Raw genomic sequence first — 230,686 nt, 5'->3', positions numbered from 1 at the left:
CTACAAGACCATTTCAGCGGGCGTGGTTGGACTGCTTTATACTCTCAACCCGATTGATATCATTCCCGACTTCATTCCCTTTATCGGTCATATTGACGATGCACTAGTACTAACCTTTTGCTTGAAGTTGGTCGAAAAGGATTTACAAAAATATCAAACTTGGAAGAAAAGACAAGCATCTGCTAAAACTGCTACTAACTTGAAGAAAAACACGTAATCTTGTGCAAGCTATCATACTGAAATGATCATTCTAAAAAGCCACGACTGATAATCAATGTATCAGCCGTGGCTTTTTTATTCACTAATAGCAACTATCTACGTGCGTTAATCTGGAACATCATAACGCGCTTTTTCTGGATTGAGACCGAACGAATAAACAAAGGTTGCAACGATGCTATTGATGATAATAAAAGGCAAATCGATAGCAGCATGTCCGAGTAAATAACGCCCAATCAGCCACGAGACAATCAGCATGATAATAAAGAAACCACCCAAGTAAGCTAAGATGGCGGGATGCTTAAGATTATAAGGCTGCTCAGGTTCAGGCTTCTTATCCAGTACATAGGTTCTGACGGCCCAGCCTGCTGCATAAGAAAATCCGCCCAATACCACATAACTAAAAAAATTCATATTGCTTAACTCTAATGGCATGTCTGTTTATGGCAAAATACTGTTTAGAAAAATACTATCGATCATAAATGATATTTATGACCCATGCTTATCTAAATGCTCTCATTAACATTGTCGATAATAATATTGGCATGTGGATTGGCTAAAATATCGGTATTAACATCATCACACTCAACACGATAGATGGTATTGGCACCGCGATAAATATAAGATAAATATTCACTGTCTAATAATGGATCGATATTGGCATAGACAGGCTTAACATGCGCCAGTACCAATACTCTATCCGGACGACCGATAACCGCATCAACATTGTCAGGGTCAATAGAGAAAAACTGCGGTATCTCGCTATTTTCAATCACTTCTAGCGGCTCAGGGTCATCCCAAACACGTTTGGCACTTGCTGGCTCTTTCATTTGCATGACCCATGCACCATCTTTTTGACTGACTTTTATTTGAGCAGGCTCATCATGGCTGACAGTATAGCAACCCTCAAAGATTGATAAATCTGCTGCCGTCTCAACCTTGTTGGTATCGGCTTGAGTATTGCTATCATTACAAGCACTCAAAAACAGCGCACTACTCGCCGTTATAGCAACCATAAAAGGAGTCAATTTTTTATAAAAAACGTTTGAGCGTAAGGACATAATAGGGTTATCCTGCATTCGAGCGTATTGAATACTCACAAGTTGATTATTCACAAATAGGCACTGATGATTGAGTAAGCGAACAGAGATTTTCGCCATATAAATAGATGCTTTATCACAACCTAGCTTATTTTAACAGAAAATGGCAGGGTTACTATTATGATCTGTGCTTTTGCGACTTTGTGCATTACGATTGCCCACATCAACGATAGATTTGTTATACTCATTCTCAAAATATAAAGGGAGAGCCAGTGTAAAAAACAACGCTAGCAAAATCTCTCTAACTCTCCTTAAGTTTATCAATGTTCAGGTCAATAATTTTTTATGTCAGACAATCGCACCTCAGCGCAGCAATTCACCACCAATAACGCGATGAATCCGTTGGCCGCCAAATCAAACACCACCGTGGCCTATACAGATGGTGCCTGTAAAGGCAATCCGGGCGCTGGTGGCTGGGGCGCACATCTCATTTTTAGCGATGGCCGTACACAAGATTTGTACGGCGGTGATAAAGAGACGACCAATAATCGCATGGAATTGATGGGTGCGATACAAGCACTTACTCATAGTCCGCATGAGCAAAAACTTGAAATTTGGACAGACTCAAGCTATGTCAAAAAAGGCATTACCGAATGGATAGAGGGTTGGAAAAAAAGAGGCTGGAAAACGGCAAGTAAGAAACCCGTCGCCAATCAAGACCTTTGGCAACAATTAGATAAGCTATGCCAGCAGCGCGATGTTGATTGGCATTGGGTAAAAGGTCACGCAGGACATGCGGGCAATGAAAAAGCGGACGAGCTGGCAAACTTGGGCGTGACGTCCAGCAGTGAAGAATTATCGACCATAGAATCGCAAGACACAGCTAAAAAAAAAGGGCAAATAATGCCTAATACAGCTCAAAATGCTTCTCACGATGATTGGCTAAGTTTCGACCCACTGGGTCTGGATATGACAGATGATGAGCTTGACGAAGATGTCATAGACAGTGATAACGATACAAACTTAGCAGATGACATGATGAATAAAGAGGCTGTAATAGAAGCCGATCGCTATCAGCATAATGCTAGCAAACTAATGAGTAAAATAGAGATGCCAGAAGCCCAAACGTCCATGACTGAAGCAACGATAAATGACCATGTGCCCGCTACCGTTACTGGCATAGAAGAAGCCGATACACCAAAATTCGACGGCGACACCAGCCGTGCCAATCCGCATTTCATACCGCTGCTGCCCAAACCTATCCATCGGCATGAGTCTGATCGCCAGCTCATTATGGATACTGAAACCACAGGTCTTGATCCGCTAAAAGGCGATCGTATTATCGAAGTCGGTATCGTAGAGATGGTCGGGCGTAAATTTACGGGCGAAAAACTCCACGTTTATATCAACCCACAGCGAGGTATGGATGACGAGGTCATTCGCATTCATGGTATTTCTGAGGCGTTTTTGACCGACAAGCCAACCTTTGATCAAGTCGCTCAGTCGCTCTATGATTTTATGGACGGCGCAGAAATCATCGCTCACAACGCCACCTTTGATATGAACTTCTTAAATATGGAGTTTGCCAAAGTTGGTATGAATGACTTTGCTGAGCGCGTACAAGTGACGGACTCGCTGGTCATGGCAAAGCAGCAGTACCCTGGGCAAAAAAACACCCTAGATGCTTTAGTACGTCGCCTAGATGTGGGCAAGCAAGACCGTACTTTTCACGGGGCCTTACTTGATTCAGAGATTTTAGCCGAAGTTTATCTGGCAATGACTGGCGGGCAAGTGACACTTGCCATCGAAGAAGATACGCAAACAGACGGTGGACAGACAGCCCATGCCAGCTTTGCCAACTTAGCGTCTTTATTGCTAGAGTCATCTATAGATGAAAATACCAATCAAACATGGTATGCCTCGCTCGCAGAAGCATATCCTGAGCTAAAAGCCAATATGTAGTCGCCATTTAAGCTGATGATATCAACCTTTGTACAATAACATTTGTATAATATAGGCTTAATTATTGTTATATTAAGCGTTAAAACATCACCAGCAAGTGCTTTTTCGATCATCATTTAAACCCTCGCCATTATCATCAGTACATTATGGAAAAACACCTATGAACCAGTCTGCGCAAATGAAGTTAACGGCCCCAACGCTTAGTGTTACTGATTTCAATCTACCATCGTTACATTTGTTGCATGATGAGGTCATCGTAACCTTAAAAGATACTGAGATTCATCTGAGTGAATTTAATGATGATAATAGTCAAGCCCCTTTATTATTAGATTCTATCACTGTGCTAAAGCAGTTGTCTTGTATCTTTGAGCTGATATCTTTAGTTGGTGCAGAGGCTTTGAGTACCGCTATTGTCAATGGTTTACAGCGCCTATATGATAATGGTGATAATAACGATACCAGCTTGATTATGGACTTATCAGAAGCCATTATGACACTGGATCGCTATATCGAGTTTGTACTTTTGACAGAGTCGGTAGAGCCAACGTTGTTACTGCCTGTCATCAATAAACTCAATGCTCACGGGCAAGAAACTCCTATCACAGCAGACTATTTTGCGGCTTTTGGTAGCAGTAGTGTCATCATTGCCAACCCTGAACAGAACTTCCAACCACTTAACGAGCTTAACCTAGACACTGAACTACTAACTTATGCTTATCGTAGTGGTCTTGGAGTCGCTCTGCTTAATCAAGATGGTAACGTTAGCCCAGACGATCAGCAGAAACTTGACGCCATGAATGCAGCGTGTGCTTTGATAGCATCAAACACCAGCAGTCTATTCTGGCAAGCAGCTACTGCAGCTGTCACGGATATTGCCACGATATTACCGTTAAACCTGAGCCAAAAACACACACTGATTTATTTAGAGCAGCAATTTCAAAGCTACTTGCCTGTGATGGACAAGCGGTTTGCTGATTTGGTAAGTTTTGCTTGCCAGCGTGATAGTAATGCGGCGCAACGACTGCGTGAACAATACGCCAGCAACCAATTAGAAGGCTCGCAACTTGAGCAAATGAAGCGTTTCTTATTCGGTCCTAATCGAGCACTGACCGATACGCTGAACACCATCATTCAGACCCAAATCAATACCATTAAAGAAAATGTGGATAGCTACGCACGCGGTGATTCATTAAATCCTGTCGATATGCAAACGGCACAGATTATCGAAGAGCTAACAGAATTGAGCTCAGCTTTACGCTTGCTTGGTTTATCAGATGCAGCCAATAGTCTCAGCGTAGCAGCAGAAGCTGTTAGTCATTGGCAAACGCCCTCACCTGACGATTTTGATCACTTGCTGCTGGCATTGATGCATGCGGAAAACGCCACCATTGCAATGGCAGAAATGCACACACCAGGGGCAATCTATTTGCCACTGAATAACCCGCATATCTCTTTACATCAGCTCAATACGGCTAATGATACTTTGATACAAGAAAGTCGTTCCGCTATTGCCAGCGCAGAACAAGCCATTAACGATTATTTGGCTGAGCCAGAGCGCGATATGCTCAATATCCAGAACATACCTGAGATGATGCGCCAAGTGGCAGGGGCTGTGCGCTTCTTACAGCTACCAACACCTGCAAGCATGCTCAGTCAATTGGCCAACTATCTTCAGCAACGTATCGAAGGTGGACAACGTATTGAAGACAGTACGCTCGCTTGTATCGCTGATGTCATTATGGCCGTCGATCATCATCTAGATGGTTTTGAGCATAATCGTCCAGTCAGCAAACAAGCGCTAGATGTAGGGCAGCAGAGCTTGAGTCATCTACTCGCAGCCTAATTTCTATCTTGCTTAAGCAGTAAAACGATATATTTGTGGTCGCTGCTCTGCTGCCACAAATACTTATTTATACACTTCAATTTAAAGAAGTCTGTATCAACACTGATGCGTACTTACCTTAATCGGTTTGGAATTTTATCTATGACCAGTGCTTTTATATTTAGTGATGACACTGTTTTATGCCGCCAGCTACCTAATGGATGGTGGCCGGTGCAGCTTGAATTACCACCGTCCGCTACACATTCAGACGAGGAGACTCAGCTTGCTTACCGAGTTGGTCATGTCACGCTACTCGAAAGCCTAGCACCGCGTCACTGGTCGTCTGATATTAATTCTACTAACGCGAGTGTAGATGCTCTGAAGTATGCCGACACTCTAGAAAGTGCCGACGGCTCGATTAACACTGCCCATACCTTTACTGCGCAAGCAGCTAGCGCCATTACTTATGACTATGCAATTGCACATCATATTGCATTGCCTATCATCGCTGAGGCCAGCGGCAATGCTTTTGTTCCTTACCGCCAGCTGATTACTCAGTTGCCCGTGGCTTTGTCCGATCAGCTTAGCCAAGCAATACAGTTATTGCGCTGGCAAACAGATACGCAGTTTTGTAGTCGCTGCGCTGCCCCAACCATTCATGCCAAACGAGATGAGCGTGCGATGGTCTGTCCAGTATGCCGATTGCGCCAATACCCACGTGTACAGCCCTGCGTCATCACGGCTATCACTCGACCGAATCCGCAAACTGGTGAAATGCAGATTTTGCTAGCCCATCATCATCGTTATGGACAGCAAAAAACCCCTTCACAAGCGTTACAGTATGGTTTGATTGCAGGTTTTGTAGAAGTGGGTGAAAGTTTAGAACACGCGGTTGTGCGTGAAGTGGCAGAAGAGGTGAATATCAGCCTATCAGATATTCGGTACGTCAGCAGTCAGCCTTGGCCGTTTCCCTCTAATTTAATGCTAGGCTTTCGAGCTTCTTATGCAGGTGGTGAACTTATCATTCAAGAAGATGAGCTATCGCATGCGGATTTTTTTGATCTATCAAATTTGCCAAAAATACCTTCAAAAGGTAGCATTGCTTACGAGCTAATTGCACAAATTGCCAATGAGCAAGGTCTATCACTTTAATCTATAATATCAATGCAGCATTCAGCATTTACCAATATCGTTATTATCCTATTATTCTAATGTCAGCGCTAAGCGCTTAGCACTGATATGAAGGTTTTAAAGCATATGCAAAGCACCACTAGTAAAAATAGCACCCACATCCGTCTCACCAATTTGCCAATCTTGTTCGACACTTTGGATATAGAGCGCTTACCTGCGGACATACAAACGAAAATCTCACATATTGATGCTTGTCTACCGCAAACACAATGTGGGCTTTGCGAGCACCCAGACGGCTGCTTGCCCTATGCCGCTGCTATCGTGCTAGAGAATGAACCATACAATAAATGTGTACCCGGTGGTCAACCCGTTACCAATGCCATCGCTCAAATTATCGATATTGGTAGTCATGAAGTGATACTGAGCGCTGCGCCTTCTCAGTGGCCAATAGATGCTACCTCTGAACGTCCTACCGAGGTACGTGCTGTTATCCGTGAAGATGACTGTATCGGCTGTACCAAATGTATCCCCGCCTGCCCAGTCGATGCTATTGTCGGTACTGGTAAGCACATGCATACTATCTTTACGGATTTATGCACGGGCTGCGAGCTTTGTATTGCACCTTGCCCAGTCGACTGCATCGATTTGGTCACTATTGAACGAGAGCTTTCTAGCCCTGAACGTACCACAGAGCAAGAAGATTTAAGACAGCGTTATCATACTCATTTAAGACGCGTCACCGAGCAGCTGGCTGATAGTAGCAATAGCAGACCTGTGGTCAGCATGGTCGAAGCAAAACTGAATAATGCCGCTAGTCAATCGTTGAACATCAGCGAAGCACAAGCAAAAAACACCATCGCCGCAGCGAAGCTTCGTAGTAAAATTAAAAAGCTAGAAAAGCAGCTAAGTGTCCGTCCAAATGAGAGCAAACAAGTAGAGCTTGACGCGTTGCAAATGGAGTTAAGTCAGCTTTAACAGCGTAATTATCATTTGTTAGACAGTCTACCTAGCATCGCTAAAATGCATTTATTCCGATATCTTGTATCACTTATCAATAGCCAAAAAATAGTAAGAATACCATGAGTAAAACCGTCAAACACAAAACTGCCGATACCCCGCCATCGAGGCGAATGCCCAATCGTGATGTGCGTCCATTTTTTGAGAAACTGGCAGCGACGATTAATGAGCCGGTTACGGAATTGAATTATAAAAGTAATTTTGAGCTACTGATCGCGGTAATCTTGTCTGCGCAGGCGACGGATGTGAGCGTCAATATCGCCACCCAGCAACTATATCCCGTAGCAAATACGCCCGAAGCAATCTTGGCATTGGGTGAAGACGGTTTAAAATCTTACATCAAAAATATTGGCCTATATAATGCCAAAGCCAAAAATGTCATCAAAACTTGCCGAGATTTGATTGAGAAATTTGACAGCACCGTCCCTGATAACCGCACAGACTTAGAGTCTCTCGCTGGCGTTGGACGTAAAACCGCCAATGTGGTCTTAAATACCGCCTTTGGTCAGCCAACCATGGCGGTTGACACTCATATCTTTCGGGTGGGTAATCGTACGGGACTGGCCACTGGAAAAAATGTCTTGATCGTTGAAAACAAGCTGGTCGAGCGTATCCCAGAAGATTTTATCGTGGATGCGCATCATTATCTTATTTTACACGGGCGCTATACCTGCCAAGCTCGTACGCCCAAATGCGGTGCTTGTCCTGTTTATGACGAATGTATGTTTAAAGACAAAGCCAAGTTCTTGGAGCTATAGTTTTTAGAACTATAACCACTCTATTTATAAAAGACTTTATGGATCTACTTTATATGAATAAAGACCTAATCTCGTGGTTACAAGATGCAATAGACGCCCTCTTACCTTTGTAAACGTTATTTTAAAAATCAGGAAGCCAGATGCATACGCTGACCGCGCTATTATTCGATAATTTTGAGACTTTAGATCTATTTGGACCTATCGAGATGTTTGGTTGCTTGCCTGAGCATTATCGTCTGCAATTTTCCTCTTTAAGCGGTGGAATCATTCATAGTAAGCATGGCGTTGCAATGCAAACAATCGCTGTCAGCGAGTTAGATCATCAGACTGATATCTTGTTGATGGTTGGCGGCATGGGTACTCGCCAGCAAATCAATCACAAATCATTTTTGCAGACGCTGACAACCTTGGCTGACCATGCTGATTGGGTGCTTAGCGTTTGTACAGGTAGCGCATTATTAGCTAAGGCTGGCGTCTTAGATGGCAAGCGTGCAACGTCTAATAAACTGTCATGGCAGTGGGTGATAGCACAATCTGACAAAGTCCATTGGGCTGAGCAAGCACGCTGGGTTGTCGATGGCAAATTTTATACATCCTCAGGTGTCAGTGCAGGTATGGACATGGCGCTTGGCTTTATCGCTGACAGACATGACATCGATACGGCACGTCAGATTGCTAACTATACTGAATATCGCTGGCAAGAAAATAGCGAGATTGATGACTTTTACCACGGTTAATCCATGTCTAGTTACCGCTTAGTATTATCCATCGCTAGAGTTTTACCTCGATACACGGTAAAATGTGCTAATTTTTTTATTCGTTTTCGCCTTTTATTTTTATATACATTTAATAATGACTGAGTTCATAGACTACAGTCCCTGCAATTAAGCGATCCCATTATGCGTGAATACAACTTATTTACCTCAGAATCTGTGAGCGAAGGTCATCCTGATAAAATGGCTGACCAAATATCAGATGCCATCCTTGACGCTATCTTACGTGAAGATTTGCATGCACGCGTGGCATGCGAAACCTTGGTTAAGACAGGTGCTGTGATACTAGCAGGCGAAGTCACCACGACGGCAAATATCGATGTTGAGCGTATCGTGCGTGATACCGTAAACGGTATTGGTTACCACCATTCAGACTTAGGCTTTGATGGCGAAACATGCGCGGTCATCAACATGCTTGGCAAACAATCTCCTGAAATCGCTCAAGGTGTCGATCGTAGCGACCCTGAAGAGCAAGGCGCAGGTGACCAAGGTCTCATGTTTGGCTATGCCAGTAATGAAACTGAAGTATTGATGCCTGCCCCTATCGAATTTGCTCATCGCTTGATGGAACGCCAATCTGAGCTGCGCCGCGCAGGTGAGCTACCTTGGTTACGTCCAGATGCCAAAGCGCAAGTGACTTTAAAATACGATGGTAGCAAGCCTGTTGCCATTGATGCTGTGGTGTTATCAACGCAACATGATCCAAGTATCTCGCAAAAAGATTTGCAAGAAGCGATAATGGAATCTATCATCAAACAAGTATTACCAGCTGATTTACTGCATGCTGGTACGCGCTATCATATCAACCCAACGGGTAAGTTTGTGATTGGCGGTCCTGTTGGTGATGCAGGATTGACAGGTCGTAAAATTATTGTTGATACGTATGGCGGTATGGCGCGTCATGGCGGCGGTGCATTCAGTGGTAAAGATCCATCAAAAGTAGATCGCAGTGCTGCGTATGCCGTGCGTTATGTGGCTAAAAATATCGTCGCTGCAGGACTTGCTGAGCGCTGTGAAATACAGGTCAGCTATGCTATTGGTGTCGCTGAGCCAACCTCTATCTCCGTCAATACTTTTGGTACGAATAAAATCAGTAATGATGAAATTATCCGTCTGATTCGCACCCATTTTGATCTGCGCCCTTACGGCATTACCCGTATGCTAAATTTATTACAGCCAATGTATCAGCAAACGGCGACTTTTGGTCATTTTGGTCGTCCCGGCTCTGAAACTGCCTTTACGTGGGAAAAAACAGACAAAGCTGAAATCTTAAAAGCAGAGGCTGGTTTGTAAAAATATCAGGTTGCACCCCTTACAAACCATCTTTATAAATTTAAAATTACCGACACTTATTAGGAGTCACTTATGTCTCAAGACAACAACACTCAAGACAACAATGTTGACGCTAACATTGAGATTACCCCTGAAATGCAGGCATTTTATCAACGTGCTGATGCCATCATTGGTGTCGCAAACAGTCAATTAGGGCCTGAGGCTCATTCAGGACAAGTAGGCGCTTCTTTATTATATGCAGCCGCACGCTATAGCGCGTCTGTCGCTTCTATCGGTTTCGTCAAAGGCGATGACTTTGCCAAAGAAAAAGATGATATCGTAGAGTTTTATGTCAAACAGTATCGCCAAATGCTGAGCGATAACTTGACTGATTATGCGCAGAACTTTGATAAATATGTTCAGCTTAATCAAGATGACAAAGCAGCCAAATAGTTCTATTGCCTTTAGCTAGCATGTCTAAAACTGATAGTAGTAACTCAAACCCAAGCTTAATCATAGGCTTGGGTTTTTTATTAACCATGATTTAGTAGATGACTGCTGATAAATAGGCTACTATCAATTAGAGTCGCCTTGTTCATCACATGGTTGCAACCGGCTATCGATAACAGGGATTTACCGAACACTATTTATAAGGACATATGATTATGAACCACTTATTCAAATCATGGCGATCATGCCTGTCGTTAGTAGGGTTATCAGTAACTATTGCCTTGACTGGCTGTAATAATATCCAAAGCATCGATGCGCCTGACACCGCCCCTATTCATACCACTGGGCACAGCCAACAGAACAGCGACAACCCTTTTATCAAGTGTCCATCTTACAATCCTGAGCAAACGATGTGCACCGCCCAATATGACCCTGTTTGTGTCAAAGTAAAAACCAACTCAGGATTTAGTTATCGCACTGCGGGCAACTCATGTTCGGCATGTGGCACAACGGCGGCAGTGGGTTATGTCAAAGGACAGTGCTCATAACCTTGCTTCTTAATTCCCTTACTTCATAACTTTGTGTAAGTGCTCTATATAAAACTAGAAAAGACAGCCAAATCATATAAAAAAGCACCCGCTTAATCGTAAGCGAGTGCTTCTTTATCATCTTTTAGATCAATAAAATCTAACCTTCAGATTTTTCAATATCAGGTGGGCCTGTCAGCAAATTTTCATCACGAAACTCATTGGCTGAATTATGCTCTGCTGACTCTTCGGTGACAAACCATTGCTGGTTACGATACAGTATCAAACGGTCTCGGCTCAAGCCACGTAGTAATGAGTACATCATAACAACTATCACAATCGCAAAAGGAAAACCTGACACAATTGAAGCTGCTTGTAGCGCACTCAAGCCACCTGCTGCTAATAATACGGCTGCAATGACACCCTCTGTACCTGCCCAAAAAAGACGCTGTATTTTAGGTGGATTAGCATCCCCACCTGATGTCAACATATCGATGACAAAACTGGCCGAATCAGATGACGTGACAAACCAAAGCACAATCATCACAACGATAAGCAAGTTCACAGCCGATGTCAGCGGATAAGACTCCATGAGCTTAAAGATGGCACTACCTGTATCCGCCTTAACAGCTTCTATCAAGCCAGGGCTAATGAGGTTGGGATCAGCAGCTGCCATTAATTCCATATTAACTGCTGAACCACCGAAAGCGGTAAACCATAAGAACAAGATAGTGATAGGGATTAATAATACCCCTAAGATAAACTCACGAATGGTCCGACCACGAGAGATGCGAGCGACAAAGACACCAACGAACGGTGACCAGCTTATCCACCATGCCCAATAGAAAATCGTCCAAGACGCCTGCCAGTTTTCTTGACCATCATAAGACTCTGTCCAAAGACCCAATGGCACAATTTGATGTAAATAATTGCCAATGTTTTCTACAAAGCTATTAAAGATAAACTGGGTCGGCCCTAAGATAATCACAAAACTGAGCAATATCACAGTAAATAATATATTGGTATCACTTAAGCGCTTAATCCCTTTATCTAGTCCCATGAATAGAGACAGACCTGCCAACATAGTGATTAAAGCAATCAAAATAATTTGCACTGTAATATTATTGGGTATACCAAATAACGTCTCAAGACCTGAGTTAATTTGCAATACCCCAAGACCTAAAGTGGTCACTACCCCAAACATCGTACCAAATACCGCCAGTGTATCTACCGTATGACCCCAGCCACCATAGATTTTTTTACCTAATATAGGATATAGTGTCGAACGAATGGCCAAGGGTAAACCCACTCGATAGTGGAAATAAGCCAATGACAACGCGACCATGCCATAGAGCGCCCACACATGTAAGCCATAGTGTAGGAACGAGATATTCATCGCTTGCTTAGCGGCTGCAACTGTTTCAGCTTCTCCTAACGGCGGCGCCATAAAATGATACAAGGGTTCAGCCGTACCCCAATAAAGCAGCCCAATACCGATACCAGCTGAAAATAGCATACCGATCCAAGATACTAGATTGTATTCTGGTTTCTCATTTTGATGACCAAGCCTGATATCGCCATAACGGCTAAATATCATGTAAATACTCATCACCAACGTTAAGTTGACCACTACAATAAAGAACCAGCCAAAGCGTAAAGACACGAATGCTTTTGCCTGACCAAATACCAGTTCAGCCTGCTCATTAAAAAAAGCACCAAAAATGATAAACACAAGAATTAATAGGGCTGAAGTTAAAAACACAGGTTTACTTACCCGTGGAAAAGGGCCTAATCGGCCAACTTTTACATGATCCATTTAGTCGTCTCAATTTTTGAAGGGGCTCACCTTACCAAGATACTACACAACTATCAAATCGAATCAGACACTTTATAACCTTGCTATTGGTCAACAAATAAAAAAATCCTAAGATAGCGACGCATCTTAGGATTTTAAATAACAATTACTATATTGTACTTTTACGTAAAACCAATACAAACTAACTGCATGATTAGTCTCATAAAAAACAGCTCTAAAACGGACATATAAAGCTTTTTAATCACCTTTCACAATTTTAGGTGGACCTTTCAACAAGTGCTCATCTGCGAACTCATTGGCTGAGTTATGATCTGCTGATTCTTCAGTAATAAAGTGCTGCTGAGCTCGATACAGTATCAATCGATCTCGGCTCAAACCACGAAGTAGTGCATACATCATCGCAAATACCACCAAAGCAAAGGGCAATCCTGCTACGATAGCTGCTGCTTGTAGCGCACTCAAGCCACCTGCTGCAAGCAAAATTGCTGCAATGATACCCTCGGTAGTTGCCCAAAATAAACGCTGGATTTTGGGTGGATTGGTATCACCACCTGCAGTCAACATATCAATCACAAAGCTTGCTGAATCTGATGACGTCACAAACCAAAGTACAATCATAATAACGATCATCAACGTGACTGGTTGAGCCAAAGGATAAGATTCAATCAATTTAAAAATCGCACTACCAAAATCTGCTTGCACCGCTTCTATCAAACCCGGACTGACGAGAGCTGGATCAATAGCAGCCAGCAGCTCCATATGAACAGCAACGCCACCAAAGGTTGTAAACCAAAAGAACAAGATCATCATAGGAATGAGTAACACGCCAAGCACAAACTCTCTAATTGTACGTCCACGGCTAATACGAGCAATGAATACACCAACAAATGGTGCCCAGCTTACCCACCATGCCCAATAAAATATCGTCCATGCTGACTGCCAATTTTCTTGACCTTCATACGACTCACCCCATAGACCTAGAGGCACAACCATCGAAAGATAGTTGCCGATATTTTCTAGAAAGCTATCAAAGATAAAAAGTGTCGGACCTAAAATGACCATAAAGCCGAGCAAGATGGTCGTCAGTCCGATATTAATATCGCTCAAGCGCTTAATGCCTTTGTCTAAACCCATCATAACGGAGATAGCGGCTAAAATAGTCACAAAAACAATCAGCGCTATCTGTATCGTTAGATTATTAGGAATACCAAACAATCGCTCAAGCCCTGAATTAATCTGCATAACCCCAAGACCAAGCGACGTTACCACACCGAACATCGTACCAAATACGGCTAGGATATCGACAGCATGTCCCCACGGACCATAGATTTTTTTGCCCAATATAGGATAAAGCGTTGAGCGAATCGACAATGGCAGCCCACGGCGAAAGTGAAAATAAGCCAAAGACAATGCCACAATAGCGTACAGTGCCCATGCATGCAGACCCCAATGCAAGAAGGTAATGTTCATCGCTTGCTTAGCGGCAGCGATAGTTTCAGCCTCACCAAGGGGCGGTGCCATAAAATGATATAAAGGTTCTGCCGTACCCCAATAGACGAGTCCAATACCGATACCAGCAGAGAACAACATACCAATCCATGAGAACAGACTATACTGTGGCGTCTCAGTTTGCGCACCCAAGCGAATATCGCCATAACGGCTCATCGCAAGATAAATACAAAGCAATAATGCTAAATTTACTAAAATAATAAATAACCAACCGAATTTATTGGTAATAAAACTTTGTAAAAAGCTAAATAATGCACCGGCGGTTTCAGTAAAAAACGCACCAAAAATGATAAATCCAACGATAAGTAGCGCTGAAATAATAAACACAGGTTTACTTACCCGTGGAAAAGGGCCTAACCTGCCAACTTTTACATGATCCATTTGTTTGTTAGCCTTAGTTTTTTAGGAGGGTCACCTTAACAAGATACCCTCCAACTATCAAATCTAAATAACTATCTACCATTTCATTATTGATAGAAATAGAGCAAAACTATTTGATGGCCCAACCTACAATAGTGCAAAAGTTTAGAAAATTAGAGAGCAATGACTACTGCGGTAGCAGTTGTAATAATCCACTATTATTGCCATCTTCTAGTAGCCAAACTTGTCCATCTACATTTAACACACTACGAATACGCTCGCCCATATCATAACGATAGCGCTCAGTCGCGTTGTTATTTTCATTAAGGTCCACCACTATCAGCGCTTTTGATGATAGACCACTTATCAGCACCTTCCCTTGCCACGCTGGGAAATCATTATATTTTCCAGCGTTATATATACTCATCGATGAAGGTGATATAACAGGTGTCCAGCTAACCTTGGGCGCAGAAAAATCAGGATGCGTATCGTGATCGGGAATATCCGTCCCTGTATAATTACGCCCATTCGAGACGATTGGCCAGCCATAATTATTACCTTTTTCAATGAGATTGAATTCATCACCGCCTCGTGGTCCCATCTCGTGCGCCCAAAGCCTACCTTTCTCATCGAACACCATACCCAATACATTGCGATGACCGATTGTCCAAAATTGCGCGGCTATGTCATTACTATTATCTGCAAAAGGATTGTCTGCTGGCACTGATCCATCAGGATTCAACCTAATAATTTTGCCCAAATTGACGCTCATATCCTGTGCTGGCGTTTTTTCTTGGCGCTCGCCTGAACTGATATATAAATATTTTCCGTCAGGTGAAAAAAGCAAGCGATGACTATAATGCCCCTGCCCTTTTACTTTCGGGGTTTGCTCCCAAATGGGCATAGTATCTTGCAAACTTGGCGTGGCTGTATTCATTCCTATCAATGTAGCTTTGATAACTTTAGCACCAAAATTATTACTATCAGTGCCATCACCTGCTTCAACGTAGCTGATATATACTTGATTAGACGTGACAAAATCTGGTGCAAGGATAATATCGCCAAGACCGCCTTGCCCACCATAAGCCACTTTCGGTATACCATTAATGGTTGTCTTAGCACCTGTTGCCGTATCAACAATGAATAACTCGCCTGTCTTTTGGGTAACAAGCAATTTTGATGACTTATTATTAACGGTAGGTAATGCTGTCATTGCCCAAGGCTCATCAAAAGTGGCAATCTTCTTGGTTACAAATTCAGGTTTTTCAGCACTTGCTAGCGATTCGTTAGCAGAGGCTTGCCCTTCTTTATAAGCTGTCAGGTCTTCATGGGTATTGATTGCGGTTTGATTGGAGCAAGCAGGAGCACTAAACAGCAGTGCTGTGATAATTATCGGTAACATTAATGGCGTGCTTAGGTGCTGCGTACTGATGATCGTCATTTTATCGTCTCCGTGAGTGTTGACGTCTGATTCTTGATTCTTCATGCTTAGTTTATTTATAACATAGTCAAAGTGCTTAAACCGTAAATAATAATAGCGCACAAAAAAAACCCTTACCTGCCTGTATAAACAATAGGCAAGTAAGGGATTTGTTTTAAACCACGGTTATTTAGCGTTGGATATTAGCTCATTCTAAGTTTCTCAAAAACCAACTCATCATCTGCGCTAACATCGACTTTGATGATATCGCCAGCGACAAAATCACCTGCTAACAGTTTCAATGACAATGGGTTTTCGATCTCTTGCTGGATAGCACGTTTTAGTGGACGCGCACCATACACAGGATCGTAACCAACTGCCACCAGCTTGTTCATCGCATCGGCTGATAGCTCGATATCCAACTCACGCTCATGCAAGCGCTGACGTAAGCGATCCAACTGAATCGAAGCAATACCTGCCATCTGTGACATACCAAGCGGATGGAATACCACAATCTCGTCAATACGGTTGACGAACTCTGGGCGGAAATGCTGCCCAACCGACTCCATCACCTCAGCTTTGATCTCCTCGTAGCTTTCACCGACCATCTCTTGGATTTTATGCGAACCCAAGTTGCTGGTCATAATGATGACCGTGTTTTTGAAGTCCACCACGCGACCCTGTGAATCCGTTAAGCGACCATCATCCAATACTTGTAGCAGGATATTGAACACATCAGGGTGTGCTTTTTCAACTTCATCAAACAAAATCACACTATAAGGCTTACGGCGTACAGCTTCAGTTAATGCGCCACCTTCTTCGTAGCCAACATAACCTGGAGGCGCGCCGACCAAACGGCTGACACTGTGCTTCTCCATATATTCACTCATGTCGATACGAACAATCGCATCTTCAGAGTCGAATAGGAAGTTCGCCAGTGATTTAGTCAGCTCAGTCTTACCGACACCCGTTGGTCCTAAGAATAAAAACGAACCTGAAGGACGATTCGGATCAGACAAACCAGCACGGCTACGGCGTACAGCATTGGCTACCGCTTCAACTGCTTCATCTTGACCAATAACGCGCTCATGGAGTTTTTCTTCCATCGCTAGCATCTTATCGCGCTCGCCTTGCATCATTTTACTCACTGGAATACCAGTCGCTGCAGCAACGACTTCAGCAATTTCATTATCCGTGACTTTATTGCGCAGTAATTTTACACCACTGCCTTCGCCTATCTGCTCTTTTTGTTCCGCCAAGTCAGACTCAGTAATGCGACGCTCTAACTGCGGAATCGTCTCATACTGCAGCTTACTCATGGTCTCATAGTCGCCTTCACGACTGGCTTTGTCATAAGCGATACGCGCTTTATCCAGCTCGTCTTTTAGCTGCTGACTGCCTTTGACCAACGCTTTTTCTGCTTGCCAAATCTCATTGAGATCTGCGTACTCTTTTTCCAATTCTTCAATTTGTGCATCAAGCACTTTACGCTCTGCTTGTGCGCCAGTATCTTCTTCATTTTTGAGCACTTCACGCTGCATTTTTAACTGAATCAAGCGACTATCAAGCTTACCCAGTGCTTCAGGTTTGCTGTCCATTTCCATACGCAAACGACTTGCTGCTTCATCAATTAAGTCAATCGCTTTATCTGGCAGCTTGCGATCGGTAATATAACGATGGCTCATCCGTGCAGCAGCAATAATCGCGCTGTCTTGGATATCAACCCCATGATGCAGCTCATAACGCTCTTTTAGACCACGCAAAATCGCAATGGTATCCTCGACCGTTGGCTCGTCGACCAACACCTTTTGGAAACGACGTTCAAGCGCCGCATCTTTTTCGATATACTGGCGATACTCATCCAATGTCGTGGCACCGACACAGTGTAGCTCACCACGTGCTAGCGCTGGTTTTAGCATATTACCGGCATCCATCGCACCATCGGCTTTACCAGCACCTACCAAAGTATGCAACTCATCGATAAATAGAATGACATTGCCTTCTTGCTTTGATAAGTCACTGAGTACCGCTTTGAGTCGCTCTTCAAACTCACCACGGAATTTTGCACCCGCAATCAATGAGCCTAGATCTAACGACAGCACTTCTTTGCGGCGTAGTCCCTCTGGTACATCACCATTGATGATTTTTTGTGCCAAACCTTCAATAATAGCCGTTTTACCAACACCCGGCTCGCCAATAAGTACAGGGTTGTTTTTGGTACGACGTGACAGTACTTGAATGGTACGACGAATCTCTTCATCGCGACCAATCACAGGGTCAAGCTTACCAAGTTCCGCCTGTTCAGTTAAGTTAATCGTATATTTATTCAGCGCATCACGCTGATCTTCAGCATTTTGATTATTCACGGTTTCATCACCACGCAATTGTTCAATCACTGTTTTTAGTTTGCTCGCTGTTACGCCAGCACTCTCAAATATCTTTTTGGTTTCGCCTTGTTCAGCGAGTGCCAACATCACCCATTCAGTCGCGATAAAATCATCGCCTTCTTTTTGTGCTTGACGATCTGCCAAGTTCAAAATTTTAACCGAATTCGGGTTTAAATTAACGTCACCTGTTGGCTCACTAATCGTTGCTTGATTGTCGAGCGCCTTTGCCACGCCATTTTTTAGCGCAGGAATAGACGCGCCTGCCTGTTGGCAAATAGATAGATTAGACTCGTCTTGTAGCAATACTGCAAGCAGATGCACAGGGTCAATACCTGTATGGTCACGTCCTAATGCTAAGCTCTGTGCTTCTTGAATGGCAGATTGCAGCTTCTGGGTAAATTTTTCGAACCTCATAATTGTGTCCTTTTATAATTAGTATTTTCAGTCAGTTGATACAGCATAAAATGATAAAAGAGCGACGTTTAAAACATCACGTTTATCATCAACTTTACCACGTATCAATCACCATTATTTGTTATCTATATAAGGTATAACGTACAAGATTTCAACCCACTTATGCAAGTTGTCAATCACTATTTATGACTTATTAGTAAATACCAAAAAAACAGTAAGATTGCAGAGGTACAAAAACCTTACCAATACCAATGATATCATCATAAACTATCAATAGGCATGTTAAGAGGATATTTCAAGAAAATAAATAAAAAACAATAAAAGTAAGGACTTAATAATAATATAAGATAAGTAATAGTTGGGTATAGAAGATGTTGTAATACAGTTTTATCGCTAGATAATCTACTATATGATAGCCAAATTGGCTTAAAACTCACTCTACGATTTCTATCGATGTACCAACCTTAACTGCCCCCATAATCTCATCCATCTCACTATCAGTGACCGCAATGCAGCCATCAGTCCAGTCACGTTGTTGGTTCATCCACGCTAGATGCCCAAAGCCATTCATCTGCCCGTGAATCATAATATCGCCACCAGGATTGATGCCACGTGATCGCGCCCGAGCTTTATCCGCAGCATTGGGATAGCTGATATGTATAGAGCGATGGGCAATAGAGTTCTCATTCTTATAATCTAAGGTATACACACCAACAGGTGTGCGCTCATCGCCTTGTTGCTGTTTATGACCAACTGGACTATCCCCTAACGCAATACGATAAGATTTAACCACTTTATCACCACTTAATAGCTGCAAAATACGATCGGATTTATCGACAAAAACTTTATCGATAACCACCGTACTAGAAATAGGCTGACCTTTATTACCTGTAATCTTCGCATCTGAAGAGGTGGTTTTGACATACTCTATTGCACTGGTGCTCATAATGGTAGCTAGCCCCAATCCTATCGCGACAAACAAACGATGCGGCTTTTTGCTAAAATTTAGAGAAAAAAATGACATAGGCTTTGATAACTCCGTTTGGCGTTCAAGAATGAAATGACAACATCACACGCGATTAACTTATCAAAGCACCATGCCAGCTTTTGTGAAAATTTAATGGATAACATTACACCATACGAATCGCACCATCTAAACGAATGACTTCTCCATTGAGATAAGCATTATCAATGATGTGCATGACCAACTTGGCAAACTCATTAGGATTGCCCAGACGCTTAGGATAAGGTACGCCCGCCTCTAGTTGCTCGCGCGCTTTTTCAGGGATAGTCTCCATCATCGGCGTGGCAAATACCCCAGGCGCTATCGTCATGACGCGAATACCATGACGTGCCAGCTCACGCGCTAGTGGTAAGGTCAGACCGACAACCCCCGCTTTAGACGACGAATAGCTTGCCTGCCCTACTTGCCCATCAAACGCAGCAATAGAAGCAGTATTAATAATGACGCCGTTATCAGTGTTTTTTCCTGCCCCGCTGTCTGCGTTATTGGTATTCGCTACACGCTTCGCAATACTGGCTGCGACCAAACGTGCCACATTAAAAGAACCGACAAGATTAATATTAACGCCTCGACTAAAGGCATCAAGATCCGCTGGGTTGTTATCACGGTCGAGCAGCTTTTGCACAACAGCAATACCCGCGCAATTAATAGACCCTTGCAAACCGCCAAATTCTTTTTCAGCCGTATCAACAGCCGCTTGCACTTCATCACCACTGGTGACATCGCAACGTGTAAAGCGAACGTTATCGCCTAGTTCAGCCACCAACGCTTGACCAGCTGATTCATTCAGATCTGCGATGACAACTTTACCACCTTGATTCACGATAGCCCGAACCACTGCCTCTCCCAAACCTGATGCACCGCCTGTGACCAAAAAGCCCTGTTGTTCAATTTGCATAATTATTCCTTTCATTAATATTTTTACTGTTATTTTTATCAGTTATCGATTTTTTATCTTAACCTGACGATATGAGTGCGTTGCTTTTTATCTATGCCGCAGACAAACTGCGTAGCAAAAAGCGCTGAATTTTACCACTTGGAGTCTTCGGCAATGCTGCCACAAACTCAACCTCACGTGGATAAGCGTGAGTCGATAGACGTTTGCGTACGAGCTCTTGAATCTCCTTGGCAATCTCATCCGTTCCTTCGATACCGTCTTTTAGCACCACATAAGACTTAATGGTATGACCGCGCACCTCATCTGGCACACCGACAGCAGCAGACTCTGCGACTGCCTCATGCTCAAGCACCGTGTTTTCGACATCGGTAGGGCCAACGCGGTAACCTGCCGTAATAATGATGTCATCATCACGGCCTGAGAACCAATAGCTGCCATCACTGTGACGCTCAACCACGTCGCCTGTTAAATAATAGTCATCCGCGAAGGCGTCTTTTTCGTTCCAGCTATAACCGCGGAAATAAAACGCTGGCGATTGACTGACCACTACGGCAAGCTGCCCTTGCTCGCCATCAGGTAAGATGTTCATGTCATCATCTAACACCACCAATGTGTGTCCTGGTAGCGCCATGCCCATCGAGCCAACCGGACATTTATGTGCTAACGCATGGTGCTCACAGCAAGTCATTCCCGTCTCGGTCTGCCCATATTGATCACAAACTTTACAGTTTAAATAGGTTTCAACCCAGTTGACCACTTCGGTATTTAAGGTCTCGCCTGCTGAATTGGCACAGCGTAGGGATAATTTAGTGTCAGTGTCTGATTTTTCAAACACGCCACTCGATTTCATCATACGAAATGCCGTCGGTGAGGACGCTAAATTGGTAATTTTATGACGTACCATAAAGTCGCGGGTATTGGCAGCGTCAAAGCCAGCTTCGTTAAAATAGGTGGTGACACCTAATAATAAAGGCCCAGTAATCGCGTAATACAATCCATACGCCCAGCCAGGATCAGCCATGTTCCAGTAGTTATCATCGGCTCGCAAGTCAATCGCATAGCGCATATAGAGATAAAATGCTGAGAGCGCGCTTAATGGCACACTAACGCCTTTTGATTTACCCACTGTACCTGAGGTAAACATTTGCAGAAAGGGTGCATCGGTATCTAATAAAACCGCGTCTACTGTTTGCGGCTGCGTCGCCATCATCTTGGCATAATTATCATCGCCCCAACTGTTTTCACTATCAGCTTGCGCGTCATTCTCGCTGCCAACCATGACCATTTTGGTCTGCTGAGCCAAGTCTTCAAATTTTCCACGATTTTCTTGATTGGTAAAAACCACTTTGGTATTGGCTTTGTCCATCCGATACTTAATCGAATCATAGCCAAAGGCGGTAAATAACGGTTGATAAACCGCGCCAATCCGCCAAGTCGCTAATACAATGGTGAGCAGTTCAGGGGTGCGAGGTAGCATGGTCGCCACTTGGTCGCCAATTTTTACGCCATAAGACAGCAATAAATTGGCGACTTGCGCGCTTGCCTTATCAAGCTCAGCAAAAGTCATGCGCGTCACATTGCCCGCTGTATCTTCATGTACTAGCGCCAGATTATCGCCACGACCGTCACGCACATGGCGACCACAGCACGCCATATAAGCGTTTAAACGATCATCTAAATGCTTACCAAATATCTCAGTTAATAGCGCATTCATATCAAAGTTATGATAGTAATCGCTGTAGCTCATTGGCGGCTGTGCAGGATGGTTTGAAGATGTATTTACAAATGATGGGTCTGAAGAAGAGGTGTTCATAAGCTAATCCTTTAGCAATATCAGGTAACTGGCGAAATAAGAGATTTATCAGCAGAAAAACAGTCATATCCTAGCAACTGTTTATTCTTCTTGTTCGCACATATTAATGTACATATGCTCTATTAGTAACGCATTTTAATATTTATTTCAATACATAACGTATCATTTTTATAATCCGATCACAAAATTCTTAATGGCATTTTATGTTAAAGAACTCAGCAGCCCCTTAAAAATCCTAGCAGCGCTTTTTCTTCACAGCTTTGATACTGTTTAGTACGCCCCCGGCGCGCTTGCTTATAAGGCTCAAAGAACTGCCCCGCCAAAAAACGCTCTATAATCACTGGATTGATATAAGACGATCGGCAGACAGCAGGGGTATTGCCCAGCTCTGCTGCCACACTTTTTACCATGTTAGTGACCAGTTGCTGGCGCTCATCGCTATTGGGATCACTGGCTAATATTGCTTTGCCCTGAGCGCTCTGTAACTCATCGTGCAAGTAACTGGCGGCAAGGACACTGGCCATCCAAGTACGAAAGTCCTTTGCGCTATATAAATTACCGCTATACATCTCCCTGTAACGACCATGACCGCTAGTATGCGTGCGTAGATAGTCATTAATATCGCTACTGTCGACGACTTGCTTGTGACCATTGTCATCTAAATATTTAAAAATCTGATAACCAGGTAACTCAGAACATGCTTGTACAATCTCAATCAAACGCTCATCTTGCAATTCAATATGATGCTCTTTAGCACTTTTACCGACAAAATCAAACGCCAGTCCGTTATCGGTTTCGCTCACGTGCTTACTGCGTAAAGTACTCAAACCATAGCTTTTATTAAGTTTCGCATAGCGGCTATTACCGATACGAATTAAGGTCTTTTCTAATAACTTGACCACTGCCGATAAGACATTGTCACGGGATAATGATTTTGCCTCCAAGTCTTTTTCGACTTGCAAGCGTAAATTCGGCAATGCTCTAGCAAAACCTATCATGGCATCGAATTTGGCTTGGTCACGTACACGATCCCACTCAGGGTGATATAAGTATTGTTTTCGCGCTTTGTCATCGCGCCCCGTCGATTGCAAGTGCCCTTTATCATCTTGGCATATCCAAACCTCTGACCACATCGGCGGTATCACTAGCGCATCAAAACGCTGACGCAAGGCTTTGTCTTTGACTGTTTTGCCCGTTGCATCGCGATAGGTAAAGCCGCGCCCCCAACGCCTGCGCGTAAACCCAAGCTCATCATCACTGACATAGCGCAGATTAGCAAGACGAGCGAGTTTTTCATAATCATGGCGTATGTCTTGCGTGGTGGTTTGGTCATCTAACGTCGCCATAATACATACTCGATTGATAAAATAGTCGTTTTAGCATAATGAATTGCGATTGTTTTTGCTGTTTATTTGCCACAAGCAAAGTGTAATCGATGTGTAAAATAAAACAGTGATAAAAATAGCGATACGGGTTCTAAGCCATGCGTTTTTGAGGCATAATTTAGCACTACTCACGACTTAAGTTTATAAAAAATGAACCATTCATCTGTAAAAATAAAACCACTAACTATCACTGATTACGACCTTTGGTTACACTTATGGCAAGATTATCTAAAATTTTATGAGACCAGTTTGCCATCAAGTACCATCCAAAACACGTGGCACAGTTTGCTCGATAGCGATGTACCGATTTATGGTTTTGGTGCTTGGCAGGACGATAAGTTGGTAGGTATCACACATGTGGTGCTGCATCCCAATACGTGGAATACTAACGAGTGTTGTTATTTAGAAGATTTATACGTCACTGATAATGTACGTGGTCAAGGCGTAGGACGGGTACTTATTGAGCAGGTCTATGCCTTTGCCAACGACAAAGACTGCAACCGTGTATATTGGACGACGCAAGAGGGAAACACCGCGGCGCGCAAACTCTATGACGCAATCGCCACTCAAACAGATATGGTGCAATATCGTAAAAATCTATAATTTTACTAAATATTATATGACTGAAACTTAAAAGACAGTCATAAAAAAACGCCAAGCGTTAAACACTTGGCGTTAATCTGTTGCCTATTAATCTAAAAATAATTACTTACCATAAACACATAAATAAGCAGTCTCTACTGCCACTTTTACTTGAAACTTCTGATTGGCTTCAACGGTAAACTGTTCGCCCGCATTAAAGGTTTGCCATTCATCACTCTCTGGTAGCTTGACCGTCAATGCACCGCTGACCACACTCATGGTTTCAAATTCGCTGGTGCCAAATTCGTACTCGCCAATCTCCATCACACCGACAGTAGCTGGCTTGGTCGCCGTTTGGAAAGCAATAGAAGTAACTTTGTTATCAAAATAACTATTAACGCTTGGCATAATTTTCCTTAATTAATTATTGGTTGATATTTTAAAACTTTCTTTAGAGTGGTCTTTTTAGCCTTACAGTCCCGCTTTTAGGCTCGCTTCGATAAATTGATCGAGGTCGCCATCGAGTACCGCACCAGTGTTAAAAGTTTCAACGCCAGTACGCAAGTCTTTGATACGTGAATCATCAAGCACATAAGAGCGAATTTGACTGCCCCAGCCCACATCAGACTTACCATCCTCGACCGCTTGCTGAGATTCCATGCGTTTTTGCATTTCAAGCTCATAAAGCTTGGCACGCAACATTTTCATCGCCGTCGCCTTATTACCATGCTGGCTACGCTCGTTCTGACAAGTGACCACTACCCCACTTGGCTCGTGGGTAATACGTACCGCAGAATCGGTCGTGTTCACATGCTGACCGCCTGCGCCCGATGAGCGATAGGTATCGATACGCAAATCCGCAGGATTGATATCAATCTCGATATTATCATCAATTTCAGGCGACACAAAAACGGCAGCAAATGAGGTATGACGACCGTTATTGCTGTCAAATGGCGATTTACGGACTAAGCGATGCACGCCGATTTCGGTACGTAACCAACCAAAAGCATAATCCCCTTTAATCTCAATCGTTGCTGATTTAATACCAGCCACGCTACCAGAAGACACCTCAATGACCTCAACTTTGAAGCCATGCGATTCCGCCCAGCGTGTATACATACGCAATAGCATCTCTGCCCAATCCTGCGCTTCGGTGCCACCACTACCCGACTGAATATCCAAGTAGCAGTTATTAGGATCCATCTCACCGCTAAACATGCGACGGAACTCTAAATCTGCAACGCGTTTCTCCGCATTGTCGAGCTCTGCTTGCACATCCGCCAGCAAGGATTCATCCTCTGCTTCTACTGCCAGCTCCAGCATAGCAGACGCATCTTCTAATGTCGTCTCAAGTGATACCACGACATCAATGACGCCATCAAGCTGGCTTTTTTCTTTATTAATCTTAGTCGCACGCTCTGGATCATTCCATAGCTCGGGATTCTCTAGTTCCAAATTGACTTCTTCTAAGCGTTCTTGCTTACCATCGAAGTCAAAGATACCTCCGCAAGTCCTGCCCACGCTCTGATAAATCTTTAATTCGTTCTTGATACGGATTGATTTCCATAAAGTTTCCTGTCTTTTTAAATAAATATCTCACTGATATGGCGCTATTTTAAATGAGATTGACGATAAATAGTTGGCTAATTATGACTGGCTTTATATTAAATAATGTTAAATAGCCTAAATCGACCAATCCTCTACTGCCCAGCGATGCGCTAAAGCATGCGCATGCAGCGCCTCATCAGGAGATATACAAATAGCCACATCTGCCCACTCCAGCAATGGAATGTCATTTTTGGAATCTGAATACGCATAAGTTTTATCAAAAGTCGTGCCTGCTGATTGCTGCTTATCTAGCCATTTATTCAGATGGTAAATTTTACCTTCTTTAAAGTTTGGCTTGTCGGTAAGTTTGCCCGTATAGCGCTCATTTTTTATCTCAAGCGGTGTCGATAGCACATTGGCACCTTCGATACCAAAACGCTTGGCGATAGCAGAAACCACAAAATCATTGGTCGCAGAAATAATCACCACCTCATGACCTTTTTCAACATGCTGACAGAGCACTTCCATAGCTTTTGGGCGAATGTGCGGCTCAATTTCACTTTTAATATAGTCTTCTCGTAGCTCATGCAATCTATCCATCGGCAAGCTACTTAAAAATTGCGCCACAAATTCATTATATTCTGTCGCATCAAGCGTACCTTCGATATAGTCTTGGTAAAACTTTTGATTGGCCGTGCGATATTGCGCTTCATCGACGAGGTCGTGTTTGACGATATATTCGCCCCATAAATAGTCGCTATCGACGTCGAGCAAAGTATGATCTAAATCAAAAAGTGCCAGCTCTTTTGGAGAAATTTGTGCTTGTGTTGCCTGCATAATGAGACCTTACTGTTGTTTGTTGAAAAATAGAAATACAAATCGTTTTTAATAACCGTCGCTTTGGAGATAAATAATGGTATGAAAAAAATTTCTTAATAATTTTTCGTGAATGCTACTGTTCACCAAACAAAATTATGGTAGCTTTATTTATATAACTTATGGTTAGGGCATGTCCTCAATCTGAACGAAAGCGCCTAAATGGGCTAAAAATGGTGATACGCCCTAGTATCTGTTTTGCTTACTTCATAATAAAAATAGAGAATCCCATGGAAGCGCCTGATGTCAAAACCGTCGTGCCAAATAAAACGCGCCGCCCTGCCCGTTCAATCAAAGAAATCAGACAACGTCAGCTGGGTAAAAGCTATCAATCACCTTTGGACCGTATACTGTATGCGTTCTTAAATGGTTTGATGTATGGTGCTGGTGGTTTACTAATCGATCTTGCTATTGTGGTTATTCGCTCAATAGCTGGTATAGGTAATGGCGACGTTTTTTGGTTATTCACCCCATTTATGTTGGTGGTGGGCGCAATCATGGGTTTTATTGTTGGTAAAAATGCTGGTGCTGAGAGCGTCAATGCTCTCAACATCAACGAAACAACCAATCATAACGCTTACCTTAATGACTACTCTATACGCCATGATATTTTTCGCGGACTGATTATTGGTATTATCATTTTTGCCATTATTTGGCTGGTCATGATGCTGATGGCATAAAGAGTCTCTATGTAAGGCGCGTTTGCATCATTTGCATAAACATAGAGAATAGAACAATATCAGACAGTTCGCTTATGTTTTGCGTGACTCTATGATTTGGCTAGCGCTTTATTTAGGCAGTGGAATTTCAGTCAGACCTTCCTTATAAGTTTCACAAAGTTCAGCATAATGTTGCGCTGACATTTTTAGCATGGCGGCTTGCTCGTCCGTTAAGGTTTTGACCACCTTGGCAGGGGCGCCCATGACGAGTGAATTGTCTGGAATCACCTTGCCTTCTGTGACAAGGGCTTTGGCACCAATGATACAATTTTTACCAATCTTGGCATTATTTAATACCACCGCACCAATACCAATCAAGCTATTATCACCGACTTCGCAGCCGTGTAGCATCGCTAAATGACCAATAGTGACATAGTTGCCGATTTTGACCTCAATGCCTGCATCAGTATGAATGACACTGTTTTCTTGCACATTACTATAATCGCCGATATGAATGCGTTCATTGTCACCGCGAATCACCGCACCGAACCACACGTTAGCCTGATGACCCAAATAGACATCGCCTATCACTCGTGCTGAGTCTGCGACCCAACCATTAAAAGGTGCCGCAAATTCGGGCACCTTGTCTAAATATTGATAAATCATAACAGCTCCTTGTTATATACATAATCGTAATGGAACAGGTTAATCATGAAAATTAGTCATGAAAATTAGTCATGAAAATTAGTCATGAAAACTAATCATGAAAACCAGATATCTCGATTTGCTATCCATTGTGGCAAAGCCAAAAGAGAAAATCCAGCGCTATTAACGGCTAATGATTAAAGGCATGCCTTCAATCTAAAAATCGGCTGGCTATCTGTGGGTATATTGTATATAATGCGCAAAATCTGTGCCTAAGCGAGCGGACATGATGCAAGTTACCTATTCACTATCTAGTGGGTTTTGTAGTTTCCATCAATAATGTCTTCTCGCTTTTTTGTGGAAAAATTTTGGGTTTAGGTGTTTTTTAGTATTCGTCAATAGCAATTTTTGCGATATAAAAAGCCATTTCTAACCTAAAATTTAATCATGGAAATCATGGCACTCACCAATAACAGCGGAGGCAACCCTTGAATTCATCGGCAGAAATACAAGCAATTTTGGCACTAGCAGACGGTACAATTTTTCGCGGTGTGAGTATCGGCAGTCTCGGTCATCGTGTCGGTGAGGTGGTGTTTAATACAGCCATGACAGGGTACCAAGAAATCCTAACGGACCCAAGTTATGCGCGTCAGCTGGTCACCCTTACCTATCCGCACATTGGCAATACTGGTACCAACGCTGAAGATACCGAGTCTGGTAATGGTCATCAGGTATGGGCAGACGGTCTTATCATCCGTGATGCGACGATGGTCACCTCAAACTTCCGTAACTCAGAATCGCTCGCAGACTATCTACAGCGTAATGATACCATCGCTATCGCTGAAATTGACACGCGTCAATTGACTCGCCTATTACGAGATAAAGGCGCTCAGAACGGTTGTATCATGACCGCATCAAATGGCGAGACGATCAGTACAGATGACGAGCAACAAGCCATCAAGCTGGCACAAGGGTTTGCAGGCCTAGAAGGTATGGATCTAGCAAAAGAATGCTGCACAACAGAGCGCTTTGAGTGGACAGCGGGCACATGGGATTTATCAGATACCCTACTCAACCGTGATATCCCTGGTAGTCACGATAGCGGTACTGGTGGCTTCTTTAAGCAACTAGGTACTCATATCGACTCTAAATACAATGTCGTCGCTTATGACTTCGGTAGCAAAACCAACATCCTACGTATGCTGGTTGATCGCGGCTGTCATGTAACCGTCGTTCCAGCACAAACCCCTATTGCTGACGTACTAGCGATGAACCCAGATGGTATTTTCTTATCAAACGGTCCTGGCGATCCTGCAGCTTGTGATTATGCTATCGATGCGGTACGTCACATTATTGAAGAAACAAACATTCCAACATTTGGTATTTGCTTAGGTCATCAGCTGATTGGTCTAGCTAGCGGCGCAAACACCATCAAAATGAAAACGGGTCATCACGGTGCTAACCATCCGGTACAGGATTTGGCGACTGGTACGGTTATGATTACCAGTCAAAACCATGGTTTTGCGGTTGATGAAGACACGCTGCCTGACAACGTTAAATCTACCCATCGCTCATTATTTGACGGTACTAACCAAGGGATTGAGCTGACCAATAAGCCAGTATTTAGCTTCCAAGGTCACCCAGAAGCCAGCCCAGGTCCACATGATGCTGCGCCACTGTTTGATAAGTTTGCAGAGATGATGGCAGCAGCTAAAGCTTAATGCATCAAGATTGGTAATGAATAATAAATATCAAGCTTGAATCACTGATGGTGGTTCAAGTTGAATCGACTAGAATACTGTCAGTTTTATTAAAAATATAGATTAATCAAAATATAACCCAAACGAAGGTAGCCCTAACTATGCCAAAACGTACCGACATAAAAAGCATTCTTATCATAGGCGCAGGTCCTATCGTCATCGGTCAAGCATGTGAGTTTGATTATTCGGGTGCACAGGCCTGTAAAGCGCTAAAAGAAGAAGGCTACCGCGTCATCTTGGTCAACTCAAACCCTGCGACCATCATGACTGACCCTACCATGGCTGATGCGACCTATATCGAGCCGATTACTTGGCAGACGGTTGAGCAAATCATTGCCAAAGAACACCCTGATGCGATCTTGCCAACCATGGGTGGCCAGACAGCGCTAAACTGTGCCTTAGAATTAGACAAGCATGGCGTATTGACCAAATACAACTGCGAATTGATTGGCGCGACCAAAGACTCTATCGAGATGGCGGAAGATCGCAACTTGTTCGATAAAGCCATGAAGCGTATCGGCCTTGAATGTCCACGCGCTGAAACTGCTGAAACCATGGAAGAAGCCTTTGCGACTCAAGAAAAAATGGGCTATCCGTGTATCATTCGCCCATCATTTACTATGGGCGGTTCAGGCGGCGGTATCGCGTACAACCGTGATGAGTTCATCGAGATTTGTGAGCGCGGCTTTGATTTATCGCCGAACCATCAGCTGCTTATCGATGAATCATTAATCGGTTGGAAAGAGTATGAGATGGAAGTGGTTCGTGATAAAAACGACAACTGCATCATCATCTGCGCCATCGAAAACTTTGACCCAATGGGCGTGCATACAGGCGACTCAATCACCGTTGCTCCAGCACAAACCTTGACGGATAAAGAATACCAAATTATGCGTAATGCTTCATTAGCAGTACTGCGTGAGATCGGTGTTGAAACAGGTGGCTCAAACGTACAGTTCGGTATCAACCCTGACACAGGACGTATGGTCGTCATCGAGATGAACCCACGTGTATCACGCTCATCGGCACTGGCGTCAAAAGCCACTGGTTTCCCGATTGCTAAAATCGCAGCAAAATTGGCGATTGGTTATACGTTAGATGAATTGCAAAATGATATCACTGGTGGCAAAACACCAGCCAGTTTTGAGCCTGCGCTTGATTATGTTGTGACCAAGATTCCACGTTTTAACTTTGAAAAATTCGCACAAGCCGATAGTGTTTTATCAACCCAAATGAAATCGGTTGGCGAAGTCATGGCGATTGGTCGTAACTTCCAAGAATCCATGCAAAAAGCCTTGCGCGGTATGGAAACAGGCAATGACGGTTTTGATGAGCAAATTGACTTATCAAAAGTGGCAGCTGATAAAGCTCGTAGCGAAATTATTAATCGCTTAACCATCCCAACACCTGAGCGCATTTATTATATTGCGGATGCTTTCCGCGTCGGTATGAGTGTCGATGAAGTGTTCAATTTCACTAAGATCGACCCATGGTTCTTGGTACAGATTGAAGACATCGTGAAAACTGAAGCACAAGTTAAAGCACTTGGTTTTGGCGGTTTGACCGAAAAGAACTTACGTAGCTTTAAACGTAAAGGCCTATCAGACTTACGTTTGTCCAAATTGCTGGGTGTCTCACAAAAGCAACTGCGCAAAAAACGTTGGGATTTAAACGTCTATCCAGTCTATAAACGCGTCGATACTTGTGCCGCAGAGTTTGCGACCAGTACTGCTTATATGTATTCAACGTACGATAGCGAATGTGAAGCCAACCCAACGGATAACAAGAAAATCATGGTCATCGGTGGCGGCCCTAACCGTATTGGTCAAGGTATTGAGTTTGACTATTGCTGTGTACACGCTGCTCTTGCCATGCGCGAAGACGGTTATGAAACTATCATGGTCAACTGTAATCCTGAAACGGTTTCAACCGATTATGACACCTCTGACCGTCTGTATTTTGAGCCAATTACATTAGAAGACGTGCTAGAAATCGTCCGTATCGAAAATCCTGATGGCGTGATTGTGCAGTTCGGTGGTCAAACGCCATTGAAACTAGCCCGCGCGCTTGAAGCTGCTGGCGTAAAAATCATTGGTACTAGCCCTGATGCGATTGATCGCGCTGAAGACCGCGAACGCTTCCAACATATGATTCAGCAATTGAACCTTATTCAACCAACCAATGCCTTAGCGACGAGCTTAGAAGATGGTTTGGTCAAAGCAAAAGACGTTGGCTATCCATTAGTTGTACGCCCGTCTTATGTACTAGGCGGCCGTGCCATGGAAATCGTCTATAACGAAGATGAGTTAAGACATTACCTACGTACGGCGGTACAAGCATCAAACGAAGCGCCAGTACTACTAGACCGCTTCTTAGATGATGCGATCGAAGTCGATGTTGACTGCGTTTGTGATGGTACAGATGTGGTGATTGGCGGCATCATGCAGCATATCGAACAAGCAGGCGTGCACTCTGGCGACTCAGCCTGTTCATTGCCGCCTTACTCATTGTCTGATGAGCTATGTGATATGATGCGTGCACAAACCGTCGCCATGGCAAAAGAGCTTGGTGTCGTTGGTTTGATGAACGTACAGTTTGCTGTAAAAGGTGAAACGATTTATATCTTAGAAGTGAACCCTCGTGCCGCCCGTACCGTGCCATTCGTTTCTAAGTGTATCGGTACTTCTTTAGCGCAAATCGCGGCTCGCTGTATGGCTGGTACCTCGTTAAAAGACCAAGGCTTTACTACCGAGATTGTTCCGGCATTTTTTGCAGTAAAAGAAGCGGTATTCCCGTTTGCTAAATTCCCTGGTGTTGACCCAATCTTGAGCCCTGAGATGAAATCAACGGGTGAAGTGATGGGTGTTGGTAAAACCTTTGGCGAAGCATTCTACAAAGCCATTATCGGTAGTAATGAGCGTCTGCCAGGTCTACCGACCGAAGGGGAAACCAAGACCGTCTTTATCTCTGTACGTGATAGCGACAAAGCACAAATCGCTCCGATCGCGCGCCAGCTTGCCGACTTTGGTTTTAACATTGTATCAACCACTGGTACGCAAAAAGTATTGGCCGATGCCGGTATTGAGTGCAAGCAAATCAATAAAGTTACCGAAGGTCGCCCGCATATCGTCGATGCATTGAAAAATGGTAAAATCGACCTTATTATCAATACCACTGAAGGCAAACAGGCTCAAGAGGATTCATTCTCTATCCGCCGTAGTGCCCTACAGGGCAAAGTATTCTACGTCACGACTTTGGGTGCGGCAGATGCGGTTTGTAAATCTTATGCCATTGACCTTCCATTTGAGGTCTATAAGCTACAAGATTTGCACGAACAAGCAAAGACTATCGCTTAGCTCTATTGACTTAGCAGCATAATTTCAGTAGATTAAGCATGACTGCAACGCTTGTTTAAAAGCTGAGGCAAAACTTGTTATCGATTTTTATATAACAGTAGTGCTTTAAAAAACGTATTACTTTAGAAAAATAAAGTTTTAAAAAGATAGACCTAAAAAGCATAGTGGCTAAACTGCGACTATGCTTTTTATTACTTAAGGTTAATGTGCATTGTTTGTCAGTGTATCTATGCTCACAGATAAGCGCATGTTTAGTTGTTACGCAATCTAAAACCCATTCTTTTTATATCTCATACTCATTGCAACAACACTGACACCATCTCACTATTCACTAAGAGTAGGAGATGGTGTGATGTTATTGGTTTAAGGAAAAAACATGCAACGTTATCCCATGACTCCGCAAGGACATGCGGCTCTAGAAGCCGAATTAAAACAGTTAAAAAGTGTCGATCGTCCACGCATCACTGCTTCTATCGCTGAAGCCCGCGAACACGGCGATTTAAAAGAAAATGCTGAATACCATGCAGCGCGAGAGCAGCAAGGTTTTTGTGAAGCGCGTATTCGTGATATCGAAGCCAAACTTGGCGGCGCGCAAGTGATTGATCCTGCGACACTGCCCAAAGATGGTCGTGTGATATTCGGCGTGAGCGTCGTTATCGAAAACATGGACACCGGAGAAGAAAAACAATACAAAATTGTTGGTGATGACGAAGCAGATTTTAAAGCGGGTAAAATCTCAGTCAACTCGCCAATTGCTCGTGGTCTGATTGGTAAATCAGAAGGCGATGAAGTGCGTATTGAGACGCCAAAAGGCGTGGTCGAATACGAAATCATGAAAGTGATTTACGATTAATTTGACTGATTTGATAAATATCTGGATAGAAAGCCTTTGATAACAAAAGCTTTTTGACGCGAATAAGCCAGCAGCTTGCTTAGCTGATAAGCGTAGAAAATAGTACACAACCTCATTATTCATACAGCAGAAGTTACACAACGCTGCTTTTTTAGTCCGTTTGTTTTAGCGCATAATTGCTCGAGTATAGACGCTGAGCCTTGTGATTATTACGAGTTTTGAATTATAAGCATTTAACGTTAAGTGCTTAGCAACTGACTAAAATAATGATGGAGAGATAGCGGACATTGGCTATCATTAGTATCTTTACCCTCGTTATTTGACATGGTTTACATGCTCATTTGACGGGGGTTTTTCTTTTCTAGGCGTTATTTTTTCAGCCTTTTTTCAGCTTTGCTTTCTGCTACTGCGTTAGCGGCTTTATTTACTGTTATTTTAAAGGAATATATTATGACCTTACACATCAACATGCCAGCGTTACTGACTATTCATAAAAAAGCGCTTAAACCGCAAATTCTCGTTAAAAAAAGTGCGATAACTACTGCCATTTCAACAATCTTAGCAGGCGCTTTATTAACGGTATCTACCGCACATGCTGCGCCTGAAATCGCCATCACTTCTTCTGCTGGTAGTAGCACTACCGTCGTTGAACAGTATTCTGATGGTAAAACTGCGACCATTACAGCGACACCATACGGCATCACCATGCAAGATGGCATGCCGTATGCGGTGACTCAAGTAACTAACATTCCACGCTATACGGTTCGCCAAGTCGCCAGTAATGGTGCGAGCAATACGGTCGTCACCCAAGGCAGCACCACGGTCACGAGCGTGCCTGTGACCGATCCGACTACCAATAATGTTACCAAGGTTGATGTCATAGCCGTGCCAACGACTAGCGTGACACAAGTATTGCCCGTTACAACGGTGACGCAATTGCCTGTCATCAAACCTACCACAACAGTAATCACTAGCCAGCCTGTGACCAACCAAATAAGCAGTCAAATAACCACGACGACTTCTTTGGATGCTCTGCAATTGACCCCAACTTTTAGTACGCCTGACGTGGTAAATGCACAAACCAAAGTGATGAAAATATTAAAAAATAAAGATGGTCGTGAAGTGGCCGTACCTGCGAACCATATCGCACCTGGCGACATCATCGAATACCACACTACTTATACCAACACCACGGCAAAACCCGTCACTGACATCAATGCCATGGTGTCACTGCCAAATGGCCTGCAATTGGTATCGTTGAATAGCCCACTACCAACGCTTGCGACAACTGGCGGCGACAGTTATCAGACTATCCAACAAATTGGCAATACTGTGGTCATCACAGAAAATTACTCTGGACTCAAATGGAACTTGGTAGATCTTCCTACTAACGCACCGCAAACGGTTGTTATACGTGCGAAGGTTCAGTAAAAATTAAACTCTAAAGTATTATTATTTAATAAATCTTAAAATTAATAAAAGGTCTTGCCGGCTAATTTCCTAGTCAGCAAGACCTTTTTGATGAGTGTACCTTATTCCTTAACATCCGACCTTTTGCTATAGTGCCACTAATTAAAAACAAATATCCGGTAATTATTTGCATGCATAAACCCACTTCTCTCTATTCATTAGTTTTTATCATTTATAGCTGTATTTTTAGTTCTATATCTTTGGCTGAAGCTGCCGAACCAGAATTTGACGCTAGCTTTTATATGTCGAAAATTTGTACTGCATATATGAGTAAAGACGGTCATGAGTATTGCGATGATGGTTATATCCTTAAAAGCGAAACGTTAAATAATGGAGAAGTAATAGAAGCCGTGCTTATGGATGGAATAGGTCATTACGGCTGGAACCATACTTCGCTTAAAAAAATCGATAAAGATACTTATCATGTTTACGTTGGCGGTGGCAATCCATGCGGTGCTAATATGCTATTTGGTCGTGGCAGCAAGGAGCAATACTTTGGCCGTTATTTCACCTTTGACCTAAACAGTCGATGTAGCGTTGGATATAATAATGATAAACAATTATGGACGGCTAGCCGATTTTTTTCAGATAAACAAATCGATTTTCCTTCGACCTATGACCCTGATGCTTTTGCAGCTTACCCCAAGTACAACGTCGAGTTTGATAAAAAAGGACGTCTCATTGTCAAAGAATACTTCTCAGAAGAAGTGGTTCAAACGTTACCTAATCCCTGCTCTGCTAATTAAAAAAATCTCATAAATAGCACGACAACAGTTGTCGTATTAAATCGACATTTTATCAATAATTACAGTGACTTATAAGCCGATTTGCTAAAATAATAACCTGTAAATGAATTGGTAAATCGCGCTTATGGCCACCATCAATTATGAACGCCTGCAAGGCAAGCTCAATATTTTAGCCGATGCTGCTAAATATGATGTTTCTTGCTCATCATCGAGTGGCACCCGCAAAAACCAAGGCGGTGGTCTTGGTGATGCCTCCGCCACTGGTATTTGTCACAGCTATACCGAAGATGGTCGCTGCGTCAGCTTGTTAAAAATACTCTTAACCAATCATTGTATTTACGACTGCGCTTATTGTACGTCGCGTAAAAGCAATGACACGCCGCGTGCCGCTTTTAGCGTTGAGGAAGTGGTCGATTTAACCATGCAGTTTTACCGCCGTAACTATATCGAAGGGCTATTTCTCAGCTCAGGTATTTTTAAAAGTGGCGACTATACGATGGAGCGCTTGGTCGAAGTTGCTAAGATATTACGTACCCGTGAGCATTTTAATGGCTATATCCATTTAAAAACCATTCCCGGTGCGTCAAAAGAGTTGCTGTTAGAAGCAGGGCTTTACGCCGACCGCCTCAGCGTTAATATTGAAATTCCGACCAAATCAGGCTTGGCTTTACTAGCACCAGAAAAATCACATGATGAATTAAAAGCACCGATGGAAACGGTTAAAACTGAAATCATTACTATCAAAGAGAGCCGTAAAACCCATAAGAAGGCACCGAAATTTGTGCCAGCAGGTCAGACCAGTCAGATGATTGTTGGCGCGAGTAACGAGACTGACTTGCAAGTTATTCAGTTATCGAGTCATTTTTATAAACAGTATGATCTCAAGCGTGTCTACTACTCTGGCTATGTACCGATGTTGTCCGACAGTCGCCTGCCAGCGATTGGAACGCCAGTGCCGATGATACGCGAAAACCGCCTTTATCAAGCGGACTGGCTGATGCGGTTTTATGGTTTTGGCGCGCATGAAATCGTCGAGCCTGACTCGCCATTTTTGGATTTGGACTGCGACCCAAAACTGGCTTGGGCAATCCGCCATCGTGAGCATTTTCCAGTTAATATTCAAACTGCTAGTTATGAGATGATTGTCCGTATTCCCGGTATCGGTACAAAAACGGCTAAAAAAATAGTGAAAGCACGCAAGTTTAATCAATTGACGCTTTATCATCTGAAAAAAATGGGCGCGGCGATCAATCGCGCCAAATACTTCATCGCGACTACCGGCAAAAATGAACATTTAGCCCATTTAACGCGTGATAACTTCCGGCAATATGTATTGGCACAGACGCAGACTAAGTATAAAGACCAGCATAATGGGCAATTGGCTTTGTTTTGAGCATCAAGATTATTAATAAAGTGAGCCACCACTATTAGAGCATCTTGAGACAGCAAATTAGGATAAATAATGTCGCAGTCATTGTCAGAAATAGCTGAAACCCAAACTTATCATCTGGGGCAATTAACACCCAGTATTGTACTTTATGAGCCAAGTTTTGAGGGTTGGCTAAGTGCGGTATTTTATGTCTATGCTAGTCGGTTACAAGACCATGAATCCTTACAATTAACTGCTCAAGATCGTTACATTCCCTCACTAATTACCCAATCGACCAGCGTTAGCACTGATGAATACAAAGCCGAGCGTGTATTAGTAAAGCTCAATAAACTTTTAGGTCGCTCAGGTATGCGTCATGTCCTTTGGGGGGTTTTATCAGAAAAAGACAATATTGGTACGATTTTATTTCAAGTAGTCAAATATGCCATCGGCTACCCTAGCCGCCATATCATGGAAGATTTGGGTAATCTCGATGTCTTAGAGCTGGTGCAAACCGTCAAATCTGTCGGTCGTGAGAAACATCGTATGGAAGCCTTTGTACGTTTTGAGCATACCACTGATGACATTTATTTTGCGCGCGTTGAGCCAGATTTTAATGTGTTGCCTTTGATTGGGGAACATTTTCGTCAGCGCTACCAAGACCAACACTGGGCGATTTATGATTTGGCCCGTGGCTATGGTATTTATTATGATAAAAGCAAAAGTAAGCCATCGCGACCTGCTGCCCTGCAAACCATCACTGATTTAGATGATGCCGTACTGCGCAACCCTACCAGCATTCATAGCGAGGACGAGCAGCGCTATCAAAAATTTTGGCAAGGTTACTTTACCAACGTCAATATCAAAGAGCGTAAAAACCCGCGTTTGCATAAGCAATACTTGCCACAGCGTTATTGGAAATACTTAAGCGAAAAACAAGTACTTCCCAATGCTGAGCATCTACAGAAACGTCGCTAATGGTTTCGAGCGATTCTCCTATCCTATTAATGCTTAGATTTCCTTGAAAACAACGCTTATCTAACGCTATCTTTTATCTTGATGGTTGAGTTTTGGCGGCTTTTAACTGACAATAGCAACTTATATTATGAACTGGTCACCAATGCCATTATGAAAGTTATGCGCTTATTGTCGTCTTTAAAGCATGATGAATCCGAGCGCGGTATTTTTCATCTTGGGCGCGCATTGGTCAAAAACGGCCATACCTCTATCATCGTCTCCAGCGCCGACGAAGACAACGATCTGGTTAAACGTCTAAAGCGTGATGGCAATAATTATCATCAGCTACACATGAATAAAAAGTCTTGGTTGTCGTTACTACAAGTCACGGCGCTGCGGCGTCTGATTGAAAAATACAATCCTGACGTCATTCATGTACACTCACGTACGCCAGCATGGATACTGCATTTGGCATTGCGCCGCGCCCGTGTCAAGCGGATACCAAAGCTAGTGTCAACTATGTATGGCTTTTATCCGATTAATAAATACTCACAAGCTCTACTCAATGTCGATACCATTATTACGGTATCTGATAGTGTCACCAATTATCTAAAAAAAGGTCTGCGCCGTGAAGATGCAGACCCTAAAGTAATCAAACGCATCTACCGTGGTATCGATACGCGCCGCTATCCTTATCGTCATAATCCGTCTGTTTATTGGCTACGGCATACCTTTGCTGAATATCCTGAGCTTGAGCATAAAAAATGGCTGGTATTTCCAACTATTATTGGCAACGAATATGGTCAGGAATGGCTGATTGATATTTTGGGTAATTTGCAAGAGCAATTCCCTAACATCCACGTCATTATCATGGATGATGATTATCGAGATGGTGATGTCGCGCATGAAGATTTCCGTCAACGCACCAATACACTAGGATTGGCTGATCGCATTACTTATGTAGGCAGCAAACGTAATGACATGCGTGAATGGCTATCAGCGGCCAATATCGTGATGGCACTTGCTAATGAACCTGAATCAATCGGTATCAATGCCTTACAAGCGATTCATTTAGGCACGCCCGTTATTGGTTGGGATCAGGCCGCATTTAGTGAGATTTTACAACCACTATATCCGCAAGGATTGGTCAAAAAATACAATGCCAATGCGCTATGCAAAGCAGTCAGAAACCAATTAGAAAGCGTCACGCGCCCTGAAATGACCAACAAATTCACCATGCGTGAAATGATTGAAGAAACGCTCGCTGTCTATCAAGGTCTACACGACGACTCACTCGCAGAAGAACAAGCTGCGAGTGACGCCGCTGCTGTCAGAAGAATCAAAAATACGCTCAAAAAATCCTCTAAACTCACTCATAAAAAACCTGAGTCTGCTTATATAGCGCTTGAACCAGCAGATAAGCAGACTAAAGTAAAACTTATTAAAGAAAAACCTAAAGCGATGAGTATCTCAAATCCGCTTACTGACTCAGAAAAGGTTCAAGAGCATAAAGACCTGTAGACCTATTACTGTGTTACTTAGGTTACTATCTAACAGCCTGCTAAGGCATGTCCTTATAACGACTCCTTTCGTACCAAAAAAAACGCTGCTTCTCAAAATAGAAGCAGCGTTTTTTTTGGTACCGTGAAAGATTACCATGACTATTTGAACATCAACTTAAACGGCTATTAAAACGTTAATTTAATAAGTCGTTGGGGTATGCGCACTAACAATGCGAGTCACGCCATCAGTAGGGTTGATAAAAGTATGTGGTCGAATGGTATCAATCACGTAGCTGTCACCTTGGTTTAATAGATATGTAGTCTCATCGATACGGATAAGAATTTTGCCTTCAATGACCGTGCCAATCTCTTCACCTTCGTGGGCAATTTTTTCTTCGGTTGAGCTGTTTGGTTGATACACCTCAATCAAAAAACCCAAATTCTTTGTGGTGCTACAGTTATATACCTGTCTTAGTGACACTCTACTACTCGGTTCGCTCAGCTCCAACAAATCCTTTGGCGTTACCACGACTCTCGCCTTTGGCTCCTTCCATTCATCACTAAAAAATGTGGTCAAATCAGAGCCCAACACCGCCAAAATTGCCTTTAGCGTATTCACTGCTGGGCTAACTTTATTGCGCTCGATGGAGCTGATAGAAGTATTGGTTAATCCTGACAATTTCGCGAGCTTACGTTGCGAGTAGCCTTTTGCGAGGCGCAGCTGATTGATCTTTTTACCGATATCCTCTTCTGCCGACTCGTCAGTTTCGGCTGACATCGCTATCTCACAGTCTGTCAAATCATCATCACCACTGATATCATCCGTGTCGATGTCAGTAGTGATGTTCGTGTCTTTACTGCTGGCGGCATCACTATCTGCACTACTATCGACGCTATTATTCGTCTCAGCCTCAGCGCTGGTAGTGTCTCTATGAGCTTCAGTAATGCTATTCCGTGTGTGGTTTGCTGGCATGGTGGATAAATTCCTTGAATAGAAATTTGGACAAGCTATCTTGTGCATAATTTAACTCAGGATGCCATTGTACACCAATCATAAATGGATGTTGCAATAAGCTGATGGCCTCTACCAAACCATCAGGCGCTAGAGCCTCTACCAATAAACGCGCACCTACTTTATTGATTGCTTGTTTATGTAGCGAGTTCACGTGCCATTTCTCACCAAAGGCGGCAAGCCTGCCATTTGGTTGAATAATCACGTCATGCACTGGCTGATACTGCACCTCAAGTGGTTGGGTATTGTCCTCTAAATGTGGCTCATAAAACCCCTCTACTTCCCGCCAATCAGGATGTAGCGTGCCACCAAAATGCACATTCATCTCTTGCAAACCTCGGCAAACTGCTAATAGTGGGGTGCCAGTTTTTTCTGCATAAGCCAATAATTTAAAGCTTAACTCATCACGGCCCAAATCTTGTTTTGCTTCGATGTGCGTCGCGCCATAACGTGTTGGTGCCACGTTACTATAACTTCCCGTTAGCAAAATTCCATCTGCGATGGTCAGTAGCGCTTCAAAGTTTTCGCTATCGGCAGCAGTATTTGGCAGCAGTATGGGATTGCCACCATAAAAATTCACGGCATCGATATATTTTTGATACACCGCTTGTGCTGGCTGCCCATCAACCATCTTATGACAAGAAACAATAGCAATAATAGGTCTAGAATTTTTCATACCGTCTTCCCTAGTTATAACAAACAGACCTCATTGTCTATATTGTTCAATCCTTTATTTAGCTAAAATTTAACACAACATCTCACAAAATGTAAACTATAAATTTCAATATTACCGATATTAATATTAATATCGTAAAAACGTATTAATTTAAGATAATTTTAAATAAAAATTGACAACTATAGTTTTCATCCATATATTGGAAGTTATCAGCGAGACACTAGAGCAGAGTGTAATTTTTACAGTTAATCGTAGCACTCTAAAAAGATATATAGGTAAGTAGTTAATATCATTAATAAAATTAACTTTTCATAATTATTAGATATGCGTCTTTTGATGAATATAGACAACAACCAAGCACCGTCTTACCAACTACTGCTCTATCAAGTGTTAGTTATAAATTTCATCACTGGCCCATACACACTCACTATCAACACGTAATAACAGTCGTAACCACAATCCCAGTAATTCTAAACATTCATAGGAAGAATAGACATGACGACAACCAATGGAATGGTCGAATCTGCAAACAACACAGAATATGTTTATGTTGCGGCAGGTGATATTAATGGCTTACTTCGTGGTAAGCGCATCCCTTTCAATCAAATGGAAAAAGCAGAAAATGGTGCGATACGACTGCCTTTATCTATCTTAGGCGTCGATATTTGGGGTGCTGATGTCATCGAGTCTTCTCAATGTAATGGCGATATCGATGCCATTGCCCGTCCTACTGGTCGTGCCGCCTATCCGCTTCTTAATACCAGTGCGCCTTCATCGCTATTGCCCGTTTGGCTTTATACAGAAAACAACGAACCTTATTACGGTGATGCCAGACACGTTTTGGATTACATCAGCAAAAAATTCCAAGCACTTGGTCTAACTCCTGTGATGGCAACGGAGCTGGAATTTTATTTGGTTGACTATACTGAAGGCGAAACCCCAAGACCACCTATCCGTCCCAAAAGCGGTCTAAGACTGAATAAAACCTCAATTCTGAGTATCAATGATCTATTACAATTCGATGAATTTTTAGACGAAGTTTATGCACAGTGCGAAAAGCTCGATATCCCAGTAGATGCCGCTTTGGCTGAGAATGGCTGTGGTCAGTTTGAGATTAATTTATTGCACGTGAACGATCCGTTAAAAGCGGCCGACGATGCTATTTTGTTCAAACAGGTCGTCAAAGCAGTGGCAGCGCGCCGCAAACTCACCGCGACATTCATGGCAAAACCTTTTGGCCTACAATCGGGGAATGGTTTTCATGTGCATTGCAGCTTACTAGATAAAGACGGCAATAATGTCTTCGATGATGGGTCAGATGAAGGCTCGGATATCTTGCGCCATGCAGTCGCTGGATTATTAAAGACTATGTCAGACTGTACATTATTGTTTGCACCGCACGTTAACTCTTATCGTCGCTTTACGCCCGGCACGCTCGCACCAAACAATGTGTCATGGGGTTATGAAAACCGCACAGCAGCCGTACGCATCCCTGGTGGCGATACCAAAGCACGTCGTATCGAGCACCGTGTCTCTGGCGCTGATGCCAACCCTTACCTGGTTTGTAGTGCCGTATTAGCAGGTATGTTATATGGCATCGAAAACAAGTTAGAGGCGCCAGAACCCGTCAATAGCATTACTTATAACGAAGCGGAACTGAAGACCTTGCCGTTAGATTGGCTCTCGGCCATCCGTAAATTTGAAAGCAGCGATATCATCGATTCGCTATTCCCAAGCGAGATGATTGAGCTGTTGATTGCCGTCAAAAAGCAAGAAGCCAAACGCTTTGCCCAGCAAGTCACCAACCTTGAATACCTCACCTATTTACAGGATGTTTAATATGTCAAATAGCAACGCGACACCGACTACTAACAAGCCGTCTAATAACACGCGCAATATCCCTCACTATTCAGACAAAGGTCAATATCCTGACAGCTATTACGCTGCCAGTCGCAACCCTAAGCCTGATAGACCGACGCTAGAAAATGACATCCAAGTAGAAATCTGTGTGGTCGGTGGCGGCTTTAGCGGCCTATCCACTGCCGTGCACCTGATTGAGTCAGATCACGAAGTTGTCGTACTCGAAGGCGCGCAGATTGGTTGGGGCGCATCAGGTCGTAATGGCGGGCAGATCGTCAACGGTTTAAATGCTAGCCTACAAAAAATCAAAAAATCTTATGGTCAACAAAACGCAGACTTCGTCGGTCAGCTGGTCACGCGCGGTGGCAAAATTATTCGCCGTTTTGTCAAAAATTACGATATCAGCTGTGATCTCAAAGAAAAGAATATCTTTGCGGCGCTAAACAACGGACAGCTAAAAGACTTACAAGAAACGCATGCGCTGTGGGAAAGCCATGGCATGCATGATAGAGAGATGCTGGATAAAAATGGCATTCAAGAACATATAAAATCAGATGCCTATGTGGGCGGCGTCATTGACCACTCAGGCGGACATATTCACCCACTAAACCTTGCACTAGGTGAAGCGGCGGCTATCGAACAAGGTGGCGGTACTATTTATGAAAATACCTTGGTGGTAGATATTGAGTATTCCGACGACTCTATCAAAGTCATCACTGAATTTGGCTCTGTCACTTGTAAACAAGCGATTCTGTGCGGTAATGCTTATCTTAATAAAGTTATTCCTAAGTTGACTGACCGTGTCATGCCTGTATCGACACAAATCATCGCGACCGAGCCGTTAGGTGATTTAGCCGATCAGCTACTACCCACCGATGTCTGTGTCGAAGATGTACGCTATATTCTTGATTACTATCGTCTCTCAGCAGACAAGCGCATGTTGTTTGGTGGCGGTACGGTCTACGGTGGTCAAGATCCCGCCGACATCACCGCCAAAATCAGACCAAATATGAACAAAATTTTCCCTGAGCTACGTGATGTCAAAATCGACTATGCGTGGAGTGGTAATTTTGCCTTGTCTTTTTCTCGCGTGCCGCAAATGGGTAAACTGCATGAGCGAGTATATTTCGCCCATGGTTATAGTGGTCATGGCGTGACGGGTTCGCACTTGTTTGGACAAATCTTGGCTGATGCCATCAATGGCAAAACCAAAGAGTTTGACGCTTTTGCACAAATTCCTTGGATTCCGTTCCCAGGTGGTCGAGCACTGCGAGTCCCTTACTCGGTCATGGGCTCATGGTGGTATGCGCTAAAAGATACCACTGGCATGTAAACGCATAAAAGCCTTGAATAATAAACACTGAATGAAGTGCTTTTATTTCAAAAGCTGTCGTTACATTGACCTGTCATAGCAATGGATTGTTGTGATGGGGCTCGATAGAAAGTTAATTCGCTACTGTCTATCGAGCGTCAACCATAGAATAGAGCTTGTTTAAAAAAACAATGATGTTTTACAGGGAGCGTAAATATGAACATGAAGCTCAATGACGCTGTCGAAGGACAGTATCATAATAAGCGAGTATTTCTCACCGTGCTAGGCGCAATCGCTATCTACTTAGCATTTGCGTGGCTATCAACTACCCGTGGCCCAGACGAATCGTGGGGAGCCCTATCCTTATTACCAACCTTGTTGGTGCTCGTCATCGCCATTGTCTCTAGGCGACCGTTCGAATCTATGATTGCAGGCTGTGTCGCGGGCCTCGTGATGCTCAATCCTTTTGATCTGGTTTCACCTTTTGCAGATAATATGTCAATGGTATTGGGCAATGAGACCATTATCTGGATTGTGCTCGTCTGTGGTCTGATGGGTGGACTCATTCAATTGCTTGAGATTAGTGGTTGCCTAGATGGCTTTAGTGAATGGCTGCAAAAAATTATTAAGTCGCGACGTCAGTCGTTGCTCGCGACTTTTGCGCTAGGTGTGGTGGTCTTTATTGATGATTATTTAAACTGCCTTGCTGTCTCCACATCTGTCAAAAAACTCACGGATGTCTATGGTGTTTCTCGCGAAAAACTCGCCTATATTGTCGACTCCACCGCAGCACCCATGTGTGTGATCGTTCCTATCTCTACTTGGGCCGTGTACTTTGCAGGCCTATTAGAAGAGAATGGCGTGGCCATAGAAGGTGAAGGTCTTGGCCTTTATATCAGCGCCATTCCTTATATGGCGTATGCGTGGTTCGCTCTCCTAATCGTGTTCTTGGTAGCTTACGGCGTATTAGGTGACTGGGGCCCCATGAAAAAAGCCGAGAAACGCGCCAAATCAGGTCACCCTGTTCCTGAGGCATTTGTAGAAGAACAACTGGTCTCAAACGTCCAAGCCAAACGCAAATTATCGTTCAAAGCCAATATCGCCAACTTTGCCTTCCCAATGATTTTGCTCATTGTCTCAACCATTTACTTCGAAGTCGATCTGTTGCGCGGTGCGTTGCTAACCTGTTTTGTGACCGTTATTGTCTATTGGATGCAAGGTATTTTGAGCTTTGAGACGCAAGTAGAGTCTATCTTTAAAGGCTTTAAAGTTATGCTCTATCCGCTCTCAACGGTTATTGGCGGCTTTTTCTTAAAAGCAATCAATGATGAGCTTGGCATGACCACCTATGTGATTGAGGCGATTACCCCTTATATGACGATTGTTATTTTCCCTGCGGTCATCTTTGCGGTCATGGCGTTCTTAACCTTTGCCACATCATCAAGTTGGGGTCTGTATGTGTTGGCAATGCCGATTGTCTTCCCGATATCACTTGCTCTTGGCGTGAGTACGCCTCTTATGATTGGCGCATTATTATCCGCGTCCTCGTTTGGTAGTCATGCATGTTTCTTTAGTGACTCATCCTTACTTGCCGCGCAAGGCGCTGGCTGCTCACCCATGCAGCATGCCTTTACGCAGTTCCCCTATGCAATGCTGGGAGCAGGTCTATCCGTCGCAGCCTTCTTAGGGTTGGGTTACATGATGGCGTAAGCCAAACCCAGTGCTAGGATTGTCATTGTTGCCTAACGAACCATCTCTAATTTTTTGTTAGGCAACAAAACCCATTATCTTTATACAGTATTATTCATCTGGTATTAAAAGGATTTAGATCATGCGAAACGTTACCGTTGCTACTACTCAAATGGCTTGTGGTTGGGACATACAAAAAAATATTACTACCGCCACTAACTTGATTACGCAAGCTGCTAAAGGTGGTGCCAACATCATCTTGGTCCAAGAGTTGTTTGAAACGCCGTACTTTTGCCAAGTTCATGAATTTAACTATTTTAAGCTGGCCACTACCGTTGCTGACAATGCGGCTATCAATCATTTCAAACAGCTGGCTAAAGAGTTAGAAGTGGTATTACCCATCAGCTTTTATGAAAAATCAGGCAATACCTTTTTTAATAGCGTGACCGTGATTGACGCCGATGGCGAGATACTCGGCACCTATCGCAAAACTCATATACCAGATGGCATTCCTTATGCCGAAAAATTCTACTTTACCCCTGGCGATACAGGGTTTAAGGTTTGGGAAACCAAATACGCTAAGATTGGTGTGGGTATTTGCTGGGATCAGTGGTTCCCTGAATGCGCTCGTAGCATGGCATTGATGGGTGCAGAGCTACTGTTTTACCCCACTGCCATCGGTGATGAGCCAACACTGGATATTGACTCAAAAGGACATTGGCAGCGCTGTATGCAAGGTCATGCCGCCGCCAATCTGATGCCAGTTATCGCCTCTAATCGTATTGGCACTGAGACCATCAGCCAAAATGGTAATGACAGCACGATGCAGTTCTACGGTGGCTCGTTCATTACTGATGGTCGCGGCGAGATCATACAAGAAGCATCAGCGGATACAAGCGAAGTGATTAGCACCACCTTTGATTTAGATCAGTTGGCTATCGAACGTCGTCAATGGGGGGTATTCCGTGACCGCCGTCCATCCATGTATGGCACGCTGCTGACTCATGGATAATTGATTCACTACTTTCAATTATCTCTTACTACTTTTATCGTCGCATGAATGCGATAAGGTGATTTTATGTCCAGATTACTGACCGATACGACACCACAGCAAGACGGCTTCCATATGCCAGCAGAATTTGAGCAGATAGAAAAAGTATGGATGGTATGGCCTTATCGAGCAGATAACTGGCGACAACAAGCCACTCCTGCTAAGAAAGCTTATGCTGATGTCGCATTGGCAATCCATGCTTTTTGCAAGGTTGGTGTACTGGTCAATCCAGATAACTATGAGCAGTGCCGCAATAGCTTGCCTGCCGATATCGATGTTATTTCCATGCCGAGTGATGATGCGTGGGCACGTGATACCGTCCCGACATTTTTAGTTAATAATGCTGGTGAGCTACGCGCTTGTGATTGGACATTCAATGCGTGGGGCGGCGACTATGATGGCCTCTACTCGCCTTGGGATGATGATGATAAGTTAGCGGAGCGCTTGTGTGAGCAGCTAGATATTAGCCGCTATCGCACGGATAACTTTGTGATGGAAGGTGGTGCATTTCATGTCGATGGTGAAGGCACGGTTCTGACCACACGTATGTGTTTGCTTAGCGCTGGGCGTAATCCGCACCTGAGCGAGCAGCAAATTGAAGATAAGTTAAAATCCTATCTCAATGTACAAAAAGTGCTCTGGATTGATGATGGGATCGATCCTGACGAGACTACCGGTCATGTCGATGATATTGCCTGTTTTGCGCGGCCTGGTGAAGTGGTTTGTTTATACACTGACGACCCTGAGCATCCATTTTATGAAGCAACGCAAAAAGCCTATGAACAGCTCTCGAATATAACCGATGCAAAAGGCAGACGCTTAAAAGTTCATAAGCTTTGCTGTACCCAGCAGCCAGTGACCTTGCCTGATGACTATGACATTGTGCAGTCTGACGATGCCAAACCACGCTTGACTGGCGATGTTTGTATCGCCTCATATGCCAATTTTCTCATTTGTAATGACGCTGTCATCGTGCCCCAATATGATGATAAAAATGATGCACTCGCTATTGAGCAGCTTGAAAAAGTCTTTCCGCAGCATCAAGTAGTGGGGGTACGAACGAGAGAGATTGTTTTTGGTGGCGGTAATATTCATTGTATTACTCAGCAGCAACCAAAGCCATTAATCAAAAGCACCCGCATAAAAATATAGATCCAAATGGATTTTGAACCCAATAATATTTTAAACTAAAGGACATAACTATGAGCGATTATCAAATCAATAACCCAGCTACTGGTGACCTAGAAGCCACTTACCCTACGGCAACTGAACAAGATATCCAGCAAGTTATCGATCAAGCTGACAATGCTTATCAAGACTGGCGTCAAGTTCCATTAAATGAGCGCAGTGCACTACTGCATAAAATTGCCGATAGCTATCTTGAGCGTCAAGATGAGCTGGCTCGCATCGTGGCGGGTGAGATGGGTAAGCCCGTCGCACAAGCAAAAGGCGAGATCGGTCTGGTTGCTGAAATCTATCGTTACTATGCAGATAATGCTGAGCAGCTACTAGCACCGAATACCATTGACGTTGATACTGGGTCAGCTTCGGTAGAAAAGCATCCTGTGGGCGTTCTACTCGGTATCATGCCGTGGAATTATCCGCATTATCAAGTGGCACGTTTTGTCGCACCAAACTTTATGGCGGGTAATACCATCATTTTAAAGCATGCGCCTCAATGTCCTAAGACAGCAGAAGTGATCGCTGATATTTTCAAAGATGCGGGCGTACCTGAAGGTGTTTATAACAATATTTTTGCCACCAATGAGCAAGCAGCAACCATTATTAACGACAAGCGTGTACAAGGCATCTCACTAACTGGCTCTGAGCGCGCTGGACAAGCAGTCGCAAAAGAAGCTGGTGGCGCGCTCAAAAAAGTCGTTCTAGAATTGGGTGGCTCAGATGCTTTCATCGTTGCTGCCGATGCCGACATCAAAAAAGCCATAAAAGGGGCTATCTCTGGTCGCTTTGGTAACGCCGGTCAAGCCTGTAACGCAGCCAAACGCCTAATCGTCATTGAGTCTGTCTATGACAAGTTCGTTGAGGGCTTTACTGATGCTGTACGTGCTATGACGTTGGCTGATCCTCTTGATGAAAAAACCTTTATCGGCCCAATGTCTTCAAAGGCTGCCGCGGTCAATTTACAAAAGCAGTTAGACAGTGCCGTTCAAGCAGGCGCGACTGTCCTAGTAGAAGGTGGTATGGTGAAAGACAAGCCTGGTGCATGGTTCAAACCTGCGGTACTGACAGACGTTGATGAATCAATGGATGTCTACCGTGAGGAGCTGTTTGGTCCTGTCGCCGTCATCTATAAAGCTCGTGACATCGACCATGCTATCAAGATTGCCAATGACGTACCTTTCGGTCTTGGTGCCTCTATCCAAACGCAAGATGCTGCACTAGCTGCTGATATTGCTGATAAATTAGAAGTGGGTATGGTAACGATCAACGCACCTTCTGGTACGGAAGCCAATACTCCATTTGGCGGCGTTAAACGCTCAGGATTTGGTCGTGAGCTTGGTACGCTTGGCATCACCGAATTCTTAAACTATAAGCTGATTCGCGATAAGTCGTAATCGACAAAACGATTTTTAGAATAATAAAAAGCCTAACATTCACTGTTAGGCTTTTTTTAGGCAGTTTTATTAAAAAATAACCCATCGAAAAAACTATTGCTTAGGTGGGTTGTCTTTTAACCATAATTGATTGACAATTTTTAATTCACGTAGCTCTTCTGCCATAATTGACTCGCTAATACCTGGATATTTCACCCTTGCATAGCCATATAACGCAATACCTAAGACAGTCCAACCAAAGAAAATCCACCACTCGATAGCGGTTAGTGCTGATGGCATACCTGGCATATATAGCATGAGTATTCCAAAACTTAGCGCAATCGTGACCATGCCAACAAGCTTACCTGCTGGTATTCTAAATGGGCGTACCATATCAGGCTCGCGGTAGCGCAATACTAAGAATGAGATAGCAACACAGGTATAAGCAATAACGATACCAAAGCCACCTGCATCTACGATCCACACCAGCATTTTACGACCAAACAATGGTGCTAGTGTCGCCAAACCACCGATTAATAAAATGGCATTCGACGGCGTCTTATACTTTGGATGCAGCTTACTCAAAAATGCGGGCAACATACGTGCTTTTGACATGGCATAAAGTAGGCGGCTACCACCAATCAAGAAGGCATTCCAACTTGATAAAATACCAAGCACACCACCAATCACCAACAATATACCTGCCCACTTGCCATGCCAAGCATTGGTCATCGCATCAGCAGTGGCGAGCGTTGAGTTTTCAGCTTGTAAGAGTGGCAAGGTCGTGCCAACGCTCCAAGCGATACCCACATACCACATTACCGCAACGACAATGGATAAAATCAAAAACTTACCAATATTAGGACGAGTCAGATCAATTTCTTCTGCCGCTTGCGGAATAACATCAAAGCCGACAAACATAAACGGCACCATGACAATAACGGCCATCATACCGCCAATACCACCAATGAATGCAGGCGCTTGTACTGAGTTTGAGCCTTCAGGATTAAAGAGTACTGCACCAATGAACAGCAACGTCCCAACAAATAAAATACCCAATACGGCCGTTTTTTGGAACCACGCACTGACTTCCATACCGCGGATATTTAGCCATGTGACAATCACTGAGCCCAGCATCCCGACGCCCACCCAAGTGGCATAAACATCCCAACCAGCGATGGTCCAGAGATACCCTTGATTGTAATTGGGGATAAAATACTCTACGACTGTCGGCAAGGCAACTGCCTCAAACGCGACCACCGAAAAATACCCAAATAGAATACTCCATGAGCAGATAAAGGAGACATTCACCCCCAGCGCACGATGCGTATAGGTATGCTCACCACCCGTAATCGGCATCGATGCGGCAAGCTCGGCATAAGTCACACCAATCAGTATCACTGCCAAACCGCCTATCAAGAACGCCAACATCGCGCCCCACGTCCCCGCAGATAAAATCCAACCACCAGCCAAGACTACCCAGCCCCAACCGACCATAGCACCGAATGCTAAGGCGATAATATCTAGCGTCCCTAACGATTTCTTTAATTCAGACATAACCTGCTCCTTGTCTGTGTGTCATCCGTGTTAACCCTTGACGGTTACACTATTTTTTGTTTAGTGGGATAGTACCCATCATAATTATCATATATACCTTTTGATCCACGCTGTTAGGCACTACTTGTTTACTATTCAAATAGTACAAACAGCAACGGCGTCTTGACTTGCAAGGCGCCGTTGTAAAAAATGTACTCAAAGCGAGTGCCATATGGGCAATCTTGCTGTTCTATTAGAGATAGCCTTTTAACCAAGATCGAGGCTTGATTAAAAGTGATGTATTTGACTATAAATAAATACTAAATACTTATTAAGCAGTTAGGATACCTTTGATGATATCTAGACCTTCTTGTAGCACTTCATCTTCAACCGTCAATGGCACCATCACGCGAATGGCGTTGCCATACATACCACAAGACGCTAGTAATAAACCTTGCTCAAATGATTTTTCTTTCAAATTAGTAGTCGCTTCCACATCAGGCTTGCCTTCATTATCGATTAATTCAAACGCGAGCATGGCGCCTTTATGGCGAATATGACCGATACTACTTAAGTTTAAGCCCTTTAAGAAAGCTTCAATTTTGTCGCCAATCTCAATACTGCGCTCAAGCAGGTTTTCTTCTTCGATGACTTCCATGACCGCTAATGCAGCCACACAAGCCAGTGGATTACCAGAATATGTACCGCCCAAGCCACCTACCTGCGGGGCATCCATAATATCAGCACGGCCGATGACCGCAGAGATAGGATAACCACCCGCCAAGCTCTTGGCACTGGTCATCAAATCAGGTTCAACGCCTAGCTGCTCAGTGGCGAACAACGTACCTGTACGCGCAAAACCACACTGTACTTCATCAAAAATCAAGACAATGCCATGCTCATCGCAGATATCGCGCAAAGATTTGGCAAATGATGGGGTTACTTGATGGAAGCCACCCTCGCCTTGTACTGGCTCGATAATCATCGCTGCTACTTCACTTGGATCGATATCCGCTTGGAAAATCATCTCAAGGCTATGCAGCGCTTGTGCTTCTGTGACATTCAACTCTTCAGCTGGGAATAGCGCATGGAATACAGGTCCTGGCATTGGACCAAAGTTCTTTTTATACGGCAGCACTTTACCTGTCAAACTCATGCACATTAAAGTACGACCATGCCAACCACCAACAAAAGAGATGATGCCTGGACGACCAGTTTTCGCACGAGCAATCTTGACACAGTTTTCGACCGCTTCTGCACCAGTCGTCAAAAAGAAAGCTTTTTTCTCACCGCTGATAGGCGCTTTTTCACAAAGTTTTTCGGCAAGATCCACATAGCATTCGTAGTTGATCATTTGCGCCGCAGTATGGGTAAACTTGTCGAGTTGCTCATGCACGCGCTGAGTGATTTTTGGATGGCTGTGACCCGTATTCAGTACTGAGATGCCACCAACGAAGTCAATATAACGATTGCCTTCAACGTCCCAAACTTCTGAGTTTTTGGCTTTTTCTGCAAAGATAGGAAAGGCAACCCCAAGTCCTGTTGGTAAAACAGCTTTGCGGCGCTCAAGTAATGATTGATTGGTAGTCATGGGAATGTCCTTTTCTGTGTTCGTAACATAAATGCCATCTAATGATTGGCGGTTCATTTGAGACTTAGTGATATCAAACGGTGTTTGTTTGAGATAAAACACCGTAGATACCTAAAATGCTTTGTTAAATATTGAACTGGCTATTTTGTTAGCTGATGTCAGAACACCAGTACTTGGTCGTAATATAGTCTTCGATACCGTATTTTGAGCCTTCACGGCCAAAGCCAGACTGCTTCACGCCGCCAAATGGGGCAACTTCTGTAGAAATCAAACCCGTGTTATGACCGATGATGCCGTACTCTAACCCTTCGGTCACGCGCCATGAGCGTGCATAGTCGCTACTATAGAAGTAAGCAGCCAAGCCATAAATGGTATCGTTGGCAGCACGAATCACTTCTGCTTCGTCTTTGAAGGTAAATATCGTCGCAATCGGTCCAAAGATTTCTTCAGAAGCGATATCCATATCACTGCTAATATCAGTGATAACAGTCGGGTTATAAGTCAGCTCTGAGGCATCATTGGTACTGCCGCCAGCGATAAGCGTCGCGCCTTTGTCTAAAGCATCTTTTAGTAGCGCTTGCACTTTTTCTAGCGCCTTTTTATTAATCAAAGGACCAATATCCACGCCTTCATCCATGCCGTTGCCAACTTTTAGCTCAGCGACTTTTTTGACAAAGACATCTAAGAATTCATCTTTGATGCTATCTTGCACATAGACACGGTTGGCGCACACACAGGTCTGACCCGCATTACGGTATTTAGAGGCAATGAGGCCTGCAGCGGCTTTCTCAAGATCGGCATCATCAAAGACGATAAATGGCGCGTTGCCACCCAGCTCTAATGATAGCTTCTTAATAGTCGGCGCACATTGAGCCATCAACGTACGACCGACTTCTGTAGAGCCCGTGAACGATAGTTTATGAATACGTGCCTCACCAGTTAGGATTTCCCCGATGGTTGATGATTTACCCGTTACAATTTGGAGCACGCCTGCAGGAATACCCGCTTGCTCTGCTAAGGCACCCAGTGCCAATGCTGAAAATGGGGTTTCGGTGGCTGGTTTGACGATAATCGTACAACCTGCTGCCATCGCCGGTGCTACTTTGCGCGTGATCATCGCAGCTGGAAAGTTCCAAGGCGTAATAGCGGCGCAAACACCAACTGGCTGCTTAAGCACGACATGACGAAGCTGCGTACTGTTAGCAGGAATGACGTCGCCATAAACGCGCTTACCTTCTTCGGCGAACCAGCGAATAAAGCTATTGGCATAACCGATTTCACCGCGTGACTCAGTGAGTGGCTTGCCTTGCTCAGCGGTCATGATGATCGCAAGATCTTCTTTATTGGCATCGATAAGATCCGCCCACTTTTGCAGCAGTTCTGCACGCTCTTTGGCGGTTTTTGCTGCCCAAGCAACTTGCGCCTCATGAGCGTAGGCAACGGCTTCATTGACATCTTCTGTCGTGAGGCTAGGCACTGTGCCGATAAGGTCGTCGTTAAAAGGGTTGTTTACATCAAGCGAAGCATTGTCGCTAGCAGCGTGCCAGCCGTCTTTGACGAAGCAAGATTGTTTGAGTAAGTCTGGATTTGATAACTGCAGCGTATGTGACATGTTGACGCTCCTTGTCATGTAGGGTGGTATGTTTATAAGAATGGATATAATAGTAGTTATTAAATAATTATTGATAATTGTTTTTTTGTTCAATATACTGAACAGTTATTCTATATACGAGACATCATTATAAGAATGATATGACGCGATTTGCAACCCTTAATCGCATTATTTTTATAATTATCTTGTACTTTTTCATTTTATTTTACTTTTATAGGTTACTTATGAGCTCGACTGCCGTGCCTGCACTAGACAAAACATTTCAGATTTTGGACTTGATTACCGATAGTTCCCAGCCGCTAACAGCCGCTCATATTGCCAAAGAGCTTGGTCTTCCTCGCAGCTCTACACATAATATTTTGCAGAGTTTGCTGACCAAGCACGTCATCTATAAAGATCCGGAAAGTCGCTTTTATTTGGGCTCCTATTTAATGTATTGGGCGGGAAAATACGAGCAGCAGCAAGGCGTCGTACAGTTGTTTAAGGATCTGATTGTGCAGTATCCGGTGCTACTTCAACACACGGTTACCTTGTCAAAACTGGATTTGGGAGAAGTGGTATTTTTGGCCTGCCATGAGTCGCCTGCCCCGCTCGGCTTTACGTTTCGTGCAGGCGTTCGTGTGCCTGCGGTATTTTCAGCGACAGGCAAAGCCATGCTCTCCACGTTGTCTATGGACAGCATAAAATCCTTGTATAAGGATAAGTTTCCGACGCCCATGACCCAACATGGGGTCGATAATTTTGCGGATTTGTCTACCGAGCTTGCGGCGATTCAGGAAAGTCGAGTGTCACTCGATGACGGGCAACTGCGTGATGGAATGTACTGCTTGGGTACTTATATCCGTAATGCGTCAGGCACTGCGGTCGCTGGTATGGCAGTCAGCTTTTTGCAAGGAGAATATGATTCTAAGCGGGCTGAAGTTAGTGCGGTACTGATTGAGTTAGCAGAACAAATTGAGCGACATTTAGGCTTTACTGCTCACTCATAACTGCTGACCTATAGGACATGGTTGCAGAGTTTGTTACGATCAAACCCTGCAACCGATTTTCTTTAATTTTGCTTCTCTTTAACTACAAAGCAGCTAAGATTTTAGCTACTTTGATGGTTTCTACCATTCTAATTACTACTACTATCACCTGCCATAAGTCCTAATAAAAAGGCTTGTAGATTGTCATTGAGCTTTGGCAGATAATAACCGCCTTCGACTAAAACGATCAACGGCTTGTTTAAGGCGATCATCTTTTGCGCCAATATCTCAAAGCCCTTCGTACTGACCGCACATCTCGCTTCTGGGTCAGCCTCATAGACATCGAAGCCTAAGACATGAACAATAACGTCTGGATCAAATAGCGTCATCGCTTCAATAGATTTATCAACATACTCAAAAAATCCAGCTTCATCGGTGCCATGTGGCATTGGGAAATTAATATTGTAGCCTTCGCCCTCGCCAGTCCCTTTTTCAAACGCATGCCCTGTCACTGCTGGATAAAAATTAACAGGGTCACCATGTACCGAGGTATAGAGCACATCGCTACGTTCGTAAAATATCTCTTGGATACCTTGTCCGTGATGCATGTCAGTGTCTATGATAGCGATTTTTGCGTATTTCTGTCTTAGGTGTTCAGCGATGATGGCGGCGTTATTAAGATAACAAAATCCGCCAGCTGCACTCTTACGCGCATGGTGACCCGGAGGACGCGAAAAGCAAAGCTGTATGCGATTTTGAGTGCGCTCAGTACTTGATACGTTATCGTCTAAGAAAGCTTCGGCAGCATTAAGTGCAGTCTGCGCCGACCAATAAATAGATGTCCAGGAATGCTCACTAATTGGTGCGCTATCATCTGCCTGATATTTCGCGGCTTTTGCCATGATACCAATGCCGGGATTGTCATACGGCACAAAAATTCCAGTCTGCACCTGCGCGCCTAAATCTTCCTCGACCGCCATCCATTCATCATAACCGTGCTTGAGAAACTCTACATAACCAAAATCATGAACGGCTAAGATTGGCGCAATGCCGATATCGGTGGCAGCAGTCACTTCTAAGCCCAACGCTGCTGGTGCTTTCAATAATTCCACCATACGCTCTGGCATCTCTAACGGCTCATGCATTTTTCCATAAGAAAAGTAGGGTAACGGTCTATGCAAACTTAGATTTTCATGGCTGTATATTTTCATGCTCAACATTCCTTGTTTGACACTACTTGGTTTTAGATTGTTTTGTTTAAAAAGTTCCACTTTCTAGCTTTTATCACTGTAAAGATACTGTGGCAAGCATTGAACTAAACAATGCCATCGGCTTTGAGCTTAGCTATCATCTCACTGTCATACCCTAAATCAGCAAGTGTGACATCGGTATGCTCGCTCAAACGTGGTGGCGGCGTGCGATAGCTGACAGGTGATGCCGATAATTTGATGGGATTGCCAAGCGCGCGTACAGGACTGCCTTGTGCTGCAAAATTAACTATCATTTCACGGGCTTGTGCTTGCGGCATGGCCAAGGCTTCAGCCACGTTATGAATCGCGCCGCACGGTACACCTGCCTGATCCAACACCTCTAGCCAATAAGCACATGGTTGTTTGGCAAATTGCTTAGTCAGCTCATTGCATAGCAGTTCACGATTGGCAACGCGATTAGGATTGGTCGCAAAACGCTCATCAGTATGCCAGTCGACTGCTAATACGTCGCACAGTTTGGCAAACTGATGGTCATTGCCGCAAGCTAAAATAAAGTGAGCTTTCCCTTCAGCAGCAAACACTTGATAAGGCACAATGTTGGGATGCTGATTGCCCAGTCTTGGTGGAATCTTATCTGAAGCCAAATGGTTCATGCCGACATTGGCCAGCATAGACAGCGCACTGTCGAGCAATGCGACATCCACGTGTTGACCAACGCCAGTATGTTGACGCGCCAATAGCGCCGCTTGGATACCAATGGTCAGTTGTAAGCCCGCGAATAAATCAATCACTGCGACGCCAACTTTGTGCGGTTCGCCATCACTAGGGCCCGTAATACTCATCAGCCCTGACAACCCTTGAATAATATAATCATAACCGGGACGCTTGGCATCAGGACCTGTCTGCCCAAACCCTGTCAATGACGCATAAATTAAGCGCGGATTGTCTTGTTTTAGGCTGTCGTAATCTAAACCGTATTTTTTGAGACCACCGACTTTGAAATTCTCTACCAAAATATCACTGTCAGCAATGAGCTGCTTAATAATGGTCTGCCCTGCTGGCGTAGTAATGTCTACCGTGAGCGACTTTTTATTGCGATTGATAGTTGCATAATAAGCGGACGTGTCATCGCTGAATGTTGGCGGTGCCCAGTGGCGCGTTTCATCACCGATATGTGGACGCTCAACTTTGATGACTTCTGCGCCCAGATCAGCGAGCACTTGCGTACAAGAGGGACCTGCCAGCACTCTCGATAAATCGAGTACCTTGATACCATGCAATGCACCCTTTGGTATATCCGTCATATCTGTCATGAGATTCCCTTACTCTGTGGCGTATTCTTCGATCTTCTGATTAGAAAATTGCTATTCATCATTTAGTTTTTCGTGTTTTTCAATGACACACTGATAAATAAGTGGTGAATAACAACTGAAAAACGTACGCTACTGTCAATGCTCTTTTTCAAAAAGCCAAGCAGCAACGTACGTAATGAAGTACAACTTTGTTAAACATTCTTAGCTAAAAATATTTAAAAGAACGCTTGAATGCCTGTCTGTGCACGGCCTAAGATAAGCGCGTGAATATCGTGCGTACCTTCGTAGGTATTGACGGCTTCTAAGTTCATCACATGACGGATGATGTGAAACTCATCAGAGATACCATTACCACCATGCATATCACGAGCAATACGAGCGATATCCAGCGCCTTACCGCAGTTATTACGCTTAATCATAGAGATCATTTCAGGCGCAGCGTTGTGCTCATCCATCAAACGACCGACACGTAGCGCGGCTTGTAGACCTAAGGTGATTTCTGTCTGCATATTGGCAAGCTTTAACTGCACCAACTGCGTGGCGGCCAGTGGACGACCAAACTGCTTACGATCTAGCGTGTACTGACGGGCCGCTTTCCAGCAGAATTCTGCCGCGCCCATTGAGCCCCAAGCAATACCATAACGCGCTTTATTCAAGCAGCCAAACGGCCCTTTTAGACCACGGATATCTGGGAAAGCATTGGCTTCAGGGACGAACACTTTGTCCATCACAATCTCACCCGTGACTGAAGCACGCAGTGAAAACTTACCTTCAATCTTTGGCGCTGATAAACCTTTCATGCCTTTATCTAAAATAAAACCTCGAATCTCATCGGCATCGTCTTTTGCCCAGACCACAAACACATCCGCGATAGGACTGTTGGTAATCCACATTTTATTACCAGTCAGCTCGTAACCACCATCGACTGCGCGCGCACGCGTCGACATCGATGCAGGATCAGAACCCGAATCTGGCTCAGTCAGACCGAAGCAGCCGACGTACTCGCCCGTGGCAAGCTTTGGCAAATACTTTTCTCTTTGTTCTTCTGTGCCATACGCCCAAATCGGATGCATCACTAGGCTTGACTGCACGCTCATCGCTGAACGATAGCCTGAATCAACCGCTTCCACTTCCTTAGCAATCAGACCATAAGCGACACTGGATAAACCAGCACAGCCATAACCTTCAATCGTCACTCCAAGCAAGCCCATCTCACCCATTTGGCGCATGATGTTGCGATCAAAATGCTCGTTGCGATTGGCCTGAACGATACCGGGCATCAATTCCTTTTGAAAAAACTGACGGGCGCTGTCGGTGACCATACGCTCTTCTTCAGTCAGCTGGTCGCGTAATAAAAAAGGATCTTCCCAATCAAAGCGCGGGCTGGTAGATGTTGCCATGTGGATCTCCTTGATATCAGTCATCCTGACTGACGAGTAGTGATGAATAAACCATTTGGTTTAACAAGTCATTGACTTAGTTATTCCGCTGTGCGAAACTTAGTTTCATAATATAAAACTATTTAAGCAAACTTTCGCCGCCCTGTAAACCTTTATTAAAAAATAGGCATCAAAAGAGATAATCATTAAGGGAAATGGAAATAAAATGACAACATCTACATCGACAGCTACCTCACTACTCGAACGAATGGATTACCTGATGGGTCAAAGCAAGGAGGATAATGATCGACAGTTTGTGACGGCACTAGGTCGTGGGTTGGTTATACTAGCCGCCTTTGAGCATCAAGAGCGACTCACTCATCAGCAGTTGTGTCAGATGACAAACCTGCCAAAAGCGACCATTACTCGCCTGATTCATACTTTAACCACGCTGGGATTTTTGCGTACCAATGAGTACGGACAATATCAACTAGGTAGTAGTGCGGTACGTTTAAGCGCAACCGCGTGGAGTCGTCATGACATGGTGGCCTATGCTGAGCCATTACTGAGACAGTTCGCTAGCGAAAATGAGGTGTCGGTGAATCTAGCGACCGAAGTTGAAGGAGAGATGCGCTATCACGCCTGCTGTCGTAGTCCTGCACGCCTATCGGTCAATTTGCAAGTTGGCTCAGCCGTACCCGTGGCACGTACGGCGATTGGGCGGGCTTTTTATGCAGCAAGCTCGCAAGCGAGACAGACGGTCATTATTAGTAATTTAAAAGAAAATTTATCTGATGAAGAATTCAACCATGCGCAAATTGCCCTAGCCAGCGCGGCAGAGCATTATGGAAAGTATGGCTATACCATCTCTGATGGAGAGTTTTCTACTGACATATTGGCAGTCGCGGTGGGCGTATACGATGTCGCAACGGGACAATATGCTTATTCACTGAATGCCAGTGTACCGAGTGCCAACTGGAAAGTGGATGAGTATGCGGCGATGATCGTGCCCAAATTGCAGGCGTTGGCAGAGCGGATTGGGCGCGGGGACTAGAAGAGAGCAAAGAAAACTGACAAAATTTTTATGTAAACGATTATCAGTTTGGCTTAGTATTTACAACTTTTGTATTATGAAGCATATACTAGATCAAACTGATGGTATCAGTTTATTTTAACTCATCAAACCTAAGCCCAAACTTCATCAGATACTTACGCAATCTGTCGCTGTCATTGGGGTTTTTGAGCTTATCGCGAGAATTGGCATACAGATAGCGCCCCGCTGCTGCTTGATTTTTATGGTTGATACACACTTCAATCACATAGGCCAATTGCACCGCCTCAAACGGGTCAATCATTGCAATAGAATCGTTATCAAGATATTGGCTCAAAATATTATGGCTACCCTGCTCGACGGTTTCACTATCTAGTTTAGCTTCAGATTTATTTTTGCTTAGGCTATTTTTATTCGTGTTAATGCTTTTGTTATTAATTAAGCTATCAGAGCCATTCAAACTGTCAGGTAGTTCCCAAAGATGCGCTAAGCGTTCAATCTCCGCTTGCACATCACCATTGCGAATCGCTTTACTCTCAGCTAACGTGGTCAGGCGAATCATACTGGCAGTCAAATCACGAAAGTTTCCTTGCCATGTCGCATCCGCACTCATGGCAAAGCTTTCATACAACTTCCGTGCCTCTGGGGTAAATCGATATTGCTGCTGCTGCTCGCTGCCCAAGCGTGCCAGCTCATAGTCGATATTGGCAGGTAAATCCTCAAGGCGATCTTTTAACGATGGTAAAAAGAACGTCCACGTGTTCAATCGTGCAAACAGGTCTACCCGAAACTCGCCATCAACGACCGCTTGGCGCAGGTCTTTATTAGTGCCCGCCATCAACTGAAACGACACGTTAATCGGCGTATCACTACCCAGCGGATAAAATCGCTGCTCTTCCAATGCGGTGAGTAACATCGCTTGTTCATCGAGCCCCAGCTCACCGATTTCATCTAAGAACAGCAAGCCACCATCGGCAGATTTTAGTAGCCCATCACGGCTTGACGCAGCGCCTGTAAATGCGCCTTTGACATGACCAAATAGCACACTCATCGCCGTATCGCCGCGCAAGGTGGCACAGTTGACCTCGACAAAGGCCCCTAGCGCATATTTGCTGTGAGCGGCGTTTTTGGCTTTGTTTTTCTTCAGCTCATAGATTTGGGTCGCCAGTTGTGACTTGCCCGCCCCTGTTGCGCCCATGAGTAGAATGGGTGCAGTGGAACGGGTGGCGACTTTTTCAATATCAGAGATAAGCTGTTGATAGGCAGCGTTTCGGGTAACCAGATTGGCTTGTAGGGTTTGCCAATGCTGGGCTTTTTCAGCCTCAAAGCGCGCGCGCAAGCTATCATAGCGCGACACATCCAAATCAATAATTTGATAGCGGCCTTGCGGATTGTATTGATCGGGCTTGGGACATGGCGAGGTTTGTATAAAGTCGGCAGGCAAAAACCCCGCCTCGACCAGCAAAAACCAACAAATCTGCGCCACGTGCGTGCCAGTGGTCAGATGTAGCAAATAATCGGTGTCAGTGTTAAACGTAAACCCTGTGACAAAGTCATACAGCTCGGCATAGACATCGGCAAAGTCCCACGGACTAGTGAGCGACACGCGATGCCCGATCACTTGCGTCTGCGGGCTGACTTTTGCCACATCATCACAGATAAGATGAAACAAGCGCTTATCACGCTTGCTATAGAGGATATGCAGCTCACTGACCAGCAACTCATCATGCAAACCCAGACTGACCGTTGGACGCCAGCGCTGCCAACGCTTGTCATTAAAGCCATTGTCTAAAGTAGTACCGAGAAAGCCGATGACAGCGGTTTTGTTGGTGTGCGGTTTTTTAATCATTGCTCGTTACTCGTTATTCATCACTCATGGTCTGCACAAAATGTTGATAAACGTTAGATCCGTTTATTTTCACTTTTAGTTTCTATCCGTCCATGACGCATTGGCATCTATAGACAGCATTTCATCCGCCATGATTTGCTGAGCAAGGTGGCGATTGAGCGGATACAGCACGCTAAAATGGTCGTACCGTAGGATAAAGGAACAGTGCAGCATTGGGTTTTTATTCTTATCACATATTGGCTTTAAATCTCGATAATTACTATCCAGACTTTTGCCTTCAATAATCCATGTCGGCACTTTGATATCTTGAAGCCAATTGGCAGGCGCACGTAAATCCATCTCTCGTTGCTCATCGCCAGTAAAGTCAACGTCTTGTAAAAACATCGTCTCTTGACTGGCACCAAAGCTAATGACCTCTCTAAATAAATCAGGGTGCGTGCTGCTTGCCACTTCGCTGATCAATAGTGCCAGCGTGCCACCTGTACTGTGCCCACCCAAATAAATACGGCTGCTATCGACATACGGCAAGGTCGCCAAATACTCTGCCGCCGCGATGACATCATCGACCTCACCATAATTCACTTCGATATTGCCCGTATTGTCATTGCCGCCGCGTAATGTGGGAAACATCATGATTACGCCAGCATCACGGTAAGGACTGGCAGTTTGGTCATTTTGCTTTGAGCCTTTACGCCAAAAGTCTACTAGCGTATTGGACTCGCCGCCTGTCAGCCAAACAATAGCAGGATACTTTTTTTGATCTTGCAGATCGGGCGTGACAAATGCGGCTAAAGACATGCCGTCACTGTCATAGCGTACGGTTTTAAACAGCGTCGTTGGCGGCGTCGGCAGGAACGTCTTTACCGTCGGCTCGACATTGATGGTCGTCTCATAATGACTGCGCAATGACGCCAAAGTAGGCGTGGCAAACGCACTGATATTTACACTGATACCCATTATCATCAACGCGCTAACTGATAACGCACGATGCCACGTTGCCTCTCTACCTTGCCCACCCACTCGCTGCATATTCTTATCCTTTTTAAAAAGAACAATCTACCTACCGCAATATTACCTATTGATTGTAGTAAAGTTTATTTTACTCCAAACAACTGATAATAGTTAAATTTATAATAAAAACGATTTTTATAGAATATTTTATATATTATTTTTATTAACTAAGTAGCCAGTTTACTTACTATATATATTTTATATTTATTTTTTATATAAATATCAATAGCTTAATAACTTATATCAACATACTAAGCAAACTTGGCATATCTTTAGCACCCTATAGAGTAAGCACAAAATAATCATATACGAACCTATATAAGTAATTAAGGAGCACAACATGCAACCAGCCACACACAACATCATTCAAGATGGCGGAACCCCAATCAGACTGTGGACCAAAGGCGTGCCTGTCGATCCAAAAGCCCACGACCAGCTGATTAAAGCCTCACAGATGCCCTTTATCTATAAGTGGCTCGCGGTGATGCCTGATGTGCATGTTGGGATTGGCGCAACTATTGGAACCGTATTGCCAACCAAAGAAGCGATTATTCCTGCGGCGGTCGGTGTCGATATCGGCTGCGGGATGATGGCGGTGCAAACCACGCTGACCGCTGATGATTTGCCTGATAACTTGCGCGGTCTGCGTACCGAGCTTGAAAAAGCCATTCCGCATGGACGCAGCAAAACCCGTGGACGCGGCTCACGTCGTGATGTTGGCGCATGGACAAACCCTGACAATACGGTTAAGGATGGCTGGGGTACATTGGTTGATGACTTTAATTACATAACCCAAAAGCATCCGAAGCTTAAAAATACCAATAACCTGAATCATTTGGGAACGCTCGGTACAGGCAATCACTTTGTAGAAGTGTGCTTGGATGAGACCAATCAGGTATGGATCATGCTGCATTCAGGCTCTCGCGGCGTGGGTAATGCCATCGGGCGCTACTTTATTGAGCTGGCACGTGAGGATATGCGTAAGTGGTTTATCAATTTGCCAGATAAAGATTTGGCATATTTCGCTGAAGGGACTGAGCATTTCGATGATTATTGGTTTGCCGTGGGTTGGGCGCAGCGTTTTGCCTTTAAAAACCGTGAAATCATGATGGAAAAAGCCATCAAAGCGCTACGCACCATTGTGCCAAAGCCGTTCGATGCAGCCGTAAAAGCGGTCAACTGTCATCACAATTATGTAGCGAAAGAAGAGCACTACGGCGAAGATATCTTTGTCACTCGCAAAGGTGCGGTGCGTGCTCGCATTGGCGAATACGGCATCATTCCGGGATCAATGGGCGCAAAATCCTTTATCGTGCGCGGTAAAGGTAATGAAGAATCCTTCTGCTCTTGCTCGCATGGCGCAGGCCGCGTGATGTCACGCACCGAGGCGAAAAAGATCTTTACCACCGCTGATCAAATCGCCCAAACTGAAGGCGTAGAATGCCGAAAAGACGTGGGCGTGATTGATGAAATCCCAGCGGCATATAAGAACATTGAAGACGTCATGAACGCACAAAGCGACTTGGTAGAAGTGGTGCATACCTTGCGGCAGGTGGTTTGTGTGAAAGGGTGAGTTATGAATAAATTTCATATGGGATGGATCAACTTTACTTACGCAAATAAAGATGGATTAGTTAATGAAAAAATTCCTGAGTTCTTAATTGATGACCAGTCGTTAATTGAGTTACTTGGAGACTATCGGCATTTAGGTAATTATGACAATGACCTTAATAGTGATGGAGTTCTATCACATCACTACATATTACAGCTACTAGGTCGATCCTCTAATAACAATCAGTTAGGCTCAAATCGGACAGTATTATATCGTTGTCACTGTGCATGTGATCACTGTGGTATTTTTTCCACAGAAATAATTGTAGGAAAGCTAACTGTACAATGGAAACTCATCGCATGGGAAGATCAAGAAAATCAAACCATATTTGACCAAACTACTAACTTGAAATTTTTTAAACACCAATATTTCAAAGCTATTGAGCAATATTGTGAGCAAAAAGGAATTGTTCTTTAATTTTCTTCATATTAGTTTACCGTAGAACTAGAAATAAGGATAAAGCCATACGTTACGAGTTGGGAAGCATTGATAAAAAGTCTGGGAGACCTTTTTAGGGTCGTAAGAGCCAAGTCACCTCATTTCAGTCGAACATTTAGGTAACTTACTAGAGAAAATATAGGGATATCAGCTAAAATCCGAATTTCCACATTTAAAAACGACAGTAAAATACTATAGGCTGGATGTAAATAGTCTAAAAGAAGCGAATATCACCTTTTGGGCTGAACCGAAATGAGTTGATTGAAAATATAAACATGCTAACAAATAGGTCTACTATAAGGAAAACAAAAATGAAACTCGCAGAAGCCCTACTTATCCGTAGCGATATGCAAAAGAAGCTGGCACAAATCAAAGGACGCATTCGCAGCAATGTCAAAGTCCAAGAAGGCGATACGCCAAATGAAGACCCAAACGTATTGATGGTAGATGCCAGCCAAATCATTACCGAGCTGAGCGTGTTGATTGAGCGTATTCACCGCACTAATGCCATTGCTAAGACCAATGACGGTCAATCGATGCTGACGTTATTAATCGAACGTGATACGTTAGAGATGCGTCACAAGCTTTTGATTGAGGCCATTGAAGCCACCGACACCGAGGTTGATCGTTATAGCCCTCGCGAGATTAAGTGGCATGTCATGGTCTCGGTCGCAAGCTTACAAAAACAAGCCGATGATATCGCGATGAAACTACGCAAGATTAATCTTGTCATTCAAGCCAATAACTGGCAGATTGACCTTGTTGAATAATAATGTCGCGTAATAAATGTTAGACCAATAATACCAAATTCTCTGCGAGCTTAGCATAATCAGCAGACTCCCCTTTTGGAACCGACTGGGCGAGTGTCAGACCCCGCGTATCCACAGCAGGGGGTTGAAAATATACTGTAGTGGCTGCTATGCGTTGCGGGCAAACGCTCTTTTCACAACTTATGCCCCGTACCCGTCACTAAGCACAATGCACCATTTAGACCTTACCACCAGACACTGACAGTCGGTTTCAATCTTATTTTAAATGCGACCCTAAAAGTATTGGGAAGCATTTTATTATGCCCATTAAAAACATCACCAATTAATAGTCGTACAAACCATAAAGACATTTATCATGCCAGCATCAACACATAAAACCCTAAAAATCGACGGCAGCACAGGCGAAGGCGGTGGACAAATTATCCGTACCGCATTGTCTCTCTCGATGCTCACTGGTACGCCAATTGAGATCACCAATATACGTGCAGGACGCGCCAAACCCGGTCTGATGCGCCAACATTTGATGTGTGTGCAAGCATCACAACAGATTTCAAATGCTAGCGTATCGGGCGCGCATTTGGGTAGTACGGCCTTTACCTTTACACCAAGCACCGTACAAGCGGGCGATTATAACTTTGATATTGGTTCGGCAGGTAGTACCAGTCTGGTGCTGCAAACGCTATTACCTGCCCTACTTTTTGCCAATACTGATGAACGCTCGCAATCAACTGTGACGATAAAAGGTGGCACGCATAATCCACTCGCGCCAACCACGGACTTTTTAACTGAGGCGTTTGTTCCTGCATTGGCGAAATTAGGAATGCAAATCGATATTGAATTGCAGCAAGTAGGGTTTGCACCCATCGGTGGGGGTACGATTAAAGCGACAATCACGCCGTTCATGCGCCGTGCTAATACATTGCCATTTAAACTTACTGAACGTGGCGAGTTGGTCAATATCGCTTTAGTCGCAAGCGTACTCAATCTAGAATACGATATTTGCAAACGTGAGCTTGCCAGCGCAAAAGCCACATTGATTGAAGCAGGTATTGATGAGGCGCTTATTACGACGCGCGGCAATAAATTACACGGTATTGGTGAAGGCAATACTTGCTATGCAAAAGTCACTCGTGAGATTGCTGACACCCAAAACCATAAAGAGTATCACTCCGAGATGTTTACTTTACTAGGAGAAAAGCGCAGCTCAGCGGAAAAGATAGGTAGTCGTTTATCAGGCTTAGTCAAACGTTATGTATTTGACACCGATGCACTGGTCGATGAATACTTAACCGACCAACTACTCTTACCGTTGGCTGTAGCAGGCGGCGGCGATTTTACCGCGCATGTCGTTAGTGAGCACACTAAAACTCAAGCATGGCTCATTCAGCAATTTTTACCCGTTGAGATTACGCTTAAAGTGATCGATGAGCAGAAAACTTTGGTACAAGTTGCCTGTTAAAATCACACCAGTAGCAACACCAACAGTAGCACACTGTTACCCAATTACTGCGATGCGGTGATATCATATGTGTATGATGTAGGCGATAAATCTGAGCCCTTTGTCGGTGTCTAATAATGATGGTCATGTGAGGGTGGTTTTTGCCCTACTTTCTCTTTGAATCATTATCACCTTTTTAATATTTACGTATTACTGTTGAGTGTAGCTATGCCCCAATCTCGTACCAATCTAAATCCTGAACCTAAAACCAGCTCTCCGTATTTGGTCGGCTTATTGCTGCGTTATAGCACCTTTGGCGCGGCCATATTAATATTTTTAGCAGGTCTACTATTGCTAAATTGGTGGTTGATTATTCTCGGCGGGTTTGGGGTTTGCTTGGGGGTTTATGACCTCATACAATCAAAGCATTCTATTTTGAAAAACTATCCCGTTGCCGGACACATTCGCTATGTACTCGAAGATTTTCGTCCTGAAATTCGTCAATATTTACTAGAAAATGACAAAGAGCAAGTACCGTTTTCACGCCAGCAGCGGGCGCTAATTTATCAACGTGCTAAGAACGTCAGTGACACCAATGCTTTTGGTACGCTAGATAATTTATACACAAATGGTAAAGAATGGTTTTTGCAATCAGCGATTAGCCAGCCTCTAGAAAACAAAGATTTTCGTATTATGGTAGGCGGCGAGCGTTGTCAGCAGCCACACGATATGTCGGTGTTTAATATCTCGGCAATGAGCTTTGGCAGCTTATCGGCTAATGCAATTATGGCGCTCAATCAAGGTGCAAAAATAGGCGGCTTTACCCACGATACAGGCGAAGGCGCAATCAGCCCTTATCATCGCAAGTTCGGTGGCGATTTGATTTGGGAGCTGGGTACAGGATATTTTGGTTGCCGTGATGAGCAGGGTAACTTTGACCCGCAGTCTTTTGCCGAAAAAGCCGTCGATCCGCAAGTTAAAATGATTGAAATCAAACTATCTCAAGGGGCAAAACCTGGTCAAGGCGGCGTGTTACCCGCCGAAAAAATCACCCAAGAAATCGCCGATACTCGTGAAGTACCGACAGGTCAGGATTGTGTTTCGCCATCGTCGCATACAGCTTTTAGCACCCCGCGAGAATTGGTGGCCTTTTGGCAGCAGCTGCGCGACTTATCCGGTGGCAAACCTGTGGGCTTCAAACTCTGTGTCGGTCAGCCTTGGCAGTTTATGGCCATTGTGAAAGCCATGATCGAAACCGATAACTATCCTGATTTTATCGTCATCGATGGCGCAGAAGGCGGTACTGGCGCGGCTCCTGTCGAATTTATGGACAACGTCGGTATGCCATTGGTTGAAGGATTTTTATTAATACACAATACTTTGGTAGGCGCAGGTATTCGCGATAAAATCAAACTTGGCGTGAGCGGTAAAATCGTCTCTGGTTTCGATATTGCCCGTATGATTGCTTTGGGCGCAGACTGGTGTAATTCAGCGCGCGGCTTTATGTTTGCCGTTGGCTGTATTCAATCACGCTCGTGCCATACCAACACTTGCCCGACTGGCGTTGCCACCCAAGACCCGTATCGTCAAAAGGCGCTCGACGTCCCTAGCAAAGCTGAGCGCGTCGCAAGCTTCCATAAAAACACCCTCAAATCCCTAGCCAGTATCGTCGGCGCGGTCGGCTTGCAACACCCAAGCCAATTACAACCATATCATATCGCGCGCCGCCTCGATGACGGGCAGATAAAGCTATTATCGAAGTTCTTTTATTTTACGGATAAGGGAGCGCTACTTAATAATAGCGCCCGCGCAGATGTGTTTAATCAGATGTGGGTAATGGCGAACCCTGATAGCTTTTTAGCCAATGATGACGCCCTCATTGCTTATAATAAAGACTCACGAGATAAAGGCAGAGAAACCAGCACCTCGGTGGAGCAGAGCCTTGGCAACTTTGCGAGCATCACAGGCGGTGGGCAGTTAATAGGCAACGTCAACAATACTTTTCGCGACGTTCCGCTTAACAATGACTAAAAATAGTGATTGGTATTTTACTATCCATGAGCGCTTATATTTACTCTTTATCAAAAAGACAGATGATTGATGCCAAGTTTCACGCTTTCTTTACCTTTATGGATCATTGCGCTGTTTTCACTCAGCATCAGTGCTTGCCAACCGATAAGCACTGATGCTGCTGACAGCGAGACACAAAACTGGTCGTGTCAGACTCAAGAAGCACCATTTTCTTATAGTGTTTGTAGCATTGATGCTCAAGCCTTGATGGATGCCCGCTACTCATTAAAATTATTTTGGCAGCAGCCTGACAGTACGCAGTCGTTGCTCACCTTCGAGACCTTATTAGCAACATTACCTTCTAATCAAACGCTGAACTTTGCCATGAATGCCGGCATGTACAATGAGAACTATGCACCGATTGGCTATACCATCATTGATGGTGAAGAGGTCAAATCGTTAAATCTCAAAGAAGGCGGTGGCAATTTTCATTTACTGCCCAATGGTGTGCTGTGGTGGGATAAAGCTGGAGAGGTACAAATCACAGAAAGCAATGCCTTAAATGAGCAGCTTAAGAGCGGCGAAGCGAAGCCTTGGTATGCCACCCAATCAGGTCCTATGCTGGTTATCAATAACGAGATACATCCGCAATTTAATCCTGATAGCACCTCACTCAAGATTCGTAATGGCGCAGGTGTTTGTGATGATGGCCACATAAAATTTGTCAATAGCGATGCGCCTGTGACATTTTATCAATTTGCATCGTTGTTTAAGGATGACTTAAGCTGTCCGAATGCCCTGTTTTTAGATGGCGGGATTGCGTCAGCCTTATATGTGCCCAGCATGGATAAGCACGATAAAAAAGAGATGGGTGTGATGATTGGATTGGTTGAAAATAAAGATTAGGCGGTGTATCTATTTTGAAAATAGTGGTAAAAATGAGATAAATTATATTGAATAAAAAGCACTTGAGACGACTTTGTCATCCAAGTGCTTTTTTTATTACTAGCAACAGTTAATGGCTAACCATAGCTAAAAATTAACCGCCAAGACTCATCTTGGGACCAAACGGTTCATAATGGACGCTATCAACTCCGTGATCTAATGTCACTAGACCATCAATCATACTTTCCATAAATGGCATCGAGCCACAGACATAAATATCAGCAGGCTTAGGTAATTGAGCAAGCCACGCCTCATTCAATATTTGTCCAGACTCAAAATAGAAGACACGCTTCTCTACAGTTTCAGCCTTTTCTAGTAGCTTATTTACTTCAGTATTGAAAGCGTGATGCGCTTCATTTTGGCAAGCATAAACCCAGATAATAGGACGTTTTGGATTGGCTAATACTTGTGCCTCTAACATAGATAGCACAGGGGTTACACCAACACCCGCACTCATCAATACCAATGGAATCTCATTTTGCTGTACCAAATCTTGCTTGAGCGCAAAGTCACCTGCTGGCGCCGATAACAAAACCGTGTCACCCACTTCTAATTGGTCGTGCATATAGTTAGAAACCAAACCATGATGCTCATTGCGGTTATCGCGTCTGACCGCAAACTGAATACCTGCATCAGTACTAACGGAATACAAAGAGTAATGACGTAGGGCAACATGGTCACTGTCTTTTGGATCTGCTTTCACCGTGATGTACTGACCCGCGGTTAAATTTAATTTACTCAGGTCAATCTCTTGATGACTTTCTGCATTATCATTGACTGGCACAACAGTAAAGGCAGCAATATCCGTAGCGGCTGCTACCTTTTTAGTCACGGTAAAAGGAGCAAAACCCTGCCACATCGCCTCTTCATACATACCATGTTCTATCTGAATAAATACTGAGGCAATCTCATCATAAGCTTCAGTCCAAGCATCGATGATATCGTCATTGGCCGCCTCTCCCAGTACTTCCTTGATTGCACCGATTAAATGCTTACCAACGATGGGATAATGCTCGGGCAAAATCTGTAAAGCACGATGCTTGTGGCTGATTTGCGTGACCTGTGGCAATAACGTTGCCAATTTATCCAAGTGCTTAGCAGCGGCTAACACGGTCGTTGCCAGAGCCGTCTGTTGACGACCCAATTTTTGATTGGTTTCGTTAAATATGTCCAACAGCTTTGGATGCTCTTCAAACATGTTTTTATAAAATACCGTGGTGATTGCCGTTCCATGCTCTTCAAGGACGGGAACAGTTGCGGTGACGATTTCTAAAGTCTTTGATGAAGCCATACTGTCTCTCTTATTAATACCAATTCCGAAACATATGAGAAGCGGTGTCAAATGCGCTTAGTCTAATAAATGCAGTACTTGCACACACTTTTCTGCTACTCAAATGGTTAGAAATGGCATAAATTCATGATATTTGTTGGTTAATTGATTAATATATGAAAAATGAAGTGCTTAAATAAGCAACGACGACTGGTCTTTACAAACGATTATCAAATTCTTGTCATTAAATTTTTTGTCAAATCTGTCCAAACGCCTCTATAACATTCATTTAAAATGAATTTTATCACGTTTTACTGAGTATACCAATGCCGTATTACTACAAATACAGATTATTTCGACAAAAAAGTAGCCGCTATGCTGTCATAACGGCTGCTATTATCAAAAAAGATGAGGATTAATAAGTTTTATAAGTTAGGGCATATCTTCATCCAGAATTCAAAATTAACGCGCTAGATAATTGGTCATCTCTTCTACCCCATGTAAGGTCATCGGGTACATTTTATTGTCGAATAGCTTCTTAATTTCAACGATGGTTTGGGTATATTGCCAGTACGCGGGATCCTCAGGATTGAGCCAAGCGACTTTATCAAAATGCGCCAGCACCCGCTTGAGCCAAACAATACCCGCCTCATTGTTCATATACTCAACGCTGCCACCCACTGTCATGAGCTCATATGGCGACATTGACGCATCACCGACGAAGATAACGCGATATTCGCGACCGTATTTATTGAGCAGCTCATACGTTGGCATCGGCGCACTATGACGACGGTCATTGTCCTTCCAAACATAGTCATAAAGACAGTTATGAAAATAAAAAAATTCTAAGGTTTTAAATTCATTTCTAGCCGCTGAAAATAGCTTTTCTAAGGCTTCAACATGGACATCCATACTGCCGCCCACATCGAACAGCATCAATACTTTGACGCGATTACGGCGCTCAGCTTGCATATGGATATCGAGCACGCCTTTTTTTGCCGTGCGTTTAATAGTCTCATGAATGTCTAGCTCATCGGCGCTACCGGTACGAGCAAACTGACGTAGATTACGCAGCGCCATCTGAATTTGTCGAGTACCAAGCTGGCTGTCATCATCAAGGTTGCGGTATTTACGCTGCTCCCAGACTTTAGCCGCGCTACGTTTACGTGACTCACCGCCAACGCGTACGCCTTCCGGATGGTCACCATAGGCACCAAATGGCGATGTACCACCAGTACCGACCCACTTACTACCGCCTTGATGCCGCTCTTTTTGCTCTTTGAGACGCTCCTCAAGTGCTTTCATCAGCTCCTCTAATGAGCCGTATTTTTTTAGCAGTCGGCGCTGCTCATCGGTTAGATTTTTTGGGTCGAGCTTTAAATCTAACCATTCTTTTGGGACATCAGTCAGCTTAGCCAATAGCTCATCCATATCAAGACTGTCGACGCCTTCGAAATAATCTGCCATAGCTCGATCGAATTTATCAAAATGGCGCTCGTCTTTGACCATGCACAGTCGAATCAGTCGGTACATATCCTCACGACTGGCAAAGGTAGACAACTCTGGATTTTCAGGATGCGGCTGCATCATCAGCCCTTGATCTAACGCGGCATTTAGATCAAGCAGCTCACGCGTACTGACTGGCACACCATAAGTACGTAAGGTATAGAACAATTTTATAAACATGATTATGCCTTTAGTGTAGAAACAGGATTTGACTCTTGAAGTGAACTTACAAGCGGTAAGTTATCAACCCAAAATTTATTGTTCTCAATAGTCTCAATCACTGCGTCTAAACTCTCTTCCAAAGTACTAGAAGCGCTTTTATCATCATTATTTTTGAGCATATCTGAAAAATACTGTTTATGTCCTTTTAAAATAATAACCAACTCTTCAAAAGAGATTTTTAAAAACCCATTAATATACTCATGATCAAACTCTAGCGTCGTGTCTACAATCCACGAGTGAATGCTAAACTTAGAGCTATCAAGTCCTAGGCTGGGTAAAAAAATATCGCTAACATAGCTAGACTTACGTGATAATTGATACGCAGCTTTTTTCAATACAAAATTTCTATACTCATATATTTCTTTCACACTACTTTTTACATAAGTAGATTTAAGTTCAATAACCAAAACTTTATTATCTGTTACTACAATTGCATCTATCTCACCCACTCCCGACTCTGAAGGCTCATACTGACTATAGACTTCACCTTTATATTTAGCCAATAGTCCAGCTAGATTTTGCTCCATTAAATCAGTTTCAAATTTCAAGCCAGCTCGGTTTTTATACAATTTTCTAAAGGTATTTATGGTAGCTGTATTGAAGTTTTTTTGAAAAGTTACCCATGGTAATGAAAACATATAACCATCAAGCTTATAAAAAGATTTTTCCCCATAAGAAGAGCTTTCGCCTTCTCGCAAATTTTGCGACCAAAAGTCCAAAATACGATTCATCTCTCTCTTTTTTGAATTTCCGCTACCTTCTAATATCCAATCTGACATCTTAATAGCTTTATCTTTAATTTTTGCGTGATTTAAAGGCATTCTATCTTGACCTCTAGAGAGCCCTTGTATCACTAACCTTTCCAATGCCATGAAAGGATGAGCTTTAGTACTAAAAGCAATGTCTTTAAATGGTTGAACAAAGTTATATTCAAAATGTGCCTGAATCATCAGCATAGTGAATATTAAAGCAGATAAATCATATTGTTCGCCAAATTCAGCTTTATTAATTCCATAAATCTCTTCTAATTGTAAAATGATACCTTGCGTTTTTGCCAAAGCTGTTATATTAGCTTCATAATTGACTCCTTTATCCAATCGAATTAGATAAGGGTTTTTATCTAAAGAGTCAAATGCTCTGTATAACCAGTAACTAGATAAAATAGATAGTTTATCTGAAAATTGATCAGTCTCTTTATTAGAGTACACAAGCTTTAGTTTTTCATTCTCTATATAGTAATTTATTTCTAAGTCAAAACAATAAGCATTTATGACTTTATCGCGATACAAATCAATCTCAACCTGACAAGCAACCATTTTTTTAAAATCATCATAACGACTCATGAGCTTATTATTCGGCGTCTGTCCTAATATAAAAGGCATCATAGTGTTTTTAAAAATTGATGCTAATGTTTTTTCTGTAAATTCTTTTTTTTGAATATTAGCACTGGTAATAATGTAATTAAATGCTCTCCATACATTCTCAACTGGTATGTATTCTTCAATGCCATGTTGATAAGGAATTTGGGTATAAAGATTATCTATACTTTTTGGATTCAGTATCAAATACTCACAAGCATATAAACTGCTAAATACCATTGCTGTAATCTGATCTAATTGTAGCTGATTTTTAAGATTTTTATAGGCACTGAGGCGCTCTTGATACTGTAGTTGTATGTATTCAACTGTTCGTAAAAAATTATTAAATTTGAGAAGGTTAAACTGATCAGCTATTTTCTTTAAAATCACCCAAGAATTGTTTTCAGGCTGGGCAATAATACCTGATAGGCGCACTGCATTAATGACACTTTCTTCGTCGATTTTAAGAAGATTTTCCAATATACAGGCATCTATAGATGAATGCGATAACCGAATATACTGACCCAAAGCAAATACAAAATTCTCATTACTCAAATGACCTTGAGATAGCGTCACAATAAAACCTGAAGACCAAAAATCAGTAAATTTATTCACTTTGTTTTTAAGTGTGGAAGGGGTACTGCTTTGGAACAATAAAATATCGATTATCTTCGCCAATGCTTCTTCATAGCCAAAATCAATAACCAGAGCTTCAAATTTAGTGTCAAAATACGTTTTCATTATTCACCCATCAGCTTAAAATTCAACTCGACCTTTATATTAACGGCGCATCATGTTGGCAAAACGCTGCAATAAATTCACATCGGCTTCATTTTTAAGCAGCGCACCATATAACGGTGGAATAGACTTCTCACCGCGTAAGTTTTCTTCTAACTCTGCTTGCGCCATATCATCAGCCAGTAGCAAAGTTAACCAATCGACAAGCTCAGACGTTGATGGCGGCTTTTTAAGCCCTTGAACATTACGTAGCTTATAAAATATATTCAGTGCATCATTGACCAGCTTTTCTTGGATATTAGGGAAATGTACGTCAATGATTTGACGCATGGTTGCTTCTTCTGGAAAGTCAATATAATGGAAAAAGCAGCGACGCAAGAAAGCATCAGGCAACTCTTTTTCATTGTTTGAGGTGATAATTACTACAGGACGTTGCTCAGCAGTGATGGTTTCCCCTGTCTCATAAACATAAAAAGACATCTTATCGAGCTCATGAAGCAAGTCATTTGGGAACTCGATATCAGCTTTATCAATTTCATCAATCAATAACACACTGCGCTCGTTACTGGTAAATGCCTCCCATAGCTTGCCGGGCTTGATATAATTGCCAATCTCATACACCTTATCATCACCCAGTTGCGAGTCACGCAAGCGCGATACGGCATCGTACTCATACAACCCTTGCTCTGCTTTGGTGGTTGACTTGATGTGCCACGTAATCAGCGGCATACCTAAGCTTTCAGCTACCTCCTCCGCCAACAATGTCTTACCAGTGCCCGGCTCGCCTTTAATCAGTAGCGGTTTTTGTAGCGTCATCGCCGCGTTGACCGCCAACTGCAAATCGTCAGTGGCAATATAGTTTTGCGTACCGGTAAAGCTTTTTTTCGTTTTATCAGTCGTGGTCATAATCAAGTCTCAGTTATTGTTATAGATTAAGGCTATCAAGAGCCATAACAGGGCTAAAAGCAATCCATGGTAAATAAATAATTATTTAGATTAGCACAGCATGATTGATTGCCAAAATACTCATGCGTTCGTAGTTGCTGACAAATAACCTATATAGTAAAAAGGTCTTAGCTCTTCGCCGTCTCAGTCAAAAACGTTTTTTCATAAAAAAAGACACGCATGGTGTCTTTTTTTATGGTGCTTTTTATTCACAGTATTTTTTATTGATCATGTCTTTTATGTAACTATCATAAATCCAAAAACTATTCATCTCTAGCAAAATTTTGATATCACTTCTCTAATATCACTTTACTGCTTATCAGACTTTTCCGTATTGGATTTTTTAGCTAAGCTGCTGTCTTTTTTTAAGCTAACGTCTGTTTGAGGATTAGCCGCTAGAGGCTTTTTATTAGACTGTTCAGCAACAGTAGCTTGGTCGGTTAAAGTCGCACTTTCTGTCAAATAACTACCAGTCGTCAGCTGCATGGTCGCTTGCGTATCTTCTGCGGTACGACTGCGCGCTTTATCTAGACTTGACTCAAAGGCACCGCGAATAAGCTGCCAAACAAAGCCCACAAACAAGCCGACCACTAACACGACAAGTATCGGCAGCATGTTAGTAATCGCGCCAGCCGTGTCTTTCATCATAATCGCATAAACCACGGCGATACTAGCGGGGGCAATCACACTTGGATCGCCAAGGGCAGTGCCAGGTGCCAATAACACAGCAAACAACATCATCCAACTTATACCGCCCAACGGCCGCGGTAGCATACGAGCGACCAGCAACCACAATACCAACACAATAACGACACCACCCAGATACGCATACATCGGTAAGTCTGCGGGTGGCACGTCTTTTACCATCTGTCCCCACCATATAGCAATTTCGCCGAGAATATCGCTTATGGCTTCCAGCGGTAAGCTGTTTATAATACCTTTTAACCAGTCCATGCGTGTGTAGTTACCTGCGTTTATAAATTGTGCAGCGCATTTTCGCGCTTAACGATAAACAGTGTGTGCTGTTCTATTATAAATAATACTGTAAATATTATCGACAAAGCCTTTAAGACATGACACCTTGCCATTTTTCTTGCTGCTTATCTTACATAGCCTGCTAGTTTATCACGACTTTCGACCAAAATGCATGAGCGCAAATGTGTCGTAAGCTTTTTCTTGCTAACTGTTATGCAACATATCCAAAAGATGCCTATCAAAAACACGCTTCAAAAACATCCATTAATCGTAAATATTGTCTTGTGCTTCGCGTGCACGTAATTCCGCTTGGCGGCGCATGACATCTTGCGGTGGCATTTGCACAAAATACCCTTGCGACTGTAATTTTGCCAGTACTTCTTCTTTATCAACACGCGCAAGCGTCGGCGTATTGGCTAAGTCTAAATGCATCACAAATTTGCTGCGCCCTAAGCTGGCGCGGAAATCTTTTGGTAACACACCCAGCCAGTCTTTAATCTCGTCGGTATCATCAGGATAATCAGGGCGGGCAATATAGACATACATATCGTCGTGCTTGGGGAATTTATAAATATCACAATGCATAAAAACAACCTATCAGAAACTATCGCCATAGATTAGCATATTTTAGGTGAATATCAGTAGTCGCTTTACGTTTTGCGATGGGCATTCGTGCTAAATTGACTACTATCCACCAAATGCAAAACTATCGACTTATCGATACAGTATTGATTATTCTCACAAAAAATCATTTTTGCCAAAATTATTCATTTTAATCGCGTAGATGGCTTGTAAAAGCGCCTTGAACCTTTCATAATAAAAGCGTTTTTCAGGAGAGAGTCTTGAGCAAGATATCAGGCGCGTTCATATTGATGAGCTGGCGCTGATGATTGTTAAATGACCACCGAAGGCGCATCCACCCTGCCAATCGCTCAGGTAAAAGGACTGAAAAACACATGTCACGACTGTTTCGCTGTCTACCGTCAATCGCGTAGCACACCCAAACACAAGGCATAACAAATCTGGAGAGCGGTAAGGACGGACGACGCCTTACCCACCGAAGGGGAGAAAATGCGACATCATTTGATTTGGTTTTTTAAGGCTGGTGCTTTTAAAAACTTGCAATGATGGTTCGTGTTGAAAATCTCAGGTTACAGGACAGATAGGGCTTTTGCTTAAACCGACGTTCAGCGTCTGTTTGGCGGATTGCGCTATTTTTCTGTGCTACCCTTGGTTGCAATGCTTGCGCCCTGCAATATTGCTTCTCGCTACTATGATAATGCACATCAGCCCTCATACTTTGATACTTGTTTTTACTACTGGTTATCGAATACAGCTGATGTTCACATAAGGATTTGTTATGACCGCTACTCAAGATAATACTGCTCAAAGCGCCAACACTTCAGCCCCTAAACGCACACCTCTTTATCAGTCTCACGTTGATAGTGACGGCAAGCTGGTGGATTTTTCTGGTTGGGAATTACCAATCCATTATGGTTCACAAATCGAAGAGCACGAAGCGGTGCGTACTGATGCTGGTATGTTTGATGTCTCACATATGGTCGTCGCTGATGTCAAAGGTGCTGACAGCAAAGCATGGCTACAAAAGCTACTGGCCAATGATGTCGATAAACTAAAAAATGTCGGTAAAGCGCTATATTCTGGCATGCTCAACGAGCAAGGTGGCGTCATTGATGACTTAATCGTTTATCTAATGAACGAAGACGCAACTGAATACCGTATCGTCTCAAACGCTGCTACTCGTGATAAAGACATGGCACAATTTGAGAAAGTCGCCGAAGGTTTTGACATCAGCATCACTGAGCGTCCAGAGCTTGCGATGATTGCCGTGCAAGGACCAAACGCTGTTGAAAAACTGGCGCAAACCAAACCTAGCTGGGCAGATACCTTGGCGGGACTTAAGCCTTTCGTTGGTGCTGATCTAACAGACATCGAGGGCACAGACTGGTTCGTCGCTCGTACCGGTTATACGGGTGAGGATGGCGTCGAAGTCATCATGCATGGCGACGATGCACCAGCCTTCTTTGAGAAATTAAAAGTCCATGGCGTCAAGCCTGCTGGTCTTGGCGCGCGTGATACCTTGCGTATGGAAGCGGGCATGAACCTTTATGGTCATGACATGGACGACAGCGTCAGTCCTTACGAGTGCAACATGGGCTGGACACTCGCGCTTAAAGATGAGCGTGATTTTGTCGGTCGTGACGCTTTGGTTAGCAAGCGTCAACAGTCAAAAGACGATAACTCTGCCATGAAGCAAGTGGGCTTATTGCTAACGACACGCGGTGTATTGCGTGAAGGCATGACCGTAACCATCAATCAAGGCACGGACAATGAGCAAACTGGTATCATTACCAGTGGCACCTTCTCCCCTAGCCTAAAAAATTCGATTGCGATTGCCCGTGTGCCTGCCAGCGTATCAGATGATGATAGCGTTCAGGTCGATCTGCGTGGCAAAGGCAAGTTCGTTGATGTGCGTGTTCTGAAGCTACCGTTTGTCCGTAATGGCAAGCAGCAGTTTGACTCGTAGGCATTATAAACTCTATTATTAACGTCCACTATTTTTGTTAACCATCCTCTATCACTTAGGAGAGAGAGACCATGAGCAATATCCCAGCAGAACTAAAATACATCGCCAGCCACGAGTGGCTACGCTTAGAAGACGACGGTACTATCACTGTTGGTATCACTGACCATGCTCAAGACCTATTGGGTGACGTGGTGTTTGTTGAATTGCCAGACGTGGGTGACATCATCGCCGTTGATGATGAAATTTCAGTAGTTGAATCAGTAAAAGCTGCCTCTGATGTTTATGCGCCTATCTCAGGTGAAATCGTTGCAATCAACGAAGCACTAGAAGACGATCCAGAAATCATCAACTCTGACCCATACGGCGAAGGTTGGTTCTTCAGAATGAAGCCTGACAATATCGCTGACTATGAAGCGCTGATGACAGCTGATGAGTACGAAAACGAGCTGTAATATCAGCTTCACGTTCTCGCTTAAAAGCGGTGTTTTATTTACATGCCGCTACTTATAACCTTAAAAAACGTAGCTTGTTATGACAGATATTGGCGTCAGCTGATATCTGTACGCTTTTCCTAAAATGCTTATCGCTCAATTTATTGCTTCCAATCGCTATCTGATTTATTTATATCAACCACTTGTCAGACGCTATTGAAGAAACGTTCTCAATAATGCCCCAAGTTGATCACTTAATCTCCAGCATGGATCCTCATATGACCCCTGACACTGATAATCAAGCAAACTTTGCCACGCCTGATAATACACCGCAGCTGCAAGCGTTTCGCGAGGTGGTTGAATCACGCCGTTCAGTCCGTCGTTTTACCGATACACCGATACCTAATGATGTGTTAGCAGACTGTTTGCGTTTGGCCATGCTTGCGCCAAACTCTAGCAATTTACAGCCATGGGAATTTTATGTGATTGATGATGCAGATAAGCGCCAACGCGCGGTGAAAAACTGCATGAATCAAAATGCAGCGAAAACCGCCGCTCGCTTAATCGCTGTCGTCGCTCGCACCGATGTGTGGCATGACCATGCCAAGCAAATATTGCGCGAATACCCTGATAAGCCAGTACCCAAAAAAGTCAAAGACTACTACACCAAAGTCGTTGCCATGGACTTCTTACGAGGGCCTGCCAATGTGGTATCAGCGGCTAAATGGGGTGCGACACAAGTGGTCAGACGGGTAAAAGGTCCGATTAAATCACCTTACTATACTTTTGAAGACACCAAAAACTGGGCAACCAACAATACCGCCCTTGCGGCTGAAAACCTAATGCTTGCACTACGCGCGCATGGCTTTGATAGCTGTCCGATGGGTGGCTTTGATGAGCCTGCTATGAAGCGGCTGTTAAATCTAAGCGATGATCAACATATCATTATGATGATTGGTGCTGGCGAGCGTGCTGATAATGGCGTTTACAACACTCAGTTCCGCTTTGACCAAAAGCAATTTGTCCATTACGTATAAAATCGTAAACCATTTTTTTATTTTAGCCATCCCTTTATTACTCCCTTAACCAAGGATTGTCATGACTATCTCGCAAAACCCAACGTTTGATACCTTTAAAGGTTTATTCAACGAAGCTGAATTTGTCTATCGTCATCTAGGCTCCAATGAGACCAAGCAAGCTGACCTACTCAGTGCAGTTGGCTATCAAGACATGGCGAGCTTCATCAACGATACCGTGCCTGAACCAGTGCGCTTGCATAAAGAGCTAGATTTGCCAGTCGCGATGAGTGAGCATGCAGCGCTTGCCAAATTGCGTACCATGGCAGATGACATCACCGTTAATAAGAGCTATATCGGACAAGGCTACTCGCCAGTACGTATGCCAGCGGTCATTCAGCGTAACGTCCTTGAAAACCCAGGCTGGTACACAGCTTACACACCTTATCAGGCAGAGATTGCCCAAGGTCGCTTAGAAGCGTTGCTTAATTTCCAACAAGTTTGTATTGATTTGACTGGTCTTGAGCTTGCTGGCGCGTCATTGCTTGACGAAGCAACCGCAGCAGCAGAAGCTATGGCAATGTCAAAGCGTGTCAGCAAAAGCAAATCAACGCAGTTTTTTGTTGATGACCGTATCTATCCACAAACATTAGATGTCATTAATACCCGTGCCAAGTACTTTGGTTGGGAAGTGGTGGTTGGTGATTTCGAACTGGCCAAATCAGGCGATTATTTTGGTGCTATCTTCCAATATGTCGGTGTTGAAGGCGACGTACAAGACTTAACCGACGTCATCGCTGCTGTGAAGAAAAATAAAACTTACGTGAGCGTCGTCAGTGACATCATGAGCTTGGTGCTCTTAAAGTCACCAGCCGATATGGGCGCAGACATAGCATTAGGTAGCACCCAACGTTTTGGTATCCCAATGGGCTTTGGTGGTCCACATGCCGCCTACTTTGCGTTCTCTGATAAAGCTAAGCGCTCAGCACCTGGTCGTATCATCGGTGTATCAAAAGACTCACAAGGCAATACCGCCCTACGTATGGCACTACAAACTCGTGAGCAGCATATCCGCCGTGAAAAAGCCAACTCAAACATCTGCACCGCACAAGTATTGCTCGCCAACCTAGCCGGTATGTATGCCGTTTATCATGGTCCAGGTGGCGTGAAGCGTATCGCTACTCGTATTCATGCTTTTGCTACTGCATTCGCTGATGTTATTAAAGGTGCCAACGACAGCAACTTAAATGTGGTACATGATCAATTCTTTGATACCGTCGTCGTTGATTGTGGTTCAGAGAAGCTGGCAACCCAGATTTTTGAAAATGCGGACAATGTTGGTTATAACTTATGGCGTTTAAGCGACAGTAAACTTGCTGTTTCATTTAGTGAAATTAGCGATCAACAAGACTTTAGCGTTTTAACCCAGCTATTTGTTAGTAAAGCACATGACCTACCTGAAGCGGCGAGCGTATCACTCGATAGCGCACATCTGCGTACCGATGATATCTTGACCCATCCAGTATTTAACTCTCATCATACCGAACATGAAATGCTGCGCTACTTAAAATCGCTTGAAGACAAAGATTTGGCGATGAACCGTAGCATGATTTCACTCGGTAGCTGCACCATGAAACTGAACGCCACCAGTGAAATGTTGCCGATTACGTGGCCTGAATTTGCCAATGTGCATCCTTTTGCACCGCGTGATCAAGTCACTGGCTATATCGCCATGATTGATAGTCTACAAGACCAACTTAAAGCGATTACTGGTTTTGATGATGTGTCTATGCAGCCAAACTCTGGCGCTTCAGGTGAATATGCCGGTCTATTAGCGATTCGCCGCTATCATGAATCATTGGGCGAAACTGACCGTGATGTTTGTCTAATCCCTCAGTCAGCGCACGGTACCAACCCTGCGACGGCTATGATGATGGGTATGAAAGTAATCGTGGTTAAAACCGATGACAATGGTAACGTTGATATCGATGATCTAACCGCTAAGTGTGAAGAAAATAGCGCTCATCTAGGTGCCTTGATGATTACTTATCCATCAACGCATGGCGTGTTTGAGGAAGGCATCCGTAAAATCTGTGACCTCATTCATAAGCATGGCGGTCAAGTTTATATGGATGGTGCCAATATGAATGCACAGGTTGGCATGATGCAGCCTGCCGACGTTGGCGCTGATGTATTGCACATGAACTTGCATAAAACCTTCTGTATCCCGCATGGCGGCGGCGGTCCAGGCATGGGTCCTATCGGTATGAAATCGCATTTAGCACCCTTTATGGCCAATCATACATTGAGCCCTGTGCATAACGCGCAAAAAGACTGCTCGGCCGTATCAGCAGCACCTTATGGCTCAGCAAGCATTTTACCAATTTCATGGATGTACATTGCCATGATGGGCCGTGATGGCTTATTAAAAGCAACTGAGCTGGCATTATTGAATGCTAACTATGTCGCTGCTCAATTAAAAGACCACTACCCTGTCCTTTATACGGGCAAAAACGGTCGCGTTGCGCACGAATGTATCATTGATATTCGTCCGTTGAAAGAAGAGACTGGCATCAGTGAAAGCGATATTGCTAAGCGCTTGATGGATTACGGTTTCCACTCACCAACGATGAGCTTCCCAGTTGCGGGTACGTTGATGATTGAACCAACTGAGTCTGAATCTAAAGAAGAATTAGATCGTTTCATCAGTGCCCTAAAATCTATCAAAGCCGAAGCAATGAAAGCCAAAGCTGGCGAAGAGGGTTGGACACTAGAAGACAACCCACTGGTCAATGCGCCACATACCGCTGCAATGGTCACCAATAGCGAATGGACACATCCATACAGCCGTGACACAGCAGCATTCCCACTGCCTTATATCCGCGCCCATAAATTCTGGCCAAGCGTAGCACGTGTCGATGACGCTTATGGTGATAAGAATCTCATGTGTTCTTGCCCAAGTATCGAAAACTATATGTAATTGACGTTTTCTAGAAATTATAAATAGTTTTTTATCAAAAAACCTCCAAGTCAGCAGCTGATTTGGAGGTTTTTATTTTGCTTACTTTTTATCTATCAAATTAATAGGTAATATGATTATTAGACTATAGTCTGTTCAATATAATGTGGATACAAGGAAGGCGCGTGAAAGTACTACAAATAGTAGACTAAGCGAGCCTGACACCGTATCCATATTATAGAGGGTTGGCTATAAATTATAAAAAACCAATGTAATAAAATCTTGTACTTATAACAAATTTTTCATCTTAAAATAATTTCGAAGAAATTACTGGGACACTGCTATGCAACAAAAAAACCGCGTTATTCTTATTCATGGTCTGCACCAAACCGCTTGGATCATGCGACCGCTCGCCAAACGCTTGCAAGCAACAGGATTTGATACTCATCAATTCGGTTATCGTAGTATGCGTGATGGTATTAAAACCCATAGCGCACGTCTCAACAGCTGGCTAGAAAAGCATCATCAGCCAGACCAACCGATCGATTTGGTCGGTCATAGTTTGGGCGGTTTAATTATTCGTGATTTTGTCACTGCTTATCCGCAATGGCAGATAGGACGCTGCGTGACACTTGGGACACCGCATGTAGGCAGTGTGTGTGCAGACTATATTTGGCGTTTGACCCCAGCCATGGTGGGACGCTCATACATCGATGCTTTAGATGGCACCGTAGCGCCATTACCAAAACACATTACTCTTGGTGTAATTGCAGGTAATCGCCCGTATGGCTTGGGTCAGCTGTTTTTACAGTATCATAATCGAAAATTGCGTCAGGCAGATGGCATGCCATCAGCAGAACATCTGCTACATGATGGCACAGTATATGTAGCAGAAACCAAAATAGAGGCAGCCACGGATCATATAGTGTTGCCAGTGTCGCATACTGGGATGCTGGTCGATAAAACCGTAGCCGCGCAAACCAAGTATTTTTTACAACATGGACAATTCGAGCATAACAAGCTTACGTATTGAGAAAAGCATCATCTTTTATCAATGATAGAATCTTATGGCTTATCGAACATTGATACCCATACCCTGCTGCAACTCAGTTTTATGTTTTTCGATGACTGGAATCAAGGTGTCCATGACCCAGTCACTCCGCCAGCCTTTTAAACCTTCTGGCAGCTCACTTAATTCCTTATCAAAAGCAATCACTTCATATAATTGCCCAAGCCACTTTTTACGCATCAATACATTGTCAGGTACGCCGATAGCTCGTGCGTGATCATCGATCGCTTGCTGTACTGCTTTTGACAATACTTTATTTTTTGAGCGATACGGCGGTAATAGGCAGTCAGGATATTCAGCAGGATGCAGATTTTTTGCTTCTTTGATTACCTTGAGCAGCTCTTCACCATACAGTCGCAACATGCTACGGTGCATCGTGGTTTTGTGCGCAAGCTCTCGCATATTGCTTGGTTTTTCAGTGATGATCTCACGTACTGCTTGTTTTTTAATCACAAACGTACGTGGCTGATTGGTCGAACGCGCCAGCTCCTCGCGCCATGTTGCAACCGCTTGCAGTATCGCCATCTGCTGTGAAGTATAACGATAATCCGCCATTGTTAGGTACATTGCGCTGTCTTCAACATGCTGAGCATCGTACAAATCACTGGCATAAAGCTGGCAGTCTGCCCAGACATAATCGTACAAACCTTGCTTTTTTAGCGCGTATTCAAGACTCAAATAGAGCGCTGGCAAAAAGCGTACGTCATCAATCGCATACTGCTCTTGCTCGTCTGATAATGGACGTTGTAGCCAGTCGGACTGGCTGTGTTCTTTATCAATGTGCATGTCTAGCTGGTCATCAAGCGCCTGCTGATAGCCCATTTGCAATTGACCGGTTAAGTAAGACAACGCAATTTGCGTATCAAATATATTGGTCAACGGCGGACAACCAGATAGTAGGTAAAAAATCCCTAAATCCTCGCCGCATGCATGCCAAATAGCCACATCAACTTTGGCCAGCGCCTGCCACAGTTCGGCCAGTTGCAACTGCGGAGCATCTAGTAAATAAACATGATTGCCAGTATTCAGCTGCACCAATGCCAAGCGCGGATAATAAGTATCACGTTTGATAAATTCAGTATCTAACGCCACCCGACCGCAAGTCGCCAATGCATCGATAACTTCAGCCAAACCATCTTGCTCACGCACCCACGTGACAGCAGCTTCGTCGGCACTATCTAGCAGTGCATCAATATCTGGCTCTGGCGGTAGATCTACTGACTCTATTTCAGAATTGATTGATGGTTCTAATAAATCATCAGTAGCAGCAATGTTGTCTGCAAGGTTTGATTGGGTGGCAGCAGTCGACGCTGTTGAAGTATTGTTGGACACGGGCAGATACCTGCATAAATAGGAGAAAATAAAACGCTAATCTGCGTTTTAGTAAAATGAGAAATGAAAATAATAATAGTGCAATTATAACAATTTCATGAAACAAAATGGACAAGACTTGGGTTTTATAAAAAAGTGCTATGAAAAATGTCAGTGTGCTATAAAAATGAACGATTTTGCATGGCCTGACCAAGTGTCATACTATCCAAGTATTCAAGCTCGCCGCCCATTGGTACACCTTGCGCTAAACGTGTGACCTTATTGACATGACGACTGACTGCCTCGCTGATAAAGTGCGCGGTGGTCTGCCCTTCGACAGTCGTGCCAGTCGCTAAAATCAACTCTTCAACAGGCTCTTGTTTAACCCGCCAAACCAGCTGATCAATATTTAAATCATCAGCACTAATCCCATCAATCGGTGATAAGTGACCACCTAACACAAAGTAGCGACCACGGTAGCCGGCGGTCTGCTCTATCGCCATCACGTCTGCTGCCGTTTCGACTACGCATAATAAGTTATCATCACGGCGCGGATCTTGGCACAGCGGACAGATATGGTCATCACTAAAGCTGTGACAGCGATGGCATTCGACGATATCGCGCATCGCCTCATCAAGCGCTTGGGCAAGTGCCATACCTTGTGGACGTTTTTTGGTCAGCAGATGTAGCGCCATACGTTGGGCGCTTTTTTGACCCACACCCGGCAAAATACGCAGCTGTTTGACCAGCTGATCAAATTTGGCTGTCAGCAAAGCATCTTCCTTTATTTAAAAACCGTAGCTGTGAAAATGGGGTCGTATCGTGTCGATAACAACCCCATTTTTTCTTTAATATGCAGCCTTTAGCGTTTGAAAACCAGCTACTTAGAACATGCCTTGCATACCTGGTGGCAGACCCATACCTGAGGTCGCGCCAGCCATGGTTTCTTCATATAGCGCATCTGCTTGACGAACTGCATCGTTGATAGCAGCAGCGATAAGATCTTCGATCATATCTGGCTCATCTTCAAGTAAGCTTGGATCAATAGTCAAACGCTTGACCACATGGCGCCCCGTCATGGTGACTTTTACCAGACCACTACCCGCTTCGGCTTGCACTTCTTTATTGGCCAGCTCTTTTTTAGCGTTTTCAACGTTTGCTTCGACTTTCTTTTGCATCGTTTGTGCTTGTTGCATTAATGCTTGAATATTCATAGTTGCCTCTTTTGTTTTTTAATAATAAATGATTGATATTTTACTAATATAAAGTGCTAACCGCGATTATACCGTTATCTTTACAAACTGTCTAAACCACGCGCCAAATCTTTGATGATATCTTCTACATCTTCTAAGCCTACTGATAAACGAATAAGACCATCTTTGACACCAGCTTCGGCACGAGCTTCGGCAGTCAGACGAAAATGAGTGGTGGTCGCAGGATGGGTAATCGTCGTTTTGGCATCGCCCAAGTTATTGGTGATAGAAACCATTTGTGTTGAGTCAATGACATGCCAAGCAGCAGCTTTGGAATCACGACTATTCGAATCAGTGCTATCAGAAGCCTTTACCTCAAAACCCATAATAGCACCATAGCCACCTTTCATATGATGTTGGCGCGTCGCCAGCTCATGAGCAGGATGATCGCTTAAGCCTGAGAAATGTACGGTACTAACATTGGGGTGATTGACCAAGAATTCTGCCACTTGATTGGCATTTTGACAATGCGCTTGCATACGCAATTTCAGTGTTTCTAACCCTTTGGTAAAGACCCATGCGTTAAACGGACTCATACTGATACCGCCTGAGCGTACCACGGTAAACGCCTCTTGCATGAGCTTATCGCTACCGACCAATGCACCGCCGAGCACTCGACCCTGACCATCTAAATATTTAGTGGCAGAATGAATCACAACATCCGCACCCAAATCAAGCGGACGCTGCAATGCGGGCGTGGCAAAGCAGTTATCCACGACCAATAAGATATCGTTGGCTTTGCACAGCTGACTTAAATAGCCGATGTCACAAATTTGCGCCAATGGGTTACTTGGGCTTTCACAATAAATCACCTTAGTATTGGGCTGCACCGCCTTTGCCCACGCCTCGTTATCAAAGCAATCGACGTAGCTGACTTCCACACCAAACTTTGCCATATAATTATTAAATAGACCAATCGATGAGCCAAATAATTGATTGGCAGCAAGCAGATGATCGCCCGCTTTTAGATATGCCAAGCACATGGTTAAAATCGCCCCCATGCCCGAAGCTGTCGCCACTGCGCGCTCACCGTTTTCAAGCGCTGCCAAACGACGCTCAAAGGTACGCACACTCGGATTGGTATGACGTGAATACACGTTACCAGTCTTTTCTCCATTAAAATGTGCGGCGGCATCTGCCGCTGAGGTATACACGTAAGAGCTGGTGGTAAAAATGGCTTCTGAGTGCTCACCCTCATCGGTACGATGTTGCCCTGCCCGTACAGCAATGGTTTGCATACCATAATCGAGATTTAAATTGAGCGCGTCGCTGCGCCAGTTTGGATCTAGTTTATCTACGTTGTTATCATCATGGGCTTGCGATTGACTCATAAATATTCCGTTGCTTTAGTTGGTATTTTGATTGATATAAAATGACTGCTTATTCTTCTGATTATCGACCGAATTCATCAGCGTTATCATATCATGTCAACTTATTCCACACAGCTGGTTTCAAATGATGGCTAAATATTATTTTCGAATACTCATTTGCCCCTTCATTAACACAAGATGAAAGAGAAACTTTATCTAAACGATAGATAAATAATGTCAGGATAGTTCGCTGAATCTAACAAAAATAACGTATTTATCATAGGCACGGATGGCGACAACTGATAAGCTTAGCGGCGATTTGACTTTTGCCTTGGGCGATAGGGTCATACGCTTCGTCATCAGTACTATCATCGATAAAATAAACGATGAACTAGGGTATGTCCTCAACGCAATTAATCGTCATCTAAATGGGCTAAAAATGAGGATACGCCCTACTGCTTATTTTCTAACAAATACTTCATCATATTAAGATTAAGGTTCACTAAGGTAATTCATTTATGTCGATGTTCAGTATAGAACCAAGCAACTTATCGTTGAGTCTAACACTCGGACTTACCTTAGGTCTTAGTGGATGTCAGGTCTTACCAAAGCAGCCGCACTTGCCTGAAAGCCAAGCTTTATCGGCACGAGTACATGCCTTATATCAACAAGAAGACGTTCAAGAAGCTGGACAAAGCGACACATCTGCAATCAACAATATTGATCTGGTAGCATCCATTAGCGAGCAGAATGATATTCACCCAGATTTATCTGGCTATCATCCCATTGTAACTGGTGCTAATGCCTTTGCTTCTCGCAGTATCTTAACGGATATGTCCACACGTAATATCGATGCGCAATATTACATTTGGCATAATGACCAAGCTGGTCAGCTACTATTGAAAGATCTGTGGGAAGCGGCTGAGCGCGGTGTCATTGTACGCTTACTATTAGATGATTTTAATAATGATGCCACCTTCGATCAGCATTTATTACGTTTTTCCAGTCACCCGAATATCGCGGTACGGATCATCAATCCGCTGATGCACCGTAAGTTTCAAACATTAAACTACGTCACAGGTTTGCCACGTATCAATCGCCGCATGCACAATAAAAGCATGACTTTTGATAAGCAGATTACCATCATTGGGGGACGTAATATTGGCAATGAATATTTAAGCAATGACCAAAATAGTCAATTTGCGGATTTGGATGTTTTACTAATTGGTAAAGTCGTCGCAGATATTGACAACAGTTTTTCAAGCTATTGGTCATCGCCCTTGTCATTCGATATCGAAACTCTAGTGAAGCCTGACAACAGTACAGCGCCTGATTTCCTAACGGCACTGGACAAGCTTGGTCAAGATGAAAAAAGTAGTGATAACCATTTGACGGTGTATAAAGAAGCGCTAGAAGAGTCAACGATAGACAGTGACTTGGTCAATAAGCGCGTGCCTTTTCGCTGGACAGATATGCAGTTCTTGAGTGATGATGTGGGCAAGCTGACCAAAACGGTACCAACGGATACCAATTTGGTACATCAATTGCGTACTTTGTTAGGCAGCCCAACCAAGAAGTTGACCATCATTTCTTCTTACTTTGTACCCACCAAAGATGGTGTCAATACTTTAGTGCAATTGGCTGAAGCAGGCATTGATATCAAGATTTTGACCAACTCATTTGATGCAACCGACGTGACCGCTGTGCATTCTGGCTATAGTCAATGGCGCCCTAACTTGCTGCGCGCAGGTGTCAAAATCTACGAGCTGAAATCCACTGCCTCTGAAGAACAACGTGAGAACAAGCTTTGGAAAGCTCGCAGTCAATCCTCAACCAGTCTACATGCAAAAACTTTTGCCGTTGATGATTATCAAGTATTCATTGGCTCATATAATGTCGATCCTCGCTCTGCCAATATCAATACAGAGATGGGTGTGATCATCAATGATGATGAGCTGGCAAAACAATTACATGGTGCACTGAGCGATGACCTTCTAAACCAAGCTTATGAAGTCAAACTATCAGATAATGGTAAGCTACAGTGGCATACCATGGAAAATGATAAAAAGGTGGTTTACGATTCAGAGCCTCGCGTCGACATCAGTGATCATGTCTGGCTGACCATCATGTCATGGTTACCTATTGATTGGCTACTATAGCTGTCACTATCACAAACATTCTATAACTCAGTCATATTTAAACAACACACCACTATTGAGTTATTTTTTCAACCCAATTTTTTTAATTTGAGCATCTTTCAGACACTCTTAATTTCGATGCGTTTTGCTCAACTATTTTAGCTCAGACATCTTTACTTTTTCGGCAAATCATTATTTCTTCATACTGATTTGTCGTTTTTTATTATAGTCGGTTATCCAGATAATAATCGGCTTAACGAATACTATTATATGTGGATGCGTGACTTATTATGCCTTCTCGTTCTCAATATGCACTGATGTCTTCTAAAGACAGAAACACAGTACTGTTTATCTGCTTTAGCAGCGCAGTCGCATTTTTTGACTTTTTGATTTATTTATATTTAGCAGATATCATGGCAGCGGCTTTTTTCCCTGCTAATATCGACCCTGCTATTACAAAAATGCAGGGGCTTGGACTATTTGCGATCGGTTATTTAGCACGCCCACTTGGTGGTATCATCTTTGGTCGTTATGGTGATATCAAAGGCCGAAAACCCATACTGCTAATCAGTATATTAGTGACGGCGGTCAGCTTGTTGGCGATGGCATGCTTACCTACTTATGGACAATGGGGATTGATTGCACCAACCTTATTTATAGTCTTGCGACTGATACAAGGCATGGCATTTGGTCTTTATGTACCACTCGCTTGGGTTTTTGTGGCAGAGCATGTACCACGCCAATATTCGTCAGTAGCCTGTAGCTATGTTACCGCCAGTTTTTATGTAGGTGTACTGTTTTCTAATGCCTTTTTTCTTTGGTTGACCAATTCCATGACGACTGAGCAACTGGCTAATTACGGCTGGCGTTTACCATTTTTCGTCGCGGCCATTCTGAGTTTATTGCCATTATTGGCATGGCGATGGATAGATGAGTCACCGTTTTTTATTGAAATGAAAAACTCAAAACCGAATGACTATGTTGCTAAACCATTCAACTTACTCTTTAAGCATTGCAAACACTCGTTATTTATCGGTATGGTTCTCACGCTTATTATTTCTAGCATCACGACTGTTGTCGTGCTACTGCTACCCGATTTGATTGAATTACGTTTTACCTTAGACAGCGATTTATTTGGATTTTCACACAGTCTAGGTATTGTATTCATGGTTCTTGGTTGCATCTTTTATGGGATAATATCTAACCATCAAAATTTCGGTAAGATTCTGACAGTAGGCTCTATTCTTTTAATTGCTCAGATGCTGGCATTTTTTTACCATCTGCAAGCCAGTGGCGACTACATCCTCATTATGTATGCGCTTTTAGGCTTCTGTGCTGGCGTCGTTGGTATGATACCTGCCATCCTTATACAGTTATTTCCGACCAATGTACGGTTAACAGGAATGGCTTTTTGTTATAATGTCGCCTACGGTATTGTTGGGGTACTCGTGCCTTTCGGGCTGGGTTATGCCACGCTATATGTGAGTTTCTCACCAGCACTTTATATTACGTTTATCGGTTTTATCGGCATAATAATGGGGATTTATTTTTACAATTTGCCTGAATTCAAAAAAATCGACCACGTTATCTAGGACGTATCCTCATTTTAAAAATGTGAATAAAAACGAGATAAATTGCAGCCAAACAAGAAAAATAGTACAGAGGATATCGGGATATTGACTAGATTTTTGACGTATTTTGGCAAAATTTAGCCATTTTCAGACCATTTAGTCGCTTTTTTTCAGAGTGAGGGTATGCCCTACTAATAGCTGTCTATTATCCGCATAACGATTAAAGTTAAGGTGCAATGTCATGTCTCATATATTGCGCCTTATTCATTTATTTAAGACACCAATATTAAAATATTAAGGCTCAAAAACCATGGTTGATATGACCAACAAACGACTCTCAGTTGCACCCATGATCGATTGGACAACGACCGATTACCGTTATTTTGCACGGCTTTTTAATCCGCATGTTTATTTGTATACCGAGATGATCAGTACGGACGCACTCATACATGGCAATCGAGCACGGCATCTGCGCTTTGATACGCTTGAGCATCCGCTCGTACTACAACTGGGCGGGGCAGATATTGGCGAGATGACACAATGTGCCGAATTTGCTCAGCAACATGGCTATGATGAGGTCAACATCAATGTTGGCTGCCCCTCTGATCGCGTGCAGCATAATAAAATAGGTGCGTGTTTGATGGCGGAGCCTAATACGGTCGCTGATTTGGTCAAACACATGCAAGCAGCAGTCGATATCCCCGTGACCGTGAAGCATCGTATTGGTATTGATGATTTTGACAGTTATGAGTTTATGGTGGATTTTGTAGAGAAAGTGGCAGCAGCGGGTTGCACACGCTTTATTGTCCATGCACGTACCGCATGGCTGCAAGGGCTTAGCCCCAAGCAAAATCGCGAGATACCACCGCTACGTTATGAGGATGTCTATCGTCTCAAACAAGACTTTCCACAGCTTGATATCGAGATTAATGGCGGTATCGATACCGTTAAAGACATCGAAGCACATTTGCAGCATGTGGATGGCGTGATGATTGGGCGCGCGTTTTATCACAACCCTTACCTATTAGCAGAAACCAATAGCTTATGGGACAAACCAGCACCTAAGCGTTCAGACATCCTAGCGCAGCTTTATCCTTATCTGGAGGCGCAGATTGCTAACGGTGAAGCACTCCCAACGATGACGAGACATTATTTAGGGTTGTTTCAAGGACTGATGGGTGCGCGCAAATGGCGGCAGGCGTTGAGTGGTAAACCTCAGCTAACGATCGACGATATCAAACGGGCAGCAGATGAGGTATTACTACTAAATCCTGATGTTTAAGAAATCCATCATCATGACGGTGGCTATAAAAGTGCACTAATAACGCCGAAATAGCCATTATTCATTTAGGCGGTTTGCGCAAGATATTGCCACATCGCCGCCCCATTATTCACGATGTGCAACAATATCGGCAGTAACAGCGAGCCAGACTTGATACGCGCGTAGCAAAATATCAATGCTAATACCACGATGGTACTGATTTCATAAATACCATATTGCACATGAATCACCGCAAATATCAAACTGGTCACGACACTTGCTACGATTGCCCCTCGGTGCTTTGGATAAGTTGGCGAGGTAAATTGCTCTGCGATCGCCGACCATAACAGACCACGAAATATCAGCTCTTCATAGATTGGCGCAACAATCACCATTGCAAATATCAACAGCCATACTGAGCTGACAGACTGATATAAAGGGTCGACGAAAAGCAGTGGCGATTTATCAAGCAAATAAGTCAATGCCTGACTGCCAATCATAAATATCAATAGCAGCCCAAGCATTCCCATACCCACAGCAAATGAAAACGGCTTTAGTGCTAAATACTGACGACTATCGCCGCCTTTTATACGAATAACCAAAAGACTAATAGCAACCAGTAGCACGCAGCCTATCATAATAGAGAGGCTGACCACGGTGCCATCGTTGCTGCCGAAAAAGAAAATATCAGCCATGGTTGAATTTTTAGCAGCCGGTAATACCAGCTTGCCAGCGATATACACGCCTAGCAGCTGACTGATAAAAAATGCCATCAGCATGCCAACAGTCAGTAGAAACACACCCAGTCGCGAAAATAGCGGGGTGCGCTTAGACGGCGTAGTAAGATTGTGCGAAACACTAACATTTTTTAGCATAAAGTCATTACTCAAACGGATATTTCATCAGCTCGCATCTATCATTAATATAAGCAATCATGAGCGTAAATGATAATCAGCGATTATTTTGGCAACTGTCGCTCAATCAATGATAATACTTGCTGCGAGACCGACTCTGGATGCTCAAGTGGGAACATATGACCACCGGCATGTGTCTCATAAGGAATACCCAAACGCGACTTTATTTGTTGTGGGAATCGGCGTTTTAGAAAGATACTATCTTGTCCGATAATCAAAGTAACAGGTGGCTTTGGGCCATGATTTGGTGCCAGCCAATACCAAGATGGATTGGTTCGAAAAACAGCGACTTCACTGGCTTTAGGAATCGCCAATGTCACCTTGCCATCCGCACGTTCGTGTAGCCCATGCTCGATATAGCCTTGAAAGCTACGCTCATCAAAGTTTTTGAAAAAGCCTTTATGCCGCATCTTATCATACGCATCTACGCGGCTATCCCAGACATCACGGCGATGCTTAGACACGCCAGCTGGTGACAATTTATCCATCAGGCGGTTATTCATCATCGGCAATCTATCCGCTGTCTTTGCCAAATGCCATAGCAAGCTCACTTTGCCATAAATCCAAGGCGGATCCATGAGTACCGCTTGGGCAAAGTACTGCGGCGCACGATACAATGCCTGCAAGGTACACATCGCACCCAGCGAATGACCCACTGCCACTACTTGCGTCACGCCATGCTTTTCACATGCATTTTTGACACTATCAATAATCTGCTGTGTAAGGCTGCGCCAATGGTCATCGACTGGATAATCAGGCGTCGCACCCAGCATAGCAATATATTCAATGGTAAAAAATTCTGCTAAATTCTCAAAGAATGGCTGATAAACCGCACTTGGCATACCATTAGCATGAGCAAAATGCAGCACAGGCTTATTTGTTACTTTAGAGACAGGTAAAGCAGTAAAGGTTGGCAGATTAATTTCATCACTCATAACAAGCTCTCTTCGATTTAAGTCGCTATCTAAGGTATTTAGGGTATTTTTTATAATTATTGAATCTTATATACAATTAAGGCTGAGCATAATCCTATGCTCAGCCTCAACAATCATACACAGTATGTCTAAAAGATTAAACGCTTAACGCATCTTTGCATTACCCTCTTCTTGGGGTAAAAAACCTTCAAGACTAACGCTAGAGCCAATGCCCGCACCCAATTTAACAGCAAAGCGGTCCATGAATAACTGGAACGGATCTGTTGGGCTATAATTGATAACATTATCCAGCTCTAATTGCTTTTCTAGGCTAGCGATGCTGCCTTTCTTATCGGCTAATCCAAGTTCAATAGACTGCTCGCCTGTCCAGAATAATCCAGAGAACAGCTTATTTTGTTCAGGATTTTTGAGGCGATCACCGCGACCTTCTTTCACTGCATTAATGAAATGCTTGTGGGTATTGTCCAATACTTTTTCAACATGTTTTTCTTCATAAGGCGTTAACGGACGCGACAAGCTCAAGATGTCCTTGTATTCACCAGCAGTGATTGTACGATCTTTTACGCCGACCTTATCCATTAAGCCTTCGATATTATAGCTTGGCATAATCACGCCGATAGAGCCAACCAAACTCGAGGGATTCACATAAATCTCATCCGCCGCGGAAGCGACATAATAAGCGCCAGAAGCACCCATATCACCAATCACCGCATAGAGTTTTTTGTCTGGATATTCTTGACGCAAATCCATCATAGTCTGCCAAATCTCATCAGACTGAACTGGTGAGCCGCCAGGTGAGTTGATATCCAATGCCACCGCTTTTGAATTACTGTTTGCAAAAGCGCGGGTCAATGCGTCATTGACATCATAAGCATTGGCCACATCACCACTACTAATAACACCTTGTAGCTCAACCACTGCTAAATGCGGCTTGCTCGTGTCGACACCATCTAAACCCGTTGGCGCGCTGCTGCTGCAACTACGGCCAAGCGTTAGAAATATCAGTAAAATATAACCAAAGGTCAATAGTTTAAAAAAGATACTCCAGCGACGGGCGCGGCGCTGCTCAACCACACTAGCCAGTAAAGTGTTTTCAAGCAATCGCCATTCTTGTCCACTCGGCTGGCTTGGCGGCGGCATCGGTGCTGGCTGATTTGCCGAATTATCAGGACGTTTGTTAGGGTCTGGTGGCCAGTTGGGCATATAACTTCCTAAGTCAGAAACAGTCTAAAGCGATAAAAAGATAAAATAGAAATAAAGTCAGTAATAAGGAGCTGATTCTCACTCCAAATACGATCCCAATCATCTATATTAATAGGCTGCTAAGTATGGTCGTATTTCAGTCAGGGTTCAATAGTATAACTGTGAAATATCACTATATTGTAACACTGATCAGGTAAGCAATATTTTTAAGGCGTCATATCGGCAGCATCTACTGCCACATTTAGAGACAACGTCGCTTCTACCATTTTGTCATCATAGCCGATCATTTTATTTATTGTTTGCCGCTCTATCACATCGGTAGTTATCTGTGACGTGCTATGTCCAAGCCATGTCACATTACTAAAAGTGAGTGGTTGCTTATGTGATTCAGCTGAACATAATAATGTCCACATTTGCCAAATACGCTGATGAGTATCTGCATTTAATATCAGGCGTGCCTGAGGCATATTGGCTTGATAAGTCGATGGCTGGATACTTGATGTGAGTGTTTGCGCAGTGGCAGGTGATGATTTAAGTGGATCAGCCGCATTATATTTTAATACCCTTATGGGCAAGCTGGCATCTATAGCTACTGTACAATCCCAAACACTCGGACTGTCTATTTTGCCCCACCCTGTCAATGCTTGTATGGACAAATCACTATTGCCCAACTGCCACGTTTTGCCTTGTTCACAGCGTTGCACACTGATATTCGCCATGTCCTTGGATTGGCTAGTGTCTTTATACGCTTGCTGAAATGCAGACCAACGATCAGAGCGTCCTGCTTGCCAATACTGGCTAATAGGTAAACGCTGATTAAGCTGAAAAACCGTCAAAGGTAATAGCTCAGAAGCACTAGCATGAGAGGCCAAACGCTTCTTATCAGTAGTAAGCGTATCTGTCAATCCAACACTACTACTCTGTACAACAATACCCTCTAGCGTATCAACTGACAAGCTACCCAGCTGCTGCGCTAATGTCATCGAAAGCTGATTTGCCACTAGATTACTTGGCATCGTTCGGGCGGCACTAGGTCTATGGTCAGCTAAAAATAGCCAGCTGATGTTTTTCTCATACTTATCTGTTGTGGATGGCTGCTCATCATTGGCAATAGGATACTGCAACAAAGTAGCGCTTATATATGGGTCACCTGTTGGCAAGATATACAAGGTCGGTATCGTCGTTAGTGATTGCTGATTGGCATATACCGCCATCATTAATAGGGTTAGCGGCGGCAGTGCCAGCCAACGACTGATAGACCCTCGTGGTAAAAGCCAAGGCAACATACTTAATAGCACCATCAGTAATATAGCGACATTAACGGGTGTATAAAGCCATGCTTCTGACAATGCTGGTAACGAGGTTAGCCATGTTATCAGTTCATGCAATTTCGCGACAATGGCGCTAACGAGCAGCCAAATACTATCAGCAAGCGCAGGTGATAAAAGATAGCAAAGCCCTGCCAATAAATTAAGCGGCACAATCACCCAACCAAATAAACCAATCGCAAATAGATTGATGACAAGACCCCATAGTGATGCCTTGGCAAATAATAGCAATGTAATAGGCAGTAAAGTAATAAATAGCCAAAATTGTAATTTGAATACACGTTTACCGATTATCCAAACACGCTTGAACAAAGTAGCTACTACACTGGCTCTGTGAGCAGATACCGTTTTTGATACGACAGCTGATTGCGTATATGACGCATCATCATATTTGAGTAATAATGCCACTGCAATAAAAGATAGCCAGTACCCTGCCTGCCATAGTACATAGGGATCAAGCCATGCCATCAACACTGCCAATGCAAACAGCACCCGCATCGTACTAATAGGCAATAATGTTAAACGTACCAAACCTATCGCTAATAACATCCATGCCGTACGAGCAGCAGGTACATCAAAACCAGTAAATAGCGCATAAATAAAAGCAGCAGCAATCATCACCCACCAGCGCACTTGCCAACGCGGTACATAACGATAAACACTTGGCCATAGTCGATCAAAAAGCAACACTACTGCACCCGCCAGCATAATCGCTAAAAACAATACATGTGTTCCGGAGATAGCAAGCAGATGTGAAATACCAGCCAGCTGATATAGATCTTTGGTCTCTCGATTGATTAAACTGCGGTCACCTGTAAGCAAACTTAAAGTGACCGCTTTTGCCTGTTGCGCTGCTGTGCTCTGTGTGGACCAATCCTGATAAAAATGCTGGCGTAATTGCCAACGCCCTTGATTAATATAAGTCTGAAAACGCTGAAGGTTTAAAGAAGATGCAGGCGCTGGCTTTGTTGATGCAGCATCGGTGACAGTCGATGTGCCAACGGTCAATATATTAGCGACTCCATCAATATGACGACCTCGCAGCCAACGATAACTGTCAAAACCAGATGGATTGCTCAACGCTTGCTCAGAGGTCGCCAGTGGTGCAAGCGCTAAACTCATAAACAGCTGATCGCCAGGTTGTAAATAATTCAAGCGGTCAAACGGATTATTGTCCAAATTTTTCTTGGATGATTGTTTTGATGACTTTTTTGGATAAGCGTTGAGCAATACACGGTACGTGATATCTTTGCTATTATTCTTATTTGAGTTATTTTTATATAACTTATTATTGCTTAGGCTATTTTTATCGTATTTTAGAAAGTTACTGGTCATACCATCTAAATCTTCAACCGCCAACGCCGATACCAAGGGTGATATATCACTAATAAGGGCAACTTGTCGATAACTACTGTCCGTGGCAACATCATAGACACTATCACTTATCCCTTCGATGGTTACTAATGCTTGTACACGCATTGGCTCAGTGATTGCTGTCAATTCTGCTTGCTGATGACTAATCAGCGCTTGCAGAGCACTGCCAATGATTAATCCAACCGCCAATACAGCGACTAAAATATGATTTAAGATACGAAAGAAGGGTTTAGAGTTGTGTGAAGGATTATGTGAAGAGAGACTAGCAGCATCTTTCGATAGATGACTGGTTTGCGCGGAAGGTACATTAAACTGGGCAATAACTATCAGGATAGTGACAAAAATAATGAGCGATAAGGATAAGATAGGAGTATTTAATATATCCACTAACAATGGACTAATTGGTATCGCCATACTATCCGCGACCGCCAAGACACCCATCATAGTGATAATAATCAAGCTACCAATCAACCAGTACACCAGCGCTCCTTGCTTAATGAGGTGAATATTACTTTTTGGCTAACTAAAGCCATCTAATGATTATAAATAGCCACTTAACATTATGACAATGTACCGGAACACTAAAACACAGATTTATATTCAAACCAGCAACAACAACTGACACGTCATGCAATAGCATTTATATCACTATTACCCTATACTGATTGACATATTGCGATAACGGTAGTCTGACATCATTATCCTATATATCCTCACCTGTATGTTTTATGAATAATATTACTTTATAGCAGACCATCAATGCGATTGAGCGGACTGTAGCTAACGATTACAAAAGGCGATCCTGTGCCCCAAAAACGTCTGAAAGACCTGCTTCCTACGCCAGAGAAAATCCTAGAAAGTCGCACCTTAAAATTATTTGCACCGCATTTGGCTGATCCACGATTATGGCACTTTAATCGTCATAGCTTAAATAAAGCGGTCTATATTGGGGTGCTTAGTGCATTTTTCCCATTGCCGGGGCAGATGTTACTGGCTTTGATCGGATCATTAATTTTTCGTGCTAATGTGCCTATGGCGCTCGGTTTGACTTGGATTACCAATCCACTCACAAGCTTGCCTATCTTCTATGCAGGCTATTATATCGGTGCCAAAATTATAGATGTACCGATGATTAGTCTGCGACTTATTGGTCGAATGATTGCTGATTTTAGCTTATGGGCACTGTCAGATGGCGCAAATCCATTTATTACTTATCGCGGCACGGTATCGATTGCTGCGTTTTGTATAGGGTTAACGATATTAGCGGTTGTAACCAGCATCATTTGTGGACTAGCATTTAAGGCCGTTTGGCGCTACAAAACCGTCGTGAGCTGGCAAAAACGTCAGCAAGAACCTTCTGATAAATCGCCTAAAACCTAAGATGTATTGCCATTATCAAGTTATGATCACCGTAACGTAGCGAACCACTCTTTACCGATAATTACTCGCTAATGCCAATGATCTAACTCACTACATCCCTTCGGCTGACGACGACCTATAAATAAAAGACATTTTCTTTATTTACACCAGTTACTCTGCTTCTTTATTCTTTTCTATGGCCGCAAGAATGTTATCTGTAAGGCTAGTATCCATCACGAAAACATCAACCACTTTTTCATCTTTAAGTAACGTATAACGTTTGCCCGTTGCACTGTCTTGAGCTTTTAGATCGTAATCAACGCCAGCCAAAGTAATGGCATCAAAAACGGGCGTTAACAAATCTATTTGCGCCTGCTTATCAATTGTCTCGAATAACGTCGCATCCATATAGGGTTTTAAAGGTTCGTTACCTTCTTCAGCACTGCCAAAAGCAGCGATTAGATCGTCATCTTTATCCATAACAGTAGTCCTTCTTCAATAAATCGGCTACATTTTGTAGCCCTATTTTTAGTCCAATTTCTATTAAAATCTAAGCTTGTCGCTCTAGGGCGTGTCCTCATTTTAACAATGGTGATAAAAGTGAGATAATTTGCCGTCAAACAAGGAAAATGGCGCAGATAATAGTGGATATTAATCAGCGGTTCGACGACGTTTATCCCACGTAGATGTCCATCAATTTAATTAAGGCCACGCGTGACTGCTTAACAACAATAACCATTTACGCTATTACAAACCAAGCATCAAAAAACGCAGCATTTAAGAAGATGGTTTAATATTGTTCCCAATGACCATTACGTAGCAATAACTGACGATCCGCCAGTGCCGCTAAATTACGATCATGTGTCACCATTAATAGTGCTGTTTTCATAGTGTTTTGCAGCTCTGATAATAATCCAAACACGCTTTGCGCATTGTCATAGTCCAAATTACCAGTCGGCTCATCCGCCAAAATGAGCGATGGCTTTGTAACCAGTGCACGAGCAATTGCCACACGCTGACGCTCACCACCTGACAGCTCACCTGGTCTATGCATCAACCGGTGCTCAAGACCGACGTTTTCTAGAATCTCAATCGCTTGCTTACGAGCGTCTGTCGTTGACACTTCTGGACGCATCAACAAAGGCATCGCAACGTTCTCGACTGCAGTGAACTCTGCTAATAAATGGTGAAACTGATAAATAAAACCCAAATGCTTATTGCGCATTGCGCCGCGTTCAGTTTCATTCATGCTATTCAATAACTGACCATGCAACCAGACTTCACCGCTAGTTGGCGTGTCTAGACCGCCGAGCAAATGTAGTAAGGTGCTTTTTCCTGACCCACTGGTTCCGACAATAGCGATGCGCTCACCAGCTTGGACAGTCAAATCAAGACCCGTCAATACTTGCGTACTAACCGCCCCTTCATCATATATCTTATTGATATTGGTCGCCTTTAAAATGGCAGACATAGCGCTTCCTTTATTTTATTTATTTCGATATTTGTGCGTTTAGATTACTCATAACGTAGTGTTTGGGCAGGCTGAATTTTAGCTGCTCGGCGTGCTGGATAAATGGTTGCCAAAAAGCTCAGTATAAATGACGCACCTGTAATCAATACCACATCTAGTAAACGCAACTCTGATGGCAAATAATTAACAAAATAAGCATCAAACAGATTTAGATTAAAGACTTGGTTAATAAAGCCTAAAATATCACTGACCGTGAGTGCAAATATTACGCCCAATATCGTGCCAGCAATCGTACCAATCACACCGATGACCACGCCTTGCACCATAAACACTTGGGTGATCAAACGAGGTGATGCGCCAAAAGTTTTTAAAATGGCAATATCTGCTTTTTTGTCGGTAACAAGCATCACTAGGCTGGAGACGATATTAAAGGCAGCCACTAAAATAATCAGGAACAGCAACAATCCTACCATCGCTTTTTCCATCTGAATCGCACCAAACAGGTTGCCATGCGTTTGTGTCCAATCATTAGGATACAATTGCTGAGGGGCAATAGCAGCGGCCTTTTCTGCTGCCATCGGTGCGGTAAAGATGTCATTGAGCTTCATACGTACACCCTGCGCGCCATCTGGCAGACGCAACAGTTTTGCTGCATCACCCATCGGGATAAACGCCATAAGGCTATCCACTTCTGGACTGATGGTAAAAATACCTGTTAAGGTAAAACGCTTAAATCGTGGTATCACGCCAGCTGGTGAAGGCGACGCCTCTGGCAGCACTAACGTTACTTTATCACCCAGTTGCAGACCTAGAGACTGTACCATCTCTTCACCTAGCACAATATTGAACTCACCACTTTGTAAGGTATCAATACTGCCTTGGACCATATGTTCATTAATGATAGAGACATTTTTTTCATATTCAGGGTCAACACCGGTGACCATAATCCCTGCAACCTGACCGTTTGACGTCAACATCCCTTGCAGTTGGATAAAGGGCGCTACGGCTGCCACCTCAGGATCTTCTTTAATTTTATCAGCCAATTGCTTCCAATCACTGATAATCTCAGTGGAAACGACCGTTGCTTGCGGAACCATACCCAAAATACGGGTTTTTAGTTCCCGATCAAAACCATTCATGACTGATAGCACCGTGATCAATACGGCAACCCCAAGAGTCAAACCAATCATCGAGATAAGCGAGATAAAGGAGATAAAACCATTACTACGCTCTGCTCGGGTGTATCGTAAGCCGATAAACAACGCTAAAGGACGAAACATATTCAAACTCTTTATCTTATCTACGTGCGACTTTATATATACTATAAAACGAGCAACATCAAATGCATCTCACACCTGCACTTGCCATACTCACATATAAATCGAACACAAAAACAGGGTTTCAGACGAACCAAAGACAGCCGTCAAAAGGGAGGTAGTTTGACACAATTTGGCTGATATGTGCCAGTCATTAGCAAAAACTGGGCGTATTTTTTAATAAAAAACTGGCTTTTGTTACTATTTTTTATGAGGGGCTTGCTATTACTTGCGTCAATACCTATATATTGTATGCTAAAGACAATTGTCATTCACCATTCATTGTTGTTTGTTGACCCTTTGCTGATGACGACATTGTTGACTATCGTCTGCCTATCCTTTTTGATAGGGTTTTATGATAGTCAGCAATAGCAGTTTCAGGTCCAAACCTCACGCTGACTAATTTTGAGTATCTTCATGACCATTAATTATCAATATAAAAACATCCAATCTCCCACCAAGATCACCCTAACTGATGAACAATCTGCAGGTCACGCCGATCATTGGAGTATTCTGACCGATGACATGAGTCATGACGTGCCAGAATGGTTACAAAAAATGATCGAAAAGGCAGCCATGCCTAAAGGTCTTAACAACAATGTCAGCGCTCAAGATAGCTGCCTATTGCTTTCTGAAGACCAGCCTTGTCATATCAATCAAGTATTAGCCATGAAAAATGGCAAGCCTGAATGCTTCATTAATGCTTATCCTTGTGTCGATAGCCCGTATGGGCTGAATTGTAAGATTGAGCGCATCATTGCCAATGACAATTCACACGATGCCGTATTACGCTTACGTACCGCTGATGGCAGTATTATTTATGCCTTTGACCAGCTCTATACCACCAATCGCCATTTATATCAGCGAGACACGTCTTATTTTGTGAACTTTAGCGCTTGGGCACATGAGATTAAGCTAAGTGAGCAGAACGAAGTCATCATGGTCGAAGATCAAGAAGCGATCCGCTACCACCGTGCATTTAACGACATCGTTGCCGCCAATGATGGAAAAGTACCTGATGATCTGCAAGAGCAAATCAAAGAATGGAAACCTGAGACCAAAGAGCAAATGGCGCCAGTAGAAATTAACTTGGGTCATATGTGTGCGTATCTGTTTGGTGATACTTTGGGGCAAGAAGATGAAGCATGGTGCCAAGGTCAGGTGCTCGGCAAGCAAGAAACCGTATTTAATGATAAATCTATTATTCTGTTTGATGTCGTGGTACTACGCGAACAAGATGCAGATCCCTTCGTAATCCGTATCGGCGCACTCAACACACCAGAGACGGCCTCTATTAAAGTGCATGACTACGTACAAGCGAACGTCTGGCTACAAGCCGCCATCTATAAAGAAAACCAGCAAAGTGCAGCGCAGCAATCGAAGGCCAGTTAACTACTTTACGAATCATCCGCTACTTTTAAGGATGATGATTGAATGTCTTATCAAATAAAAAGCCCCTAATAAGTATTAGGGGCTTTTTGTCTTATTACAATCGTCGGGATAAACCCCTGCGAATATAAAATTAAGCCATAGTCGTCATTGACTTGATACGAGTATATAGCTCTTTTTGTTCAGCACTTGGACGTGCCGTTTGTACTGCCATCAGTTGTGACATATCGCCTTCAACGCGAATTTTACCACCCATAAAAGCACCCATAATTTCATTGGTATCGAAATCAGTGATGATTGATTGCAAAATACTGCGGTCAAGCAACAAGGTGGTTGTCGCTGCATCGTTCAAGCCGCGATGCAATAAACCGTTTGCAAAGTTTGCTTCGATGTCTTGCTCAGTATCAGATACTTTTAGATTGACGATCATATTCGCCAATGCTGGCGGCAAATTCAGCTCGCCTGCGTCATTACCCATTTGCTCAACTTGCTCAAACCATTCATCTGTCAAAAAAACTGCCATGTTATTGTCCTTAATTAGTGTTATTTCAGGCTACCGTTGTTTGGCTCACTCGCCTGACTGGATATCAAGTGATAAAATTATTGCTCATAATAGCAGTACAAAAACGCTATCGTCACTTATATTTAGCCTCATTATAAGGGTCGACTTGATGATAAGTAAAACTTATTTAGAGCGCTTATGTGGCCATTGTTACAAAAATGCTGCTGGTAATGATATCTAAGCACAGTAATTACTGTCCATCTATCACCAAAATGTATCTCTAGAATAGTGATAAAATTGGGTATAAAATAGACAAATTGCATAGCAATAATAAGTTGCTTGCTAAGAATTTTACCAAAGAGTTTGTATTTTGCCGCATAGTTCTGATGATATTTGATTAGGATTGCGTTACAATACCCTTAAACAGAGTCGGGAGTTTTAACTAAACATTACGCAAACATGTTTTTTTGTCAGCCGCCGCTAGCATACGTCTATGGTCAGTGCATGTTTATGGCCCTATGGATATTGGTATCTATCTTCATTAGTATAGGTTTTTGATAGTAATTAAGATAAATACTTCACCTCATTAGATGTTTGATGCTCAAAAACGGCGCATCTTCTTATCCACCTTAATGATTTATTAACAATCCTACTATCGATCAGCTATGAGTGCCGTGCGTTTAAAACGCCTTTATTTCTCAATACCAGCTGATATAAAGCGCAAGCTTAGATTGATAGTTAATAATATTATGGTGATAAGCGAGCCAAAAAACAGCATGTACCGCGATTCTATTTTTATCTGGTTATTACTTTGATGATGTAGATAGCGCGGAGAGTTAGTTAATTCTGTTGATAATTCGGGCTGTAAAGGAATCATCCAATGAGTTTACAAAACACAGCAGTCGCCCCAGTTGACCGTGAGTACGAAATTACTGTCGTAAGATTCTTTACGATAATGGCCGTGGTATGGGGCATCGTCGGCATGAGTATTGGTGTGTTCATTGCTTCACAGTTAGCATGGCCATCACTTAACTTTGACATTCCATGGCTGACATTTAGTCGTTTAAGACCGCTACATACCAATGCGGTCATTTTTGCGTTCGGTGGCTCTGCCCTGTTCGCAACGTCTTACTATATTGTTCAGCGCACCTGTAAGACAAGGTTATTTGCTCCTTATTTAGCTTGGTTTACCTTTTGGGGTTGGCAAGCCGTTATCGTATCAGCGGTTATTACCCTACCTTTAGGTTTAACGTCGACCAAGGAATACGCTGAGCTTGAGTGGCCAATCGATATTTTGATTGCCTTGGTATGGATCTCTTATGCCATTGTTTTCTTCGGCACACTCATCAAACGTAAAACCTCACATATTTATGTGGCTAACTGGTTCTTTGCAGCCTTTATTATTACGATTGCATTACTACATATCGTAAACAGCATGGCGGTTCCTGTTAGCGCATTTAAGTCTTACTCGTTATTTGGCGGTGCGACCGATGCGATGGTGCAGTGGTGGTACGGGCATAACGCGGTAGGTTTTTATCTAACGGCCGCTTTCCTAGGGATGATGTATTACTTCGTTCCGGTACAGATTGGTCGTCCTATTTATTCTTACCGTTTGTCTATCGTTCACTTTTGGGCACTCATTGCGTCATATATGTGGGCTGGTGGTCACCATTTGCATTATTCAGCACTTCCAGATTGGACGCAGTCTCTTGCAATGGTATTCTCAATCATCCTATTTGCACCATCTTGGGGTGGTATGATTAACGGTGTGCTAACCCTATCAGGTAGTTGGGATAAGTTACGTACTGATCCAATCATTCGCTTTATGATTGTGGCATTGTCGTTCTACGCGATGTCGACGTTCGAAGGTCCAATGATGTCGATTAAGACCGTGAATGCGTTATCGCATAACACGGATTGGACAGTCGGTCACGTACACTCAGGTGCGCTTGGTTGGGTAGGTATGATTACCATTGGTTCGCTATATGTACTGTTACCACGTATTTATAACAAACCAAAAATGTATTCTATCAGCTTAATCACCACTCATTTTTGGTTGGCTACAGCGGGTACTATTTTCTATATCGTATCAATGTGGATTTCAGGTATTGGCCAAGGCATGATGTGGCTTGCTACCAATCCAGATGGTACGTTGGTATATAGCTTCGTCGATACAGTTGAGTTTTCACATTTCCCATATATTGGTCGTGCTTTTGGTGGCCTATTATATGTATCGGGTATGTTTGTGATGGCATATAACGTTTATAAAACACTTAAGATGCCAGAAGGTAAGCCTGTCGATATCGCAGATCCTACTGATCATGAACCTAGTGTTGATAAACCTTCGGCAGCTAACGTATAAGGAGCGATCATGTCTGGTACACCGCATGAAATTATTGAAAAAAATACAGGCTTGTTGGTTATCGGTATCGTCATTGCTATTAGCTTTGCAACGCTAGTTGAAATCGTACCATTGATATATGACAACAAGGGTCCTGAAGAAGGTGGGGTGAATGCTCCCCTGCCCTCTATGGAGCCATGGACTGCACTAGAATTTGAAGGTCGTGACATCTATATTCGTGAAGGTTGTCACGTTTGTCATACTCAGATGATTCGTCCACTACGTGCTGAAGTTGAACGTTATGGACCATACTCACGCGCCGCTGAGTCAACGTGGGATCATCCATTCTTATGGGGGTCTAAACGTACTGGACCTGATCTGGCACGTGTTGGTGGACGTTATTCTGAAGATTGGCAGAAGCAACATTTGATCAATCCACGTTCGCTAGTGCCTGAATCAGTAATGCCTGGTTTCCCATGGCTAGCTACTAACGAAGTGGATGGTGAAAACATTCAAGCTAAAATGCGTCTATTCCGCGATCGCTTTGGTGTCCCTTATACTGAAGAAGATATCGAAGGTGCTCCAGATGCCGTGCTTGGCGCCACTGAGCTTGACGCTCTAGTCGCCTATCTACAGCAGTTAGGTACCGCAATGGAAGGACAGCGCTAATGGGTATTGGTGAATTACAAACAATTGCGACCGTTTCTGCCTTTGTTGCCTTCGTAGGTGTTGCATGGTGGGCGTATTCGCCAAAAAACAAAAAACGCTTCGAAGAAGATGCACAACTTGCGCTTGATGACGAGGATATAGAATCTCTGTCTGAAGAGCAGCGCAATAAGGATAAACGATGACATTTTTTTGGAGTTCTTGGGTCACACTAATCAGTTTTGGTTGTTGGGCTTTTATTCTTGGCGTTCTGCTGTTTGTATTAAAATACAAGCCAGAACTAGAAGAAGACGGTACAACAGGTCACGAATATGATGGTATCCGAGAATACGACAAACCACTCCCTAAATGGTGGTTGGTGATATTTTTTGGCTCTATCGTTTGGGGTGTTGCATATTGGGTATTTTTCCCAGCAATGTTTCCGGCATACTGGGATGGTCTCGCAACAGTAGAAGTCGATGGTGAAACTGTGCCATGGACTTCTAAAAACGAGCTATTCAGTGAGCTTGAAAGCAATAACAAAGTATTTACGGATAACTTTGAGAAAAACATCTTAGCCAAAGCGGATGCTAGCGGTGCGACACAGACTTTAGCGACGCTTGCTGAGTTACAAGCAACCATGCGCCGTAGTGAAACACCGCCAGCAGATCTGCAAGCTCAAATTGATGAGAAAATTGCAGAACTATCACCTTATGTAGAGAAGCTTTCAGAAAACCCGAATGCTTTAAAAGTTGGTAGTCGTTTGTTCTTGCAGAACTGTGCGGTCTGTCATGGCTCTAACGCCAAAGGTGCGGTAGGCTATCCAAACCTAACTGATAATGATTGGTTATATGGCGGAGCACCTGAAAATATCTTGACTACGCTACATAAGGGTCGAGTTGGTGGTATGGCAGCATGGCGTGATCAGATCGGTGAAGATGGTGTACGCGCAGCAGCTGAATATGTATTGTCTATATCTGGCAACCAACCTGGTTACGAGCTTGATAAGGCCAAAGTCGCTCAAGGTGAAGCTATCTTCAATGAGCCGACTAACTGTGTTCTTTGCCATGGTACAGATGCTAAAGGTATGACTTCTACTGGCGCGCCAAACTTAACAGATGATATCTGGTTGTATGGCGGCGATCGCGAAACCATTCGTGAAACCTTACGTTATGGTCGTGCTGGTGTGATGCCTGAGTGGGAAACCAAACTGGGTAATGAGCGTATTATGCTGCTTGCGGCTTATGTTTACTCACTATCAGATAAGACCTCACAACCTGCTGCTAAAACACCAACTGCTACTCAAGTAGAAAGCACTGTAGAAGCGACGGCTAACTAATATTTCAAGCTGGTTGTCATATTATTAATGGATAAGATTTGATAAAGGGAGGACTGTTATTGCAGTTCTCCTTTTTTTTATAGATTCTTTGATAAGGGTTTATTGACTGCTACCGCATTGTCAAAATTTGAGTGGTAAAGAAAATACCCTTAAATACTGCGTATAGCACAATCAGTATATAAGCATAATGCTCGATATACTGATTGGTTTTTAAGATTATTACCCCATTTACAATAGGGAGAATGCTAAAATGACGATGCCTAAAAACTGCTTATTGGTGGTCAATTTAGAAGATAGTTACCAATTCTCATTAAACTACTTGCAATCAATCATTTGGTAGATGGGTTAAAATATTTTTCTGCTCAAAATTTTATCCGCTACTTACTGACATTGATAACATCGCACACTCATACATCTGATGATTAAAGATGTTTGTTCATCATGCCAGCAAACTGATTCTTTTTTAAAAGAGGCACGTTTATGTCAGCACCACAACCCAATAAAATCCCTGTACAGCAAATTGACCTTGATGCGACCAAGCATCGCGTTCATCCTAGGTTTGTCACAGGTTTTTACCAAAACATTCGTGTTGTCACGATGTATACGCTTTTGGCCGCTTTTCTGCTGTTACCATGGTTACGTTATAATGGTAGGCAGGCAATATGGTTTGATGTCCCCTCTCAGCATTACTATATTTTTGGTATGACTTTTCTGACCCAAGACTTTTACTTTATTGCTGCCTTTGCCATCATTGCAGCTTTCACATTGTTTATGGTGACTGTATATGCGGGTCGTGTTTGGTGTGGCTATGCCTGCCCTCAAACGATTTGGACACACCTTTATCAGTATGTTGAAAAATGGGTCATTGGTGATCGTAATAAGCGTATTAAGTTTGATAAAGAACCGATGAGCGCCAAAAAAGCTTTTAAACGTTCTTTGATATATTTTATTTGGTTAGTATTTTCAGTGATTACCGCTGCAACTTTTGTCAGTTATGTCGCTGGAACAGATTATTTATATCAGAGCTGGCAAACAATTGGCTTTGTTCCCATTCCTGATTGGCCAACATGGGTATGGGTATCAATGTTTATCTTTACCTTTGCCACTTATGCCAATGCGGGCTACATGCGTGAGCAGATGTGCGTACAGATCTGTCCTTATGGTCGTTTTCAGAGCGTTATGTTTGATAAAGATACGTTGGTTGTATCTTATGATTATGAACGTGGTGAACCTCGCGGGGCACGTAAAAAAGGCACACATCCTGAAAATTTAGGGGATTGTATCGAATGTACCATGTGCGTACAGGTTTGTCCGACTGGGATTGATATTCGAGATGGCTTGCAAGTTGGTTGCATACAATGTGCTGCTTGTATTGACGCTTGTAATGAAATTATGGATAAAGTCGGCTATCCACGTGGGCTTATCCGCTATACAACAGAGCGCCAGTTGTCAGAAAAAGAAAATACCCGTGTACTCAGTCCACGCCTATTTGCCTATTTAGCGGTTATTACTATTTTATGTGGTGGTGTGGTTTATGCGCTGACAGACCGCGTACCATTAGAGATTGATATTCGTCGTGACCGTAATCAGTTGTCTTCCGTGAACAATCAAGGCATGATTGAAAACAGCTATATCGTTAAACTGACCAATAAAACGCAAGAGCCGCATACCTATAAAATAACCCTTGCCCCGAAAGAAGGTTTGAGCTTAGCGCTGCGATTTAACGATGTACCATTAGAAGCAGGTGAGAGCTTTGATATGCCTGTGAGTATCTATGGTGATCCTGATGTTATCGACTTTGAACAAACACCGGTGACCCTAAATGTGGTTAGTGAAGATGGTCAGTATAAGGTCAGTAAACAAAACGTATTTACTACTCAAGGGCAGTAGGCTTCGATAAGCTATTAAGAGCCTAGCTGGTATATAATACTATATGTCATGTCACCTGTGAGTCAGTGGCTAACAGGTGGACGATTTATCATAAAACTGACAGCAGTTTAGCTATCAGTTTATCCATTGATACAGTTTATAGATATCTGATAAACAGATATCTGATTAATAGGTATTTTATGTCTACTCAAGCATCAAATTTTAAGCATCAGGATAGTCAACCATGGTATAAGAATTACATGGTGGTTATTTTTGTCATTGGCATGCCTGCATTTGTCGTAGTGGCTTGTATCTTTTTCGTTTATTACTCTTATCAAATTCGTGATAGCGTGGTACGTGACGACTGGTATATGGATGGCAAGACGCTTTATCATGATGTGTCACGTGACAAACTGACTTATGACTTAGACTTGCATGGTAAAATGCAGTTTGCCGATAATGGCAACATTGTGTTTTATTTAAATTATCCTGAACAAAGCTTGCAGTCAGGTAAATTATTAAATGGCACGCCACTGACTTATCCAGATACACTGGCACTATCTATCTCGCATGCAACCGACATAAAAAAAGATCGTGATGTCATCCTACAGCATGTCGAGGGCAATAAGTACAGTGCGCGGGTAGATATAGATCCTTTAAAAGCAAAATATTACCTACAAGTAAGTAGTGATGGTAAAGATGACTGGCGTATGCAAGATGTGGCGAAACTACCACGTTCAGAGGTTAGCTTTAATCCGTTACCTGTTTTTGCAGAAAGCTAATTTTATCAATATTGCTTTGATAGATAAGGCTAACAATTGATTTATTAAGACATAAAAAAAACCAGCCATTTATCAATAATGAGCTGGTTTTTTTATGCTAGCAGTTTATGCTATTTTTTATAAATATCACGTAACGATATTGCACCAATGAATCGTTAAATAACAGGATTTATTGTAGGAATCTTCTGAGTCGTACGATTGTTTTCTGCTGAGTTATCGGACGCTATCGAAAGCTGCTTACTATCAAACTTTGGATTGAACGTTTGGGTTTTTGGCGATACAGGTAGGCCAATTTCAGCCAAGCTCTCGGTCTGTCCTGATTGGATGTTATCTCCTTCAAACAAACGCTCATTATCATCACGATCAAGACTTAACTGCTCAAAGTCGAATAGCTCACGGTCTGCTAGTTGTGACGGTGCCACGTTTTGCATGGCTTTAAAAATAGAAGCCAAACGCTGTGGATGGGCATCATCCCACTCCCGCAACATGTCGTTGATAATTGCTCTTTGTAGGTTGGTTTGGCTGCCACATAAGTTGCACGGAATAATTGGAAATTCTTTTAAGCGGGCATATTCAATGATGTCTTTTTCTTCGACATAAGCCAATGGACGAATAAGCAGGTTTTGCTTATCATCGCTAAGCAATTTCGGTGGCATCGACTTGAGAGCACCGCCATGAAATAGATTCAAAAAGAAGGTCGCCAACATATCATCGCGATGATGACCCAGCGCAATTTTGGTTGCCCCAATCTGCTTAGCAAAACCGTATAACGAGCCGCGGCGCAGACGTGAACACGCCGAGCAATAAGTTTTTCCTTCTGGCACCACGCTCTTAACGATACTATAAGTGTCTTTTTCTAAGATATAGTGAGCAATGCCCTGCTCGTTCAGATACGCTGGCAAAACATCCTCAGGGTAACCTGGTTGCTTTTGATCGAGATTGACCGCGACGATATCAAAGTTAATCGGGGCGATACGCTTGAGTAATAGTAAAATATCCAGCAAAGTATAGCTGTCTTTACCACCTGAAACACAGACCATGACCACATCGCCGTCTTCGATCATATTAAAATCACGAATCGCCCAAGAGACTTGTCTACGCAGCTTTTTTTGTAGTTTACGGAACTCTGCTGATTCAGTAGACGTTGATGGTACAGCGGCGATACTATCTTCATTTGTATGATTATCAGCAATATCCTCATATTCCATGCTATCACCATCAGTGTGCCAAGCATGATTATCCAAACCTGCATCAGCTGACATATCATCGATTTCAGGCGTAATTTGTGGCGTAAACAAGGTCGCTGCGGTCATAAGTTACTCAATATCTTTACAAGGGATTTTTGCTAAAAAATGGGATAATAAAGCCATTAGCAAGGACGTAATAGCACAGTGGCTCTAAAAGCAGGGATTATAACAAAATTTGCTAACAGATTGAAAAGGTGAGATTAAATTATGAGATTAAATATGCAGTCTTCTTTATAGTTTAGCTTTTTTATACATAAGAGACTGATGTCAACTCAAAACTTTTATAAACAAATTTCTCTTTTGAGCTGATTAAGGTTTCATATCGTATTTATAATGGCTTCGTGGTTCTGTAGTGAGCGTATTTTTGCTAAAATAGGCGTTTTTCGCAAACCAATAATAGATACCACTATGACTAACGTTACTTCGCAAAATACCTCTAATAACCAAGCCTCCGATACTGACTTAAGTGCTTTGAATAAAAACCAAAATGCCATTGTGCTACTGTCAGGCGGTCTTGATTCAGTGACTTGTTTGTATTGGGCTAAGGCACGTTATGCGTCGGTGACTGCGGTCAGTTTTAACTATGGTCAACGCCACAATAGTGAACTGGTCGCGGCAAAAGCCATCGCTGAGACTGCCGAGGTCAATCACAGGATTATTGATATTGACATCGCTCAGCTTGGTGGCTCTTCACTGACGGACCACAGTATGATTGTTCCTGATGGCGATACTGATAAATTCCCTAATAAAAAGCGTGATGAGATCGATAACGATGCTATTCCCAACACGTACGTGCCTGCGCGTAATACGATATTTTTGTCTTATGCACTAGCCGTTGCTGAAGTGACCGATGCCAATCACATCATCATTGGCGTCAGCTCAGTCGATTACTCGGGCTATCCTGACTGTCGACCAGAGTATATTGCCGCCTTTGAGCATATGGCCAATCTTGCCACCAAAGCTGGTGTTACCGGTCATCACTTATCTATTCAAACGCCCTTACAGCAGCTGTCAAAAGCAAAAACCATTGAGCTTGGACTGTCATTGGGTGTCGATTATGGGCAAACGATTTCTTGCTACCAAGCTGATGCACACGGTCTTGCTTGCGGTGTATGTGACAGCTGTGCCTTACGCCGTCAAGGATTTGCCCAAGCTGGCGTCACTGACCCAACTCATTATCAATCCTAACAAATCATAGGATTGCATTTGTATCAGAGCGTGATAGCAATCAACATTAGCGAAACATTCGCTTGCATTAACACAGCACGCCGCCGTTGTATTTTAAGTCACATACTTGCTATGGTATGAGCGATTCTGTTTATCGCAAGATATAAGTAACCACATTAATCAACGAACTATTAGTACTTCCGCTCTAATTTGAGTACAAAATCTAGAAAATTGATGCTACCCGTAAGAGGATATTTATGAAGTTGTTGCCAGTATTACCCCTAGCTCTAGCTGCCATTTTTGTGATGCCACAAGCAAACGCTGCCGATATTAAGCAAAATAATATCAATACCTGCGTTAATGGCGCAGTCAAATATAAAGTCGCTGATAAAAACACTGCGACCAAACTATGCAATTGTACTATTGGTGTGCGTAGCAACATGACCATCGGTCAGATGTGGGAGATTGAGAGCTATGCCCAAGACAAAAAAGATCCGTCTGGACTGCCTTACGTCAAAAAGATGCAAAAAGATTTGCAACAGTGCACCGTTGGCTTAGATTTAAAACAGCCACAGAAACCAGCTTAATACACATCTCGTTTGATATACAAAAGACTGGCCATTGCCAGTCTTTTTTGTTGTCAATGCATGCGCAAAGTGTAAAACTGATTATGAATCGCTGCTAATCTGCTTATAATAAGAACACAGCATAGATTATCAATCGACATAAGCACTGATATAAACAAAAACCAATAAGGATTTTATAATGGCAAAACCAACCACAGAAAACCTAACCTTACCTGACTTTTCAGTCACTATAGTACGAAAGCTTGCCGGTAACTTTATCCATGATGAAATCAATCTCAAAGAGATGATTGCCAATACTGATAAAGGACTCATTCTGTACTTTTATCCAAAAGACAATACGCCAGGCTGTACCACTCAAGCTACCGAATTTACCGAGCACCTCCATGAGTTTGATGACTTAGGCTATGACATCATTGGTGTCTCACGTGATAGTGTTGAATCTCATGAGAAATTCATCACCAAATATGATTTAAACATTGCGCTTATCAGCGATACTGATGAAAAGTTATGCAAATACTTTGACGTTATTAAAGAAAAGAATATGTACGGCAAAATAACGTTAGGGCTAGTCCGTTCAGCATTCGTCTTTAACAAAAATGGCGAGCTGACCCATGCTCAGCGAAATCTACGTGCCAAAGGCTATACTGAACGTTTGCTTGAAACCTTAGCGCCTTAACCAATAAAGCCAAGAATCATAACAAGCATCTTAAAATTGATTCTGCTAATCCTTACGATAAATACTGGATATCAGAGGCTGAAAGTCGTTTTTGAATGATTGTCTTTTAGAGCAATTTTAAAAAAACTATCTTAAAAATAGTCCTTAATACTAAATGCCGTATAACTTGAGAAGCATATGAATAAACAATACGACACTGCAGCGGATGACACAGCGTCCAAAGTTACTCGCAAAGTATCTGTCGCCATTATCGGTGCAGGTACTGCTGGGCAAAATGCCTTTCGTCAAGCCAGTAAAACCCATGATAATGTCGTTATTATTAATGACGGATTCTGGACGACCACCTGTATCGCTGTCGGCTGTATGCCAAGCAAACTGTTGATTGCCGCCGCTGATCGCGCGTATGAAGCCAATCACTCTGCTGAATTTGGCGTCCATGCCACCGTCCAGATAGATGGCAAGCAAGTCATGCAGCGCGTCCGGGACGAGCGTGCGCATTTTGCTAGCTACATCAAAGCACAAGTAGATAGTTGGCCTGATCACAAAAAAATATCAGGACGCGCTCATATCAATGACCAAGGATTAATTGAAGTCAATGATGAACTAATTGATGCCGACAAAATCATTATCGCCACGGGCAGCTCACCATTTATTCCAGATGGCTGGGCAGATAAGCTTGGTGACGCCATGCTCACCTCTGATACGGTCTTTGAGCTCACAAACTTGCCAAAAACAATGGCCGTCATCGGTACAGGTGCTATCGGACTAGAGCTTGCGCAAGCCTTTAAACGCTTAGGCGTAGAAGTGACTTTGTTCAATCGTGTCAAACGCATTGCTGGTCTCAAAGACGATGATATCAATAACAAAGCTATCGATTGCTTAAGCCGCGAATTGACCATGCATTTGGGTAGCAAAATCAGTGATGTCGGCGTGCAAACAGCCACGGATAATGACCATTCAGCCGCGTTCATTGATTATGAAGACAGTGCTGGAGAGTTGCAGCAATGGCAAGGTGAGTATGTACTGGTTGCGACTGGTCGTCGCAATAATATCAAACCGCTGGGAGTTGAACATTTAGGCGTTGAGCTTGACGACAAAGATCGCCCAAGGCACTTGAATCAAAAAACAGGTCAGATTGGTAATTTAGATATCTATATCGTTGGTGATGCCAACGCCAATCTCCCACTATTACATGTGGCCAGTGATGAAGGCTATAGCGCTGGAAGTATGGTCTGCGAGAATGAAGATGCCGCTCATATTCGCCCGCCCGCCACGCCCTTCTCGATTGTGTTTTGCTCACCGCAAATCGTTAACGTCGGTATGTCTCTACCAGACATTCAACAGGATACAAGCTTAGAGTATGTCATCGGTAGTGTCAGCTTTGACAATCAAGGGCGCAGTCGCGTGATGGGTGTCAACTGTGGACTGCTACATATTTATGGCTGTAAGAAAACCGATAGAATCTTAGGCGCAAGTATGGTCGGGCCCGATGCCGAATATATCGGGCATATTTTAGCAACAGCGATTACCAATGATTTAAGTATTAAGGCCATGCTCGATACGCCTTTTTATCATCCTACGATATTAGAGGGCTTACGTACCGCGTTACGCGATGTTCAACATAAAATGGCAATACCTTATCAATACCAAGACACACAGGAAGATAGCTTTTAAGCATTAGCTAAGCTACACTTTCAAGACGCTTCACTTTCAAAGCAAGGATGTTTAGTATCAATCACCACTCATATTGTGTTTGATAGCACTGACCACTTGAAGTACGTTAAAAAACTCTGCATGGACCAAAAAATGCCAATCGCTAGTATTACTGATTTTTTTAAAGAGATCGTTCGTGACCTACATACTAGCCTCTACCTTGCGCTTGGCGGCTCTGTAGATGAAGAATCACTTGATTGGTCGTCTCAAGCGGTAGAGCTCGCTAGTACTGCCATAAAAATCCTAATACTGCTGGCGGTGTTGGGATTTTTTTATTGGCTCGCTATCTATATCCTTAAGCAAAGTAGAACAAAAATTCGCCTGAATGAGCGGCGTACTAAGATTGTCCGTTCAGTCTTGCGTTATATCTGGATAGTTGCCAGCTTGATTGCCATTATGAGCCAAATTTACTTTGAGCCAGAGACTATCAAGGCTACTGCAAAGGCCAGTACATGGGCGGGAATTTATTATGTACTATGGGCGTCATCTGGACAGATTATTCACAGAGTGCTGCAGCATTATGGTCTCAACGCCTCCATAGAGCAGCTGCTTCAAAACATCTTGTCAGTGCTGCTATTGGTACTCGGGCTTGCCAGCGTCATGGCGCAATTTGGTTTTGATATCGTCTCATTGGTCGCGGGTTTAGGGATTGTGGGCTTGGCAGTCGGTTTTGCGGCCCAATCAACGCTTGCCAACTTCATTGCGGGTATTACCATTTTGCTCGAACAATCTTTTCAGGTTGGCGACTGGATTCATATCAATGACAATGAGGGTCGCGTCGTCCTTATCGCGTTACGTACCACCCATATTTTGACTCGAGACAACATCACCGTCATTATTCCCAACTCTAACGTTGCCTCCTCTGAAGTGACCAATTTAACCTCCAAAAACTTCATACGTTTCGATATTCGTGTGCGTATCGCTTTTGAAGATGATATCGACACTGCTCGCAAGGAAATTTTGCAGGTGCTTACTGATACCGATGTGGTACTCAGCCGTCCTGAAACCTCGGCCACCGTGGATGAAATTGGTGAATACGGGGTGTTCTTTATTGTGCGTTTTTGGGTCAAGCCTGCCGCTGTCGCGCGCATGCCCAAAATCAAAGAAGGTCTAAAAGAAGATATCAAGCGTGCCTTTGATGCCGCTAATATTTCTACCCCTTACCCTCATATGCGTCTGCTTATGCCAAAGGATGTGGATTATCCTATCGCCACTAAACCCTTTGCAACTACAACGCAGATCGTATCAGAAGTACCGCCACTGACCAAAGCGGATAAATAACGTCATTGTATTATTTTATGCCTTGGGCAATTAATTCCACAATTTTTTAGGCTTAAGGTTTTCATCATCAATATGGTAAGTATGGTTTTATGAAAGGTAGCGTTGCTGAATCTCTCTTTGATAAACACCACCACTTTAAACCATCCTGCGCTGAATTATGGTAAAATTGGCGGTTAAACATCTTATTTTATGATGTGCATTACTTATCAATTTAGCCCACAGGTATCCGTATGACCGAAACAACCGCGCCCGCATCTCTAACAGCAGCTTCACCAGATTTGTCGCTTGACCTTATTATTACCTGTGCCGATGGGCTTGAGGCACCACTACAGACTGAGCTGACAAGTTTTGGTATTGCAAGCGAAATCAAAAGTACAGGCCGTCTGGCGGTGACTGGTACTTTGCGTGACTTATATAGTATTTGTTTGTGGTCACGTGTCGCCTCGCGGGTATTAATGCTCATTAAACGTAAAAATATCAATGCCGAATATGATGTGGCTGAACAACTTTATGGCTTGGCAAAATCGGTCAATTGGATTGAGCAGTTTAGTTTGGAGCAAACCTTTGCCATTCGTCTGTCGGTCGACAAGCGTGTGGCCGTCAGTCAACAGTTTGCGATGCTACGTATCAAAGATGCGATTGCAGATACGTTCAATGAAGTTTATGACAGCCGTCCTAACGTCGATAGTAAAAACCCAGACTTTTCTATATTTGCAACCGTGAATGATAAGCAAGCTGAGCTGTATTTAGATTTATCAGGCACCAGTTTGCATCGCCGTGGTTATCGTGTGGCGATGACTGAAGCGCCACTCAAAGAAAACTTGGCAGCTGCTCTACTGTATAGCGCAGGCTGGCACAAGAAAAACGAAGCAGGCAATGCACCTTTTTATAATGCTTTAGTCGACCCAATGTGTGGTTCTGGCACCTTTATCATTGAAGCACTACTCATGCATTGCGATTATGCTGTGGGTATCGATAAGGCCGCCAATCAATTTGGTTTTTACCAGTGGCAGCATCATGACGATGCATTATGGCAACAGATGATCGATGATGCCCAGACACGTTTCCGCGAAGCCTTAGCAATTGCTAATGAGCAACCAGATACGTTACCACTAATTTTGGGTTTTGATGCTGATAGCGGCGCAATTTTAGCAACAGAGAAAAACCTGATTGCCGCAGGTTTGCAAGATTTACTACCACTACTTGACCTTGAGACGCGTGCGCTTGACCAGCTGAGCACTATTTTGAAGCCATTGGTCGATGACGGTCGCTTAAGTAATCCTTTAATCATCACCAACCCACCTTATGGTGAGCGTTTGGGTGACGAAGAGATGATTAAGCCGTTATATCAGGCGATTGGGCTTATTTTGCAAGACAGCTTTGCCGGTAGCGGTATTGATCCGATGCTTGGCATATTGGCATCTAATGTTGAACAAGTTGATATCTTACCTATTAAAGAACCAAAAACCTTACGCTGTCATAATGGTGCTATCACGGTTTATTTCCGCTATGGTACGTTGATTTCTGGACAAACGGGCAATCTCGTTAGTCGCTTTGAAAAACGTGAAATTGAAGTAGAAGATGGTCAAGATTTTATTAACCGTTTGCAAAAAAACCTGTCCAAGCTGAAGAAGTTGGCTAAAAAAGATAAGGTTAGTAATTTGCGCGTTTACAATGCTGACTTGCCCGACTTCAAAGTCGCCGTCGATTTATATGGCGACTATGTGCACGTGCAAGAATATGCGCCACCAAAAACCATTCCACCTGAGACTGCTAAAAAACGCTTCAACTTGGCATTAATGGGTATTCGTGAAGTTTTTGGTATTAACCGTGAACAAATATTCATTAAGACCCGTGCACGCCAGTCTGGTAATGACCAATATAGCAAACAGAACACCACAGAAAAGCGTGGTAAATTCCATGTTGCACGTGAAGATGGTGCTTATTTCTACGTCAACTTTACGGATTATTTAGATACTGGTTTGTTCATTGACCACCGTAATATGCGTGCGCGTATTAAAGACAACAGTCGCGGTAAAGCCGTATTGAACTTATTTGCTTATACGTGTACGGCGAGTGTTCACGCGGCATTGGCGGGCGCGAAAAAAGTCACCAGCGTTGATTTGTCACAGAACTATCTAGACTGGGGTAAGCAAAACTTTGTATTAAATGGTCTGGACGTTAGCCGCAATAAATATCAATTCGTCGCAGCCGATATCTTTGAGTGGATTAAAGACAATACTGAACAATTTGATGTCATCTTTATCGATCCACCGACCTTTTCGAATTCGAAAAAGTTCCAAGGTACATTTGATGTGCAGCGCGACCACTCTGCCCTCATTAATCGTGCGATGAACCGCTTGACCTCTGACGGGATCTTGTATTTTTCAAATAACTTTACCCGCTTTGAGCTCGATGAGCAGTTAACCGAGCGTTATGATATTGTCGATATCACGCAAAAAACCATTGGTTTTGATTTTGATATTAAAAAGCCGATTCATCAGAGCTTTGAGATTCGTCATCGTCAAAGCCTATAATTCAGATGAATAGGTGAATATCAAGGTTAACAACAGCGTTTAAACCTTATCTTTTACCGTCATTCTTGTCGTACACATAACAATGACCCAATCAGCTTTGATTGGGTCATTTTTTGTTGTTATGATAGAGCGTTATTAGACAATAGTTTTTCGGCGATGGTTTTTTGTTAATCTTAATCCCACTATCGTTTTTGCTAGTCTGTATTTGATAGCTTACATTGCTATTGTTTTAATATTGCCCCTTTCCCTACTCTAATAACAAGGACAATCTCATGGCTTTATCACTGAATAAAGGCGGTAACTTATCGCTAACCAAGACTGACCCAAATTTAACCAAGTTGCTTATTGGACTTGGCTGGGATGAGCGCGCGACTTCTGGCGCTGAGTTTGATCTTGATGCCAGCGTATTTTTACTGAATACGGCAGGTAAAGTACGCGGCGACCATGACTTTATTTTCTACAACCAGCTTAAGTCTGATAATGGCGCGGTGGAGCACACTGGCGATAACCGTACTGGCGAAGGTGATGGCGATGATGAAGTCATCAAAGTAAACCTGACTCAAGTACCTGCTGATGTGGATAAAATTGTCGTCACTGTCACCATTCATGATGCGGCTGCGCGTAGTCAAAACTTTGGTCAAGTTGCCAATGCTTTTATTCGTGTCGTTAATGAAGAGACAGGCACTGAAGTCGTACGTTTTGACTTAGCAGAAGATTACTCTGTCGAAACAGCAATGGTATTTGGCGAAGTCTATCGTCATAACGGTGAGTGGAAATTCCGTGCCGTTGGTCAAGGCTACTCAGGCGGCTTACAAGCCATGTGTCAACAATATGGCGTCGATATCTAAATCGCTATCTTGTTCAGTACTTAGGCCTCTATATGACAATCACACTCAAAACATAAAGTAGGTATTAGCCCTCGTTTTATATTCACCATTGGCGACGATGCTGGTTGTAAAATATGGTTGCAAAATAGTCACAATTATTCATAGCTAAATGACTGGTAATGCTTTATGTTTCGTTTAGAATTATGCAAAAAAGTGGTTAGCAATAACCGCTTTTTTTGTGGTTTGTGTCTATAGTAGACCAACCTTAGCTTTATGCAACCAGACAGGATGTGTCATGAGACATTTTTATTTAGACTTTATTTTCACAGTCATTGCCTTAGCGGTAGCGGCGTGGTGGGGATATTCACATGGTGGTATGGGTGGCTTGATAACTACCCTCTCAATTACTGCTATTTTGGCCGTCATGGAGATTTCATTATCGTTTGATAATGCGGTGGTCAACGCCTCAGTTCTTAAGGGCTGGGACGAATTTTGGAAAAAGATATTTTTAACCGTTGGTATTTTAATTGCTGTATTTGGTATGCGCTTGGTATTTCCTATTGTCATCGTCGCGGTCACCGCTGACCTTGGTATGATGGAAGTCATCAATTTGGCCTTATATCAACCAGAAGAATATTCAGCCAGACTAATGGCACACCATGCTGAAATCTCAGCTTTTGGTGGTATTTTCTTATTATTGGTGTTCTTGAACTTCATTTTTGATGAAAAAGAAGTACACTGGTTCAATTGGTTAGAAAGCCGCTTAGCGAAGCTAGGCAAAGTCGATGCCATGAGCGTCTTCGTTGCGCTTATTGTCTTGATGGTTGCCGTATCATGGGCGAATGCTGAGCAATCTTCAGCGGTCTTGATTGCGGGCGTTTGGGGTATATTGGTATACCTTGGCGTACAGGTCGTTTCTGGCATGCTTGAGGGTGACCTTGAAGAAGATTTAGAAAACGAGGAAAATGGCTCTGGCGCTGCGGCGACCAGCGCGATTATGAAGGGTGGTATTATCGGTTTCTTATACTTAGAAGTCCTTGATGCCTCATTCAGTTTTGATGGTGTAATTGGCGCATTTGCAATTACCAATGACGTCATTGTAATCATGCTAGGTCTTGCTATTGGTGCGATGTTTGTACGTTCGATGACTATTTTCTTAGTCGACAAAGGCACACTTGATGAGTTTGTCTATCTTGAGCATGGCGCACATTATGCCATCGGTGCATTAGCCATTATCATGCTGTTATCAGTGAAGTTCCATGTGCCAGAGCTCATCACTGGTCTCATTGGTATTGCGTTTATTGGTTGGGCGTTTGTTGCGTCACTCAATTATCGCAAGGCTGAAGCAGCACGTCTGAACTAAGCTCATTATCAGCATCGTATCTAATGTATTCAAGCAGATCATATCATCAGGTGTGATCTGCTTTTTTACGCTGTGCTACTCCATCTTCGATTACCTATTAAAGCGCTGAGATAGGTACATAACCACCCCTCACATAAGCAAAATACAATTTTTCCGTCATTATTGACTTTTATTCAGTTAAAATCATCCTTTTTCATACAATCATAGAAATACGGCTATATAACTCATATGCAACAGATTCTTGATGATATTGCCGCAGAGATGGCACGTGAAACCGATCGCGGCAAAGTGGCGGATTATATTCCTCAACTGGCCCATGTAGATCCAAACCAGTTTGGTATTGCAGTAGCAACACCTGATGGAAAGGTATATTCAGCAGGTAATGCAAGCACCTTGTTTTCGATTCAAAGTATCTCCAAGGTATTTACCTTAACCATCGGCCTTGGCAAGTTGGGTAATGAGCTTTGGACACACGTTGGTCGTGAACCATCCGGTGATCCTTTCAACTCAATCACGATACTAGAACATGAATCTGGTCGGCCGCGTAATCCATTTATCAATGCTGGTGCACTTGCCGTGGTAGATGCGATTATGATGGGCCATGAGCCAAAAGAAACCTTGGGTGAGATTCTTCAGTTTGTTCATTTTATTGCAGACGATGATTCAATCCGTTTTGATCATAAAGTGGCTGCCTCTGAAATGGAGCACAAAGACCGAAACGCGGCATTAGCCCACTTTATGAAAGCCTTTGGCCGTTTAAAGCACGATGTCGATAAAGTACTGGGTGTTTATTTTCATCAGTGCTCGATTGCGATGAACTGCCAGCAATTGGCTCGTGCAGGTTTATTTTTAGTATCTAATGGTGTTAATCAGCACACAGGGATGAGGGTCATCAATGAACAGCGATCTCGACGGATTAATTCATTAATGATGATGTGCGGTCATTACGATGGTTCTGGTGAGTTTGCCTATCGTGTCGGTCTTCCTGGTAAAAGTGGAGTTGGTGGCGGTATTTTAACGATAGCCCCAGGTAAGGGATCAATTGCCGTATGGTCACCAGGGCTTGATCCTGTAGGAAACTCCAAACTTGGATTAAAAGCATTAGAGATGCTTGTACAAAAAACAGGCTGGTCAGTGTTTGCTAATTAAAAGCTGTTTTTTGACTAGTAACAGAGTTGGTCTTTGATAACAATATCTTAACCAGTGTTGTTAGACTTGTTAAAAAGTCTCAGATATACAGAGTTATTATACCTATTAGTAATCATATCGTAATCACACAAAATACGCCTTGCTTAGTAAGCAAACGCTTAGTATAGTAAATCGTAATGATATGCAGGGCGTGGCATACGAGTAAATTTATTCATTGTTTGCGTTTATATATCGACCACTGCACTATTTTTAGTTTATTTTTTTTATCATTCAATCCACTCAATTATTAATCCAAAGGATATTTATATGGCTATTAGCTTAACAAAAGGCGGCAACGTAAACTTATCAAAAGAAGCGCCGGGTTTAACCAATATTACAGTCGGTCTTGGCTGGGATCCACGTGCCACTGACGGTCAAGAGTTTGACTTAGATGCGATTGGCTTTTTGGTCAATGAAGCAGGCAAAGTACGTAATGATCAAGACTTTATCTTCTTTAACAACTTAAAGTCAGACAATGGCGCGGTTGAACACACAGGCGACAACCGTACTGGCGAAGGCGACGGTGATGATGAAAAAATCAAAATCAACCTTGCTAATATCCCAGCTGACGTCAGCAAAGTCGCTATCTGTGCGATTATTTATGAAGGTCAAAGTCGCAATCAAAACTTTGGTCAAGTGGGTGACGCTTATATCCGTATCGTTAATGATAATGGCGACTCTGAAATCGCACGTTATGACTTATCAGAAGACGGTAGTACCGAAACTGCGATGATTTTTGGTGAATTATATCGCCATAGTGGTGACTGGAAATTCCGCGCCGTTGGTCAAGGCTTCAGTGGCGGTCTTGGACCATTAGCAGCCTCTTATGGTGTAAACGTTTAACGTTAAAATTAACGTCATCGTTTAATACGATAATTCTTCATAAAATAAATATCACAATCGATTATTTGATTGCGACAAAAAAGCCATCAAGTGTGCCGTTTTAAAGCATTTGATGGCTTTATGTTTAATTGGCTGGCTTAAATTGAAAACGATAATTTTTATTGAAAATAAGTATTTAAAAATATAGAGACTTAATACCATATATCTTGGCACCATATATTAAGCGCATAATTTAAAGACATTAGAATAAGGATTTGCATCCCATGGCCGCAACGTTTAGCTTGATTGGCACCATCGAACCTTTTTTACATTGCAACCTAAAAAAAGGCGATTCGATTTATTGTGAAGCCAATGCAATGGTGATGATGGAGTCAAATCTTGAGCTTAAAGGTAAGCTACAAGGCGGACTAATGCAATCACTCATGCGCCGCTTTGCCAATGATGAATCACTCTTTCAGCAGCAGATTGAAGCTGTGAATGGTGAAGGTGATTGTTTGTTAGCCCCAACGCTCGATGGTGATATGCAAATCATCGATTGTGGTGCACAGCAATATACCTTAAGCGATGGGGCATTCGTTGCCGCACAAACCGGCGTTGATATCAGAGCCAATATTCAGCGTAACCTTGGCGGTGCGGTGTTTGGTGACACTGGTGGCTTTATGGTGATGCAAACGCAAGGTCAAGGTCAAGTGGTGGTATCGGGTTTTGGTTCGCTGTTTGAGATTGATGTGACACCTGATAAAGATGTCATTATTGATAATGGACATGTGGTCTGCTGGGATTCCAGTCTTAATTACAAGCTATCTGTATCAACCAGCAAGAAAAAAGGCATCATGAGTAATATCATCAATTCAGTCACCAGTGGCGAAGGAATGGTATTGAACTTCTCAGGTACGGGCAAAGTCATTATCTGCTCTCGCAATCGTGATAGCTATCAGGGCTGGTTACAAAGCGTCTTAGGGACTAGCTCAGGCGGTCGCGGCGGTAATAGCAGTTTGCTTGGCAATATCTTATAACTATTATTATGTTTTTAGAGCTATATGTTACAACGACTCCTCGTCATCATAGACTTTATTTAACCCTCTACTCACAATTACTATAACACTGTAGTATAAGGAATATCACATGGCAGTTAGTTTACAAAAAGGTCAGAAAATCTCCCTAAGCAAAGAAGCTGGCGGCGACCTCACCCAAGTAAAACTGGGTCTAGGCTGGGACGTTGCGCAAGGCCCTCAAGATAAAAAAGGTGGATTCTTAGGCAAATTATTCGGTGGTGGTAGCGGCGGCGACTCGATTGACTTAGATGCCTCATGCATCATGTTTGATACCAACAAACAAGCCATCGATGCGATTTGGTTCAGTCAGCTGAAATCAAAAGATGGCAGTATCGTCCATACTGGTGATAACCGTACTGGCGACGGTGATGGCGATGACGAAGTTATCAATGTAGACCTTTCAAGAATCCCTGCCAATGTCGTCTCTCTCGTATTTACGGTCAATAGTTTCACTGGTCAGACCTTTGAAACCGTTGAAAATGCGTTTTGCCGCATCGTCAATGCCAATAACAATCAGGAAGTCGCGCGCTACAATTTATCAGCGCAAGGTGGGCATACGGCGATGATTATGGCAAAAGTCTATCGCCATAATAATGAGTGGAAAATGCATGCTATCGGTGAAACGGCTTCTGGTCGCACCTTCCATGATTTGATGCCTGCTATTACACCGCATGCGTAATGGATTCAAGGCTTTATCTAGATTAGCGTTCATCCGTTAAAGTAAGATATTGAAACAACGTCATTGAAAAAAGCCAGCCCATCTAATAATAGATGGGCTGGCTTTTTTGCATTACAGAATACTATTAAAGCGGTTACTTACTACCACGTTTCCAGCTAAAGCCCCAATTAAAGGCCTTGTCCATCTCTTGATGCCCTTTGAAGTATTGATTGATACGCTCGACGTTGATGCTACCTTGCTGGTTGACCAAACGCGCGATGGCACACATTGGTAGATTACCCGTACCTTCTGTCAAACGCGTTTCAATCGGTGGCTGATCAGGTACATGAATGGTCACGACACCATCGGTTTGCGCCCAGTTAGGCGCACCTTCATAAATGAAAGCGAAAATAAAGACTTCTTCAATCTGTGACCACTGCTGACCGTTAATATCTAGCCACTCACCGCCGCTCACCTGTCCCGTTCTATCATCAGCACGCAAACACACGTAAGGCGCTGATGTTAAGCTACCAAAACGATTGCCCAAGGCTTGAATCAGTGTTTTTTCACCATTTTTCAGATGAATCATCGCCCCAACATCAAGGTCAATACCGCCAGCTTTATGTTGTTTAAATAAATCGCCGAGTAGTCCTTTTTTGGGCGCTTGCTGACTGGTAGTCGGATTTTGGTTCCAGTTTAAGTTGACAGATATTTTACCAAAGTCATCTCGCTTGGTTAGATTAATGCTAGATTGATTTTTGGTTAAGGTAATTTTGCTTAGGTTGATTGATGGGCTTGTACTATTGCTAGGAGCAGGAATCGGCGGCGGGGTGTTTGTTTGAGAGGCACTACCCGCTTTTTGCGTGTTAATAGGTCTTTGGGTATTGATGGATTGAGACTGATTTTGTACAGGGCTTTGAGCTGGCGCTTCATCAGCAATTTCAACACCGAAATGCTCAGATAATGGCTTAAGCCCTCCTTCAAAACCTTGGGCAATAAAACGGAACTTCCAGCTACCTTGGCGGCGATAACATTCCGCTAAAATAATCGCTTTTTCATTACGTCCGGCGGCACTTAGTTGGCAAGTCATCAGCACTTGGCTACCTTGTAAGACTTGAATGTCCACATCGCCGACTTGCGCAAGCGTCTGTGCGCTAGAAAACGCGAGGGCTATCTTCTCAATATTCGATGGCTGCGCTGGTAAATTAATATCAAAAAAACCATCGCTATCATGACCACGGAAACTCACGCTCCCATCATCGCTACGCGTCTGACCATAAAATATCATGTCGCCATCGCCGCGTACTTTACCGTCAGTTGTCAGGCGATAAGCCGCGCAATCGACCGCACTTTGGCTTAAAATACGAATGCTAATATGATCCGTCGGCAGTGGCGCATTGGCACCAGCAATCAGTTTTTGAGGTTGGGTTTGGCTCATCATACATCCTTTGAAGTATTTATTATATTGGTGTGCTTGTTATGCTAATAATTGTCATATAGTAGCATGGATAGCAGCTGATTTTTAAAGCGTACGACCGTTCAATAACGTGCCAATGACCCTAAAAAATATTTTTACAAATCCTTAACGCTATTTTGTCAGCAGCATTTATAACGCTTAGCATTTGTATATAATAGCCCCTACTATCAGCAATGTTGCGTCTTGTTTTTTCGGTTGCGGTTTGGCGCTTACTGAGATTACTGGTGGTGTTGCAATGACGATACTAAATTATTTAATTATATCTAAAACCTACGATAACGCTGAGAGAATTATGAAAACCCCTGCTAACGATAACGATCATACAACATCAATTACCGCGTCACCTGCCGTTTGGTTAGCTGAAGGTCAGTCAAGCCAGCGCGATATGTTAGCCAGCCTGCAAATTCTAAAAGCCCAATCTGAAACTGCATTCAACATTATCGCTTCACACCGTCACAATAGACCTGAGATTTTTGAATTTGCCGATAGCATTTACCGTGAGCCTTCTATAAGCACCGCAGATAGCGATGAGCAAGCAATGCTCGAATCTGCTGAGCCATTGATGCCGCGTTGGCAGTTTGTATTAGAGCAAGCTCAAAAAAACAATGTAAAAGTGTTGCTCACTGGACGCAATGGTATTGATTACGAAGCCCACCGTGAGGCGTTTGACGCGGCTGGTATTCGTTTATTGACGGGTGCAACGAGTGTGGCAGCGTTAGAAACGATAGATGATAAGTTTGCCTTTATGCAGCAGTGTCATCAGTACGATGTTCCCGTTGCCGAGGCGTGGCGCTTTGATAACGTCGCAGAGCTTGAGGCGTTACTTGATATTCATGGTCATCAGCCGTTATGTGTCAAACCGGTCACAGGTATTTTTGCACAAGGGTTTTGGCGATTAGGCAAAGTTAAAGAGATGGGTCAAGAAGCAGGTACAGAAACAGACGAGCAATATGACAGCTTTGAGCATTTATACTTTACTGAAGAGAAAAAAATCAATACCACGCAATTTATCAATGCATATGCAAACAGTGTCATGGTGCGTGAGCGCCCTATTCCCATGTTACTGATGCCTTACTTGTCAGGACAAGAGTACTCTATCGATGTCGTCTGTGAATATGGCGAAGTACTGGCTGCTGTCACCCGTTATAAAACGGGAAAAATTCAGCATATCGGCTACGAGCAATCAGTCATGGATGTCGTCATTCCACTAATAAAAACCTTTGGCTGCGATGGCATCGTCAGTGTCCAAACCAAAGCCGATGATGACGGTCAGCACCGTGTGCTTGAAATTAATAGTCGCCCTTCTGGTGGTATTGATTACACCACCCATAGCGGTGTGGATTTAACCCAAGTTGGATTTGCCTATTGGCTGGGCTTAACTGATAAACCGATACTGGTGGATATCGCGCAACAAATAACCCCCTGCCAAGTACGCTCAATTATGGTCGGTGTAAAGGTTGAAGAAGACATCGCTGAATAAGTAAAAATACTGACATAAAAAGTCGATGGCAATAAATCGACAATAATAAATCAATGGCAACCGAGTATAGTCAATAAGAGGCAGACGATGACAGCACAAACCACATTAGTGTTAGGGGCAAATACGGTCATCGCGACAGCGAATTGTTCGGTCGCCTTTTCGACGACAAATCAGTCAAAATTTGGTGAGCAGCTGGGGCTACTATGGCTGCCTTTGGACGAACATCGCAAAGCCGCTTGTAGTCCTGCATATCTTCATGAACCGAAGGAATGGGCGCAGCTCAATAGTAAGGACGATCCAAATGCATGGCAATTGGATTTGCCTAGATTATTTGACCAACAAGGGGTCAGATTTTTACAACTGATTGCTTATGTTTATCATGAGCCAAGCCTAAATTTACCTGCCGTTGAATTAAGCAAGGTAAATTTAACGCTCAATGAGGGCGATATTCGCTATGAATTTGCCGCAAGTGAGCGCCATGTCACAGCAGCGATCATATTAGAGATATACCGACGCAATGGACAATTTAAATGCCGTGCCCTTGGCGAAAGCTCTACTCAAGGATTGGCCAGCCTAGAGCATCATGTGCAAGTGAGCCTTGATATGCGTCCACCAGATACGCATGCCTTTATCCAAGATGCTCAGCGCGCGCAGCAGCAAGGTTATCCTAACAGTGATGCGCGTCCACCAAGACAAGTTCAGTCTGGTGAAACTTGGACAGGGACAGCGTTTGCTATCGATCCCTATCATCTACTGACTTGTTATCATGTCATTGAATCAGCGGCGATGATTGGTGTGCGTCAACAAGGGCAGCCTGATCGTGAGGCGCAAGTGGTGCTTAGCGATACTGGTAGTGATTCAGCCATTATTAGAGTAAGCGAGCCACTGCCAAGTTATTTGCCATTAGCGCAGCGCTGTGCTGATAATTTAGGTGAAGCCATCACCACCTTGGGATTTCCGTTATCAGGACTGAGTAGCCAATTACAAGTAACCCAAGGCTGCATCTCCGGACTGACAGGGTTTGGCGATGACATTCGTTATATGCAATTTACCGCGCCTATCCAGCCAGGATCTAGTGGTAGCCCTTTATTACTACCGACTGGCGAAGTGATTGGCATGGTAACGTCCAGCCTCGTCCATGAGCATGCACAAAATATGAACTATGCGGTGAAATTTCAGTTATTATCCGCCCTACTCGCGAGCGCTGGAATTAGTCTAGATGACTCATCTGGCATGTCACGCACGACAGCTGCGCCGCTGACCACGCCGCAATTAAGTAAACAAAGTCGCGGTGCTTTGTGGTTGGTGGGTTGTCAGGGTTAAGCAATCATTACAACAATATAAAAAAATTGAAAGATCAAAGGAAAATAAATGCTAAATAAGCAATACAGCACGACCATCAACTTACCACGCGGCACTCTTGATTTAACCTATCAAACCAATTCAGCCACTACGAAAAATGGAGCAGAACCAAGTAATAATTATCAATTAGAAGACTTGCTTGGATTTGCACAACGTATTAACCCAAAACGCGCGTTTTTGTTTGTCTCAAAAGTGTTAGGTCGTCATATTCCAGTGTCGCCAAGCACCATGCGCCATGCTTTTACTGATTTGGCAAACCTAGTACCCGATGATTTGCCTGAGCCAATTTTGGTTATTGGTATGGCGGAGACAGCCGTCGGCTTATCTGCGGGTGTGCATCAAGCGCTGCAAACGCGTTATCCCAATGCCTTACTATTGAACTCTACGCGGCATGCGCAACATTATAACAATAATGACAGTAGCAGCGACTGTTTATTGACCACTTTTAGCGAAGACCACAGTCACGCCAGCCAGCATCTCATTTATCAAAGTGCAGAGCAAGCCACGCAAGCACAGCTACTTGCGAGCAAGACTCTTATTATGGTGGATGATGAAGCTTCGACGGGTAATACTTGTGTCAATGTCGTCACTGCTCTCCGTAACGCAGGTCTTGACCAGTTAGAACAAGTACATCTCACTACTTTGGTTGATTGGTCTTTAAACCAGAATCAGAATGCAGCGGATGCAGATGACACTGTGTCTGACCAAATCGCAAAACGCCTACCAAATATTCACTTTCAACGTCATCATCTACTGTCTGGTGCGTGGACTTGGACGGATGCGCCCAATCCAGAGCCGATAACGATGCCGTCGGTCGATACAACTGAGGCAGGCAGTCAAGCGCTAGGTCATACTGGCAATTGGGGACGTTTCCCAACCCTAGATAGCACCGATGGTTTTGATCATTATCTTTTGAAGTTTCAAACTGCCTTTAACGTTTTTAACAAGCAAGAGCAGTTTGAAAAAGAGCAGTTGCCACAGCGTATCTTAGTATTGGGCAGTAATGAGTTTGTTTGGTTGCCGTTTTTATTGGCGGAATGGCTTGAGCAACATACGCATGTAGATAATAGTAAGAACACGGTTAATTTTAGTGCGTTAACCCGCTCACCGATTGCGCTTGGTGGTGCGATTGCAACGATGCTAAGTTTTAATGATAATTACGGACTTGGTATGACCAACTTTGCTTATAATGTTGATCCCAATGAGTGGGACTTGATTGTGTTGTGTGTGGAAACACCAACTGATAGCGTGGATGCTATGTGGAAAGGTTTGGATAATGTGCTAGTGGTGAGTCCGACGCTGTAAATTATTTTATAAGAACTGTCCCATTAACACCATCCTCTAAATCCTGCTCTGCTTTTCACATTCAACACTTACGGACACCTTTATGACCACTCCATTTTTTCAAGCCAATCCTGATATTCTCAAGCCTTATGCGCTGATGGATTTGGACGACACGCTCTTTCAAACTCAGCGTAAAATTGACGCATGGGACTTACCCACTACTGAGCCTGAAAACTTGGTGTGTGCGACGGTCAATAAGCAGGGCGAACCGCTGAGCTTTATGAGTCAGCGCCAAGCAACCTTCTTTAATTGGCTACTCAATAGCACTGAATTAATCATAGTAACGGCACGTGACCGCAGTGAGATCAAACGTGTAAAACTGCCATTCGACAGCTGGCAAGTATTGACCCATGGTGCGATTATTTTAACGGCTGATGGGCAACTACTAAGCGAATGGCAGCAACATATGTATAGCAAGCTTGCACCGTTGCAAGATAAATTAAACCAACTGAGCGAGATGTTTGCTAGTCATAGCAAAAGTGAGCAGAGTCATTTGGTATTTACGCCACATATCGATAGCTTTAATAATGGCTCTGTCGATAAGGAATTAACGATTTATCTGGCTATCAAACATGCGCAAAAAGACCATCAGGCATTAGTAGATCTCGCTGCAAAACTGCCAACGTTAATACGTGATTTTGAGCAGGATTTTTATGTGCACGTCAATGCTAATAATCTAGCGATATTGCCGCACGCAGTTCATAAGCGCCATGCGGTACAGTTCTTATTAGATAATCATTTAGACAGTCCGCGACCAAGCTTTGGCTTTGGTGACAGTCTGGCTGATTTACCATTTTTACAACTGCTTGACTGGTACGGTATGCCCAACCACGGACAGCTGCATGAACGACTTAGCTCTCAATCATGCTAAACACTTAACCTCTCCTAAATAAAAACAATAATAACCGCCGTTTATAGAAGTAGAAACTATTTTATGACCCATCCTATAACGAACTCTGATATTCAAAAATTAGACGCATATGGCTCCGGCAGCTATCTTGCCAGCGACGTGACTGTGCTACTCGATATCGTCGATAAAGACGCGGTCGCTGATGTGCCAGTCAGTCAAAAAGAAGCGCTCATCCAAAGTGGACAACGCCATTATTCTGATATGTTGACCTTAGAGCATGCGCCAACTGCCATGCATGAGCAGCTGTACACGCAAGCATTAGAGCAAGGCACCACGAGAACGGCAACTGATATTGCTAACTTGGCTTATACGCTACATCATACTTTTCAAGAATCTCGAAATAAAAATACCGTTAATACTGAACGTCCATTAGTTTTAGTCAGCTTGGTACGCGCAGGTTTGCCAGTTGGCGTCTTGTTGCAGCGTGCGTTAGCAGATGTTAATAGCAGCTATGCTTTGCCGAGCGTGCATTATGGTATCAGCATCATTCGCGACCGAGGGCTTGATCCAGTTGCGTTACAGATGATATTGAACGCTCATCCAGATAGCCCTATCATATTTGTTGACGGCTGGACGGGCAAAGGTGCGATTTATCAAGAGCTTACTCATAGTTTAGAAAAATTTAGCGATCCTAGCCATGCAAAATTTGCCAATATCTTTCATCAAGGGGCAGATGTTATTCCCTTATTAACGCTTGCTGATCCAGCTGGTGTTGCTTGGCTTGCAGCGAGTGAAGAGGACTGGCTGATTCCGTCAGGGCTATTAAATAGTACGGTATCAGGACTGATTTCACGAAGTTTATATACTGAGCCGCAATTGGGGCTACACCGCAGCGTGTTTTATGATAACTTAATTGAGGTCGACCATAGCTTAGCTTTCGTGGCTCATATCGATGCAGCGCGCCGTGCATTAGCCCCACCTTTGCAATGCTTGCCGACGTTTCAGCAGCCGCGCTATCAGACAGCTGCTTTAATCGACAAGCTGGCAGCAGATTACGATATCGCCAATCGTAACCGCATTAAGCCGACGATTGCAGAGGCAACACGGGCGATATTACGCCGTGACCCTGAACGCATCCTGTTAGCCAGCGCCGACCATCCTGATACCATACTGCTAAGACATTTATGTGCCCAGCGAAATATCATTATGAGTGTATTAGGTGATAAAATACATCCCTATCAAGCCATCACGCTTATCAAGCAACGTAGCGAAGACAATTAGTCATTGCTACACTCGCACTTTTTATACACCAGACCCGTCTCAAAATCAGAGCAACGAAAGAAAAAAGTGCAAGTACGTCTTCTTGTAGGCTAAACGAGTTTGACAGCGCTAAACGTATTTTTTGGGTTTGCTGTCATAGCTGCTGAGCCATCCCACTTGATGACACATCTTATCTTTTATACTCATTCACTTATCACTATTTATGATGCCAATTATGTCAGATATGCAAAACAACGAGTCTACTCTTTATCAAAACACCCAGTCTTATGCCCATCTCATTACTGAGCGTCATGCGATGCTCAAGCCACATGCGCATCATCCGTATCAACTGGGAGCTAGCCTATACATGCCAGCAACTCGCCAAGATATTTGGCAAGTCATTAAGCGTGATAAATTACCAACGATTAATAGCATTATCATCTGTCTAGAAGATGCCGTCAGCCATAATGATGTTGAGCTGGCACTTGAGCGCCTAACAACCCTGCTGCATACGTGGGCGGCGCATGTCGATAGCATCAATGACCCATCAAAACATGCCGACATTCAGATTGAGCAACCAACACGTCCGCTGGTATTTATACGTCCGCGTCATCCAGCGATGTTAGAGCAGCTATCAGGTTTTGCCAATATCGATTTGATTGATGGCTTTGTCATGCCGAAAGTCGATATGTATAGCTTGTCTAATTGGCGTATGGCCTGTCAAAACCTGAGTACCGAGCAACTATTGATGCCGACGCTTGAGACCGCAGCCCTATTTAATCCGCATCATAATCAAGAATTGGCGATTGGTTTTAAAGAAGCCTTTAGCCAGCCGATTTTTGCCTTACGTATCGGTGGCAATGATTTATTTGCAGCATTGCGTTTGCGACGTCCCAAAAATAGCATCGTTTATGATACCCCTATCGGCACCCTTGCCTATCAGCTGCTCGGCTGCTTTGTACCGCATGGCTTTTATTTGACAGCGCCTGTCTTTGAGTATTTGGATCAGCCAACGCTATTTATGCAAGAGCTGACCCGCGATGTCAGCTTAGGATTGGTCGGCAAAACGGTCATTCATCCAAATCAAATCGCTTTGGTACAGCAAGCGTATTGTGTGCCATTGAGCACTTTAGACGAGGCAAAAGCGATACTGCACAGCGAGGCAAAAGCCGTGTTCAAATATAACAATACCATGCTAGAGCCCGCCACACACCGCGCATGGGCAACCGAAATCGTCAATCGTGCCGAGGCATTTGGCACCCTTGATGATGGTAATAATGACTATACGGCGCGGTTATAAATAAATACTTTAAGGTTACTACCTTCAAATTAATATTTTAAATATAATCTCTTACATGCGCTCAATAAAAAAGCCGTTATCACATGCAAGATAACGGCTTTTTTAATATAACGGCATCATCACTCTGTTAGAAACGATGCCTTATCTAAGACTGTTTTCGGACCAACTCAAAACTAGACACAATCCGCTAAAAAGAGGTTAATCACTCGATTTACCTGCTCAGGCTCTTCTACGGTTGCGGTATGACCAGCGCCCTTGATAACTGCCAACTTAGACCCTGCAATCGCAAAATGCATACGCTCAGCCTTGGCATAGGGGGTTGCTGTGTCCTCATCACCGACCACGATTAATGTCGGCACCGTAATGCTCCCTAACTGATCATAAGTACCTGACCGCTCAATGACGCCCATTGTGGCCTTAATGACCCCGCCTTTGCGATTGCCTTGTAGCATCGCTAACCATTGCTTACGATCAGACTTGCGCAACTTGTCTGTCAAAAAAGTATTGCCAAACATAATAGGCATGACCTTGTTACTCACGCGCTTGAGACCCAACCAACGAATGGCTTTGACCAGCTTACGATACTGCGGCACGTTTTTGGGATCTTCAGGATCAGCAGAAGTCTCTAACAGGGTAAGCGACAGCAATAGCTCAGGACTCTTGAGTGCGACACGCTGGGCGACAAACCCACCCATCGATAACCCTAAAAAATGGCATTTATGAATATCTAGTGCCTCTAATAATGCCAATGTATCCTCGGTTAAGGTTTCCATATCGTAGCCTGACTTGGTTATTTCAGACTGACCTTGTCCCCGAAAATCAAACGCAATACAGCGGTAATCTTTTTTGAAATACTCGACTTGCTTGTCGAACAGGTGCGTATTCCACAGCAGACCGTGGGCAAATACCATGACAGGTTTTTGCCTATCATTTGGTGCGCTGTCTTCATAATAAATATCAACGTCGTTAATTTTTATCGTTGGCATAAACACTTCCTTGTTTGCTAAATTAGAGATATCAGCATCTCATTGAGGATTCGCGTATCTTGATAAGCAAGTCCCTGACACAGGTTTTAGCATAATCTATTAAAAGCTCAGTGAATAGCGATTTTATCAATCACACGTTTACACCTCTTCGATTACTAAAAGCTCGTACTGCCATTTAAAAATTTGACCAACGTTTAGATGTGTCTTTAGCGCCCACAAAACTCGCTTTTATAATCATAACAAGCTGCTATAGTAACTAGCATTCATCATAAACATTGATTCAATTGTTATCATTATTTCTATTCAACAGCGATCAATCACCACATTAATCAGTCATTTAAAATAAGGAAATCCAAGATGTCACCATCTCTCGTCGAGTACCAAAGCGAAAATCATATTGCCACTATTACTATGAACGACCCAAAAACGTTGAACGCATTTAGTACGCCATTAAAAAACGCGATGATGGATGCGCTTGATAAAGCGGATAAAGATGCAGACGTCCGCGTGATTGTGCTGCAAGGATCAAATAATAATTTCTCTAGTGGCGGTCATATCGGTGAGATGTTAGAAAACGGCATGGACAGCGAAGCACTATCGAATAAGCTAAACTTCATGGTCGGCGAAGTGGCTGAGATTAGCCTAAAGCTACGTAATATCCATAAGCCTATCATTGCTAAACTAGAAGGTGCTGTCGCTGGGGCTGGTATGAACTTGGCACTCACTTGTGATTTTCGGATTGCCGCTGACAATGCCAAATTTGTGCAAGCCTTTGTCAATATCGGTCTAATACCAGATGCTGGTGGCATTTATTTATTGAATCAATTGATTGGTGTGGCAAAGACGACTGAGATGGTCATGCTTGGCGATAAACTCAAAGCGGAAGATATGGCACGCTTAAACTTGGTTAATGATATGGTCAGTAGCGATGATCTGGATGCTAGCGTATTGGCGTTGGCAACGCGCCTGAGCAATCTGCCCGGAAAAGCATTGGCATCAATGAAGCATATGATTAATACGCATGCCTATATGGGTCTGAGTGAAGCGCTGGATATGGAAGTGGATCAACAAACTATATTGGCGAAAACAGAAGACTTTAAAGAAGGTATTACCGCATTTATGGAGAAGCGTAAGCCAGTTTATCAGGGTAAATAATAACCTGATAACATTCTGTTTTGTACTATCATCAAAAAGGCTGCCTAATGGCAGCCTTTCGTTTTTGGATCATACAATATCAAGAAAATTCCGTATTAATAATATCTTTACTGCTTAAGAATCGGAGGCTGTCTTATAGTGATGCGGTAAGGTAAATATCTTGTCAAAGCCCAAGGTAAAAATAAAAGTATAGATCAAGAAAAATAGCAATAACGCGGCTTCCATCATAAAGGCTTTGATTAAACCGACATCATACCAGATCATATAAAGTGGTAAGCAAATCAATACTAAGCCGCCTTCAAACCCTAAAGCATGAATACTGCGAATGAATAAGGTGCGCTTGGTCACCTGCTTGCGCCGTTCCCACGCTTCAAAAACCGTATTGTATAAGAAGTTCCAAACGACAGCGGCTAATGAAACCATGACAGCGACTGGTAAAGACTCTGCCGCATCGCCGCCGCTGAGTTTCATTAATACAAGAGTAGAAGCAATAATAGCGATAAGCTCAAAAACAGTCACATAGAGAATACGACGTTTGAGTGGGGATAAAGTAATCAACCAAGACTCCAAAGCACTTGAGCGTAAACAAAAAAGTGCCTATCAAAGTATCGGTCCGTCCCGAAATAGAAAAGATAGATTGAGTGCAGAGCCACGGTTTCCGCCTGCCCTTATATTATACATAAGATGTGACGATTGGAAAGCCCCCTTACTTATAGCAAAACAACGCTCCATAGCACAATAAATATGAAAGTTGAACAATAAAAAATAATGGCTATCACTGATAACTTCAAAAAGGGATTATCACTTTTATGGAAAAACTTAAATCAGTTTATAATCATTAATTCCATGTAGCAGAACATATATCATTACTTATAGCACAAAAAACCCCGCATCATGATGATACGGGGTTTCTGTATAAATAAGAATTGTAAAACCTAAAAACGTTTAACTTAAGTTTTAACCAAGATTAGGTCAACTGAGCAACGTTAATCTTATCTGCTTCTTCCGTATAGTCTTCCATACGGTCGAAGTTCATATATTGATACACTTCCTCGCCCATGCTATCAAGCATACCAGCATACTGCTGATATTCGTCGTTCGTTGGCAATTTACCAAGTACCGCTGCGACTGCTGCTAGCTCTGCAGAAGCAAGGTATACGTTAGCGCCTTGACCTAGACGGTTCGGGAAGTTACGAGTCGACGTCGATACCGCCGTAGACTTCGGTGCGATACGTGCTTGGTTACCCATACATAGCGAACAACCTGGCATCTCAGTACGAGCGCCGGCTTGAGCGTAGATGTTGTAGTAACCTTCTTCCATCAACTGACGCGCATCCATCTTAGTCGGTGGTGCAATCCATAGACGAGTCTTCAGACTACCTGCTGGTACGTCTTGTAGTAATTTACCAGCGGCACGGAAATGACCGATGTTAGTCATACATGAACCAATGAACACTTCATCAATGGTATCACCAGCAACGTCAGCCAACGTTTTTGCATCATCTGGATCGTTCGGGCAGCAAAGAATCGGCTCTTTGATCTCACTCATATCGATAGTCATATCGATGGCGTATTCAGCATCAGCATCAGCACGCAATAGGCTTGGGTTTGCTAGCCATTCTTGCATCTGCTCGATACGGCGGCTGATAGTACGCGCATCGCCATAGCCTTCTGAAATCATCCACTTAAGTAGCGTGATGTTTGAGTTTAAGTACTCAGTCACTGACGCTTCAGACAAAGTGATGGTACAACCAGCAGCACTACGCTCAGCTGAGGCATCAGATAACTCAAACGCTTGCTCAGCGGTTAAGTCTTCTAGACCTTCGATCTCTAAAATACGACCGTTAAACTCGTTGATTTTGCCTTTCTTATCAACAGTTAATAGACCTTCTTTAATCGCTTGATAAGGGATCGCATGTACTAGGTCACGTAGCGTGATACCAGCCTGACGTTCGCCAACGAAACGTACACGGACAGATTCAGGCATATCAAGTGGCATCACACCAGTCGCTGCTGCGAATGCAACCAGACCAGAACCGGCTGGGAACGAGATACCCATTGGGAAACGAGTATGCGAGTCACCACCAGTACCAACGGTATCTGGAAGTAGCATACGGTTCAACCATGAGTGAATGATACCGTCACCTGGGCGTAAACTTACACCGCCACGGTTCATGATAAAGTCAGGTAGTGTGTGCTGGGTCTCAACGTCAACTGGCTTTGGATAAGCAGCCGTGTGACAGAATGACTGCATCACTAGGTCTGCTTGGAAACCCAAACATGCCAAGTCTTTTAGCTCATCACGTGTCATTGGACCAGTCGTATCCTGAGAGCCGACAGTCGTCATCTTAGGCTCACAGTACATACCTGGACGTACGCCTTCTAGACCACAAGCTTTACCAACCATTTTTTGTGCAAGGGTAAAGCCTTTACCCGTATCAGCTGGCTCTTCTGGCTTAGCAAAGATATCTGAATGTCCAAGACCCATATACTCACGAGCACGATTGGTCAAACCACGACCAACGATCAATGGAATACGGCCACCAGCACGCACTTCATCAAGCAATGTTGGTGAGTTTAGCTTGAACGTAGACAATACTTCATCCGAGTCATGCTTAGTGATTTTGCCTTCGTATGGATAGATGTCAAATACATCACCCATGTTTAGGTTATCAACCGCTACTTTTTCGATTGGCAATGCGCCAGAATCTTCCATGGTATTAAAGAAGATAGGAGCGATATTATTACCAAGTACTAGACCGCCGCCACGTTTGTTTGGCACGTTAGGGATATCTTCACCCATCAACCATAGTACTGAGTTGGTCGCAGACTTACGGCTAGAACCAGTACCAACAACATCACCAACATAGGCTAGCGGATGGCCTTTTTCTTTTAATGCTTCGATCTGCTTCATTGGACCGACAACGCCCTCTTCGTCAGCCGTGATGCCGTCGCGAGAGTTTTTGTGCATGGCCAATGAATGCAATGGGATATCAGGACGGCTCCACGCATCTTGCGCAGGCGACAAGTCATCAGTATTGGTTTCGCCAGTTACTTTAAAAGTTGTGTAAGTAGTCTTTTCTGGTACGGCAGCACGGTTTAAGAACCATTCAGCGTCCGCCCAAGATTGAACGACTTCTTTAGCGATGTCATTACCAGCTTCGGCTTTTTCAGTCACGTCATTGAACGCGTCAAATACCAGCAATGTCTTTTTCAACGCTTCAGCAGCGTCTTGTGCTACTTCCGCATCATCAAGGGCAGCAACCAATGGCTGAACGTTATAACCACCTTGCATTGTACCTAGGATTTGAACGGCTTTTTGCTTGCTAATAAGTGGTGAAGAGGTTTCACCTTTAAGGATCGCTGCTAAAAACGCCGCTTTAACATATGCCGCTTGGTCAACGCCAGCAGGAATACGGTTTTCTAGCAGGTTCATCAAGAACGCATCTTCGCCTGCGGGTGGATTCTTTAGTAGTTCAACCAACTCTGCTACTTGTTTTTCGTTCAGTGGTAGCGGAACCGTTCCTAGCTCAGCACGTTCTTCGACATGTTTACGATAAGCTTCTAACACAATAGTCGTCCTCGTTAGTTGGAGTATTAGCACATTACGTGGGTAGTCAGCATGACCGCCTGCGTCTATATACTAGATGGAATAATTATTCGTGCAATCATAGCTTAAAACGCTCTAAATGTTAATGGCTAAGCCTTTAAAAGGCTCATAAAGCGGTTTTAAAGAGGGTATATTGAACATTTATTATATAAATAGTACCATCAACAATATGATTGAATACCCTTTCACAACCGATATATGGCGTGTTATTTTAGTCAATCACTGCTCGATTTATAATTAAATAAATACGCTATGACTGCTAGACGCTTTGTAAGATATTATTTAATAAAATATCATCTTATAAGCAGCATGTGAAAAGATCGCGCTTGAAAAAATAGAGGTCATTAGAGTGTGTCCTCATTTTAGAAATGGAGATAAAAATGAGATGAGTTGCCGTTAAACAAAATTTCGCCATTTTTTGCCCATTTAGATGCCCATTGCTTGAATTGAGGACACACCCTAGCCATATACTAATTCAATAAATATTAAGGATGATGATATGGACAGTAGTACGATGGAAAACAATCACACGGAAAACAGCGATATGAAGAGTAACGCTAATTATCAAAACGGTCTCAAAGTTCGCACTGATGTGATGGGTGAGGCACATGTCAAACGCTCGCTTGATGCAGCGACTGAGTTCACCCAACCATTACAAGACTGGATTATTGAGCACGCTTGGGGCAGCACTTGGCAAGATGACTCAGTATTGCCACGCAAATATCGCTCATTAATTACTATCGCTTTTTTAATTGCGCAAAAAAGCCCGACTGAGCTAAAGGGGCACATTAGAGGTGCAATTAATAATGGCGCTAGTGTCGCTGAGATTCGAGAAGTATTAATGCACAGCTTGCCTTATTGCGGTGCACCTACCACCCAAGAAGCGTTTCGTGCCGCCATAGAAATCCTGAATGAGTTGGATATTGATATAGATATTTAAAACTATGGTTGCGAGACAAATCATAGTAGCCTTGAGTATCGACTTCAAAATGGTCAGTTAAACAAGATTCATTGAAAATTAGCCCCTAAGTTTCTGCTATAATACCTCAACTCATAACATATTCTAATAATTCCATAAACCCTTATGCTATAAAGGGTTAAGAGATACTTTATTATGACAACTGCCGTACAAACACATGTGCCTGCTGCTAAGGTCAAACCAAAAAAAGCCATTCAAGGCGAAAAACTACGTGGCTACGATAAAGTTGCACGTATCCCAATTAAAGTGATCCCGACCGTCGAGGCAAAGAAAAAGCCAGATTGGATTCGGGTTAAAATGTCCTCGCCTGCTGAAGTGGCTCGTATCAAAGCCACCTTGCGTGAGCAGAAGCTTTATACCGTTTGTGAGGAAGCGGCCTGCCCTAACCTGCCGCAGTGCTTCGCTGATGGTACGGCGACCTTTATGATTATGGGTGATATCTGTACCCGTCGCTGTCCGTTCTGTGACGTAGGACATGGTCGTCCCAATGAGCTAGATGCAGATGAGCCGCGCCATACTGCCGAGACCATTTTAGGCTTGCAGTTGAAGTATGCCGTTATCACCTCTGTGGATCGTGATGATCTTAAAGATGGCGGTGCTGCCCACTTCGTTGAAGTACTCAATGAATCTCGCGCACTCAGCCCAAATTGCCTCATTGAAATATTGGTGCCAGACTTCCGTGGTCGTATGGAGATTGCTTTAGACCTACTGACTGAAACACCGCCAGATGTCTTTAACCATAACATCGAAACCGTACCACGCCTCTATAAAGCGTTTCGTCCAGGTTCTGACTATCAGCACTCATTAGATTTACTCAAGCTCTATAAAGAACGTCGCCCAGATATTGCCACCAAATGCGGTTTCATGGTTGGCCTTGGTGAGACTGAAGAAGAAATCTATGCACTGCTTGATGACTTAAAAGCGCACAATGTGGATATGATTACGGTTGGTCAGTATCTGCAACCTAGTAAAAACCACGCGCCTGTAGATCGTTACGTCCATCCAGACGAATTCCAGCGCTATATGGATTATGGCAAAAAGATTGGCTTCTTTAGCATTTGGGCAGGCCCAATGGTACGCTCAAGCTACTTCGCCGATCGTCAATACTATGGCGAAGATTGCCCAGCGCCAATCCGTAGTAGAAAAGCCTTGGAAGCAGAAGGCAAACTTGGTTGTTAATTGCTGACTTGATTATTGTTAAACCGATGTCAAAGCGGTAAAAATAGTAGCTGGAAATACAGAAAGGGTAAATAACAGATTTTGTTATTTACCCTTTTTTTGTGACTTCATTAAACATCAATATCTAAAAATTAGATACTTACCGTCGGTGTTGCATCTTTACTTGTCTTCATATTCCATGCAGCAATACCAAGGACAATAACGCCGCCTAATAATCCCGTGGTAATCTCAGGATAAATCAGTAATAAAGCACCAATGGTCAAGATGACGCGCGTCACTGGATTCATAGTCCCTTTAAAATACCCTTCAAGTGCTGAGCTTAAAGCGATAACACCTGTCACTGAAGTCACTACTACCGTGATAATATCTAAAATAGGTGGTAGTGGGAAATCTTTCGCTGTTACTGCCAAACCGGTTGGATCTATCATCAGCATCGTTGGATTATAAATAAACATAAACGGCACGATAAATCCGGCGAGTGCTAGTTTAAGCGACAAGAACCCTGTCTTCATCGGATCGCCACCGGATATGCCCGCACCAGCAAAGGCGGCCAGACATACAGGCGGTGTAATATTGGCGAAGATACCAAAGTAGAAGACAAACATATGCGCCGATAAAATTGGAATATCAAAACCGGCCAATGCTGGTGCTGCCATCGTTGCCGTAATAATATAGGCAGGAATAGATGGTAGTCCCATGCCCAAGACCATCGAGGCAAGCATGGTTAAAATCAGCGTAAAGAATAATGATCCTGCACCTAGCGTCACAATAGATGAAGTCATTACCGTACCAAAGCTAGTTAGACTCACTACTCCGATAATAATACCGACGACCGCACAGGCAGCCATTACTGCGAGCGACTGGCGTGCGCCATCTTCTAGCGCACCCAAAATGTCAGAGAAACCCATTCTGGTCTCTTTGCGCAGCATACTAACCACGACGGTAAAGCCAATGGTATAAGCCGCTGCATAACCAACGGGCACGTTTCTGATTAATAAGAAAATCAAAAATACAATCGGTAGCAGCATGTGACCGCGTGCTTTTAACACTTCTTTCACCGCTGGTAAGCTTTCTTTAGCGATACCTTTTAGATCACGGCGTCCAGCGCGAAAATGCACCTGCGCAATGACGCCTAGATAATACAGTATCGCTGGCAATAATGCTGCTAAGGCAATCGTACTATAAGGCAAGCCTGTCGTCTCAGCCATAATGAACGCGCTTGCACCCATAATCGGCGGCAATATCTGCCCGCCAACAGACGCACTTGCCTCAACTGCACCCGCAAAATCTTTGTGGTAACCGACCTTTTTCATCAGCGGAATGGTAAAAGCACCGGTACTAACCACATTTGACAAAGCAGAGCCATTGATACTGCCCATAAAGCCACTAGAAATGACCGCTACTTTTGCTGGTCCACCTTTTTTGTGACCAGCGATGGCCAATGCCAAATCATTAAACAGCTGTCCCATTCCCGAGCGTGCTAAGAATGCACCAAAAAGAATGAATAAGAAGATAAAGGTGACCGACGCACCAATCGCAACAGAATACAAGCCTTCCGTTTTTAGAAACAATTGACCAAAAATATCACCCATATCATAAGGGCGAGTCAGTAAGCGGTCAGGCATAAAGTCCAAATGACTGACAAACGGATACGCCAAAAATATTCCTGCCAAGATCGGCAAAATCCAACCAGTAATACGGCGACTGCCTTCTAACACACAGACCACCGTAATCAGCGAAAATATCACATCCATCTGGTTGGCCATACCACCACGTGAGGTCACAATGTCTTGATATTCATATATCAGATAAGCCATCCCAGATAAAGACAGGGCAAACCATATCCAGTCATACCATGCAACGCGCTGACGACTGCTTTTTTTGCTTGCTGGAAAAATCAAGAAAATTAATGCAAAACCAATGCCCACGTGTACAGAGCGCTGTAGCAATGCTGGCATGGGATTAAAAGTGATATACAAATGAAACAGTGAATATAAAATGCAAATTCCAGCGATAAAATACTTCACTGGTCCTTGAGTGAGGTGCCGTGTGATGGATTCTCGGTCATACTTTTCTAGTATGGCTTTATTGTGGGCTTGCGCTTCAAGTTCAGCGTCGATATTAGTATTAGTATCCGTGTTGGAATGTATAGGCAAGTCGCTATTGTTATTGATATCTGACATCGTTGTCACATTATTGTGATCCATCACTTGGGAGTTCATGACACAAGTCCTTGTTAAATCTATCAATGAAACCATACGTTGTCGGCATGATCGTTACTTCAGAATAGTCTGGCACCCAGCGATGAATAAGCATCCGGTAGTTACCATACTCAATCTCACCTTTGGTAAGCCGAGAGACCACCCAATTGAGCTTGGGCAATTTCTCATTGATTTGATAACCCAGATAGCCAGGTTTTTGTATGAGAGCAAGCGCTTCAGTTGAGGGTGTACCCGCCCCAAAAGCTTCAAAATAAGTGGTGGTCAGCAGCAACCCATCGCTCTCACGTTGGTATTGCTCTTCCCACCATTGTTTTTCTACAGAATGTATCCAGCGCAATTGAAAATTTGGCTCGACGAAATAGCAAACTTTATCATTAGCACCATCAACGCCTGCAACACGCACTTCCACCACAGGCTGACGGACAAATAGATGCCATAGCGTAAAAAAAACCAGCGCGGCAATACCTACCACGCCAATTAATAACCCTAATTGCTTATTTAGCTGCTTGCTCATCATAGTACTTTTTAGCGCCAGGATGGATAGGGGCGACCATGCCATCACGAGCGGTTTCTAAGCTAATATCATTGGCCGCTTGGTGCGCTGTTTTTAGACCGTCTAAATTATCAAATAGTGCTTTGGTCAATTTATAACCATCAGCTTCAGACAAATCAGAGCTAACCAATAGAGCATTCATGATTGCTGCGGTTGGAATCGCTGCTTCATTGCCATAAGTGCCAGCAGGAATCTCAAAGGTCTTAAAATAAGGCTTGGTCGCAATGATTTCTTTTAGCTTGTCTTGATTGATGGTGATCAACTGTAAGTCTAAGCCCTGCTCTAGCTCCATCAATGAAGAGTTTGGCAGACCACTACTAAAGAAAGCCGCTTCAATTTTACCCGCTTTCATACCGTCCGCTGCTTCCGCAAAGCCTAAATAATCAACGGTAACATCATCATACGTGATACCAAACCCTTCTAATAAGGTTCGAGCATTTACTTCTGTTCCAGAGCCTTGATCGCCCACAGCGATGCGTTTACCACGTAAATCTTCAATATTTTTGATGCCAGATTTTTTGGTGGTGACGACTTGCACCACATTAGGGTACAAGACCGCAATCTGTTGGATGTTGGTTATCGGCTTATCAAAGTTGTTTTTGCCTTCGACTGCGTCGGTAACGACATCACTAAGCGCCAACACCATGTCGACCTTTCCTTGGGTCAGTAGATTGACGTTTTCGACTGAAGCACCAGTAGTTTGCGTTTTTGAGTTGACCCCAAAGGTTTTGACATAGACCTCTGATAATGAGGTACCGATGATGTTATAAGGACCAGATGCCCCGCCAGTGGCGATGGTCAGAAACTTGGTATCCAACTTATCGGCAGCAGTGTCCGTGGCAGCGCTATCTGTTGCTGTACTGTCAGTGCTTTCTGAACTTGGCGATGAGCATGCCGTCAGCCCTAAAGTGGCGCTTAACATTGCTGATAAAAGTAACGAGGATTTTAGAGAGTGGAGCATTGAATTCATCCTTGAAATAATCGATTTAGTACATTTAACAGCATCAGTATATAAATATTAATGCGTTACAGACCTGTAATAATATAGCAATTCTTGCTATAAATAAACTGCCATCTACATTCTCTTCTACGCTCAAAACCTTATATTCGAAGCCATTTAGGTCAAGTGGCAGCAGCTTTTGTAAGCAATCAAAAGCTAAATATAGTTTTGCTATGCGGAACAATGTTTCATTAGTTATCTTATTTAAACAAAGTTTGTGTCGATTGTAAACCTTTATAATCATACAAATACAAACGAGGTTATTTGACCAAAAATACTGATATAGAATGACTGAGTGGTATGCCTGAATGTATTTTTATAATACTGTAGGCTTTGTTGTATTTCATATATAAAACCTAAGCGGGCATTTTTTAAAGCAGCTAACTTAAAGTAGACGCAGTCTGAATAATACATTCGTCACCACATATATTGGCAACTTTATCTTTTATTCTAAAAATCTGGAAAACCTTTATGACAACATCTAGTGTAGAAAAATCAGCAGCGGTATCTGCTGATATCGCCATCATTGGTGGTAGTGGTCTTTATCAGATGCAAGCGCTAAGCAATAAGCGTAACGTAAAAATATTGACGCCTTTTGGTACACCTTCTGACGATATTGTCTTAGGTGAATTGAATGGCATAACGGTCGCCTTTCTAACTCGTCATGGTCATGGTCACAAACTCACTCCTTCCGAAGTCCCCTATCGTGCCAATATTTATGCCCTCAAAACTTTGGGCGTACGTTACGTCATTTCGGTATCGGCAGTGGGGTCGCTAAGAGAAGCGCTTAAGCCATTAGACATGGTCATTCCTGATCAAATGATCGATATGACTAAGTATAGAAACAGCAGTTTTTTTGGGGAAGGTGCAGTAGCACACGTCGCGATGGCTGATCCTTTATGTCCTAAAGTCGCGGATATTCTAACGCGTGCTTATGTTCAGGCGCAGATAGCTGAAGGTCAATGTCATGCAAAAGCCACGTATGTCTGTATCGAAGGGCCACAGTTTTCCACTCGTGCAGAGTCACACTGGTATCGGCAGATGCAAGCGGACATCATCGGTATGACCAATATGCCAGAGGCTAAGCTTGCTCGTGAAGCAAGTATGGCTTACGCGACGCTAGCCTTAGTAACAGATTTTGATTGTTGGCACCCTACTGAGGAAACTGTTAGCGCCGATTACGCTATTCAGAATTTGATGAAAAACGCCGATAATGCGCAGCACGTTATTAAGCAAGCGGTCGCCCTACTCGCTGCAGAACAGCCCGACTCTATTGCTCATAAGGCTTTAGCTCAAGCGTTAGTAACGCCAGTAGAGGCGATGAGTGAAGAGACTAAAACCAGACTGTCAGCATTATTGCCTTAGTCATACGAATTTATAATCAACAAAAAGCCATCGAACTATAATCAGCCTAATAGGGTCAACAAAATAGCTTGATGGCTTCTTAATACATAAAAGCTCCAAATGATAAGGCGTTCTTAATTCTTAATCCTTAATAACCATCAAGCCAGCCATTTGGCAAATACTGCAAATCTTCAGGCTCATCAATATCAGGCAAAGGTGCTAACAACGCTACAGACCAACTCAATTCTGCCAAGCGCTGTTGAGTAACCTTTGCTACGCTCGCCGTACTCCATTCGATATTGCTGAATAAATGAGCAGCAACTTGCTTAAAGCCAAACAGCACATAGCCACCATCAAAAGCAGGAATCATTACGCTATCTTGTGCCTCTAATTGCTGTGCAGCCTGTCGCATACGAATAGCTGTGAGACTAGGACAGTCCGTACCGACTAATAAAACCTTTTTAAAATTTTTTAATTCAATAGGTTGTAATGCACGCTGACTGGCGGTTAACATACGCAAACCCAAGTCACCATCCGCTTGCGCTGACCAATGCAGCGATTCAGGCAAACCAAGCGTTTGCCAGCATGGATCAGTTGGCGCAGGACTGACACATAGCTCAACCGTGAAGCCAGTAGCGACGGCTTGTTCAATACTATGTAATAGTAGTTTACGCGCCATGTGTACTGCGCCTTCCATACCAAGTGCCGGCTGCAAACGGGTTTTTACCCTACCCTGTGCAGGGAATTTAGCAAAGAGAATAATGCAAGTTTGTTGGTTTTGATTCATGGTAAGAGTTTGTTCATTTATTTATAATAACGCTGCCTGATATTATCAGCTGATACGCCGCGCCAATAATCAAAACGTAGATGCCACATCAACATAATCGTCCGCCAAGTACCGTGCTGTTGCCAACGTCTTGCTGATGTGATGACTTTATTTTTTAAACAAGCAGGTTTGGCGATACTTTTAAGATGCTTACACAGCTCAATATCTTCCATTAAAGCTTGGTTAGGATAACCACCGATTCGCTCAAATAAAAACTGGCTAATAAAAATGGCTTGGTCGCCTGTCGCGATTCCGCTCAACCGTGAGCGCCAATTAATCATTTGACTGACCAATCGCAGTGTCGGCTGGCAACTGTCTATTTGCACATCAAAACGTCCCCACTCTGCCAGTTTCATCGCGTCAGAAACGCTATCGATAGCGTCAACTGGTAGCCGAGTATCGGCATGCAAAAACAACAATACCTCGCCAGTTGCTAACGCTGCACCTGTATTCATTTGCTGCGCTCGCCCTGCGACTGACGCTACATTTTGCCAGTCTATAAGTAAGTTACTATCAATCTTTAGACTTTCTATGGCTTGCTTAGCAAGTACCACAGAATTATCTGTTGAGCCACCATCGACCAATATCACTTGCTGCGGTACTGGACTTAGCCTGTTGATATTATCAAACAATAAAGGCAAATTATCGGCCTCATTGAGCACTGGAATAATAATAGAAACCGTAGCAATAACTGTCATAACTAGCCGCATTCTTATTTTTTATTTAAAGTCCAATTGTAATCGGTATAGCCAATCTTCATTTTGCCTGCTTTTAGATCAGCCGCTTGCGACTTATTAAGCTCTAACGAGGAGCTGTAACGAGCCAAAAACCCCACCAATACCTTTACTCGACTTGATATTAGGATACTTGGTCAAAGCCAGCTTTACGGTGCTAGCATTATAGACATTGATCAAAAATGCCAACTACTCATTTTTATTCCAACGATCAAACTCCGATTGAGATACTTTGCTAGTAGCCGCCATATAACTGTCAAGCTTGCTCTTATCGGCTTTCATACCGTTATAATTAACGACAGACGCTTTGCCACCGTTGGTCGTAGTGACCTTTTTATCAATAAACGACTGCTTAAAAAAAGCTTTTACTATTAATTCTTGCACTATTAGATGTTGGTCTATTCAAAACTAACAGGAGTCACTCCGCTTCAATCGATGATGTTTTTTATATCGTCTGATCTGTTGCCTCTTCTTCTAGCGCACCACCACAGCTACTTCCCTGCCCTGCCGTACAGCCATAGCAATGATCTGCAATGGCAATGTCATCGCCAGCGGGGTTTTGCGTTAATAAATCGCTTAGATGCCGACGAGACTTGTTAGGCACTGGAATCTCTAATTGCTGATTGAAGTCGCAATCAAATAGTTCACCCAGCCAATTGACACTGATAGTCGAACGGCACATGACTTCGGTTAAATTGGTAGCCACATAATTGGCTTTGAGCAAGTCCATATAGGGATGGAATTGGTTTTTAGCCAATAGTACCGCACCAAAGCGCTGAATAGGCATATTGGTCAAGGCAAATAACTGATGAAATTCAATATCGAAATGCGCTTTTAGCTCGCGCTTATAATCCGCTTCTAGTTGTTGCTGATTGGGCGGCAGCGTCGCACCTTGCGGGTTATAGACGAGGTTCAGCGTTAGCCCTGACCCTTTCTTACCGTAGCCAAACGCGTTGAGCTTATGCAGTCCTAATATACTGCCATCAAATGCACCTTTGCCGCGCTGCTTATCGACATTTTCTAATGAATAACAAGGCAGAGAAGCCACCACTTCGACCTCGTTGTCTGCCAAAAATTTCGCCATGTCCTCGTACCCTTCTTCCATCAGGATAGTCAGATTACAGCGATCAATCACTCTTACACCCAAGTCGCGAGCGGCTGTGACCAAATACTTAAAGTCTTCGTGCATCTCAGGCGCACCGCCCGTTAAATCAAGCGTCTCGATATTTTGCGCTTGCAAGACTTCTAGAATCAACTCAACAAGCTCACGCGACATCATCTCTGTACGGTAAGGACTGGCAGCCACGTGGCAATGGACGCAAGACATATTGCATAAGTAACCCATATTGACTTGTAGCGTGGTTAACTCACGACGTTTAATCGCGGGGAAATCCGTGTGTTCGAGTAATTTGATAGTTGATTTCATAATGCTATAAAACCCCGTTAGTAGCACCCCTAAAAGCTAGAATGGCAACGCAAAAACAAAAGATTAGAAAAAGATAAACATACATGCAAGAAATTGATTTTTATAATTATCTTATAAAACCAACACCTCATTTTTATCCTCATTACCTTACGATTTATCTAATTAATCATACCTGATTGTGAATGAGTATTGATAACTAATAGCGTGATTTTTACCTTTTATTCCAAATGAGCATGACGTTTCGTAGGATGTCATACTGCACTTATCAATTTGGCTTTTGAGAGCTCGTATCCAACTGGCAATGCCACAGCTGTCAGCACAAGAACCTAAACATAACATTGGCATATTTGGTTGATTGCAGTATTTTTATTGATTGTATAGTGACATATAGATTCGCTGCTGATATATAACAAAGAGGTCTCTAGGGTAAGCGTTTGATAAAGTCGCAAAACTCTTAAATAGCATTGACCGCACAAGGCTTTGTCGTTAAATTGAATGTAATATTCATCTCTCTAAAAATAACGTTCACTGATGATATATAAATGTTTTTAGAATATAAAAACTCATCACTTATCAATGCTTATGACACACGGACGATATAAGCATCAAACTACCTTTAAGGATAACGTAATGAAGATGAGCACATTACTCAAACCGACTGTACTGAGCATTGGATTAATGAGTGTCGTAGGCTGTACCACCATGCAGACCATGACTAAAGATGCAAGCAACTCAGCAACTGTCTACTACAATGGCAATATCATCACGATGGAGGGCGAACAGCCACAAATGGCTGAAGCTTTAGTCACCCAGGCGGGCAAGATTGCCTATGCTGGCAATTTACAAGAGGCACAATCGAAATATAAAAATGCCGCACAGATCAATCTGCAAGATAAAACTTTATTACCTAGCTTTATCGATCCACACAGTCATTTTGATATGGTGTCGAACACCATGGGTCAGGTCAATCTCAACCCGCCACCCATCGGTAAAGTCGATAGTATTCCCAAAATGATGCAAACGCTAAAAGATTATAAAGTGGACAATAATATTGCTGATGGCGTTTGGATATTTGGTTGGGGTTATGACGAAACTCAGCTTGCTGAGGGGCGTCCTCCAACCAAAAGCGAGATTGATAAAGTATTGCCAAACAACCCTGTTTATTTACAACACACGAGTGGTCACATGGGCGTGGCAAACAGCAAGGCACTAGCCGCGATGAATATCACTGCTGACACTAAAAATCCATCGGGTGGTAATATTGCTCGGATTAAAGGCTCTAATGAACCAAACGGCCTCGTACAAGAGACGGCGATTTATCCGTTCATGCGTAACATGCTAGAGATATTAGCACCGAATCAAGCCAAATTCTTTGCGCAGACGCAAGATTACTATGCAAAGAATGGCATAACAACGGCACAAAATGGCTCAACGACCCGAAACACCATTCAGTTTTTTCAAAAACAAGCCGATGCTGGTAAGCTCAAAATTGATTTGGTCGCGTTGGCAGGGGTGAGCGACTTGGATGAAAATTTGGCTGATAAAAACTTCGTATGGAAAACCTATCAAAATGGTTTAAAAGTACAGGGTACTAAAATCATCGCAGATGGCTCACCACAAGGCAAGACCGCCTATTTTAGTCAACCTTATCTCACGCCAGTTCCAGATTGCGAAAAAGACTGCCGTGGTCTGCCAAGTGTCAGCCAAGATGAGCTAAACGAGATGTTTGTCAAAGCCTATGCTCGCGATAATCAGCTCTTTATCCATAACAATGGTGATGGCGCAACCGATATGCTGATCAAAGCACACGAGTATGCCGTCAAGAAGACTGGTCAAGCGGCTGATAAAGATCGCCGTACTGTGCCCATTCATGCTCAATTCGCCCGACCTGATCAGCTAGCAGCATTCAAAAAATACAATATGGTGCCGTCATTCTTTACCAACCATACTTACTTTTGGGGAGACGTGCACGTTAAAAACTTAGGTAAAAAACGTGCTGACTTTTTAAGCCCTATTGCCACTGCTGATAAAATGGGACTTAAATATACCAATCACTCTGATGACACAGTGACACCTGTCGATCCGCTATTTTCAGTCTGGTCAGCAGTCAATCGCACCTCGCGCACAGGCAAAATCATTGGTGAAAATGAGCGAGCTACGCCTTATCAAGCGTTGAAAGCCATTACCAGCAATGCCGCTTATGAGTATTTTGAAGAAGACAGCAAAGGTACTTTGACGCCAGGAAAACTGGCTGATTTGGTTATCTTAGATGCCAACCCATTAATCATAGAGGCAAGCAAGCTCAAAGATATCAAAGTCATAAAAACCATTAAAGAGGGTAAAACGATTTACCAACATCCAGTACAATAGTTCATGATAAGCGCCGTATAATAAGCCAAATTTTAGCAGGCGATTAAAAATTGTCATGCCTGCTATTCATTAAGAGCATGAGCCCTTAAAACTACTTATTAAAATCATTCATTAAAACTATTCAAGGAACCTCATATGAGTACTAACACCGATACAGGTAACGACCACATTCTCTCCTCTGACAACATTCATTACTTGCATCATAATTTTTTTGAACCAAGCCATGAAAACACAGCGGTAAAGGCCACGTTACTGATTGTGCATGGTATGGCAGAGCATAGCGGACGTTACGCAGATTTCGCTCAATTTTTAGCCGATAATGGTATCGCAGTAGCGACGTATGATCATCTAGGTCATGGGCAGACAGTAAAAACAGAAGCGGATCTAGGGTTTTTTGGTGAAGAACATCCTGTACAGTCACTGTTAAAAGACGTCATCGTCATGGCAGATAGCTTAAAAAACCGCCATCCTGATGTACCGCACTTTATAATGGGGCAATCTATGGGCTCGTTTATTGTGCGTAACGTCCTAAAGCACCATGCACACAATTTTACAGGTGCTATTTTGATGGGCACAGCAGATGCCAACCCATTAACTAAAGTACTACTCCCAGTCAATAAAGTACTGGCAAAAGTGGCACCTAGAAAACCAAATACGGTGCTTGCCTCGGTGATGAATAAAGTCCTGAACAGTAAGCTCGAAGATCGCATATCTTCATCGGAATTTGCATGGTTAGCTGAAGACTCTGCTGCCATTGAGGCCTTTGAAGCAGATCCATTAACGGGCTTTGATTTCACCAATAATGGCTTTATGACATTATTCTGTTTGATGGAAACTGGCTTAAATAAAGGCTGGTCAACGACCATCCCAAAAGACTTCCCGATGCTGTTTATCAGCGGTGAAGATGATCCTATTGGAGATATGGGTAACGGCATCCGCAAAATTGTCACGCGCTTAAACAAGCAAAACTTCAGTCAGGTAGATATCCAACTCTACCCAAATATGCGTCATGAGCCCTTGCATGAAAAAGACCATCAAACAGTTTATGAAGATATCTTAGAATGGATAGAGAGCCATACCCAAGACAATTAAGCGCAGCGCTCATCTTGGCAGTTAACTCGTTTGCTAAAAGTCGCCAAATTAGCGACAATACGGCAAGCAAGTTTTTACTCCAATTCATACGAGTTATTTAACGACAATATATGCTTTACCTTTCACTAACTTTAGGAACCTTTATGTCATTACAACAAACCATCGAACAAGCTTTTGAAAACCGCAATGAATACAGCCCAAGCAACATGCCACAAGACGTGCGTGACGCGATTGAGCAAGTACTTGAGCAGCTAGATAACGGCAGCCTACGCGTTGCAGAAAAGAAAGATGGCGAATGGGTCGTCAATCAGTGGGCAAAAAAAGCCGTTTTGCTATCTTTTCGCTTAAACGACAACTATGTTCAGGCAGCGGGCGAACATGTGCAATTCTATGACAAAGTTCCGACTAAATTTGCCAACTGGACTGAAGCACAGTTTAAAGAATCAGGCGTACGCGTAGTACCACCAGCGGTTGCTCGTAAAGGTTCATACATCGCAGCCGGTGCAGTTTTGATGCCATCGTATGTCAACATCGGCGCGTATGTCGATCAAGGCGCGATGGTAGATACATGGGCGACTGTGGGTTCATGTGCTCAAATCGGCAAAAACGTCCATCTGTCAGGTGGCGTTGGTATCGGCGGTGTATTAGAGCCATTACAAGCAAACCCGACTATCATCGAAGACAATTGCTTCATCGGTGCGCGTTCTGAAATCGTTGAAGGCGTAATCGTCGAAGAAGGCGCTGTTATCTCGATGGGTGTATTTATCGGTCAATCAACGCGCATTTATGATCGCGAAACTGGTGAGATTCATCGTGGCCGTGTACCAGCAGGCTCAGTCGTCGTACCAGGCAGCTTACCGTCAGAAGATGGTACGCACAGCTTGTACGCTGCTATCATCGTGAAAAAGGTGGATGCGCAAACCCGCGCTAAAACATCAGTAAATGAGTTATTACGTCTAGCCTAAATATCTAGCGTGTACGATTTTTTTGTAAGTGAAATTGTTTTAAATGAAGATGCTGGAGGATGACTCCAGCATCTTTTTTGCAGCTTAATATAGGCTGTTGCGTTATAATCCATTTTTTTGGTTTGGCTTTATGCAAACACAAAACCATCCACACAACCACCTGCCTTTTTTATTACGATTGCTAAGTGCCTAATCCCATTATCAATCTTTAACTGTATTTGACATATTATGAGTGAATCACTATTACGCACCGCCGCCATTCCTGTCACTGACCCTGAAGCGGGTCTACGTTTGACAGAAATTTTTTATTCTTTGCAAGGTGAAGCACTGACCTCAGGCTTACCGACGATATTTGTACGCTTGACCGGCTGTCCACTTCGCTGTGTCTATTGCGATACTGAATACGCCTTTACTGGCGGCGAGCGTCAATCACTAGAAACTATTATAGAGACCATCAAAAGCTATCCTTGCAAGCGCATTTGTCTGACTGGCGGCGAGCCTTTAGCACAGCCAAACGCCATCGAACTGATGAAGCGCTTACTGAATGACGGTTATGAAATATCGCTTGAAACCGCAGGCGCGCTCACGGTAGCAAACGTGCCGAAAGCGGTCAGTAAAGTCATGGATCTCAAAACGCCAAGCTCAGGCGAAGTCGATAAAAACCTATGGTCAAATCTCGACTACCTCACCCAGCATGACCAAATTAAATTTGTCATTATGAATCGTGAAGATTACGACTGGGCAAAAATCAAGCTGTCTGAGCATAAATTGAATGAATTGGTCGATACGGTTTGGTTTTCACCGATGTTTAATGTCTCAGAGGATATAGACGAAGAGGTCAGCCCCGATGTACCTGTATTAGCGCGCGAACTTGCAGAATGGATTTTGGCTGACGCCCTGCCCGTACGCTTCCAATTGCAACTGCATAAAATCATTTGGGCAGATGCCAAAGGCAAATAACAATCCAATAATTTGAATGGATATTCATCATAAATAGCGAGCCAAGGATAGGAATGTAGGTATGGTCAAACTCATTTTATTGGGCTTATTGGCGGGTGCATTTTTCAGCTCGACATTTGTCTTAAACGAAGTTATGAGTGCTGCTGGTGGGCATTGGTTTTGGTCAGCTAGCCTTCGCTATGCATTTATGTGGTTAATACTCACAGCCATTATAATTATGCAGCATGGTTTTGGCCGTATTAAAGAGCTGATGACTGTCTTTTGGCAACATTGGGGCTTTTGGTGTATTACGGGTAGTATAGGTTTTGGCGTTTTTTATACAGGGATCTGCTACGCAGCCGACCATGTCGCAGGCTGGGTAGTTGCGGCGACCTTTATGTTTACGGTGGTCGCAAGCTTACTCGTGTTACTAGCGTTCGGACAACGTTTTGATAAAAAATTCATTGCTTATGCGTTATTAGTATTTGTCGGAGTGGTACTGGTTAATATTAGTGAAGGACTGCATGCAGCTTCTTTACTAAATGCTGATGCAGTGCCTATGAAAGATATGCTGCTTTATGGCGCCTTGCCTGCGCTAGTGGCAGCCTTTAGCTACCCCATTGGTAACCAACTGGTTTGGCAGGTATCTTACAACACTCGTAAACGTAGTGCCGAGACTATTAGCACTCAAAAAAGTGATGTCCAAACCAACGAAATTAGTAAACAGACACCCTCACTTATCACAGAAGCACCTACATTGTCAGCCGATATGAGTCATACGGTAGACATGATCGATACCTTGGACATCAACCACCCTACTCAAACCTTGCCTACCTCTTTCCTGCAAAACTTAATCGCACGTATACCTACTATCAAAACTACTTTACTGCAAAATGCTTTCAACAAAGTATGGTTAATGACCTTGGGTAGTTTGCCATTTTGGTTGGTTTTAGGTCTTGTCGTTCGTCCTGATTTGCCAGACACTAAGCAGGTATTCAATACATTACTTGTGGCTTTATTAGCAGGCGTCGCAGCAACCACTATCTTTTTATATGCCCGAGAAAAAGCGGAAACGTCAAGCGAAGTTGCTGGTGTTGACGCAACGCAAGCCAGTGAAGTGATATTTGCATTGATTGGTGGTATGTTATTGCTAAACAATACCTTACCATCAGCGATGGGCTTGATAGGTATTGGCCTGATCATAATAGGACTTATCCTATTTGCAAAAGATGGCTAAACTGCCACCTAAAATCATATCAATTCCTAGTGAAATTATTAATATAAACAACTTAAAAACTAGCCCAGCCACTCTTTTTATGGCCACTATATTGGTAATATAATCATGGTTAATGATTTAATTTTTCCTGATATTTTATTATATTTATTAGATATGGTTGGTGTGATTGCTTGTGCGATCGCAGGCACATTGCTTGCCCAGCACAAAGGCTTCGATATTGCGGGCTGCATCTTGGTATCCATGGTCAATGCCATCGGCGGCGGTACGCTACGTGATATGGTACTCGACCGTCATCCACTATTTTGGATGACGGACCTCAATTATGTGATCATCATCACAGTGACATCGCTTATTTTGCAAATATTTTTTCATCTGTATCATAAAATTGATAATGCGCTGAAGCTTTTTGATGCTATTGGGTTGGCAGCTTTTAGCGTGATTGGTTTTAAGGTGGCGTTGACTCAAGATGTATCGCCTGTCATCGCTATTATGATGGGGGTCTGGACGGCCATTATCGGTGGTATGCTACGTGATATTATTTGTAATGAGATACCACTGGTACTACAGCGTGAGATTTATATTACTGCTAGTATTGCAGGTTCTGTGACGTATTTAATTTTGCAGCATTTTGGCGTCAACGCTGGCATCAATGAGTTTATCATGTTGATTATTATCTTTGCCGTACGTATGCTGGCGCTTAAGTTTGATTGGCACCTGCCCTCTATTCGCTTAGTCGCTTAGAGTAGATTTAAGATAATTAAATATCTTAATGGCTATATTACTATCATATTGATTGATCATTATTGGAAATTAGTGAGACTTGCTCATGTTGGCTATCGCATTGGACCCTGCAGCACTGATCACAACTTTTGACCCGCGCTCACTCATTTATCTTTTTGATATGATTGGTATTGTGGCTTGTAGTATTTCAGGCACAATACTGGCAAAACATAAAAACTTTGACGTTTTTGGCTGTTTGCTGGTATCAATCGTCACCGCTATCGGCGGCGGGACTGTCCGCGATGTGATCTTGGACCGTCATCCGCTTTTTTGGATGGTGGATATGAGCTACCTGACCCTTATCACCATCTCGTCACTAGTAATGCAAATATTCTTTCACCCTAACTCTAGGCGAGTCGATAAGTTCCTCAAGCTATCAGATACCATAGGACTATCCGCTTTTACCTTAATCGGTATCAAAGTTGCCGATAGTATGGGTACAAATGTACCCGTGGCCTTATTACTTGGAGTGATTACAATTATTGTCGGCGGTATCATCCGCGATATGATCTGCAATGAGATTCCCTTGGTATTGCAACAAGAAATTTATATCACTGCCGCTTTAACGGGCGGTATTCTCTACTTTGCTTTGCACAATCTAGGCGTGACTGACTGGATTGCTGACATCTCTACCATGACTACTATTTTTACCTTACGCATGCTCGCCATTCATTATGACTGGCAGTTTCCAGCCATCGAATGGAAGTACTAAAAAAGCGCCAACCTTAAACAAAGTCGACGCCATATTTGCTACTTATTGAGCATCCTATAATAAGATAATGCCATTATGCCTGTACGACTGCTAAATCTTTTACCATCAACTGCAAGCTTTGTTTGCCATTCCACTCGTTGATGTCTAGCTGAAATAGTACATGCACTTTTTCCGCGCGATAATCCCATTCCTCGCTATCGAAGTTAAAATAAATTGCTTCAATCGGATACTGCACATCAGGGTAACGCAGCGAAAGTTTAAGGTGCTTGTCTTTTAATATCTTAAAGTTTAATACCTCAAAGACCCCATCAAATATTGGTGGTGCAAAGCCATGACCCCAAATACTGGCATCTGCTAAGTGTTCCGCGAACCATAAGCTAAAGTCACTCGCCTGCAAAGGCCCATCAGTGAATTTCTGCTCTGCAAACACCTCATCATCCATCTGTGTCATGATGTCATTAAAAGCTGTTACAAATGCCTCAAAATTATGGCGTTTAAGGGTCAAACCAGCTGCCATCGCATGACCACCAAAATGACTGATTAAATCAGGATAGCGCTCAGCCACCTGTTCAATCGCATCACGAATGTGCACGCCAGCGATAGACCGTGCTGACCCTTTAATAGCATCATTGTCACCCGTACGCTCTGTATCTGATGGCGCAAAGACAATACTTGGCAAGTAATGACTCTCTTTTAACCGTCCAGCGACGATGCCGATGACCCCTTGATGCCAATCATCTTGGTATAAAACGATACTGCGTTTATGCTTATTAACCGTTTTTTTCTCAGATCTAATTTGAACAATGACATCGCCGCTTTCGTGGTCATCCACCGTAGCCTCATCATCCATGTCTGTATCAGCAGTGGCTAATGTCTGCACGATGCTATCCGCTTGCGCACGCATCTCACCTTCTACCTGTCGACGTGTCCGGTTTAACTGCTCAAGCTCTTGCGCCAAACGCTGTGCCGTACTCCAGTCATCCGTCAACAGACACTCAATACCGATGCTCATATTGTCCATACGACCGGCGGCATTGATACGAGGTCCTAAGACAAAACCAAAATCCTGCGCCTGCAACTGCTTAGGATCGCGCCCTGCTTGTTCAAGGAGTGCCAAGATACCGAGCGAGCAGCGTCCTTGCCGGATAGCCGCCAGTCCATGATGCACTAAAATGCGATTGTTCTTATCAAGCACACCAACATCGGCAATCGTTCCTAATGCCACCAAATCCAAATATTGACTGACTTGCACGGTAGATTTACCAGCTTCGCGGCGCAGCTTGGCTAAGCGTCCGAGCACATAAAATGCCACGCCCACGCCCACTAACGCTTTACTGCTAAAGTGACAATCGAGCTGATTGGGATTAACCACAGCTTCCGCAGGCGGTGTTTCTTTAGTCGTCAAATGATGATCAGTAATAATCACGGTGACGCCATCGGCTTGCGCACGTGCCACGCCTTCATGGCTTGAGATACCGTTATCGACGGTCACTATCACCTCGGGATGATACTTCTCAATACCCAATTCGACAATTTCTGATGTCAAACCATAGCCGTATTTAAAGCGGTCGGGTACTAAAAAGTCAACGACTGCACCCATTTTTGTGAGCGCCCGCATCATCAATGCGGTACTGGTCGCACCATCACAGTCAAAATCGCCCACGATAAGGATGCGCTGACCCTTATCAATAGCGACATCTAATAGACGCACTGCCTCTGTAACACCATGTAGCATTTCGGCTGGCAGTAGAGCAGAGAGTTGCGTCTCTAGCTCATCAGGCTGGGTAATGCCGCGACCTGCGTATAGGCGAGCAAGCGTCAATGATTGGGCGGCAAGTGGTTGCAGCGCGGTGGGCAACTCGTCGATGCGAGTGCTGGTATAACGGGGGGTTAAATTTAGCATATGCGTATTCTACTGGCTTTAGCAGAGGGTCACAACGACAATTTTAAGCGGCTTGGTTTATCATTCTTTATTGCATTACATTGTGATAAACCATACTTTATTACCCGCGTAGAGCAAATGACTCATGCTCTATTTGTGAATGTTCAATACACCCTGACCCTTTATTTACAAAAACGGTGCATAGTGACCGCAATTTTCTGCATTTTGCTACAAAGCAATGATTGTATGCCGCTTAGAAATCCATAAAATAGTAAACAACTGAGATACTTGCTATCTATTGAGACTTTTTAATCTAATTTTTTATTTTAATTATTTATAAGGATGTTTTATGAAGACTACCCCACTGGCTGAAAAACTACCAGATACCATTGACCCTAGCTTAGACCTTGAAAAAGTAAAAAAAGAATGTCAAAAACTGGTCAAAAAACGTGCCAAATATTCTGCTGGCGTCGCCATTGTTCCTGTGCCATTTTTTGATGTCGCCGTAGATGCAGGTATGCTTACCCAGCTATTACCTGAGATTAGCGAGCGCTTTGGCTTACTTGAAGACCGTAAGGCAGCTGTTGATCTAGAATCACGAGCCATTCATTGGGGTGCTTTGAAAGATCGTACTATTGATTTTGCAGGGTTGATGGCGACCCGTGGTATTGTTAAAAAGACGGTACAAGGCTTCGGTGGTCGTATCGCTGCTAAGCAAGTGACAAAATTTATTCCACTAGGTGGTCAAATGGTTGCCGCTACAATGGGTTATATGATTTTCAAAAAAATCGCCAATGACCACATCAATGAGTGCTACAAGCTCGCAAAAAATATTCAGCAAAAGCAACACGGTAAAAATGTCTAAAACGGTTAAAAAATAGACAATAGCTTTATAAAATAAAACCAGCTAAGAGCCATTGCCTTAGCTGGTTTTTTTCATACTTAGCTACGCATATATGGGTTTGGCTTTGCTGCCTTGCGCAGAATATTCTTTCAAGGAATAGTATCAAGCGTAGAAAACGACAAACATCCGACCCAAATACAGCAATACTTCATGAACAATCCATCTAACCTATTTATAAAACTCGTTAAAGTAAGATGAATTTTATTCTTGGGTTATGGTATGCCGAACTTTAGAGTGGATGGTTATGAAATCACGTCAACACTCATGCTGCTGTTGGGTTGCATCATGCTTTTCATCGCCAGTATTTCTGCGGCGCTTAATGATAGTTTTGAAAATTTTTCGTGGAAACACCTCACCACTTGGTTATTTATCGTCGGTGGTTTGTTGATGATTACTGGCTATATCGGTTATAAAGCCTATGCGTATTATCACCCTTATGCGTGGCTAGATTGATACAGTCAAGCTTTTATAAAAAATGGCTTCATTCTGCGCTAATAGTGGTTAATGATGTCATGCACGGATTTTGCTGATAATATACGACCTGCTTGGAGAGAATACCTTTCGACTAGCAAACATCAACTCCTACTGAATGCCAATTTTTATCAAACAGACACTTTAAAACCAATAAAAATCTTAAAGGACCAGACTCATGAAAAAAATCTTAATGTCAACGGCTATGCTCGCTACCTTTGCCCTAGCTGGATGCACAACGACTGGTGGCATGAATAATAATGCAGGCACTGCTATCGGCACTGCCAATGAGATTGGCATGAATGTCTTTAAGTCAGCGATTGATAATCAATGCCGCAGTCAGATTGAAAAGCAAACTGCTTGGCGTGTGGCGAGCGTGGCGATGACCGATACACAACAAGAATCTGTAAAAAGTAATGTTTGTGGCTGCGTCAGTGAGCAAGCGCCGCAGCAAGTGACGCTCGTTGAATTGGGCAATGCTGCCATAGATTCGCAATATCGCACACAGCTGGTCACAAAAGTCGTCGCAAAATCTCTACAAAGCTGCTATACCAGTTTGGTCAAATAAGATGTGATATAAACACCTCAATATAAGATAATAAAAAGGGTGCGTTATAGATAACGCACCCTTTTTATTGCCGAGTTTTTGTACCATCCACTCAGCTCATCACCTTAGTTTAGAACTTGTTTTTGTCAACTGGATTCTGTGACAAAGTGGCTGTAAAAGGCCGTATTTTACTGCGACTAAAATACTTAGAAGAGCCGTCAATAATCTTATCTACTTCTTTGACCAAGTCATTAATAACATCATCATAAACACCATGATATAGCTCGGTTTCGAATGCCGTAAATGGATGCTTACGCGTTGCTGAGCTGACCTCTGTCACGCCTTGCTTACTATAAAAAATATCCACTCGACCATCGCTATTGAGTACACAGTTTAATGATCCGCCTTCCAGTTCCATATCTACTCGCTCAGGCATAAAAATATAGTCGTCTACATTGATGAGCTTTTTTTCTACTTCTCTTTTAAAGAACGATTTGATATCAAACATGGATATATCCCTGACCTTAAAATTATAATATACTTTAGCACATCTAATTTTACAGCCACTGACCAGCATATAACCCGCCTTTTAGTTAGTAGCCTGTGCTTTACTAACTCATACTATAATATGACGTGATATTTTTTAAGGTGCGATATGTAAAACTGCGTTTAAGGTTGGTAAAAATGGGACGTTAGCTGTGGCTCTCCTATCCTATTTCAATAAAAAAGGGAGTCTGTACACTAGGCTACTCCCTTTTTCTGATTATGAAACTATTCTATCTGGCTTAATCAAACCCAGCCTTTTTCACGAAATTTTTTTAGCACTTTGATAAATACTTCCATCTCCTCAGGCGTGCCAAGCGTTAAACGGTTGAAGCCTGTAACAGGTGGAAACTCGCGACCGACCTTGACGCCATGGTCGCGCATTCTATCGATATAAGCCTTTAAATCTCCTTTTATTTCATGAAAAATAAAGTTGGTCTGTGATGGTAAGTAACGCAGGCCAAGATCGTCTAATACTGTTTCAATCATCTGGCGCGACTGATTGGTATTGCGCAAACTTAGCGCTAAAAACTTGGCATCATTTAACGTCGCAATAGCAGCAACCGCACCTGACAAGTTGGTATTATCCATAGACATAAATGCTTCGACAGTCTCAATAGCTTGCGGGTTAGAAATCGCGTAGCCCACTCGCATACCGGCTAAGGCACATAACTTTGAAAAAGTATGGATAACAATAAGGTTATCTGACAACCCTTGTTTCACCCACTCAATCCCACTCTCAAAGCTCGGATCTGACACGTACTCCAAGTAAGCTTGATCTAACAAGAAGTAATGGTTATCTGGTGCACTACTTATCCAAGTTTTAAGCTTCGACGTTGACGTAATAATGCCAGTTGGGTTGTTTGGATTGCAAATATAAAGTAGGCTAATGCCATCAAAATCGTCAGCTGCTTTTTGTAGTTCATCAAAATCATAATCATAGTTTTCAGCGGTTAATGGTATCTTGACTACAGGCACGCCAATGGAATTTGCATACATCTCTGCACAATCAAACGTTGGTACAGGAATCACCATTTGAAACTGTCTGCCCTCTTTTAATGCTTTATTTTGCAACATTTGTAAGGTAGCTCGAATATTTTCAGTCGAGCCATTACCTAATGATATTTGGTTTTCTGCCACACCATGGATGGTGGCGATTTTGCTAATGAGCGCCGCGCGTGGATTATCTGGATAACGAAAGCCCTCACCTAAAGATTCTATAATGGCTTGTTTGGCAGAATCTGCCATGCCTAGTGAGTTTTCATTCGCATTTAATTCTAAGAATTTGTTATTTTGCATGATGGATTATGTGCCTCAACGTCCGTTGTTATAAGTTCATATTGCTCATTGATATCATATTAAGGGGCATTTGGTATAAACACAAGTTTTGATACAACCAATTATTAGTTATTAATTTACACCTATGAAGCCCTTCCTTTTAATCCTAATATTAGCTCAATTCAACACAAGAGACTGTGACTTGTCATCACCTATACTGCTATGAAATATAAGGCGTAAGTTACTAAAAAATGCTTTCAAGCTATGATCATTCAGCCTTTTTATTCTCTGCATAAATATCAGGTGCAGCTTCAAATACTAGCCAGCCTTTCTTCATCCAACGCTCTACAACTTCCTTAGAAATAATGTGAATTAAGTTAGCTAACGGTTCATGAGGATCATTTTGGAAACACCAAACTCTTAATTTCACATTGGGTAAGTTTTCATCAGCATTCATCTCAAACACAGCTTTGATATACTCTGCATCTGAATCAGCTAAAGAATGACCCCAAAAGATAACTTCATAAGGCACATCACTTAGAGATTGACCTAATACACGTTTAACATTTAGATCTTCATGGTCAAGGAATTGGTAGTCAGTATCATTAATTAACTTTTGATGAGTTTTAACAAACCCATATACTTTATATTTTTTAAGGCGTTCATCCTCCAAATCGCTTATGCCTAATACAATCTTAGGACTGTTAGTGCTGCCATGAACATATTGAACCTTGTCAATACTCAATAATTTGACATCAGAGTACAAACGTTCAAATGAGTTAGAGTAATTGAAAGTAAATATTGCTTGTAGACTTTCATTCAAGTCGCCAAATCTTATGAACTCACTTACTGGCTCAAGCTCATTTACTACTAGCTTAATATACATTTTAAAAACGTCATTGAAGCCATCTAAATGGCTCAAAATTTGTCTTAATACTCTATTGCCTTCAAACTCTAAATAATTACCTGAATATTTTTTTAAAAATTTTGTATCTACAATATTTTTAAACGATCTTTTAGCAACCCTTCTTCCATATGATGAATCGCGTTCTTGAAGCTCTTCAAACTCTTCTTCAAGAATTTCACTATATTGAATACTACTTGCACCAAAACCGTTCGGATTATGTATATCTTCAGCTTTATAATACATATTAGATATGAGCTGAAAATTACTTAGCGTATTCTGGACAAACATCTTTTGTAATTTAAAATTATCAAAAAATATTAGATTGACTTGGCGATAATTGCCACATAGTACATCTGTATGTTTTATAGTCAAATTACGACTTTTATTCGTATTAGGAAGAGGTATTTGAAATCTATCTGAGAAGTAACCAATTGTTTTTTCATCGAAACTCATTTCAAATAAATCACATATTTTCACCAGTAAACTTTCGATTTCGTTCTCAAAATCGATCCACGTATCTACATCGGTCAAATGATGCTTAAAATGCTGAAACCAACCATTCCCTTCTAGCTTTTCCTTAAAAACTTTTATTTTATCGCTAGATAATCTTAATTCGTCAGTTTTATACATTTCCTTAGTTTTTATAAATGGGTTACCTTTATCCTTCAAACTGATTTCTGTTAAATAGTCTTTAAACAGCTCATTAAAACTAATTGTCGTATCTTCTTTGCTCTCTTCAATCGACTTCATAGCACTCATAAAATGTTCATATTTTTTTGGCAGATAATGGGCTAAATCAAAGCCATTACCCAGTACAAATATTCTTTTAGTATCCAATTTTTATTCTCCTTTTTATAATCCAAAAATAAGGCGAGCTAACTATCTGTTAACCCGCCCTACTGTTTTTATATTCTAAACCTTACCATCTAAATCAAATGCGCCTTTAACTCTAGCACTTTATCTCGCGTTTTTGCCGCATCTTCAAACTTCAAATCACGTGACATCTGCTTCATAAGCTTTTCAAGACGATTGATTTCTTTGGCCAGCAAATCAGGACTGCGTAAGATGCTGATATCAACATCAGGCAGATTGCTCTTGATAGGAATCACTTGATTGTCATTGGCATTCTGATCGTCACCCGTATCGATTTTATCGGTGATACTACGACGTGCCCCTTTTGGGGTGATGTTATGCTCAAGGTTAAATGCCACTTGTTTTTCACGGCGACGGTCGGTCTCGTCTATCGCTTTTTGCATACTGTTGGTAATGCGATCAGCATAAAGGATAGCCTTACCATTGATATGACGCGCCGCACGACCAATGGTCTGAATAAGCGCACGCTCAGAACGCAAAAACCCCTCTTTATCGGCATCAAATATCGCGACCAATGACACTTCAGGCATATCTAAGCCTTCACGCAATAAGTTGATGCCAACCAGCACATCATGCACACCAGTCCGCAACTCATGAATGATTTGCATACGCTCAACGGTATCAATGTCCGAATGCAAATAAGCAACTTTGACATCGTATTCTTTTAGATAACTGGTCAAATCCTCTGACATACGCTTAGTCAAGGTGGTAATCAGCACCCGCTCATCTTTTTCTCGGCGCTTAGTAATCTCTGATAACACATCATCAACCTGCGTCAATACAGGACGAATTTCAATCTCAGGATCAATCAGCCCAGTTGGACGGACGACTTGCTCAACGACTTGCTCACTATGCTCAAGCTCATACAATGCAGGCGTGGCACTCACATATATGGTCTTAGGCTTGATGCGCTCCCACTCTTCAAACTTCATCGGACGGTTATTCATCGCACTTGGCAAACGAAAGCCATAATTGACCAAATTTTCTTTACGTGATCTATCGCCTTTATACATCGCACCGATTTGCGAAACAGTGACATGCGATTCATCGAGGAATAGCAATGCATCTTCTGGAATATAATCAAATAAGGTCGGCGGTGCTTCCCCTGACGGACGACCGGAGAGATGCTGCGAATAGTTTTCAATACCGTTGCAGTAGCCGAGCTGCTGAATCATCTCAAGGTCATACTGGGTGCGCTCTTTAAGACGCTGCGCTTCAACCAATTTATTATTGTCGCGGAAATACTCCAGACGCGGCTCAAGCTCAGCTCGAATGGTATGACTGGCAGCTTCTAACTTATTACGCGGCGTCACATAGTGCGACTTTGGATAAATGGTAATACGTGGCACGCTACGTACCGTCTTACCCGTCAATGGATCAAACCAAGTGATTTTCTCTACTTCATTGTCAAACAAATGCACGCGTACCGCCAGCTGCTCAGATTCAGCAGGATAAATATCGAGTAGCTCGCCACGCAAACGATACGTACCGCGTCCAAAGTCCAGTTCGTTACGCGTATATTGCATTTCAACGAGACGTTTAATGGTAGCAGTACGATCGATTTTGTCACCAACGACGACGTGCAGCAGCATTTTTAGATAGCTTTCTGGATCACCCAGACCATAAATACACGATACTGAAGCGACAATAATCGCATCACGGCGCTCAAGGAGTGCACGCGTCGCTGACAGACGCATCTGATCAATATGATCATTAATAGCGCTGTCTTTTTCGATAAAGGTATCACTGGCAGCGACATACGCTTCCGGCTGATAATAATCATAATAACTGACGAAATACTCAACCGCATTATTAGGGAAAAACGACTTAAATTCACCATATAACTGCGCAGCAAGCGTCTTGTTATGCGCCATGATAATGGTTGGACGTTGAGTCTCAGAGATGACCTTTGCCATGGTATACGTCTTACCCGAACCCGTCACACCCAGCAGTAACTGTTCATCCATACCAGAGTTGATACCGTTGACCAACTTCTCGATTGCTTGGGGTTGATCCCCTGCTGGATCAAAATCGGTGACCATCTCAAAAGCACGACTTGATATTTGCGTCCCAGACGCGTTGACACCACTAATTTCAGCTTCGCCCTGTAGCTGAGTGGCCAATTGATTTAACTGACGCGACGAGCGCGGTTCAGGCATTCGCATAATGGCTTTCTTCTTCTGAAGGTTTATAACAATGTGGGGTCTAAGCTAGGGTTTTTAAAGGTAATTAGGGGGTTTATCTTACCCTCTTCTCCTGAAACACCAGCACCTAGACATGACGTCACACACCCTATTTCTAACGAATAAATAATACCGTCGTTATAAAAAACGCACACAATATCTGCTAAATTTACAAAGCTTTTCATGATTAACAAACTCATTACACGACCACCTAATAAAGCCTAACGCTTGAGGGTTCCAACCTTCATTTAAGCTGCTATTATTTATAACGAATCAACAAGTAGTACATCAGCAAGATACCAATAACAACAAATGAAATTTTCATTAAAATAATACACATAGCGGAGTAAAACATGAGAGAACGTTACGCAAGTGGAATATCAGACGAAACTGCCAAAAAAATGGTAGAGCTATTAAATGCAAATTTAGCAAATCTTATTGATTTAAGTATGGACAGTAAGCAATGTCATTGGAACCTGCAAGGTACTGGCTTTATCGGTGTCCATCAGTTATTAGATGACACTTATGAGCGCTTAACTGAAGCTTATGATACGGTCGCTGAGCGTATTGTTATCCTTGGCGGTAAAGCCAATGGTATCTCTAAACGCGTCGTTGAGGACTCTATTTTAGAGACTTACCCTACTGACATCACTGAAGTCGATCAGCATGTTCGTGAGCTTACCAATCGTTATAAAACCATTGCGGCATCATTGCGTGAAGCGATTAACACGGCTGGCGATGCTGGTGATGAAGATACTGCCGACTTATTAACGGAAATAAGCCGTATCGTTGATAAAGACGCTTGGTTTATCGGTGCCAATGCGCCAAAAAAATAACAACTTTATACCTAAATTAGCTATACCACTGAAATAGTCTCTATCAGCAAAAAGGTCACTTTTATAGTGACCTTTTTTTATGGACTAACTTTAAGATTGGCGCTCAGAAACTGGTTGTAAAATAGCTAGGTTATCAGTTATCAGTTATCAGTTATCAGTTATCAGTTATCAGTTAAAAAATACCTTGGATTATTTTCTGCATCTGCGGTAAAAGCTCACCAGTTGTGCTTCTGTATCACTAGTATCGTCAGGCAAAGATTGCTTTAAAAAGGCTGCTATAATCTGTGGCTGTTTTGCGAGAATACTTTGACCCGTTTCCATATGATGAAAATCAATTTGAGCATCAACTTCCGCTTGCGTATAGTAAGTTTTTGCCGCCTTAATATAAGCTTGCGCCAATGTCTGCTTATCAGTGGCATCGCCTATACCATTGATCATTATCTTGGCATATTGACCCAGCACTATGAGCGAACCCTAATTAAACGCCCCATGTTACTTTCTATGGCAGACCGAAGATTTAGTTTCACATTGTTTTCTTTTTATCATGCATCTTGATTATGACTATTGGGTACGCTCAAAGTTTCAGCATTGGGTACAGATAAAGTCAGGATAGCTTCCTGAAATAGAGGGTTGGCACGGAACTGACTTTCGATAGTTTCAAATTTTTGGGCAATCTCTTTTTCTTTTTGATTGCCAGCGATATCGACTGCTGCCACCATAAATATTTTTTTTGGTCCTACCCACTCCAAATGTAAATACGAAACACTATCGATATCTGGATGATTAAGTAACTCGCTCAACGCATAGTCATGTATTCTCTCTGATACTTTATAACCGACCAAAAAGTCACGATTACGGCTAATTAAAAATATAGCTACCGCACCCAATAATATTCCGACAACGATAGAACCTAACGCATCCCAAAACGGCTGTCCCGTATAAGCATGCATACCCATAGCAGTAGCAGCGACAACCAAGCCAATCACAGCCGCTAAATCCTCAAAGAATACACCACGTAAAGTAGGATTTGACGTATCGACCACATAGCCAATAGCGCTGACATTAATCGCTTCACCATGCTTTTTGCTTTGTAAGTAAGCTTGCCCTAATGAAAACCCTTCGAGCACAAACGCGACGGCCAATATAATAAAGCCGATGGTATAGTTGGTCTCACTTTCCGCAGCATTCCACTCAGTGATACCGGTATAAATGGAGACAATCGAACCTGCCATAAAGACACCAAAAGCAGCAATCATCGACCAGACATAAGCTTCCTTACCATAGCCGAGCGGATGGCTTTCATCAGCAGGTTTGATCGCCTTTTTCTCGGCGACAATTAATAAGGTGCCGTTACCTGCATCTGCCCACGAATGCGCTGACTCTGCGATCATAGAAGCAGAACCCGTCATAAATGCTGCAACCGTTTTAGCAATCGCAATGATGAGGTTGGCACCAACGGCAATTAATACCGTTACCAATGAAGCGGAATGTTGCTTGTCTTTATTGGTTGCTGACTGAGAAGCACTGTCTAATCCAGAACGAGAATTACCATCAGCAGTGGCAGCGTTAATGAGCGTGCCAGTACCCCGAGCACGACTATTACGCGGCGCTGACTGATGAGAAATAGAATTATGTGACTCGGTTTCCGATGATTTTAAGCTCATAATGGTCTCGATATAGGCTTTTTGAACGCAGATATTTATATATTCAATCAGACAAATAGACCATATGTTGAAAGCCTTTTAACTTACTACACATGGTCTACTTATCTTAACGATCATGAGGATTAGCCAGTTCCCCAACCATATTTGTTATATCGCAGCTTGGACGATGTGAGCTTTCTAGACGCAGATTTTTACGCTCTAGAGCGGCATCAGCACGACACTGCTGCATAGGATTTTTGATCTCAAGTGGCGGCGCAGGTGTGGGTTTGCCATTATCATCGATAGCCACCATCGTAAAATAGCAGCTGTTGGTATGGCGTACCGTACGGGCGCGAACGTCTTCTGCCTCGACGCGAATGCCAATCTCCATCGAAGTATTCCCTACATAGTTGACACTTGCCGCAAAGGTGACCAATTCGCCAACATATATAGGTTCACGAAACATCACTTGGTCAACAGACAGCGTCACCACATAATTACCACTATAGCGACTGGCACAAGCATAAGCGACTTGATCAAGCATCTTAAGCAAATCTCCACCATGCACATTGCCAATAAAATTCGCCATATCAGGCGTCATGAGTATCGACATATATAACTCATGATTTAACGGGGCTTTTTTGGCAGTCGAGCTGGTATTGTATTGCGGCATAAAAATCCTTGAATGGTTTAACACTTATTTATAATAGGTATCATTTATACAGCAGCTCACAAGAGAGCACAAACGGCCCTCTGTCATTGAATGGTCTAGGTTATGTAAACCTTAAACTATTTAACTTTAACTCAGCCAATGAAAGCGATAAGCAAGCCAAGCGACAATGGCGCTCACTGAACCTGTCAAGATGCCGCCCCAAGCAAAATCGACCAGCGCTGTGTCCAGTGTAAAACCTTTGTACAACGCTAAACTGGTAAAGTCATAAGTACCATAAGCCATCAGCCCTATCAAGCCGCCAAGCAAGAAGATATGACCAATCGAAGCACCTGCTTTGATTTGTGGATATAAAATCAAGATACAGAGAGCCAGTAGATAAAACATATAGAACACGCCAGCAGCAATCATGTTTGGCTCATCGGCAAGCAGATGCCCGATACGTTTTTCATAAAATAAGCCAGTCATGGTCTTAAGCCAAACTGCGTCAATACCCAAAAATATAATCACAGCAGCCAAATATACAAATACATAACCCATAATCACATCCTTTTAATTAGCATTTTTTAATTCCAGCTTGTTTCCGTCGTCGCTTGTTAAGACACAGCTTGTTAAGACACCACTTATTAAAACACTGTATTTTGTTTGGAAGTATCTTGGCTATGACTATTGGCATTACTGCTCTCATCAGAATTCATAATATCGTGAATCAGGCGGCTGCTTTGCTCATCGGTGAGAGTATCATGAGAAGACAAATCGGAAAAATGCATCACATCAATATTATCTGGCTTCACTGCGGTCAACTGTACCACGCCGATAGTACGCTCTAAAAATCCACCTTCGCAGTAGCAAAAGTAAAACTCCCATAGGCGAATAAAAGCATCATCATAACCAAGCCCTTTAATTTCTTTACGCTGCGCCATAAACGCGGCACGCCAATCACGCAAGGTATGGGCATAGTCGAAACCGTAATCATGTAATTGCTTGATGACCATGTCGGTTTGTTCAGTAAACTGATTGTTTAGCTCTTGATTAGAGAGTAAACAACCACCGGGGAAAATGTGCGTCTGGATAAAATCGACTGAATTAACATAATCTTGGTAGTTTTGATCATTAAAAGTAATCGCTTGCAGCACCATCAGCCCTGTGGGTTTGAGCAAGCTATTACATTTGGCAAAAAACGTCGGCAAGTACTCGTGTCCAACGGCTTCAATCATCTCGATGCTGACTAGCTTGTCGTACTGCCCCGTCAGCTCACGGTAATCTTGCTTCAGCAGTGTAATTTTATCAGACAGCCCTGCCGCTTTGACTCGGCGCTGTGCTTCATCGTACTGGGCGTCAGAGATGGTCGTCGTCGTTATGTGACAGCCATAATGTGTGGCGGCATAAATAGCAAAACCGCCCCATCCTGTGCCAATTTCTATCACATGATCATCAGGCGTCAATTGTAATCGCTGGCAAATGAGCGCCAGTTTATGCTGCTGCGCTGCGCTCAGTGATACATCAGGCGTACGATATACTGCTGCTGAATACATCATCGTATCGTCCAAAAACCGCTGATACATATCATTGCCCAAGTCATAATGCGCTAAAATATTGGACTTGGCGCCAGACTTATCATTACTACGTAGCCGATGTTTCGCCTTTTCAAAGGCCTTACTCACGCCTGCAAAGCGACTTTCTAATTTATTCAACACCGCCAAGTTACGTGCTGCCAACCGAATCAATCCTGTCAAATCGTTCGTATCCCACTCACCATTAATATAACTGTCCGCTAGCGCAATAGATCCGCCAAGCAACAGCTGCCGATAGACAGCAGGGTCGTGAATCATCAAGGTGACGTGTAGTGAATGGCGACCAACTGCCGAACTGCTCGCGACAGTATCGGACACTTTACCAAAGCTAACGGTATTAGGTGCTTGTGCGCTGAATGCTTCGACTATAGTCAGGCTACCAAACTGTATATGCGCTAATGCGCGAAAGATAAGTTTTCTTGCCAACTGATTCATTCCCGCACTGACGGGCTGAAAAATGGCGCTCTCATTAACGACCTTACTCATCTGTGTGGTCAATTTCCCTAATGTCGAAACGGGTGCTCGGTCGGTTGGTCGTGCTGACATCGTATATTCGTCCTTGTTTAAATGCTCTATGCTTGAGCGTTAAGCTGATAAATATCTTTAACTGTTCTTTAGCCCTTCAATAATCAAAGAATCTCTTTTGGAGTCGGTGCTTTGTTCTGTTGGCTATCGGCTAGCTTTTCATCATAATGAATATAAGGCACTTTTTTAATCGCATAAAGCTTGAAAGCATTCCAATAAATACGGGTTACAGAAGTCAGATTCATTAGCGGATTTTTTCGTAGACTATTTTGAATCGTTGTGGCGGTCATTGGAACGCCAGCCATTTTTATACCAGTTTTTAATACCTCACCGCGCTCATCGCTGATATCAATAGCAATACGAACTTGCAAGCAATTATCTGGCTGTTGCTTTACCTTAACCTGCCAACGATATAGCTGATCGATCGGGTTAAAAGGTGATACATGAAAATCTTTATCATGACAAAATTCAGTATCCACGCCATTGAGTGCAAACCCATAATAATGACGCTTATCCCATGGTGTATTAGAGACTTCAGCCAATAAGTGGGAAGGCATCTGCTGCTCATCAAAACCTAAGTAAAAATTGACTGGGCTAAAATAAATACCCGCATTACGGCAAACGAGCATACCAATAATATCGCCTGTTGGTGCACTACCCGCTTGCTCAATAAACGCTTGGCTTAAGCGATGATTAAGTGCTTGAATAGGATTTGAACGATAATTATCATGATTATCACTAACTGAGCAATTACTTAGGCTATTTGATTCTTGTAAAGGTAGCCCCTGTAAATAATCATCAGGACAAAACTGCTGCAAGGCTTTTTTCTTTGCGGAAAATAATGGCAATCCTTTGGTCAGTCGCCCTTTTGAAAGCAGCCTTCTTACAATCTTATTTTTGCCACCAATACCTATGCTTACTTCCGGCAGTTCCTGTCCTATAGCCAATGCGCTGATATTGATGCCCCAATAACGATATGGGTACGCAAATTTATGTACACTTGGCAGTAACCGACTGTGCCAAGTCGTCCCATGAAATAACTGATGGGGTAACAGCTTATTAGGCGTGTCGGTTTCAATAGACATAGCATTCTCTTCAATAGTGTTCGTTGATCTCACTCTCAAAATCACTGCACTTTACGGCGACCAAATAAACTGCGTTTTTTATGTTGGTTGGTATCACCAGCAACGGCACTCTGTAAGCGCTCAGCATACTCAACCAACTCCTGATTGGTAGCCGCCGTGACAACCTCACGCTTATTAAGTGCGCGCAATTTGGTATCCGCCTTTACCGGCAGGTCTTTATAACGAAACGGCGTATGTGCGCTATCAGCATCAGGTAAATGAGCTCGGTCAACCTCATCTTTTATATCAATATCAAGACCAAGCGCCTGACAGACACGTAGACCACTGCGCACGCCATCTTCATGAAAACCATTAAACCAATAGGCCCCGCAAAAATGCGTGTGCAAGCCGTTACTAGAGATACTTGACCATTTACTTTGCGCCTCTATCATCGCTAAATCAAACACTGGATGGCTATAATCGATGCGCTTAATGACTTGCTTGTCATCAACACTTTTATTAACAGTTGCTGGATTAAGCGTAACCAAGTAATTGTGCTTTTTGGTCAAGCGTTGTAGGATATTCATATGATAAGTCAGCACTGGTTTTGTTGATATTTGCGATTTTTCAGTATTGTTTTCAGCGGATGATTGTCGCGCAGTTTTATTTGAGAGATTCTCATCTATCAGATAATTCCAGCTGGCCCATGCCAATGGCTTGTTCGGCAGCACACTGATATCGGTATGCAGTACAGCTGTATTTTTGGTAAAGCGGAAGTGACTCAGTACCTCAGACTCATCAGTACTCGCATCTTTTAGAATCTTTAACGCAGTATCTGCATGACAAGCAAAAACAACTTCATCGAATACAAGATTCTCGATAGTGTTATCAGCACTACCTTTATTTTGAACCGTCAATAATACCTGATCGCCATCACGAACCACAGACTGTACTGGGCTGTTGACTCTCACCTTACCGCCCGCTTTGATAAATCGCGGAATCAATTTATTAACGTATTGTTTTGAGCCACCTTTGATCGTAAACCATTGCGGACGATTGACCACATCGAGCAAACCATGATTGTCAAAGAACTGCGCAAAAAACACCAATGGGAAATCTTGCACTTCATCCAGACTGGTTGACCAAATGGCTGAGACCATTGGCAGTAGATAGTTATCGGTAAACAGCTGACCGTACTTCTGCTGTGTGAGATAGTCACCTAGGGTTTGCTCAGTAAAAATGCTGACATCTTGCCCTTGAGCACGTGCCATTTCGTAGTCTTGGCGTAGCTGCTTGATATGCTTATTGAACTGAAAAATATCTTTGATGAATCGCCAAAACTTTGGATTGAGGACATTCTTACGCTGCGACAATAAAGTATTGAGCGTGTGACCATTATATTCAAAATGTCGCGCTGTATTCTTTACTGAAAAGCTCATGTCAGTCGACTGAAACGGCACTTGCAACTCATGAAGTAGACGAAAGAAATTGGGATAAGTACGCTCATTAAAGACGATAAACCCAGTATCTATAGCACTGCTCTCTACATTGCTACTCTTTGCTTTTTTGCCATCTTGTAGCGCGACATCGATGGTATTTACATGCCCACCGATATAATCATTAGCCTCGAATACCGTTACTTCATGTTGTGCCACCAGATAATGAGCACAGGTCAGGCCAGACACCCCCGAGCCGATAATGGCGATACGTTTTTGCGCTGACTGATAGTCTGAATTTTTTACTGTATTGTCGTTGGCTATTTTTTGGTTATTTGCACGCTTGAAACGGATAAACGGCATAAAAGCATTCCCTTCTATATTTTTGCTGTTTTTATAGTGGATAATATTTTTGTTGATAATGATAAATTACTTTTTATTGAGCTTTTCACTGACTTGTTGCCACACCAAATCTGGCAACGTACCCAGCGCCTTTAACGGTAAAGTGAGCTTTTTGGGAAATTCAATCACATCGTGACCGCGCGCGATACCATCGCGGATGGCTTGGCTTGCCTGCGCTGTTGTCTGGATAAACGGCATAGGGAAATCATTCTGTTTGGTCATAGGCGTTTCAACAAAACCAGGTATGACCAAGCTGACCGACACATCATACGGTGCAAGGCTAATTTGCAAGGTTTTCATTAGGTAATGGATGGCAGCCTTTGAGCTGCCATAAGCTTCGGCACGAGCAAACGGCACATAAGCAGAGGCTGAACCAATTCCCACCAAGCGACCTTTTGAGGCGATTAATTTTGGCAACACCCCTTCGATAGCATGCGACAATGTGCCCATATTTACCGACATGACTTTCATAAACACACTACTGTCAAAGTTCGGCATGTCTAAGTACTCGCACATACCAGCGCCGCAAATCGCTAGATCAACATTGTCGATTTTTTCAAACGCTTCGATGACTTTTTCTCGATCCATAAGGTCTAAATCAATCGTTTCTGCGCCTAACGCCTGAAGTTCAGCCAATGCTTCGTCGTCACGGCCGACTGCATATACATGATGATCTGCTAGCAGATAGTCTTTTGCTAACTGCTTACCAATGCCTGACGTCGCCCCAGTAATGAGAATATGTAATTTTTCAGTAGAATCTGTCATCGTAAATATCCTTTTATTTGTGCTGATAGTACAAAACTCACCATGTATCTAAATCTTAAATACTTACCTGTTATCTTGTTTCAGCTGATAGCATTGACCTTATTTTATTAAGGTATCATCCATTTTTTTTATTAAATCTAAACAATCATAGCGCAAGGCTATAGGTTTATTGTTGTGGTTTCGCAATCAATACGTCTCTTAACTGACTGAACTTGCATGTTCTAGCGCACCGGAGAAATTGCTCATAAGTCCGTCATTTTATGTTACTAGCCTTATAAGACAGCCTAATTACGGCATGCTACAATACTAAAAATCAAAAGTATCTTTGAATTAAATGGCTGATTAATCAGCGTGTTTATAATGAAAATATCCATCCTGTTAGAAGCGATTATGTTTATTGACCGTTATTCATTTTCAAAAATGAACTTTCGTTGCGACAGTTTTTTAAACTGTCTGACATCGTGTCCTGATAACATATAAAACGTTATATAATTAATAATAGCGCTTCATCAATCCCACTCCACTATAAAAAGGATCTCTCATGAGCGAGTTGCAACTGTCTAACCGTGTTAATAACATTAAACCATCACCCACGCTAGCAATTACTAATAAAGCCAAAGAGCTAAAAGCAGCTGGTAAAGATATTATCGGTTTGGGCGCTGGTGAACCTGATTTTGATACCCCTGAACACATCAAAAAAGCAGCAATCGATGCCATTAATGACGGTTTTACCAAATACACCGCTGTCGATGGTACGCCAGAGCTCAAAAAAGCCATCATTGAAAAGTTCAAACGTGATAACGACATTAGCTATGAGCCAAATGAAATCCTAGTATCCGTCGGTGGTAAGCAATCATTCTTTAACCTTGCCCAAGCATTTATCAATCCTGGCGACGAAGTCATCATCCCAGCACCTTACTGGGTCAGCTATCCTGACATGGTCATCATTGCTGAAGGCGTGCCAGTCATCGTTAAATGTCCAGCCGAGCAAGACTTCAAAATCACCCCTGAGCAGCTAGAAGATGCCATCACTGACAAAACCAAAATGTTGGTATTGAACAGCCCTTCTAACCCAACAGGTATGATTTACACGTTGGACGAGCTAAAAGCCATCGCTGAAGTGCTGAAAAAGCACCCACAAGTCTATGTTGTTTCAGATGACATGTATGAGCACATCCGCTGGACGGGTGATAAGTTCTACAATATTTTGAATGCAGCACCTGAGCTAAAAGAGCGGGCGATTATTTTAAATGGCGTGTCAAAAGCCTATGCGATGACTGGTTGGCGTATTGGTTACGCCGGTGGCCCTGCCAAACTGATTGGGGCGATGAAAAAGGTACAGTCACAATCTACCTCATGCCCAACTTCTATCAGCCAAGTGGCTGCAGAAGCAGCGATCAGTGGCGATCAAAGCGTACTAGAGCCGATGGTAGCCGCCTTTGAGAAGCGCTGTGACCTAGTTGTTGATGGTTTGAACGCGATCAAAGGGATTACTTGCCTGCGTCCTGATGGCGCATTCTATGTGTATCCAAATATCGTACCACTCATCAAAGCCGCTGGCCTATCATCATGTACTGAGTTTTCAGAATGGTTATTAGAGAAAGTTGGCGTTGCAGTGGTGCCTGGTGACGCCTTCGGTCTCGGTGGCTATATGCGCATCTCTTACGCGACTGATGAAGCGACGCTAAAAGATGCCTTATCACGTATCGAAAAAGCGGTAGCTGATTTAGACGTTGCTGAATAAAGACTAAACAGCCACTGTCTTAAAATTACTACGCTTAGACATGTGCTTAAAAATGTGATTATAAACGAAGACGCCACCTATCCTCTATGTGGCGTTTTTTTATTCATCTCGCAATTGCTAGATTTTTTGGCAAAAAACCTCGCAAAACACCTTATAACCTTATTAAAATAATAATCTTTGATAATTATGCAAAAAAGGCTTGACGTATTTTTTATTTTTGCTAGAATACGCCCCACTTAGCAAGAACTCGTTAGAGACTTCTAAGGCTCGTTGTAAGGTTTTAAAGACTTGCAGCTTATTCTCCAATAGCTCAGTTGGTAGAGCAACGGACTGTTAATCCGTGTGTCCCTGGTTCGAGCCCAGGTTGGAGAGCCACATTTTAGTAGTAAATTTCTTGAATCATCTTTGATTCAATTATGGCATTTGCCAAAACCCTCATCTCTTTGATGAGGGTTTTTTTATGGCTGTTCTTTTTATAAATGGATAAGTAGTATAGTTGTTATCTACCTACAAAAAGCAAATACCTGTTCAAAACAATATCCTTAAGCACTCATTATTTAACTATTGTGCTTGGCTATCCAGTTTTGCATTTGCTCAATTTCAGGCTGCTGCGCGTCAATTATTTTTTGTGCCAATTTACGCATTTCTGCATTTTTGCCATACTTTAGCTGTATTTTTGCCATATCTACTGCGCCAATATGATGCGGCAACATACCGCGAGCAAATGCCATATCGGGGTTAGGGTCAGCGATACCTGCCATCATTTCACTATGCATCGCATCCATACCCTTAGCGTAAGCTGTCTGCATGGCTTCAGTATCAGACGTTGGCTCAGCAGCATCAGGATTGTTGACAAGCCAACTCTGCATTTGCTCAATTTCAGCTTTCTGAGCGTCAATAATCTCTTGTGCCAACTGACGCATTTCTGCATCCGTACCATACTTTAGCTGAATCTCTGCCATATCAACAGCACCAATATGGTGACCGAGCATTCCTTGAGCAAAGGCAGCATCGGGATCGTTGTATGCCATACCTGCCATCATCTCATCATGCATCTTAGTCATAGAGTCATTATACTCTCCATGTATGCCAGTCATCGCATCGCCTGACATATCATGACCTGCATGCGCATTCACCGTGGTAGTGTCTGTTGTCGCATTATTAACGGGAGCCGCCGCGTCTTTGACAGTAGCATCTGTTACGTCATTCGTCGGCTGACAAGCGCCAAGCATCATCACGGCACTGACACTAACTGCAAGTATGGCAAGACGTGAGTTTCTTATCATTTTCATGGTAGATCCTTAATTACGATCGTTTGGTTGTTATGATTCATATAAAAACTGGCAAATCAGTTAAGATCCACCAATTGGAAAAAATCATTTAATTTATGTGCTAAAAGTAGTGTGTTTTAAGGCTATTTATTCTAATGCTTCGATCAGTGCCTGCATCTCTTTAATTTCACGTTTTTGTGCTTCGATGATGTCGTCAGCAAGTTGCTGTACTCTAGGGTCTTCTATATCGGCTCTTGAGCTGGTTAAGATCGCAATTGAATGATGCGGTATCATAGCCTGCATCCAATCCACTTGATCGACGGTTGCTTGAGACCTGACGCCCCATATACCCACGGCAAACATCAGCACACTAAGACCATAAATCATTAAGTTGACCTTAGTTTTCTTATACATGTTGGTCATAAAGGCGAGCATAATCACTACCATGCCTGCGCCCATATATAGTGCCATATAAGCTCTGGTCTCACTAAAATAAATATGATCCCACTCATAAGTATTGAAGTACATCATGATATACATCACCACGGTAGACGTCAGAATCATAAGGGTGAACTTTATATAAGGGTTCATCTGTTTTTGCTCTGTATGAGTCATCAGTCAGTCTCCATCAATGCCGCGATCAGTACCACAATAAGTAGCTGAAATGTAAAACATCTATCTAAAGTATTAGGGCGTATCCTAACTTATAGCTGCTGCTCTGCGAACTCAACCTCAGCGTATACTTGGTTTGTGCCATCCTTGTTTATTTGCATAATTTGGTATGGCATGAATTTATCTTGATATTCCATACCCGGTACCACCAAACCAATGGCTTGCTTTGGTGGGTTTTGTAAAAACTCAGCCACATATTTAGCAGGAACATGACCTTCGATGACATAACCATCACTGGTAACCGCGGTATGGCAAGAGCGCATCTCAGTAGGCACACCGTAACGCTCTTTAAATAATGACAAGTCTGCAACATCATGAGTAGTCGTCGTTAACCCGTTATCTTCTGCGTGCCCTATCCATTCTTTACAACAGCTACAATTAGCATCTTTATAGACAGTGGCTGACACCTTCTTGAGCAGGTCTGGATTGTTGGCTGGCGTTACTGTTTGCTTAATCTGTATAGCGTTTGCCTCACCACTGCTGGCGTTAGAGGCATTGGCAGTAGATGAGCTAGCATTAGAAGCGTTGATGTCAGATTGCCCGCACGCTGATAATATAACAGCGGTTGATAAGATCGCTGCCCCTCGAAAAAACTTAACGGTAAAAGCAATCATAGAGGCTTCTCATAGTGTTTAATATTGAAAGTAGGATGTACTGAAGCCAAACTAGCATAACGACTCTGACAGTCAGATGACGCCAAGATGACAATTTTGTCATCTTGAAGCCTGAATATAGGTTTATTGCAAGTATTACTCTATGATTGATAATAATAGAAACATTTATATTGATGACACCCTAAACAATTGGTTCGAGTATGCTATGAAAGTATTGTTAGTCGAAGATGAATTATCGCTTGGCGACTATATTAAAAAAGGTTTAAGCGAGGCAGGCTTTATCGTTGAGCATAAAACAACAGGTTTAGATGGTTATCATGCACTGATGACTGAGGACTTCAATGTCGTGGTGATGGATGTGATGCTGCCTGATGTCAGTGGTTTTGAGTTGGTCAGTAAATATCGCGCTGCTGGTAACACCACCCCTGTGTTATTTTTGACCGCAAAAGATGACCTTAGCGACCGAATAAAAGGCATTGAGATTGGCGGTGATGACTATCTCACCAAGCCTTTTGCCTTCGCTGAGCTGCTGGTCAGAATCAAAAGCTTACTACGCCGTGCCAATCAAACAGATTACGCCAGCACAGTGCTTCAAATGGCTGATTTAAAAATGGATATCGCCAAACGTAGTGTGCATCGAGATAAGTGTTCTATCAAATTAACGGCCAAAGAATTTGCTCTATTACAGTTTTTACTTGAGCATCAAGGCGAAGTATTGCCTCGCTCTGTCATCGCTTCACAAGTATGGGATATGAATTTTGATAGCGATACCAATGTGATTGATGTGGCAATAAGACGCTTACGAAGTAAAATCGATGATGACTTTGAAAATAAGCTCATTCATACCGTACGTGGCATGGGCTATAAACTAGAAGTGGAAGATAGCGATGCTACAGTCAATAATGAAACCAACATCGATATGAGTAATGAGGCTAATACTATCTCTAAAATCAATCCTCTTGAAGTGAAATAGCATGGCATATAAATCAGCGCATCGACGCTTGTCATTACTGTGGCGCACCACTCTAGTATTAACGGTATGTGTGCTGATATCTCAAGCTTTTTTGTACATATGGATACAGCGTTCGGTCAATAATCATTTTAAACAAATGGATTCCGAGATATTGACTCAAGCTGCGTTTAATTTACGGCAGTACATGACAGATTTGCCATCCGATGCTCAACGCGCTAACGACCTTACCGCTACCACTCATCTAGCCAATACAGCATCATCTGTGATGGATACCTTTCGACCAGATTATGAAGTCAAAATAATTATCACTGACCATAATGGACAAGTCATTAATAGTCAGCCAAAGGATTTTATTGATAAGTTCAATGATACCCAATTAATCGAAAAACTATGGCAGCAGCACCACAATCAACCCTTTGACTTGCAGCTTAATAATCGTCATTTTCGCGCGCTGGTCATTGAGCACTCTAATCGTTTGGCATTAATCGCGCTACCGATTGATGTGCATCATCAATACCTTGCCCAGTTTAATCGCCATCTTATCCTGATACTTATTGCGATTACTTTTATATTGGTATCAGTCGCGGCTTTTAGTGTCTATCTAGGATTTGCCCCCTTAGCGACCATCAGCCAAAAAATGACACGTATCAACGCCGAGCAGTTAGACGATAGAATCATCGTATCTGAAATGCCAAGCGAGCTGCGACCCTTGGCTGACGCCTATAACGCCATGATGGATAAACTCGAACACAACTTTGCTTCACTATCACAGTTTTCAGATGACATTGCTCACGAACTGCGCACACCACTGGCAACGTTAAGCACCCAAACTCAAGTGATGCTCAGTAAACCTAGAGACCATCAAGAATATGTCGAGCAGCTACATCATCAACACGACACGCTCAAGCAACTATCCGTGCTAATTAACAATATGCTATTGCTAGCAAAAACTCAAAAAGGTCTCTACGACTCACAACGTCATCTTGTCGATACCGACTCACTGATAATTAAGCTCATCGATTATTTTGAGCTGATAGCCGAAGAGCGCGGTATCTCTTTTGAAAAAAAAGGTGAGTTTGATGTGGTATTAGGAGATGAGAGCTTGTTACAAAGGCTGTTTGCCAACCTGATATCCAATGCGATTTACTATGCCGCCAGCGACAGTATCATTACTATTACAGCCATTTCTAAGACTGCTAGCCTCATAAAAAATAACGCTCACACTCTTAAAGAAACCGTTCAGCAGCCATCGCTAAGCATCACCATCACTAACCGCTTGCAGACGCCCCTAAATCAAGCGGAAGCAGATAGACTGTTTGAGCGCTTTTATCGTCATGACAAATCCAATGGCCAGCACTCGGGCACAGGGTTGGGATTGGCCATCGTACAAGCGATCGTCAATGCCCATAACGGCAAAGTCAGTATTACCATTAAGGATGAGTATTACTTTCAAGTCAATGTACAGTTATTAAAAGGATCATAGGGCGTGTTTAATCGAGAAATCGCTCACCTTTTGTTCACCCAGCAGGTGGTCAGCAATTTTTAGAGAGTAAGATTTTCTCACTTGAATTTATCAAAGATATGATCGTAAAGAAAAAATAGCCAACCTTTATGGATAAAGGCTTCAATAGAAATTTTAGACACAAAAAAACCCCAAACAAAATTATGTTTGAGGCGAAACTTGCTTAAACTCGAAAGTTTAAATTCGTTTTAAATATGGCGCAGCGGACGGGACTCGAACCCGCGACCCCCGGCGTGACAGGCCGGTATTCTAACCAACTGAACTACCGCTGCTTAGGTCGTTTTTAGCATTTTACCTTTATAAAGAGGCCCACTTCGCTAAAGTAGTGGTGGGTGATGACGGATTCGAACCGCCGACATTCTGCGTGTAAGGCAGACGCTCTACCAACTGAGCTAATCACCCTGAGAAGCATTAAAAATTGCAATGCAATTTTAACTCCGCAAGTTAAAATTCCTTAAAGGGAATTTTATAGAAAGTTTAATCTTTAAAGTTGTCACGCTTTAATTCAGTAAAAATTCTAACAACATTGAACTTAATTAAGTCCCCTTGCTGTGGGTGTGTATTATATAGATTTACACATGGCTGTCAAACAGTATTTTCAGTTTTTTAACGTATTTTATAGGTTTTTATTTATTAATCTGACAAGCCTATGTTTTAATTGGATTTATATTTTTATAAAAAACCAATAAATTTTCAAGCATGACCCTATTTACTGGCCAATGCTTGTTCGATATCCATTTTTATGGCTTCTGGTTTGGTGGTTGGCGCATAGCGGTCAATAACCTGTCCATCTTTACCAACTAAAAACTTGGTGAAATTCCATTTAATACCGTCTGTCAATACGCCACCCTTTTGCTCTTTAAGCCAATCAAAAATAGGATGAGCGTCTTTGCCATTGACATCAACTTTTGCCATCATCGGGAAGCTGACACCATAGTTTTTTTGACAAAATGCGCCAATTTCATCATTACTGCCTGGATCTTGACTGCCAAACTGATTACATGGGAAACCAATAACGACCAATCCTTGATCTTTGTATTGCTGATACAGCGCCTCTAGGCCTTCGAATTGCGGGGTGAATCCACACTTGCTCGCGGTATTAACGATTAATAGTACGTTATCTTTGTAATCAGAGAACGCTTGTGAAGTACCGTCCATACGTTCAGCGGTAAAATCATAAATAGTACTCATCATCTGTCCTTAAATCGATTAATTTATTATTTTGTTTTTTTTAAGCCGTGCTCATGTCTCAATAACATTAACATTCATAGTGCTAATAACTGGCAAGGAAGCATCTCGCACTTCCCTGCCATGACTCTAAAACAATCTAAGCGACTTGTTCTACCGATTACTTGTCAGATTTATCTAAATCAATAGACACAGAGTTGATGCAATAGCGCATCCCCGTCGTCTCGCGTGGGCCGTCAGGGAAGACATGACCTAAATGTGCGCCACAGTTACTACAAGTGACTTCTGTCCGCGTCATGCCCAGCGAATTATCCACATGCTCCTCGATAGCGCTGTTATCAATTCCTTGGTCAAAACTTGGCCAACCACAGCTAGCATCAAACTTATTGCTTGAGTCAAATAAGCTAGCACCACAGCCTTTGCAGCGGTAAACACCATCATCAGTCGCATCATTATAGACGCCTGTAAATGGGCGTTCTGTACCCTTCTCACGCATCACGTGATACTCATCAGCACTCAGACGCTCTTTCCAGTCAGCTTCCGTTAACTGGCTGATCTCTTCTTGGCTAAGTTGATTGTCTTGCATAACGTATCCTTAATTTGGGTATGTATTATCTCATCCATTAGTATTAGCTTTTATCTGCTATAAACTAACACTTTATCGCCATATTTTTATAAAAACGATGGGCTCTATCTCTTGTTTATCCACTCAATATTCAAGGCATACATTACAAGAAAGTTATCAAAAACAAGTGATAGCGTAAGGTGTTGAAAAAGCTGTGATAAATAAAATACAGCCAATTGTCTTAGCATATTAATGAATACAGATACAGTTCTGAAAATAATTTAACAAAGAAACTTCATACCTAGCAGATCAGTAAAGAAAAAGAGATGCCTTTATCTAAAATGCAAGTTATTCTTGCATTATCAAATATAACCCTCTTAAAAAGAGCTTGCATTGCTACTAATAATGCAATAATATCTTGCATTACGGCTTGAGTAAAACAAATGCTTACTTTTATTCTCTCTATTACCAACTAATTAACAAAGGCTTGAATGATTATGGCTGATGACAAGAGCAAAGGCACACAAGCTGAAAGACTGGTACAGCTACGTCGTGATAAAGGGCTCACTGCTGAACAATTAGCACAAGCCATGACTGCAGCAGGTGCAAAAGTCAGTCGCGGTGCTATCTCGAATTGGGAGCGTGGCACCAACGGTATTGTGTCATCTAAGCTGCCAACGCTCGCACACATTTTAGGCTGCAGTGAAGGCTATCTGTTACGCGGTGAACTAAAAAACGACAGTGATAAGGATAAAGAGGTGGGTAAGAGCGCTCATTCTCATAACAAAAACAGTCAAAGTACGGCACCCGCTCAAGCTGACAAGATACATGAATCACAAGCCAGTCAAACAGCTTCAACCCCTACTACAGACACAAACTCACAAAACAACCCTATGAGTGGTCACGCTATGAACACAATAAAAAAATCGGATAAATTGCAAAATGTTTGCTACGACATTCGCGGCCCGCTATTACAAACAGCCAATAAGATGGAAGCAGAAGGCAAACGTATATTAAAGCTGAATGTCGGTAACCCAGCACCTTTTGGTCTAGAAGCCCCGCATGAGATTTTGCGCGATGTGGCGATGAATTTGCCAGACGCGACCGGCTATTCCGACTCGCAAGGGATTTTTTCAGCGCGTAAAGCCGTCTTACAGTACTACCAATCAAAGGGGTTGCTATCGGCAGTTGATGTCCGTGACGTGTATTTAGGCAATGGGGTTTCTGAGCTAATTGTGATGACCATGCAGGCGTTGATGAATGATGGTGACGAAGTGCTTATCCCGATGCCAGACTACCCACTTTGGACGGCAGCGGCGAACCTATCTGGCGGCACAGCAGTACATTATCGCTGCAATGAAGACGATAACTGGCACCCTGATATCGAAGACATTAAATCTAAAATCACCTCTAAAACTAAAGGTATTGTGGTAATTAACCCCAATAACCCAACGGGTTCACTTTATAGTGATGAATTGCTAAAACAAATTATTGAGGTTGCTAAAGAATATAATTTAATCATCATGGCCGATGAGATTTACGATCGTATCCTTTATGATGATATGGTACACACCCCAATGAGCACCTTGACTGATGACGTATTGGTGCTCTCATACAATGGCTTATCAAAGTCGCATCGTATCGCAGGATTCCGTGCAGGTTGGATGATGGTATCTGGCAAAAAACACCATGCCGCCGACTTTATCGAAGGCTTAGACATGTTAGCATCTATGCGTCTGTGTTCTAACGTCCAAGGTCAGTATGCCATTCAAACGGCAATGGGTGGCTATCAAAGCATGAAAGACCTAACGTCAGAACGCGGACGCTTATATAAGCAGCGTGAAATGGCCGTGTCACGACTTAATGCTATCAAAGGTATCTCTTGTACCATGCCGCAAGGCGCGTTTTATTGCTTTCCAAAGATGGATCCTGACATTTACCCTATCGAAGATGATATGGCATTTATGATGGATTTGCTTGTTGAAGAAAATGTCTTAATGGTGCAAGGAACAGGCTTTAACTGGGATAAGCCAGATCACTTCCGCTTGGTATTTTTGCCAAACTTACATGATTTAGAGGATGCCATGGACCGCTTAGAACGCTTCTTTGCCAAAAAGCGCAAGCAATTTGGTACCGAATAGAATTCACTTTGTTTAAATTGAATTTTACTTTGACATAAAAAAACGCTTATCGGCGTGATGCTGATAAGCGTTTTTTGTGTTGTTCAATAAAACAATTAAATCTCGCTATCAAAGTCTTATTGAACAACTATACCGCTTTAATTTTAAAAAACACTACTTTAAAACATGGCTTTAACAGTGCTATTTTAAAAAATATTGATTAACAAAATGTAGCTAATAGCAGACATTGCCGCCGCGGCAGGGAGAGTGATCACCCATGCCAAACCAATAGGTTTCATCAGTGCCCAATTGGTATCTCTATTGACAATACCGATGCCAAGTACCGCGCCAACTAAAGTGTGTGTACTTGAGACTGGCAGCCCCATAGTAGACGCCCCCATCACCACTGCAGCAGCAGCCAATTCAGCTGAAAATCCAGAAGCTGGATGCATTTTTGCCAAATTGGTACCGACCGTTTGAATGACTTCTTTACCGATGAACCAAAGACCGACGATAAGCGCAACACCAAAGGTCAACATCACCGCAGGTGGTACGGCGGCTTCGGTGGCAATGCTATTGGTACGAATAACATCCATAATCGCAGCAAAAGGACCAACCGCGTTGGCAATATCATTTGAGCCATGACTAAAGGCAAAAGCAGAGGCGGTAAAGACCTGCATCCAGCTAAACATAATAAACGTTGCTTTGGTCAAATCCTCTTTATGCTTACCACGGATACTCTTCGTATAGATAAAGGTCGCAAGCCACACCAGCGCCGCGATCATACCCATGATTAAAAAGCCTTGCAGCGTCGTCATGCCATTATTGACATTCTTTAAACCCTTAAAGATGACCAAAGAAGCCATGACCGCGCCACCAGCAGCCGCAATGATAGGTACCCATTGCTTCAATGCTTTTAGGGTATCAAGGTTGCTGCGCTCGTTTTCAATCTCATAAAGCTGTTTGTAATAATCGGTTTCTAAGTCTTCAACGACGCAATCATCATCTTTGTAGATTTCTTGATCACGTAACATCGCTGACGTATAGGCCAGCTGTTCTGATTCTGTTAGACCGTCCAAAAATTCTTTATGGTTTTGTTTTAAGGTTTTTTTGTCGCCTTTCAAAGTCGCAATATGCGCCTCTGTTTTATCATTATATTCAATGATGTTTTTCTTAATCTGTCCATATAATAAATAGGATAAAACGCCGCCCAATAGCGGTGATAATACCCAAGAAATCGCGATGGTGCCAATCGTACCCCAATTCACCGTTGATAATGCCATTTCGGTACCACCTAACGTGATACCCAATACAATAGAGCTACCAACAACGCCGCCAATAATGGCGTGAGTGGTCGAAACGGGCAGACCCTTTTTGGTGGCAAATAATAGCCAGAATGCGGCAGCGATGAGCGCTGACAGCATGACATAAATGAACTGGTTGGGCGTTACTGAAAGACCATCTAGATCGACAATGCCGCTCCGAATGGTATCGGTTACTTCACCACCTGCCAGTACGGCTCCCGACACTTCAAATATCGCTGCGATGCCCAACGCTTGCGGAATGGTCAACGTCCCTGCACCCACTGAGGTACCAAAGGAGTTGGCGACATCATTACCACCAATATTGAATGCCATAAAGACACCAAAAGCGGTAGCCACAATAAATAGCGTCGTCTGCTGACGCATCGTGTAATCTAGACCCCACCACAAAAAGTAGGCGGTCATCGCAATCAGTAAAATGGCAAAAAATAGATTTATTCTCATAGAGCCGACTGATTTGACTGGCTCTGTAGAACTGCTGCTAATACCCATACGTTGATACGTCCTGCGTAAGCTGATTGAAATTATATGCGGTTAATGACATTGCGCGACTATTAATGATGCTAATGTTAGCTTCTAACATTAATATAGCGTATATAAAACACGCAACATGCTTGCTAAAAAACGGTTTTTCTTACTGCTATTTTGATGAACTATCCTAGCGCTTACCTTTACTTAATCATATGTGATTTTGCGTAAAGGCAGTAAATAAGGTAAAACACATCACTCAATATGTCACAAAGCCGCAAGTGATATTGCCAAATCCTCTGATTACAGCATCTTGCGGCTTAGATATGTCGTAGTGATAACTTTGGTGTTAATAACTGCAATTGTAAAAAACTGTGCTAGAGTTATTAATATATATGTGTCAAAGAATAAAACACACTCTACTCACTCAGTGAGTTTCGTGCATAGCAGAAGCTATTGCGCGCCTATTATATTAAATATATGCACATAATGCATGATGATATTGCAAGATTTGTAACTGCCAGCATCTGAATCAGATAACATCCTTATGCAATGGTCGATTATACTCTTTTTGCATGGATACCTTTAACGTTAAATACATACTTATGGCGCTTTATAACCAGCGCCCCTAATTTACCCAACAATCATGTATTAGCTGCTACATACTGCTGATAATTGCTTAATCGCATGATCTAAAACATCCAAACGCGCTTGACGTTTTTCATTGGTCGCGATGACGCACCACGGTGCGTACTCTGTATCGGTACGTGCCAGCATATCAGCCGCAGATTGTACGTATTCAGACCACTTTTTACGGTTGCGCCAGTCATCGTCCGTCAGTTTAAATTGCTTGTGCGGTGTCTCCTGACGCGCTTCAAAACGTTTAAGTTGTTCTTTTTTATCGATAGCCAACCAGTATTTGATAACGATTGTTCCTGCCGCGGCTAGATCCGCCTCAAAACGATTGATTTCGTCGTAAGCACGCTGCCATTCATCATCAGTAGCAAACCCCTCAATACGCTCAACCAAAACACGTCCGTACCACGTTCGATCAAAAATGGCGATACGGCTAATACGGTCGGTTTGCTCGTTTGGTAGTTTGGTCCAAAAACGCCATAGATAAGGATGTTGAAGTTCATACAGCATTGGCGCACTGATATTATAAATTTGATACTCGCGTGGGTCGAGCGGCGCAACCAACCTTTTAATCGCACCACCTTTGCCTGCAGCGTCCATTCCTTCAAAGGCAAAGACGATATGGCGACCTTTGCGCGCACGTAGCAACTGCGCAAGGCGCGCTTGTTTTTCTGCTAAAGCATCACGGTAGTCCGACTTATCAATATCTGCATCATCAATGTCTATTAAAAATTTAGGAATTTTTACAGGTTCAAACTTTGCTGATTTGAGTGCTTGCTTGGCTTGCTTCTTAGTCTCTGATTTATCAGAGGTTTTTTCGGTATTGATGTTACTGCTTACTAGCGCGGTTTGCATCGCTTGTAGCACTTCATGGCAGAATTGGTCAGCAGCATCTGACTTGTCATCACCATCAATGATGATCCAGTCATCTTGTTGGCGTAGCAGAATGGTAGCCACTTCATTAAAGGTTTCGATAACTTTTTTACTATTCCAATCAATTTGATACAAAAATTGCGGATCGGCTTCACCGTCCTTTAACCGCTCCTGTAACGTTTCAATATCCACATGGAACCAGCATTTAAGCAGTCGGGTTTGATTGGCGGCTAGGTCTTGTTCAACTGCTTGCAGCTTAAGAAGCTGCTGCTGCAAATACGCTTGCCATTGCGCAATCGGTAATACCTTGTCGTTGACTGATTTTTTATCTTTTGATTTTGAATTTTTTGACGGTTTATTATCGTCTTTACTGGCTGACGTTGCCATACGCATGACGTTATAAAGCAAGTCAGCATACCAGTTACCAAAATAAACCATCACATCACCATGACGGGGTAGCGCCTTGGTATGTAACTGCCAAATCGGCTGATACGCTAAAGGACAATCACCAATGGTTGCCTCAACCTTGAGTAGCCGAGGATCTACCCATTGGCGCAATTGTTTAACAGCAGTGCCCTTGCCTGCCTGCTCCATACCATTGACCAATACCAACAGCCCTGTTGGTTTATTGAGGGTTGGCGGCGTCTGTTGGCGCGTTGCTCGTAGGGCATATTGGGCCGTGACCAGTGCCAATCTAAGCGCATCCTTATCCATAGAAAAATGACTCAGGGGATTAGGGGTTAAGCGCTCATCAACAATCTGCTCACTAAATTGTGCACTGACCGCTTGTGGTGCGTTAGGTGCAGTCGTATTATTATTTTTACTCATAACTGTTATCATCCTATGATTGTAAGCGTGTCAGCTTCATCATAGCATTTGACCAATGCGGTAAATAACGCTGCTATGTAACAGTTTGACATTTGTATTCTGCTTTATTTTCTTTTAAGGTGAACGCAATCTAAGATACATGCTGTAATCACTTTGTATAAATGCAACAAGCAAAAGTATAATACACGGTTCCTCTTGATCCTTTTATTCGCAACCTTTTAACCCTTTTTACTTTTATGTAGGTTTACTTACCATGGCCTCTTTAGCCGATTTACAACAACATTTGAACCGTTTTTGGGCACTACCTTATCATGAAAACTTGGCATTAAACGCCAAACTCAGTGAGGTGCAAGCCTGGCAACGTGGCCGAATTCAGAACACTCATAAAGACTTGTTTGAGCAACCTCAAAACCAACTAATGGCAGATTATTTTTTAACACAACTGTATGGCGGCGATGAGTTCAAATTATTAGCCAAACAGTTAGAACGCATTGTGCCTAAAGCGCAAAAAGTCGAGCGTTTCGCGCCAGCAGCAGCTTTAGAAACTGGCAGCATGGCGATACAAGCGGCTATTTTAGCGATAGAGCTAGATTTACATTTAGCCGAATGGCTATTGGCTCAAGACTTAGCCGTTAATGAAGATACCATGCTGAACGCTTATCGAGTGGTCGATGAAGCCGACATCAGACGTATCCAAATTGGTCACTTAAAAGAGGTCTGCTATCGTACCGATAAATACATAAACTCTTTTATGTTGCAAAAAGCTTTTGCCTTGGCCAAAGGCACCGCCTACCGTTATAACTATCAACCCTTGTATGAATTTATTAATGCTGGATTTATCGCGATGCGTCCGTTAGACAGTGTCAGCGGTTTCATCGAACCATTTTGTGAGCGTGAGCTTGAGATTATTGACCGTGTTCATGAGACGGATAATGGCGGTAAGCCAATGACGTTTGGTGTATGATAGGACGCATCATTTGCTTGGTTAGCTGCTATTTTATACCTTTCAAATAAACAATCATAAAAGTGAATAATAGGATAATGCTATGACCGATAATATCAATAATAACAACGCTCATCTCGATCACAAACCTACGATCAATGGTCATTTACAAGATAAACTGGTCAGAGACAGCATCACCCACAATCAAAATATCACGGCACAAGTGCAAGCACGTCAAAGCTATGAGACTAATACCATGCTTAATACGGGTATTGATGCTGGCGTCGAAAACAGCAAGAGAAATAACTTTACACAAGTTCAAGACCTACCAACGGGAACGCCACAAGGCCAACAAACCACTATGCCAAATAATACTACCAGCAACAACGTAGACAATGCCTCTGTACAAGCACAAACCACCAAGCAAACGCTTTTTAACCAGCGTGATGATATCAATAATCCACATACGCCTGATACGGATGGTAATGAAGAAACGCATTTTGGCTATAAGACCGTCAATAAGGCTGAAAAACAAGCGCGTGTCGCCGATGTTTTTACCTCAGTTGCCAAAAAATACGACATCATGAACGACTTAATGTCTTTTGGTATTCATCGCCTATGGAAGCGTTATGCGATTAGCTTATCAGGCGTGCGTGCGGGTCAGCATGTGCTTGATATCGCTGGTGGTACAGGTGATTTAGCCAAAGTCTTTAGCCGTGAAGTCGGCAAAAACGGTCATGTGGTGTTATCAGATATCAATGCCGCCATGCTAGAAGTCGGTCGTGAACGCTTAATCAATGCTGGCTGCAATAACGTCGATTTTGTACTTGCCAATGCAGAAACACTCGCGCCATTTGATGACAATAGCTTTGATTTGGTCACTATCAGCTTTGGTCTACGTAATGTCACGGATAAAGACGCTGCTTTAAAATCTATGTATCGCGTGCTTAAGCCAGGTGGTCGTTTATTGATTTTAGAATTCTCAAAACCTGTATTTGAGCCATTGTCTAAAGCCTATGACTTATACTCATTTACCGCCTTACCTATTATGGGCAAGCTGATTGCCAATGATTCTGAGAGTTATCAATACTTGGCTGAATCGATTCGTATGCATCCTGATCAGCAGACGCTGAAACAAATGATGCAACAAGCTGGATTTGAGAACTGTGATTATCATAACTTGACTGCTGGTATCGTAGCCGTGCATCGTGGCTTTAAAGCATAACGATAAAAAAATACTAATACCCGATAGTCGTGACCATTAATCCTGACAAACCATGCGCTTTTCTAAAGGCGCTCAATTGAATATGCGAGAGCCTTATGCTGACTGTTCTACTTTTAGCGGGTGCCGAAAAGCTGATCAACCTTGCCATTGCTAGTGATGAGATTACCAAATCAGGATTGGCACCGCTTGCTGGCAAAGTGTTGCGACTCAATATGGCAATGCCTGAGATTCGTTTGGATATTTTATTTACCCATGAGCGTTTGCGTTTTGAGCCAGTGACGACTGATAGCGTGTTTGAGCAAAGTGGCGCTATGGACGAGCGCCAAAAAGCCAGTATGGAGCGCGCACGGCTCGGTCATAGTCGTCCAGACTGTACTATTACTGTAGATAACCCAGCGCAACTGCTGAATCTGATGCGCGGTACCGAGGGCAACTTGCCTATCGCGGGTGATTACAAAGTACTGATGCAGCTTAAACAACTAGTCGCGGGCTTTGACCCAGATGTCGCAGGACAGCTTGAGCCATTTATTGGTAAACCGATGGCCAGTCAGTTGCATCTGCTTATATCGCAGCTTAAAGGCAGCTGGCGCCATAGTGCCAAACGCACTTTTGATGATGTCAGCGACTGGGCCAATGATGTGGCAGGAAATAGTGTTCCCGATCCTATCGAGGTGGCAGAAGTAAACGACCTTAAGCAGCAACTATTAAAACTGCGAGCTGATGTCGAACGTGAAGAGGCCAAACTTGCTGCTATCAAAGATGAACAGGCACGTTTTCTCAATAACTCGTTTCATCAATAGCTTCTGCCGTCGATGATAGCTCAATCCTATCATCGACAGCACTTTTTATAGACAAGCACAGTTTATAGATAAGTACTGCGCCTACCTTATTTTCGACTTTCTTTAGAGTACCTATATCTCATGCTATTATCTCATCGCGCCCGCTTACTTGAGCTTTGGCGCATCGCCGCAACTTACCGTATTGATACTCACCTTTCTATCGAAGACGTGCCACAGCTGCAACCTTTGGCGCGTTTAATTCGCCTACATCCAGCTGCTTGGGGTAAAAAACATCAACCCAATGCCATTAAGTATGCGCTTGAAGACATGGGCACGCTGTTTTTAAAGCTTGGCCAACTACTGTCAACGCGTCGCGATTTAGTACCGCCTGAGATTATCGAACAATTGGTTCAGCTACAAGATAAAGTCAAACCTTTTGATTCTGATGTAGCCATCACCCAAATCCAAGACCCCAAACACGGTCTCGGTCAATCAATTGGCACACTGTTCGCACGCTTTGATGTCAAACCTCTAGCGGCGGCTTCGATTGCCCAAGTGCATACTGCTGCATTGCATGATGGTCGTGAAGTGGTGGTAAAAGTGGTGCGTCCTGATATCCGCACCACCATCATTACTGATTTTGAGCTACTACGTGAGCTGGCCAATTGGGCATCAGCGCGTATTGAAGCGGCGCGTGCCATTCATATAATCGATATTGTCGAAGACTATCGCCAAGTGATGTTAAACGAGTTGGATTTGACGTTAGAGGCAGACAATACCACTCAGATGCGCAACAACTTCTTGGGTTCCGCATTGATGTACGTACCAGAAGTCTATGATTCTGCCAAAAATGTGATGGTCATGGAGCGTATCCAAGGCGTTCCTATCTCGCAAATTGAAGTGTTTGATCAGCTTGGTTATGACCGAGCAGCACTAGCAGAAAAAGGCTTAACGATATTTTTTACCCAAGTATTCCGCGATAACTTTTTTCATGCCGATATGCATCCGGGTAATGTATTCGTAGAGACCCCACCCGTTAAAACGCTCACTGCAGACATGGCAGCGGTTGACTTAGGGCACGAGCCGCGCTATATCGGGCTTGATTGCGCCATAATGGGTACGCTATCAAAAGACGATCAGCTCATTGTGGCGCGCATGCTGTTGGCGGTGATGAATAACAACTTTACGGCGATGGTTGATATCGTCAGTAGAGCGGGCTGGATTCCACCAAATACAGACAAGCATGCCCTAATGCGCGATATGAAACGCACTGTTGGTCCCATGCTACAAAAGTCTATTAATGATATCGACTTTGCTGGTGTCTTAATGCAGATTCTAGATATTGCCCGCCGGCACCATATGAGTATCCCACCGCAACTCATGCTGCTATTGAAGACCTTGGTTCATGTCGAAGGGCTCGGTCGCGACTTGTATCCTGACCTTGATATCTGGTCACTTGCCAAGCCGATTTTAAGCAGTTGGATTAAAGAGCAGCTCGATCCGATGCGTAATTTACAACAGCTGCGCCAGCAGTTACCAGAGATTTTATTATCGACCACTGATATTCCCAAGTTGCTAGACCAAGGCTTACAAAGCCTTGCCTCACAAGGGTCGCGCCAAGACAGTCAACTGCGAGAGATACAGCAAATTCGCGCGGATATGCTCAATGATCGACGCCGAGATTGGCTGGCGCTTGCTGGCTTTGCCATTTTCATTGCTATTGCAACACAGGTTGTTGGCTGGCTCTCGCCTATCTTTTATATATTGGCTATTTTGGTTGTCGTTTGGCGTATTTTAGCTTAACACTCTATTATTTTTAATAAAAATAAGTATTGGTTAATAGTCAGTACTATCTAGTATTTATTCAATAAGCTCCCACTCACTTTCATTGCTTTTTAGCGACATTTAAGTGAGTGAGAGCTTAGCTTTTACATTACCTCATTTTTCATTGGCTCGGTAAAGAAGACACCCTGTATAGGAGTCACCCATGTCTACCTCTAAATTATCTATTGCTAAAAAAGACCACAGCGAAGCCATTGCTGCCTTACAAACCCGTTTCGGTAAACACCTTACTACCAATATAACGGTACGTGAACAGCATGGACATACGATGACGTGGCTTGCCAATCAGCCACCCGATGCCGTCTTGACAGTACAAGATAAGCACGAGGTAGCAGCTGCGGTTGAGATTTGCAATCAGTATCAAATGCCAGTGATTGCATTTGGTATTGGCTCATCCTTAGAAGGTCAATTAAATGCCCCGTATGGTGGATTATGCATCGATATGTACTCGATGGATGCAATATTGCAAGTCAATAATGAAGATCTGACGGTGACCGTACAACCAGGCGTCACACGTGAGCAGCTCAATCATTATTTACGTGATACAGGACTATTTTTCCCAATAGATCCGGGTGCCAATGCTAGTATCGGCGGTATGGTCGCTACTCGCGCCTCAGGCACCAATGCGGTACGTTATGGCACGATGAAAGATGTGGTACTCGCGCTTGAGATAGTCACCGCGAGTGGAGAGATTGTCCGCACCGGTAACCGTGCCAAAAAATCTGCCGCTGGTTATGACTTGACCAGATTAATAATCGGCTCAGAGGGGACACTTGGTATCGTCACAGAGATCACGCTTAAATTGTTTGGCATTAGCGAGTGTATTGGCAGTGGCATTTGCCACTTCTCAACGATTGAGGATGCCTGTCAGGCAGTAATGCTGACCATTCAAATGTGCTTGCCGATTGCGCGCATTGAGCTACTCGATGCGATGCAAATCAAAGCCTGTAATCAATATGCTAATCTTGATCTGGATGAGGTGCCTACCCTATTTGTAGAGTTTCACGGCACAGATGCCAGCGTCGCTGAACAAGCTAAAATCTTTACGGATATTATCGAAGAGTTCGGCGGTCGTGACTTTGCTTGGGATACCAATGAAGCGGAGCGTAAACGTCTGTGGCAGGCACGGCACAACGCTTATCATGCCAGCTCTGCTCTACGTCCTAAAGCCAGCGCCTTATCAACGGATGCTTGTGTGCCCATTTCACGCTTGGCTGAATGCGTCAGTGCGACAGCAAAAGATATCGAAGCGTCGGGCATGATTGGGCCTATCGTCGGTCACGTTGGCGATGGTAATTTTCATGTTTTGTTATTGGTCGATACCGAAAATCCTGAAGAAATCGCTACCGCTGACGGCATTATCAGCCGCTTAGCTACCCGCGCTATTGAAATGAATGGCACTTGTACAGGTGAGCATGGTATCGGGCAAGGCAAACAAAAATATATGCAGCAAGAGCACGGTAACGCCTTAGTGCTGATGCAAGCGATTAAGTCAGCCCTTGACCCTAAAAATATTCTCAACCCGGGGAAAATATGGCCTGAAGCTTTATCTAGTAGCTAATATTTTTATGGCTAAATCATATTAAAATTAAGAAAAAAGTGCCTACCTTTAATCTCTCAATTAAAGGTAGGCACTTTTTTTCACAAAAATTAGAGTAGCAAGAAAAACAAGTCATACAGCTAGTAGGCTAAGTAAGTTTGACACCGTTAATCATATTTTTGGATAGGTATTATAACATTTGGTCAATCGCCATTTGGGTCAGTACGCGTCCACGAGCTGTACGTAATACATAGCCTTGCTGAATAAGATATGGCTCAATCACATCCTCAAGCGTACCACGATCTTCCGCCATCGCCGCTGCCACTGCTTCCACACCTGCAGGGCCACCATCAAAGCGTTCGTGCAATATTTCAATATAACGTCTGTCCAAATGATCAAGACCACGTCTATCAACTGCCAGCATATCAAGCGCTCTGCCAGCAATCGCGCCATTGATACTACCATCACCTCTCACCTCAGCATAATCCCGCACACGGCGTAATAGTCGATTGGCAATCCTTGGCGTACCACGCGCACGGCGAGCAATCTCCACCGCGCCATCTTCGCTCATCGGCACACGCATCAAACGTGCAGCACGACTCACGATCGTGGTCAGGTCAGCAATATTATAAAATTCGAGCCGCTGCACAATACCAAAACGATCACGGAGTGGCGACGTTAACAAGCCTGCTCGCGTGGTTGCCGCAACCAAGGTAAACGGTGGCAAATCAAGCTTGATAGAGCGGGCAGCGGGCCCTTCGCCAATCATAATATCCAGCTGGAAATCTTCCATGGCGGGGTAAAGTATTTCTTCAATAACAGAACTCAATCGATGAATTTCGTCGATAAATAGTACATCACCCTCTTCTAGATTGGTCAGCATGGCTGCCAAATCACCGGGGCGCTCAAGCACAGGTCCTGAGGTAGAACGCAAGTTACCACCCATTTCACGAGCAATAATATTGGCAAGCGTCGTTTTTCCAAGACCGGGCGGACCAAAAATCAAAGTATGATCTAATGCCTCGCCCCGACCACGTGCCGCGCCAATAAACACTTCCATTTGTTCACGTACCACTGGCTGACCAATATATTCAGCCAATAAAGCCGGTCGAATATTAGAATCAGGCGCATCGCCTGCCCCTTCGAATGGATTAATCAAACGATCTTGCATCATAGGTTTTATCATTATATTAAAAAATTAGGTATAAATAGCATAACCAAACGCTACGTATAAGTCATGCAAAACATCATAAAGCAGCTACTAAATAAAGCACAGCCTAAAACGAAAATAAGCGACAATGAATGTCGCTTATCTGTTTAAGAATTATTGATACTTATTAGGGCGTGTCCTCATTTTAAAAATGGTGATAAAAATGAGATAAATTGCCGTCAAACAAGGAAAGTAGCGCAAATAATATCGAGATATTGATAAGCTATTTGACAATGTTTGGCAAAATTTAGCCATTGTTAGCCCATTTAGAGGATAATCGATTGAATTGAGGACACGCCCTAATAGTAGTGAGCTGAATAAATCAAAAGCCTGACAGCTGTTGCAATGTGGCTTTTAGCAAACCTTGAGTATCGGCAAAGGTATCGCCATTACTTTTAGCAGCTTTAATCGCTTGCTGAGCTTCTCTTTCTTTATAGCCCAAGCTAATCAACGCACCTTCTACCTCAGCGATGATGCTGCCCTCGTGAGACACCTCAGCAGGTTGAATGGCAAACTCTAAACTACCGTTATCAACTTCAATATTTTTCAGCTTGTCTTTTAGTTCAATCAATAAACGCTGCGCTGTCTTTTTACCAATACCGGGGATACGAGTCAATGCCGTCTCTGACTCTTGCTCAACATGCATTTTCAGCTCAGCAGCTGACATCGCAGATAGCATTGCTAACGCCATTTTTGCGCCAACGCCATTGATCTTGATCAATTGACGAAAGACATCGCGCTCTTTGCGATCAATAAAGCCATAAAGCAGCTGCGCATCTTCACGCACATGAAAATGCGTCCAAATGCTCGCCTGCTCATTGAGACGCAACTGGCAAAATGACGGTAGCGGCAGCTCAATATCATAGCCGACACCAGAGGTAGTCATGACACAGGCAGTCGGTGCCATCAAATACTGCACTTGACCACTAATCAATCCAATCATAATCCACTACCTCTGTTAGAGCTATTATAAAAAATGAGCCTAGTTGCTATTTAATAAGCTATTTAATAACTAGCGGCTACCTCTTAGTAATTAAGCTTATTTATAAAAATCGACCATACCTTCAAGGCTAATTGGACGAATTTTATGGGCTTGACCAGCAGAACCGAAGGCTTCAAATCGATTGGTACAGATATCTGACATCGCAACCATAGACGCTTTAAAGTATTTACGTGGATCAAATTCGCTCGGATTTTCTACAAGGAATTTACGGATAGCGCCTGTTGATGCCAAACGTAAATCGGTATCGATATTTACCTTACGAACGCCATGCTTAATCGCTTCAACGATTTGCTCAACCGGCACACCGTAAGTCTCACCGATGTTACCACCATTTTCATTAATAACTTTTAACCACTCTTGCGGCACTGATGAAGAGCCATGCATAACAAGATGGGTATTAGGAATACGGGCATGGATTTCTTTGACACGCTCAATGGATAAGATATCGCCTGTCGGTGGACGCGTGAATTTATAAGCACCATGACTGGTACCGATGGCAATGGCTAACGCATCGACGTTAGTGTCTTTAACGAACTGTTCTGCTTCATCAGCACTGGTCAATAGCTGCTCGTGATCCAATACGCCTTCTGCACCAGAGCCGTCTTCTTCACCAGCCATACCGGTCTCAAGACTACCCAAGCAACCAATTTCACCTTCTACTGAAACACCGCACGCGTGTGCCATCTTGACAACTTCGCGAGTCACGCTAGCGTTGTAATCATAGTCCATTGGCGTTTTGCCGTCTTCACCGAGCGAGCCATCCATCATCACTGATGAGAATCCAAGCTGAATTGAGCGTTGGCAAATCGCTGGTGACATACCGTGATCTTGATGCATGACTACTGGAATATGTGGCCACTCTTCGATCGCAGCAATAATCAGGTGACGCAAAAATGCAGAGCCTGCATAACTACGTGCACCGGCACTGGCTTGAACGATAACAGGTGAGTCACAGGCGTCGGCCGCCATCATGATTGCACGCATCTGCTCTAAGTTATTGACATTAAAGGCAGGGACACCGTAATTATGCTCGGCGGCGTGATCTAGAAGTTGACGTAACGATATTAAAGCCATAAGACGCTCTCTGATTAAATTTTGAATATGATATTAAGAAGTCATTCTTAAAAATACGATGTTGCAACAATTGCCCTAAAACCCTAGCCTTATAATAGCCAGACCAGCAAAAAACCGGTGTTTTTTGATCGTAATTATTACGCCGTGATTATAGCAAAAATTGCCACCGCTTCGTAGCAGTTAACCGACTATTTCTTTCTTTACTATATTCACAGAACAGAATGATAGCGAGTTTATATAAAGGAACTTGATAGGTTCAATATGATACGTAACTGATTGAAAAAACCGATAAGCCTCGTGCGTTATATTTTTTACTGACCAACCTCTAAATTATGATTTTAAATACAAAAAAGCCTTGGCTATCACCAAAGCTTTTTAAATATTTTGAGGGCTTATACAGCAATCGCCAAATCAATAGCCGATTCATCAATCGATAAATTAACAGATCAGCTGCTTATTTTCAATTGCTCATGTATTGATAAATTAGTACTGCTGCTCTGCTTCTACTGCATTTTCACTGGCTTTATCCTCAACAGCAGATGCGCCATCGGCAACTACTTCAGCAGTATTGGCAACGGCTTCATTTGCGCCTACTACAACTGCTTCACCAGTGTCTTCTAGCGCATTGGTAGCAGCAACACCAGCAGTTTCAGCGCCTTCGGCAACTTCAGTACCAGCATCCTTTGCAGCAACTTCAGCTTCAGCAGCAACGGCTTCTGTTTCAACAGCGACATCATCACCAGCAGACTCAACAGCTGCTTCGGTGTTCTCTTCTGTTTGTTGGCTACATGCAGTAATTGCAAAAGTACCAGCAAGTACGCTAGCAAGTAATAAATGGCGTTTTAACATAATAAACCTCTCATAAATAAAGCATGTCAAATACATGATTTTCGCTATTTTATATAGTACAAATTAGACATGCAATCATAATTTTCATTATAGAAACAAATAATTACTACTTAATAATAATCAGTGACCACTCTCGCTTATTGCTCTTAAAACAATAAGATAAGAATAATAGCCAAAATATTATTAATACAGCGTACATTAGATGGGGAGGTTAAATTGTACGGCTAATGTTACTCATCTGCTAAGTATCGTTAAAGCGTTACGCATCAACTTGTAGGGCAGCAACCGCAGGTAATATCTTGCCTTCTACAAACTCTAAAAATGCACCGCCACCCGTTGACATGTAGCTAACGCCATCTGCTACTTGATATTTATCAATCGCAGCAAGCGTATCACCACCACCAGCAATCGAGAAACCTTGGCTATCTTTAACGGCATTTGCCACGATTTGCGTACCCTGACCAAACGCATCGACTTCAAAAACACCGACCGGACCATTCCACAAGATAGTTTTTGCGTTGATAATGGCATCCGCCAGTTGCTTAGCACTTTCTGGGGCGATATCCAATATCATGTCATTTTCGCCAATCGCGTCGACAGATTTTATAGTCGCAGTGGCTTGTTGTAATGAGCCAGTAAAATCAGCAAAATCAATCTCATTTTTATCAGCGACCACAACATACTCAGGTAATAAAATCTCAGTCTTAGTCATAATGTCACGAGCTGTCTCAACCAAGTCCGCTTCATAAAGTGACGCACCGACGCTATGACCTTGCGCCGCTAGGAACGTATTCGCAATACCACCACCAACGATAATCTGCGAGCATAGTTCAGACAAACTGTGCAGCACTTCTAGCTTTGTTGATACTTTTGAGCCACCCACGATTGCCAACATCGGCTGTGCTGGGGTTTCAAGTGCTAAGCTTAACGCATCAAGCTCAGCCGCCAATAACGGCCCTGCACAAGCTGTTTTTCCTGCCTGATGCATGGCTTGGGTAACGCCTTCTGTCGATGCCTGTGCGCGATGTGCTGTGCCAAACGCATCCATTACGAATACATCGCATAAGTCAGCGTATTTCTGTGCTAAATCTGCATCGTTTCTCTTTTCGCCCTGATTAAATCGTACGTTTTCTAGTAGCACTACCTCGCCTGCTTTAATCGCCACGCCCTCAGTAAGATAGTCCTTGTTTAAGCTAACTGGCTTTGATAGTTGCGTGGCTAGTTTATCGCTTAAATACTTAGCCACTGGTGCTAGCGAATATATCGGCTCAGGACTGCCTTCAGTGGGACGTCCCAAGTGCGAACAAACAATAACGGCCGCGCCTTGTTCTAACGCCATCTTAATCGTAGGCAAGCTGGCTTGTAGACGCGCATCGCTGGCGACTTTACCGTCTTTAATAGGCACATTGAGATCTTCACGAATCAACACCACTTTATCCGTTAAGCTCAGCTCACTCATACGCAAAAAATTCATTACCTGCTCCTATGTATCATCTTTTGTTAATCTATCGGTTGGCTTTTTACTCATTACTGAAAAATATTTATCAAATTAGTTATTCTTTCCTGTGGCTTTATAAAAAAGTGACCAAGCAAGAATTTGAGGCGGTGTATTCTAGCAGTTTTCTAGCACGTGCTCATAAAGAACGTGCCATTAAATTTTACTCAGTAGGTTATAACTAAAGCCCACTGACTTGATTTTAATAAAAAATCAGTAACATTTCGTGGTGGCACTTAGTAATAAGCCTGTTTATGATGCTATTAGCACGGATAATAAATAATGCTAACAATAAAAATAACCCATTAGGAGAACCCCATGAGTATCGACCTTCAGACTGCTAAACAAAACCTACTAGCACTCAAAGAAGAATATGAAACTCGCATTAATAAAATCGAAGATCATATCCAACACCCACAAGACGACCTCAATGAGCATTGGGAAGACCAAGCCATCTCTTATCGTCAAAATGACATGCGTACAAACTTGATGGGTGAAGCCCGCCAAAGTTTGATCTATGTTGAAAACGCGCTAAGCCGTATTGAAAACGGTACTTATGGTGAATGTGAAGTCTGCGGCGAGCAAATTGAAGAGCAACGCTTGCAAGCACTGCCTTACGCTACCCTATGTATGGAACATGCTGAATAACGATTCATTTTTACTCCAAGCAGCCATTCCAAATCAAAGTTCCATCGATCAAGCAGGTGTTTCCCATTTAGAGAACGCCTGCTGCCACTGATAACAGCGGGCGGCGACTTGATGCACGGGCAAATCCATAATATCCCCAACAACTGCCACGTAAGTAATTGGCAAATCTACCAGCTCGGAGATATTTTCCGCCGTCAAACCACCTATGACGCATAGCGCTATATCTTGCTGACAGCCATCTATGAGCTGCTGGCGTGAGATGATATTGGCATTAGGTTTTGTATTTGAGGTAACAATCGCACCCATAGCGGCATAGCTTGCGCCCTCATTTTTTGCTTCTTTTACCAAGTCTACCTTGCCATGACAAGTACGTCCGATTATTTGGTTTGGCTGTAGTTCGTGCTTAGCATCGGCAACTTCGCCATCTTGTTGACCCAAATGCACCCCAACACCGAGCTTGGCAGCCAGTTTAACATTGTCATTGATGACGACTGGTACATTGTACGCTTTCGCCAACTCAACTATCTGTTTAGCCTCTTCGTATAGATGAGACTCACCATCAGGCAATGACAGGATTTTCTTGCGACGGATTTGTAACAACGCAATGAATCCTGTCGCCAATGCGGCTTCTAATTTCTGGTAGAGAAGTACAAACTCATCATCATTGGTAAGTAAGTATAGCTTTGGCGCTGCTATAACAGTCAGTGCTTGAGTCATATAGTTTTTCCTTGGGCATGTGCCCTCATTTTTATCCGATTTAGATATCCACCGATTGAGTTGAGAACACGCCCTAAATTCAACACAATAAAAAGGCTGTTATATTGAATAACAGCCTTTTTTATAAATACTAAAACAGTAAGACTACACCGTGCGACGTGTCGCTAAACTGTTTAAAATGTTTTTAGCATCACCCCAACGTGTGGCTGAGCTGTTCGCTCCTAAGATGACAATAATTGCTGGACGGTTATTCACACGTGTTTCCATGACCACACAACGGCCAGCTTCATTGATGAAACCTGTTTTTGAGATACCAATTGGATAATCACCAGCACGAACCAAGCTACTGGTATTATTGGCTTTATACGTACGGTTACCGCTTGAATAGTTTGAAACAAAAAAGTCATAACTCTTGGTAGTAGAGAAACGGCGAATCACATCGTAATTACCCGCGGCACGTACCATTTTAACCAAGTCATTTGATGAAGCCACATTACGTTTATCAAGACCCGTTGGATCGCCAAAGAACGCAGTAGTCATACCCAGATCTTGAGCCTTTCGATTCATGGCACGTATAAAAGCACTGTAGCCACCTGGATAATTACGCGCTAAACTCTTTGCTGCTGGATTTTCTGATTTCATTAATGCCATCAGCAACATTTCAGCACGGTTCAAACGGTCGCCTGATTTAAGGTTAGAGCTGGCACGCTTAGGACCAACGAAATCTTCTGGATCGAGTGTGAGCTCTTCACGCATATCGAGACCAGCGTCCAATACCACCATAGCCGTCATAACTTTAGAGATACTGGCCATAGGGCGCGCTATGTCAGCATCTTTTTCATAAATAGATTCGCCTGTTTCAGCATCGATGACCGCGACACTACGCGAGTCAGTGCTGATAGGTATCATATCACTGCTACCAAATGAGCCACGATACGTCGTATTGTAACTGTTATTGCTGCTGCCGAAACTATTGGCATTAGTGATGCTGGTCGTACCATTGCCAGTATCGACTTTCTTGATAGCTGAACCATTGGACTTGTACATAATGTTGCGTGCTTCAGACAGACTATCAGCACCGCCCCAACTCATGCGAGCACTAGAACTATTGTCAGCGCTACCATTAATAGTAAGTGCGGCTTGTGCAACACTGCCCAAACTCAATGAAATCATAGCAGCGATTAATTGCTGTTTGGTTAATGGTAGTTGCTTCATTATGCCTCCTGCTGTCGCGATGCTGTTAATTAGAGAATCAGTTACATACTAACCAATAGCAACAACGTACGTAGCGTTTATGAATGGGTTTATAAGTACTCGTATAGAGTTTTTGTATTTTTAGTGTATCATGGTTTGCATTTAAGTTTACTGTATCAAAATGATTTAATGGTTTATTTTGACCTAATTCAAGTTTTGCTACAACCACTTTATATTGTAGAAACATTGACTCACATTTCAGCAATGTATTTTAACTTTGAACACTGTGATTATCCGTATTTTGTCATATTAAACAACGGTATCTATCTAATATGTTAGCAGCATTTCACCTTTTTCAAAAACTAAAAAATGACTCTGATGGCCTTATTTTTCTTGTCATTTAGTGTCAATAAAAGCCTTCATTCTGACAAATAACAAAGAGTATCGTTATGATTAAAGTACTGGTAGTAGATGATCATGATTTGGTAAGAATGGGTATTAGCCGTATGTTGTCAGACAGTGTCGATATCGAAGTAATCGGCGAAGCGGACAGCGGTGACATGGCCATCAAACTGGCCAAACAATTGCGTCCTGATGTGGTTTTGCTTGATGTCAATATGCCTAATATTGGTGGGCTTGAAGCAACCAAACGCTTAATTCAGCTGGATATGGGTATCAAGATATTGGCTGTCAGCAGTATGTCAGCACAGCCTTACCCTTCTATGCTCATCAAAGCTGGCGTCAACGGTTACATCACTAAAGGCACGCCACTCGATGAGATGATTCGTGCTGTCAAAAAAATCTCTCAAGGTGGTCGTTATTTTAGCCAAGATGTTGCCGAACAACTCGCTGATGTCTTACTGTCGGATAATGCCAACTCACCTTTTGACTTACTAAGTGATCGTGAAAAACAGGTGGCGATGATGGTCGTGAACTGTCAAAGCCCGCAGCAAATCGCCGACCAGCTATTTGTCAGCGTCAAAACCATCAACACTTATCGCTATCGTATTTACGAAAAAGTCGGGGTGGATAGTGATGTGAAGTTAACACATTTGGCCATTCGTCATGGTCTGATTCAGCCATAAATCATTAGGGCGTATCCTCAATTCAATCGATGGACATCTACATGAGCTAAAAATGAGGATACGCCCTAGCAACTGTTCCTTTATTGCGGTCAATCTATGAAGCCTGCTACTAATATTATCTCTGCTGTTACTCACTATTTGCATCGCGATGACACGCTATCACCACCTCAGTTACGCAGGTTAGGGCTTATCTATAGCAGTTACCGCTTTGCCGTTAGTCTGTTTTCTCTACTGATGGTGTATATCACCGCTCACTCTGACAACAGCCTCTCTCTACCAAGCTTCTTACAACAAACGGCTCTTAGCTTTTATCTCCTGCTTAGCCTCATTTTACTCGGCTTGTTTTATGTTGTTAATCAACAAATGCGGCGGCAGTTGGCCTTCGGTTTAGTATTAGATGTCATTATATTAAGCTTATTACTATATACAGCAGGCGCGCCTGATTTACAGTTGACCATGCTTTATATGGTGGTAGTCGCAGCAAGCTTTATGTTGCTACACGGCTCACAAGCTTTGATTATTACCCTACTTGCTATTATTTTTGTCATTTATCAGCAATTCTTTTATGCCATTGCCAATAGCATGAGTTTGGCAAATTTAGGGGATGCTTTGCTCATGTCAGCCAGCTTTTTAGCGGTTGGCGGTTTGAGCTGGTCCATCTCACAGCGATTAGTACAACTTGAGAAAGTAGCAGCGAGACACGCCAAAGAGGTTGAACGATTAAATGTCATCAACCAAGAAGTCATCACGCAAATGGTTAATGGTGTCATCGTCATTGACAAACAGCATATCGTCTTAGCAAACCTTGCCGCTCACCAACTACTCAGTCTTTCGCAAATCCCTTCCGCATCATTGCAAAACGCCTCTATTGACACAAAAGGTACTCGAAACAATACTCGCAGTGCGCTCTTATCTAACTTTCAACAACAGCTTAGCCAACAACATACGCAGCTATTTAAAGCTTGTTTGTCGGTAGCGGTCGGCCAATCACGCACCTTTACTTATGATTTGCCTGCAGTCGCAAACGCTTCCATATTTGGTAAACTGCGCGTACAAATCATTCCTTTAAAGGATGACAGCAAACTGATAATGCTAGAGGACTTACGCCGTGAACAAGCCAACGCCCAACAGTTAAAGCTGGCTTCTTTAGGGCAATTGACGGCGAGTATCGCCCACGAAATAAGAAACCCTTTGGCAGCAATATCACAAGCCAGTCAATTATTAATGGAAGATGCTATAGAAGCCAATGTAACAGGCGATACAGCAAATAATACAATAACGGCGAATATCTCAAATGATGATATGGCCGCGAATCATGAGCTTTATCAAATGATATTTTCGCAAACAAAACGCGTGAATCGTATTATCGAAGATGTACTAAAACTGTCTCGCCAGCAAACCGCAAACCAGCAGGCGATCGTATTGGCAGACTGGATGCCAACATTCTTAGAGAACTACTTTCAAGGACACGATGTCTTTCTACGGGTAAAAACTCAACCGACCATATCATTCGACACACACCAATTAGAGCAAGTCTTAATCAATTTAATTAACAATGGCTTGCGTTACAGTAGCTACGCCCACCCTCATGCCTATGTGGAAATCGAGATTTATTGTGCGGATAACGATGTTATAATTGATATTCTGGATGCTGGCCGTGGGGTGAGCGCCAAAAATACAGAACATTTGTTCAATCCATTTTTTACGACAGATCAGGCAGGTACAGGCTTGGGACTGTATTTATCACAAGCTTTTTGTGAGGCCAACCAAACTCGCTTGCTTTATATTCCTGAACATGAGAAAACCTGTTTTCGCTTGATAGCACCTGCTGTTAGCGCTGATACCAATGTAAATAAAATTGAAAATAACGTTAATACCAGTATTTTATAAATATTAACGTTATATGGAATACTTTGCCATTAAGGCCTCTTGGTTTTTACCATTTTATAGCTACTGAATACGATGAGATGATGTATGACAACAACCGCGCTAGTCGTTGATGACGAAGTGGATCTGTGCCGATTGATGCAAATTACTTTGACCAAAATGGGCATTAAAAGTGATGTAGCATATACTCTGTCACAAGCAAGATCATACTGGCAAGACAATGATTACGATTTTTGTCTGACCGATTTAAAGCTGCCTGATGGGTCAGGACTAGAGTTAGTAAAAGAAATCAGCAATAGCTCTAGTACCCCCATTGCCGTTATTACTGCTCATGGCAGTATGGATCTCGCCATTGAGGCATTGAAGCTTGGTGCTTTCGACTTTGTTAATAAACCTCTTGAGTTACCGCGCCTACGTCAACTGGTGCAAAATGCTTTAAAAGTTATTCATCAAGATAATGAAGCAAAAACCACAGCTGAATGCTCACCTGAACAAAAACTGTTAGACAGTAGGCTCATTGGTGATTCTGCTGTGATGCATCCGCTGAAAAATACTATTTTAAAATTGGCACGCTCACAAGCACCCGTATTTTTGTCAGGCGCTTCGGGTACTGGTAAAGAAGTGGTTGCCCGATTGATTCATGATTTAAGCCCACGCCGTGATGGTAGCTTTGTGCCAGTAAACTGTGGAGCGATACCATCAGAGCTGATGGAATCAGAGTTTTTTGGTCATAAAAAAGGTAGCTTTACAGGGGCTGTCGCTGACAAGCAAGGGCTATTTCAACAGGCCAATGGCGGCACGTTATTTTTAGACGAGGTGGCAGACTTGCCTTTGGCCATGCAGGTAAAACTACTGCGTGCCATTCAAGAGAAAACGGTGAGAGCCATTGGTGATACCAAAGAGGTTCCTGTAGATATTCGTATCTTGTCCGCCACCCACAAAAATTTAAACCAACTGGTACAGGATGGGGCATTTCGACAAGATTTATACTACCGTATCAATGTGATTGAATTAAAACTGCCAACGCTCAATGCGCGTCGTGATGACATTCCTGTATTAGCCAAGCACTTTTTAGCATTAATTGCTGATGAATGGCAGTTAGAGAACCCTCCAACACTTACCATCGAGGCTTGTGAGCGTTTGCAAGATCATAACTTTGCGGGCAATGTCCGTGAACTACGTAACGTCCTTGAACGTGCCGTCACCCTAGCAGAGACGCCGTACATTGACATCAGCCATTTGGGTTTGCCTGATATTGATATGACTCATCACCGTGCAGTCTCTCAAGATCAGAGTGAGCCAGCAGTTATTGATAAAACTCAACATTCTGAACGTCAAATAAACAATCAAATGGTCGCTCAATCGATAGAAAGTAGAGAAAAAATCATTCAATCCATGGATGAGACCATAGCGCCACAAGCCAAGCAAGTGACGACCAATTTGCACCCTTATCGTACTAATACTCAGCACTACCCTTCTATGATACAACGCTCGGCAAGTAATCATGCTGAAAGCTCAAACCATACACCCCGTCATGATCACGAAGAATCTGCCACTCATCAATCTATTCTGCAAGGACGTGATGAAAAAGCAATTCTAAGCGAATTAGAGGATGGCCAACTGCCATCTCAAGGGTTAGAGCATTACCTACAAGAACAAGAAAAACAGTTGATTATTACCGCACTAAAACAAACTGCTTGGAATAAAACGCAAGCCGCTGAACTACTAGGCACCACTTTTCGCTCTTTACGCTATCGCATGAAAAAACTAGAGATAGCTGAGGATCAATTTGAGTCATAGCATTCGCTATTTTTGAATAACGATAAATGATGATATTTTAACGTTAATATATCGCGCTAGCCTATCTTTAAACGAGCTTTATTGAACCTTATTGTCTGCCATCGCTTTATCCTCTTTGGCAGGTTTTCGGACAAAACGAATGCCCGAATCAAGGGCTTTTGTTTTTAGTAAAGCGAGCGCTTGCTGCTCCCATGTACTTTCACTACCTGACAAAGTCATGTCAGGCTCTACACCAATTCCATCGATCTTATTACCTGACGCTGTCATGTAGTTGGCGACCGTTAGTTTGACAGCCTGCTCATCATTCAGTGGGATAACCGACTGTACCGACCCTTTGCCATAGCTGACTTCACCAACAATCGTGGCACGTTTTTGCGCCTGCAAGCTGCTGGCCAGAACCTCTGCCGCTGATGCAGAATAGCGATTTTGCAACACCACCACTGGCAATGATTCAAGTGTCGCTATGCCTTGAGTAGATAGCGTACGCGTGTCACTTTGACGACCCTTTACTTGTACCACATCAGTGTCGCTCATAAACAAACTGGCAATACTCACCGCCGACGTTAACACCCCACCTGGATTATCACGCATGTCTAGCAAGACACCTGAAATAGGTGCATCTAGACCTATCAAGCCTTCCAAGAGTTTTTCACGGCTATTATTTTGAAAAGCGGGCAACTTGATAACAGCGATACCGTCAATGAGACTTGCCTCAACCGTTTGGGGGTGACTGTTATTACGCTGCAAGGTCGTGGTATGTTTACGGCGACCAGCTTTTGAGGTTACAATATCTACTTGCGTACCCGCAATTCCTGTCAGAAGTTGCTCGATATCGTTACTTTCTTTGTATTCATCCAGCTTAAAATCACCGACTTGATGCAAGTAATCCCCAACAGCAATGCCTTTTGTATCTGCAGGCGATGCATCAATAACCTCTGTAATCACCCAATAGCCATCTGTAGGCTGATAAGTGACTTTAATACCGACATCACCCACATCACCTTCGGTAAAGGCTCGCAGGTTTTCATAAGCCTCAGCATCTAAAAATTCAGCATGGCTATCTAGCTTAGTCAACATACCACTCAACGCATTATTGAACAGCTCTTCATCATTGACCGCATCTACATATTCACGGCGCACCAAATCCACTACCGCAACAAACGTCTTAAGCGTTTCTGGAGAAATAGCATTCAATGATACTTGCGCAACCTCAGCTGGAATACTGACATCGATCTCATCCGTATCATCGGTCAAGGCGCTCTCATCTGCGACACTGTCTATCGAATCGTCAACTTGGTCGGCTGACTCAAGCATATCAGCGATATCTGATAAATTATTAGTATCACCTTCTGTAGCTATCTCGTCGCTATTTAAGCTGATCAGTTGTAGACTAGCGGTAGGGTTATTGATGGTCGCAGTAGCTGGTGATCTCGCTGCTTGTGCAACCATACTGGCAGTGCTTAGCCCAAGCAGACCTATCATTAATGCAGGTTTAAAAATAGTCGGCGCAGTCAATGCCTTCATTGCGTGTTTGCCCAATCGCTTCGTCAATGGTAAGCGCATAAAATAAATAGAACGCATAAGAGAACTCGTTTAGATAATAGAATTATTTTTATAGATATATTAATGATATTTGCCTTATAAGATAGCACCAAGAGCCAGTCTAAGACTAGGGGAGTATTGCAAGTAAAATTAACGACAAATAATATTATCTCCTCAACTTACAATCAGCAGTGTTAAATTTGCTTAGCATACGAAATATCATAATTGCCCATATTTTTCTCACTCCTTAAACATTTAAAATGATATAAAGTCAGCAGAATATATCTTGAAAAATATAAAAAAAAGGGAAGAGACAATAAATATCTCTTCCCTTTCATTACTGCTAACAGCGCTAGCAAGTGGTCAAAATACTAATATTGACTGACTTACAATGCTGAAACCAGTAAGCTCTCGCCCGTCATTTCAATGGGCTGTTCAATATCCATCAGGGCCAAAATAGTTGGTGCGACATCGCTCAACTTACCACTACTACGTACTTGTAGATTTTTCTCACCCACATAAATGAATGGCACATGCTCAGTAGTGTGTTGAGTATGTACTTGACCGCTTTCATAATCTTGCATCTGCTCACAGTTGCCATGATCTGCCGTGATAAGCATGTCACCACCAGCGGTGCGTACCGCTGACTCTATACGGCCAACGCATACATCCAATGCCTCTACTGCTTTTACAGCTGCATCAAAAACCCCTGTATGCCCAACCATATCACCATTGGCATAATTGACAATTAACACGTCATATTTGCCTGATTCAATGGCAGCCACTAATTTATCAGTCACTTCAGGTGCGCTCATTTCTGGCTTCATATCATAAGTGGCAACGTCTGGAGATGGGACAAGAATACGTGTTTCGCCCTCATACTCTTCTTCACGACCACCACTGAAAAAGAACGTGACATGTGCGTATTTCTCAGTTTCAGCGATACGTAACTGTGTTTTGCCTTTATCCTGCAAATATTCGCCAAGCGTATTGGTCAATGACGTGGGATAATAAGCAACGCTAGTTTTGGGATTATCCGCTAAAATGTCTGAGTACTTGGTCAGCATGACAAAAGCTGCAAGCTTTGGTCGTTTATGACGGGCAAAACCCGAGAACTCATGATCTGGTAACACAAAAGCCTGCGCCAGTTCACGGGCACGATCAGCCCGGAAATTCATAAAAATCAGCGCGTCATTGTCATCAACGGTATATGGCACCTCATCACGCCCAATCACTACAGTCGGATTGACAAACTCATCGGTCTCGCGTGCCTTGTAAGCAGCTTGTACCGCGCCATCTGCACGCGTAGAAAGACGATCAGCCTTACCCTCAGTAATAAGCTCATAAGCTTTTTGAACGCGATCCCAACGATTGTCACGATCCATCGCATAGTAACGCCCAATGATACTGGCAATTTGTACGCGGCCACCTTCATAATGAGCATTAAGCTTATTGATATGATCTCGCAGACGATTGATATATTTATCAGCCGATTTAGGTGGGGTGTCGCGTCCGTCTAAAAAACAATGAACAAAGACATTTTTGGCGCCATGCACTAACGCGGAGTGGCACATCGCTTCGATGTGGTCTTGATGCGAATGTACGCCACCATCTGATAATAATCCCATGATATGGACGTTACCACCAAGCTCGTTCGCGGCTTTTACCGCATTAACTAAGGCTTCGTTTTTATAAAATTCACGATTGGCCACTTCACTTGAAATACGAGTCGAATCTTGATAAAGAACACGGCCCGCGCCCAAGTTCATGTGCCCAACCTCTGAATTGCCAAACTGCCCATCTGGCAAACCAACGTCTTCTCCAGAAGCAGATATCAATCCATGCGGATATTGCTGATAAATCCTATCCAAATTTGGCATATTGGCGGCAGCAATTGCATTATCCTTATCGTCTTCACGATGCCCAAAACCATCTAATATCATTAAGACATGCGGCACTTTTTTATTTTGATCGCCATCCTGCTTACTATTGAGCTGAGCCTGATTATCATCGATAAATGCTGATTGTTGCTGGGTATTGGTCATGGATTACCGCTCCTCAAGTGAATGAACGCCTATAATGCTGTATTAGGATGTTTAAAGCCCTCTATATTAACACACATCTTAAAATAGCTGAAAAATCGCCCTTTTAGGCCCACCCTTAAACGTTTAAAGTACCTTTATGTAGGTGAAAAGGCGGTTAACACTCAACAGCAATGATGCTAATCCCTAAATCTACGTAGTAATCTGTAAATCATACTTGCAATCACTCAAACCATTGGTTAAGATAATTATATTCTGAAGTGTTGGCTAGTAGATGTTTATTCCCTGAGCCGATAATGCTTTACCAGGATGTGGTACCTATCGTCTCATTGTGTATGCCTGCACCGCTTGCGGTGTATCAGGAAACCTGCAGAGATGATGACGCATCCGCCCTGAACTTCACGGTTCATGGGTCACCATCTTACAGCGGCACTTCGGTTGTTTCATTCGGTTCGTAAATATATTGCCTATAATCAATGTGTTTACTGCCACCAAAAAGCCCCTTCCGTCAATGACGAAAGGGGCTTTTTTTATACCTGATTTTTGACTAACCAATTCTCTGATAATTACTCATCGTTAGCAGATTTGGTAATTTTTTTCACATCTTTAGGAATATTTTTGGCAGTACCATCAACAGTAGTATGCTGTTTAAACACATCACCGAATGGGTTTTGCTGTTGTTGACCAAACGGATTTTGGCTATTCATGCCACCTGCGCCGCCGAATGGGTTTTGACCACCCATGCCGCCAGCACCACCAAATGGATTTTGACCGCCGCCCATTTGACCACCCATCTGTTTTGCCATCATCTCCATCATTTTTTGCTGATTATTCATGACATAGTTATTGGCAAAGTCTTTAAGCTTCTTTTGTACTGGTGGCAATACTACCAATAATGCGAGCAAATCGCTCAGCACACCCGGAATGAGTAGCAAAATGCCGGCCGCTGCCATGGCCACACTTTTCATCATGGTTGATTCTTGCGGACGCATCGATGGGTTCATCATGCCACCCGCTTTCATTTGCTGCGCCATTGGATTGAGAGCGGCCATCCCTTTACGTATGAGTGAAATACCGATAACTGCGGCGATAATAAACCACATAAATACCCACCAACCACTCATAAACTGAGCAAGCAAATACCAAAGTAGCATTTCGATAATAAACCAAACAATGGCAATACCAACTATCTGACCCATAAAGTGTCGTCCTATAAAATAAAAACCAATAAATTAAGCGCCATGCAAATTAAGATGGCTAACATATGATGTATATGGGGATTGATTGCTATACTATCAAACTTAAGGCTGATTTTTAAGCCATATAGTCAGTTCAATATGATTTGGATACAGGGAAGGTAAGTGAAAGTGCTACGAGTAGTAGGCTGAACGAGCCTGAAACCGTATCCGATTTATATAGGATTGACGATAAAACAAAATGTAAGCAAGATGGAATACTATGGCAATTATTATTGGAATTGATCCTGGTTCGCGCATGACTGGTTATGGCATCGTCCAACAGACAGGCGACAAGCTAACGTATATAGATGCAGGCACTATTCGTACAGACACCAAAGAGATGCCTGAACGCCTCAAGCGTATTTTTAATGGGCTGACCCGTATTACGCAATATCATTTAAAATATGCCAACGAGCCTATTTATACCGCTATCGAGCAGGTATTTATGGCAGAGAATCCTGACTCAGCATTGAAACTTGGGCAAGCGAGAGGTGCTGCTATTGCCGCCATGGTTGCGCTGGATTTAGAAGTATCAGAATATACTGCACGTCAGATTAAACAAGCTGTTTGCGGTTATGGCGCAGCGGCCAAAGAGCAAGTACAAGAGATGGTTTGCCGCATACTATCTCTAGATGTCGTGCCACAACAAGATGCCGCCGATGGTCTTGCCTGTGCCATTTGTCATGCACACTCAAGCCATTCAATGAATAAATTAATATTAAACAGTGCCATGCGTGGACGCGGTGCTTCTAAGAAGAAAGGTCGCTGGCGTTTGACCGAAGAAGATCTAGGGAATTTACGTTAAAGTAAGAATCCTAACGATAATAAAGTATAGCAAACAACCATAAAAGGACACGCCTCTGAATGACGCGTGTTTTTCGAGCTGTCTAAGTTATTTACGCTATCGTTTTACTATAAAAATAACACGGCTTAAACCGCCTACTCTGCTACGGCACTCTCAATCACCGCATCCAACACATAAGCATATTCTTCGCCTTCTACACTCTCGTCACTGTCTAATTGGTAGCGCTGTAGACGTAACACTTCGTCGTGCATGCCATCATGCTGATAGCCATCAATTTCACCCGTAAAGACTACCCACTTACCTTTACTCGTTTTAATGCCTTGGTTATCGTAAGTAATGGGTTTCACTTGTAGACACATCTCTGAATCATTATCGGCGCAAGGTATCATTTTCGAGCTTACTGCCCAAAATACGGTCTCGCCTTTGCTATTATATTTGGCTTGTGGGGTAAGCCTGCCTTCCCAAATTAACGTTGCTGCATCACTGGTGACTTGGGTTAATATTGGCTTATCACTCTTAGGACTATCATCTTTAGCAGCGTCATCTTTGTCACTACTAGCTAGCACTAATGTTAATTGACTTTCACCTTGCATCAACTGACTTAAACTATTTTCAGCCTTATCAAGCTCACCACAAGATATTTTAGTGCTCATACCGTCGTCAATAGTCAAAGTATGACCTTGCAACTGGTAGCCAGCACTCATGGTATTACAGCCAACACTATAGCTTAAAGTATTCTCACCTTGGTATTGGCTAAAAGACAAACGCACTTGGTCTTTAATATCCATCAGCATAGTTAATGGCTGTGCGCCTTTATCCGTGGCAGACATTAATGTCCAACGATAACGTGTAAGGCTGGCAATCATTTTGTCTTCAGCGCTCATCTCATCCATCTGAGTATTATCAGTTACTGCATCAGCGCTTGTCTGAGTGCCTTCTTGTGCGTCACTTTCTTTGGGTAAAGAAGCGTCTTGGCAAGCACCTAATATCAAACTTAATGCCAACAAACTTGGTAAAAAGGTGAATCGAATTGGCCATTTTCTTACAGATGAGGTCATAGCAGTCATACCTTGTGGTTATCCCTTCTTGAAGTCAAATTATTTGATACTTAATATTAAATACTTAACAATAAGGGGCTGATGATATCCACTTTAATAAAGCGTCACAATTCACCACTATAACGCTGTTGATTACCGTAGTTGTAACAAAGTGTTTATTTTTATGGATTCATCGTAACTGCTATTTTGATACTTAAAAGCATAATAAAAGATCACTGGTCTCAGACAACTGAGAATCGCATCAACTATCTGAGACCATCAATGATCTAGTATTTTTAATTTTTAGCGCTAGTTTTACTCATTTGTATGAGCAATTTTGGCTTTTGCCATATTTTTAATACTGAAACGCTCATTCATCATTTGATAAAAACGTGCAAGATTCTCGCCCTGCTCATTCGGATTTACGTTAAGGACTTTACCAAAATCTAAACCGAGATATAGCACGATATCAGCAAAGCTTAATTGTTCACCGACCAAATACTCACGACCTTCTAAAATATTTTCAAAATAACCAAGGGCTTTAACAGCGCGGGCAACAGATGGTGCGACAAACTCTGGTACTTGCTCAACGCGTTGGGCTTTGGACGGATGGCTGTGCTGAAAAGCCAGCATAAAGTTATACAATACCTCAAACTCAGCAATGCGGCGCATAGCGCACACTTGCGCACGTTGTATCACATCATTACCCATCACCGAACGCTCACCATAGACACGGTCTAGATACTCACATACAGCCTGCGAATCATTGAGTACTGTGCCATCACCTAGTACTAGAACTGGCACGGTCTGCATTGGATTTATTTTGGTGAACTCGTCTGACATTTGCTCATTGGCAGCAAAATCAATGTCAATCACGTCAACGTCATCCATATCATCGACATCGATGCCTTTTGACGCTAACAAAATAAGGGCTTTACGTGGATTGGGCGCGGTACGAGTGACGTATAGTTTTTTCATGGAAAACTCCTTGTAAGATTGGGTAAAAGCGAGGCAACGCTATCTGGTTTTATTATGGTTATTACGCTGTTGATTATAGATAAAGACTAGCCGTACTCTACACAACAGTTATATCCTACTCTGCTCATCATAGCAAAGCCTTATTGAGCTTGCTTTTTTGACCAGAAACTAAATAAAACAAAGCCCCACAACTTTACGTCATGAGGCTTTGTTTTATTCTAATCATCCAATAACGCTACTTATTTATTGGGTGCAGGCGTGGTACGTAGATAAGGCTTAATTTCTGTATAGCCTTTAGGATATTTAGCCGCAATATCTTCGTTTTTGACACTTGGTGGAATAATGACATCATCACCGTCTTTCCAGTCAACTGGCGTCGCAATGTTATATTCATCAGACAATTGCAGAGCATCAATGACACGGATAATCTCGTCAAAATTACGACCACAGCTAGCAGGATAGGTCAGCGTTAGACGAATTTTTTTGTTTGGATCAATAATGAACACACTGCGTACCGTATGCGTGCTGTCTGCATTGGGATGCATCATGTCATACAGCTCAGCGACTTCCTTGTTCGGATCAGCAATGATTGGAAAGTTTAGCTCAGTACCTTGAGTCTCACCAATGTCTTTGGCCCACGCATGATGGTCATCTAAACCATCAACAGAGATACAGATTGGCTTGACACCACGCTTTTGAAATTCACCATTCAGTGCCGCAGCACGGCCAAGCTCAGTGGTACATACTGGCGTAAAATCAGCTGGATGGGAGAAAAAAACGACCCAATTATCGCCTGCCCACTCGTGAAAGTTGATGTCACCTTCCGTGGTTGCAGCGTCAAAATTAGGTGCGGTATCGCCTAAACGTAAATGTGCCATGCTTAATTCCTTAGCTATGTTAGTGATGAGCACTAATATCCAAAGATATTCACGCGCTCTATTATTATCAACGTACTTCTTATTATCAACATATCCTGTCAGATATTACATAATAACTCAAAGCACGTCAGCAAAAATTCCATTTTATCTTAGCAAACTGGTTATGAATGTCTTGTGAAGGATTGTAATGCGGTTATTCTGTTTATTACTAAGTAACTTAGCATACACTTAACGAATGAATTAAACCACCATTCCAGAATCCCACAAACAAAAATCACCGAATTTACCTTTTTTACTTGTACCGCCTGCTGCACGCCCAGCATCTGTTAAAACCAACTCACCCTCTTGCTCTTGTAAATACCCCGCTGCAAGTAACTTATCATTTAACTCTTGGGTCTTAAAACCTAATTCCTTAGCAAGCTTGGCTGTGGTCAGTTTAGAGTAATTAGGCGTTGCAGTTTGTGTGGTGGACAGCGTAGTCGATTGAGTATTTACACTTGCCGTTTGGGTATTAGCGTCAGACTTGCTATCAGTTTCGGTTACTTTTTCAAGGGACATTCGCACTTCATCACTGATGCGAATAATACGTTGCGCTTCCTCATAAGTATCGGCATATAGTTTGGCATCTTCATTACGATAAATAAGTACGCCCATCTCGTTATTATTGACTTGGCTAAATTCATAAAGATTCAAACTGGTGATAATGCATTCGTTTTCATTCAGGTAGCATTTCGCATGCAAGTTTTTGCAAAAGCTAGTACGAATAAAAGTCAGATTTTTGAGCCAGTTTATTTCTTCAGGGTGTAAATCATTCTTACCATAAACGATTCTAATATCAATTTTGAGACGATTACGATCTTCTAGTAATTCTTTAATACGCTCATTCAGCTTTAGATAGGGACTGATGATAATCAACCTATCAGACGCATTTTTAATCAATTCTTCTAAATGATAAGTCGTCCCACTGCTGTTCAAAAATTTTGCCATGCTCACTTCCTCAAATATTACGATCAATCACTTTATAATCATGCACAAAAAAGCCCATCCCTAGCGTACTAGAAATGGGCAAACTTGCAAACTACTATTGTTCAGTAATTTTTCAAATAAGCGCTAGTGGCGCTGATAGTGATAAATTAAGCTGGCTTATAGCTGTCACGCAAACTAACAATTTGGTTGAAGACCGGTGTATCAGTGCTGTGATCTTCGCTATCAGAAATAAAGTAACCTTCACGCTCAAACTGAAAACGTGTGCCAGCGTCCGCATTAACCAATGACGGTTCAACCACGGCATTGAGTTCAGTCAACGAGTTAGGATTCAATGCTTGATGGACGTCAGCGACGCTACTCGGGTCTTCGACACTAAATAGCTGCTCATACATGCGTACTGTCGCTGGCACACCTTGACTGGCTGATACCCAATGAATAACACCTTTAACCTTGCGGCCTTCAGGGTTGTTGCCCAAAGTAGCAGGATCGATTGTCGCTTTTAGCTCAACGACAGTACCATTTTCATCAGTGATATGCTCAGTGACTGCCAGTACATAAGTATTACGCAGACGAATCTCAGGCTTTTCTGGAGATAGACGCTTGTAACCTGCTGGAGGCTCAATCTCATAGTCACCTTGATCGATGTATAGCGTCTCGGTAAAGGGAATCTCACGCTCACCCATATCGACATTAGGATGGTTCGGCTGAGTCAACCAAAGCGTCTGAGTCGTATCATCAAAACGCGCATTGACGCTATCGGCTTTTTGAGACTCCCAACTACTAACCGCTTCTGCAAAGTTAGTAATCGTTACTTTTAACGGCTTAAGCACCGCCATGCCACGAGCCGTTGTCGTCTCTAATGATTGACGAATGCTAAATTCTAATAAGCGAAAATCAACGACGCTGTCTACTTTGGTTACACCCACACGCTCACAGAAGTCACGTAAACCCTCTGGTGTATAACCACGGCGACGCATGCCAGCAATCGTCGGCATACGCGGATCATCCCAACCACTAACGATATTCTCGTCAACCAACTGTTTAAGCTTACGCTTGCTGGTCAAGGTATGATCGACATTTAAGCGGCTAAACTCATACTGGTGCGGTGGTACATCAAAGCCAATTTTTTCAATTGCCCAATCATAAAATGGACGATGATCTTCAAACTCCAGCGTACACAATGAATGGGTAATGCCTTCGAGTGCATCAGAAAGCGGATGGGCAAAATCATACATGGGATAAATGCACCACTTATCACCCGTTTGGTGATGCGCTTGATGCATGACACGGTAGATGACAGGGTCACGCAGGTTCATGTTTGGGCTTGCCATATCAATCTTGGCGCGCAACACAGCTTTACCTTCTGCAAACTTACCCGCTTTCATGTCGTTAAAAAGAGTCAAGTTTTCTTCAACACTGGCATCACGATGCGGTGACGCTGTGCCTGCCTCATTAAATGAACCACGGTTTTCTTTAATTTGCTCAGGCGATTGCAAATCGACATAGGCATCGCCCTGCTCAATCAACTGCACAGCCCATGCATACAACTGGTCAAAGTAGCCTGACGCATGATGCGCATCCCCTGCCCACTCAAACCCTAGCCATCTCACATCGTTCTCGATGTTGTCGATGAAGTCTTGCTTTTCTGCGGTTGGGTTGGTGTCATCAAAGCGCAGGTTACAAACACCGCCAAACTCTTCGGCCACGCCAAAGTTTAGGCAGATAGATTTTACGTGCCCCAAGTGCAAGTAGCCGTTTGGCTCTGGTGGAAAGCGCGTCACGATTTGTGGATATTTTTGCGCCTTGACATCGTCACGAATGATATTGCGAATAAAATCGTTTTTTTGTTCATCTTTTTGTGCATTGTTGCTTGAGTGCTCACTCATCGGGCATTGCTCCTAACGCAAATTGTCAGTTCATGCTACGTGCCATCACGCAGCATGGAAAATTCAAACCAAATCATTAAAAACAAGTTATTAAAAATGATAATAAAAAGGTAAAGTTGCGTTATTCTATCAGCTTTTGCGAACGCATTAACAGCCTGATACATGACACGGGATAAAAAAGCCGTTAGACTAGCCATAACTTTTTAACCACCAACTTTTAACCACCACTTGACAGCGTCATTTAAGGCGCTGCAATCAAAGAGGAATATCACATGGTAGACATGCCACCAGTAGTAGAACTAGACACCAATATGGGTGCGATCGTTATCGAACTCAATGAAGAAAAAGCACCGAAAACCGTTGAAAACTTTTTAAACTATGTAAAATCTGGTCAATATGACGGTACGATCTTCCATCGCATCATTGATGGTTTCATGATTCAAGGCGGCGGAATGGATGCTGAAATGAATGAAAAGCCAACCAATGCGCCTATCGAAAACGAAGCGGACAATGGTTTGAAAAACGATAAAGGTACTATCGCAATGGCGCGTACCCAAGATCCGCATTCAGCAACCAGTCAGTTCTTCATCAATGTAAAAGACAACGACTTCCTAAACCACTCTGGCAAAAACATGCAAGGTTGGGGCTACACGGTATTTGGTAAAGTAACAAGCGGTATGGACGTCATCGAAAAAATGCGCGGCGTACCGACTGGTCGTTTCGGCATGCATGCTGATGTGCCAAAAGAGCCAGTGGTTATCAATTCAGCAACCATCATCACTCAGTAATCATTCTTCAATAGCCATTAATCAGTAGCGATGAGTCCGCAAAAGCTTATGAGTCGTTACTGTTTTGAAGTCACGAGGATAAGGATAAATGCAAAGTTTTGACCACCTAATTACCACCCGCCCTCATGAAGTGCGGCAAGTATTGATTAGCGATTTGCATTTATCGCCTGAAGAGCCTGCCTTAGTGCAGGCTTTTTTGGCGCTGCTTGATGATTGCCTTGCTCTGCCTGCGCTAAAACGCTTATTTATCTTAGGCGATTGGTTTGAAGTTTGGCTCGGTGATGATTTTTATTTATCTTTATCTGACGAGGAACGACAGATACATTGGCTCACTCCGCTTATCCTTAAATTAAAACAACTGCGAGTAGCTGGTTGTGAGATTTTGGTCATGCATGGCAACCGTGATTTTTTGTTAGGTCAGCCATTCTGCAATCTATTTGGTGGCGAGCTTATTTATGAGCCGTATACATTGACTGTCGGTCAGAAAAGTTATCGTCTAGAGCACGGTGATGCCTTGTGTACTGATGATAAAAAGTATCAGTTTTTTCGCAAAATAATGCGTAATCGTTTGACTCAGTGGTATTTGCTCAATAAATCTTTAGAAAAACGTTTGGCTATCGCTGATAAAATGCGGAAAAAAAGCCAGCAGAATAATGCCAATAAAGCAGCACGCATCATGGATGTCAATGATGATGCTGTGCTGCAAGCCATAGCGGATAGCGATGCTTTACTGCACGGACATACCCATCGTCCAGCTATTCATCACGCGACTCATGATAAAAAACGCTACGTGCTCGGCGACTGGCGATTGTTAGATAAAGACACCCGCCAGCCAAAAGTCAGTGCGGTGGTCGGCGCAGTGACAGGCGACGAGCATTCAAATGACAGTTTTAGTAATAATAATGCTGAATTTAGATTGGTTGAGTTTAAATCGCTGACGTAATACATAATACCTAAGAATACCTCTTAAATATAAAAAAGGTCTATTGATAATTCAACAGACCTTTTTTTATATAAATGATACTGCATGATTGATGCGAATTTAAGTGTCAAGCTATTGCTAGCTCAACTCTTACTTTACGGTATTAATTTAAAGAAATGCTGGCGATAATGCTTTAGCTCACGAATAGAATCACGAATGTCATCTAACGCTAAGTGACTGCCGCCTTTTTCAAAGTTTCTTAAAATATCAGGACGCCAGCGGAAGCAAAGCTCTTTAATTGACGAGACATCCAGATTGCGATAATGGAAGAATTTTTCTAATTCCGGCATTTGACGCGCCATAAATCGGCGATCTTGGCAGATGGAATTGCCACACATTGGCGACTTACCACTATCGACCCATTTATTGAGAAACTTAATGGTCTCAGCTTCGGCCTCTGCCAATGTCACGGTACTACGGCGGACACGGTCGACCAATCCTGACTGACCATGCTGCTTGGTATTCCAATCATCCATTTTATTTAACGTTTGATCCGATACTTTTATAGCGAACACTGGCCCTTCGGCAAGGACATTCAAATCTTCATCAGTGACAACGGTAGCAATCTCGATAATCTCATCATTCAAGGTATCCAGTCCGGTCATTTCTAGGTCAATCCATACCAGCCCTTTTTTGCCTTGGTTTCTGATTTTAATCTTGTTGGGGTGGTCACCGGTACTCATAAAACATCCTATGGTCAATAAAGTTTAGTACAACTTTGGAGCAATATTAATTAGATAAATGGCCTGTCAATGTTCATGCTTAAGTAGCAAACTGTAGCAAAACTTTGCATCTACTGATTTATAACCCTTAAAACGTTACAAAATCTCTGTCTGCATCAGGCGCTTTAGGCTGTATGTTATCAAACTTTCACGCTACACTTAGCAATATTTTTTTAATAGGTTCAAAACCCATGGCATTAATTCGGCAACGCAAACTGACTAAGCAACAGATTCGTCGCATCGACAAACAACAGCTGGCAAGTCAAGACAGCATCGATGACAGTTTGATGGATGGCGTGGTCATGGCGCATTATGGCAAGCAGCTAGAAGTACAAGTGACCAGCTTGCCTGCGGTGATACCTGTGCAGCCGGAGATTGCCCCCGATGATCCTGAGCCGTTTTGGCAAGAGCTGGCATTAGGCGATATTTGGCGATGTCATGTGCGTACCAACTTACCGATGCTGGCAGCGGGCGACCAAGTACGCTGGAGTGCTGATCCTAATACTGGCTTTGGACGTATTGAATCGGTGAAGCCGCGCACCTCTCTCGTCTCGCGTCCTGATCGTTATCATAAGCTCAAGCCTGTCGCCGCCAATGTCGATATTTTAGCCATTGTCTTTGCGCCGCTACCTGCTGCTGCGCCAACTTTGATTGATCGCTATTTGGTCGTTTGTCATCATGCTGGCGTAAAGCCGCTGCTGGTGCTCAATAAAGCCGATTTATTAGCAGAAGAAAACGGCATCGATACCAGTGAATTACTCGCACAATATGCAGCGCTTGGTTATGAAAGCGTTCTCACCTCGGTCGATTGCCCTGAAAACATCGCTAACAGTGATGAGCAAAAAGGGCTGGATGAGCTAAAACGTTATATCGATAAAAAACTGGTGATTTTTGCGGGACAATCTGGCGTTGGTAAAAGCAGCTTAATCAATGCACTACTACCTGAATCGGCACAAAGCGTCAATATCATCTCTGATAACTCAAAACTTGGTCAACACACCACCACCACCAGCCGCTTATTGCCATTTAATCCAGCCGACTTGACCCAAGGCGGTATCGTCGATACCCCAGGTATCCGTGAGTACGGCATTTGGCACCTCACACCCGATGATATCATCTCAGGCTTTGTGGAGCTTGCACCGTTATCTGGCAACTGTCAGTTCCGCGATTGTCGTCATACTCACAATAGTAAAGGCTGTGCACTATGGCAAGCAGTTGCTGACGGCGTGGTATTGCAGCGCCGCGTGGAAAACCTCGTTACCCTAAGAGAAGAGGCAGATACTAAACCTTATTAACATTTGCATTATTAGTGTCCGCCTTATTAATCGCTGACTTATAGATAGTTAATCGCTCGGTTGACCATCGCCCGTTTACTATGGATGGTCTAATCGGTATAATAGCGCCTTGTTCAGTATCGTTAGGCTGTCTTCTCAGCTTAACCGAACACTTATTTTTTTGGAGGTATGGTTTGGATCGTGCGCTGGAATTTGTGGGCAACCACCCGTTTTTATTTGGTATATTAGCCGTACTTGCCGTGCTATTTTTTACGATTGAAAACAAACGTAGTGGCAGAAAAATATCGCCCAATACCTTGGGTATGATGGTTAACTCGCAAAACGCGCAGCTAATCGATATTCGTGCCAAAAAGAAGTTTGAGACTGGTTACATCCAAGGCAGCCGTAACATACCGTTCACCGAGCTCAAAGACCGCTTAGAAGAAATCCGCGCAATTGAGCAGCCAGTGATTATCATCTGTGATATGGGTGTGCAAGCAGGCGCGGCGATTCAAATGATCGGCAAAGACAGTGTCTATCGCTTAGAAGGTGGTATCGGCGGCTGGCAAGCAGCAGGCATGCCATTGGTCGGTTTAAAAGATGCAAAGCCTAAAAATAAAGGCAAAGCCAAACCAAGTCTGCATAAGTAGTTAGCTATACTGCTATTTAAAAGATATTCAGCCCGTATCAATTGATTTATGATTGAGGCGTGTTGAATATTTACAAACAAAAAAACACCTTATCGATAGGTGTTTTTTT

General features: G+C 43.0%; 191 protein-coding genes, 3 tRNA genes, 1 other RNA gene and 2 riboswitches (1 of these 197 running past the window's edge). Of the genes, 103 read left to right on the top strand and 92 right to left on the bottom strand.

Going from position 1 to position 230,686, the window contains the following annotated elements:
• Window positions 1-217, top strand: partial view of a YkvA family protein gene (locus JFC10_RS01250; protein WP_198331295.1) — the 3' portion only. It extends 194 nt beyond the left edge of the window; only the last 217 of its 411 coding nucleotides appear in the window; its start codon lies off the left edge, out of view; the stop codon is at window positions 215-217.
• 107 nt (window positions 218-324) lie between these two features.
• Here JFC10_RS01250 and JFC10_RS01245 read toward each other — a convergent pair whose 3' ends face one another.
• Together JFC10_RS01245 and JFC10_RS01240 are read right to left on the bottom strand one after the other, a co-directional pair.
• Entirely contained in the window at window positions 325-630 is a 306-nt protein-coding gene (locus JFC10_RS01245; RefSeq protein WP_198331294.1) for a hypothetical protein, read from the bottom strand.
• 92 nt (window positions 631-722) lie between these two features.
• Window positions 723-1,277 (bottom strand): hypothetical protein, encoded by a 555-nt coding sequence (locus tag JFC10_RS01240; RefSeq protein WP_227698004.1) that lies wholly within the window; start codon window positions 1,275-1,277, stop codon window positions 723-725.
• A gap of 324 nt (window positions 1,278-1,601) precedes the next feature.
• On the opposite strand from JFC10_RS01240, the gene dnaQ reads away from it, so the two are divergent.
• From dnaQ to JFC10_RS01195, 9 genes are all read left to right on the top strand, one after another.
• Window positions 1,602-3,218, top strand: a complete 1,617-nt coding sequence (dnaQ, locus tag JFC10_RS01235; protein WP_198331293.1) for a DNA polymerase III subunit epsilon — start codon at window positions 1,602-1,604, stop codon at window positions 3,216-3,218.
• 160 nt (window positions 3,219-3,378) lie between these two features.
• A complete protein-coding gene (locus tag JFC10_RS01230) occupies window positions 3,379-5,061 on the top strand; it encodes a hypothetical protein (RefSeq protein ID WP_198331292.1) in 1,683 nt (560 codons plus the stop codon).
• A gap of 141 nt (window positions 5,062-5,202) precedes the next feature.
• Complete coding sequence (nudC, locus tag JFC10_RS01225) at window positions 5,203-6,192, top strand: NAD(+) diphosphatase (protein ID WP_198331291.1); 990 nt, start codon at window positions 5,203-5,205, stop codon at window positions 6,190-6,192.
• 105 nt (window positions 6,193-6,297) lie between these two features.
• A complete protein-coding gene (locus JFC10_RS01220; protein WP_198331290.1) occupies window positions 6,298-7,146 on the top strand; it encodes an RnfABCDGE type electron transport complex subunit B in 849 nt (282 codons plus the stop codon).
• Between the two features lie 104 nt (window positions 7,147-7,250).
• Window positions 7,251-7,946, top strand: coding sequence for an endonuclease III (gene nth / locus JFC10_RS01215; protein ID WP_198331289.1), 696 nt, complete (start codon window positions 7,251-7,253; stop codon window positions 7,944-7,946).
• Between the two features lie 140 nt (window positions 7,947-8,086).
• A complete protein-coding gene (locus JFC10_RS01210; RefSeq protein WP_198331288.1) occupies window positions 8,087-8,683 on the top strand; it encodes a DJ-1/PfpI family protein in 597 nt (198 codons plus the stop codon).
• A 162-nt stretch (window positions 8,684-8,845) separates the two neighbouring features.
• Window positions 8,846-10,012 carry a methionine adenosyltransferase gene (metK, locus tag JFC10_RS01205; RefSeq protein WP_198331287.1) on the top strand — a complete coding sequence of 389 codons (1,167 nt, stop codon included), beginning with the start codon at window positions 8,846-8,848 and terminating at the stop codon, window positions 10,010-10,012.
• 72 nt (window positions 10,013-10,084) lie between these two features.
• The gene (locus JFC10_RS01200; RefSeq protein WP_193010919.1) at window positions 10,085-10,444 is read left to right on the top strand and encodes a DUF3144 domain-containing protein; all 360 of its coding nucleotides are present in this window, start codon (window positions 10,085-10,087) and stop codon (window positions 10,442-10,444) included.
• A 212-nt stretch (window positions 10,445-10,656) separates the two neighbouring features.
• A complete protein-coding gene (locus JFC10_RS01195) occupies window positions 10,657-10,989 on the top strand; it encodes a hypothetical protein (RefSeq protein ID WP_193010918.1) in 333 nt (110 codons plus the stop codon).
• A gap of 139 nt (window positions 10,990-11,128) precedes the next feature.
• Here the strand turns inward: JFC10_RS01195 and JFC10_RS01190 are convergent, their stop codons facing one another.
• The 8 genes from JFC10_RS01190 to JFC10_RS01155 form a co-directional block, all read right to left on the bottom strand.
• Window positions 11,129-12,784: a BCCT family transporter gene (locus JFC10_RS01190; RefSeq protein WP_198331286.1), complete on the bottom strand. Its 1,656-nt coding sequence runs from the start codon at window positions 12,782-12,784 to the stop codon at window positions 11,129-11,131.
• Between the two features lie 237 nt (window positions 12,785-13,021).
• Window positions 13,022-14,674, bottom strand: a complete 1,653-nt coding sequence (locus JFC10_RS01185) for a BCCT family transporter (protein ID WP_198331285.1) — start codon at window positions 14,672-14,674, stop codon at window positions 13,022-13,024.
• 166 nt (window positions 14,675-14,840) lie between these two features.
• Window positions 14,841-16,094: a PQQ-dependent sugar dehydrogenase gene (locus JFC10_RS01180; RefSeq protein ID WP_198331284.1), complete on the bottom strand. Its 1,254-nt coding sequence runs from the start codon at window positions 16,092-16,094 to the stop codon at window positions 14,841-14,843.
• A gap of 182 nt (window positions 16,095-16,276) precedes the next feature.
• A complete protein-coding gene (gene clpB, locus JFC10_RS01175; protein ID WP_198331283.1) occupies window positions 16,277-18,874 on the bottom strand; it encodes an ATP-dependent chaperone ClpB in 2,598 nt (865 codons plus the stop codon).
• 433 nt (window positions 18,875-19,307) lie between these two features.
• A complete protein-coding gene (locus JFC10_RS01170; RefSeq protein ID WP_198331282.1) occupies window positions 19,308-19,898 on the bottom strand; it encodes a L,D-transpeptidase family protein in 591 nt (196 codons plus the stop codon).
• A 106-nt stretch (window positions 19,899-20,004) separates the two neighbouring features.
• Entirely contained in the window at window positions 20,005-20,796 is a 792-nt protein-coding gene (locus tag JFC10_RS01165; protein ID WP_193011207.1) for an SDR family NAD(P)-dependent oxidoreductase, read from the bottom strand.
• 91 nt (window positions 20,797-20,887) lie between these two features.
• Window positions 20,888-22,609, bottom strand: a complete 1,722-nt coding sequence (locus JFC10_RS01160; protein ID WP_198331281.1) for an AMP-binding protein — start codon at window positions 22,607-22,609, stop codon at window positions 20,888-20,890.
• Between the two features lie 215 nt (window positions 22,610-22,824).
• Complete coding sequence (locus JFC10_RS01155; protein ID WP_198331280.1) at window positions 22,825-23,955, bottom strand: DNA topoisomerase IB; 1,131 nt, start codon at window positions 23,953-23,955, stop codon at window positions 22,825-22,827.
• 189 nt (window positions 23,956-24,144) lie between these two features.
• Between JFC10_RS01155 and JFC10_RS01150 the strand changes: the two genes are divergently transcribed.
• Window positions 24,145-24,597: a GNAT family N-acetyltransferase gene (locus JFC10_RS01150; protein ID WP_198331279.1), complete on the top strand. Its 453-nt coding sequence runs from the start codon at window positions 24,145-24,147 to the stop codon at window positions 24,595-24,597.
• 102 nt (window positions 24,598-24,699) lie between these two features.
• On the opposite strand, the gene ppnP is transcribed toward JFC10_RS01150, so the two are convergent.
• From ppnP to JFC10_RS01135, 3 genes are all read right to left on the bottom strand, one after another.
• A complete protein-coding gene (ppnP, locus tag JFC10_RS01145; RefSeq protein ID WP_045445514.1) occupies window positions 24,700-24,984 on the bottom strand; it encodes a pyrimidine/purine nucleoside phosphorylase in 285 nt (94 codons plus the stop codon).
• Window positions 24,985-25,047: 63 nt separating this feature from the next.
• Window positions 25,048-26,143, bottom strand: a protein-coding gene (gene prfB / locus JFC10_RS01140) for a peptide chain release factor 2 (protein ID WP_193008945.1) whose coding sequence is annotated in 2 segments (ribosomal slippage) — window positions 25,048-26,070 and window positions 26,072-26,143 — 1,095 coding nt in all. Because the reading frame shifts where the segments join, the coding sequence is not laid out codon by codon here.
• A 116-nt stretch (window positions 26,144-26,259) separates the two neighbouring features.
• Window positions 26,260-26,961 (bottom strand): HAD family hydrolase, encoded by a 702-nt coding sequence (locus tag JFC10_RS01135; protein ID WP_193011211.1) that lies wholly within the window; start codon window positions 26,959-26,961, stop codon window positions 26,260-26,262.
• Between the two features lie 269 nt (window positions 26,962-27,230).
• On the opposite strand from JFC10_RS01135, the gene JFC10_RS01130 reads away from it, so the two are divergent.
• On the top strand, window positions 27,231-27,680 hold the full coding sequence (locus JFC10_RS01130) for a hypothetical protein (RefSeq protein ID WP_193011212.1): 450 nt from the start codon (window positions 27,231-27,233) through the stop codon (window positions 27,678-27,680).
• Between the two features lie 108 nt (window positions 27,681-27,788).
• Here the strand turns inward: JFC10_RS01130 and JFC10_RS01125 are convergent, their stop codons facing one another.
• The gene (locus JFC10_RS01125) at window positions 27,789-28,325 is read right to left on the bottom strand and encodes a gamma carbonic anhydrase family protein (RefSeq protein ID WP_198331278.1); all 537 of its coding nucleotides are present in this window, start codon (window positions 28,323-28,325) and stop codon (window positions 27,789-27,791) included.
• A 467-nt stretch (window positions 28,326-28,792) separates the two neighbouring features.
• On the opposite strand from JFC10_RS01125, the gene carA reads away from it, so the two are divergent.
• The 8 genes from carA (at window position 28,793) to JFC10_RS01085 (ending at window position 40,336) form a co-directional block, all read left to right on the top strand.
• Window positions 28,793-30,025: a glutamine-hydrolyzing carbamoyl-phosphate synthase small subunit gene (gene carA, locus JFC10_RS01120; RefSeq protein WP_198331277.1), complete on the top strand. Its 1,233-nt coding sequence runs from the start codon at window positions 28,793-28,795 to the stop codon at window positions 30,023-30,025.
• A gap of 140 nt (window positions 30,026-30,165) precedes the next feature.
• On the top strand, window positions 30,166-33,420 hold the full coding sequence (gene carB / locus JFC10_RS01115) for a carbamoyl-phosphate synthase large subunit (RefSeq protein ID WP_198331276.1): 3,255 nt from the start codon (window positions 30,166-30,168) through the stop codon (window positions 33,418-33,420).
• Window positions 33,421-33,796: 376 nt separating this feature from the next.
• Window positions 33,797-34,273 carry a transcription elongation factor GreA gene (gene greA, locus JFC10_RS01110; RefSeq protein ID WP_193011216.1) on the top strand — a complete coding sequence of 159 codons (477 nt, stop codon included), beginning with the start codon at window positions 33,797-33,799 and terminating at the stop codon, window positions 34,271-34,273.
• Between the two features lie 450 nt (window positions 34,274-34,723).
• Window positions 34,724-35,704, top strand: a complete 981-nt coding sequence (locus tag JFC10_RS01105; RefSeq protein ID WP_227685880.1) for a hypothetical protein — start codon at window positions 34,724-34,726, stop codon at window positions 35,702-35,704.
• A gap of 170 nt (window positions 35,705-35,874) precedes the next feature.
• Complete coding sequence (locus JFC10_RS01100; RefSeq protein ID WP_198331275.1) at window positions 35,875-36,489, top strand: hypothetical protein; 615 nt, start codon at window positions 35,875-35,877, stop codon at window positions 36,487-36,489.
• 124 nt (window positions 36,490-36,613) lie between these two features.
• Window positions 36,614-37,882, top strand: a complete 1,269-nt coding sequence (locus JFC10_RS01095; RefSeq protein ID WP_198331274.1) for a putative DNA modification/repair radical SAM protein — start codon at window positions 36,614-36,616, stop codon at window positions 37,880-37,882.
• 69 nt (window positions 37,883-37,951) lie between these two features.
• Window positions 37,952-38,836, top strand: coding sequence for a TIGR03915 family putative DNA repair protein (locus JFC10_RS01090; protein ID WP_198331273.1), 885 nt, complete (start codon window positions 37,952-37,954; stop codon window positions 38,834-38,836).
• 150 nt (window positions 38,837-38,986) lie between these two features.
• Window positions 38,987-40,336, top strand: a complete 1,350-nt coding sequence (locus JFC10_RS01085) for a glycosyltransferase (RefSeq protein WP_227685882.1) — start codon at window positions 38,987-38,989, stop codon at window positions 40,334-40,336.
• 180 nt (window positions 40,337-40,516) lie between these two features.
• Here JFC10_RS01085 and JFC10_RS01080 read toward each other — a convergent pair whose 3' ends face one another.
• Window positions 40,517-41,290 carry a cupin domain-containing protein gene (locus JFC10_RS01080; protein WP_198331271.1) on the bottom strand — a complete coding sequence of 258 codons (774 nt, stop codon included), beginning with the start codon at window positions 41,288-41,290 and terminating at the stop codon, window positions 40,517-40,519.
• Complete coding sequence (locus JFC10_RS01075; protein ID WP_198331270.1) at window positions 41,265-42,005, bottom strand: gamma-glutamyl-gamma-aminobutyrate hydrolase family protein; 741 nt, start codon at window positions 42,003-42,005, stop codon at window positions 41,265-41,267. The genes JFC10_RS01080 and JFC10_RS01075 overlap by 26 nt, the downstream gene beginning before the upstream one ends.
• A gap of 495 nt (window positions 42,006-42,500) precedes the next feature.
• On the opposite strand from JFC10_RS01075, the gene JFC10_RS01070 reads away from it, so the two are divergent.
• The 6 genes from JFC10_RS01070 to JFC10_RS01045 all read left to right on the top strand — a co-directional run bounded on the left by JFC10_RS01070 (window position 42,501) and on the right by JFC10_RS01045 (window position 50,493).
• Window positions 42,501-43,844, top strand: coding sequence for a glutamine synthetase family protein (locus JFC10_RS01070; protein ID WP_198331269.1), 1,344 nt, complete (start codon window positions 42,501-42,503; stop codon window positions 43,842-43,844).
• Window position 43,845: 1 nt separating this feature from the next.
• Complete coding sequence (locus JFC10_RS01065; RefSeq protein ID WP_227685883.1) at window positions 43,846-45,198, top strand: NAD(P)/FAD-dependent oxidoreductase; 1,353 nt, start codon at window positions 43,846-43,848, stop codon at window positions 45,196-45,198.
• A 195-nt stretch (window positions 45,199-45,393) separates the two neighbouring features.
• The gene (locus JFC10_RS01060; RefSeq protein ID WP_198331268.1) at window positions 45,394-46,887 is read left to right on the top strand and encodes a Na+/H+ antiporter NhaC family protein; all 1,494 of its coding nucleotides are present in this window, start codon (window positions 45,394-45,396) and stop codon (window positions 46,885-46,887) included.
• A gap of 121 nt (window positions 46,888-47,008) precedes the next feature.
• Window positions 47,009-47,878 (top strand): N-carbamoylputrescine amidase, encoded by an 870-nt coding sequence (gene aguB, locus JFC10_RS01055; RefSeq protein ID WP_227685884.1) that lies wholly within the window; start codon window positions 47,009-47,011, stop codon window positions 47,876-47,878.
• A gap of 66 nt (window positions 47,879-47,944) precedes the next feature.
• Window positions 47,945-49,069: an agmatine deiminase gene (gene aguA, locus JFC10_RS01050; RefSeq protein ID WP_198331267.1), complete on the top strand. Its 1,125-nt coding sequence runs from the start codon at window positions 47,945-47,947 to the stop codon at window positions 49,067-49,069.
• Between the two features lie 50 nt (window positions 49,070-49,119).
• Window positions 49,120-50,493: an NAD-dependent succinate-semialdehyde dehydrogenase gene (locus tag JFC10_RS01045; RefSeq protein ID WP_198331266.1), complete on the top strand. Its 1,374-nt coding sequence runs from the start codon at window positions 49,120-49,122 to the stop codon at window positions 50,491-50,493.
• Window positions 50,494-50,586: 93 nt separating this feature from the next.
• On the opposite strand, the gene JFC10_RS01040 is transcribed toward JFC10_RS01045, so the two are convergent.
• The 3 genes from JFC10_RS01040 to JFC10_RS01030 all read right to left on the bottom strand — a co-directional run bounded on the left by JFC10_RS01040 (window position 50,587) and on the right by JFC10_RS01030 (window position 55,211).
• Complete coding sequence (locus JFC10_RS01040) at window positions 50,587-52,029, bottom strand: APC family permease (protein WP_193011228.1); 1,443 nt, start codon at window positions 52,027-52,029, stop codon at window positions 50,587-50,589.
• A 310-nt stretch (window positions 52,030-52,339) separates the two neighbouring features.
• A complete protein-coding gene (gene gabT, locus JFC10_RS01035; RefSeq protein ID WP_198331265.1) occupies window positions 52,340-53,599 on the bottom strand; it encodes a 4-aminobutyrate--2-oxoglutarate transaminase in 1,260 nt (419 codons plus the stop codon).
• Window positions 53,600-53,747: 148 nt separating this feature from the next.
• Window positions 53,748-55,211, bottom strand: coding sequence for an NAD-dependent succinate-semialdehyde dehydrogenase (locus JFC10_RS01030; protein ID WP_227685886.1), 1,464 nt, complete (start codon window positions 55,209-55,211; stop codon window positions 53,748-53,750).
• A 224-nt stretch (window positions 55,212-55,435) separates the two neighbouring features.
• On the opposite strand from JFC10_RS01030, the gene JFC10_RS01025 reads away from it, so the two are divergent.
• Window positions 55,436-56,200: an IclR family transcriptional regulator gene (locus JFC10_RS01025; protein ID WP_198331263.1), complete on the top strand. Its 765-nt coding sequence runs from the start codon at window positions 55,436-55,438 to the stop codon at window positions 56,198-56,200.
• Window positions 56,201-56,328: 128 nt separating this feature from the next.
• On the opposite strand, the gene JFC10_RS01020 is transcribed toward JFC10_RS01025, so the two are convergent.
• The 3 genes from JFC10_RS01020 to JFC10_RS01010 all read right to left on the bottom strand — a co-directional run bounded on the left by JFC10_RS01020 (window position 56,329) and on the right by JFC10_RS01010 (window position 60,103).
• A complete protein-coding gene (locus JFC10_RS01020; RefSeq protein ID WP_198331262.1) occupies window positions 56,329-57,390 on the bottom strand; it encodes a histone deacetylase family protein in 1,062 nt (353 codons plus the stop codon).
• Window positions 57,391-57,494: 104 nt separating this feature from the next.
• Window positions 57,495-58,703: a CaiB/BaiF CoA transferase family protein gene (locus JFC10_RS01015; RefSeq protein ID WP_198331261.1), complete on the bottom strand. Its 1,209-nt coding sequence runs from the start codon at window positions 58,701-58,703 to the stop codon at window positions 57,495-57,497.
• A gap of 215 nt (window positions 58,704-58,918) precedes the next feature.
• Window positions 58,919-60,103: an acyl-CoA dehydrogenase gene (locus tag JFC10_RS01010; RefSeq protein ID WP_198331260.1), complete on the bottom strand. Its 1,185-nt coding sequence runs from the start codon at window positions 60,101-60,103 to the stop codon at window positions 58,919-58,921.
• Between the two features lie 205 nt (window positions 60,104-60,308).
• Between JFC10_RS01010 and JFC10_RS01005 the strand changes: the two genes are divergently transcribed.
• The gene (locus JFC10_RS01005; protein ID WP_227685888.1) at window positions 60,309-61,136 is read left to right on the top strand and encodes an IclR family transcriptional regulator; all 828 of its coding nucleotides are present in this window, start codon (window positions 60,309-60,311) and stop codon (window positions 61,134-61,136) included.
• 112 nt (window positions 61,137-61,248) lie between these two features.
• Here the strand turns inward: JFC10_RS01005 and rtcR are convergent, their stop codons facing one another.
• Together rtcR and JFC10_RS00995 are read right to left on the bottom strand one after the other, a co-directional pair.
• Entirely contained in the window at window positions 61,249-62,982 is a 1,734-nt protein-coding gene (gene rtcR, locus JFC10_RS01000) for an RNA repair transcriptional activator RtcR (protein ID WP_198331259.1), read from the bottom strand.
• A 75-nt stretch (window positions 62,983-63,057) separates the two neighbouring features.
• Complete coding sequence (locus JFC10_RS00995; RefSeq protein ID WP_198331258.1) at window positions 63,058-64,011, bottom strand: alpha/beta hydrolase family protein; 954 nt, start codon at window positions 64,009-64,011, stop codon at window positions 63,058-63,060.
• A 322-nt stretch (window positions 64,012-64,333) separates the two neighbouring features.
• Between JFC10_RS00995 and JFC10_RS00990 the strand changes: the two genes are divergently transcribed.
• The 6 genes from JFC10_RS00990 to JFC10_RS00965 all read left to right on the top strand — a co-directional run bounded on the left by JFC10_RS00990 (window position 64,334) and on the right by JFC10_RS00965 (window position 71,167).
• A complete protein-coding gene (locus JFC10_RS00990) occupies window positions 64,334-65,566 on the top strand; it encodes an RtcB family protein (RefSeq protein ID WP_198331257.1) in 1,233 nt (410 codons plus the stop codon).
• A 3-nt stretch (window positions 65,567-65,569) separates the two neighbouring features.
• Complete coding sequence (locus tag JFC10_RS00985; RefSeq protein ID WP_198331256.1) at window positions 65,570-66,022, top strand: hypothetical protein; 453 nt, start codon at window positions 65,570-65,572, stop codon at window positions 66,020-66,022.
• Window positions 66,023-66,354: 332 nt separating this feature from the next.
• Complete coding sequence (locus JFC10_RS00980; RefSeq protein WP_198331255.1) at window positions 66,355-66,813, top strand: DIP1984 family protein; 459 nt, start codon at window positions 66,355-66,357, stop codon at window positions 66,811-66,813.
• Window positions 66,814-67,168: 355 nt separating this feature from the next.
• Entirely contained in the window at window positions 67,169-68,272 is a 1,104-nt protein-coding gene (gene rtcA, locus JFC10_RS00975; RefSeq protein ID WP_198331254.1) for an RNA 3'-terminal phosphate cyclase, read from the top strand.
• Between the two features lie 207 nt (window positions 68,273-68,479).
• Window positions 68,480-70,282, top strand: a complete 1,803-nt coding sequence (locus JFC10_RS00970) for an FMN-binding glutamate synthase family protein (protein WP_198331253.1) — start codon at window positions 68,480-68,482, stop codon at window positions 70,280-70,282.
• A gap of 69 nt (window positions 70,283-70,351) precedes the next feature.
• Entirely contained in the window at window positions 70,352-71,167 is an 816-nt protein-coding gene (locus tag JFC10_RS00965) for a phosphodiester glycosidase family protein (protein ID WP_198331252.1), read from the top strand.
• 133 nt (window positions 71,168-71,300) lie between these two features.
• Here the strand turns inward: JFC10_RS00965 and JFC10_RS00960 are convergent, their stop codons facing one another.
• The 6 genes from JFC10_RS00960 to JFC10_RS00935 all read right to left on the bottom strand — a co-directional run bounded on the left by JFC10_RS00960 (window position 71,301) and on the right by JFC10_RS00935 (window position 78,805).
• On the bottom strand, window positions 71,301-72,497 hold the full coding sequence (locus JFC10_RS00960) for a globin domain-containing protein (protein WP_198331251.1): 1,197 nt from the start codon (window positions 72,495-72,497) through the stop codon (window positions 71,301-71,303).
• A gap of 441 nt (window positions 72,498-72,938) precedes the next feature.
• Window positions 72,939-74,162: a vWA domain-containing protein gene (locus JFC10_RS00955; protein ID WP_198331250.1), complete on the bottom strand. Its 1,224-nt coding sequence runs from the start codon at window positions 74,160-74,162 to the stop codon at window positions 72,939-72,941.
• Window positions 74,163-74,164: 2 nt separating this feature from the next.
• A complete protein-coding gene (locus JFC10_RS00950; RefSeq protein WP_198331249.1) occupies window positions 74,165-76,303 on the bottom strand; it encodes a hypothetical protein in 2,139 nt (712 codons plus the stop codon).
• Window positions 76,304-76,342: 39 nt separating this feature from the next.
• Window positions 76,343-77,206, bottom strand: coding sequence for an AAA family ATPase (locus tag JFC10_RS00945; protein WP_198331248.1), 864 nt, complete (start codon window positions 77,204-77,206; stop codon window positions 76,343-76,345).
• A 348-nt stretch (window positions 77,207-77,554) separates the two neighbouring features.
• On the bottom strand, window positions 77,555-78,199 hold the full coding sequence (locus tag JFC10_RS00940; protein ID WP_198331247.1) for a hypothetical protein: 645 nt from the start codon (window positions 78,197-78,199) through the stop codon (window positions 77,555-77,557).
• Between the two features lie 285 nt (window positions 78,200-78,484).
• Window positions 78,485-78,805 carry a YcgL domain-containing protein gene (locus tag JFC10_RS00935; protein ID WP_198331246.1) on the bottom strand — a complete coding sequence of 107 codons (321 nt, stop codon included), beginning with the start codon at window positions 78,803-78,805 and terminating at the stop codon, window positions 78,485-78,487.
• A 235-nt stretch (window positions 78,806-79,040) separates the two neighbouring features.
• A riboswitch (glycine riboswitch) is annotated at window positions 79,041-79,178 on the top strand.
• A 54-nt stretch (window positions 79,179-79,232) separates the two neighbouring features.
• Window positions 79,233-79,392: riboswitch (glycine riboswitch) on the top strand.
• Window positions 79,393-79,580: 188 nt separating this feature from the next.
• Between JFC10_RS00935 and gcvT the strand changes: the two genes are divergently transcribed.
• The 5 genes from gcvT to JFC10_RS00910 all read left to right on the top strand — a co-directional run bounded on the left by gcvT (window position 79,581) and on the right by JFC10_RS00910 (window position 86,207).
• On the top strand, window positions 79,581-80,768 hold the full coding sequence (gene gcvT / locus JFC10_RS00930; protein WP_198331245.1) for a glycine cleavage system aminomethyltransferase GcvT: 1,188 nt from the start codon (window positions 79,581-79,583) through the stop codon (window positions 80,766-80,768).
• A 71-nt stretch (window positions 80,769-80,839) separates the two neighbouring features.
• Window positions 80,840-81,220 carry a glycine cleavage system protein GcvH gene (gene gcvH, locus JFC10_RS00925; protein ID WP_193012700.1) on the top strand — a complete coding sequence of 127 codons (381 nt, stop codon included), beginning with the start codon at window positions 80,840-80,842 and terminating at the stop codon, window positions 81,218-81,220.
• A 257-nt stretch (window positions 81,221-81,477) separates the two neighbouring features.
• Window positions 81,478-82,236, top strand: coding sequence for a nitroreductase family protein (locus JFC10_RS00920; protein WP_198331244.1), 759 nt, complete (start codon window positions 81,478-81,480; stop codon window positions 82,234-82,236).
• A gap of 61 nt (window positions 82,237-82,297) precedes the next feature.
• Entirely contained in the window at window positions 82,298-85,195 is a 2,898-nt protein-coding gene (gene gcvP / locus JFC10_RS00915) for an aminomethyl-transferring glycine dehydrogenase (protein WP_198331243.1), read from the top strand.
• A 322-nt stretch (window positions 85,196-85,517) separates the two neighbouring features.
• Complete coding sequence (locus JFC10_RS00910; RefSeq protein WP_198331242.1) at window positions 85,518-86,207, top strand: esterase/lipase family protein; 690 nt, start codon at window positions 85,518-85,520, stop codon at window positions 86,205-86,207.
• Between the two features lie 39 nt (window positions 86,208-86,246).
• Here JFC10_RS00910 and JFC10_RS00905 read toward each other — a convergent pair whose 3' ends face one another.
• From JFC10_RS00905 to JFC10_RS00890, 4 genes are all read right to left on the bottom strand, one after another.
• Window positions 86,247-87,575, bottom strand: a complete 1,329-nt coding sequence (locus tag JFC10_RS00905) for a ribonuclease D (protein WP_198331241.1) — start codon at window positions 87,573-87,575, stop codon at window positions 86,247-86,249.
• A gap of 158 nt (window positions 87,576-87,733) precedes the next feature.
• Window positions 87,734-88,327, bottom strand: a complete 594-nt coding sequence (gene recR, locus JFC10_RS00900) for a recombination mediator RecR (protein WP_193012697.1) — start codon at window positions 88,325-88,327, stop codon at window positions 87,734-87,736.
• A 111-nt stretch (window positions 88,328-88,438) separates the two neighbouring features.
• Entirely contained in the window at window positions 88,439-88,768 is a 330-nt protein-coding gene (locus tag JFC10_RS00895) for a YbaB/EbfC family nucleoid-associated protein (RefSeq protein WP_045445429.1), read from the bottom strand.
• Between the two features lie 80 nt (window positions 88,769-88,848).
• Window positions 88,849-90,138 carry an O-succinylhomoserine sulfhydrylase gene (locus tag JFC10_RS00890; protein WP_198331240.1) on the bottom strand — a complete coding sequence of 430 codons (1,290 nt, stop codon included), beginning with the start codon at window positions 90,136-90,138 and terminating at the stop codon, window positions 88,849-88,851.
• 497 nt (window positions 90,139-90,635) lie between these two features.
• Here JFC10_RS00890 and JFC10_RS00885 point away from each other — a divergent pair, with 497 nt between their 5' ends.
• From JFC10_RS00885 to dusA, 3 genes are all read left to right on the top strand, one after another.
• Window positions 90,636-92,276, top strand: a complete 1,641-nt coding sequence (locus tag JFC10_RS00885) for a phospholipase D family protein (protein ID WP_198331239.1) — start codon at window positions 90,636-90,638, stop codon at window positions 92,274-92,276.
• Between the two features lie 269 nt (window positions 92,277-92,545).
• Window positions 92,546-93,847, top strand: coding sequence for an MFS transporter (locus JFC10_RS00880; RefSeq protein WP_198331238.1), 1,302 nt, complete (start codon window positions 92,546-92,548; stop codon window positions 93,845-93,847).
• Window positions 93,848-94,136: 289 nt separating this feature from the next.
• The gene (gene dusA / locus JFC10_RS00875; protein ID WP_198331237.1) at window positions 94,137-95,108 is read left to right on the top strand and encodes a tRNA dihydrouridine(20/20a) synthase DusA; all 972 of its coding nucleotides are present in this window, start codon (window positions 94,137-94,139) and stop codon (window positions 95,106-95,108) included.
• A gap of 65 nt (window positions 95,109-95,173) precedes the next feature.
• On the opposite strand, the gene JFC10_RS00870 is transcribed toward dusA, so the two are convergent.
• The 4 genes from JFC10_RS00870 to JFC10_RS00855 form a co-directional block, all read right to left on the bottom strand.
• Window positions 95,174-95,962 carry a CPBP family intramembrane glutamic endopeptidase gene (locus JFC10_RS00870; RefSeq protein WP_227685890.1) on the bottom strand — a complete coding sequence of 263 codons (789 nt, stop codon included), beginning with the start codon at window positions 95,960-95,962 and terminating at the stop codon, window positions 95,174-95,176.
• Window positions 95,963-96,045: 83 nt separating this feature from the next.
• Window positions 96,046-96,936 (bottom strand): alpha/beta hydrolase, encoded by an 891-nt coding sequence (locus JFC10_RS00865; RefSeq protein ID WP_198331236.1) that lies wholly within the window; start codon window positions 96,934-96,936, stop codon window positions 96,046-96,048.
• Between the two features lie 144 nt (window positions 96,937-97,080).
• Window positions 97,081-98,139: a signal peptide peptidase SppA gene (gene sppA / locus JFC10_RS00860; protein ID WP_198331235.1), complete on the bottom strand. Its 1,059-nt coding sequence runs from the start codon at window positions 98,137-98,139 to the stop codon at window positions 97,081-97,083.
• 206 nt (window positions 98,140-98,345) lie between these two features.
• On the bottom strand, window positions 98,346-101,321 hold the full coding sequence (locus JFC10_RS00855; RefSeq protein ID WP_198331234.1) for a ComEC/Rec2 family competence protein: 2,976 nt from the start codon (window positions 101,319-101,321) through the stop codon (window positions 98,346-98,348).
• Window positions 101,322-101,645: 324 nt separating this feature from the next.
• Between JFC10_RS00855 and JFC10_RS00850 the strand changes: the two genes are divergently transcribed.
• Window positions 101,646-102,221, top strand: coding sequence for a DUF2062 domain-containing protein (locus JFC10_RS00850; RefSeq protein ID WP_227685892.1), 576 nt, complete (start codon window positions 101,646-101,648; stop codon window positions 102,219-102,221).
• Window positions 102,222-102,371: 150 nt separating this feature from the next.
• On the opposite strand, the gene JFC10_RS00845 is transcribed toward JFC10_RS00850, so the two are convergent.
• From JFC10_RS00845 to JFC10_RS00835, 3 genes are all read right to left on the bottom strand, one after another.
• Entirely contained in the window at window positions 102,372-102,680 is a 309-nt protein-coding gene (locus tag JFC10_RS00845) for a hypothetical protein (RefSeq protein ID WP_198331233.1), read from the bottom strand.
• 310 nt (window positions 102,681-102,990) lie between these two features.
• A complete protein-coding gene (gene lolD, locus JFC10_RS00840; RefSeq protein ID WP_193012687.1) occupies window positions 102,991-103,671 on the bottom strand; it encodes a lipoprotein-releasing ABC transporter ATP-binding protein LolD in 681 nt (226 codons plus the stop codon).
• A gap of 44 nt (window positions 103,672-103,715) precedes the next feature.
• Entirely contained in the window at window positions 103,716-104,951 is a 1,236-nt protein-coding gene (locus tag JFC10_RS00835) for a lipoprotein-releasing ABC transporter permease subunit (protein WP_198331232.1), read from the bottom strand.
• A gap of 453 nt (window positions 104,952-105,404) precedes the next feature.
• Here JFC10_RS00835 and JFC10_RS00830 point away from each other — a divergent pair, with 453 nt between their 5' ends.
• The gene (locus JFC10_RS00830; RefSeq protein WP_193012685.1) at window positions 105,405-106,379 is read left to right on the top strand and encodes a hypothetical protein; all 975 of its coding nucleotides are present in this window, start codon (window positions 105,405-105,407) and stop codon (window positions 106,377-106,379) included.
• Between the two features lie 130 nt (window positions 106,380-106,509).
• Here JFC10_RS00830 and JFC10_RS00825 read toward each other — a convergent pair whose 3' ends face one another.
• On the bottom strand, window positions 106,510-106,899 hold the full coding sequence (locus JFC10_RS00825) for an SCP-2 sterol transfer family protein (protein WP_193012684.1): 390 nt from the start codon (window positions 106,897-106,899) through the stop codon (window positions 106,510-106,512).
• Window positions 106,900-107,758: 859 nt separating this feature from the next.
• Between JFC10_RS00825 and ccoN the strand changes: the two genes are divergently transcribed.
• The 6 genes from ccoN to JFC10_RS00795 all read left to right on the top strand — a co-directional run bounded on the left by ccoN (window position 107,759) and on the right by JFC10_RS00795 (window position 113,854).
• Window positions 107,759-109,240, top strand: a complete 1,482-nt coding sequence (ccoN, locus tag JFC10_RS00820) for a cytochrome-c oxidase, cbb3-type subunit I (protein WP_193012683.1) — start codon at window positions 107,759-107,761, stop codon at window positions 109,238-109,240.
• A 9-nt stretch (window positions 109,241-109,249) separates the two neighbouring features.
• A complete protein-coding gene (gene ccoO, locus JFC10_RS00815; RefSeq protein ID WP_193012682.1) occupies window positions 109,250-109,888 on the top strand; it encodes a cytochrome-c oxidase, cbb3-type subunit II in 639 nt (212 codons plus the stop codon).
• Entirely contained in the window at window positions 109,888-110,070 is a 183-nt protein-coding gene (locus JFC10_RS00810; protein ID WP_183618778.1) for a cbb3-type cytochrome oxidase subunit 3, read from the top strand. The genes ccoO and JFC10_RS00810 overlap by 1 nt, the downstream gene beginning before the upstream one ends.
• Entirely contained in the window at window positions 110,067-111,203 is a 1,137-nt protein-coding gene (gene ccoP / locus JFC10_RS00805; RefSeq protein ID WP_193012681.1) for a cytochrome-c oxidase, cbb3-type subunit III, read from the top strand. Before JFC10_RS00810 ends, ccoP begins: the two co-directional genes overlap by 4 nt.
• A 480-nt stretch (window positions 111,204-111,683) precedes the next feature.
• Complete coding sequence (gene ccoG / locus JFC10_RS00800) at window positions 111,684-113,093, top strand: cytochrome c oxidase accessory protein CcoG (protein ID WP_198331231.1); 1,410 nt, start codon at window positions 111,684-111,686, stop codon at window positions 113,091-113,093.
• A gap of 179 nt (window positions 113,094-113,272) precedes the next feature.
• The gene (locus JFC10_RS00795) at window positions 113,273-113,854 is read left to right on the top strand and encodes a FixH family protein (RefSeq protein ID WP_198331230.1); all 582 of its coding nucleotides are present in this window, start codon (window positions 113,273-113,275) and stop codon (window positions 113,852-113,854) included.
• Window positions 113,855-114,009: 155 nt separating this feature from the next.
• Here the strand turns inward: JFC10_RS00795 and ttcA are convergent, their stop codons facing one another.
• Complete coding sequence (gene ttcA, locus JFC10_RS00790) at window positions 114,010-115,167, bottom strand: tRNA 2-thiocytidine(32) synthetase TtcA (RefSeq protein WP_198331229.1); 1,158 nt, start codon at window positions 115,165-115,167, stop codon at window positions 114,010-114,012.
• A 405-nt stretch (window positions 115,168-115,572) separates the two neighbouring features.
• On the opposite strand from ttcA, the gene queC reads away from it, so the two are divergent.
• The 12 genes from queC (at window position 115,573) to JFC10_RS00730 (ending at window position 129,017) form a co-directional block, all read left to right on the top strand.
• Window positions 115,573-116,289, top strand: a complete 717-nt coding sequence (gene queC, locus JFC10_RS00785; RefSeq protein ID WP_198331442.1) for a 7-cyano-7-deazaguanine synthase QueC — start codon at window positions 115,573-115,575, stop codon at window positions 116,287-116,289.
• A 236-nt stretch (window positions 116,290-116,525) separates the two neighbouring features.
• A complete protein-coding gene (locus JFC10_RS00780) occupies window positions 116,526-116,855 on the top strand; it encodes a hypothetical protein (protein ID WP_193012676.1) in 330 nt (109 codons plus the stop codon).
• 178 nt (window positions 116,856-117,033) lie between these two features.
• Window positions 117,034-117,531 (top strand): peroxiredoxin, encoded by a 498-nt coding sequence (locus JFC10_RS00775; RefSeq protein ID WP_198331228.1) that lies wholly within the window; start codon window positions 117,034-117,036, stop codon window positions 117,529-117,531.
• A gap of 177 nt (window positions 117,532-117,708) precedes the next feature.
• Window positions 117,709-119,205: a dihydrolipoyl dehydrogenase gene (locus JFC10_RS00770; protein WP_198331227.1), complete on the top strand. Its 1,497-nt coding sequence runs from the start codon at window positions 117,709-117,711 to the stop codon at window positions 119,203-119,205.
• A gap of 132 nt (window positions 119,206-119,337) precedes the next feature.
• Complete coding sequence (locus JFC10_RS00765) at window positions 119,338-120,525, top strand: mechanosensitive ion channel family protein (protein WP_226914558.1); 1,188 nt, start codon at window positions 119,338-119,340, stop codon at window positions 120,523-120,525.
• A 230-nt stretch (window positions 120,526-120,755) separates the two neighbouring features.
• Window positions 120,756-123,062: a bifunctional 23S rRNA (guanine(2069)-N(7))-methyltransferase RlmK/23S rRNA (guanine(2445)-N(2))-methyltransferase RlmL gene (rlmKL, locus tag JFC10_RS00760; protein ID WP_198331226.1), complete on the top strand. Its 2,307-nt coding sequence runs from the start codon at window positions 120,756-120,758 to the stop codon at window positions 123,060-123,062.
• A gap of 272 nt (window positions 123,063-123,334) precedes the next feature.
• The gene (locus tag JFC10_RS00755; protein WP_193012671.1) at window positions 123,335-123,910 is read left to right on the top strand and encodes a TerD family protein; all 576 of its coding nucleotides are present in this window, start codon (window positions 123,335-123,337) and stop codon (window positions 123,908-123,910) included.
• A 274-nt stretch (window positions 123,911-124,184) separates the two neighbouring features.
• The gene (locus JFC10_RS00750) at window positions 124,185-125,252 is read left to right on the top strand and encodes a DUF475 domain-containing protein (protein WP_193012670.1); all 1,068 of its coding nucleotides are present in this window, start codon (window positions 124,185-124,187) and stop codon (window positions 125,250-125,252) included.
• Window positions 125,253-125,480: 228 nt separating this feature from the next.
• On the top strand, window positions 125,481-126,401 hold the full coding sequence (locus JFC10_RS00745) for a glutaminase (RefSeq protein WP_193012669.1): 921 nt from the start codon (window positions 125,481-125,483) through the stop codon (window positions 126,399-126,401).
• Between the two features lie 306 nt (window positions 126,402-126,707).
• Entirely contained in the window at window positions 126,708-127,283 is a 576-nt protein-coding gene (locus tag JFC10_RS00740; protein WP_193012668.1) for a TerD family protein, read from the top strand.
• Between the two features lie 263 nt (window positions 127,284-127,546).
• Complete coding sequence (locus JFC10_RS00735; RefSeq protein WP_198331225.1) at window positions 127,547-128,299, top strand: TIGR00266 family protein; 753 nt, start codon at window positions 127,547-127,549, stop codon at window positions 128,297-128,299.
• A 109-nt stretch (window positions 128,300-128,408) separates the two neighbouring features.
• Window positions 128,409-129,017 (top strand): TerD family protein, encoded by a 609-nt coding sequence (locus JFC10_RS00730; RefSeq protein WP_193011901.1) that lies wholly within the window; start codon window positions 128,409-128,411, stop codon window positions 129,015-129,017.
• Window positions 129,018-129,150: 133 nt separating this feature from the next.
• Here JFC10_RS00730 and JFC10_RS00725 read toward each other — a convergent pair whose 3' ends face one another.
• Window positions 129,151-130,434 (bottom strand): TerD family protein, encoded by a 1,284-nt coding sequence (locus JFC10_RS00725; protein ID WP_198331224.1) that lies wholly within the window; start codon window positions 130,432-130,434, stop codon window positions 129,151-129,153.
• A 331-nt stretch (window positions 130,435-130,765) separates the two neighbouring features.
• On the opposite strand from JFC10_RS00725, the gene JFC10_RS00720 reads away from it, so the two are divergent.
• From JFC10_RS00720 to JFC10_RS00695, 6 genes are all read left to right on the top strand, one after another.
• Window positions 130,766-131,953 carry an ATP-grasp domain-containing protein gene (locus JFC10_RS00720; protein WP_198331223.1) on the top strand — a complete coding sequence of 396 codons (1,188 nt, stop codon included), beginning with the start codon at window positions 130,766-130,768 and terminating at the stop codon, window positions 131,951-131,953.
• Between the two features lie 87 nt (window positions 131,954-132,040).
• Window positions 132,041-133,276, top strand: a complete 1,236-nt coding sequence (locus JFC10_RS00715; RefSeq protein ID WP_198331222.1) for a trypsin-like peptidase domain-containing protein — start codon at window positions 132,041-132,043, stop codon at window positions 133,274-133,276.
• 48 nt (window positions 133,277-133,324) lie between these two features.
• The gene (locus tag JFC10_RS00710; protein ID WP_198331221.1) at window positions 133,325-134,620 is read left to right on the top strand and encodes a phosphoribosyltransferase domain-containing protein; all 1,296 of its coding nucleotides are present in this window, start codon (window positions 133,325-133,327) and stop codon (window positions 134,618-134,620) included.
• A gap of 82 nt (window positions 134,621-134,702) precedes the next feature.
• The gene (locus JFC10_RS00705; RefSeq protein WP_198331220.1) at window positions 134,703-135,530 is read left to right on the top strand and encodes an HAD hydrolase family protein; all 828 of its coding nucleotides are present in this window, start codon (window positions 134,703-134,705) and stop codon (window positions 135,528-135,530) included.
• 63 nt (window positions 135,531-135,593) lie between these two features.
• The gene (locus JFC10_RS00700; RefSeq protein WP_198331219.1) at window positions 135,594-136,790 is read left to right on the top strand and encodes a cysteine protease StiP domain-containing protein; all 1,197 of its coding nucleotides are present in this window, start codon (window positions 135,594-135,596) and stop codon (window positions 136,788-136,790) included.
• A gap of 214 nt (window positions 136,791-137,004) precedes the next feature.
• Window positions 137,005-138,069 carry an HpcH/HpaI aldolase/citrate lyase family protein gene (locus JFC10_RS00695; RefSeq protein WP_198331218.1) on the top strand — a complete coding sequence of 355 codons (1,065 nt, stop codon included), beginning with the start codon at window positions 137,005-137,007 and terminating at the stop codon, window positions 138,067-138,069.
• Between the two features lie 173 nt (window positions 138,070-138,242).
• Here JFC10_RS00695 and JFC10_RS00690 read toward each other — a convergent pair whose 3' ends face one another.
• A complete protein-coding gene (locus tag JFC10_RS00690; protein ID WP_193011916.1) occupies window positions 138,243-139,055 on the bottom strand; it encodes an alpha/beta fold hydrolase in 813 nt (270 codons plus the stop codon).
• A 357-nt stretch (window positions 139,056-139,412) separates the two neighbouring features.
• Here JFC10_RS00690 and JFC10_RS00685 point away from each other — a divergent pair, with 357 nt between their 5' ends.
• Window positions 139,413-140,210, top strand: a complete 798-nt coding sequence (locus tag JFC10_RS00685; RefSeq protein WP_198331217.1) for an enoyl-CoA hydratase/isomerase family protein — start codon at window positions 139,413-139,415, stop codon at window positions 140,208-140,210.
• A gap of 114 nt (window positions 140,211-140,324) precedes the next feature.
• On the opposite strand, the gene JFC10_RS00680 is transcribed toward JFC10_RS00685, so the two are convergent.
• Both JFC10_RS00680 and acnB read right to left on the bottom strand, forming a co-directional pair.
• On the bottom strand, window positions 140,325-140,768 hold the full coding sequence (locus tag JFC10_RS00680) for a PACE efflux transporter (RefSeq protein ID WP_198331216.1): 444 nt from the start codon (window positions 140,766-140,768) through the stop codon (window positions 140,325-140,327).
• A 409-nt stretch (window positions 140,769-141,177) separates the two neighbouring features.
• On the bottom strand, window positions 141,178-143,781 hold the full coding sequence (gene acnB / locus JFC10_RS00675; RefSeq protein WP_193011129.1) for a bifunctional aconitate hydratase 2/2-methylisocitrate dehydratase: 2,604 nt from the start codon (window positions 143,779-143,781) through the stop codon (window positions 141,178-141,180).
• Between the two features lie 583 nt (window positions 143,782-144,364).
• On the opposite strand from acnB, the gene JFC10_RS00670 reads away from it, so the two are divergent.
• Together JFC10_RS00670 and lipA are read left to right on the top strand one after the other, a co-directional pair.
• Window positions 144,365-144,760 (top strand): carboxymuconolactone decarboxylase family protein, encoded by a 396-nt coding sequence (locus JFC10_RS00670; protein WP_198331441.1) that lies wholly within the window; start codon window positions 144,365-144,367, stop codon window positions 144,758-144,760.
• A gap of 174 nt (window positions 144,761-144,934) precedes the next feature.
• Window positions 144,935-145,978, top strand: a complete 1,044-nt coding sequence (gene lipA, locus JFC10_RS00665; protein WP_198331215.1) for a lipoyl synthase — start codon at window positions 144,935-144,937, stop codon at window positions 145,976-145,978.
• Window positions 145,979-146,109: 131 nt separating this feature from the next.
• Here lipA and JFC10_RS00660 read toward each other — a convergent pair whose 3' ends face one another.
• The 3 genes from JFC10_RS00660 to JFC10_RS00650 are packed head-to-tail and all read right to left on the bottom strand — an operon-like array spanning window position 146,110 to window position 149,714.
• Window positions 146,110-148,200: a TRAP transporter permease gene (locus JFC10_RS00660; RefSeq protein ID WP_227685896.1), complete on the bottom strand. Its 2,091-nt coding sequence runs from the start codon at window positions 148,198-148,200 to the stop codon at window positions 146,110-146,112.
• The gene (locus JFC10_RS00655; RefSeq protein WP_227685898.1) at window positions 148,172-148,714 is read right to left on the bottom strand and encodes a DUF1850 domain-containing protein; all 543 of its coding nucleotides are present in this window, start codon (window positions 148,712-148,714) and stop codon (window positions 148,172-148,174) included. Before JFC10_RS00655 ends, JFC10_RS00660 begins: the two co-directional genes overlap by 29 nt.
• Window positions 148,695-149,714 carry a TAXI family TRAP transporter solute-binding subunit gene (locus JFC10_RS00650; RefSeq protein WP_198331213.1) on the bottom strand — a complete coding sequence of 340 codons (1,020 nt, stop codon included), beginning with the start codon at window positions 149,712-149,714 and terminating at the stop codon, window positions 148,695-148,697. Before JFC10_RS00650 ends, JFC10_RS00655 begins: the two co-directional genes overlap by 20 nt.
• A gap of 510 nt (window positions 149,715-150,224) precedes the next feature.
• Between JFC10_RS00650 and mtnP the strand changes: the two genes are divergently transcribed.
• Window positions 150,225-151,118 carry an S-methyl-5'-thioadenosine phosphorylase gene (mtnP, locus tag JFC10_RS00645; protein WP_198331212.1) on the top strand — a complete coding sequence of 298 codons (894 nt, stop codon included), beginning with the start codon at window positions 150,225-150,227 and terminating at the stop codon, window positions 151,116-151,118.
• A 127-nt stretch (window positions 151,119-151,245) separates the two neighbouring features.
• Here mtnP and JFC10_RS00640 read toward each other — a convergent pair whose 3' ends face one another.
• The 4 genes from JFC10_RS00640 to arsS all read right to left on the bottom strand — a co-directional run bounded on the left by JFC10_RS00640 (window position 151,246) and on the right by arsS (window position 154,083).
• The gene (locus tag JFC10_RS00640; RefSeq protein ID WP_198331211.1) at window positions 151,246-151,884 is read right to left on the bottom strand and encodes a TIGR04282 family arsenosugar biosynthesis glycosyltransferase; all 639 of its coding nucleotides are present in this window, start codon (window positions 151,882-151,884) and stop codon (window positions 151,246-151,248) included.
• 17 nt (window positions 151,885-151,901) lie between these two features.
• Window positions 151,902-152,621: a TIGR04283 family arsenosugar biosynthesis glycosyltransferase gene (locus tag JFC10_RS00635; protein WP_198331210.1), complete on the bottom strand. Its 720-nt coding sequence runs from the start codon at window positions 152,619-152,621 to the stop codon at window positions 151,902-151,904.
• Window positions 152,622-152,846: 225 nt separating this feature from the next.
• A complete protein-coding gene (locus tag JFC10_RS14825; protein ID WP_227685900.1) occupies window positions 152,847-153,041 on the bottom strand; it encodes a hypothetical protein in 195 nt (64 codons plus the stop codon).
• A gap of 61 nt (window positions 153,042-153,102) precedes the next feature.
• On the bottom strand, window positions 153,103-154,083 hold the full coding sequence (gene arsS / locus JFC10_RS00625; protein WP_198331209.1) for an arsenosugar biosynthesis radical SAM (seleno)protein ArsS: 981 nt from the start codon (window positions 154,081-154,083) through the stop codon (window positions 153,103-153,105).
• 630 nt (window positions 154,084-154,713) lie between these two features.
• Between arsS and JFC10_RS00620 the strand changes: the two genes are divergently transcribed.
• The 7 genes from JFC10_RS00620 (at window position 154,714) to JFC10_RS00590 (ending at window position 162,178) form a co-directional block, all read left to right on the top strand.
• Window positions 154,714-156,453 carry an amidohydrolase gene (locus tag JFC10_RS00620; protein WP_227685901.1) on the top strand — a complete coding sequence of 580 codons (1,740 nt, stop codon included), beginning with the start codon at window positions 154,714-154,716 and terminating at the stop codon, window positions 156,451-156,453.
• 135 nt (window positions 156,454-156,588) lie between these two features.
• Complete coding sequence (locus JFC10_RS00615) at window positions 156,589-157,545, top strand: alpha/beta fold hydrolase (protein ID WP_193011121.1); 957 nt, start codon at window positions 156,589-156,591, stop codon at window positions 157,543-157,545.
• A gap of 143 nt (window positions 157,546-157,688) precedes the next feature.
• Window positions 157,689-158,510 (top strand): 2,3,4,5-tetrahydropyridine-2,6-dicarboxylate N-succinyltransferase, encoded by an 822-nt coding sequence (dapD, locus tag JFC10_RS00610; protein ID WP_193011120.1) that lies wholly within the window; start codon window positions 157,689-157,691, stop codon window positions 158,508-158,510.
• A gap of 228 nt (window positions 158,511-158,738) precedes the next feature.
• Window positions 158,739-159,470 (top strand): 7-carboxy-7-deazaguanine synthase QueE, encoded by a 732-nt coding sequence (gene queE / locus JFC10_RS00605; RefSeq protein ID WP_198331208.1) that lies wholly within the window; start codon window positions 158,739-158,741, stop codon window positions 159,468-159,470.
• A gap of 61 nt (window positions 159,471-159,531) precedes the next feature.
• Entirely contained in the window at window positions 159,532-160,686 is a 1,155-nt protein-coding gene (locus JFC10_RS00600; RefSeq protein ID WP_198331207.1) for a multidrug resistance efflux transporter family protein, read from the top strand.
• Between the two features lie 105 nt (window positions 160,687-160,791).
• Entirely contained in the window at window positions 160,792-161,427 is a 636-nt protein-coding gene (locus JFC10_RS00595) for a trimeric intracellular cation channel family protein (protein WP_198331206.1), read from the top strand.
• Window positions 161,428-161,512: 85 nt separating this feature from the next.
• A complete protein-coding gene (locus JFC10_RS00590; protein WP_198331205.1) occupies window positions 161,513-162,178 on the top strand; it encodes a trimeric intracellular cation channel family protein in 666 nt (221 codons plus the stop codon).
• A gap of 73 nt (window positions 162,179-162,251) precedes the next feature.
• Here the strand turns inward: JFC10_RS00590 and recJ are convergent, their stop codons facing one another.
• A complete protein-coding gene (recJ, locus tag JFC10_RS00585; protein ID WP_198331204.1) occupies window positions 162,252-164,081 on the bottom strand; it encodes a single-stranded-DNA-specific exonuclease RecJ in 1,830 nt (609 codons plus the stop codon).
• 328 nt (window positions 164,082-164,409) lie between these two features.
• On the opposite strand from recJ, the gene JFC10_RS00580 reads away from it, so the two are divergent.
• From JFC10_RS00580 to JFC10_RS00570, 3 genes are all read left to right on the top strand, one after another.
• On the top strand, window positions 164,410-164,925 hold the full coding sequence (locus JFC10_RS00580; RefSeq protein ID WP_193010999.1) for a hypothetical protein: 516 nt from the start codon (window positions 164,410-164,412) through the stop codon (window positions 164,923-164,925).
• Between the two features lie 258 nt (window positions 164,926-165,183).
• Complete coding sequence (locus JFC10_RS00575) at window positions 165,184-165,417, top strand: hypothetical protein (RefSeq protein WP_198331203.1); 234 nt, start codon at window positions 165,184-165,186, stop codon at window positions 165,415-165,417.
• Between the two features lie 196 nt (window positions 165,418-165,613).
• On the top strand, window positions 165,614-166,003 hold the full coding sequence (locus JFC10_RS00570; RefSeq protein WP_198331202.1) for a hypothetical protein: 390 nt from the start codon (window positions 165,614-165,616) through the stop codon (window positions 166,001-166,003).
• A 109-nt stretch (window positions 166,004-166,112) separates the two neighbouring features.
• On the opposite strand, the gene JFC10_RS00565 is transcribed toward JFC10_RS00570, so the two are convergent.
• The 4 genes from JFC10_RS00565 to uvrB form a co-directional block, all read right to left on the bottom strand.
• Entirely contained in the window at window positions 166,113-166,490 is a 378-nt protein-coding gene (locus JFC10_RS00565; RefSeq protein ID WP_198331201.1) for a hypothetical protein, read from the bottom strand.
• Window positions 166,491-166,771: 281 nt separating this feature from the next.
• A complete protein-coding gene (locus tag JFC10_RS00560; protein WP_198331200.1) occupies window positions 166,772-167,824 on the bottom strand; it encodes a pyridoxal phosphate-dependent aminotransferase in 1,053 nt (350 codons plus the stop codon).
• 247 nt (window positions 167,825-168,071) lie between these two features.
• On the bottom strand, window positions 168,072-169,547 hold the full coding sequence (locus tag JFC10_RS00555) for an AbiH family protein (RefSeq protein WP_198331199.1): 1,476 nt from the start codon (window positions 169,545-169,547) through the stop codon (window positions 168,072-168,074).
• An 89-nt stretch (window positions 169,548-169,636) separates the two neighbouring features.
• Entirely contained in the window at window positions 169,637-171,748 is a 2,112-nt protein-coding gene (gene uvrB, locus JFC10_RS00550) for an excinuclease ABC subunit UvrB (protein WP_198331198.1), read from the bottom strand.
• Window positions 171,749-172,119: 371 nt separating this feature from the next.
• Here uvrB and dps point away from each other — a divergent pair, with 371 nt between their 5' ends.
• Entirely contained in the window at window positions 172,120-172,602 is a 483-nt protein-coding gene (gene dps / locus JFC10_RS00545; protein WP_198331197.1) for a DNA starvation/stationary phase protection protein Dps, read from the top strand.
• Between the two features lie 189 nt (window positions 172,603-172,791).
• Here dps and JFC10_RS00540 read toward each other — a convergent pair whose 3' ends face one another.
• The 8 genes from JFC10_RS00540 to JFC10_RS00505 form a co-directional block, all read right to left on the bottom strand.
• Window positions 172,792-173,040 carry a DUF2059 domain-containing protein gene (locus tag JFC10_RS00540; RefSeq protein WP_227685902.1) on the bottom strand — a complete coding sequence of 83 codons (249 nt, stop codon included), beginning with the start codon at window positions 173,038-173,040 and terminating at the stop codon, window positions 172,792-172,794.
• A 104-nt stretch (window positions 173,041-173,144) separates the two neighbouring features.
• Entirely contained in the window at window positions 173,145-174,266 is a 1,122-nt protein-coding gene (locus JFC10_RS00535) for a cation diffusion facilitator family transporter (RefSeq protein ID WP_198331196.1), read from the bottom strand.
• Window positions 174,267-174,372: 106 nt separating this feature from the next.
• The gene (locus tag JFC10_RS00530) at window positions 174,373-174,918 is read right to left on the bottom strand and encodes an acyl-CoA thioesterase (protein WP_198331195.1); all 546 of its coding nucleotides are present in this window, start codon (window positions 174,916-174,918) and stop codon (window positions 174,373-174,375) included.
• A 126-nt stretch (window positions 174,919-175,044) separates the two neighbouring features.
• Window positions 175,045-175,455: a DUF2177 family protein gene (locus tag JFC10_RS00525; RefSeq protein ID WP_198331194.1), complete on the bottom strand. Its 411-nt coding sequence runs from the start codon at window positions 175,453-175,455 to the stop codon at window positions 175,045-175,047.
• Window positions 175,456-175,541: 86 nt separating this feature from the next.
• Window positions 175,542-177,035: an SAM-dependent methyltransferase gene (locus JFC10_RS00520; protein ID WP_198331193.1), complete on the bottom strand. Its 1,494-nt coding sequence runs from the start codon at window positions 177,033-177,035 to the stop codon at window positions 175,542-175,544.
• Window positions 177,036-177,118: 83 nt separating this feature from the next.
• Entirely contained in the window at window positions 177,119-178,099 is a 981-nt protein-coding gene (locus tag JFC10_RS00515) for a DUF1365 domain-containing protein (protein ID WP_198331192.1), read from the bottom strand.
• 41 nt (window positions 178,100-178,140) lie between these two features.
• Window positions 178,141-179,877, bottom strand: a complete 1,737-nt coding sequence (locus JFC10_RS00510; protein ID WP_198331191.1) for an NAD(P)/FAD-dependent oxidoreductase — start codon at window positions 179,875-179,877, stop codon at window positions 178,141-178,143.
• 66 nt (window positions 179,878-179,943) lie between these two features.
• Complete coding sequence (locus tag JFC10_RS00505; RefSeq protein WP_198331190.1) at window positions 179,944-180,681, bottom strand: SDR family NAD(P)-dependent oxidoreductase; 738 nt, start codon at window positions 180,679-180,681, stop codon at window positions 179,944-179,946.
• Between the two features lie 541 nt (window positions 180,682-181,222).
• Between JFC10_RS00505 and JFC10_RS00500 the strand changes: the two genes are divergently transcribed.
• Together JFC10_RS00500 and JFC10_RS00495 are read left to right on the top strand one after the other, a co-directional pair.
• On the top strand, window positions 181,223-182,425 hold the full coding sequence (locus JFC10_RS00500; RefSeq protein ID WP_198331189.1) for a pyridoxal phosphate-dependent aminotransferase: 1,203 nt from the start codon (window positions 181,223-181,225) through the stop codon (window positions 182,423-182,425).
• 299 nt (window positions 182,426-182,724) lie between these two features.
• Window positions 182,725-182,800, top strand: a tRNA-Asn gene (locus JFC10_RS00495).
• Between the two features lie 182 nt (window positions 182,801-182,982).
• On the opposite strand, the gene copM is transcribed toward JFC10_RS00495, so the two are convergent.
• The 3 genes from copM to JFC10_RS00480 form a co-directional block, all read right to left on the bottom strand.
• On the bottom strand, window positions 182,983-183,717 hold the full coding sequence (copM, locus tag JFC10_RS00490) for a CopM family metallochaperone (protein ID WP_227685903.1): 735 nt from the start codon (window positions 183,715-183,717) through the stop codon (window positions 182,983-182,985).
• 126 nt (window positions 183,718-183,843) lie between these two features.
• A complete protein-coding gene (locus JFC10_RS00485) occupies window positions 183,844-184,311 on the bottom strand; it encodes a DUF305 domain-containing protein (RefSeq protein ID WP_227685905.1) in 468 nt (155 codons plus the stop codon).
• An 89-nt stretch (window positions 184,312-184,400) separates the two neighbouring features.
• The gene (locus JFC10_RS00480) at window positions 184,401-184,982 is read right to left on the bottom strand and encodes a DUF411 domain-containing protein (RefSeq protein WP_198331188.1); all 582 of its coding nucleotides are present in this window, start codon (window positions 184,980-184,982) and stop codon (window positions 184,401-184,403) included.
• A gap of 205 nt (window positions 184,983-185,187) precedes the next feature.
• Between JFC10_RS00480 and JFC10_RS00475 the strand changes: the two genes are divergently transcribed.
• Both JFC10_RS00475 and JFC10_RS00470 read left to right on the top strand, forming a co-directional pair.
• Complete coding sequence (locus JFC10_RS00475; RefSeq protein ID WP_198331436.1) at window positions 185,188-185,955, top strand: heavy metal response regulator transcription factor; 768 nt, start codon at window positions 185,188-185,190, stop codon at window positions 185,953-185,955.
• 1 nt (window position 185,956) lies between these two features.
• Entirely contained in the window at window positions 185,957-187,438 is a 1,482-nt protein-coding gene (locus JFC10_RS00470; RefSeq protein ID WP_198331187.1) for an ATP-binding protein, read from the top strand.
• 234 nt (window positions 187,439-187,672) lie between these two features.
• Here the strand turns inward: JFC10_RS00470 and JFC10_RS00465 are convergent.
• From JFC10_RS00465 to msrB, 4 genes are all read right to left on the bottom strand, one after another.
• Window positions 187,673-187,749: transfer RNA gene (locus JFC10_RS00465), tRNA-Asp, on the bottom strand.
• Window positions 187,750-187,803: 54 nt separating this feature from the next.
• Window positions 187,804-187,879, bottom strand: a tRNA-Val gene (locus JFC10_RS00460).
• A 303-nt stretch (window positions 187,880-188,182) separates the two neighbouring features.
• Window positions 188,183-188,668: a glutathione peroxidase gene (locus JFC10_RS00455; RefSeq protein ID WP_198331186.1), complete on the bottom strand. Its 486-nt coding sequence runs from the start codon at window positions 188,666-188,668 to the stop codon at window positions 188,183-188,185.
• Between the two features lie 157 nt (window positions 188,669-188,825).
• Window positions 188,826-189,251: a peptide-methionine (R)-S-oxide reductase MsrB gene (gene msrB / locus JFC10_RS00450; protein WP_193011201.1), complete on the bottom strand. Its 426-nt coding sequence runs from the start codon at window positions 189,249-189,251 to the stop codon at window positions 188,826-188,828.
• 476 nt (window positions 189,252-189,727) lie between these two features.
• On the opposite strand from msrB, the gene JFC10_RS00445 reads away from it, so the two are divergent.
• Window positions 189,728-191,371, top strand: coding sequence for an aminotransferase class I/II-fold pyridoxal phosphate-dependent enzyme (locus tag JFC10_RS00445; protein WP_404816031.1), 1,644 nt, complete (start codon window positions 189,728-189,730; stop codon window positions 191,369-191,371).
• Window positions 191,372-191,556: 185 nt separating this feature from the next.
• Here the strand turns inward: JFC10_RS00445 and JFC10_RS00440 are convergent, their stop codons facing one another.
• Window positions 191,557-193,164, bottom strand: coding sequence for an inorganic phosphate transporter (locus JFC10_RS00440; RefSeq protein ID WP_193011200.1), 1,608 nt, complete (start codon window positions 193,162-193,164; stop codon window positions 191,557-191,559).
• 627 nt (window positions 193,165-193,791) lie between these two features.
• On the bottom strand, window positions 193,792-195,477 hold the full coding sequence (locus JFC10_RS00435; RefSeq protein WP_198331185.1) for an ATPase: 1,686 nt from the start codon (window positions 195,475-195,477) through the stop codon (window positions 193,792-193,794).
• Window positions 195,478-195,730: 253 nt separating this feature from the next.
• Between JFC10_RS00435 and JFC10_RS00430 the strand changes: the two genes are divergently transcribed.
• The 5 genes from JFC10_RS00430 to JFC10_RS00410 all read left to right on the top strand — a co-directional run bounded on the left by JFC10_RS00430 (window position 195,731) and on the right by JFC10_RS00410 (window position 201,827).
• Complete coding sequence (locus JFC10_RS00430; RefSeq protein ID WP_198331184.1) at window positions 195,731-196,441, top strand: FFLEELY motif protein; 711 nt, start codon at window positions 195,731-195,733, stop codon at window positions 196,439-196,441.
• A 235-nt stretch (window positions 196,442-196,676) separates the two neighbouring features.
• Window positions 196,677-197,645, top strand: coding sequence for a bifunctional demethylmenaquinone methyltransferase/2-methoxy-6-polyprenyl-1,4-benzoquinol methylase UbiE (gene ubiE / locus JFC10_RS00425; RefSeq protein WP_455236770.1), 969 nt, complete (start codon window positions 196,677-196,679; stop codon window positions 197,643-197,645).
• A gap of 95 nt (window positions 197,646-197,740) precedes the next feature.
• Window positions 197,741-198,445, top strand: coding sequence for a ubiquinone biosynthesis accessory factor UbiJ (locus JFC10_RS00420; protein WP_198331182.1), 705 nt, complete (start codon window positions 197,741-197,743; stop codon window positions 198,443-198,445).
• Between the two features lie 120 nt (window positions 198,446-198,565).
• Window positions 198,566-200,227 carry an ABC1 kinase family protein gene (locus JFC10_RS00415; RefSeq protein WP_198331181.1) on the top strand — a complete coding sequence of 554 codons (1,662 nt, stop codon included), beginning with the start codon at window positions 198,566-198,568 and terminating at the stop codon, window positions 200,225-200,227.
• A gap of 184 nt (window positions 200,228-200,411) precedes the next feature.
• Window positions 200,412-201,827 carry an FAD-binding oxidoreductase gene (locus JFC10_RS00410; RefSeq protein ID WP_198331180.1) on the top strand — a complete coding sequence of 472 codons (1,416 nt, stop codon included), beginning with the start codon at window positions 200,412-200,414 and terminating at the stop codon, window positions 201,825-201,827.
• A 169-nt stretch (window positions 201,828-201,996) separates the two neighbouring features.
• Here JFC10_RS00410 and ruvB read toward each other — a convergent pair whose 3' ends face one another.
• From ruvB to JFC10_RS00385, 5 genes are all read right to left on the bottom strand, one after another.
• The gene (gene ruvB / locus JFC10_RS00405; RefSeq protein ID WP_198331435.1) at window positions 201,997-202,977 is read right to left on the bottom strand and encodes a Holliday junction branch migration DNA helicase RuvB; all 981 of its coding nucleotides are present in this window, start codon (window positions 202,975-202,977) and stop codon (window positions 201,997-201,999) included.
• Window positions 202,978-203,338: 361 nt separating this feature from the next.
• Window positions 203,339-203,959 carry a Holliday junction branch migration protein RuvA gene (gene ruvA, locus JFC10_RS00400; protein WP_198331179.1) on the bottom strand — a complete coding sequence of 207 codons (621 nt, stop codon included), beginning with the start codon at window positions 203,957-203,959 and terminating at the stop codon, window positions 203,339-203,341.
• 96 nt (window positions 203,960-204,055) lie between these two features.
• Window positions 204,056-205,093: a class II fructose-bisphosphate aldolase gene (gene fba / locus JFC10_RS00395; protein WP_193011192.1), complete on the bottom strand. Its 1,038-nt coding sequence runs from the start codon at window positions 205,091-205,093 to the stop codon at window positions 204,056-204,058.
• Window positions 205,094-205,576: 483 nt separating this feature from the next.
• The gene (locus JFC10_RS00390; protein WP_198331178.1) at window positions 205,577-205,942 is read right to left on the bottom strand and encodes a hypothetical protein; all 366 of its coding nucleotides are present in this window, start codon (window positions 205,940-205,942) and stop codon (window positions 205,577-205,579) included.
• A 259-nt stretch (window positions 205,943-206,201) separates the two neighbouring features.
• Complete coding sequence (locus JFC10_RS00385) at window positions 206,202-207,416, bottom strand: phosphoglycerate kinase (RefSeq protein WP_198331177.1); 1,215 nt, start codon at window positions 207,414-207,416, stop codon at window positions 206,202-206,204.
• Between the two features lie 339 nt (window positions 207,417-207,755).
• Here JFC10_RS00385 and JFC10_RS00380 point away from each other — a divergent pair, with 339 nt between their 5' ends.
• The gene (locus tag JFC10_RS00380) at window positions 207,756-208,085 is read left to right on the top strand and encodes a TraR/DksA family transcriptional regulator (RefSeq protein ID WP_193011190.1); all 330 of its coding nucleotides are present in this window, start codon (window positions 207,756-207,758) and stop codon (window positions 208,083-208,085) included.
• Between the two features lie 48 nt (window positions 208,086-208,133).
• Here the strand turns inward: JFC10_RS00380 and JFC10_RS00375 are convergent, their stop codons facing one another.
• Both JFC10_RS00375 and JFC10_RS00370 read right to left on the bottom strand, forming a co-directional pair.
• Window positions 208,134-208,802, bottom strand: a complete 669-nt coding sequence (locus JFC10_RS00375) for a thiamine phosphate synthase (protein ID WP_198331176.1) — start codon at window positions 208,800-208,802, stop codon at window positions 208,134-208,136.
• A gap of 144 nt (window positions 208,803-208,946) precedes the next feature.
• Window positions 208,947-210,017 (bottom strand): serine hydrolase, encoded by a 1,071-nt coding sequence (locus JFC10_RS00370; RefSeq protein ID WP_193011188.1) that lies wholly within the window; start codon window positions 210,015-210,017, stop codon window positions 208,947-208,949.
• 428 nt (window positions 210,018-210,445) lie between these two features.
• Here JFC10_RS00370 and JFC10_RS00365 point away from each other — a divergent pair, with 428 nt between their 5' ends.
• The 3 genes from JFC10_RS00365 (at window position 210,446) to JFC10_RS00355 (ending at window position 214,768) form a co-directional block, all read left to right on the top strand.
• Complete coding sequence (locus JFC10_RS00365) at window positions 210,446-211,081, top strand: response regulator (RefSeq protein WP_193011187.1); 636 nt, start codon at window positions 210,446-210,448, stop codon at window positions 211,079-211,081.
• 96 nt (window positions 211,082-211,177) lie between these two features.
• Complete coding sequence (locus tag JFC10_RS00360) at window positions 211,178-212,971, top strand: sensor histidine kinase (RefSeq protein ID WP_198331175.1); 1,794 nt, start codon at window positions 211,178-211,180, stop codon at window positions 212,969-212,971.
• An 84-nt stretch (window positions 212,972-213,055) separates the two neighbouring features.
• Window positions 213,056-214,768: a sigma 54-interacting transcriptional regulator gene (locus tag JFC10_RS00355; protein ID WP_198331174.1), complete on the top strand. Its 1,713-nt coding sequence runs from the start codon at window positions 213,056-213,058 to the stop codon at window positions 214,766-214,768.
• A gap of 78 nt (window positions 214,769-214,846) precedes the next feature.
• Here the strand turns inward: JFC10_RS00355 and JFC10_RS00350 are convergent, their stop codons facing one another.
• A complete protein-coding gene (locus JFC10_RS00350) occupies window positions 214,847-216,349 on the bottom strand; it encodes a S41 family peptidase (RefSeq protein ID WP_198331173.1) in 1,503 nt (500 codons plus the stop codon).
• Between the two features lie 347 nt (window positions 216,350-216,696).
• On the bottom strand, window positions 216,697-218,355 hold the full coding sequence (gene gpmI / locus JFC10_RS00345; RefSeq protein ID WP_193011183.1) for a 2,3-bisphosphoglycerate-independent phosphoglycerate mutase: 1,659 nt from the start codon (window positions 218,353-218,355) through the stop codon (window positions 216,697-216,699).
• 246 nt (window positions 218,356-218,601) lie between these two features.
• On the opposite strand from gpmI, the gene ssrS reads away from it, so the two are divergent.
• A non-coding RNA gene (gene ssrS, locus JFC10_RS00340) (6S RNA) lies at window positions 218,602-218,797 on the top strand.
• 121 nt (window positions 218,798-218,918) lie between these two features.
• Here the strand turns inward: ssrS and JFC10_RS00335 are convergent.
• Window positions 218,919-219,551 (bottom strand): FxsA family protein, encoded by a 633-nt coding sequence (locus JFC10_RS00335; RefSeq protein WP_193011182.1) that lies wholly within the window; start codon window positions 219,549-219,551, stop codon window positions 218,919-218,921.
• 259 nt (window positions 219,552-219,810) lie between these two features.
• Between JFC10_RS00335 and ruvC the strand changes: the two genes are divergently transcribed.
• Window positions 219,811-220,395: a crossover junction endodeoxyribonuclease RuvC gene (gene ruvC, locus JFC10_RS00330; RefSeq protein WP_198331172.1), complete on the top strand. Its 585-nt coding sequence runs from the start codon at window positions 219,811-219,813 to the stop codon at window positions 220,393-220,395.
• Between the two features lie 134 nt (window positions 220,396-220,529).
• Here the strand turns inward: ruvC and JFC10_RS00325 are convergent, their stop codons facing one another.
• From JFC10_RS00325 to JFC10_RS00305, 5 genes are all read right to left on the bottom strand, one after another.
• Complete coding sequence (locus tag JFC10_RS00325) at window positions 220,530-221,453, bottom strand: META domain-containing protein (protein ID WP_198331171.1); 924 nt, start codon at window positions 221,451-221,453, stop codon at window positions 220,530-220,532.
• A gap of 294 nt (window positions 221,454-221,747) precedes the next feature.
• A complete protein-coding gene (locus tag JFC10_RS00320) occupies window positions 221,748-222,410 on the bottom strand; it encodes a glutathione S-transferase family protein (protein WP_198331170.1) in 663 nt (220 codons plus the stop codon).
• Between the two features lie 239 nt (window positions 222,411-222,649).
• The gene (locus JFC10_RS00315) at window positions 222,650-223,288 is read right to left on the bottom strand and encodes a peroxiredoxin (RefSeq protein ID WP_198331169.1); all 639 of its coding nucleotides are present in this window, start codon (window positions 223,286-223,288) and stop codon (window positions 222,650-222,652) included.
• A 240-nt stretch (window positions 223,289-223,528) separates the two neighbouring features.
• On the bottom strand, window positions 223,529-224,275 hold the full coding sequence (locus tag JFC10_RS00310) for a phospholipase D family protein (RefSeq protein ID WP_198331168.1): 747 nt from the start codon (window positions 224,273-224,275) through the stop codon (window positions 223,529-223,531).
• 146 nt (window positions 224,276-224,421) lie between these two features.
• On the bottom strand, window positions 224,422-226,161 hold the full coding sequence (locus JFC10_RS00305) for a glutamine--tRNA ligase/YqeY domain fusion protein (RefSeq protein WP_198331167.1): 1,740 nt from the start codon (window positions 226,159-226,161) through the stop codon (window positions 224,422-224,424).
• Window positions 226,162-226,433: 272 nt separating this feature from the next.
• Here JFC10_RS00305 and JFC10_RS00300 point away from each other — a divergent pair, with 272 nt between their 5' ends.
• Window positions 226,434-226,949: a peptidylprolyl isomerase gene (locus JFC10_RS00300; RefSeq protein WP_198331166.1), complete on the top strand. Its 516-nt coding sequence runs from the start codon at window positions 226,434-226,436 to the stop codon at window positions 226,947-226,949.
• A gap of 88 nt (window positions 226,950-227,037) precedes the next feature.
• Window positions 227,038-227,892, top strand: a complete 855-nt coding sequence (locus JFC10_RS00295) for a UDP-2,3-diacylglucosamine diphosphatase (protein WP_198331165.1) — start codon at window positions 227,038-227,040, stop codon at window positions 227,890-227,892.
• A gap of 134 nt (window positions 227,893-228,026) precedes the next feature.
• Here the strand turns inward: JFC10_RS00295 and orn are convergent, their stop codons facing one another.
• On the bottom strand, window positions 228,027-228,614 hold the full coding sequence (orn, locus tag JFC10_RS00290) for an oligoribonuclease (RefSeq protein ID WP_045446983.1): 588 nt from the start codon (window positions 228,612-228,614) through the stop codon (window positions 228,027-228,029).
• A 230-nt stretch (window positions 228,615-228,844) separates the two neighbouring features.
• On the opposite strand from orn, the gene rsgA reads away from it, so the two are divergent.
• Window positions 228,845-229,948, top strand: coding sequence for a ribosome small subunit-dependent GTPase A (gene rsgA, locus JFC10_RS00285; protein WP_198331164.1), 1,104 nt, complete (start codon window positions 228,845-228,847; stop codon window positions 229,946-229,948).
• A 173-nt stretch (window positions 229,949-230,121) separates the two neighbouring features.
• Window positions 230,122-230,577 (top strand): rhodanese-like domain-containing protein, encoded by a 456-nt coding sequence (locus JFC10_RS00280; protein WP_045446990.1) that lies wholly within the window; start codon window positions 230,122-230,124, stop codon window positions 230,575-230,577.
• Window positions 230,578-230,686: the final 109 nt, after the last annotated feature.

Source organism: Psychrobacter aquimaris (assembly GCF_016107525.1).
Lineage (GTDB): Bacteria > Pseudomonadota > Gammaproteobacteria > Pseudomonadales > Moraxellaceae > Psychrobacter > Psychrobacter aquimaris.
This window is presented reverse-complemented; position numbering and strand designations above follow the sequence as displayed.

Coding starts and splice junctions, on each gene's coding strand:
- ruvA (WP_198331179.1), bottom strand. CDS start 203,959: ATGATTGGATTGATTAGTGGTCAAGTGCAGTATTTGATGGCACCGACT.
- JFC10_RS01210 (WP_198331288.1), top strand. CDS start 8,087: ATGCATACGCTGACCGCGCTATTATTCGATAATTTTGAGACTTTAGAT.
- rtcA (WP_198331254.1), top strand. CDS start 67,169: ATGCCAGCATCAACACATAAAACCCTAAAAATCGACGGCAGCACAGGC.
- JFC10_RS00740 (WP_193012668.1), top strand. CDS start 126,708: ATGGCTATTAGCTTAACAAAAGGCGGCAACGTAAACTTATCAAAAGAA.
- ccoG (WP_198331231.1), top strand. CDS start 111,684: ATGTCAGCACCACAACCCAATAAAATCCCTGTACAGCAAATTGACCTT.
- JFC10_RS00725 (WP_198331224.1), bottom strand. CDS start 130,434: ATGAGCCAAACCCAACCTCAAAAACTGATTGCTGGTGCCAATGCGCCA.
- JFC10_RS00410 (WP_198331180.1), top strand. CDS start 200,412: ATGTCTACCTCTAAATTATCTATTGCTAAAAAAGACCACAGCGAAGCC.
- gabT (WP_198331265.1), bottom strand. CDS start 53,599: ATGACTACCAATCAATCATTACTTGAGCGCCGCAAAGCTGTTTTACCA.
- ppnP (WP_045445514.1), bottom strand. CDS start 24,984: ATGCCAAGCGTTAATAGTTATTTTGATAACAAAGTTACTTCTATTGCT.
- JFC10_RS00670 (WP_198331441.1), top strand. CDS start 144,365: ATGAAGAGTAACGCTAATTATCAAAACGGTCTCAAAGTTCGCACTGAT.
- JFC10_RS00885 (WP_198331239.1), top strand. CDS start 90,636: ATGTCGATGTTCAGTATAGAACCAAGCAACTTATCGTTGAGTCTAACA.
- JFC10_RS00765 (WP_226914558.1), top strand. CDS start 119,338: ATGCCAATCGCTAGTATTACTGATTTTTTTAAAGAGATCGTTCGTGAC.
- JFC10_RS00485 (WP_227685905.1), bottom strand. CDS start 184,311: ATGACTCATACAGAGCAAAAACAGATGAACCCTTATATAAAGTTCACC.
- JFC10_RS00735 (WP_198331225.1), top strand. CDS start 127,547: ATGGCCGCAACGTTTAGCTTGATTGGCACCATCGAACCTTTTTTACAT.
- JFC10_RS00430 (WP_198331184.1), top strand. CDS start 195,731: ATGGCCTCTTTAGCCGATTTACAACAACATTTGAACCGTTTTTGGGCA.
- JFC10_RS00750 (WP_193012670.1), top strand. CDS start 124,185: ATGAGACATTTTTATTTAGACTTTATTTTCACAGTCATTGCCTTAGCG.
- dapD (WP_193011120.1), top strand. CDS start 157,689: ATGTCATTACAACAAACCATCGAACAAGCTTTTGAAAACCGCAATGAA.
- JFC10_RS00935 (WP_198331246.1), bottom strand. CDS start 78,805: ATGCATTGTGATATTTATAAATTCCCCAAGCACGACGATATGTATGTC.
- orn (WP_045446983.1), bottom strand. CDS start 228,614: ATGAGTACCGGTGACCACCCCAACAAGATTAAAATCAGAAACCAAGGC.
- JFC10_RS01025 (WP_198331263.1), top strand. CDS start 55,436: ATGAGCTCGACTGCCGTGCCTGCACTAGACAAAACATTTCAGATTTTG.
- JFC10_RS01125 (WP_198331278.1), bottom strand. CDS start 28,325: ATGATTTATCAATATTTAGACAAGGTGCCCGAATTTGCGGCACCTTTT.
- aguA (WP_198331267.1), top strand. CDS start 47,945: ATGTCCAGATTACTGACCGATACGACACCACAGCAAGACGGCTTCCAT.
- JFC10_RS00945 (WP_198331248.1), bottom strand. CDS start 77,206: ATGACCACGACTGATAAAACGAAAAAAAGCTTTACCGGTACGCAAAAC.
- JFC10_RS00620 (WP_227685901.1), top strand. CDS start 154,714: ATGAAGATGAGCACATTACTCAAACCGACTGTACTGAGCATTGGATTA.
- ccoP (WP_193012681.1), top strand. CDS start 110,067: ATGACATTTTTTTGGAGTTCTTGGGTCACACTAATCAGTTTTGGTTGT.
- JFC10_RS00775 (WP_198331228.1), top strand. CDS start 117,034: ATGGCAAAACCAACCACAGAAAACCTAACCTTACCTGACTTTTCAGTC.
- JFC10_RS00505 (WP_198331190.1), bottom strand. CDS start 180,681: ATGACAGATTCTACTGAAAAATTACATATTCTCATTACTGGGGCGACG.
- JFC10_RS00440 (WP_193011200.1), bottom strand. CDS start 193,164: ATGGGTATTAGCAGCAGTTCTACAGAGCCAGTCAAATCAGTCGGCTCT.
- JFC10_RS00755 (WP_193012671.1), top strand. CDS start 123,335: ATGGCTTTATCACTGAATAAAGGCGGTAACTTATCGCTAACCAAGACT.
- JFC10_RS01100 (WP_198331275.1), top strand. CDS start 35,875: ATGCATAAACCCACTTCTCTCTATTCATTAGTTTTTATCATTTATAGC.
- greA (WP_193011216.1), top strand. CDS start 33,797: ATGCAACGTTATCCCATGACTCCGCAAGGACATGCGGCTCTAGAAGCC.
- JFC10_RS01095 (WP_198331274.1), top strand. CDS start 36,614: ATGGCCACCATCAATTATGAACGCCTGCAAGGCAAGCTCAATATTTTA.
- JFC10_RS01080 (WP_198331271.1), bottom strand. CDS start 41,290: ATGCCAGCAAACCACACACGGAATAGCATTACTGAAGCTCATAGAGAC.
- JFC10_RS01165 (WP_193011207.1), bottom strand. CDS start 20,796: ATGCAAATTGAACAACAGGGCTTTTTGGTCACAGGCGGTGCATCAGGT.
- copM (WP_227685903.1), bottom strand. CDS start 183,717: ATGAAAATGATAAGAAACTCACGTCTTGCCATACTTGCAGTTAGTGTC.
- JFC10_RS00810 (WP_183618778.1), top strand. CDS start 109,888: ATGGGTATTGGTGAATTACAAACAATTGCGACCGTTTCTGCCTTTGTT.
- JFC10_RS00705 (WP_198331220.1), top strand. CDS start 134,703: ATGACCACTCCATTTTTTCAAGCCAATCCTGATATTCTCAAGCCTTAT.
- JFC10_RS00360 (WP_198331175.1), top strand. CDS start 211,178: ATGAAGCCTGCTACTAATATTATCTCTGCTGTTACTCACTATTTGCAT.
- JFC10_RS00965 (WP_198331252.1), top strand. CDS start 70,352: ATGCCAAGTTTCACGCTTTCTTTACCTTTATGGATCATTGCGCTGTTT.
- rsgA (WP_198331164.1), top strand. CDS start 228,845: ATGGCATTAATTCGGCAACGCAAACTGACTAAGCAACAGATTCGTCGC.
- JFC10_RS01170 (WP_198331282.1), bottom strand. CDS start 19,898: ATGTCATTTTTTTCTCTAAATTTTAGCAAAAAGCCGCATCGTTTGTTT.
- JFC10_RS01130 (WP_193011212.1), top strand. CDS start 27,231: ATGGAAGCGCCTGATGTCAAAACCGTCGTGCCAAATAAAACGCGCCGC.
- JFC10_RS01005 (WP_227685888.1), top strand. CDS start 60,309: ATGACAACATCTACATCGACAGCTACCTCACTACTCGAACGAATGGAT.
- JFC10_RS00895 (WP_045445429.1), bottom strand. CDS start 88,768: ATGAATATTCAAGCATTAATGCAACAAGCACAAACGATGCAAAAGAAA.
- JFC10_RS01230 (WP_198331292.1), top strand. CDS start 3,379: ATGAACCAGTCTGCGCAAATGAAGTTAACGGCCCCAACGCTTAGTGTT.
- JFC10_RS00960 (WP_198331251.1), bottom strand. CDS start 72,497: ATGGCTTCATCAAAGACTTTAGAAATCGTCACCGCAACTGTTCCCGTC.
- JFC10_RS00990 (WP_198331257.1), top strand. CDS start 64,334: ATGCAACCAGCCACACACAACATCATTCAAGATGGCGGAACCCCAATC.
- JFC10_RS00300 (WP_198331166.1), top strand. CDS start 226,434: ATGGTAGACATGCCACCAGTAGTAGAACTAGACACCAATATGGGTGCG.
- recJ (WP_198331204.1), bottom strand. CDS start 164,081: ATGCTAAATTTAACCCCCCGTTATACCAGCACTCGCATCGACGAGTTG.
- JFC10_RS00390 (WP_198331178.1), bottom strand. CDS start 205,942: ATGTTAAAACGCCATTTATTACTTGCTAGCGTACTTGCTGGTACTTTT.
- JFC10_RS00580 (WP_193010999.1), top strand. CDS start 164,410: ATGAAGACTACCCCACTGGCTGAAAAACTACCAGATACCATTGACCCT.
- JFC10_RS00955 (WP_198331250.1), bottom strand. CDS start 74,162: ATGTTTATAAAATTGTTCTATACCTTACGTACTTATGGTGTGCCAGTC.
- JFC10_RS00455 (WP_198331186.1), bottom strand. CDS start 188,668: ATGAGTACTATTTATGATTTTACCGCTGAACGTATGGACGGTACTTCA.
- JFC10_RS00870 (WP_227685890.1), bottom strand. CDS start 95,962: ATGCTAAAAAATGTTAGTGTTTCGCACAATCTTACTACGCCGTCTAAG.
- uvrB (WP_198331198.1), bottom strand. CDS start 171,748: ATGCGAATGCCTGAACCGCGCTCGTCGCGTCAGTTAAATCAATTGGCC.
- JFC10_RS00535 (WP_198331196.1), bottom strand. CDS start 174,266: ATGAGCTTAAAATCATCGGAAACCGAGTCACATAATTCTATTTCTCAT.
- JFC10_RS00745 (WP_193012669.1), top strand. CDS start 125,481: ATGCAACAGATTCTTGATGATATTGCCGCAGAGATGGCACGTGAAACC.
- ubiE (WP_455236770.1), top strand. CDS start 196,677: ATGCTTAATACGGGTATTGATGCTGGCGTCGAAAACAGCAAGAGAAAT.
- carB (WP_198331276.1), top strand. CDS start 30,166: ATGCCAAAACGTACCGACATAAAAAGCATTCTTATCATAGGCGCAGGT.
- JFC10_RS00920 (WP_198331244.1), top strand. CDS start 81,478: ATGACCCCTGACACTGATAATCAAGCAAACTTTGCCACGCCTGATAAT.
- sppA (WP_198331235.1), bottom strand. CDS start 98,139: ATGCCCAACTGGCCACCAGACCCTAACAAACGTCCTGATAATTCGGCA.
- JFC10_RS00720 (WP_198331223.1), top strand. CDS start 130,766: ATGAAAACCCCTGCTAACGATAACGATCATACAACATCAATTACCGCG.
- JFC10_RS01220 (WP_198331290.1), top strand. CDS start 6,298: ATGCAAAGCACCACTAGTAAAAATAGCACCCACATCCGTCTCACCAAT.
- JFC10_RS01040 (WP_193011228.1), bottom strand. CDS start 52,029: ATGTCTGAATTAAAGAAATCGTTAGGGACGCTAGATATTATCGCCTTA.
- JFC10_RS01200 (WP_193010919.1), top strand. CDS start 10,085: ATGTCTCAAGACAACAACACTCAAGACAACAATGTTGACGCTAACATT.
- nth (WP_198331289.1), top strand. CDS start 7,251: ATGAGTAAAACCGTCAAACACAAAACTGCCGATACCCCGCCATCGAGG.
- aguB (WP_227685884.1), top strand. CDS start 47,009: ATGCGAAACGTTACCGTTGCTACTACTCAAATGGCTTGTGGTTGGGAC.
- JFC10_RS01155 (WP_198331280.1), bottom strand. CDS start 23,955: ATGGCGACGTTAGATGACCAAACCACCACGCAAGACATACGCCATGAT.
- JFC10_RS00350 (WP_198331173.1), bottom strand. CDS start 216,349: ATGCGTTCTATTTATTTTATGCGCTTACCATTGACGAAGCGATTGGGC.
- JFC10_RS00540 (WP_227685902.1), bottom strand. CDS start 173,040: ATGATCAATGGTATAGGCGATGCCACTGATAAGCAGACATTGGCGCAA.
- metK (WP_198331287.1), top strand. CDS start 8,846: ATGCGTGAATACAACTTATTTACCTCAGAATCTGTGAGCGAAGGTCAT.
- JFC10_RS00475 (WP_198331436.1), top strand. CDS start 185,188: ATGAAAGTATTGTTAGTCGAAGATGAATTATCGCTTGGCGACTATATT.
- JFC10_RS00635 (WP_198331210.1), bottom strand. CDS start 152,621: ATGACAGTTATTGCTACGGTTTCTATTATTATTCCAGTGCTCAATGAG.
- JFC10_RS00730 (WP_193011901.1), top strand. CDS start 128,409: ATGGCAGTTAGTTTACAAAAAGGTCAGAAAATCTCCCTAAGCAAAGAA.
- JFC10_RS00435 (WP_198331185.1), bottom strand. CDS start 195,477: ATGAGTAAAAATAATAATACGACTGCACCTAACGCACCACAAGCGGTC.
- ruvC (WP_198331172.1), top strand. CDS start 219,811: ATGGCAATTATTATTGGAATTGATCCTGGTTCGCGCATGACTGGTTAT.
- JFC10_RS00980 (WP_198331255.1), top strand. CDS start 66,355: ATGAAACTCGCAGAAGCCCTACTTATCCGTAGCGATATGCAAAAGAAG.
- JFC10_RS00335 (WP_193011182.1), bottom strand. CDS start 219,551: ATGGGTCAGATAGTTGGTATTGCCATTGTTTGGTTTATTATCGAAATG.
- JFC10_RS01070 (WP_198331269.1), top strand. CDS start 42,501: ATGACGACAACCAATGGAATGGTCGAATCTGCAAACAACACAGAATAT.
- JFC10_RS00530 (WP_198331195.1), bottom strand. CDS start 174,918: ATGCCGCAATACAATACCAGCTCGACTGCCAAAAAAGCCCCGTTAAAT.
- JFC10_RS01185 (WP_198331285.1), bottom strand. CDS start 14,674: ATGGATCATGTAAAAGTTGGCAGGTTAGGCCCTTTTCCACGGGTAAGT.
- JFC10_RS01240 (WP_227698004.1), bottom strand. CDS start 1,277: ATGTCCTTACGCTCAAACGTTTTTTATAAAAAATTGACTCCTTTTATG.
- JFC10_RS00295 (WP_198331165.1), top strand. CDS start 227,038: ATGCAAAGTTTTGACCACCTAATTACCACCCGCCCTCATGAAGTGCGG.
- JFC10_RS00380 (WP_193011190.1), top strand. CDS start 207,756: ATGAGTATCGACCTTCAGACTGCTAAACAAAACCTACTAGCACTCAAA.
- JFC10_RS00355 (WP_198331174.1), top strand. CDS start 213,056: ATGACAACAACCGCGCTAGTCGTTGATGACGAAGTGGATCTGTGCCGA.
- JFC10_RS01065 (WP_227685883.1), top strand. CDS start 43,846: ATGTCAAATAGCAACGCGACACCGACTACTAACAAGCCGTCTAATAAC.
- JFC10_RS00640 (WP_198331211.1), bottom strand. CDS start 151,884: ATGAATCAAAACCAACAAACTTGCATTATTCTCTTTGCTAAATTCCCT.
- JFC10_RS00650 (WP_198331213.1), bottom strand. CDS start 149,714: ATGCTCCACTCTCTAAAATCCTCGTTACTTTTATCAGCAATGTTAAGC.
- JFC10_RS00480 (WP_198331188.1), bottom strand. CDS start 184,982: ATGATTGCTTTTACCGTTAAGTTTTTTCGAGGGGCAGCGATCTTATCA.
- JFC10_RS01030 (WP_227685886.1), bottom strand. CDS start 55,211: ATGTCACATACGCTGCAGTTATCAAATCCAGACTTACTCAAACAATCT.
- gcvP (WP_198331243.1), top strand. CDS start 82,298: ATGACTATCTCGCAAAACCCAACGTTTGATACCTTTAAAGGTTTATTC.
- JFC10_RS01160 (WP_198331281.1), bottom strand. CDS start 22,609: ATGAACACCTCTTCTTCAGACCCATCATTTGTAAATACATCTTCAAAC.
- JFC10_RS00780 (WP_193012676.1), top strand. CDS start 116,526: ATGAAGTTGTTGCCAGTATTACCCCTAGCTCTAGCTGCCATTTTTGTG.
- dusA (WP_198331237.1), top strand. CDS start 94,137: ATGGTTGATATGACCAACAAACGACTCTCAGTTGCACCCATGATCGAT.
- JFC10_RS01075 (WP_198331270.1), bottom strand. CDS start 42,005: ATGAAAAATTCTAGACCTATTATTGCTATTGTTTCTTGTCATAAGATG.
- dps (WP_198331197.1), top strand. CDS start 172,120: ATGAGAGAACGTTACGCAAGTGGAATATCAGACGAAACTGCCAAAAAA.
- JFC10_RS00835 (WP_198331232.1), bottom strand. CDS start 104,951: ATGTTTCGTCCTTTAGCGTTGTTTATCGGCTTACGATACACCCGAGCA.
- JFC10_RS01190 (WP_198331286.1), bottom strand. CDS start 12,784: ATGGATCATGTAAAAGTTGGCCGATTAGGCCCTTTTCCACGGGTAAGT.
- rtcR (WP_198331259.1), bottom strand. CDS start 62,982: ATGATTAAAAAACCGCACACCAACAAAACCGCTGTCATCGGCTTTCTC.
- JFC10_RS00500 (WP_198331189.1), top strand. CDS start 181,223: ATGAGCGAGTTGCAACTGTCTAACCGTGTTAATAACATTAAACCATCA.
- mtnP (WP_198331212.1), top strand. CDS start 150,225: ATGACAACATCTAGTGTAGAAAAATCAGCAGCGGTATCTGCTGATATC.
- lipA (WP_198331215.1), top strand. CDS start 144,935: ATGACAACTGCCGTACAAACACATGTGCCTGCTGCTAAGGTCAAACCA.
- JFC10_RS00690 (WP_193011916.1), bottom strand. CDS start 139,055: ATGCCAACGATAAAAATTAACGACGTTGATATTTATTATGAAGACAGC.
- JFC10_RS01105 (WP_227685880.1), top strand. CDS start 34,724: ATGACCTTACACATCAACATGCCAGCGTTACTGACTATTCATAAAAAA.
- gpmI (WP_193011183.1), bottom strand. CDS start 218,355: ATGACCAATACCCAGCAACAATCAGCATTTATCGATGATAATCAGGCT.
- JFC10_RS01180 (WP_198331284.1), bottom strand. CDS start 16,094: ATGACGATCATCAGTACGCAGCACCTAAGCACGCCATTAATGTTACCG.
- JFC10_RS00595 (WP_198331206.1), top strand. CDS start 160,792: ATGGTTAATGATTTAATTTTTCCTGATATTTTATTATATTTATTAGAT.
- JFC10_RS00985 (WP_198331256.1), top strand. CDS start 65,570: ATGAATAAATTTCATATGGGATGGATCAACTTTACTTACGCAAATAAA.
- JFC10_RS00375 (WP_198331176.1), bottom strand. CDS start 208,802: ATGACTCAAGCACTGACTGTTATAGCAGCGCCAAAGCTATACTTACTT.
- JFC10_RS00305 (WP_198331167.1), bottom strand. CDS start 226,161: ATGAGTGAGCACTCAAGCAACAATGCACAAAAAGATGAACAAAAAAAC.
- JFC10_RS00365 (WP_193011187.1), top strand. CDS start 210,446: ATGATTAAAGTACTGGTAGTAGATGATCATGATTTGGTAAGAATGGGT.
- nudC (WP_198331291.1), top strand. CDS start 5,203: ATGACCAGTGCTTTTATATTTAGTGATGACACTGTTTTATGCCGCCAG.
- JFC10_RS00845 (WP_198331233.1), bottom strand. CDS start 102,680: ATGGATAAAGATGACGATCTAATCGCTGCTTTTGGCAGTGCTGAAGAA.
- JFC10_RS00940 (WP_198331247.1), bottom strand. CDS start 78,199: ATGGACTGGTTAAAAGGTATTATAAACAGCTTACCGCTGGAAGCCATA.
- JFC10_RS00415 (WP_198331181.1), top strand. CDS start 198,566: ATGCTATTATCTCATCGCGCCCGCTTACTTGAGCTTTGGCGCATCGCC.
- dnaQ (WP_198331293.1), top strand. CDS start 1,602: ATGTCAGACAATCGCACCTCAGCGCAGCAATTCACCACCAATAACGCG.
- JFC10_RS00880 (WP_198331238.1), top strand. CDS start 92,546: ATGCCTTCTCGTTCTCAATATGCACTGATGTCTTCTAAAGACAGAAAC.
- JFC10_RS01245 (WP_198331294.1), bottom strand. CDS start 630: ATGAATTTTTTTAGTTATGTGGTATTGGGCGGATTTTCTTATGCAGCA.
- JFC10_RS01010 (WP_198331260.1), bottom strand. CDS start 60,103: ATGGCAACATCTACCAGCCCGCGCTTTGATTGGGAAGATCCTTTTTTA.
- JFC10_RS00710 (WP_198331221.1), top strand. CDS start 133,325: ATGCTAAATAAGCAATACAGCACGACCATCAACTTACCACGCGGCACT.
- JFC10_RS00910 (WP_198331242.1), top strand. CDS start 85,518: ATGCAACAAAAAAACCGCGTTATTCTTATTCATGGTCTGCACCAAACC.
- JFC10_RS01090 (WP_198331273.1), top strand. CDS start 37,952: ATGTCGCAGTCATTGTCAGAAATAGCTGAAACCCAAACTTATCATCTG.
- JFC10_RS00655 (WP_227685898.1), bottom strand. CDS start 148,714: ATGAGCAAGCAGCTAAATAAGCAATTAGGGTTATTAATTGGCGTGGTA.
- JFC10_RS00470 (WP_198331187.1), top strand. CDS start 185,957: ATGGCATATAAATCAGCGCATCGACGCTTGTCATTACTGTGGCGCACC.
- JFC10_RS00310 (WP_198331168.1), bottom strand. CDS start 224,275: ATGGCAAAATTTTTGAACAGCAGTGGGACGACTTATCATTTAGAAGAA.
- JFC10_RS00685 (WP_198331217.1), top strand. CDS start 139,413: ATGTCACCATCTCTCGTCGAGTACCAAAGCGAAAATCATATTGCCACT.
- JFC10_RS01060 (WP_198331268.1), top strand. CDS start 45,394: ATGAACATGAAGCTCAATGACGCTGTCGAAGGACAGTATCATAATAAG.
- JFC10_RS00565 (WP_198331201.1), bottom strand. CDS start 166,490: ATGTTTGATATCAAATCGTTCTTTAAAAGAGAAGTAGAAAAAAAGCTC.
- arsS (WP_198331209.1), bottom strand. CDS start 154,083: ATGAAATCAACTATCAAATTACTCGAACACACGGATTTCCCCGCGATT.
- JFC10_RS00660 (WP_227685896.1), bottom strand. CDS start 148,200: ATGAACTCCCAAGTGATGGATCACAATAATGTGACAACGATGTCAGAT.
- gcvH (WP_193012700.1), top strand. CDS start 80,840: ATGAGCAATATCCCAGCAGAACTAAAATACATCGCCAGCCACGAGTGG.
- JFC10_RS01135 (WP_193011211.1), bottom strand. CDS start 26,961: ATGCAGGCAACACAAGCACAAATTTCTCCAAAAGAGCTGGCACTTTTT.
- JFC10_RS00520 (WP_198331193.1), bottom strand. CDS start 177,035: ATGTCAGCACGACCAACCGACCGAGCACCCGTTTCGACATTAGGGAAA.
- ttcA (WP_198331229.1), bottom strand. CDS start 115,167: ATGACCGCAGCGACCTTGTTTACGCCACAAATTACGCCTGAAATCGAT.
- JFC10_RS00370 (WP_193011188.1), bottom strand. CDS start 210,017: ATGAAGCAACTACCATTAACCAAACAGCAATTAATCGCTGCTATGATT.
- JFC10_RS00510 (WP_198331191.1), bottom strand. CDS start 179,877: ATGCCGTTTATCCGTTTCAAGCGTGCAAATAACCAAAAAATAGCCAAC.
- JFC10_RS00315 (WP_198331169.1), bottom strand. CDS start 223,288: ATGGCACATTTACGTTTAGGCGATACCGCACCTAATTTTGACGCTGCA.
- JFC10_RS00570 (WP_198331202.1), top strand. CDS start 165,614: ATGAAAAAAATCTTAATGTCAACGGCTATGCTCGCTACCTTTGCCCTA.
- JFC10_RS00590 (WP_198331205.1), top strand. CDS start 161,513: ATGTTGGCTATCGCATTGGACCCTGCAGCACTGATCACAACTTTTGAC.
- JFC10_RS01045 (WP_198331266.1), top strand. CDS start 49,120: ATGAGCGATTATCAAATCAATAACCCAGCTACTGGTGACCTAGAAGCC.
- ccoN (WP_193012683.1), top strand. CDS start 107,759: ATGAGTTTACAAAACACAGCAGTCGCCCCAGTTGACCGTGAGTACGAA.
- JFC10_RS00420 (WP_198331182.1), top strand. CDS start 197,741: ATGCTGACTGTTCTACTTTTAGCGGGTGCCGAAAAGCTGATCAACCTT.
- JFC10_RS00615 (WP_193011121.1), top strand. CDS start 156,589: ATGAGTACTAACACCGATACAGGTAACGACCACATTCTCTCCTCTGAC.
- queE (WP_198331208.1), top strand. CDS start 158,739: ATGAGTGAATCACTATTACGCACCGCCGCCATTCCTGTCACTGACCCT.
- JFC10_RS00995 (WP_198331258.1), bottom strand. CDS start 64,011: ATGCAGCGAGTGGGTGGGCAAGGTAGAGAGGCAACGTGGCATCGTGCG.
- JFC10_RS00320 (WP_198331170.1), bottom strand. CDS start 222,410: ATGAAAAAACTATACGTCACTCGTACCGCGCCCAATCCACGTAAAGCC.
- lolD (WP_193012687.1), bottom strand. CDS start 103,671: ATGTCTGCCATTTTAAAGGCGACCAATATCAATAAGATATATGATGAA.
- JFC10_RS00700 (WP_198331219.1), top strand. CDS start 135,594: ATGACCCATCCTATAACGAACTCTGATATTCAAAAATTAGACGCATAT.
- JFC10_RS00770 (WP_198331227.1), top strand. CDS start 117,709: ATGAATAAACAATACGACACTGCAGCGGATGACACAGCGTCCAAAGTT.
- gcvT (WP_198331245.1), top strand. CDS start 79,581: ATGACCGCTACTCAAGATAATACTGCTCAAAGCGCCAACACTTCAGCC.
- fba (WP_193011192.1), bottom strand. CDS start 205,093: ATGGCTTTAATATCGTTACGTCAACTTCTAGATCACGCCGCCGAGCAT.
- ruvB (WP_198331435.1), bottom strand. CDS start 202,977: ATGCAAGATCGTTTGATTAATCCATTCGAAGGGGCAGGCGATGCGCCT.
- JFC10_RS00385 (WP_198331177.1), bottom strand. CDS start 207,416: ATGAATTTTTTGCGTATGAGTGAGCTGAGCTTAACGGATAAAGTGGTG.
- JFC10_RS00575 (WP_198331203.1), top strand. CDS start 165,184: ATGCCGAACTTTAGAGTGGATGGTTATGAAATCACGTCAACACTCATG.
- JFC10_RS01085 (WP_227685882.1), top strand. CDS start 38,987: ATGAAAGTTATGCGCTTATTGTCGTCTTTAAAGCATGATGAATCCGAG.
- JFC10_RS00515 (WP_198331192.1), bottom strand. CDS start 178,099: ATGTCTATTGAAACCGACACGCCTAATAAGCTGTTACCCCATCAGTTA.
- JFC10_RS00830 (WP_193012685.1), top strand. CDS start 105,405: ATGACCATTAATTATCAATATAAAAACATCCAATCTCCCACCAAGATC.
- JFC10_RS00560 (WP_198331200.1), bottom strand. CDS start 167,824: ATGCAAAATAACAAATTCTTAGAATTAAATGCGAATGAAAACTCACTA.
- JFC10_RS01015 (WP_198331261.1), bottom strand. CDS start 58,703: ATGACAGATATGACGGATATACCAAAGGGTGCATTGCATGGTATCAAG.
- JFC10_RS01195 (WP_193010918.1), top strand. CDS start 10,657: ATGAACCACTTATTCAAATCATGGCGATCATGCCTGTCGTTAGTAGGG.
- JFC10_RS00445 (WP_404816031.1), top strand. CDS start 189,728: ATGGCTGATGACAAGAGCAAAGGCACACAAGCTGAAAGACTGGTACAG.
- JFC10_RS00715 (WP_198331222.1), top strand. CDS start 132,041: ATGACAGCACAAACCACATTAGTGTTAGGGGCAAATACGGTCATCGCG.
- JFC10_RS00525 (WP_198331194.1), bottom strand. CDS start 175,455: ATGGGTTATGTATTTGTATATTTGGCTGCTGTGATTATATTTTTGGGT.
- JFC10_RS00795 (WP_198331230.1), top strand. CDS start 113,273: ATGTCTACTCAAGCATCAAATTTTAAGCATCAGGATAGTCAACCATGG.
- JFC10_RS00890 (WP_198331240.1), bottom strand. CDS start 90,138: ATGAGTCAATCGCAAGCCCATGATGATAACAACGTAGATAAACTAGAT.
- JFC10_RS00970 (WP_198331253.1), top strand. CDS start 68,480: ATGCCCCAATCTCGTACCAATCTAAATCCTGAACCTAAAACCAGCTCT.
- JFC10_RS00325 (WP_198331171.1), bottom strand. CDS start 221,453: ATGACCTCATCTGTAAGAAAATGGCCAATTCGATTCACCTTTTTACCA.
- JFC10_RS01020 (WP_198331262.1), bottom strand. CDS start 57,390: ATGAAAATATACAGCCATGAAAATCTAAGTTTGCATAGACCGTTACCC.
- clpB (WP_198331283.1), bottom strand. CDS start 18,874: ATGAGGTTCGAAAAATTTACCCAGAAGCTGCAATCTGCCATTCAAGAA.
- ccoO (WP_193012682.1), top strand. CDS start 109,250: ATGTCTGGTACACCGCATGAAATTATTGAAAAAAATACAGGCTTGTTG.
- msrB (WP_193011201.1), bottom strand. CDS start 189,251: ATGCAAGACAATCAACTTAGCCAAGAAGAGATCAGCCAGTTAACGGAA.
- JFC10_RS00600 (WP_198331207.1), top strand. CDS start 159,532: ATGGTCAAACTCATTTTATTGGGCTTATTGGCGGGTGCATTTTTCAGC.
- JFC10_RS00695 (WP_198331218.1), top strand. CDS start 137,005: ATGTCAGATATGCAAAACAACGAGTCTACTCTTTATCAAAACACCCAG.
- JFC10_RS00825 (WP_193012684.1), bottom strand. CDS start 106,899: ATGGCAGTTTTTTTGACAGATGAATGGTTTGAGCAAGTTGAGCAAATG.
- rlmKL (WP_198331226.1), top strand. CDS start 120,756: ATGACCGAAACAACCGCGCCCGCATCTCTAACAGCAGCTTCACCAGAT.
- JFC10_RS01150 (WP_198331279.1), top strand. CDS start 24,145: ATGAACCATTCATCTGTAAAAATAAAACCACTAACTATCACTGATTAC.
- JFC10_RS00950 (WP_198331249.1), bottom strand. CDS start 76,303: ATGAAAACGTATTTTGACACTAAATTTGAAGCTCTGGTTATTGATTTT.
- JFC10_RS00865 (WP_198331236.1), bottom strand. CDS start 96,936: ATGAGTGATGAAATTAATCTGCCAACCTTTACTGCTTTACCTGTCTCT.